This is a genomic window from Streptomyces sp. NBC_01288 (genome assembly GCF_035982055.1).
Taxonomy (GTDB): Bacteria; Actinomycetota; Actinomycetes; order Streptomycetales; family Streptomycetaceae; genus Streptomyces.
Genome location: NZ_CP108427.1, coordinates 9,715,190 through 9,943,885, shown reverse-complemented (window position 1 = coordinate 9,943,885; position 228,696 = coordinate 9,715,190). Strand labels below are relative to the sequence as shown.

The 228,696-nt window shown below is 70.4% G+C and carries 203 protein-coding genes and 4 pseudogenes (2 of these 207 only partly in view); 93 read left to right on the top strand and 114 right to left on the bottom strand.

Features of this window, described 5'->3' with window-relative positions; genetic code table 11:
- On the bottom strand, positions 1–465 hold the 5' portion of the coding sequence (locus OG194_RS44735) for a methyltransferase domain-containing protein (protein ID WP_327406450.1). 360 nt of this gene lie to the left of the window's left edge; only the first 465 of its 825 coding nucleotides appear in the window; its start codon is at positions 463–465; its stop codon lies off the left edge, out of view.
- Positions 466–713: 248 nt separating this feature from the next.
- Here OG194_RS44735 and OG194_RS44730 point away from each other — a divergent pair, with 248 nt between their 5' ends.
- From OG194_RS44730 to OG194_RS44715, 4 genes are all read left to right on the top strand, one after another.
- Positions 714–2,090, top strand: coding sequence for an NAD(P)/FAD-dependent oxidoreductase (locus OG194_RS44730; protein WP_327406449.1), 1,377 nt, complete (start codon positions 714–716; stop codon positions 2,088–2,090).
- A 47-nt stretch (positions 2,091–2,137) separates the two neighbouring features.
- Entirely contained in the window at positions 2,138–4,387 is a 2,250-nt protein-coding gene (locus tag OG194_RS44725; RefSeq protein ID WP_327406448.1) for an FUSC family protein, read from the top strand.
- A 28-nt stretch (positions 4,388–4,415) separates the two neighbouring features.
- On the top strand, positions 4,416–4,595 hold the full coding sequence (locus tag OG194_RS44720; RefSeq protein WP_327406447.1) for a hypothetical protein: 180 nt from the start codon (positions 4,416–4,418) through the stop codon (positions 4,593–4,595).
- A 250-nt stretch (positions 4,596–4,845) separates the two neighbouring features.
- A complete protein-coding gene (locus OG194_RS44715) occupies positions 4,846–5,295 on the top strand; it encodes a cyclic nucleotide-binding domain-containing protein (RefSeq protein ID WP_327406446.1) in 450 nt (149 codons plus the stop codon).
- Between the two features lie 2 nt (positions 5,296–5,297).
- Here OG194_RS44715 and OG194_RS44710 read toward each other — a convergent pair whose 3' ends face one another.
- Positions 5,298–6,620: an MFS transporter gene (locus OG194_RS44710; RefSeq protein WP_327406445.1), complete on the bottom strand. Its 1,323-nt coding sequence runs from the start codon at positions 6,618–6,620 to the stop codon at positions 5,298–5,300.
- Positions 6,621–6,700: 80 nt separating this feature from the next.
- On the bottom strand, positions 6,701–7,315 hold the full coding sequence (locus OG194_RS44705) for a LysE/ArgO family amino acid transporter (RefSeq protein ID WP_327406444.1): 615 nt from the start codon (positions 7,313–7,315) through the stop codon (positions 6,701–6,703).
- 68 nt (positions 7,316–7,383) lie between these two features.
- Here OG194_RS44705 and OG194_RS44700 point away from each other — a divergent pair, with 68 nt between their 5' ends.
- Positions 7,384–8,286 carry a LysR family transcriptional regulator ArgP gene (locus tag OG194_RS44700; RefSeq protein ID WP_327407409.1) on the top strand — a complete coding sequence of 301 codons (903 nt, stop codon included), beginning with the start codon at positions 7,384–7,386 and terminating at the stop codon, positions 8,284–8,286.
- 401 nt (positions 8,287–8,687) lie between these two features.
- On the opposite strand, the gene OG194_RS44695 is transcribed toward OG194_RS44700, so the two are convergent.
- The gene (locus tag OG194_RS44695) at positions 8,688–9,395 is read right to left on the bottom strand and encodes a TetR/AcrR family transcriptional regulator (protein ID WP_327406443.1); all 708 of its coding nucleotides are present in this window, start codon (positions 9,393–9,395) and stop codon (positions 8,688–8,690) included.
- A gap of 125 nt (positions 9,396–9,520) precedes the next feature.
- Here OG194_RS44695 and OG194_RS44690 point away from each other — a divergent pair, with 125 nt between their 5' ends.
- Complete coding sequence (locus OG194_RS44690; RefSeq protein ID WP_327406442.1) at positions 9,521–10,741, top strand: saccharopine dehydrogenase family protein; 1,221 nt, start codon at positions 9,521–9,523, stop codon at positions 10,739–10,741.
- 437 nt (positions 10,742–11,178) lie between these two features.
- Here OG194_RS44690 and OG194_RS44685 read toward each other — a convergent pair whose 3' ends face one another.
- The 5 genes from OG194_RS44685 to OG194_RS44665 all read right to left on the bottom strand — a co-directional run bounded on the left by OG194_RS44685 (position 11,179) and on the right by OG194_RS44665 (position 16,662).
- The gene (locus tag OG194_RS44685; protein ID WP_327406441.1) at positions 11,179–13,005 is read right to left on the bottom strand and encodes a sensor histidine kinase; all 1,827 of its coding nucleotides are present in this window, start codon (positions 13,003–13,005) and stop codon (positions 11,179–11,181) included.
- Entirely contained in the window at positions 13,002–13,700 is a 699-nt protein-coding gene (locus tag OG194_RS44680; RefSeq protein ID WP_327406440.1) for a response regulator transcription factor, read from the bottom strand. Before OG194_RS44680 ends, OG194_RS44685 begins: the two co-directional genes overlap by 4 nt.
- A gap of 18 nt (positions 13,701–13,718) precedes the next feature.
- Positions 13,719–14,465 (bottom strand): L,D-transpeptidase family protein, encoded by a 747-nt coding sequence (locus OG194_RS44675; protein ID WP_327406439.1) that lies wholly within the window; start codon positions 14,463–14,465, stop codon positions 13,719–13,721.
- 41 nt (positions 14,466–14,506) lie between these two features.
- A complete protein-coding gene (locus OG194_RS44670; protein ID WP_327406438.1) occupies positions 14,507–15,931 on the bottom strand; it encodes a M1 family metallopeptidase in 1,425 nt (474 codons plus the stop codon).
- 251 nt (positions 15,932–16,182) lie between these two features.
- Positions 16,183–16,662 (bottom strand): RrF2 family transcriptional regulator, encoded by a 480-nt coding sequence (locus OG194_RS44665; RefSeq protein WP_327406437.1) that lies wholly within the window; start codon positions 16,660–16,662, stop codon positions 16,183–16,185.
- 172 nt (positions 16,663–16,834) lie between these two features.
- Between OG194_RS44665 and OG194_RS44660 the strand changes: the two genes are divergently transcribed.
- Entirely contained in the window at positions 16,835–17,311 is a 477-nt protein-coding gene (locus OG194_RS44660; protein WP_327406436.1) for a nuclear transport factor 2 family protein, read from the top strand.
- Between the two features lie 105 nt (positions 17,312–17,416).
- Positions 17,417–18,100 carry an NADPH-dependent F420 reductase gene (locus OG194_RS44655; protein WP_327406435.1) on the top strand — a complete coding sequence of 228 codons (684 nt, stop codon included), beginning with the start codon at positions 17,417–17,419 and terminating at the stop codon, positions 18,098–18,100.
- Between the two features lie 273 nt (positions 18,101–18,373).
- Here the strand turns inward: OG194_RS44655 and OG194_RS44650 are convergent, their stop codons facing one another.
- From OG194_RS44650 to OG194_RS44635, 4 genes and pseudogenes are all read right to left on the bottom strand, one after another.
- The gene (locus OG194_RS44650) at positions 18,374–19,438 is read right to left on the bottom strand and encodes an enoyl-CoA hydratase/isomerase family protein (protein WP_327406434.1); all 1,065 of its coding nucleotides are present in this window, start codon (positions 19,436–19,438) and stop codon (positions 18,374–18,376) included.
- A pseudogene (locus tag OG194_RS47795) lies at positions 19,435–19,761 on the bottom strand (acyl-CoA dehydrogenase family protein); the annotation flags it as partial. The gene OG194_RS44650 and the pseudogene OG194_RS47795, both read right to left, overlap by 4 nt.
- Entirely contained in the window at positions 19,716–20,579 is an 864-nt protein-coding gene (locus tag OG194_RS44640) for an ECF transporter S component (RefSeq protein WP_327406433.1), read from the bottom strand. The gene OG194_RS44640 and the pseudogene OG194_RS47795, both read right to left, overlap by 46 nt.
- A pseudogene (locus tag OG194_RS44635) lies at positions 20,576–21,994 on the bottom strand (ATP-binding cassette domain-containing protein); the annotation flags it as partial. The gene OG194_RS44640 and the pseudogene OG194_RS44635, both read right to left, overlap by 4 nt.
- On the opposite strand from OG194_RS44635, the gene OG194_RS44630 reads away from it, so the two are divergent.
- Positions 21,924–22,181, top strand: a complete 258-nt coding sequence (locus tag OG194_RS44630; protein ID WP_327406432.1) for an ABC transporter substrate-binding protein — start codon at positions 21,924–21,926, stop codon at positions 22,179–22,181. The pseudogene OG194_RS44635 and the gene OG194_RS44630 overlap by 71 nt on opposite strands.
- Before the next feature lie 66 nt (positions 22,182–22,247).
- Here the strand turns inward: OG194_RS44630 and OG194_RS44625 are convergent, their stop codons facing one another.
- The gene (locus tag OG194_RS44625; RefSeq protein WP_327406431.1) at positions 22,248–23,834 is read right to left on the bottom strand and encodes an oleate hydratase; all 1,587 of its coding nucleotides are present in this window, start codon (positions 23,832–23,834) and stop codon (positions 22,248–22,250) included.
- Positions 23,835–24,256: 422 nt separating this feature from the next.
- Here OG194_RS44625 and OG194_RS44620 point away from each other — a divergent pair, with 422 nt between their 5' ends.
- Genes OG194_RS44620 through OG194_RS44610 form a run of 3 tightly spaced genes read left to right on the top strand, consistent with a single transcriptional unit; the run spans position 24,257 to position 27,679 of the window.
- A complete protein-coding gene (locus tag OG194_RS44620) occupies positions 24,257–26,437 on the top strand; it encodes a glycoside hydrolase domain-containing protein (protein ID WP_327406430.1) in 2,181 nt (726 codons plus the stop codon).
- 50 nt (positions 26,438–26,487) lie between these two features.
- Positions 26,488–27,156: a hypothetical protein gene (locus tag OG194_RS44615; protein ID WP_327406429.1), complete on the top strand. Its 669-nt coding sequence runs from the start codon at positions 26,488–26,490 to the stop codon at positions 27,154–27,156.
- 55 nt (positions 27,157–27,211) lie between these two features.
- Positions 27,212–27,679, top strand: coding sequence for a hypothetical protein (locus tag OG194_RS44610; protein ID WP_327406428.1), 468 nt, complete (start codon positions 27,212–27,214; stop codon positions 27,677–27,679).
- A 134-nt stretch (positions 27,680–27,813) separates the two neighbouring features.
- On the opposite strand, the gene OG194_RS44605 is transcribed toward OG194_RS44610, so the two are convergent.
- Both OG194_RS44605 and OG194_RS44600 read right to left on the bottom strand, forming a co-directional pair.
- Complete coding sequence (locus OG194_RS44605) at positions 27,814–29,784, bottom strand: potassium transporter Kup (RefSeq protein ID WP_327406427.1); 1,971 nt, start codon at positions 29,782–29,784, stop codon at positions 27,814–27,816.
- A gap of 167 nt (positions 29,785–29,951) precedes the next feature.
- On the bottom strand, positions 29,952–31,076 hold the full coding sequence (locus OG194_RS44600; protein ID WP_327406426.1) for an FAD-dependent oxidoreductase: 1,125 nt from the start codon (positions 31,074–31,076) through the stop codon (positions 29,952–29,954).
- 53 nt (positions 31,077–31,129) lie between these two features.
- On the opposite strand from OG194_RS44600, the gene OG194_RS44595 reads away from it, so the two are divergent.
- A complete protein-coding gene (locus OG194_RS44595) occupies positions 31,130–31,822 on the top strand; it encodes a TetR/AcrR family transcriptional regulator (protein WP_327406425.1) in 693 nt (230 codons plus the stop codon).
- 9 nt (positions 31,823–31,831) lie between these two features.
- Here OG194_RS44595 and OG194_RS44590 read toward each other — a convergent pair whose 3' ends face one another.
- From OG194_RS44590 to OG194_RS44580, 3 genes are read right to left on the bottom strand one after another with little or no spacing between them, the layout of a single operon-like run.
- A complete protein-coding gene (locus OG194_RS44590; protein ID WP_327406424.1) occupies positions 31,832–33,112 on the bottom strand; it encodes an erythromycin esterase family protein in 1,281 nt (426 codons plus the stop codon).
- A 16-nt stretch (positions 33,113–33,128) separates the two neighbouring features.
- Entirely contained in the window at positions 33,129–33,782 is a 654-nt protein-coding gene (locus OG194_RS44585) for a CatB-related O-acetyltransferase (RefSeq protein WP_327406423.1), read from the bottom strand.
- A 31-nt stretch (positions 33,783–33,813) separates the two neighbouring features.
- The gene (locus OG194_RS44580; protein WP_327406422.1) at positions 33,814–35,352 is read right to left on the bottom strand and encodes an FAD-dependent monooxygenase; all 1,539 of its coding nucleotides are present in this window, start codon (positions 35,350–35,352) and stop codon (positions 33,814–33,816) included.
- 112 nt (positions 35,353–35,464) lie between these two features.
- On the opposite strand from OG194_RS44580, the gene OG194_RS44575 reads away from it, so the two are divergent.
- The gene (locus OG194_RS44575; RefSeq protein WP_327406421.1) at positions 35,465–36,076 is read left to right on the top strand and encodes a TetR/AcrR family transcriptional regulator; all 612 of its coding nucleotides are present in this window, start codon (positions 35,465–35,467) and stop codon (positions 36,074–36,076) included.
- Positions 36,073–36,507 (top strand): VOC family protein, encoded by a 435-nt coding sequence (locus tag OG194_RS44570; RefSeq protein ID WP_327406420.1) that lies wholly within the window; start codon positions 36,073–36,075, stop codon positions 36,505–36,507. Before OG194_RS44575 ends, OG194_RS44570 begins: the two co-directional genes overlap by 4 nt.
- 28 nt (positions 36,508–36,535) lie before the next feature.
- Here the strand turns inward: OG194_RS44570 and OG194_RS44565 are convergent, their stop codons facing one another.
- Positions 36,536–40,801: a CHAT domain-containing tetratricopeptide repeat protein gene (locus OG194_RS44565; RefSeq protein ID WP_327406419.1), complete on the bottom strand. Its 4,266-nt coding sequence runs from the start codon at positions 40,799–40,801 to the stop codon at positions 36,536–36,538.
- A gap of 43 nt (positions 40,802–40,844) precedes the next feature.
- Here OG194_RS44565 and OG194_RS44560 point away from each other — a divergent pair, with 43 nt between their 5' ends.
- From OG194_RS44560 to OG194_RS44545, 4 genes are all read left to right on the top strand, one after another.
- The gene (locus OG194_RS44560; RefSeq protein WP_327406418.1) at positions 40,845–41,189 is read left to right on the top strand and encodes a hypothetical protein; all 345 of its coding nucleotides are present in this window, start codon (positions 40,845–40,847) and stop codon (positions 41,187–41,189) included.
- Between the two features lie 5 nt (positions 41,190–41,194).
- Positions 41,195–42,106, top strand: a complete 912-nt coding sequence (locus tag OG194_RS44555; RefSeq protein WP_327406417.1) for a hypothetical protein — start codon at positions 41,195–41,197, stop codon at positions 42,104–42,106.
- A gap of 368 nt (positions 42,107–42,474) precedes the next feature.
- Positions 42,475–43,428 (top strand): serine protein kinase RIO, encoded by a 954-nt coding sequence (locus tag OG194_RS44550; RefSeq protein ID WP_327406416.1) that lies wholly within the window; start codon positions 42,475–42,477, stop codon positions 43,426–43,428.
- Positions 43,429–43,592: 164 nt separating this feature from the next.
- A complete protein-coding gene (locus OG194_RS44545) occupies positions 43,593–43,943 on the top strand; it encodes a DUF488 domain-containing protein (protein WP_327406415.1) in 351 nt (116 codons plus the stop codon).
- 38 nt (positions 43,944–43,981) lie between these two features.
- Here the strand turns inward: OG194_RS44545 and OG194_RS44540 are convergent, their stop codons facing one another.
- Complete coding sequence (locus OG194_RS44540) at positions 43,982–45,655, bottom strand: FAD-binding dehydrogenase (RefSeq protein WP_327406414.1); 1,674 nt, start codon at positions 45,653–45,655, stop codon at positions 43,982–43,984.
- Between the two features lie 28 nt (positions 45,656–45,683).
- Positions 45,684–46,310 carry a TetR/AcrR family transcriptional regulator gene (locus OG194_RS44535; RefSeq protein WP_327406413.1) on the bottom strand — a complete coding sequence of 209 codons (627 nt, stop codon included), beginning with the start codon at positions 46,308–46,310 and terminating at the stop codon, positions 45,684–45,686.
- 114 nt (positions 46,311–46,424) lie between these two features.
- Here OG194_RS44535 and OG194_RS44530 point away from each other — a divergent pair, with 114 nt between their 5' ends.
- The 3 genes from OG194_RS44530 to OG194_RS44520 all read left to right on the top strand — a co-directional run bounded on the left by OG194_RS44530 (position 46,425) and on the right by OG194_RS44520 (position 49,196).
- A complete protein-coding gene (locus tag OG194_RS44530) occupies positions 46,425–47,054 on the top strand; it encodes an alpha-ketoglutarate-dependent dioxygenase AlkB (RefSeq protein ID WP_327406412.1) in 630 nt (209 codons plus the stop codon).
- A 147-nt stretch (positions 47,055–47,201) separates the two neighbouring features.
- A complete protein-coding gene (locus OG194_RS44525) occupies positions 47,202–47,951 on the top strand; it encodes an MBL fold metallo-hydrolase (RefSeq protein WP_327406411.1) in 750 nt (249 codons plus the stop codon).
- Between the two features lie 9 nt (positions 47,952–47,960).
- Entirely contained in the window at positions 47,961–49,196 is a 1,236-nt protein-coding gene (locus OG194_RS44520) for a DUF4032 domain-containing protein (RefSeq protein WP_327406410.1), read from the top strand.
- Positions 49,197–49,202: 6 nt separating this feature from the next.
- Here the strand turns inward: OG194_RS44520 and OG194_RS44515 are convergent, their stop codons facing one another.
- On the bottom strand, positions 49,203–50,234 hold the full coding sequence (locus OG194_RS44515; protein WP_327406409.1) for a LacI family DNA-binding transcriptional regulator: 1,032 nt from the start codon (positions 50,232–50,234) through the stop codon (positions 49,203–49,205).
- Positions 50,235–50,417: 183 nt separating this feature from the next.
- On the opposite strand from OG194_RS44515, the gene OG194_RS44510 reads away from it, so the two are divergent.
- Both OG194_RS44510 and OG194_RS44505 read left to right on the top strand, forming a co-directional pair.
- A complete protein-coding gene (locus OG194_RS44510; protein WP_327406408.1) occupies positions 50,418–51,203 on the top strand; it encodes a TIM barrel protein in 786 nt (261 codons plus the stop codon).
- A 50-nt stretch (positions 51,204–51,253) separates the two neighbouring features.
- Complete coding sequence (locus OG194_RS44505; protein ID WP_327406407.1) at positions 51,254–52,285, top strand: Gfo/Idh/MocA family oxidoreductase; 1,032 nt, start codon at positions 51,254–51,256, stop codon at positions 52,283–52,285.
- Between the two features lie 18 nt (positions 52,286–52,303).
- Here OG194_RS44505 and OG194_RS44500 read toward each other — a convergent pair whose 3' ends face one another.
- A complete protein-coding gene (locus OG194_RS44500) occupies positions 52,304–53,176 on the bottom strand; it encodes a universal stress protein (protein ID WP_327406406.1) in 873 nt (290 codons plus the stop codon).
- Positions 53,177–53,237: 61 nt separating this feature from the next.
- Between OG194_RS44500 and OG194_RS44495 the strand changes: the two genes are divergently transcribed.
- The 5 genes from OG194_RS44495 (at position 53,238) to OG194_RS44475 (ending at position 60,231) form a co-directional block, all read left to right on the top strand.
- The gene (locus OG194_RS44495) at positions 53,238–53,591 is read left to right on the top strand and encodes a VOC family protein (protein ID WP_327406405.1); all 354 of its coding nucleotides are present in this window, start codon (positions 53,238–53,240) and stop codon (positions 53,589–53,591) included.
- Positions 53,592–53,711: 120 nt separating this feature from the next.
- Positions 53,712–55,388 carry an FAD-dependent oxidoreductase gene (locus OG194_RS44490; RefSeq protein ID WP_327406404.1) on the top strand — a complete coding sequence of 559 codons (1,677 nt, stop codon included), beginning with the start codon at positions 53,712–53,714 and terminating at the stop codon, positions 55,386–55,388.
- Complete coding sequence (locus OG194_RS44485) at positions 55,385–56,842, top strand: ATP-binding protein (RefSeq protein ID WP_327406403.1); 1,458 nt, start codon at positions 55,385–55,387, stop codon at positions 56,840–56,842. The genes OG194_RS44490 and OG194_RS44485 overlap by 4 nt, the downstream gene beginning before the upstream one ends.
- Positions 56,839–57,189, top strand: coding sequence for a UBP-type zinc finger domain-containing protein (locus tag OG194_RS44480; RefSeq protein ID WP_327406402.1), 351 nt, complete (start codon positions 56,839–56,841; stop codon positions 57,187–57,189). Before OG194_RS44485 ends, OG194_RS44480 begins: the two co-directional genes overlap by 4 nt.
- Before the next feature lie 78 nt (positions 57,190–57,267).
- Positions 57,268–60,231 (top strand): helix-turn-helix transcriptional regulator, encoded by a 2,964-nt coding sequence (locus OG194_RS44475; RefSeq protein ID WP_327406401.1) that lies wholly within the window; start codon positions 57,268–57,270, stop codon positions 60,229–60,231.
- 9 nt (positions 60,232–60,240) lie between these two features.
- Here OG194_RS44475 and OG194_RS44470 read toward each other — a convergent pair whose 3' ends face one another.
- The 4 genes from OG194_RS44470 to OG194_RS44455 all read right to left on the bottom strand — a co-directional run bounded on the left by OG194_RS44470 (position 60,241) and on the right by OG194_RS44455 (position 66,899).
- Positions 60,241–61,467 (bottom strand): SGNH/GDSL hydrolase family protein, encoded by a 1,227-nt coding sequence (locus OG194_RS44470; RefSeq protein WP_327406400.1) that lies wholly within the window; start codon positions 61,465–61,467, stop codon positions 60,241–60,243.
- Positions 61,464–63,830, bottom strand: coding sequence for a glycosyl hydrolase family 95 catalytic domain-containing protein (locus OG194_RS44465; RefSeq protein WP_327406399.1), 2,367 nt, complete (start codon positions 63,828–63,830; stop codon positions 61,464–61,466). The genes OG194_RS44470 and OG194_RS44465 overlap by 4 nt, the downstream gene beginning before the upstream one ends.
- A gap of 22 nt (positions 63,831–63,852) precedes the next feature.
- Positions 63,853–65,652, bottom strand: a complete 1,800-nt coding sequence (locus OG194_RS44460) for an alpha-galactosidase D (protein WP_327406398.1) — start codon at positions 65,650–65,652, stop codon at positions 63,853–63,855.
- Positions 65,653–65,726: 74 nt separating this feature from the next.
- Positions 65,727–66,899 (bottom strand): ROK family transcriptional regulator, encoded by a 1,173-nt coding sequence (locus tag OG194_RS44455; RefSeq protein ID WP_327406397.1) that lies wholly within the window; start codon positions 66,897–66,899, stop codon positions 65,727–65,729.
- Positions 66,900–67,034: 135 nt separating this feature from the next.
- On the opposite strand from OG194_RS44455, the gene OG194_RS44450 reads away from it, so the two are divergent.
- Positions 67,035–67,778 carry a hypothetical protein gene (locus OG194_RS44450; protein ID WP_327406396.1) on the top strand — a complete coding sequence of 248 codons (744 nt, stop codon included), beginning with the start codon at positions 67,035–67,037 and terminating at the stop codon, positions 67,776–67,778.
- A 72-nt stretch (positions 67,779–67,850) separates the two neighbouring features.
- Here the strand turns inward: OG194_RS44450 and OG194_RS44445 are convergent, their stop codons facing one another.
- Positions 67,851–69,656: a M4 family metallopeptidase gene (locus tag OG194_RS44445; RefSeq protein ID WP_327406395.1), complete on the bottom strand. Its 1,806-nt coding sequence runs from the start codon at positions 69,654–69,656 to the stop codon at positions 67,851–67,853.
- 305 nt (positions 69,657–69,961) lie between these two features.
- Between OG194_RS44445 and OG194_RS44440 the strand changes: the two genes are divergently transcribed.
- From OG194_RS44440 to OG194_RS44410, 7 genes are all read left to right on the top strand, one after another.
- A complete protein-coding gene (locus tag OG194_RS44440) occupies positions 69,962–71,245 on the top strand; it encodes a serine hydrolase domain-containing protein (protein WP_327406394.1) in 1,284 nt (427 codons plus the stop codon).
- Positions 71,246–71,408: 163 nt separating this feature from the next.
- Positions 71,409–72,782 (top strand): CAP domain-containing protein, encoded by a 1,374-nt coding sequence (locus OG194_RS44435; RefSeq protein ID WP_327406393.1) that lies wholly within the window; start codon positions 71,409–71,411, stop codon positions 72,780–72,782.
- A 66-nt stretch (positions 72,783–72,848) separates the two neighbouring features.
- Complete coding sequence (locus OG194_RS44430; protein ID WP_327406392.1) at positions 72,849–73,526, top strand: AIM24 family protein; 678 nt, start codon at positions 72,849–72,851, stop codon at positions 73,524–73,526.
- Positions 73,527–73,615: 89 nt separating this feature from the next.
- Positions 73,616–74,575, top strand: a complete 960-nt coding sequence (locus OG194_RS44425; RefSeq protein WP_327406391.1) for a pyridoxal-phosphate dependent enzyme — start codon at positions 73,616–73,618, stop codon at positions 74,573–74,575.
- 351 nt (positions 74,576–74,926) lie between these two features.
- Positions 74,927–76,573 carry a serine/threonine protein kinase gene (locus tag OG194_RS44420; protein WP_327406390.1) on the top strand — a complete coding sequence of 549 codons (1,647 nt, stop codon included), beginning with the start codon at positions 74,927–74,929 and terminating at the stop codon, positions 76,571–76,573.
- A gap of 105 nt (positions 76,574–76,678) precedes the next feature.
- A complete protein-coding gene (locus tag OG194_RS44415; RefSeq protein WP_327407408.1) occupies positions 76,679–77,701 on the top strand; it encodes a hypothetical protein in 1,023 nt (340 codons plus the stop codon).
- Between the two features lie 111 nt (positions 77,702–77,812).
- Positions 77,813–78,460: a DUF2238 domain-containing protein gene (locus OG194_RS44410; RefSeq protein WP_327407407.1), complete on the top strand. Its 648-nt coding sequence runs from the start codon at positions 77,813–77,815 to the stop codon at positions 78,458–78,460.
- Here the strand turns inward: OG194_RS44410 and OG194_RS44405 are convergent.
- On the bottom strand, positions 78,393–78,881 hold the full coding sequence (locus OG194_RS44405) for a DUF6328 family protein (RefSeq protein ID WP_327406389.1): 489 nt from the start codon (positions 78,879–78,881) through the stop codon (positions 78,393–78,395). The genes OG194_RS44410 and OG194_RS44405 overlap by 68 nt on opposite strands.
- Before the next feature lie 59 nt (positions 78,882–78,940).
- The gene (locus tag OG194_RS44400) at positions 78,941–79,924 is read right to left on the bottom strand and encodes an aldo/keto reductase (protein ID WP_327406388.1); all 984 of its coding nucleotides are present in this window, start codon (positions 79,922–79,924) and stop codon (positions 78,941–78,943) included.
- Between the two features lie 136 nt (positions 79,925–80,060).
- Between OG194_RS44400 and OG194_RS44395 the strand changes: the two genes are divergently transcribed.
- Both OG194_RS44395 and OG194_RS44390 read left to right on the top strand, forming a co-directional pair.
- Positions 80,061–81,794, top strand: a complete 1,734-nt coding sequence (locus OG194_RS44395) for a cholesterol oxidase substrate-binding domain-containing protein (RefSeq protein ID WP_327406387.1) — start codon at positions 80,061–80,063, stop codon at positions 81,792–81,794.
- Positions 81,795–81,836: 42 nt separating this feature from the next.
- A complete protein-coding gene (locus tag OG194_RS44390; RefSeq protein ID WP_327406386.1) occupies positions 81,837–82,760 on the top strand; it encodes a phytoene/squalene synthase family protein in 924 nt (307 codons plus the stop codon).
- Here the strand turns inward: OG194_RS44390 and OG194_RS44385 are convergent.
- From OG194_RS44385 to OG194_RS44370, 4 genes are all read right to left on the bottom strand, one after another.
- Complete coding sequence (locus OG194_RS44385; RefSeq protein ID WP_327406385.1) at positions 82,757–83,344, bottom strand: TetR/AcrR family transcriptional regulator; 588 nt, start codon at positions 83,342–83,344, stop codon at positions 82,757–82,759. The two genes, OG194_RS44390 and OG194_RS44385, sit on opposite strands and share 4 nt — an antisense overlap.
- A complete protein-coding gene (locus OG194_RS44380; RefSeq protein WP_327406384.1) occupies positions 83,341–84,834 on the bottom strand; it encodes an MFS transporter in 1,494 nt (497 codons plus the stop codon). Before OG194_RS44380 ends, OG194_RS44385 begins: the two co-directional genes overlap by 4 nt.
- 119 nt (positions 84,835–84,953) lie before the next feature.
- Positions 84,954–86,171 (bottom strand): FAD-dependent monooxygenase, encoded by a 1,218-nt coding sequence (locus OG194_RS44375; protein ID WP_327406383.1) that lies wholly within the window; start codon positions 86,169–86,171, stop codon positions 84,954–84,956.
- Positions 86,172–86,292: 121 nt separating this feature from the next.
- Positions 86,293–86,988: a ribonuclease H family protein gene (locus tag OG194_RS44370; RefSeq protein ID WP_327406382.1), complete on the bottom strand. Its 696-nt coding sequence runs from the start codon at positions 86,986–86,988 to the stop codon at positions 86,293–86,295.
- A gap of 172 nt (positions 86,989–87,160) precedes the next feature.
- Here OG194_RS44370 and OG194_RS44365 point away from each other — a divergent pair, with 172 nt between their 5' ends.
- Entirely contained in the window at positions 87,161–88,375 is a 1,215-nt protein-coding gene (locus tag OG194_RS44365; protein ID WP_327406381.1) for a low temperature requirement protein A, read from the top strand.
- Positions 88,376–88,388: 13 nt separating this feature from the next.
- On the opposite strand, the gene OG194_RS44360 is transcribed toward OG194_RS44365, so the two are convergent.
- Positions 88,389–88,856, bottom strand: a complete 468-nt coding sequence (locus OG194_RS44360; RefSeq protein ID WP_327406380.1) for a nuclear transport factor 2 family protein — start codon at positions 88,854–88,856, stop codon at positions 88,389–88,391.
- Between the two features lie 58 nt (positions 88,857–88,914).
- On the opposite strand from OG194_RS44360, the gene OG194_RS44355 reads away from it, so the two are divergent.
- On the top strand, positions 88,915–89,526 hold the full coding sequence (locus tag OG194_RS44355) for a TetR/AcrR family transcriptional regulator (RefSeq protein ID WP_327406379.1): 612 nt from the start codon (positions 88,915–88,917) through the stop codon (positions 89,524–89,526).
- Between the two features lie 13 nt (positions 89,527–89,539).
- Here the strand turns inward: OG194_RS44355 and OG194_RS44350 are convergent, their stop codons facing one another.
- Entirely contained in the window at positions 89,540–90,334 is a 795-nt protein-coding gene (locus OG194_RS44350) for a VOC family protein (RefSeq protein WP_327406378.1), read from the bottom strand.
- A 121-nt stretch (positions 90,335–90,455) separates the two neighbouring features.
- On the opposite strand from OG194_RS44350, the gene OG194_RS44345 reads away from it, so the two are divergent.
- The 4 genes from OG194_RS44345 to OG194_RS44330 all read left to right on the top strand — a co-directional run bounded on the left by OG194_RS44345 (position 90,456) and on the right by OG194_RS44330 (position 95,125).
- Positions 90,456–91,466, top strand: coding sequence for a zinc-binding alcohol dehydrogenase family protein (locus OG194_RS44345; RefSeq protein WP_327407406.1), 1,011 nt, complete (start codon positions 90,456–90,458; stop codon positions 91,464–91,466).
- A 210-nt stretch (positions 91,467–91,676) separates the two neighbouring features.
- Entirely contained in the window at positions 91,677–93,122 is a 1,446-nt protein-coding gene (locus tag OG194_RS44340) for a family 2B encapsulin nanocompartment shell protein (protein ID WP_327406377.1), read from the top strand.
- Positions 93,123–93,138: 16 nt separating this feature from the next.
- Positions 93,139–94,200: a family 2 encapsulin nanocompartment cargo protein terpene cyclase gene (locus OG194_RS44335; protein WP_327406376.1), complete on the top strand. Its 1,062-nt coding sequence runs from the start codon at positions 93,139–93,141 to the stop codon at positions 94,198–94,200.
- Between the two features lie 49 nt (positions 94,201–94,249).
- Complete coding sequence (locus tag OG194_RS44330) at positions 94,250–95,125, top strand: geranyl diphosphate 2-C-methyltransferase (protein ID WP_327406375.1); 876 nt, start codon at positions 94,250–94,252, stop codon at positions 95,123–95,125.
- A 3-nt stretch (positions 95,126–95,128) separates the two neighbouring features.
- On the opposite strand, the gene OG194_RS44325 is transcribed toward OG194_RS44330, so the two are convergent.
- The gene (locus OG194_RS44325; RefSeq protein WP_327406374.1) at positions 95,129–95,422 is read right to left on the bottom strand and encodes an STAS domain-containing protein; all 294 of its coding nucleotides are present in this window, start codon (positions 95,420–95,422) and stop codon (positions 95,129–95,131) included.
- Positions 95,423–95,556: 134 nt separating this feature from the next.
- Between OG194_RS44325 and OG194_RS44320 the strand changes: the two genes are divergently transcribed.
- Positions 95,557–95,910: a response regulator gene (locus OG194_RS44320; protein WP_442811763.1), complete on the top strand. Its 354-nt coding sequence runs from the start codon at positions 95,557–95,559 to the stop codon at positions 95,908–95,910.
- 77 nt (positions 95,911–95,987) lie between these two features.
- Complete coding sequence (locus OG194_RS44315) at positions 95,988–96,896, top strand: SGNH/GDSL hydrolase family protein (RefSeq protein WP_327406373.1); 909 nt, start codon at positions 95,988–95,990, stop codon at positions 96,894–96,896.
- Here the strand turns inward: OG194_RS44315 and OG194_RS44310 are convergent.
- The 9 genes from OG194_RS44310 to OG194_RS44270 all read right to left on the bottom strand — a co-directional run bounded on the left by OG194_RS44310 (position 96,859) and on the right by OG194_RS44270 (position 107,466).
- A complete protein-coding gene (locus tag OG194_RS44310; RefSeq protein WP_327406372.1) occupies positions 96,859–97,557 on the bottom strand; it encodes a TetR/AcrR family transcriptional regulator in 699 nt (232 codons plus the stop codon). The two genes, OG194_RS44315 and OG194_RS44310, sit on opposite strands and share 38 nt — an antisense overlap.
- Complete coding sequence (locus tag OG194_RS44305; protein ID WP_327406371.1) at positions 97,524–99,530, bottom strand: CocE/NonD family hydrolase; 2,007 nt, start codon at positions 99,528–99,530, stop codon at positions 97,524–97,526. The genes OG194_RS44310 and OG194_RS44305 overlap by 34 nt, the downstream gene beginning before the upstream one ends.
- A complete protein-coding gene (locus tag OG194_RS44300; protein WP_327406370.1) occupies positions 99,527–101,257 on the bottom strand; it encodes an ABC transporter ATP-binding protein in 1,731 nt (576 codons plus the stop codon). The genes OG194_RS44305 and OG194_RS44300 overlap by 4 nt, the downstream gene beginning before the upstream one ends.
- Entirely contained in the window at positions 101,257–102,144 is an 888-nt protein-coding gene (locus tag OG194_RS44295; protein ID WP_327406369.1) for an ABC transporter permease, read from the bottom strand. The genes OG194_RS44300 and OG194_RS44295 overlap by 1 nt, the downstream gene beginning before the upstream one ends.
- The gene (locus tag OG194_RS44290) at positions 102,141–103,097 is read right to left on the bottom strand and encodes an ABC transporter permease (RefSeq protein ID WP_327406368.1); all 957 of its coding nucleotides are present in this window, start codon (positions 103,095–103,097) and stop codon (positions 102,141–102,143) included. Before OG194_RS44290 ends, OG194_RS44295 begins: the two co-directional genes overlap by 4 nt.
- Before the next feature lie 2 nt (positions 103,098–103,099).
- Complete coding sequence (locus OG194_RS44285) at positions 103,100–104,683, bottom strand: ABC transporter substrate-binding protein (protein WP_327406367.1); 1,584 nt, start codon at positions 104,681–104,683, stop codon at positions 103,100–103,102.
- Positions 104,684–104,870: 187 nt separating this feature from the next.
- On the bottom strand, positions 104,871–105,629 hold the full coding sequence (locus tag OG194_RS44280; protein WP_327406366.1) for an ABC transporter permease: 759 nt from the start codon (positions 105,627–105,629) through the stop codon (positions 104,871–104,873).
- A complete protein-coding gene (locus OG194_RS44275; RefSeq protein ID WP_327407405.1) occupies positions 105,626–106,426 on the bottom strand; it encodes a methyltransferase domain-containing protein in 801 nt (266 codons plus the stop codon). Before OG194_RS44275 ends, OG194_RS44280 begins: the two co-directional genes overlap by 4 nt.
- Before the next feature lie 5 nt (positions 106,427–106,431).
- On the bottom strand, positions 106,432–107,466 hold the full coding sequence (locus tag OG194_RS44270; RefSeq protein ID WP_327406365.1) for an ABC transporter substrate-binding protein: 1,035 nt from the start codon (positions 107,464–107,466) through the stop codon (positions 106,432–106,434).
- Between the two features lie 156 nt (positions 107,467–107,622).
- Between OG194_RS44270 and OG194_RS44265 the strand changes: the two genes are divergently transcribed.
- Positions 107,623–108,381: an ABC transporter ATP-binding protein gene (locus OG194_RS44265; protein ID WP_327406364.1), complete on the top strand. Its 759-nt coding sequence runs from the start codon at positions 107,623–107,625 to the stop codon at positions 108,379–108,381.
- A 228-nt stretch (positions 108,382–108,609) separates the two neighbouring features.
- On the opposite strand, the gene OG194_RS44260 is transcribed toward OG194_RS44265, so the two are convergent.
- Positions 108,610–109,113, bottom strand: a complete 504-nt coding sequence (locus OG194_RS44260; protein ID WP_327407404.1) for a VOC family protein — start codon at positions 109,111–109,113, stop codon at positions 108,610–108,612.
- 186 nt (positions 109,114–109,299) lie between these two features.
- Here OG194_RS44260 and OG194_RS44255 point away from each other — a divergent pair, with 186 nt between their 5' ends.
- The 3 genes from OG194_RS44255 to OG194_RS44245 all read left to right on the top strand — a co-directional run bounded on the left by OG194_RS44255 (position 109,300) and on the right by OG194_RS44245 (position 111,904).
- Entirely contained in the window at positions 109,300–110,523 is a 1,224-nt protein-coding gene (locus tag OG194_RS44255; RefSeq protein WP_327406363.1) for an epoxide hydrolase family protein, read from the top strand.
- A gap of 123 nt (positions 110,524–110,646) precedes the next feature.
- Positions 110,647–111,300 (top strand): ATP-dependent Clp protease proteolytic subunit, encoded by a 654-nt coding sequence (locus tag OG194_RS44250; RefSeq protein WP_327406362.1) that lies wholly within the window; start codon positions 110,647–110,649, stop codon positions 111,298–111,300.
- A 1-nt stretch (position 111,301) separates the two neighbouring features.
- Positions 111,302–111,904 carry a ClpP family protease gene (locus OG194_RS44245; protein ID WP_327406361.1) on the top strand — a complete coding sequence of 201 codons (603 nt, stop codon included), beginning with the start codon at positions 111,302–111,304 and terminating at the stop codon, positions 111,902–111,904.
- A gap of 9 nt (positions 111,905–111,913) precedes the next feature.
- Here the strand turns inward: OG194_RS44245 and OG194_RS44240 are convergent, their stop codons facing one another.
- Positions 111,914–112,306 (bottom strand): helix-turn-helix domain-containing protein, encoded by a 393-nt coding sequence (locus tag OG194_RS44240; protein ID WP_327406360.1) that lies wholly within the window; start codon positions 112,304–112,306, stop codon positions 111,914–111,916.
- A gap of 88 nt (positions 112,307–112,394) precedes the next feature.
- Between OG194_RS44240 and OG194_RS44235 the strand changes: the two genes are divergently transcribed.
- Positions 112,395–113,174, top strand: a complete 780-nt coding sequence (locus tag OG194_RS44235) for a class I SAM-dependent methyltransferase (RefSeq protein ID WP_327406359.1) — start codon at positions 112,395–112,397, stop codon at positions 113,172–113,174.
- Between the two features lie 4 nt (positions 113,175–113,178).
- Here OG194_RS44235 and OG194_RS44230 read toward each other — a convergent pair whose 3' ends face one another.
- A complete protein-coding gene (locus OG194_RS44230) occupies positions 113,179–113,640 on the bottom strand; it encodes an ATP-binding protein (protein ID WP_318022766.1) in 462 nt (153 codons plus the stop codon).
- An 83-nt stretch (positions 113,641–113,723) separates the two neighbouring features.
- Positions 113,724–114,971 (bottom strand): DUF6777 domain-containing protein, encoded by a 1,248-nt coding sequence (locus tag OG194_RS44225; RefSeq protein ID WP_327406358.1) that lies wholly within the window; start codon positions 114,969–114,971, stop codon positions 113,724–113,726.
- A 159-nt stretch (positions 114,972–115,130) separates the two neighbouring features.
- Between OG194_RS44225 and OG194_RS44220 the strand changes: the two genes are divergently transcribed.
- Both OG194_RS44220 and OG194_RS44215 read left to right on the top strand, forming a co-directional pair.
- Complete coding sequence (locus OG194_RS44220; protein ID WP_327406357.1) at positions 115,131–116,420, top strand: streptophobe family protein; 1,290 nt, start codon at positions 115,131–115,133, stop codon at positions 116,418–116,420.
- A 31-nt stretch (positions 116,421–116,451) separates the two neighbouring features.
- Positions 116,452–116,934, top strand: a complete 483-nt coding sequence (locus tag OG194_RS44215) for a nuclear transport factor 2 family protein (RefSeq protein ID WP_327406356.1) — start codon at positions 116,452–116,454, stop codon at positions 116,932–116,934.
- Here OG194_RS44215 and OG194_RS44210 read toward each other — a convergent pair.
- The 4 genes from OG194_RS44210 to OG194_RS44195 form a co-directional block, all read right to left on the bottom strand.
- Positions 116,931–117,908 (bottom strand): serine/threonine-protein kinase, encoded by a 978-nt coding sequence (locus OG194_RS44210; RefSeq protein ID WP_327406355.1) that lies wholly within the window; start codon positions 117,906–117,908, stop codon positions 116,931–116,933. The two genes, OG194_RS44215 and OG194_RS44210, sit on opposite strands and share 4 nt — an antisense overlap.
- Positions 117,898–118,443 carry a hypothetical protein gene (locus OG194_RS44205; RefSeq protein WP_327407403.1) on the bottom strand — a complete coding sequence of 182 codons (546 nt, stop codon included), beginning with the start codon at positions 118,441–118,443 and terminating at the stop codon, positions 117,898–117,900. Before OG194_RS44205 ends, OG194_RS44210 begins: the two co-directional genes overlap by 11 nt.
- An 18-nt stretch (positions 118,444–118,461) precedes the next feature.
- Positions 118,462–120,801 (bottom strand): ABC transporter ATP-binding protein/permease, encoded by a 2,340-nt coding sequence (locus OG194_RS44200; RefSeq protein WP_327406354.1) that lies wholly within the window; start codon positions 120,799–120,801, stop codon positions 118,462–118,464.
- Between the two features lie 72 nt (positions 120,802–120,873).
- Positions 120,874–121,284 carry a hypothetical protein gene (locus OG194_RS44195; protein WP_033280890.1) on the bottom strand — a complete coding sequence of 137 codons (411 nt, stop codon included), beginning with the start codon at positions 121,282–121,284 and terminating at the stop codon, positions 120,874–120,876.
- A 388-nt stretch (positions 121,285–121,672) separates the two neighbouring features.
- Between OG194_RS44195 and OG194_RS44190 the strand changes: the two genes are divergently transcribed.
- Positions 121,673–122,056, top strand: coding sequence for a nuclear transport factor 2 family protein (locus OG194_RS44190; protein ID WP_327406353.1), 384 nt, complete (start codon positions 121,673–121,675; stop codon positions 122,054–122,056).
- A 77-nt stretch (positions 122,057–122,133) separates the two neighbouring features.
- Entirely contained in the window at positions 122,134–122,421 is a 288-nt protein-coding gene (locus OG194_RS44185; RefSeq protein WP_327406352.1) for a DUF1905 domain-containing protein, read from the top strand.
- Here the strand turns inward: OG194_RS44185 and OG194_RS44180 are convergent.
- A complete protein-coding gene (locus tag OG194_RS44180) occupies positions 122,411–123,337 on the bottom strand; it encodes an AraC family transcriptional regulator (RefSeq protein WP_327406351.1) in 927 nt (308 codons plus the stop codon). The two genes, OG194_RS44185 and OG194_RS44180, sit on opposite strands and share 11 nt — an antisense overlap.
- A 103-nt stretch (positions 123,338–123,440) precedes the next feature.
- On the opposite strand from OG194_RS44180, the gene OG194_RS44175 reads away from it, so the two are divergent.
- The gene (locus tag OG194_RS44175; protein ID WP_327406350.1) at positions 123,441–124,427 is read left to right on the top strand and encodes an oxidoreductase; all 987 of its coding nucleotides are present in this window, start codon (positions 123,441–123,443) and stop codon (positions 124,425–124,427) included.
- Here the strand turns inward: OG194_RS44175 and mgrA are convergent.
- A complete protein-coding gene (gene mgrA, locus OG194_RS44170; RefSeq protein ID WP_327406349.1) occupies positions 124,417–125,409 on the bottom strand; it encodes an L-glyceraldehyde 3-phosphate reductase in 993 nt (330 codons plus the stop codon). The two genes, OG194_RS44175 and mgrA, sit on opposite strands and share 11 nt — an antisense overlap.
- A gap of 125 nt (positions 125,410–125,534) precedes the next feature.
- Between mgrA and OG194_RS44165 the strand changes: the two genes are divergently transcribed.
- Positions 125,535–126,425 carry a LysR substrate-binding domain-containing protein gene (locus tag OG194_RS44165; RefSeq protein ID WP_327406348.1) on the top strand — a complete coding sequence of 297 codons (891 nt, stop codon included), beginning with the start codon at positions 125,535–125,537 and terminating at the stop codon, positions 126,423–126,425.
- A gap of 27 nt (positions 126,426–126,452) precedes the next feature.
- On the top strand, positions 126,453–126,968 hold the full coding sequence (locus OG194_RS44160) for a mycothiol transferase (protein WP_327406347.1): 516 nt from the start codon (positions 126,453–126,455) through the stop codon (positions 126,966–126,968).
- Here OG194_RS44160 and OG194_RS44155 read toward each other — a convergent pair.
- Positions 126,950–128,020, bottom strand: a complete 1,071-nt coding sequence (locus OG194_RS44155; RefSeq protein ID WP_327406346.1) for an adenosine deaminase — start codon at positions 128,018–128,020, stop codon at positions 126,950–126,952. The two genes, OG194_RS44160 and OG194_RS44155, sit on opposite strands and share 19 nt — an antisense overlap.
- Positions 128,021–128,081: 61 nt before the next feature.
- Positions 128,082–128,477: a VOC family protein gene (locus tag OG194_RS44150; protein WP_327406345.1), complete on the bottom strand. Its 396-nt coding sequence runs from the start codon at positions 128,475–128,477 to the stop codon at positions 128,082–128,084.
- Positions 128,478–129,261: 784 nt separating this feature from the next.
- Here OG194_RS44150 and OG194_RS44145 point away from each other — a divergent pair.
- Positions 129,262–130,131: a putative RNA methyltransferase gene (locus OG194_RS44145; RefSeq protein ID WP_327406344.1), complete on the top strand. Its 870-nt coding sequence runs from the start codon at positions 129,262–129,264 to the stop codon at positions 130,129–130,131.
- Positions 130,132–130,289: 158 nt separating this feature from the next.
- Complete coding sequence (locus tag OG194_RS44140; RefSeq protein ID WP_327406343.1) at positions 130,290–131,075, top strand: Lsr2 family DNA-binding protein; 786 nt, start codon at positions 130,290–130,292, stop codon at positions 131,073–131,075.
- On the opposite strand, the gene OG194_RS44135 is transcribed toward OG194_RS44140, so the two are convergent.
- Positions 131,020–131,391: a BlaI/MecI/CopY family transcriptional regulator gene (locus tag OG194_RS44135; RefSeq protein WP_019057139.1), complete on the bottom strand. Its 372-nt coding sequence runs from the start codon at positions 131,389–131,391 to the stop codon at positions 131,020–131,022. The two genes, OG194_RS44140 and OG194_RS44135, sit on opposite strands and share 56 nt — an antisense overlap.
- Positions 131,392–131,629: 238 nt before the next feature.
- Here OG194_RS44135 and OG194_RS44130 point away from each other — a divergent pair, with 238 nt between their 5' ends.
- The 3 genes from OG194_RS44130 (at position 131,630) to OG194_RS44120 (ending at position 134,084) form a co-directional block, all read left to right on the top strand.
- Positions 131,630–132,709, top strand: a complete 1,080-nt coding sequence (locus OG194_RS44130) for a bile acid:sodium symporter (RefSeq protein WP_327406342.1) — start codon at positions 131,630–131,632, stop codon at positions 132,707–132,709.
- 118 nt (positions 132,710–132,827) lie between these two features.
- Positions 132,828–133,538, top strand: a complete 711-nt coding sequence (locus OG194_RS44125; RefSeq protein ID WP_327406341.1) for a dienelactone hydrolase family protein — start codon at positions 132,828–132,830, stop codon at positions 133,536–133,538.
- An 87-nt stretch (positions 133,539–133,625) separates the two neighbouring features.
- On the top strand, positions 133,626–134,084 hold the full coding sequence (locus OG194_RS44120; RefSeq protein WP_327406340.1) for a pyridoxamine 5'-phosphate oxidase family protein: 459 nt from the start codon (positions 133,626–133,628) through the stop codon (positions 134,082–134,084).
- Positions 134,085–134,097: 13 nt separating this feature from the next.
- Here OG194_RS44120 and OG194_RS44115 read toward each other — a convergent pair whose 3' ends face one another.
- The 8 genes and pseudogenes from OG194_RS44115 to OG194_RS44080 all read right to left on the bottom strand — a co-directional run bounded on the left by OG194_RS44115 (position 134,098) and on the right by OG194_RS44080 (position 141,732).
- Positions 134,098–135,003: an aldo/keto reductase gene (locus tag OG194_RS44115; RefSeq protein WP_327406339.1), complete on the bottom strand. Its 906-nt coding sequence runs from the start codon at positions 135,001–135,003 to the stop codon at positions 134,098–134,100.
- 42 nt (positions 135,004–135,045) lie between these two features.
- Positions 135,046–136,410 (bottom strand): RICIN domain-containing protein, encoded by a 1,365-nt coding sequence (locus OG194_RS44110; RefSeq protein WP_327406338.1) that lies wholly within the window; start codon positions 136,408–136,410, stop codon positions 135,046–135,048.
- A 128-nt stretch (positions 136,411–136,538) separates the two neighbouring features.
- A pseudogene (locus tag OG194_RS44105) lies at positions 136,539–137,599 on the bottom strand (NAD-dependent epimerase/dehydratase family protein).
- Between the two features lie 83 nt (positions 137,600–137,682).
- Positions 137,683–138,315, bottom strand: coding sequence for an SRPBCC family protein (locus tag OG194_RS44100; protein WP_327406337.1), 633 nt, complete (start codon positions 138,313–138,315; stop codon positions 137,683–137,685).
- Positions 138,312–138,686 carry an ArsR/SmtB family transcription factor gene (locus OG194_RS44095; protein ID WP_327406336.1) on the bottom strand — a complete coding sequence of 125 codons (375 nt, stop codon included), beginning with the start codon at positions 138,684–138,686 and terminating at the stop codon, positions 138,312–138,314. Before OG194_RS44095 ends, OG194_RS44100 begins: the two co-directional genes overlap by 4 nt.
- Before the next feature lie 58 nt (positions 138,687–138,744).
- Positions 138,745–140,094 (bottom strand): aldehyde dehydrogenase family protein, encoded by a 1,350-nt coding sequence (locus tag OG194_RS44090; protein WP_327407402.1) that lies wholly within the window; start codon positions 140,092–140,094, stop codon positions 138,745–138,747.
- Between the two features lie 85 nt (positions 140,095–140,179).
- Positions 140,180–141,376 (bottom strand): RNA polymerase sigma factor, encoded by a 1,197-nt coding sequence (locus OG194_RS44085; protein ID WP_327406335.1) that lies wholly within the window; start codon positions 141,374–141,376, stop codon positions 140,180–140,182.
- A complete protein-coding gene (locus OG194_RS44080; RefSeq protein ID WP_327406334.1) occupies positions 141,376–141,732 on the bottom strand; it encodes a YciI family protein in 357 nt (118 codons plus the stop codon). Before OG194_RS44080 ends, OG194_RS44085 begins: the two co-directional genes overlap by 1 nt.
- A 162-nt stretch (positions 141,733–141,894) precedes the next feature.
- Between OG194_RS44080 and OG194_RS44075 the strand changes: the two genes are divergently transcribed.
- Complete coding sequence (locus tag OG194_RS44075) at positions 141,895–142,467, top strand: TetR/AcrR family transcriptional regulator (RefSeq protein ID WP_327406333.1); 573 nt, start codon at positions 141,895–141,897, stop codon at positions 142,465–142,467.
- Between the two features lie 98 nt (positions 142,468–142,565).
- On the opposite strand, the gene OG194_RS44070 is transcribed toward OG194_RS44075, so the two are convergent.
- The 3 genes from OG194_RS44070 to OG194_RS44060 form a co-directional block, all read right to left on the bottom strand.
- Positions 142,566–143,294 carry a hypothetical protein gene (locus OG194_RS44070; RefSeq protein WP_327406332.1) on the bottom strand — a complete coding sequence of 243 codons (729 nt, stop codon included), beginning with the start codon at positions 143,292–143,294 and terminating at the stop codon, positions 142,566–142,568.
- 2 nt (positions 143,295–143,296) lie between these two features.
- Positions 143,297–144,313 (bottom strand): alcohol dehydrogenase catalytic domain-containing protein, encoded by a 1,017-nt coding sequence (locus OG194_RS44065; protein WP_327406331.1) that lies wholly within the window; start codon positions 144,311–144,313, stop codon positions 143,297–143,299.
- A 267-nt stretch (positions 144,314–144,580) separates the two neighbouring features.
- Complete coding sequence (locus OG194_RS44060; RefSeq protein WP_327406330.1) at positions 144,581–145,027, bottom strand: MarR family winged helix-turn-helix transcriptional regulator; 447 nt, start codon at positions 145,025–145,027, stop codon at positions 144,581–144,583.
- 111 nt (positions 145,028–145,138) lie between these two features.
- Between OG194_RS44060 and OG194_RS44055 the strand changes: the two genes are divergently transcribed.
- The 4 genes from OG194_RS44055 (at position 145,139) to OG194_RS44040 (ending at position 150,625) form a co-directional block, all read left to right on the top strand.
- On the top strand, positions 145,139–146,221 hold the full coding sequence (locus OG194_RS44055) for a substrate-binding domain-containing protein (RefSeq protein ID WP_327406329.1): 1,083 nt from the start codon (positions 145,139–145,141) through the stop codon (positions 146,219–146,221).
- Between the two features lie 212 nt (positions 146,222–146,433).
- A complete protein-coding gene (locus OG194_RS44050; RefSeq protein ID WP_327406328.1) occupies positions 146,434–148,131 on the top strand; it encodes a purine-cytosine permease family protein in 1,698 nt (565 codons plus the stop codon).
- Positions 148,132–148,223: 92 nt separating this feature from the next.
- On the top strand, positions 148,224–149,258 hold the full coding sequence (locus OG194_RS44045; RefSeq protein ID WP_327406327.1) for an acyl-CoA dehydrogenase family protein: 1,035 nt from the start codon (positions 148,224–148,226) through the stop codon (positions 149,256–149,258).
- Positions 149,259–149,392: 134 nt separating this feature from the next.
- Positions 149,393–150,625, top strand: coding sequence for a GNAT family N-acetyltransferase (locus OG194_RS44040; protein ID WP_327406326.1), 1,233 nt, complete (start codon positions 149,393–149,395; stop codon positions 150,623–150,625).
- Positions 150,626–150,711: 86 nt separating this feature from the next.
- Here the strand turns inward: OG194_RS44040 and OG194_RS44035 are convergent, their stop codons facing one another.
- The 6 genes from OG194_RS44035 to OG194_RS47790 form a co-directional block, all read right to left on the bottom strand.
- The gene (locus tag OG194_RS44035; RefSeq protein ID WP_327406325.1) at positions 150,712–151,854 is read right to left on the bottom strand and encodes an LLM class flavin-dependent oxidoreductase; all 1,143 of its coding nucleotides are present in this window, start codon (positions 151,852–151,854) and stop codon (positions 150,712–150,714) included.
- Positions 151,855–151,889: 35 nt separating this feature from the next.
- Positions 151,890–153,086 (bottom strand): SfnB family sulfur acquisition oxidoreductase, encoded by a 1,197-nt coding sequence (locus OG194_RS44030; protein ID WP_327406324.1) that lies wholly within the window; start codon positions 153,084–153,086, stop codon positions 151,890–151,892.
- Positions 153,087–153,091: 5 nt separating this feature from the next.
- Positions 153,092–153,646 carry an NADPH-dependent FMN reductase gene (ssuE, locus tag OG194_RS44025; protein ID WP_201048719.1) on the bottom strand — a complete coding sequence of 185 codons (555 nt, stop codon included), beginning with the start codon at positions 153,644–153,646 and terminating at the stop codon, positions 153,092–153,094.
- 59 nt (positions 153,647–153,705) lie between these two features.
- Positions 153,706–154,923, bottom strand: coding sequence for an acyl-CoA dehydrogenase family protein (locus tag OG194_RS44020; protein WP_327406323.1), 1,218 nt, complete (start codon positions 154,921–154,923; stop codon positions 153,706–153,708).
- Positions 154,924–154,953: 30 nt separating this feature from the next.
- A complete protein-coding gene (gene sfnG / locus OG194_RS44015; RefSeq protein WP_327406322.1) occupies positions 154,954–156,075 on the bottom strand; it encodes a dimethylsulfone monooxygenase SfnG in 1,122 nt (373 codons plus the stop codon).
- 120 nt (positions 156,076–156,195) lie between these two features.
- Positions 156,196–156,273, bottom strand: coding sequence for a putative leader peptide (locus OG194_RS47790; RefSeq protein ID WP_351520955.1), 78 nt, complete (start codon positions 156,271–156,273; stop codon positions 156,196–156,198).
- A gap of 143 nt (positions 156,274–156,416) precedes the next feature.
- Between OG194_RS47790 and OG194_RS44010 the strand changes: the two genes are divergently transcribed.
- Positions 156,417–157,328: a LysR family transcriptional regulator gene (locus OG194_RS44010; protein WP_327406321.1), complete on the top strand. Its 912-nt coding sequence runs from the start codon at positions 156,417–156,419 to the stop codon at positions 157,326–157,328.
- 20 nt (positions 157,329–157,348) lie between these two features.
- Here the strand turns inward: OG194_RS44010 and OG194_RS44005 are convergent, their stop codons facing one another.
- Positions 157,349–157,537: a hypothetical protein gene (locus OG194_RS44005; protein ID WP_033280720.1), complete on the bottom strand. Its 189-nt coding sequence runs from the start codon at positions 157,535–157,537 to the stop codon at positions 157,349–157,351.
- Positions 157,538–157,728: 191 nt separating this feature from the next.
- Here OG194_RS44005 and OG194_RS44000 point away from each other — a divergent pair, with 191 nt between their 5' ends.
- Positions 157,729–159,102, top strand: a complete 1,374-nt coding sequence (locus OG194_RS44000) for a cryptochrome/photolyase family protein (RefSeq protein WP_327406320.1) — start codon at positions 157,729–157,731, stop codon at positions 159,100–159,102.
- A 9-nt stretch (positions 159,103–159,111) separates the two neighbouring features.
- Here the strand turns inward: OG194_RS44000 and OG194_RS43995 are convergent, their stop codons facing one another.
- The gene (locus OG194_RS43995) at positions 159,112–160,083 is read right to left on the bottom strand and encodes a MerR family transcriptional regulator (RefSeq protein ID WP_442811762.1); all 972 of its coding nucleotides are present in this window, start codon (positions 160,081–160,083) and stop codon (positions 159,112–159,114) included.
- Between the two features lie 102 nt (positions 160,084–160,185).
- Here OG194_RS43995 and OG194_RS43990 point away from each other — a divergent pair, with 102 nt between their 5' ends.
- Both OG194_RS43990 and OG194_RS43985 read left to right on the top strand, forming a co-directional pair.
- Positions 160,186–160,788 (top strand): sigma-70 family RNA polymerase sigma factor, encoded by a 603-nt coding sequence (locus OG194_RS43990; protein ID WP_327406319.1) that lies wholly within the window; start codon positions 160,186–160,188, stop codon positions 160,786–160,788.
- 90 nt (positions 160,789–160,878) lie between these two features.
- Positions 160,879–161,319, top strand: coding sequence for an SPW repeat protein (locus OG194_RS43985; RefSeq protein WP_327406318.1), 441 nt, complete (start codon positions 160,879–160,881; stop codon positions 161,317–161,319).
- Between the two features lie 63 nt (positions 161,320–161,382).
- Here OG194_RS43985 and OG194_RS43980 read toward each other — a convergent pair whose 3' ends face one another.
- Positions 161,383–162,153, bottom strand: a complete 771-nt coding sequence (locus OG194_RS43980) for an ArsR/SmtB family transcription factor (RefSeq protein WP_327406317.1) — start codon at positions 162,151–162,153, stop codon at positions 161,383–161,385.
- A 102-nt stretch (positions 162,154–162,255) separates the two neighbouring features.
- Positions 162,256–162,999, bottom strand: a complete 744-nt coding sequence (locus tag OG194_RS43975; protein WP_327406316.1) for a phosphotransferase — start codon at positions 162,997–162,999, stop codon at positions 162,256–162,258.
- Positions 163,000–163,056: 57 nt separating this feature from the next.
- Here OG194_RS43975 and OG194_RS43970 point away from each other — a divergent pair, with 57 nt between their 5' ends.
- On the top strand, positions 163,057–163,596 hold the full coding sequence (locus tag OG194_RS43970) for a hypothetical protein (protein ID WP_327406315.1): 540 nt from the start codon (positions 163,057–163,059) through the stop codon (positions 163,594–163,596).
- Here the strand turns inward: OG194_RS43970 and OG194_RS43965 are convergent.
- Positions 163,593–165,062 carry an APC family permease gene (locus OG194_RS43965; RefSeq protein WP_327406314.1) on the bottom strand — a complete coding sequence of 490 codons (1,470 nt, stop codon included), beginning with the start codon at positions 165,060–165,062 and terminating at the stop codon, positions 163,593–163,595. The two genes, OG194_RS43970 and OG194_RS43965, sit on opposite strands and share 4 nt — an antisense overlap.
- Before the next feature lie 127 nt (positions 165,063–165,189).
- On the opposite strand from OG194_RS43965, the gene OG194_RS43960 reads away from it, so the two are divergent.
- Together OG194_RS43960 and OG194_RS43955 are read left to right on the top strand one after the other, a co-directional pair.
- Positions 165,190–166,374: an ROK family transcriptional regulator gene (locus tag OG194_RS43960; RefSeq protein ID WP_327406313.1), complete on the top strand. Its 1,185-nt coding sequence runs from the start codon at positions 165,190–165,192 to the stop codon at positions 166,372–166,374.
- Positions 166,375–166,476: 102 nt separating this feature from the next.
- Positions 166,477–169,215, top strand: a complete 2,739-nt coding sequence (locus OG194_RS43955) for a glycoside hydrolase family 2 protein (protein WP_327407400.1) — start codon at positions 166,477–166,479, stop codon at positions 169,213–169,215.
- 66 nt (positions 169,216–169,281) lie between these two features.
- On the opposite strand, the gene OG194_RS43950 is transcribed toward OG194_RS43955, so the two are convergent.
- Entirely contained in the window at positions 169,282–170,706 is a 1,425-nt protein-coding gene (locus tag OG194_RS43950; RefSeq protein WP_327406312.1) for a hydrolase, read from the bottom strand.
- A gap of 231 nt (positions 170,707–170,937) precedes the next feature.
- On the opposite strand from OG194_RS43950, the gene OG194_RS43945 reads away from it, so the two are divergent.
- Positions 170,938–171,201 carry a GlsB/YeaQ/YmgE family stress response membrane protein gene (locus tag OG194_RS43945; RefSeq protein ID WP_019057177.1) on the top strand — a complete coding sequence of 88 codons (264 nt, stop codon included), beginning with the start codon at positions 170,938–170,940 and terminating at the stop codon, positions 171,199–171,201.
- Positions 171,202–171,412: 211 nt separating this feature from the next.
- On the opposite strand, the gene OG194_RS43940 is transcribed toward OG194_RS43945, so the two are convergent.
- Genes OG194_RS43940 through OG194_RS43930 form a run of 3 tightly spaced genes read right to left on the bottom strand, consistent with a single transcriptional unit; the run spans position 171,413 to position 173,600 of the window.
- Positions 171,413–172,342, bottom strand: a complete 930-nt coding sequence (locus tag OG194_RS43940) for an NAD-dependent epimerase/dehydratase family protein (protein ID WP_327406311.1) — start codon at positions 172,340–172,342, stop codon at positions 171,413–171,415.
- A 57-nt stretch (positions 172,343–172,399) separates the two neighbouring features.
- Positions 172,400–173,176 carry a GNAT family N-acetyltransferase gene (locus OG194_RS43935; RefSeq protein WP_327406310.1) on the bottom strand — a complete coding sequence of 259 codons (777 nt, stop codon included), beginning with the start codon at positions 173,174–173,176 and terminating at the stop codon, positions 172,400–172,402.
- A gap of 40 nt (positions 173,177–173,216) precedes the next feature.
- Positions 173,217–173,600: a MerR family transcriptional regulator gene (locus tag OG194_RS43930; protein WP_327406309.1), complete on the bottom strand. Its 384-nt coding sequence runs from the start codon at positions 173,598–173,600 to the stop codon at positions 173,217–173,219.
- Between the two features lie 88 nt (positions 173,601–173,688).
- Here OG194_RS43930 and OG194_RS43925 point away from each other — a divergent pair, with 88 nt between their 5' ends.
- Entirely contained in the window at positions 173,689–174,903 is a 1,215-nt protein-coding gene (locus tag OG194_RS43925; RefSeq protein ID WP_327406308.1) for an MFS transporter, read from the top strand.
- Here OG194_RS43925 and OG194_RS43920 read toward each other — a convergent pair.
- The 4 genes from OG194_RS43920 to OG194_RS43905 are packed head-to-tail and all read right to left on the bottom strand — an operon-like array spanning position 174,900 to position 177,963.
- Complete coding sequence (locus OG194_RS43920) at positions 174,900–175,559, bottom strand: hypothetical protein (protein ID WP_327406307.1); 660 nt, start codon at positions 175,557–175,559, stop codon at positions 174,900–174,902. The genes OG194_RS43925 and OG194_RS43920 overlap by 4 nt on opposite strands.
- 52 nt (positions 175,560–175,611) lie before the next feature.
- Complete coding sequence (locus OG194_RS43915) at positions 175,612–176,454, bottom strand: carbohydrate ABC transporter permease (RefSeq protein ID WP_327406306.1); 843 nt, start codon at positions 176,452–176,454, stop codon at positions 175,612–175,614.
- Positions 176,444–177,409, bottom strand: coding sequence for a carbohydrate ABC transporter permease (locus tag OG194_RS43910; protein WP_442811761.1), 966 nt, complete (start codon positions 177,407–177,409; stop codon positions 176,444–176,446). The genes OG194_RS43915 and OG194_RS43910 overlap by 11 nt, the downstream gene beginning before the upstream one ends.
- Before the next feature lie 2 nt (positions 177,410–177,411).
- Complete coding sequence (locus OG194_RS43905) at positions 177,412–177,963, bottom strand: extracellular solute-binding protein (RefSeq protein ID WP_327406305.1); 552 nt, start codon at positions 177,961–177,963, stop codon at positions 177,412–177,414.
- Between OG194_RS43905 and OG194_RS43900 the strand changes: the two are divergent.
- Positions 177,919–179,097 (top strand): annotated as a pseudogene (locus tag OG194_RS43900) (alpha-amylase family glycosyl hydrolase); the annotation flags it as partial. The gene OG194_RS43905 and the pseudogene OG194_RS43900 sit on opposite strands and share 45 nt — an antisense overlap.
- A gap of 70 nt (positions 179,098–179,167) precedes the next feature.
- Here the strand turns inward: OG194_RS43900 and OG194_RS43895 are convergent.
- A complete protein-coding gene (locus OG194_RS43895) occupies positions 179,168–180,067 on the bottom strand; it encodes an SDR family oxidoreductase (protein ID WP_327406304.1) in 900 nt (299 codons plus the stop codon).
- A 210-nt stretch (positions 180,068–180,277) separates the two neighbouring features.
- On the opposite strand from OG194_RS43895, the gene OG194_RS43890 reads away from it, so the two are divergent.
- Positions 180,278–181,189: a LysR family transcriptional regulator gene (locus OG194_RS43890; RefSeq protein WP_327406303.1), complete on the top strand. Its 912-nt coding sequence runs from the start codon at positions 180,278–180,280 to the stop codon at positions 181,187–181,189.
- 75 nt (positions 181,190–181,264) lie between these two features.
- On the opposite strand, the gene OG194_RS43885 is transcribed toward OG194_RS43890, so the two are convergent.
- Complete coding sequence (locus OG194_RS43885) at positions 181,265–181,960, bottom strand: chaplin (protein ID WP_327406302.1); 696 nt, start codon at positions 181,958–181,960, stop codon at positions 181,265–181,267.
- A 293-nt stretch (positions 181,961–182,253) separates the two neighbouring features.
- On the opposite strand from OG194_RS43885, the gene OG194_RS43880 reads away from it, so the two are divergent.
- Positions 182,254–183,840, top strand: a complete 1,587-nt coding sequence (locus OG194_RS43880; protein WP_327406301.1) for an alpha/beta hydrolase — start codon at positions 182,254–182,256, stop codon at positions 183,838–183,840.
- Between the two features lie 8 nt (positions 183,841–183,848).
- Here the strand turns inward: OG194_RS43880 and asnB are convergent, their stop codons facing one another.
- From asnB to OG194_RS43865, 3 genes are all read right to left on the bottom strand, one after another.
- A complete protein-coding gene (gene asnB, locus OG194_RS43875) occupies positions 183,849–185,690 on the bottom strand; it encodes an asparagine synthase (glutamine-hydrolyzing) (RefSeq protein ID WP_327406300.1) in 1,842 nt (613 codons plus the stop codon).
- Between the two features lie 289 nt (positions 185,691–185,979).
- Positions 185,980–187,242: an arginine deiminase gene (locus tag OG194_RS43870; protein ID WP_327406299.1), complete on the bottom strand. Its 1,263-nt coding sequence runs from the start codon at positions 187,240–187,242 to the stop codon at positions 185,980–185,982.
- Between the two features lie 34 nt (positions 187,243–187,276).
- On the bottom strand, positions 187,277–188,698 hold the full coding sequence (locus OG194_RS43865; protein ID WP_327406298.1) for a basic amino acid/polyamine antiporter: 1,422 nt from the start codon (positions 188,696–188,698) through the stop codon (positions 187,277–187,279).
- A gap of 87 nt (positions 188,699–188,785) precedes the next feature.
- Between OG194_RS43865 and OG194_RS43860 the strand changes: the two genes are divergently transcribed.
- Both OG194_RS43860 and OG194_RS43855 read left to right on the top strand, forming a co-directional pair.
- The gene (locus OG194_RS43860) at positions 188,786–189,886 is read left to right on the top strand and encodes a baeRF3 domain-containing protein (protein ID WP_327406297.1); all 1,101 of its coding nucleotides are present in this window, start codon (positions 188,786–188,788) and stop codon (positions 189,884–189,886) included.
- Positions 189,887–189,979: 93 nt separating this feature from the next.
- Positions 189,980–191,005, top strand: coding sequence for a Gfo/Idh/MocA family protein (locus OG194_RS43855; RefSeq protein WP_327406296.1), 1,026 nt, complete (start codon positions 189,980–189,982; stop codon positions 191,003–191,005).
- Here OG194_RS43855 and OG194_RS43850 read toward each other — a convergent pair.
- The gene (locus tag OG194_RS43850; protein WP_327406295.1) at positions 190,995–193,025 is read right to left on the bottom strand and encodes a phosphocholine-specific phospholipase C; all 2,031 of its coding nucleotides are present in this window, start codon (positions 193,023–193,025) and stop codon (positions 190,995–190,997) included. The two genes, OG194_RS43855 and OG194_RS43850, sit on opposite strands and share 11 nt — an antisense overlap.
- Positions 193,026–193,172: 147 nt before the next feature.
- Positions 193,173–193,586 carry an SsgA family sporulation/cell division regulator gene (locus OG194_RS43845; RefSeq protein ID WP_327406294.1) on the bottom strand — a complete coding sequence of 138 codons (414 nt, stop codon included), beginning with the start codon at positions 193,584–193,586 and terminating at the stop codon, positions 193,173–193,175.
- 252 nt (positions 193,587–193,838) lie between these two features.
- Here OG194_RS43845 and OG194_RS43840 point away from each other — a divergent pair, with 252 nt between their 5' ends.
- Positions 193,839–194,999, top strand: coding sequence for an MFS transporter (locus tag OG194_RS43840; RefSeq protein ID WP_327407398.1), 1,161 nt, complete (start codon positions 193,839–193,841; stop codon positions 194,997–194,999).
- A gap of 989 nt (positions 195,000–195,988) precedes the next feature.
- Here OG194_RS43840 and OG194_RS43835 read toward each other — a convergent pair.
- Positions 195,989–196,930: a LysR family transcriptional regulator gene (locus OG194_RS43835; RefSeq protein ID WP_327406293.1), complete on the bottom strand. Its 942-nt coding sequence runs from the start codon at positions 196,928–196,930 to the stop codon at positions 195,989–195,991.
- 71 nt (positions 196,931–197,001) lie between these two features.
- Between OG194_RS43835 and OG194_RS43830 the strand changes: the two genes are divergently transcribed.
- Positions 197,002–197,889, top strand: coding sequence for an SDR family NAD(P)-dependent oxidoreductase (locus tag OG194_RS43830; RefSeq protein WP_327406292.1), 888 nt, complete (start codon positions 197,002–197,004; stop codon positions 197,887–197,889).
- A 42-nt stretch (positions 197,890–197,931) separates the two neighbouring features.
- Here OG194_RS43830 and murJ read toward each other — a convergent pair whose 3' ends face one another.
- Both murJ and OG194_RS43820 read right to left on the bottom strand, forming a co-directional pair.
- A complete protein-coding gene (gene murJ / locus OG194_RS43825; protein ID WP_327406291.1) occupies positions 197,932–199,611 on the bottom strand; it encodes a murein biosynthesis integral membrane protein MurJ in 1,680 nt (559 codons plus the stop codon).
- A 135-nt stretch (positions 199,612–199,746) separates the two neighbouring features.
- Complete coding sequence (locus tag OG194_RS43820; RefSeq protein WP_327406290.1) at positions 199,747–202,020, bottom strand: M4 family metallopeptidase; 2,274 nt, start codon at positions 202,018–202,020, stop codon at positions 199,747–199,749.
- A 539-nt stretch (positions 202,021–202,559) separates the two neighbouring features.
- Between OG194_RS43820 and OG194_RS43815 the strand changes: the two genes are divergently transcribed.
- Positions 202,560–203,987, top strand: a complete 1,428-nt coding sequence (locus OG194_RS43815) for a PP2C family protein-serine/threonine phosphatase (protein WP_327406289.1) — start codon at positions 202,560–202,562, stop codon at positions 203,985–203,987.
- Positions 203,988–204,038: 51 nt separating this feature from the next.
- Here the strand turns inward: OG194_RS43815 and OG194_RS43810 are convergent, their stop codons facing one another.
- Positions 204,039–205,547 (bottom strand): DNA-binding protein NsdB, encoded by a 1,509-nt coding sequence (locus OG194_RS43810; RefSeq protein ID WP_327406288.1) that lies wholly within the window; start codon positions 205,545–205,547, stop codon positions 204,039–204,041.
- 243 nt (positions 205,548–205,790) lie between these two features.
- Here OG194_RS43810 and OG194_RS43805 point away from each other — a divergent pair, with 243 nt between their 5' ends.
- A complete protein-coding gene (locus tag OG194_RS43805) occupies positions 205,791–206,936 on the top strand; it encodes an aminoglycoside phosphotransferase family protein (protein WP_327406287.1) in 1,146 nt (381 codons plus the stop codon).
- 330 nt (positions 206,937–207,266) lie between these two features.
- The gene (locus OG194_RS43800; RefSeq protein ID WP_327406286.1) at positions 207,267–209,237 is read left to right on the top strand and encodes an N-acetylmuramoyl-L-alanine amidase; all 1,971 of its coding nucleotides are present in this window, start codon (positions 207,267–207,269) and stop codon (positions 209,235–209,237) included.
- 7 nt (positions 209,238–209,244) lie between these two features.
- On the opposite strand, the gene OG194_RS43795 is transcribed toward OG194_RS43800, so the two are convergent.
- Together OG194_RS43795 and OG194_RS43790 are read right to left on the bottom strand one after the other, a co-directional pair.
- Positions 209,245–209,742 (bottom strand): hypothetical protein, encoded by a 498-nt coding sequence (locus OG194_RS43795; protein WP_033280692.1) that lies wholly within the window; start codon positions 209,740–209,742, stop codon positions 209,245–209,247.
- A 119-nt stretch (positions 209,743–209,861) separates the two neighbouring features.
- Positions 209,862–212,759: a helix-turn-helix transcriptional regulator gene (locus OG194_RS43790; RefSeq protein ID WP_327406285.1), complete on the bottom strand. Its 2,898-nt coding sequence runs from the start codon at positions 212,757–212,759 to the stop codon at positions 209,862–209,864.
- A 237-nt stretch (positions 212,760–212,996) separates the two neighbouring features.
- Here OG194_RS43790 and OG194_RS43785 point away from each other — a divergent pair, with 237 nt between their 5' ends.
- Entirely contained in the window at positions 212,997–213,668 is a 672-nt protein-coding gene (locus OG194_RS43785; RefSeq protein ID WP_327406284.1) for a pyridoxine/pyridoxamine 5'-phosphate oxidase, read from the top strand.
- Positions 213,669–213,702: 34 nt separating this feature from the next.
- On the opposite strand, the gene OG194_RS43780 is transcribed toward OG194_RS43785, so the two are convergent.
- Positions 213,703–214,146: a hypothetical protein gene (locus OG194_RS43780; protein WP_327406283.1), complete on the bottom strand. Its 444-nt coding sequence runs from the start codon at positions 214,144–214,146 to the stop codon at positions 213,703–213,705.
- A gap of 328 nt (positions 214,147–214,474) precedes the next feature.
- Between OG194_RS43780 and OG194_RS43775 the strand changes: the two genes are divergently transcribed.
- A complete protein-coding gene (locus OG194_RS43775) occupies positions 214,475–215,482 on the top strand; it encodes a S66 peptidase family protein (protein WP_327407397.1) in 1,008 nt (335 codons plus the stop codon).
- Positions 215,483–215,625: 143 nt separating this feature from the next.
- Here the strand turns inward: OG194_RS43775 and OG194_RS43770 are convergent, their stop codons facing one another.
- The 3 genes from OG194_RS43770 to OG194_RS43760 form a co-directional block, all read right to left on the bottom strand.
- Positions 215,626–216,525, bottom strand: coding sequence for a universal stress protein (locus OG194_RS43770; protein ID WP_327406282.1), 900 nt, complete (start codon positions 216,523–216,525; stop codon positions 215,626–215,628).
- Positions 216,526–216,662: 137 nt separating this feature from the next.
- The gene (locus tag OG194_RS43765) at positions 216,663–217,070 is read right to left on the bottom strand and encodes a PPOX class F420-dependent oxidoreductase (protein ID WP_327406281.1); all 408 of its coding nucleotides are present in this window, start codon (positions 217,068–217,070) and stop codon (positions 216,663–216,665) included.
- 14 nt (positions 217,071–217,084) lie between these two features.
- Complete coding sequence (locus OG194_RS43760; protein ID WP_327406280.1) at positions 217,085–217,687, bottom strand: TetR/AcrR family transcriptional regulator; 603 nt, start codon at positions 217,685–217,687, stop codon at positions 217,085–217,087.
- A 106-nt stretch (positions 217,688–217,793) separates the two neighbouring features.
- On the opposite strand from OG194_RS43760, the gene OG194_RS43755 reads away from it, so the two are divergent.
- Positions 217,794–218,762 (top strand): oxidoreductase, encoded by a 969-nt coding sequence (locus OG194_RS43755; RefSeq protein WP_327406279.1) that lies wholly within the window; start codon positions 217,794–217,796, stop codon positions 218,760–218,762.
- A 60-nt stretch (positions 218,763–218,822) separates the two neighbouring features.
- On the opposite strand, the gene OG194_RS43750 is transcribed toward OG194_RS43755, so the two are convergent.
- The 5 genes from OG194_RS43750 to OG194_RS43730 form a co-directional block, all read right to left on the bottom strand.
- Entirely contained in the window at positions 218,823–219,065 is a 243-nt protein-coding gene (locus tag OG194_RS43750; protein WP_019057879.1) for a DUF397 domain-containing protein, read from the bottom strand.
- A gap of 82 nt (positions 219,066–219,147) precedes the next feature.
- The gene (locus tag OG194_RS43745) at positions 219,148–220,314 is read right to left on the bottom strand and encodes a thiolase domain-containing protein (protein ID WP_327406278.1); all 1,167 of its coding nucleotides are present in this window, start codon (positions 220,312–220,314) and stop codon (positions 219,148–219,150) included.
- Positions 220,311–221,375 carry a thiolase domain-containing protein gene (locus OG194_RS43740; protein ID WP_327406277.1) on the bottom strand — a complete coding sequence of 355 codons (1,065 nt, stop codon included), beginning with the start codon at positions 221,373–221,375 and terminating at the stop codon, positions 220,311–220,313. Before OG194_RS43740 ends, OG194_RS43745 begins: the two co-directional genes overlap by 4 nt.
- A complete protein-coding gene (locus OG194_RS43735) occupies positions 221,375–222,331 on the bottom strand; it encodes an OB-fold nucleic acid binding domain-containing protein (RefSeq protein ID WP_327406276.1) in 957 nt (318 codons plus the stop codon). The genes OG194_RS43740 and OG194_RS43735 overlap by 1 nt, the downstream gene beginning before the upstream one ends.
- 113 nt (positions 222,332–222,444) lie before the next feature.
- Complete coding sequence (locus OG194_RS43730) at positions 222,445–223,245, bottom strand: crotonase/enoyl-CoA hydratase family protein (RefSeq protein WP_327406275.1); 801 nt, start codon at positions 223,243–223,245, stop codon at positions 222,445–222,447.
- A gap of 167 nt (positions 223,246–223,412) precedes the next feature.
- On the opposite strand from OG194_RS43730, the gene OG194_RS43725 reads away from it, so the two are divergent.
- Positions 223,413–225,032: an acyl-CoA synthetase gene (locus OG194_RS43725; protein ID WP_327406274.1), complete on the top strand. Its 1,620-nt coding sequence runs from the start codon at positions 223,413–223,415 to the stop codon at positions 225,030–225,032.
- A gap of 473 nt (positions 225,033–225,505) precedes the next feature.
- On the top strand, positions 225,506–227,710 hold the full coding sequence (locus OG194_RS43720; protein ID WP_442811760.1) for a sulfatase: 2,205 nt from the start codon (positions 225,506–225,508) through the stop codon (positions 227,708–227,710).
- Here the strand turns inward: OG194_RS43720 and OG194_RS43715 are convergent.
- Positions 227,688–228,419, bottom strand: coding sequence for an alpha/beta fold hydrolase (locus tag OG194_RS43715; RefSeq protein WP_327406273.1), 732 nt, complete (start codon positions 228,417–228,419; stop codon positions 227,688–227,690). The genes OG194_RS43720 and OG194_RS43715 overlap by 23 nt on opposite strands.
- A 29-nt stretch (positions 228,420–228,448) precedes the next feature.
- Positions 228,449–228,696: the 3' portion of an alpha/beta fold hydrolase gene (locus OG194_RS43710; protein WP_327406272.1), read on the bottom strand. 631 nt of this gene lie beyond the right edge of the window; 248 of the gene's 879 nt are visible here — the last part of the coding sequence; its start codon lies off the right edge, out of view; its stop codon occupies positions 228,449–228,451.

The window sequence follows — 228,696 nt, the reverse complement described above, 5'->3', positions numbered from 1 at the left end:
CGCCACGCGTCCGCCGGGGCGCAGGACGCGGGCCATCTCGGCGACGGCCTTGTCCGGTTCCGCGAGGTGCTGGAGCACCCGTTCGCACCAGACGACGTCCACGGAGGCGTCGGGCACGGGCAGGGACAGCGCGTCGCCGTCCGTGAAACGGGCCGGGTTCCCGTCCGACGCGGCGCGTTCCTCGGCGACGGCACGCAGCCCGGGGTTGGGCTCGACGCCGAGCGCCGATCCGTCCGGGCCCACGGCCGCGGCCAGTTCACGGGTGGTCGAGCCGGTGCCGGCCCCGACGTCGAGAACGCGTTCCCCGTTGCCCGGGGCGAGTGCCTCGTGCGCCCATGCGCGCAGTCGTCGTACGCCTGGATTGGCTTCCTGGATGTCGAGCGCGGCCACCAGCCGCGTCACGTTGCCGGCGTCGATGTTCTGGGTGCGGAAGCCTGACCCCGGATCGGGCTGAGTGTGCGACATGGCGTGCACTCTACGGTCCGAAGTGATCGTCCACAGGCGGGTCAAAGGTCATTCAGGTACGGCATTTGTTCATGTGTCCGCGGCGTACGGCGGGCCTCGGCGGGGCATGCTGGTGCCCACGCGTTCGTCTGCCTGCCGCGCTCAGCTGGCGGAACGGCTCCCGGCACGGTGGGATCGATGTGGTGCGAGGCAGCGATCCAGGGGCAGGCGTACGGCGTCGAGGCAGACCGCCTGGAGCCGCAGAAGGGATGAACACCGTGACACGACCGAGGATCCTGGTGGTTGGCGCAGGCTTCGCAGGAGTGGAGTGCGTTCGCCGCTTGGAGAGGAAACTGACCCCGGAGGAAGCCGACGTCACGCTGGTGACGCCGTTCTCCTACCAGCTCTATCTGCCCCTGCTGCCCCAGGTCGCCTCCGGCGTCCTGACCCCGCAGTCGATCGCCGTCTCGCTGCGCCGCAGCAAGAAGTACCGGACGCGGATCATCCCGGGCGGCGCGATCGGTGTGGACATCAAGGCCAAGGTCTGTGTGATCCGCACGATCAACGACGAGATCGTGAACGAGCCCTACGACTACATCGTGCTCTCCCCCGGCAGCATCACCCGCACCTTCGACATCCCCGGGCTGACGGATCACGCCTTCGGGATGAAGACCCTCGCGGAGGCCGCCTACATCCGCGACCACGTGATCACGCAGTTGGACCTCGCGGACGCGAGCGACGACCCGGCGGAGAAGGCGTCGCGGCTCCAGTTCGTGGTCGTGGGCGGTGGTTACGCCGGTACGGAGACGGCCGCCTGTCTGCAGAAGCTGACGCATGCCGCGGTCAAGCGCTACCCGCGGATCGACCCGGGTCTGATCAAGTGGCACCTGATCGACATCGCGCCGAAGCTCATGCCTGAGCTGGGCGACAAGCTCGGCAAGAGCGCGCAGGAGATCCTCACCAAGCGCGGCATCGACATCTCCCTGGGTGTCTCGATCGCGAAGGCGGGGCCGGAGGAGGTCACCTTCACGGACGGGCGCGTGGTGCCGACCCGCACGCTGATCTGGACGGCCGGTGTGGTCGCCAGCCCGCTCATCGCCACGCTGGGCGCGGAGACGGTGCGGGGTCGGCTCGCGGTCACCGCCGACATGAACCTGCCCGGACACGACGGTGTGTTCGCGCTCGGTGACGCAGGCGCGGTGCCGGACGAGGCCAAGGGCGGGGACGGCGCGATCTGCCCGCCGACCGCGCAGCACGCCATGCGGCAGGGCAAGGTGGTCGCCGAGAACGTGATCGCGACGCTCCGCAACCAGCCCCTGAAGCAGTACGTCCACAAGGACCTCGGGCTGGTCGTGGACCTCGGCGGCAAGGACGCGGTGTCCAAGCCGCTCGGCATCGAGCTGCGCGGTTTCCCCGCCCAGGTCGTGGCCCGCGGCTATCACTGGTCGGCGCTGCGCACGAACGTCGCCAAGGTCCGGGTCGCGACGAACTGGACGCTCAACGCGCTGGCCGGCGACGACTTCGTGCGCACCGGCTTCCAGGCCCGCAAACCGGCCACGCTGAAGGACTTCGAGTACACCGACTCGTATCTGTCGGCGGAGCAGGTACGGGACCGCGTCGAAGGGTCCGGGATCCAGGAGCCGTAGCATCGGTGGTACGGATCTTGATGTGAACCTGGGGAGAGTACGGCGGCGTGAGGGCAGTGGGACGGGCGGCGTGGGCACGGGTGCGGTATCGCGTCGCGGCGTCCGATCCCGGACTGCTGCGGCTGACGGCCGGGCTGCGGACGGTGGCCTCGATCGCCCTCACGCTGACCGTGCTCTCCCTGGTGCGGGCCTCGGTACCGCATCTGGTCGCCGGGGCGATGGCGGCGATGGTCTCCACGTTCGCCATCCGCGAGAAGCAGCGCACCCAGCAGGCGGTGACGCTCGCGCTGGGGCTGCCGGTGGCGCTGGCCTCGGTGTCGCTGAGCGCGCTGCTGAACTCGCGGGTCATCGCCGGTGACGTCTTCTTCGTCCTGCTGATCTTCGGCGCGGTCTACAGCCGCCGGTTCGGCGACCGCGGCACGGCCCTCGGTCTGATCGGCTTCCAGATCTACTTCCTGTCCCTGTTCGTCGGCGCGACCGTCTCCGCACTGCCGCGGCTCTACGGCGTGCTCGGCGTCGCCTTCGCGTGCAGTGCGCTGGTGCGGTTCGCGCTGGTGCCGGAGACGCCCACCGGGACGCTTGACCGGCTGCGGCGGGCGTTCCGGGCGCGGTTCGCCCAACTCGTCACCGCGCAGCTCGCGTTGCTCGACGCCGGTCCCGACGACATGGAGAAGGCCCTCACCGACGTACGGGAGGGCACCGCGCGCCTGCACGAGACGGCGCTGCTGATCCAGGGGCGGCTGGAGGACGGGACCGCCGACGAGACGGTGGCGCGGCTCGTGCAGCGCCGTATCGCGGACGCCGAGGTGGCCGCCGAACGGCTCGGTCTCCTGCTGCTCACCGCCCGGAGCGCCGAGCGGGGCCACACGCTGACCCTGCATCTGCCGGGCGCGCCCGTGCCCGCCGGTGATCCGCTGCCCCGGCAGGACGAGGTGACCGACACGCTGCGCCGCGATCTGGAGGCGCTGCGTCTGCTGGTCCTGCGGCCGGCGGGGACGGACTCGGGCACCGGGCTGGCGCATGTGCGCAACCGGCTGCTGGGCTATCGCGAGGAGGAGAACCTGCCGCCCGCCTCGGACGCCGTGCAGGACGTGTTCCGGGGCATCGGTGAGGCCGGGCGTGCGGTGCTGGGGCTGCGGATCGCCGTGGACGGGCCGCAGGACGAGTCGGAGGACACGCCCGCGACGACCCGCTCCCGCGAGGAGCTGGACGCGGAGGACGTCGCCATCGCGGGCAGCGAGGAGGCCGAGCAGGAGGACGCGGAGCGCACGGGGCTACGGCGGCCGACGACGCGGGCGGCCGTTCAGGTCGCGGTCGGATCCTCGCTGGCCATCATCGGCGGCGAGTTCCTGTCCAGTCAGCGCTGGTACTGGGCGGTGCTGACCTGCTGGATCGTGTTCATCAACACCTCGTCCACGGGCGAGATCCTCGTCAAGGGCTACCGGCGGCTGCTGGGCACGGTCCTGGGTGTCGTGGCCGGTATCGGTCTCGCGGGCCTGGTCGGGCATCACACCTGGACGGCGTTCGCGCTGGTGCTGCTGTTCATCTTCGCGATGTTCTACACGGCACCGCTGTCGTACACCCTGATGTCCTTCTTCGTCACCGCGATGCTGGGCCTGCTCTACACGCTGCTGCACACCTACAGCGCGTCGGTGCTGCTGCTGCGGATCGAGGAGACGGCGCTCGGCGCGGCCTGCGGGGTGGTCGCGGCGGCGCTGGTGCTGCCGGTGCACACGGACCGCCGTACGAACGAGCTGCTCGGCACCGTGCTGGAGCGGCTCACGGATGTCACCGAGGCCGCCGTCGACCAGCTCAGCGGCGGGGCCCCGGCCGAACTGCTCGACAAGGCACGGGACTTGGACCAGGCGCTGGCCGATCTGAGCGCGTCCACGCAGCCGTTGACGCACCCGATCACGCCGTTGCGGGCGCGGCGGGACACGGCGCGGTACGTCGTCGCGCTCCTGGAGACCTGCGCGTATCACGCGCGGTATCTGGCGGCGACCGCCGAACTGCTGCCCACGCATCCGTCGATAGCGGCCGATCCCCGGCTGCGTGAGGCGGGGCGCCGGATCGTGCACAACATCGGGGTGATCGGCGCCCATGTCTCCGACGGGGACGCCGTCGGCGAGATCGAGACCGGGCCGAGCATCGCGTCCCTGCTGCGGCCCGGGACACCGGGGACACCGCGCTACGGGCGCGTCACGGACCGTGTGCTGCGGCATCTGCAACGTCTCGACGAGGCCGTGACCGGCCTGGCCCGGCCGCTCGACGTGCCGATCGCGGCGCCGGTGAAGTGAACTCCGCGCGCCTGGGTAGGCGACGGCCATGACTGATGTCGTGGACTCGGACGAACTGTTGCGGCGCATCCGGCGGGCCCGGGCCTTCGCCGCCCAGGAGGTACAGACGTGGTCTCAACAGGGCGACGCCGTAAGGGAAGTGGCCTACGAGGTCGTGCTGCGGGTGCTGGACGAGATCGTGGCCCCCGGTCGGCATGCGACGAAGTGAAACCGGTCACGCGACCGGTTGAAGTGGGTACGAAATGCCCGTGGATGGTTTACGGTTCATTCATACGTGGTCCCGGAGTCGACCGAACCGTCCTCCGGCGCCACCGCTTAACGGCCCTGGCTGGTCTCCCCCGTCCAGCCAGGGCTTTTTCATGCCCGATTCCGTCCCCCGAGGTGCCCAGGACGTCGGCAGAGGCTGAAATGGGCGTAGGGAGAATTCCGGATCCGCTGCCGGCGAGGAGCCCTGTGCCATGACCAAAGCGATAAAACTGCTGACCGCCCTGCCCCAGGCCCAGCGCGAACGGCTGATGGAGGTCGCGCAGGAGGTCTCGTTCGCCGAGGACTCCAGGATCTTCGAGGCGGGCGGCACGGCCGACCGCTTCTGGGTCGTCCGCTCCGGTGCCGTCTCGCTCGACCAGCGGGTCACCGCGCAGCAGCGGGTCACCGTGGCCACGCTCGGCGCGGGCGACCTGCTCGGCTGGTCGTGGCTGTTCCCGCCGTACGAGTGGGACTTCGGCGCGGAGGCGTTCAGCGCCGTGCGGGCTTACGAGTTCGACGCGGCGGCCGTCCTCGCGCTGAGCGTGGAGGATCCGCTGCTCGGGCTCTCCCTGGTCCGCATCGTCGCGGAGATCCTCGCGCACCGGCTGGCGATGACCCGGAGCAAGCTGATGGAGCACTACGCGATCCATCGGCCGGTCTGAGGTCAGATGCGGTAGCGGCGCAGCGCCGGGACGGCGGCGGCCAGCGCCAGCATGATGACGATGACCAGGATGCCGCCGCCGGCGACCGCCGTACGCGGGCCGAGGGCCGAACCGGCCGTGCCGTGCAGCACGTCGGCGAGGCGCGGGCCACCGGCCACCACGACGGTGAAGACGCCCTGCATACGGCCGCGCATCTCGTCGGTGGCGGCGGACAGCAGGATCGCCCCGCGGAACACCATGGAGACCATGTCGGCGACCCCTGCCGCGGCCAGGAAGACCACGCCGATCCACAGATTGCTGCTCAGCCCGAAGCCGGTGATGGCCGCGCCCCAGGCGACGACCGCGCCGATCACCATCCAGCCGTGCCGCCGCGCCCGCGAGAACGTGCCGGAGAACAGTCCGCCGACCACCGCCCCGATCGGGATCGCCGCGAACAGCATGCCGAGGGCGAGACCCTCGCCGTAGGGCGCGTAGGTCTGGGCGGCGAGCTGTGGGAACAGGGCGCGGGGCATGCCGAAGACCATCGCGATGATGTCGGCGAGGAAGGAGAGCAGCAGCACCTTGTGCAGCGAGATGTAGCGGAAGCCCGCGACGATCTCCCGCCAGCCCGCGCGGCGCGGGGTCGCGGACTCCAGGGGTGGCAGCGAGGGCAGCTTGACGACCGCCCAGAGCGTGACGCACAGGGCCAGCGCGTCGATGAGATACAGCTCGGGCAGGCCGATGACCGGGATGAGGGCGCCCGCGAGGAGCGGTCCGAGGACCTGCCCTGTCTGCATGACGGTCGAGCCGAGGGCGTTGGCCGCGGGCAGCTGCTCGGCGGGGACCAGGCGGGCGATGGAGGCGTTGCGGGCGGGCGCGTTGAGACCCCAGAAGGCCTGCTGCATGGCGAGCAGCACCATCAGCGCGGTCACCGAGTTGAGCCCGATGGCGGCCTGGACCCAGAACAGCACCGAGGTCACGGCTATGCCGCTGTTGGTGATCAGCAGCAGTTTGCGGCGGTCCATGCTGTCGGCGAGCGAGCCGCCCCACAGCGCGAACACGATGAGCGGCACCAGGCCGGCCATGCTGGCGGCGCCGACCCAGGCGGAGGAGCCGGTGATGTCGTAGATCTGCTTGGGTACGGCGACGGCGGTGAGCTGGCTGCCGACGGCCGTGACGATGGTCGAGGACCACAGGCGGCGGTAGGCGGGGATCTGCAGGGGGCGGGTGTCCATCGCCCAGCGGCGCCAGCCGCGCCGGGGGCCCGTCGCCGGTTCCCGGTCCTTCTGCGACTCTTTCTGAGACTCGGGTTCCGTGCCGCTGTCGGTGCTCTCGCTCGTGTCCACTGGCTTCCTGGTTGCTCGCTACATCTAATCGACCAGGGTTCACTATCGCAGCACCGGCTGTGGCTGCCGAATCCGCCATCTCACGCTCCGGCCACCAGCGTTGCGCCGAGACCGATCATCGTCGCGGCGACCAGGCCGTCCAGCACCCGCCAGGCGGAGGGCTTGGCGAGGAAGCGGCTGAGCAGGCGGGCGCCGAAGCCGAGCGCGGTGAACCAGCACAGGCTGGCGCAGACGGCGCCGAGTCCGAAGGTCCAGCGCAGCGGGCCGCGGGCGGCGGCGATGGAGCCGAGCAGGAACACGGTGTCCAGGTAGACGTGCGGGTTGAGCCAGGTCATCGCCAGACAGGTGAGGACGGCCCGGCGGCGCGAGCCGGTCGACTCGCCCTCGGCGTGCAGGGCGGCGGCGGGGCGGAAGACCCGGCGGGCGGCGAGGACGCCGTAGCAGAGCAGGAAGGCGCCGCCGATGAGGCCGACCGCCGTCAGCGCGCCCGGCCAGGCGACCACGACCGCGCCGACCCCGCCGACGCCCAGGGCGATGAGGACCGCGTCCGAGAGGGCGCAGATGCCGACCACGGCGAGGACGGCGTCACGGCGGATGCCCTGGCGCAGGACGAAGGCGTTCTGGGCGCCGATGGCGACGATGAGCGAGAGGCCCGTGCCGAAGCCGGCGGCCGCCGCGGAGAGAGCGTTGGTCACGCCTCGACGCTAGGGATACCAGCTGCTGGAGTACAGCTAAAGATTCTTACGTAACATTAGCGCTCGTGATGGTTTCGGAGCTTCCCCTCGACCAGGTACGGACGCTGCTCGCGGTGGTGGACGAGGGCACGTTCGACGCGGCGGCCTCCGCGCTGCATGTGACGCCCTCGGCGGTGAGCCAGCGCGTGAAGGCCCTGGAACAGCGCACGGGCAGGGTCCTCCTGCTCCGCACCAAACCGGTCCGGACGACCGAGTCCGGCGAGGTGGTCGTGCGCTTCGCCCGCCAACTGGCCCGCCTGGAACGGGACGCGCGCGCCGAGCTGGGCATGAGCGACGCCGGTGAGCCGACCCGGGTGTCGGTCGCCGTGAACGCCGACTCCCTGGCCACCTGGTTCCTGCCCGCCCTCACCCGCGTCCCGCGCGAACTCCGCGTCTGCTTCGAGCTGCGTCGCGAGGACGAGGACCATACGGCGGCGCTGCTCCGCGAGGGCCTGGTGATGGCGGCGGTTACGTCGTCGCCGGACGCGGTGCCGGGCTGCTCGGTGCGGGCGTTGGGGCGGATGCGCTATCTGCCGGTGGCGAGCCCGGAGTTCAGGGAGACATATCTGGGCGCCGGTCCGCTGCGGGACGCGCTGGCCGAGGCACCGGTGATCACCTTCGACCGGCGGGACGACTTCCAGGACTCCTTCGTACGGCGGCTGCGGCGGGGGCAGGGCGGTGCGAGTGCGGTACGGCATCTCGTGCCGACCTCGGAGGGGTTCGTCGAGGCCGTCGCCGCGGGGCTGGGGTGGGGCATGGTGCCGGAGATGCAGGCCGCTCCGCTGCTGGGTGCCGGGCGGCTGGTGAACTTCGCGCCGTCGCGGTCGGTCGATGTTCCGCTGTACTGGCAGCAGTGGAAGTTGGACTCGCCTGCGTTGGCGGGGGTGGCCGGGGCGGTCGTGGGGGCGGCGGAGGGGGCGTTGCGGGGCTGAGCGGGCCATCGGTCGTGTCGATGTGCGGCTCCGCCGCGGGGGGGTCTGTGTGCTGTTGTTCTGGTGCGGCGCCGTCGTGGCTGGTCGCGCAGTTCCCCGCGCCCCTATGAGGCGCTCCCGCATCGCGGAGGACCTCGTGCGGGCTGCTCAGCGGACGCGCGGTCCGGTGGCGCCGTCGTCGCTGGTCGCGCCCACGCGGCGGAGGCACATATCGACACAGCCCCGCACCCCTATAGGGCGCTCCCGCATCGCGACAGACCTCGTGGCGGCTGGTCAGGGGACGCGCGGCCCGGTGCGGCGCCGTCGTCGCTGGTCGCGCCCGCGCGGCGGAGCCGCATATCGACACAGCCCCGCACCCCTATAGGGCGCTCCCGCATCGCAATGGATTTCGCTCGGGCTGCTCAGGGACGCGTGGGCTTCAGTTGGGCGGCTGCGCTGTCCAGGAGCATCTCCAGGGCCGTCGGATACGCGCTGTCGACCATGCGGGCCGCCAGCAGCGGGGCCGCCTCGGCGATGCGGGGGTGGGTGGTGCGGGGCAGGCGGGCGTAGGTCGAGCGCCACATGGCCTCGTCGGCGTGGAGGGCCGCGGTCGGGAGGGCCAGGGACGCGGCGTCCAACGCGGCGAAGGCCAGGGTCTGGTCGATGAACGCGTGGTAGATCCGCACGGTGTCCGGCAGAGGGAAGCCGGCCGTGCGCAGGACCTCCAACACGGCCTCGTCGGCGGCCAGTTCGTTGGGGCGGCCGGTGACTCGGCTCGTCGTCAGTTGGGCGGCCTGTGGGTGGGCGACGTACGCGGCGTGGATGCGCAGGCCGATCGCGCGCAGGTCGGCCCGCCACTCCCCCGTCGGTTCCCAGCCCCGGAGTGCCCGCCCGACCAGGGCGTCGCCGATGGCCAGGGTCAGTTCGTCCATGCCTCGGAAGTAGCGGTAGAGCGTGCTGGGGTCGGCGTCCAAGGCCAAACCCAGGCGGCGGGCGGTGAGGCCCGCGCTGCCGTGTTCGCGCAGCATGCGCAGGGCCGTGTCGACGATCAACTGCTCGGACAGGACCGTGCCGCTCTTGGTGGGGCGGCGCCGTCGCCGCTTCTCCTCCGACACCACCGGTTTCGGCATCACGGCCTCCCTGTGCTCTCTCGTGCTCCTTATGCCAACGCCATTGACCTTATCCGCGTGACCGGCGTTGTATCTCGGTCAGGGCCCGCTGACGTTCGTGGTTCGGCAGTGAAGGAGTTCTTGTCATGCGTGTACTGCTCGTGGGAGCCGGTGGTGTGGGGACCGCGGTCACCCGGATCGCGGCCCGGCGTCCGTTCTTCGACGCGATGGTGGTCGCCGACTACGACCTGTCCCGGGCGGAGGCCGCGGTCGCCGCGCTCGGGGCGGACGGCGCCCGGTTCCGTGCCCAGCGGCTGGACGCGAGCGACGAGGAAGCGGTCGTAGCGGCGCTGCGTGCGCACGAGTGCGATGTGCTGCTCAACGCGACCGACCCGCGTTTCGTCCTGCCCCTGTTCCGTGCGGCGCGTGCCGCCGGGGCCAACTACCTTGATATGGCCATGTCGTTGTCCCGGCCGCATCCCGAGCGGCCGTACGAGGAGTGCGGGGTCAAGCTCGGGGACGCGCAGTTCGCCGACGCGGGCGACTGGGAGAAGGCGGGTGCGCTGGCGCTCGTCGGGATGGGTGTGGAGCCGGGGCTCTCGGACGTGTTCGCGCGGTACGCGGCCGACGAACTCTTCGACGAGATCGAGGAGATCGGCATCCGCGACGGGGCGAACCTCACCGTCGACGGCTACGACTTCGCCCCCTCCTTCAGTATCTGGACGACGATCGAGGAGTGCCTGAACCCGCCGGTGGTCTACGAGGCGGACCGGGGCTGGTTCACGACCGAACCGTTCAGTGAGCCCGAGGTGTTCGACTTCCCCGAGGGCATCGGGCCGGTGGAGTGCGTGAACGTGGAGCACGAGGAGGTGCTGCTGGTCCCGCGCTGGGTCGATGCGAAGCGGGTCACCTTCAAGTACGGGCTCGGCAACGAGTTCATCGAGACCCTGAAGACCCTGCACCTGCTCGGCCTGGACCGCACCGAGCCGGTCACGGTCCTGAGTGCCGCGGGTCCAACTGCCGTATCGCCGAGGGATGTTGTCGCCGCCTGCCTGCCCGACCCGGCGACGCTGGGCGACCGTATGCACGGCAAGACGTGTGCGGGCACGTGGGTGCGCGGAACGAAGGACGGGGCGCCGCGCGAGGTGTACCTGTACCACGTGGTCGACAACCAGTGGTCGATGGCGGAGTACGGCTCCCAGGCCGTGGTCTGGCAGACGGCGATCAACCCGGTGATCGCGCTGGAGTTGCTGGCCACGGGGGCGTGGAGCGGCTCGGGTGTGCTGGGTCCGGAGGCGTTTCCGGCCGGGCCGTTCCTGGAGCTGCTGACGACGTACGGGGCGCCGTGGGGGTTGCGGGAGCAGTGATCGCGCTCGATCACCGGGGGCGGCGGGGAGTTAGAGGGGGCGTCGATCGCCCCCGGGTGACTGGGAGTTGGACGTCGCCAATCCCCCTCCACTGGACGGGAGTCAGACGGGAGCCAATCTCCTCCGCTGGACGCGGGTTGGTCGGACGCGAATCCCCCTCCAGTGGGCCTGAAGTTGGCCGGTCGTGAATCCCCCCTCCAGTGGCAGGGAGCTGGACGGGCGCCAATTCCCTTCTGGTGGACATGGGTTGAGCCGTCGTCAATCTCCGCCCGGTGGAGGCGAGTCGAGCCGTCACCAACACCTGCCCAGTGGACGCGAGTCCAGCCGTCACCAACCCGGCCCGGCGAACACGAGCCGAACCGTCACCAACCCCAGCCCGGCGAACACGAGCCGAGCCGCCGCTAATCCCCTTGCAGTGGCGCGGAGTTGGGCAGCCGCTAATCCCCTTCCGGCGCCGAGGAGTTGGGCAGGCGCAGCGTGAACACGGACCCCGCGCCGGGTTCGCTCGTCGCCTCGACCGTGCCGTCGTGGGCGGCGACGAGGTCGCGGACGATGGACAGGCCCAGGCCGCTGCCTCCGGTGCGGCGGCTGCGGGACTGGTCGGCGCGCCAGAAGCGTTCGAAGACGTGCGGGAGGCTCTCGGGCGCGATGCCGACGCCGGTGTCGGCGACGGTCAGGACGATGTCGTCGCCGTCGCGCCACGCGGTCACGGTGACGGTGCCGTCGGCCGGGGTGTGGCGCAGGGCGTTGGAGACGAGGTTGCCTAGGACCTGGCGCATGCGGACCGGATCCGCCTCCAGCCAGAGGGAGTTGTCCGTCTTGCCGGTGAGGGCGACCCCGGCCGTGTCCGCGGAGACGCGGTACGCGGCGACGACCTGGTCGACGAGGTCCTCGACGCGCACGGGTTCGCGGTGCAGGCGCAGGGTGCCGGCGTCGGCGGCGGCGAGGTCCTGGAGGTCGTCGATGACCCGCTGGAGGACCATGGCCTCCTCGTGCAGGGAGCCGAGCAGGGCCGGGTCGGGTTCGACGAAGCCGTCGCGGGTGACCTCCAGCCAGCCGCGGATGTTGGTGAGGGGGCTGCGCAGTTCATGGGCGATGTCGCTGACCATGGCCTTGCGCTGGGCCTCCATGCGTTCCCGGCGTTCGGTGAGGTCGTTGAACGCCTCGGCCAGGATGCCGGTCTCGTCCCTCGTCCTCACCGGTACCCGGACATGCAACTCCGGTGGCTGCTGGGCCGCTTCGGTCAGCGCGCGCAGGGGTCGTACGAGTCTCGTGGCGACGACCGCCGTCACCAGGACCGTGAGCGCCAGTACGGCCGCCGCCGCGCCGACGACCTTGGCCTTGTTCGCCGGAGAGACGGCGAAGCGGGGTGCGGTGGTGTCCCCGCCGCCCAGGAAGAGTTCGGCCACCGGCGCTACGTAGGGGTCGAGTTGGGCGCGGCGGGCGCTGTCGGTGCAGGCCTCCGCCGTTCGGATGGCGGCCGCGGAGCCCAGCTTGGTGTACTCGCCCGTGACGTAGCGGGAGCCGAGGCTCTTGTCGAAGACGTCGACGCCGAAGTACGGGACCTTGAAGCTCACGCCTCCCTGCGTCAGGCAGGGCTGGGCGCGCACGATCAGGCTCTTCAACGCCTTGCTCTCGGTGGTGGTCGGGGTGTTGAGCCTCCCGTCGGCGCACGGCTCCGGCACGGAACCATTGGCGTCGTTGCCGTCCGCGTCGGTGAGAACGGGACGGCCGCTCGGCGTCATCGTGATGGTCGTGTCGATTCCGCTCTGTTTGAAGCACGCCTGACGGTCCTTGGCCAGCTTCGCCAGCCGGACCCGCTCCTTCGCGGTCAGCCGGTACGGTCCGACGACCCGGGGGTCGAGGCCGCTGAGCTGTGCGCCGGGTTCCGTGTACGTGTCGGTGTGCAGGGGGTCGACGCTCGCGGCGGCCCGGGGCGGCAGGGAGGTGCCGTGTGGTGCGGAGTCGGCGATGAGGACGCGGTCGGTGGTCGTGAGGGCGATGCGGCGGCCCATCTTCTTCGACAGGGCGCGGACGGTGGGCGCGACGCCCTTCCACTCGGGGTGGGTCGCCGCGTAACCGCTGAGCTGCGCGAGGATGCGCATGTCGTCCGCGAGGTCCTGGCCCTGTTCCTCCTGGATGGCCCGGGTGGTGGTCTCCACCGCGAGCCAGGCGGTCGCCCCGACGGAACAGAGGGCGATCAGCACGGTGGCGACGAGCAGCCGGACCAACAGCCGCTTGCGCAACGGTATCCGGGGCCTCACGCGCGACCGCCGCGCAGCTTGTAGCCGACGCCGAACACGGTCAGCAGCCGGACCGGCCGTCGCGGGTCGGCCTCGATCTTCTTGCGCAGGTTCATGATGTGGACGTCGACGGCCCGTTCCGTGGACGCCCGGTCTAGGCCCCGGGTGTACTGGAGCAACTGCCGCCGGGAGAAGACCCGTTCGGGTTCGGCGGTCATGGCGAGGAGGATCTCGAACTCGGCCGGTGTGCAGTCGACGGGCACCCCGTCGCAGCGCACTTCGTGCCGTACCGCGTCGACGGACAGTCCCGCGGCCCGTACGACGGTTTCCTCCTGGCGCTCCTCGGTGGTGCGGCCGCTGCGCCGCAGGACCGTGCGGATGCGGGCCATCAGCTCGCGCGGGCTGTAGGGCTTGGTCATGTAGTCGTCGGCGCCGAGTTCGAGGCCGAGCAGTACGTCGTCCTCGGTGGAGCGGGCGGTGAGCATCAGGACGGGGATGTCGTCCTCGCCGCGCAGCACCCTGCACACCCCGAAGCCGTCGATCACCGGCAGCATGAGGTCGAGCACCACGAGGTCGGGTCTCAGTTTCCGGGCCGCCGCGATGGCGGCGGCCCCGTCGTGGACCACGGTCGCGGTGTGCCCTTCCGTCAGCAGGGAGCGTCGTATCAGCTCGGCCTGCATCTCGTCGTCCTCGGCGACCAGCACATGTGCGCACACGTGGCGGATCCTAAGCCGTCAGTGGTCGAGTGCGGCGGCGTCGCCCATGACGACGACGGGGTGCCGTGCCGGGTCCAGGGTGCGCAGGAGTTCCTTCATGTGGTCCTCGGCGATGCTGACGCAGCCGTGGGTGGGGCCGCCGTGGTCGACGTGGATCCAGATGCCGCCGCCGCGCGAGGAGCCGAGGGGGCGGGTCCAGTCGAGGGGTGAAGTGCCGGGCTGCCGGTTGTAGTTGATGGCGATCACGTAGTCGAAGGACCCGGCGAGTGGTTCGCCCTCGAAGCCGGTGCCGGGCGAGACGAAGCCCCTCCCCTGGTCGTACGACAGCTTGGTGCCGGGGTCCTTGAGCAGTCCGCCGGCGTCGGTGAGCGAATAGACACCGATCGGCGAGCGCAGGTCACCGGCCATGTGGTGGCTGGACCAGCCCTTGAGCGCGTTGTGCGCGGCCCAACTGGCGGTCCGCTCCCAGCCGTCGTCGGTGCGCTCGTACAGGGCGAGGGTGGAGAGGGGCGAGTCCTCGCCCCGGCCGGTCACCAGGACGACCTGTTCGGTGGCCGCGGGTATTCGGGCCAGCGTCTTCGGCCCCACGCCCGGGAGTTGGCGGGGAGCCGCCTCGGCGGACACCTCCGACGAGGGCGAGGGCGCGGACGAGGAGGCGGGAGTGGGGGCGGACGTGTGGTCCGTCGCCGCCAGCGCACCGCCGCCGCATCCCGTGAGGAGAACGGATGCGGCGACGAGTACGACCGAGGGAATACGAGTGATCATGAGTCGACGATGACCGACACATGTGAGGAACTCGTCAGTTCCTACGGCTGGGTCGGCTTGCCTTTCGTGTAGAGCCAGGTGTGGAAGAGGGCATCGAGGCTTGTGCCCGATTTTTGCTCCGCCAGGCTGACGAACTGCGCGGTGGTTCCGTGGCCGTGGCGGTGTGCGCCCGCCCAGGCCCGCAGGATCGCGAAGAAGGTCTTGTCGCCGACGGCCAGGCGCAGTTCGTGCAGGGCCATGGCGCCGCGGTCGTAGACCGGCGTGCCGAAGATGTTCGCGCCGCTGCCCGGGTCGCCGGGCGGGAACGACCACAGGTCGTCGGTCGCCTTGCGGGCGTACAGCGCGTCGAAGGTCTGCTGGGCGGTCTTGCCGCCGTGCTGCTCGCTGTAGAGCCACTCCGCGTAGGTCGCGAAACCCTCGTTGAGCCAGATGTCCTTCCAGGAGGTCAGCGACACGGAGTCGCCGAACCACTGGTGGGCGTTCTCGTGCACGAGGGTGCTGAGGTCCGGCGCCGAGTCGTAGATCGGCCGCCCCTGCGTCTCCAGCGCGTACCCGACGTCCGGGGCGTGGTCGACGATCGACCCGGCCGAGCGGAACGGGTACGGCCCGAACAGCTTGCTCTCCCACTCCAGGACGGCGGGCAGTTTCTTCAACACGGGCGCCGCGGCGGCGACTTCACGCGGGTCGACGGCGTTGTACACCTTGACCCCGTCGCGGGTGGTGTACTGCTCGACCTTGAACTTCCCGACCGTCGCGGTGGCGAGGTAGGCGGCCATCGGCTCCGGCGCGTGCCAGCGGAACGTGGTCTTCCCGTGCGCGGTCTTCTGCCCGAGGAGCACACCGTTGGCGACCGCGGTACGCCCCTGCGGGACCGTGATCGTGAAGTCGTACGACGACTTGTCCTTGGGGTGGCTGTTCGCCGGGAACCACGTCATCGCGCCCTGCGGCTCGCCGGCCACGAAGGCGCCGTCGTCGGTGGCGATCCAGCCGTCGGCCGAGCCGTCCGGGTCGGTGACCTGCTGGGGGACGCCGTTGTAGGTGACGGTGACCTGGAACCGCTGCCCCTTGCGGACGGCCCGGCGCGGGGTGACGACGAGTTCCTGCCCGTCGCGGCGGAAGTCCGCCTTGGCGCGGTCGACGGTGAGTCCGGTGACCTTGAGGCCCTTGAAGTCGAGGTCGAAGCGGGTGAGCTTCTCGGTGGCGCGGGCGGTGAGGACCGCCTTGCCGTCGAGCCGGCGGCTCGTCGGGTCGTAGCGGAGCGTCAGGTCGTAGTGGGCGACGTGGTAGCCGCCGTTGCCGGAGAGCGGGAAGTACGGGTCTCCCGCGCCGGCCGAACCGATCGTGGTGGCGCCCGCGGGTGCGGCGGCCGCGAGCAGGGCGGTGAGGGCGACGGGGACGGTGGCCACGACTGCGCTGCGGCGGAGGACAGCGGTGCGTCTTGTGGACTGCTGCCGGAGTTGCGTCACATGCGCTCCTAGCGGGTGAGGGGGGTTGATCATCCGCCTCAGAGACTAGGCCGCCGACTCCCTCCCGATCCCTCTTGTTAGTGCAAACTTGTTCGGCACTTGGTGAGCGGCTAGGTGTATTGGCCCGCAGGGTTGTTGACGCGGGTGATGGGTGGCTGGCCGCCGAGTGCGGTGTGGCGAGAGGGCGTGCCGGGGCTGGGGGCACCTCCCACGCCTTTAAGGCAGTGGGGGAGGGACTTTGCGGACACTGCCTAGTGGCTGCGCGCGAGGAGCGGCGGTTCCGGAGCGGGCGTGGGGGCGGCCCGGTCGATGGCGCGCAGTTCGTCCAGGCTGTCGGCGAGGGTGCGGCCCGCCAAGGCGTGCAGGACCGCCGCCTCGGTCTCGTCGGTGAGCCTCAGGAAGTACTCGGCCGAGTGGTTGGTGACCAGGCACTCCCGGGGCCCCTCCGGCCGGGGGGCCCACAGCGGCTTGTCACCGATGGACGAGCGGTAGATCTCCTCCAGCGTGATCCGGTCCGCGGGCCGGCCGAGGCGGACGCCTCCGCTGCGGCCCTTGATGGACGCGACGAGACCGTCCTGCACCAACGGCACCATCAGCTTGCGCACCAGGCTCGGGTTCGTGTCCAGACTCCTGGCGAGCTGGGTCGAACTGAGGACGGGACTGCCCGACTCCTCGGCATGGCCCAGCAGGAGCATGGCCTTCAGCGCGCTGGAGAACCGCACGTCCAGCATGGTCGTACCCCTTTTCTTCCGCTTCTTCCGCCGCTCGGTCCGGGTGAGCCCCGACGCCTCCATATTAGCAACTCTTACAGTTGCACTTCCGTCGAAGGATATGTACTTTTCACACATGCAGATTGCGGCCGCCCAAGGCGCCCGTCCGAGAGAAAGTGAACTGGAGAACGTCATGAGCACCGAGACCGAGATCAGGCAGATCGTCTCCCGCTACACCCGGGCCGCGGACCAGCGCGACGGCGAGGCGTTGGCACAGCTCTACGAGGCCGACGCGGTCGTCGAGGTCCACTACCACCGCGGACCCGACGGGACGGAGCTGCTGGGCAAGCTCTCCGGCGGAGCGCAGATCGCGGAGGCCATGTCCACGGCCATGGCACCGCACCCGCCGCTGGGCTGGAGCCACCACACCACCTACGACCACCTGGTGTCCGTCGACGGCGACGAGGCCGCCATCGAGACCCAGTTCATCACCTTCGACGTCGTCGGAATCAAGAAGCCCGAGGGCGGCTGGCCCGAGGGCACCTTCGGCGCCCAGGGCACCATCAAGCCCATCGAGTCCGGGTACTACCGCTTCGCCTTCCGCCGGACCGACGGCGTGTGGCGCATCCGGCACCAGGACGTCATCCACGACATCCCGTACGTCTACTGACCGCTCGACGGGGCCCCTTGCAGCCCGCCCCGGCACTCGTACGGCGGGCTGCACCCCTTCAGCGACCACCGCGGCTCGGCACTCGATCGGGAGGTTCTCCCCGGCATGGCGACACTTGGACTCATCGGCAGTGGAAACATCGGCAGCACACTCGCCCGGCTGGCGGTCGACGCCGGACTGGACGTCGTGCTCAGCAACTCACGGGCGCCGCAGACACTTTCCGGCCTCGTGGACGAACTGGGGCCGCGAGCCCGCGCGGCAACTCCCGCGCAGGCGGCGGCAGATGGGGACTGGGTCGTCGTGACGATCCCGGTCGGCGCCGTGGCGGCGGTTCCCCGGGAGCCCCTCGTCGGCAGGACGGTCATCGACACCGGCAACTACTTCGCCCCGCGTGACGGCACCATCCCGGAACTCGAAGCGCGAGAACTCACCGACAGCGAACTGCTCCAACGACACCTGCCCGAGGCGCACGTCGTGAAGGCGTTCAACAACATCAACTACCAACACCTCAGGGCGTTGCCGCGCCCCGAGCACGCGCCCGACCGCACCTCCCTGCCGATCGCCGGCGACGACCCGGCCGCGAAGCGGCACGCCGCCGAGTTGCTCTCGCTGCTCGGCTTCGACGCCCTGGACATGGGACCGCTCGCCGAAGGCTGGCGCTCACAGGTGGGCACTCCGGTCTTCTGCGCGCCGTACTCGGTGACCAAGGACGACCGGTACAGGAACCAGCCGGCCGCGCCCGCGTCCGCCGCCGAGATCCGCGCGGCGCTGGCGGCGGCACACCGCTGAGCCACGAGCAGGCGTCATACGCGGCTGTCTACGTGGTTCCGCCGAAGTCCCCGCCCCTCCCCGCCCCTCCCCGTCGCCCAGGTCGAGGCGCTCGTACGGCACGAACGGCGACGACGGGACCGGTGGCAGGCAACGCCCCTGAAATACGGGGAGGTCGGGCGATCCTGCTCGGGGCGGGGATGCTCCTGGCCGGGTGTTCGGTCTCCGTCTCCAGGGCGGAGCCGCCCATGTGCCCCGGCCCGTTGCACGCCACGGTCCTGCTCGCCCCGACAACTACCGGGTGATGTCCGGTACGGCGAGGCCGAGTTCGCGCTCGCCGAGGGGTGCGAAGAACCGCTCGACGTCCGCGTCGCCGACCTCGGCGAGCGTCGGCGGCGACCAGTGCGGGGTGCGGTCCTTGTCGATGACCTGGGCGCGGATGCCTTCCACCAGGTCAGGGGTGGCCAGGGCAGCGCAGGAGACGCGGTACTCCTGGTTCAACACGTTCTCCAGCGGGCCGAGTCGGCGGGCCCGGCGGAGCGCGACAAGGGTGACCTTCAGCGCGGTGGGCGACTTGGTCAGCAGGGTTTCGGCGGTCTGCTTCGCCACGCTGTCGCCGTGGTCGAGCAGGCGCTCGATGATCTCCTCGACGGTGTGGGCCACGTAGCAGGCGTCGATCCAGGCCCGCGCCTCCGCCAGTTCACCGGGAGGCGCCTCGCGCGCATAGCGGCCGAGAACCTCGCGTACCGGCATGTGGGCGAAGGCGTCGTGGAGTTGAGGCAGGGACGCGGAAGGGATGTAGTGGTCGGCGAGGTCGCAGTGCAGGGCGTCGGACGCGCCCACCGCGACTCCGGTCAGCGCCAGATGGGTGCCTAGTTCGCCGGGCACGCGGGCGAGGAGATGGGTACCGCCCACGTCCGGTACGAAGCCGATACCCGTCTCCGGCATGGCGACCCGCGACCGCTCGGTGACGATCCGGAAGCCGCCGTGCGCGGAGACGCCGACGCCGCCACCCATGACGATGCCGTCCATGACGGCCACGTAGGGCTTCGGGTAGCGGGCGATACGGGCGTTGAGCCGGTACTCGTCGCGCCAGAAGGCCGCCGACGCCGAGCCGTCCCCGTCCCGCGCGTCGTTGTGGATGGCGCGGATGTCGCCGCCTGCGCACAGGCCCCGCTCCCCCGCGCCGGTGAGGACGACGGTCTCCACGGCCGGGTCGTGCTCCCAGGCCGTCAGCGCCTCGTCGATACGGCGGACCATGGTGTGGGTCAGGGCGTTGAGGGCCTGGGGCCGGTTGAGGGTGAGGTACGCGGCGCGCCCCTCGACACGTACGAGCACGGAGTCGTCGGTGCCGTTCATCCGAACACCTCTGTCAGGCCGCGGGCCACGATGACGCGCATGATCTCGTTGGTTCCTTCCAGGATCTGGTGGACCCGCTGGTCGCGGACGATCTTCTCGCTACCGTATGCGCTCAGGTGGCCGTGGCCGCCACGGAGCTGGAGGGCGCGGTCGGCGATGTCGAGACGGCCGCCGTTGAGCGCGCACAGAGCGATGCAGAAGTCCTCGCCCTCGGGGCCGAGCAGCCGGTCGGCGGTCGGCGGTCGGCGGTCGGCGATCGGCGATCGGCGATCGGCAGTCAACCTGACGCCGTCCAGGGCGACTTGGCGGGGCGGCCGGGTGCTCGGGAACCGTCCGGATCAGCAACCGGTGCGGGTGCCGTGAAGCACACAGGCGCCCGGAAGCGGGCCTTGCGGGCGGCCCGGCGGAAGGTGGTCAGAACCGCGGGCCCGGCCAGCAGGACGCAGACGAAATTCGTGACCGCACGGCCGGTGTCCCAGCCCAGGGACGTGGCGAGGTCGAAGACGAGATAGCGGTGCCACTGCTCGGTGAACGGCAGACCGGGCAAGTAGGCGATGGAACTGTTCGGATCGAGGGAGAACGGCCAGAAGGAGAGGTTGAGCAGGAACCCGAACAGATAGCCGGAGAGCGATCCGTAGACCGCCAGCATCAGCACCTCGTACCGGCCTCGCGTCCGCGGCAGGAACCCGGCGAGCATGCCGACGAAGGCGCAGCCGAACATCTCGTACGGCATCCAGGGCCCGACCCCGCCCGTGATGAGCGCGGAGGCGAACAGCGAGGTGCAGCCGAGGACGAAGCCGAAGCCGGGCCCGTAGACACGGCCCGCGACGACGAGGACGAAGAAGACGGTCTCGATGCCCGCGGTACCGGCGCCCAGCGGGCGCAGCGCCGCGTTGACGGCGGACAGCATGCCGAGCATCGCGAGCGCCTTGGAGTCGATGCCGCCCTCGGCGATCTCGGAGAGGACGACGCACAGGACGAGCACCAGGAGCACGCCGAAGATGAGCGGGGGCGCGTAGTTCGAGCCGAACGTGCCCGGTGCGACGACGAACGGCCAGAAGAACGCGACCAGTCCGAGGAACGCGGCGAGCACCATCACGACGCCGACACGCAGGGTGAGCCGGATGGCAGGGGCGGTCATGAGCGCGGCTCCCCGTCCAGCAACGGTCGCGCCTGATCAACCGTCAGGAGGGGCAGTGGGGCGAGGATCTTGGCCGTCTGCGGGGCGAACACCGGTGAGGCGACGATGACTTCGGTGGTGGGTCCGTCGGCGACGATGTCGCCCTCGGCCATGACGACGACCCGGTCGGCGGCGCGGGCCACGAACTCGACGTCGTGCGTGGCGATGACGACGGCACGCCCTTCGGCGGCGAGTGCGTCGACGATCCGGACGAGTTCCGTCTTGGCGCGGTAGTCCAGGCCGCGGGTCGGTTCGTCGAGGAGCAACACCCTTGGCGCGGCGGAGAGTTGGATGGCCAGGAAGAGCGCCAGCCGCTGCCCCTCGGACAGGTCGCGTGGATGCGTGTCCTCGGGGATACCGGGCGCGAGCCTGTCCAGGATGGCGCGAGCGGATTCCCCGGAGGCCGACTCGATGTCGGCCTGGCCGAGTTCCTGTTTGACGCTTTCGAGGTAGAGCAGGTCGGCGGGTGTCTACGGAACCAGGCCTACGGCCTTTCGCGCGTCGGCGGCGGACAGTTCGCGCTGATCGCCCGGGGCGTCGGCGACCTCGACGGTTCCGGCGCGGCGCGGGCCGGATCCCTGGAGGGCCCACAGCGGGGAGGACTTGCCGGAGCCGTTGCGGCCCATGAGCGCGGTGACCCGGCCGCCGTGCAGGTCGAGGTCGACTTCTCGGACGGCCGGCACGCCGTGGTAGGTCACCGTCACTCCGCGCGCGGTCAACAGCCGTGGACCGAGGGCGACTTGGACCGAGCGGACGGGGCCGGGTGTGCGTCCGGTCAGCCGGGTGCGCAGGGGCGCGGCGGCGCGGCGGGCGTCGCGGATGGACAGCGGCAGCGGGGACCAGCCTGCGGCCCGGCCGAGTTCCACGATCGGCGGCGCGATCGTGGACGTACGCAGGATGTCGGCCGGTGTGCCGATCACCGCGCGGCCGTCGCCGGGGAGGTGGATGATCCGGTCGGCGTACTGGACGACCCGTTCGAGGCGGTGCTCGGCCATGAGGACGGTGACGCCGAGGTCGTGGACGAGGCGGGTGACGGCGGCGAGGACTTCCTCGGCGGCCGTGGGGTCGAGGGCGGAGGTGGGTTCGTCGAAGACGAGGACCCGGGGGTGTGCGGTGAGGACGGAGCCGATGGCGACGCGTTGTTGCTGGCCGCCGGAGAGTTCGTGCAGGGCGCGGTGGCGCAGGTCGGCGAGGCCGAGCAGGTCCAGGGTCTCCTCGACGCGTTTACGCCTGGTCGCGGGCGGGATCGCCAACTGCTCCATGGCGTAGGCGAGTTCCTCCTCGCCGGGCGAACACACCAAGCCGATGACCTGGGAGGCGGTGCGGGCCGCGCGACCGGACGTGATGCTGGTCCTGCCGTGCCGCTTCCCACCCGAACAGACCCTGCGCGAGGCCGAGTTGCTGACCGGACTGCCGGGCTGGGCGGAGCTGCCCGCCGTACGCGACGGCCGGGTCTGGGTGGTGGACGGACCGTCCTACTTCAACCGTCCGGGGCCACGAGTGGTGCGCGGTGCGGAGGTGCTGGCCATGTCCTGCACGGGGTGCGGGCCGGGCAGCCGGTGACCGCCGCCGAGGCCCGCACGCTGTGAGCCTCTCCGCTCCTCCGCTCCTCCGCTCGTTCGGCGCAGGTCAGCGGCGGTGCATCGTCTGGAGTGCCTCGACCAGCACTTTCGGGTCGTGGCCGCCCTTGTAGACCGGCGGTGGTTGCCGGTCCAGGTCCAGGAGTTGGGCTACGGCGGTCCAGGCGGTGCGTACCGAGTACTCGACGGTGAAGACGACGTCGTCGGGGACCTCGGCGTACTGGCCGATGAAACCAAGGTTGGTGGAGCCCTCCGGGACGACCTGCGGCCGGTCTCCCGAACTGCGCACCAGGAACTGGCTGGTGATGTACGGCATCAGCGCCGGGATGACGATCGAGTGGTCGAGGATCCGCGGACCCTCCTCGAAGCGGAGGTGGTGCAGGACCTCGTCCAGGATCTCCCGGCCCGTGCACTCGCGCATCGGCTTGCGGACGAAGTCGCCCTCCCTGTCCGGGAAGAGGCCGTAGCCCCACCACACGAAGGTGTCCTCGGGCTGTTCGCGGAAGTGCGGCTGGTGGTTGAGGACGATGGTGAGCAGCCAGTTGGAGTCCTTGAACGTGATCAGCCCGCCCTTGCCGGCCTCGCTGCCGCTGAACTTCTCCATCAGCTCGAAGAAGGTCGGATCCTTCGTCGTGACCGTGAAGGACGCCCAAGTGGAGTCGGCGATGGAGGAGTTGAAGACCGACGGGTCCCCCAGCAGACCCGACCGGTCCGACCGACCCGGTCGCTTCGCCGCGAGCGTCTCCCACAGCCGCCAGGATCCCGCGTCACCGGAGGTGTCCAGTACGGGCGCGGTGTCGGTGGAACCGAGCGTGGAGTCGGCGGTCATCGAGCCGTTGGTGACCAACACCAGGTCACCTGGGCCGAGTTCCGTCTCCTCGCTACGGCCCTCCCGCGTCCAGGCGAGGGCCTCGACGGTGAGGGCGTCCCCGTCGGCGAGACGCAAGTCGGTTACCCGGGTGCCGAGTTGGACGATCACCCCCTGCTCGGTCAGCCACTTCGACAGAGGCCGCACGATGGAGTCGTACTGGTTGAAGCGGGTCCGGTAGATCCCCGACATGGAGTCGAAGGTCTTGAAGAGGTGCACGAAGCGGTTGAGGTAGCGGCGGAACTCGATCGCGCTGTGCCACGGCTCGAAGGCGAACGTCGTGCACCACATCCACCAGAAGTTGGTACGGAAGAAGCCCTCGCTGAAGCAGTCCGTGATGCGCTTGCCGTCCAGCAGCCCCTCCGGGGTGCCCACGCACTTCACCAGCTCCAGCCGGTCGCGCTCGGAGAAGCCCATGGAGTGCGTGTCGACCACCTTGCCCGCCGCGTCGACGAGCCGGGCGTGGTCGTCCCAGGCGAAGTCCTCGTGGAAGGCGAAGGTGTCCTCGGTCACCGACTTCGACGGGTCGTCCAGCGACGGGATCGAGCCCAGCAGGTCGTACGTGCAGTCGAAGTGGATCTCGAACATCCGGCCACCGCGCATCGTGTACCCGGCCTCGGGCGACCCGGCCGCGTCAAGGCTGCCACCCTCCTTGTCCTGCTCCTCAAGCAGCAGGATGTCCGATCCCAGGAACCCACCCTCACGGATCAGGAACGCCGCCGCCGACAAGGCCGCGACACCGCTTCCCACCAGGTAAGCCTTCGCCATGAACGCCGTCCCTCCTCGATGCCACGACCACGGGCGGCCCGGGCGGAGGCACAGGCACTTCACCGGCGTGCGGTCGGCTTCCCCAGGGTCGGGCGCGGGGTGGTCGCTCGCAGCAGGGCGGGGCCGGACGGGTGATCTCGCCGAGAGGTGGCGGGCTACCAGCGGACGCAGTCCCTGCGCCAACTCGTCGAGCCTGACCGTGCGTTCGTCCACCCACCCATTCACCCCGTGATCCAGCTCGGGCCGGCGCCTCTGTGAGCCCATCGGAGCAGGCCGGCGCAGCGGATCGCGCAGGGCGGCCGGCGTGGACGTACGACTGGAGTATTAGAGCGTGTTCGAATTCATTGCGAGCCCACCGCCTGTCGCGAAGTCTGTCGGTGCACCGTCAGCCGACCGAGCACGGTGCAGGGGGAGAGCCGGCCGTGGCCGACGCGATGGTGGAACAGGCTCAGAGATTCATCAACAGCTATGACGTCGACGGCATCCCGAAGGTGGAGGTGGACGGCAGGACCAGCTGGACGGTGATGTTCGCGCTCACACGGGCGCTTCAGCACGAGTTGGGCATGACCACCCTGGCCGACAGTTTCGGACCGGCCACGCTGGCGGCTCTCCAGTCCCGCTTCCCCGTCATCGACGCCAACACCCGCAACGGCAACATCTACCGGATCGTGCAGTCCGGCCTGTACTGCAAGGGGTACGACGGCGACCAGATCAACGGCGACTACACGGAACGCGTCTCCGCGTCCGTCACCAGCCTCAAGCGGAACATGGGCGTCGACGCCGCCTACCCCGGGGACAGCCTGACCCCCAAGGTGTTCAAGGCCCTGCTGACGATGGACGCGTACGTGCTCGTCGAGGGCGGCACGGACGCCATCCGCTCCGTCGAGCAGTGGCTCAACAGCCGTTACGTCGGCCGCCGGGACTTCTTCGTGATCCCCTGCGACGGCAACTTCTCCAGGGACGTGCAGAAGGCGCTGATCTACGCCATCCAGTACGAGATCGGCATGAGCGACGACGTGGCCACGGGTGCGCTCGGTCCCGCCACGAAACAAGGGCTGCGCGACCACACCGTGGCCCAGGGCTCCACCGGCGCCTGGGTCGCCCTGTTCAGCGCGGCGATGCTCTTCAACCGGCGACCAGGAAGCTCCTTCACCACGACCTTCGACGCCGGACTCGCCTCCAGGGTGCGGGACTTCCAGAGTTTCGTACGGCTCACCGTGAACGGTCAGGGCGACTTCCCCACCTGGGCCTCCCTGTTGGTGTCCACGGGCGACAACACCCGCGCCGGCACCGCCTGCGACACCGTCACCGAACTCACCGCCGCCCGCGCCACGGCCCTGTACTCGGCCGGCTACCGGTACGTCGGCCGCTACCTCTCCAACGTCCCGGGCTCCACCCTCAACAAGCAGCTCCAGCCCGGGGAGTTGACGGTCGTCGCCGCGCACGGGCTCAACGTCTTCCCGATCTACCAGACCTACGGCGGCGAGGCGGCGTACTTCCGTCGTGAGCAGGGCATCGCCGACGCCCACGCCGCGATCGAGCGCGCCCGCCACTACGGCTTCAAGGCGGGCACCCGCATCTATTTCGCCGTCGACTTCGACGCCCTCGACTACGAGGTGACCGACAGCGTCCTGCCGCACTTCCGCGGCATCAAGGCCACGATCGACGAGTACGGCCCCGAGTACCGGATCGGCATCTACGCCCCGCGCAACGTGTGCAGCAGGGTCGGGGCGGAGGGACTGACCTCGGCCAGTTTCCTGTCCGACATGTCGACGGGATTCTCGGGAAACCTCGGTTACCCGCATCCCGCCGACTGGTCGTTCGACCAGATCGCCACGATCTCCGCCGGCAGCGGCTCCGGCGCGATCTCCATCGACAACGACATCGCGTCGGGCCGTGACGAGGGGCAGAGCGGCTTCCTGGAGGAGAACGACGACAGCCACCTGGACGGCCGGTTCGACACGTTCTTCCGGGACGTGCTGCTCGCCGACGTGCAGAACTACTTCGTCAACTCCATGGGCGTGCCTGAGCAGGGCGGTGAGGGCACCATGGCCTACAGCACCCGCACCACCACCCAGTCGTTCCAGGCGGTGATGGACCTCGACTGGCTGATCACCTCCGTCTCCCGTACGTACGGCATGCGCAAGGCCCTGATCCAGTGCCCGCTGCTGTGGGAGATCAGGGCCTACAACATCGCCGACAAGGCCGCGGACGACGCCGTCGAGGCCGGCCTGAGCGACGAGAGCAGCACCGGCCTCGGCCAGATCCGGGCGCACACCGGCATCGGTGCCCGCAACTACTGCGTGGACGCGGGCATCATCACCGGCCGCATCATGAACGCCGACAACGCCGACGACCTCTCCACGATGTGGCACAACCTCCACGACGACGACGTCTACAACGTGAGCACCGTTCCGGCCGTACTCGTCCAGGGAGCCGCCCTCGTCGGCGTCGCCCGTCCGTCCGTCGCCAGCGGCGACGACGACAGCCGAAGGATCATGGGCCGGTACAACGGAACCGGCGACGGAGCCGAACGCTACGGGAACGCGATGATCGGCCTCTACGCCGTCTTCGAGAAGTACAACAGCCTCATGCGCGACTGACCGCGCCTCCCCCACTCACGTACTTCACCCTCTCTCCCCGGAGCCACGCCATGTCCCTACCCAGCCCTGCCCCGACCCGGCGCGTGCTGCTGCGCACGGCCACCGGACTCGCCGCCGCCGTGGCGGTACCCGGACTCGCCACCGCCGCCGCTGCGGCAACGGACGCGCCCGGCCTCGCAGTTGACCCGTCTTCCCGAGTCGACCCGCGCACGGGCGGCACCAGCGCGAACGGCTGGCCCATGGAGAAGGGCACCGACATCGGGGGCGCCGTATGGACCAGAGCCGTACCGGGCACCGGCGCCACCGTCGCGCTGCGGCTCGGCGCCGCCTCCGCCGTGCTCGTCCATGTGATCAGCCGCTACCACTACGAGATCGAGGCGCTCGAACCGGTCGACGTCCAGGGCTTCCAGGCGCCCCGGGGCCTGACCGGTTTCCGGACCAACTACGCCTCCGGCACCGCCGTCGCCCTCCGCCCGGGCGCCCATCCGCCGGGCACGACCGGCACCCTCTTCCCCGCGCAACGCGCCGCGATCGCCGACATCGTGGCCGACTGCGCGGGGGTCGTGCGGTGGGGCGGCACCTTCAGCACCCCCTATGAGGCCCACTTCCAGATCGACGTTCCGCCGTCCGACGACCGCCTCGCGCGACTCGCCGACCGGATAGGACGCCGCGATCTCGCGCTCGGGCAGGGCCCGGGAACGTTCGCCCTGCGCGGCTGAGACGTCACCCCACACCACAGCCACAGAACATGCCCACGACCACGAGGAGACAGCAGTGAGAAACACCGCGAAATCGCTGGCCGCGACGCTCGCCGTCATGGCGGCGACCGTCGTCACGGCCGTCGGCGTCATCGCCGCCCCGGCCTCCGCCGCGCCTTCCGGGGCGCAGTACGACACGGCCTGCAACGTCACCTACTCCTACATCTCGGCCGGTTCCCACCACGGTGCCGGCGAGGTGAACTACTGCAGTCTGTGGGGCGGCAGCATCGGGGTGCGCTCGGCACCCGGGTCCAGCACCCTCGTGGGCACCGTCAACAGCGCCAACATCAACTGGTTCCGCGGCGACACCCTGAGTTCCACGTTCTGTTCCGGCAGCTACTGCAACAACGCCTGGGCCTTCACCGAGGCGGACAACGGCAACTGGGGCTGGGTACCGGAGGTGTACTTCTCCAGCTCCAACACCACCTGGGACCCGAACCTCCGCTCCTGCACCAGCCAGGCGGGCCTCTGCGCACCGTTCTAGAACCCGGCTGACGGAACACCGGCCACCGGGAACCATGAGCCGTTCATGGCCGCGGCGCGTGTGCGCCGCGGCCATGAACGGCGTCGCCCGCGCTCAACTCCCGCGGTGCGACGAGCCGTAGACCACAGGCCTGTCTACACCTCGATGTGCCAGCCCATGATGATCGTCCGGTCTCGGGGCAGGCCGAAGTGCTCGGCGGCGTCGGCCGTGATGTGGGAGGTGGCGATGAACAGCCGTTTACGCCAGGGGGCCATCGTCGGGGCCGGGCCGCGCCGGAGGTCGATCGTCGACAGGAAGTAGGACGCCTGGTCGAGCAGCAACGGCCCCTCCGTGTCGGCCGGGTCGAGCATCGCCAGCGTGGCGGGCACGTCCGGTGTCTCCATGTAGCCGAACCGGGCGGTGACGTGGATGATCCCGTCGTCGGCGTAGCCGAGGCCGTCGACGACGATCCGCCGGTCGGCCGGGATACGGGGCACGGGTTCGGTCTCGATGGACAGGATGACGACCTGCTCGTGCCGTACGTGGTTGTGTTCCACGTTGGCGCGCATGGCCAGGGGCGCCGTCTGCTTGCTCCGGTTGAGGAACACCGCCGTACCGGGGACCTGGAGCACCGGCCGTTCCCCGCTGCGGAGTTGGTCGACGAACTCGCGCAACGAGCCCTCGTGTTCCGCGCGTTCCGCGGTGACGACCTCGCGGCCGCGCTGCCAGGTCGTCATGACGGTGAACGCGGTGATGCCGATCAGCAGCGGCAGCCACGCGCCGTGCACGAGCTTGGTCAGGTTCGCCGCCACGAACAGCAGGTCCACGGAGAGCAGCAGGGTCGCGCCGGTCGCGATGAGCCACAGGGGCGTGCCCCATTTCGCGCGGGCGACGTAGAAGAACAGCAGGGTGGTGATGGTGATGGTGCCGGTGACCGCCATGCCGAACGCGAAGGCCAGCGCGGCGGAGCTGCGGAACGCGAAGACGAGGGTGAGGACGGAGACCATGAGCAGCCAGTTGATCCAGGGGACGTAGATCTGGCCGATGGTGGATTCGGAGGTGTGGGCGATCCGCAGCCTCGGGAGATAGCCGAGTTGGGCCGCCTGGGAGGCGACCGAGTACGCGCCGGTGATCACGGCCTGGGAGGCGATCACCGTGGCCGCCGTGGCCAGCAGGACCATCGGCCAGCGTCCCCAGTGCGGCACGAGCAGGAAGAACGGGCTGCTGATGTTGGCCGGGTCGTCGAGGATCAGCGCGCCCTGGCCGAAGTAGCTGAGGACGCAGGCGGGGAAGACGAGGAGCAGCCAGGCGCGGGTGATGGCCCGGCGGCCGAAGTGCCCCATGTCCGCGTAGAGGGCCTCCGCGCCGGTGACCGCGAGCACGACCGCGGCGAGTGCGAAGAAGGCGGTGCCGAAGTGGCCGAAGAGGAAGCCCAGGGCGTAACTCGGCCACAGCGCGCGGAGGATGGCCGGGTGATCGGCGATGGCTACGACGCCGCACGCGCCGATGGCCACGAACCACAGGATCATGATCGGCCCGAACACCCGCCCCACGGCCGCAGTTCCTCGCCGCTGCACCAGGAACAACAGAACAATGATCACGGCGGTGATGGGCACGACCGCGTCGTCCAGCGACGGTTCGACGACCTTGAGCCCCTCGACCGCGGACAGCACCGAGATGGCAGGGGTGATCATGCTGTCGCCGAAGAACAGCGAGGCACCGAAAATACCCAGCCCGGTCAGTACGACGGCAGCGCGCCGCCCCCGCTGTGAACTCCATTGCCGCACCAGCGTGATGAGCGCCATGATGCCGCCCTCACCCTCGTTGTCGGCGCGCATCGCCAGCAGCACGTAGGTGACCGTGACGATGACCATCACCGACCAGAAGACCAGTGACACCACCCCGTACACGTTCTGCGTGCTGACCGGGACCGGGTGCGGGTCGCTCGGGCTGAACACGGTCTGGAGGGTGTAGATCGGGCTGGTCCCGATGTCACCGAAGACCACCCCGAGAGCCCCGATCACCACCGCGAGCCGCACCGTGTCCCGCATGCTCGCGGGACGAGCCTCCGGCGGCCCCGCCGTGGACCCTTCGTCCGCTACGGCCCCGTTCCCACGCTCGGCCATGGTGATCCTCCCTCTGGCGGACCGCGCTACCGCGGGTCCGGTGCATCGGGGCGGACACTACCCAGGCGCCGGCGCAATCGCCCGCAGGCGCCCGCCACTTCACCTCGCACCGTGTCGCGCCACGGACGATGAAGTGCCGGGTGCCGGTGCTCGCGCGCGCTGGGCGGTCAGGACGGCTGGACCTGGTCGAAGACGGCGATGGCTTCGGCGGGGTCCGGGCTCACGAGGCGTTCCAGACCGGCCGTCGTGATCTTCGCCCACCTGCCGGCCCGTGCCCACATCTGTTCTTCGAAGGCGCGGACGGCCTCGTCCAGATCTCCACGGCCGGGGGCGGCGGCGATGGACTCGGCGAGTTCGGCGCCTTCCAGCATTGCGAGGTTCGCGCCCGCGCCCAAGGGGGGCATCAGATGGGCGGCGTCGCCCAGCAGCGTCACCCCGGGAACGTGGGTCCAGGTGTGGGACACGGGCAGGACGTGGAAGGGGCGGTGGACGAACGCGGTGCCGTGGCGGAGGAGGTCGAGGACGGGAGCGGCCCAGCCGTCGAACAGTGCCAGCAGGCTCGCCCGCACGGCCTCGGCGTCGGCCAGGTCCAGGTCCGTGTGCCAGTCCAGCGGCGCGCGGAATTTCGTGTACACCTTCACGTGACCGCCGCTGTTCCGCTGGGCGACGAGGCTTCGGTTCACGCCGTACACAGCCACGGAACCGTCGCCGATCAACCGGGCGAGATCGGGGTGGCGGGTGTCGACGTCGTCGAGAGAGGTCTCGACCGAGGTGACGCCGGTGTAGTGCGGCGTCGCCGGCGAGAGGGCCGGTCGGACCCGGGACCAGGCGCCGTCCGCGCCGACCACGAGGTCGTACGTCTCCTGTCGCCCGTCCGCGAAATGGACCTGTACGCCGTCCCGAACGCCCGGCACCACCCGCGTCACGCCCCGGCCCCACTGGACGTCGAGAGGGCCGAGCAGCAGGTCACGGAGTTGCCCGCGGTCGATCTCGGGATTGGCCCGGTCATCCGGGCGGGGTCGCCAGTCGCGCAGCACGGTCCCGTCGGTGTCCAGGATGCGCATGGCCTGCCCCTCTGGACGGGACAGTGCCTCGAACTCCGCCCGTAGCCCCGCCTTGTCCAGCGCGAGCCGGCCCAGCCCTTCGTGCAGGTCCAGCGTGCCGCCCGGTGGGCGGGCGTCGGGGCCAGGATCGTGTTCGAGGACGGCGACAGAGTGGCCATGGCGGTGCAGGACACGGGCGAAGGTAAGGCCGGCGGGGCCGCTCCCGACCACGGCGATGCGTTGTCTCATGTCGATACACTGTATTGACTCGATACGACGCATCGCAACAGTACGATGTGGGCATGACTGTGTGGGACAGGCCGGAGCCGCCGACTCGCCCCGTGCCGCTGGACCGGGAGCGGATCGTCGCCGCCGCGATCGCGCTGGCCGACGAGGGCGGGCTGGAAGCGGTGTCGTTGCGCAAGGTCGCCGCCCGGCTGGAGGCCGGCCCGATGCGGCTGTACGGCTATATCGCCACCAAGGAGGAGCTGTTCGACCTCATGGTGGACGAGGTCCAGGCCGAGATCCTCCCCGAGGAGCAGCCCGGTGACTGGCGGGAGGCGCTGCGCGTCCTCGCCCACCGCACCAGGCAGACCGCGCTCCGTCACGTATGGCTGGCCGATCTGCTCGGCGGCCGCCCGGCCCTGGGCCCGAACGGCCTCGCCGTGACCGAGGCGACGTTGTCCGCCCTCGACGGTCTCGCCGACATCGACACCGTCATGCGTGCCGTGGAGACCGTCAGCGCCTACTCCACCGGCGCGATCAGGCGCGAGATCGCGAACCTGCGGGCCGAGCGCGCCACGGGCCTGTCCAAGCGCGACTGGCAGCGCGCCCACGGCCCGCATGTGACGAGCATGTTGGCCACGGGCCGCTTCCCGGCGCTGGCCAAAGCGGTGCACGACGGTACGGACGTGGACGCCGAGACATCCTTCACGACCGGCCTGGACTGGGTCCTCGACGCCGTGGCCGCCAAACTGCCCCGGCCGGCGGCGTGACGCCCCGCGTCAGATGCGCAGGTCCTTTGTGACAGTGGAGGCAGGGGTGCTCAGTACGGCATCGAACGCATCGATGACAGGAGTCCGCACGTACGTCCCCTGCAGCCGGACGCGGTCGGGGCCGTCGGAAGCCTCCGTGCGGGCGCTGCGGAGATCGGCGATTCCGAGTCCGAGGCCGACGTCCCCGAAGGCGGCTTCGATGCTTCCGGAGTCGGGTGAATCCAGTGGACTGTCCGCGAGGGTGAAACCGAAGGGTGCCGTCTCGTCGCGTTGCATGTCCGCGGTGTGTCCGGTGACGCTGGTCAGGCCGAGGGCGAAGTAGTCGTCGCCGAGGGCGCGTTGGAGTTGCTGTCCCATGGGGAGCCCGGTGAGGTGCCCGTCGAAGGAGATGGGTGTCGTCTGGATGTGGGCATTGTGGGCGACCAGGACGAGACGGGCGCCGGGATGGAGGCGTTCCAGGTGCCAGAGGACCGATCTGGCCATGTAGGCGTCGCGGGCCGAGGTGTCGGCGGTGAGGCCGTCCCCCGCGAACAGGCCGGCCATGGCGCGGAAGGTGTAGTCGGCGTGGCAGGCGCCTTCGAGGCGGTGCAGGGCGAGGTCGTAGTCGTGCCGGTCGTCGTGGGTGGCGTAGAGCGGTTCGAGCGCGCGGAACCGGACGAGCAGGCGCGCCAGGATCGCGGTGAGGGCGTCCTGTTCGGCGGCGGACAGGCGTGCCCAGGCGGGTGCGGCGACGGCCGCGGAGCCTCCGGCGAATGATGCGGCGATCCGCATCGCCGTCTCGACGGCCGGCACGGTCTCGGGGTCGACACGGCTCAGGTAGTCGGCGACCGGGGCCAGGGCGGGCAGCAGGGAACCGCCCGCCGCCGGGATGTCGACCCCGACGAAGCGCACCGGTGATGAGGCGGCGGTGCGGTTGTGCCGGCGGACCCATCGCAGGGGCTCGGTGAGGCCCACGGGCACCGCCGTGGCGAGATGGGCCGCCAGGTCCTCCTCGGTTCCCTCTCCCCCGGCCCAGGCGTCCAGGGGGAAGCCTTCGCTGAAGCCGTACTCGAAGGCCAGGACGGTGAAGCCGCAGCGTTCGACGAGGAACCGCAGGATGCGGCGGCGCAGCAGTGCGAACTCCTCGATGAAATGGGAGTGTTCGCCGATCGCGACGACACGGGCGTCCCCGATGATGCCGCGCAGCGGTGTCAGGTCGTCGAGCGGTGCCTCGGGGTCGAGGTGGGTGAGTGGCACGGCATGTTCGCGAAGCCAGTCGGCGAACGGGGTGCCGGGGGATGAACGGGTCATGCTGACGGCTCGATTCTCAGTGCGGGAGGGGGCCGGGTGCTACGGCCTCCAGGTCGTCGACGGTGCCGGACATGACCGTGCGGAGATGTTCGGTGAGATGCGGCAGCGGCCAGTCCCACCAGGCCAGTGCGAGAAGGCGCTCGATGTCGGCGTCGGTGTGGCGGCGGCGCAGCAGTCTCGCGGGGTTGCCGCCGACGATGCCGTAGTCGGGGATGTCGTCGACGACGACGGAGCCGGAGGCGATGATCGCTCCGTGGCCGATGCGGACGCCGGGCATCACCATGGTCCCGTAGCCGAACCAGACGTCGTTGCCCACCGTGGTGTCGCCCCGTCCGGGCAGACCGGTGATGAGGTCGAAGTGGTCGGACCAGGAACCGCCCATGATCGGGAAGGGGAACGTCGAGGGGCCGTCCATCCGGTGGTTGGCGCCGTTCATGATGAACCGCACGCCCTCGCCCAGCGCGCAGAACTTCCCGATGACGAGCTTCTCGGGCCCGTAGTGATAGAGGACGTTGCGGGTCTCGAAGGCCGTCGGGTCCTCGGGATCGTCGTAGTACGTGAACTCCCCGACCTCGATCAGCGGTGAGGTCACCAGTGGCTTGAGGAGTACGACCCGAGGCTGGTCCGGCATCGGATGCAGGAGGGTCGGGTCGGCGGGAACGGGCGGCATCTGTGATCGCTTTCTCTTCAGCAGGGGGCGGTCAGACGTCGCCCTCGGGGGCGCCGAACCAGCGGGTGAGTGCCTCGCGCAGTGCCGGTACGGCGTCGTCGGGGCTCTCGTCGGCGGCCGCGGCCCAGGCGATGTGCGCGTCGGGGCGGATCAGGAGGGCGTCGGCGGGGCGGTCGTCGGTCTTGGCGGTGTGGACGTCGACGCGGGAGTGCCAGTCTCCGGCCGCCCGGCGGAGATCCTCGCGGTCGGCGAGGTCCAGGAGCAACGGGCGTGCGGTGTGCAGGAGTTCGCCGACGTCGGTCACTCCCCCGTCGCTGTGCAGGGTGAGGTCGGGGACGAACGCTCCGGCCAGCGGGTGGTGGCCGGATGATCCGGGCATCGGGTAGCGGATGTCGGTGCCGGCGAGAAGGGAACCCAAGCGGCGCTGCGGCTGCTCGTCGGCGAGCAGTTCCTGGAAGACCTCGCGGAGTGCCTCGGCGGCCGGGTCGGTGCCGCGCCGCAGCGCCACTTGGGCCTGGGTGTGCAGCATGGTGCGCGCGCCGGCGAGGTGCCGTTCGTCGTGGTAGGTGTCCAGCAGACCGTCGGGTGCCCGACCGTGGATGTCGGCGGCCAGCTTCCAGGCCAGGTTGACCGCGTCGAGCATGCCGGCGTTGATGGCCACACCGGTCGCCGGGAACAGGTGCGCCGCGTCACCGGCCAGCAGGATCCGCCCTTTTCGGTACTGCTCGGCCTGCCGGGCCTTGAAGGTGAACCGCGACAGCCGGATCGCCTCGCGCACGGGGAGATCCGTGCCCAGGACGCGACGGAGGCTGTCCTGGAACTCGGTCAGGGGCATCGGGACGTCGTCGTACTCCTCGGCCTCGTCCTCGGTGGTGAAGAGGGAGACCACGGGTGAGTCGGGCGATGCGCCGACGCCCAGGAGACCGCGGTCCGTTCGCGTGAAGCCGCCGGGGACCGTGCCGTGTCCGGCGACGTCGAGATCCCCGTTGCCGAGCACGGTCACCGTGTCGGGAAAGGTGACCTGGGCCAGCCGGTTGACCTCCGGATAGGCGGTGCCGGGGAAGGCGATGCCCGCCCCGTCGCGGATCCGGCTGCGGGCGCCGTCGCAGCCCGCCAGGTACCGGGCCGTCACGCGGTACGGCCCGTCCGGGCCGAGCACCTCCGCGGTCACCGCCGCCGTGTCCTGGACGACCCCGGACACCTGGTGCCCGCGGCGGATCTCGGCACCGAGTTCACCGGCGCGTTCGGCGAGCACGTCTTCGAGCCGCTGTTGCGGAAGCGGCAGGGCGTGCAGCGGAGGATCGGCGAGCCGGGTGAGATCGAGATGGATGCCGCCGAACGGGAACCGGGGCGCCGGGACGGGGCCGGTGCAGGCGGCCTCGCATCGCTCCAACAGGCCCCGGTGGCGCAGCAGTTCCAGGATCCGTCCGCCGAGGCCACCGGCCTTCGCGGTGTCCCGGCGGTGCGACTGGCGCTCCAGCACCAGCGGGCGCACCCCGGCCAGGCGCAGTTCGCACGCCAGCATCAGCCCGGTCGGACCGGCTCCCACGACGATCACGTCGGTATCCATGCGACCTCCCCCTACGGCAGCACGGCACGTGCCGAATGCCGCGCCGTCAAGGAGAGTTCATGAACCGGCACTTCGTCAAGAACGGCACGTGCCGTGCCGCTAGCATGTCGGTATGACAGATCCCCCTCGTGGCGCCGACCGGACCGAGGCCATCATGCGGACCACTCTGGAGCTGGGCCAGGAGATCGGTTACGCCAGGCTCAGCATCGAGGCGATCGCGGCCCGGGCCGGCGCGGGCAAGCACACCATCTACCGCAGATGGCCGTCGAAGGGCGCCCTGTTCCTGGACTCCCTGCTCTCGCTGCACCAGTCCGACCTGGACTACCCCGACACGGGCGACATCGTCACCGATCTGCGCACCCAGATCCACGCGGCCGTCGACCTTCTGGGCAACCCGCCCTTCGGCCCGCTGTACCAGGCCCTGGTCGGAGAGGCCCAGTACGACCCGCAGGTCGCCGCCGCCCTCAACGAGCGCTTCATCGCCCCGCAGGCCGCCATGACCGTGGCCCGCCTGAAAAAGGCACGAGATGCAGGGCAGTTGTCGCCCGCCTTCGACCTGAGCCTGGCCATGGCGGTCCTTTCCGGCCCGCTCTACTTCCAGTTCCTGATCACGCAGGAGCCCTTGACCCACGAGTACGTCGACCGTGTCCTCCACGCCCTCTTCAACGGCATGGGGAAACCCTCGCAAAGCCCGTCGCCCGATGTCGATTCAGGAGAGTCATGACAAGCAGGTTCACCGAGTTGGTCGTCGACTGCCGTGATCCGGAGCGGCTCGCGGCCTTCTGGTGCGAGGTCCTGGACTTCAAGGTGATCGACCGGGGCGAGGGCAGGGTCGAGATCGGCTCCTGGGTGCCGACCGTCGAGGAGGTCCGGGCCCGCCAGATGCCGCCCACCCTGCAGTTCATCCAGGTGCCCGAGGACAAGACCGTCAAGAACCGGCTCCACCTCGACGTCAGCCCGATCGACGGCAGCACGGCGGACGAGGTGACCAGGCTGCTCGGCCTCGGCGCCACCACGGCTGATGTGGGCCAGGGTGCGGATCGGAGCTGGGTGGTCATGGCCGATCCCGAGGGCAACGAGTTCGATGTGGTGCGGAGCCTGGCGCCACGGGAGAACCAGGACGCGATCACGGGCACGGTGGTGAACACCTCGTAGCCGCCGCTGAGTTCAGGCTCGGTCCGGGCTACGGCCCGCTGTGGATCAGGGACGCCCACAGGTGCGGTCGGCCGGAGTGTTCGGTGCGCAGATGCCGGATGACGCGGTGGAGCGCGATCGCCGCGTCGTCGGCGGACGCCGTGTCCGGCATCAGTCGGTAGAAGTGGTCGGCCGCGGCTGCCGCCACGTGGTCGGCCAACGGCCAGAGGCTCGCTACGACGTGGCGGAAGCCGGCCAGTTGGAAGGCGGAGGCGAGGTGGATGGACTCGTCCGCGTGCCGTCGGCCGACGTGGCCGGTGGAGCACGCGGACAGGTAGGCCAGTTCGGCCTCGTGGAGGTCGAGGCGGCCGATCTCCGCGATGGACAGCACGCCGTCGTGGAGGTGGAGCCCGCCCTCGGACGGCGCGTCGGGGTCGGTGCCCGCGTGGCAGGCGAAGTGGGCCCAACTCGCCCTGGGGAGCGCGCCGGTCACACTGCCGGCGGTGGCCTGCTCGTTGGTGAGGAGCGGCATGTCGGGGTGGGCGGCGTGCAGGTTCGCCGCCTCGGCGGCGGTGGCCGGCAGGTCCGGCAGACCCGGGGTCCGGTCGAGGGCCACCGTGAGCCGGCGCTGGGCCGTAGCGGCCGGGCGTCCTTGCGCACGGGCCAGGGTGCGCATGGTGGGTGTGTACGACGAGATCACCCGGTCGAGCGCTCCGGTGGCGCCGGGGTGTCCTGCCGCGTGCAGTGGCAGCAGCGCGAGCGGTCCGGTCGGCATCCACCACACGCGGGGCAGTACTCCGTCGTCCAGGCGGAGCCGGTCCTCGATCGCGTCGAGGACCGGCTCGACCGTCGTGTCCCAGAGTCGGCCGAGCAGTTCCGTCAGCACCCGTTGGCAGCGCAGCTCGCCCGTGAACGAGCCGGCGTCGTGCGTCGCTTCCGTCAGCTCGGCTGCCCACAACTCGACGTCGGACAACCGCAGTTCGGGCAGCGGCACCGGCAGCAGGGGCCCGTCTGCGGTGACGACGACGGCGTCGCACCGCTGACGGCCGGCGTTGAGCAGCACGACCGCCTCACCGGCGCCGGTCGGCCGCAGCCGGGTCCATCTCTGCGGGAGCAGGAACCGGTCCAGGCCCGGCAGCCGGCGGATCTCCGTGAGTACGGCGTCGTGCTCGGCCCACAGCCGTTTACGCCGGTCGATGTGGTCGACGTGGTCGACGTCCTGGCCGTCGGGCGTGGCCATGGCCGGGGGATCCGCCGCGTTGAGGGCATCGCGGACCCGGCTCAGCCGGCCGGCCAGTGCCGGGTGCTCGGCTTCGAGGTCGGCGATGGGTGTCCGCAGCGCCAGCCGGGACGTCAGCAGGATCGACCGTCCCAGCTCGGCGGTCTGGACCGCGCCGCCCGGATCGTCGAGGGCACAGTGCACGGCGATCGTCTCGCCGACCAGTCCGCTGTTCGCGCCGAGACGGTACTCGTGGTCCGCCGACGAGGTCTCCCGTGCCGCGACCAACGGCAGCAGCTCCACCGCCGTGTCGAACAGCAGCCGGGCGGTGTGCGGTTCGTCCAGTACGTAGGCGAGTCGGCCGACCGCCCAGCAGGCGCGAAGCCTTTCGAACGGGGGCGACGTCGTGGCCGCGAGCGTCTCCTCCGCGAGCCGCATGATCCGCGGCCGGTCGAACGCTCTGCCGCTGTCCCACCTCCTCGTGTGACAGACCGCGAGGAGGTAGATGCGTGAGGCCCGCCGGGGATGGTCGACGGGGGTCGCCGCGACGGTCCGTTCCGCGGCGTCGACGGCGCGGTCGAGGTCGGACGTGTCGCCGGTCCGCTGGAACCGCAGCCGGTGGGTGTTACTGAGGTTGAACAGATGCTGCGCGCGGAGCGGATCGTCCGCTGGGACGGCGTCGGCCGCCTCCCGCGCCAGGTCGACCGCGCGGTCCAGGTCGGCCGGATCGCCCGAGCGCTCGTACCGCGCCTGATAGGACCGTCCCAGGTTGTAAAGGCGCAGCAGTCGGTTGGGGTGGTCGGCGGGGGTGGCCGCGAGCGCCAGGAGCGTGCGGTCGATGGCGCTGTCGAGGTCGGCGCCGCCGGCGGTCCGGTCGGACCGCGACTGGTAGGCGGTTCCGAGGTTGGACAGGTGCATCGCCCTGTTCGGGTGGTCGTCAGGCGTGGCGGCCACGGCCTCTTCGTGAAGCGCGACGGCACGGTCCAGGTCGTGAATGCTGCCGCTGTGCTCAAACCGTTGATGGAGGGCGGTGGCAAGGTTGGACAGGCGCATCGCACGGTCCGGGTGACCGTCCGGCGTGGCGGCCACCGCGCGTCTGCCGGCGTCGATGCCCGCGTCGAGGTCGGACATGTCTCCGGTGCGGGTGAGCCGGGACCAGAGGGCGACGCTGAGGTTGGACAGGTGGATCGCCAGGTTCGGGTGGTCCTCGGGGGTGGCGGCCACGGCCTCTTCGTGAAGCGCGATCGCCCGGTCCAGATCGGCCACGTCCCCCAGCCGGTCGAACCGCCCGCGCAGGGTCGCCGCCAGATTGGACCGGGCCCTCGCGCGGAAGGGGTGATCGGCCGGTGTGGCGAGGACGGCGCGTTCCAGGCTCGCTGCGGCGCGGTGCAGGTCGGCGAGGTCTCCCTTCCGGTCCGACCGCGCGTCGTACGCGGTGCCCAGGTTGGACAGACGGAGGGCGAGATCCGGGTGGCCCTCTGGCGTCGCGGCCACAGCCTGTTCGTGATGTACGACCGTCCGGTCCAGGTCGGCCACGTCCCCCCGCCGGTCGAACCGCGCCCGGTACACGATGCCGAGGTTGGACAGGATCGTCGCGAACTGGAGGTGTCCGCGGGGCACCACGGCAGCGGCACGATCAAGGTGGCCGATCGCCCGGTCCAGGTCGGCGACCTCCCCCAGCCGCTCGAACCGCGCGTGGTACGCCATACCGAGATTGGACACGTAGGTGCCGCCGTCCACGGCGTTGTCCGGAGCCACGGCCACCGCCCGTTCGTAGTGGCCGATCGCCCGCTCCAGGTCGGCCGGGTTCCCCGTCCGCTCGAAGCGGTCGGCGTAGGCGGCGGCGAGGTTGGACAGGGCGGTGGCTCGGTGCGGACTGGCGGTGTCGGCGGTGGCCTGTTCCCCGAAGCCGATGGAGCGCTCCAGGTCCGCCTGACGGCCCGCCCGTCCGAACCGTGCCCAGTAGGAGGTGGCGAGGTTGGTCAGGGTCGTCGACCGCTGAGGGGAGTCGACGAGAGTGACAGCCATCGCCTGCTCACCGAGGTCGATGGAACGGTCCAGATCCGAGACGTGCCCGGTTCCCTCGAACCGCCGCAGGTAGCCCATGGCGAGGTTGGACAGGATGGTCGGCCGGTGCGGGGAGTCAGCGGGACTGGCAGCCATCGCCTGCTCACCGTGGCCGACGGCACGGTCCAGGTCCGAGAGGTGCCCTGTCTGCTCGAACCGCAGCAAGTAGCCGTTGCCGAGGTTGGTCAGGGCGGTCGGGCGGTGCGGAAAATCTGCGGAGACGACAGCCATGACCTGCTCGCCTCTGTCGATGGAACGGTCCAGGTCCGAGGTGTTCCCGGTCCGCACGAACCGCAGCAAGTAACCCGTGGCCAGGTTGGTCAAGGTTGTCGGCCGATTGGGAAAGTCGGCGGAGGCGACAACGATCACCTGCTCGCCTCTGTCGATGGAACGGTCCAGATCCGAGGACTGCCCCGTCCGATCGAAGCGCAGCAAGTAGCCGGAGGCGAGATCGGACAAGGCTGTCGTCCGGTTGGGCGAATCGGCGGGGGCGACAGTCATCACCCGTTCACCGATGTCGATGGACCGGTCCAGATCCGCGAGTTGCCCTGTTCTCTGGAATCGCAGCAGGTAACCCGTGCCGAGGGTGGTCAGGTGGAACGCGATGTTCGGGTTGGCGCCGGGCACGCCGACGGCCCCTTCCCCGAACTCGACGACCCCGTCCAGGTCGTGCGGGTGCCCGACCCGCTGGAACCGCAGGAGGTGGGTGGCGCTGAGGTTGCCCAGGATCAGCGCGGAGTTCGGGTCGCCGTGGTGGAGGGCGGCCACGGCCTCTCGCCCGATGCCGATCGACCGGTCGGCGTCGAACTCCCGGCCCGTCAGCGCGTACAGCGCCCGATGCGACTCGGCGAGGTTGTACAGGCGGACGGCTCGGCGTGGATGGTGATGCGGTGTCAGGGCGACGATGCGCTGGAACCACGAGACGCAGGTGCCCAGTTGTGCTGTGTCACCGGCCCTGCTGGCCCGGTTCAACAGGTCGACAGCCTGCTGGTTCAGCAGCTCCGGATCGGCTTGGTGGTAGGAGGACATCACCCATGAGACTATCGGCCGACCGGCTGAAGGAGGAGCCCTGGTGGACGCCGAACGATCGGCACTGACCACGCTGTGTCAGGAGTTCGAGGCGCTGATCGGCGAGACCGGGCTCCACTCCGCGGAACGTCAGGAACTGCTGCGACGGATCGTGGCCGAAGCACGGGCCCGGCGTCCGGTGCTCGCCCTGCTGGGCCAGTTGCTCAACACCGACCGTGAGACCACCCTGCGCACACTCTCGACGGGGCTGCCGGGATCCGGGCCGGGCTTCGCCCGTCAGGAGACCTTCCGCTGCCCGGACGGCGCCTGCGACCGGACGGCGGTACCGCTCCCGGCGGGTGCCATCCCGCGCTGCGCCGTCATGGGTCGGCCCCTGGAACGGGGGTAGCTCAAGTGGGCGGTTTCTTCGAGCAGTTGGCCAAGACGCTCGCCGACCGGTGGATCAGTCTGCTGGTGCTGCCCGGCGCGTTCTTCCTCGGCGCGGTGTGGCTGTCCGTCAACCTCGGCCATGCCGACGCGTGGAACGTCGTGTTGGCCGCCCGGCGGGTAGAGAACACCGCCGACACGGTCAGGGACCTGCCGAGCGGGGCGCAGGCGCTGCTCGTCGTGGCCGTACTGGCGGCCGCTTCCGGTGTGGGCTTCGTCGTGCAGGCGCTGGCCGGAGTCACCCGGCGCGTCTGGCTCGGGCCGTGGCCCCGCCCGTTCCTCGCGGTCGCGGCGGCACGGACGGCGCGTCGGCGTGCCCGGTGGCACCAACTCGTGGAGGAACGCCGGGCACTCGAAGCAGGGAGTCCGGGCACACCCACCCGCGAGCAGCAGGACCGGATCGATGCCGTGGCCGACCGCGTCACCCGGCTGGCCATGGCCGAACCGGGCAGGCCGACCTGGATGGGCGACCGGATCCACGCCGTGGAGTCGATCGCACACCACCGCTACGGACTCGACCTGGCCTACGGCTGGTCCCGGCTCTGGCTGGTCCTTCCCGACGCCGCACGCACCGAACTCACCGCCGCGCACTCGGCGTTCGCCGCCGCGGTCGCCACCGGAACCTGGGCCCTGCCCTACCTCGCACTCACCGTGGTGTGGTGGCCGGCCGTTTTGATCGCCGCGGGCATCGGCCTGACCGGTTGGGCCCGCGCCCGCTCCGCCGTAGCCGATCTCACCACGCTGACCGAGGCCACCCTCGACCTGCACGGCCGCACGCTGGCGGTCGCGCTGGGCGTCGGCGACCCCACGGAGGCAACCGGCCCCCTCACGATCGGCGAGGGCGAGCGCATCACCGACCTCGTGCGGAAGGGCCGCTAGCAGAACTCTCTTGCCGCGTAAGCAGGTTGACGCCGGATGGGCGGCGCGAGTCGCCTCGGGCGATGACCGCACGGCTGCCGGACAGCGACGAGCGCCTGGGTCCGGCGATCGCCAACCCGACTTCCGCCGGCACACCAGCGCCGAGACGAGCCCGGTACGGAGGAGCACGCCGGAAACCTGCTGCACCGGTGGGGCCGTTCAACGTGGGCCGACTTAATTCGGTTGCCGCTCCCCGCACCCGCCCCTCACCATGGGCGGGCGACCGGGAGCCGCCCGGTGCTCCACGAGAGGAGGCGCGACCGTGAACACGACTGTCCTCGGCCTGCCCGCCGACCGCCTCCCTCTCACCTCATGGAGCACCCTCAGCGATGTCTCGCAACGACTTCCCGCAACACCCCCAGCACTCTCGACTCCCGGCGTTTCCTGACGACTTCGGCACCGCCCCCTACCGCCACGGCCCGCCGCCGGGCAACGCGGTACCGGACGACATCGACGACCGGTTCGTCTTCGAATTCCGCCCCTACGACGACCTCGCCGACGGCCAGCGCTGGTCGACCTGGCTCCGCGTCGAACCCCTGAGCCGGGGCCCCGAGCCGCTCCCGGACTGGGTGGTGACCTCGCAGGGCGCGATCGACACCGAACTCGGCGTCCTCAAGACCGGCAAGGAGGCGGACGTCCACCTCGTCGAGCGCGCCGACCCGCGCGACCCCGCCCCCGGGGTCGTCATGGCGGCCAAGCGGTACCGCTCCCCCGAGCACCGGACCTTCCACCGCACCGCGTCCTACACCGAGGGCCGCTCGGTGAAGCGCTCACGCGACGAGCGTGCCCTGAAACGGAAGAGCACCTTCGGCCGGCAGGTCGCGGCCGGCGAGTGGGCGGTGTCCGAATGGGCCGCGCTGGTACGGCTCTGGAACCTCGGGCTGCCGGTCCCCTATCCGGTCCAGATCGACGGCACCGAGATCCTGATGGAGTGGATCACCGTCGTCGACGAGGACGGCACCGTCCAGACAGCGCCCCGGCTCGCCCAGACCCGCCCCTCACCCGACCTGCTGGCGGCGTACTTCGAGCAACTCACCGACGCGCTCGCGGTGATGGTGCAGAACGGCCTCGTGCACGGCGACCTCTCGGCGTACAACATCCTGGCGGCAGGCGAACGGCTGGTCATCATCGACCTGCCACAGATCGTCGACCTGGTCGGCAACCTCAACGGGATGACCTACCTCCAGCGCGACTGCGCCAACATCTGCGGCTGGTTCCGTTCCCGGGGCCTCGATGTCGACGAGCACGCCCTGTTCGCCGAGCTGATGGCCCACGCCTTCTGAACCGGGCGGCCCGTGCCGCATCGGGCGACGACCGCCATGTCGACGACGGCGCGTGGGCGCAGGTCGTCGACATGGCGGTTGCGCCGGACGACGTAGTGACGGACGCGGCTTCTGGACGCACACCGTAGGCTCACCGCACCACCGCCACCCGAGGGAGTCCGCCCGTGACCGTCCGCGTGCGTCGTGTCTACGATCCGCCCGAGCCGGAGGACGGTGTGCGCGTCATGGTCGATCGGCTGTGGCCGCGTGGCCTGTCCAAGGACGCGGCCCGGGTCGACGAGTGGCCCAAGGGGATCACCCCGTCGACCGAACTGCGCCGCTGGTATCACGCGGGCGAGGGCGACTTCGACGAGTTCAGCAGCCGTTTCGAGGCCGAGCTCGCCGAATCCGAGGCGGCTCAACTCCTGCACACCCTGCGGAACTTGGTCCGTATGGGACCGGTGACCCTGGTGACGGCGGTCAGGTCGCCGGAGCGGAGTCACGCCTCGGTGCTGGCCCGCCTCCTGGAGGGGTGAACCTCCTGGAGGCGGGCCGCAGGTCTGGCCACGTACCGCTAGGCCGTCTGCTTCGCCGCCGCGCGTCCCGCCGCCCGGCCCGAGAAGAGGCAGCCACCCAGGAACGTGCCTTCGAGCGCGTTGTAGCCGTGGACCCCACCACCACCGAAGCCCGCGACCTCGCCCGCCGCGTACAACCCGCCGATCGGCTTTCCGTCGGCGGCCAGCGCGCGTGAGTCGAGGTCCGTCTGGATGCCGCCGAGGGTCTTGCGGGTCAGGACGTGCAGTTTGACGCCGATCAGGGGCCCGGCCGCCGGGTCCAGGATGCGGTGCGGGGTGGCCACGCGGCCCAGGCGGTCGCCGATGTAGCGGCGGGCGTTGCGGATGCCCTGGACCTGGGAGTCCTTGCTGTAGGGGTTGGCCATCTGGAGGTCGCGGGCCTCGATCTGGCGCCGCACGACGGCCGCGTCCAGAAGAGGCTTGTCGGTCAACTGGTTCATCTTCTCGACCAGTTGCTCCAGATTGCCGGCGGTCACGAAGTCCGCGCCCTTGCGCAGGAAGGCGTCCACCGGGCCCGGGGCGCCCTTGCCGAGGAGCCGGTCGCGCAGGACCGCCTTCTTGTCCTTGGCGGTGATGTCGGGGTTCTGCTCGGAGCCCGACAGCGCGAACTCCTTCTCGATGATCTTCTGGGTGAGGATGAACCAGGAGTGGTCGTGCTCCGCCAAGTCCTCGGTGGTGCGCAGGTACTTGAGGGTGTTGAGGGTGTCGTAGCCCGGCAGGCACGGGTCGGGCAGGCGGCGGCCGAGGGCGTCGAACCACAGGGACGACGGGCCGGGCAGGATGCGGATGCCGTGGCCGGGCCAGACCGGGTCCCAGTTCTGGAGGCCCTCGGTGTAGTGCCACATGCGGTCGCGGTTGACGAGTCGTACGCCCGCTTCGGCGCTGATGTCGAGCATCCGGCCGTCGACGTAGGCCGGTACGCCGGTGACCATCTCCGCAGGCGGAGTGCCGAGGCGCTCGGGCCAGTACTCGCGGACGATGTCATGGTTGGCACCGATGCCGCCGGTGGTGACGACGACGGCCTGCGCGGTGAGTTCGAAGTCGCCGATCGCCTCGCGGCTGGAGGAGACGCCCCGGGCCGCGTTGTCCTCGGCGAGGACCGTGCCGCGGACGCCGCGCGCCTCGCCCTCCTCGACCACCAACTCGTCGACCTGGTGACGGTAGTAGAAGGTGAGCAGTCCGTCACGGGCGGCCTGCCTGGCGTAGTTCACGAAGGGTTCGACGACTCCGGTGCCGGTGCCCCAGGTGACGTGGAAGCGCGGGACGGAGTTGCCGTGGCCGTGGGCGCGCAGGTCGCCGCGTTCCGCCCACCCGACCGTGGGCAGCAGCTTGATGCCGTGCCCGTCGAGCCAGGTCCGCTTCTCGCCGGCCGCGAACTCGACGTAGGCGCGCGCCCAGCGCACCGCCCACGAGTCCTCGTCGTCGACGCGGTCAAAACCGGCGCTGCCCTGCCAGTCACTCCAGGCCAGGTCGAAGGAGTCCTTGATGCCGAGACGGCGCTGTTCCGGCGAGTCGACGAGGAACAGTCCGCCGAAGGACCAGAACGCCTGCCCGCCGAGGTTGTTGGCGTTCTCCTGGTCGACGAGCGCGACCCGGCGTCCCCGGCTGGTCAGTTCATGGGCCGCGACCAGACCGGCCAGCCCGGCTCCGACGACGATGACGTCCGCATCCATGGCGACGTTGCCCTTCTCAAGTGGGTTGTCATTCAGGGGTGTTGCTGCCGTCGGTCAGCAGCGCGGTGAGCAACTGCTTGAGCCAGGAGCGCGCCCGCTCGGCGTCCTTGTCGAGCAGCAGCTGGGTGGTGACTCCGTCGTACGCGGCGATCACCGCGTGGGCGGCGCCCTCGATGTCGCCCAGTACGGCGGGCAGTTGAGTGTGTCCGCGTGCCCGGATGAGCCGGTCGGCGATCGCGCCGCGCAGCCGTGCTCGGTGGTCGAGGAGGGTCTGGGCGACGGCCGGGTCCCGGGCCGCGTGCACCAGGAAGTCGGTCTTCACCAGCAGCCAGTCCAGGTCGAGGAGCAGCACGTCGGTGACCCGGTCCACCGCCGCGGGCACATCGAGGTCGGGCCCGTCGAGCGCGAACGCGCCGGCCACCTGGTCGGCGATCAGCTCGGCCCGGTCCCGGTAGAGCGCGAAGAACAGCTCGTCCAGGCTGCCGAAGTTCGAGTAGAACGCGCCCCGGCTGTAACCGGCGGCCTCGCAGACCTCCTCGATGGAGACCCGCCCGAACCCCTTCGCCGCGAACACGGCGAACGCGGCGTCCAGCAGCTTGGCGCGCGTGCGCACCCGGCGCCTGGTCACACGTTTGGCCGTCGCCTCCACCGCCATGTCCGGACCTCCGCATCCTTCGTTCGATACGTGAATGTATCCGATACGTCGATGTATCCAAAGGGGTCCACTTCGGATGGGAACAGCTATTCGAATAAAGAGTACGCTGGTCCCATGACCGCGCACCACCTCCAGGGCTCCCTCTTCGACCAGACCGACCAGCTCCGCCCCGGCCCCCTCCACGGGATCCGCCGTACGGCACTGGGACTCGGCGCCTGGATCGACGTGCTGCCCGGGTGGCTCGGCGGCGCCGACACCCTCTTCGAGGAGTTGGCCACCGAGGTGCCGTGGCGCGCGGAGCGCCGTCAGATGTACGACCAGGTCGTCGCCGTACCGCGACTGCTCGCCTACTACGGCGCCGACGACACGCTCCCCCACCCGGTGCTCACCGAGGCCCGAGACGCTCTCTCGGCGTACTACGCGCGGGAGTTGGGCGAACCGTTCTCCACGTCCGGGCTCTGCTACTACCGCGACGGCCGGGACAGTGTCGCCTGGCACGGCGACCGGATCGGGCGGGGTGCCCGCGAGGACACGATGGTGGCGATCCTCTCCGTGGGCGCGCCCCGCGACCTGCTGCTACGGCCCGTGCGCGGCGGCGAGTCGGTGCGGCGCCCGCTCGGGCACGGCGACCTGATCGTGATGGGCGGCTCCTGTCAGCGGACCTGGGAGCACTGCGTCCCCAAGACCACCCGCGCCGCGGGACCGCGCATCAGCGTGCAGTTCCGCCCGCACGGCGTGCACTGAGGCGGAGAGGCGGCCGCTTCGGATGCGCGCGGGGGTCGCCCCCCCCCCCGACGGACGGCGTCGGAGGCGGCTTCCCCCGCGCGAGCCGAGGTCATCCGCGTCTGGTTGGCTGTTCCCGTACGGGGCACCACCTCACGAGGGACGATCATGCGGGCAGATGTACGCCAAGTCGCCGACGGCACCTACCTGGTGCACGGCAGCAACACCAACTGGGTGATCCTCACGGACGGCGACGCGGTCACGCTGGTGGACACCGGGTACCCCGGGGACCGGCAGCTCGTGCTCGACTCCCTTGAGCAGGTGGGGAGTTCACCGAAAGCCGTCACGGCGGTGCTGATCACCCACGCGCACAACGACCACCTCGGTTCGGCGGAGTACCTGCGCGACACCTACGGCACGCCGGTGTACCTGCACGAGGCCGAAGTACCGCACGCACGGCGGGAGTTCCTCCAGCAGGTGACCGTCGGGGACGTACTGAAGAACGTCTGGCGTCCCGGAGTGCTGCCGTGGATGGTGCACACGATCCGCGTCGGCGGCACCGAGCAGCATCCCGTCGCCGCGGCCGAGGCGTTCCCGGGCGCGGACGGCCCGCTCGACCTGCCCGGCCGGCCCGTCCCCGTGCACACCCCCGGCCATACGAGCGGGCACTGCGTGTTCCATCTCCCGGACAGCGGGATCGTGATCTCCGGGGACGCCCTGGTGAGCGGCCACCCGACCTCCCGGATCAAGGGCCCGCAGCTGCTGCCCGACATGTTCCATCACGAGCGCGAGCGTGCCGTGGCCTCGCTGGACGTCCTCGAAGCGCTCGACGCCGAGACCCTGCTGCCCGGCCACGGCCCGCTGCACACCGGTCCGGTCCGTGAGGCGGCGCGGCGCGCCCGCGAGCACGCGATCTAAGGTCACCCCATGGCACTGCAAATCAACGCGACGAACCCGGAGCATCCGGTCCTCCTGCTGGAACTGCCCTGGGACGTCCCCCTGGAGGAGTGGCCGGACGAGTACCTGGTGCCGCTGCCGCGCGGTATCTCCCGCCACGTCGTGCGCTACGCCCGCGCCGGCAGCGAGGTTATAGCCGTCAAGGAACTGGCGGAACGCCCCGCGCTGCGCGAGTACGAGCTGCTGCGCGACCTGGACCGGCTCGGCATCCCGGCGGTCGACCCCCTCGCCGTGGTCACCGGACGCGCCGACGCCGCCGGCGAGCCGCTGGAGCCGGTGCTGATCACTCGGCACCTGGGCGGCTCGATGCCGTACCGCTCGATGTTCGAGACGACGCTGCGGCCGGCCACCATGCACCGGCTGATGGACGCGCTCGCGGTGCTGCTGGTGCGGCTGCACCTGGCCGGGTTCGCGTGGGGCGACTGCTCGCTGTCCAACACGCTGTTCCGGCGGGACGCGGGCGCGTACGCCGCGTATCTGGTGGACGCGGAGACCGGCGATCTGCACCCGGCGCTGAGCAACGGGCAGCGCGACTACGACCTCGACCTCGCCCGCGTGAACATCAGCGGGGAACTGCTCGACCTGGAGGCGTCCGGGGCGCTGCACCCCTCCGTCGACCCGATCGAGTTCGGCATGGAGATCTGCGCCCGGTACCAGAGTCTGTGGGAGGAGCTGACCCGCGTCTCGGTGTACCCGGCGGGCAAGTACCACTTCATCGAACGCCGGATCCGGCGACTGAACGAACTCGGCTTCGACGTGGCCGAGATGCAGATCGAGCACTCCTCCAACGGCGACACGGTCACCTTCGTGCCGAAGGTCGTCGACGCGGGCCACCACCAGCGTCAACTGCTGCGCCTGACCGGCCTGGACGCCGAGGAGAACCAGGCGCGGCGGCTGCTCAACGACCTGGAGTCCTGGATGGCCACCCAGGACGACTACGCCCCGGGCGACCCGCTCGCCGCCCGGCCCGAGGTGCTCGCGCACCGGTGGGTGCGGGACGTGTTCCGGCCGACCGTGCGGGCCGTACCGCTGGAACTGCGCGGCGCGATGGACCCGGCCGAGATCTACCACGAGCTGCTCGAACACCGCTGGTACATGTCCGAGCACGCCCAGCACGACATCGGCCTGGACACGGCGGTCGACGACTACCTCAAGAACATCCTGCCGAAGGCCCGCGAGACCCTGGAGCCGACTACCCCGGAGTGACCCGGGTCAGCCCGTAGCAGGCGGAGCTGTGGTGCCGCGGACGACGAGGTGGGGCGGGACGACCTGCTCCCCGTCCGCTACGGCCTCGCCGTCCAGGCGGGCGATGGCGCGGCCCACGGCGAGTTCCGCGAGGCGCGGGACGTCCTGGGCGACGGTGGTGAGGTCGATGTGCGCGAGCCGGGACAGGCTGGTGTCGTCGAAGCCGACCACGGAGATGTCGCCGGGGACGGACACCCCGGCCCGCAGGAAGGTGTCGAGGACGCCGGTGGCGCAGCGGTCGTTGAAGGCGAGGACCGAGCTGGGCCGGCGTTTCTCCGCCAGCAGGGTGCGGGCGGCCCGCGCGCCGTCGTCCTCGGTGAGACCGCCGGGCAACACGCGGACGTGGTCGTCGAGGCCGTGGCGGTGCATCGCGGTGCGGTAGCCGCGGCGGCGGTCGGCGGCGCCGGGTGCCCGGCCGCCGTCGATGTGGGCGATGGCGCGGTGACCGAGCGCGACCAGGTGGTCCACGGCCTGGCGGGCGCCCTCGTCGTCGGCGGTGCGGACGACGTCCACGGCAGGTGGGGCGGGCCGTAGCCGCCGGGCCACCGAGACGACCGGGACCTGGGTCGCGAGGTGCGCGAGGCGGGCGGCCGGGACCTCGGGGCCGAGCAGGACGAGGGCCTCGCAGCGGTCGGCGAGCAGCGCCTCCACGGCCTGCCGCTCACCGCGCGTGGGCGCGACCGCGCTGAGCGCGACCTGGTAGCCGGCGGGTTCGGCGGCGGCGTAGATGCCCTCCACCAGGTCGGTGTGGAAGGGATGGCGCAGCCCGAACTGCACGCCGAGCAGGCGTGAGCGGTTGCTGCGCAGCACCCTGGCCCGGGTGTCGGGCCGGTAGCCGATCTCCTCGGCGGCCTTGAGCACCCGCTCGCGGGTGGTGGCGCTCGCGCCGTAGGCCCCGCGCATCACGATGGAGACGAGCGCGACGGACACGCCCGCCCGGGCCGCGACATGGGCCAGCGTGGGCCGCTTTCCGTCGGGGACCGCGGGGGTGGTCGGCACGGTGGTCCTTCCGGTCGAGGTGTCGTCGCGTCTCGGGATCGTAGCCGCTCCGAAAGGTGTGCGACGTCGCTGCTCCGAAGGTACTGCAACGTTCTAGAAACATGCCCGGCGAGGGCTTGACACGGGAATCCAGTAGTGGGGTACTACTGCCATCTAGAACGTTCTAGAAGAGGGCGAGCAGTCATGTACACGTTGGCGGTCTGTGCCGAGATGGTCTTCCGGGACCTCCCGATCCACGAGCGGGCCCGGCGCATCCACGAGGCCGGTTTCCAGGTCGAGATCTGGGACTGGACCCGGCACGATCTGGACGCGCTCACGCGGACCCCGGCCGAATTCTCGTCGATGACGGGCTACATCCGGGGCAGCCTCACCGACGAGGCGGGCGCCGCCGAACTCCTGCGCACCGCCGAGGAGTCGGTGAAGGCCGCCGATCAACTGGGCTGCCCCCGGCTGAACTTGCACGGCACCGGCCTCGACTCCGAGGGCCTGCCGGTGGTTCCGGTGACCGGCGAGCCCACCGGCGCGATGTGGATCGCCGCCCACCGCACCCTGACCCGCCTCGCCGAGCTGGGCGAGAGCGCGGGCGTCACCTTCACGCTGGAGAACCTCAACGCCGCGGTCGACCACCCGGGCGTACCGTTCGCGACGGCCGCCGACACCCTGGCCCTGGTCAAGGCGGTGGACCGGCCCGGCCTGCGGATGAACCTGGACCTCTACCACGCGCAGATCGGCGAGGGGAACCTCATCGAACTCGTCCGCAAGGCCCACGAGTTGGACCTCATCGGCGAGATCCAGGTGGCGGACGTACCCGGCCGCCAAGAGCCCGGCACCGGCGAGATCAACTACCCGGCGATCGCCCGCGCCCTCGCCGACATCGGCTACGACGGCACGGTCGCGATGGAGGCGTGGGCCTCGGAGAGCGAGAGCGAGCGCGCCCTGGACCGCTTCCGCACCGCGTTCACGGTCTGACCCGCCCCGGAATCACACGGCACATTCACACGGCACCAGGGAGAACCCCCATGACCACCCAACTGCCCCTCGCCATCGGCCTGGTGGGCGCGGGCCGCATGGGCTCCTTCCATGCCGAGACCCTCGCCCGCCGCCTGCCCGGCGTCCATCTCGCCGCCGTCGCCGACCCGGCCCCGGGCGCCGCACGGCGCCTGGCCGACCGGCTCGACTGCCCCACGGCGTACACGGAGATCGGCGACCTGTTCGCGGATCCGGACGTCGACGCGGTGGTGATCTCGACGCCGGCCCGCACCCACGCCGACCTGGTCGTGGCGGCGGCCCGCGCGGGCAAGGCGGTCTACTGCGAGAAGCCGATGGCGACCACCCTCGCGGACGCCGACCGCGCCATCGTGGCCGCCGCCGAGGCGGGCGTACCGCTCCAGGTCGGCTTCAACCGCCGCTACGACGCCGGGTTCCGGGCCGCGCACGACAAGGTGGCGGCGGGCGCGATCGGCACCCCGCAGTTGCTGCGTTCGCTCACCCGCGACCCGAAGCTGGCCGACCCGGCCCCGATCCCGCCGTGGACGATCTTCCTCGAAACCCTCATCCACGACTTCGACACCCTGCGCTTCCTCAACCCCGGTTGCGAACCGGTCGAGGTCTTCGCCATGGCCGACGCCCTGGTCCGCCCCGACTTCAAGGACCGCGGCCTGCTCGACACGGCGGTCGTCACGATCCGCTTCGACAACGGCGCCCTCGCCACCGCCGAGGCCAACTTCCAGGCGGTGTACGGCTATGACGTACGCGGCGAGGTCTTCGGCTCGGCGGGCATGCTGACGATGGGCGACATCCGGCGCACCCATCTGACGTCCTACGGCGCGGACGGCATCACGGCCGAGACCGTCACCTACGACCAGGACCTGTTCCACGAGGCGTACGTCGCCGAGCTCGCCGACTTCGCCGAGACCGTCCGCACCGCCCGCACCCCGTCGGCCACCGGCGAGGACGCGCGCGCCGCGCTGACGATCGCGCTGGCGGCGATCCGGTCGGTGGAGAAGGGGGTCCCGGTGCGCATCGAGGAAATCCGCCCCGAGGCCAACTGACCGACTTCTCCTGAGGGTTCAGGACGTCGGCACCACGGCGACCGGGCACTCCGCGTGATGCAGCACCCCGTGCGCGACCGAGCCGATCCGCGCGCCCACCGCCGTACGGTGGGCGCGCCGCCCGACGACCATCAACTGGGCGCGCCCCGCGACCGACAGCAGCACCTGCCCCGCGCTGCCGATCTCCACGTGCTCGACCACGGGCACGTCGGGGAAGCGCTTCCGCCACGGCTCCAGCGCCTCGGCGAGGCCCTTCTTCTCGTACGGTTCCAGGCCGCCGGCCTCGTCGAGGAGCCGCATGGAGCCCGGGCTGTAGGCGAACACCGGCGGCAGGGTCCACGCCCGCACGGCACGGACCGTAGCTCCCCGCGCCGCCGCCGTCTCGAAGGCGAAGCCCAGCGCGGCGGCGCTGTCCTCGGGGTCCCCGTGCTGGCCCACGACGATCTCGCGCCCGGCGGCCTCCCCGGCGGCTTCGTCCCCGGCGCGCACGAGCACGACGGGCCGTAGGGAATCGGCGATCACCTGCTGGCCGACGGAACCGAGCAGGAAGCCGACGACGGGCCCGTGGCCGCGTGAGCCGAGGACCAGGAGTTCGGCGTCGGCAGCGGCGGCGGTCAGCGCGTCGACGGGGTCGCCCTCCAGGACGTCGGTGGTGATGTCCAGACGGGGGTGGCGTTCGGCAACCTCCCGGGCGGCCTCGTCGGCCGCGTCCCGCACCCATCGCTCCTGAATCTCCCGGTCCCCGGCATCAAGGTCCTGGTGCTCCTCGTACCGCCAGACATGCACGACACGCAGCGCCAGCCCCCGCCGTACGGCCTCCCGGCCCGCCCAGGCGAGTGCGGCGAGACTCTCCGCCGATCCGTCGACGCCTGCGGTGATCGGTCGTGTCATGCGGTGGCCTCCCGGTGGTGCGGTCACGTGGGTCGGGCCCAGTCTTCACTACGGTGCCCGCATGACCTTGGAGTGGGAGCAGGTAGTGGTGGACGCGGCCGATCCCGTCGCGCTGGGACGCTGGTGGACCGAGGCCCTCGGGTGGGTGGTGGTCGGCGAGGCGCCGGACGAGTTCGAGATCCGGCCGGAGCCGGAGCGGCTGCCGGGGCTCCTCTTCGTGCCGGTGCCCGAGGGCAAGACCGCCAAGAACCGGCTGCATCTGGACTTCCGGCCCGACGACCAGGAGGCCGAGGTGATCCGGCTGCTGGCCCTGGGGGCGCGGACCGCGGACGTCGGGCAGGGCGAGGAGTCGTGGGTGGTGCTGATGGACCCGGAGGGGAACGAGTTCTGCGTGTTGCGCTCCCGGCGCCCCTGAGGCCCCCGTCTCGGGTGTAGCGGAGCGCGACACGGCGATCGACCATACGATGGTGGGGAGCCGGCGCGGTGACAACGGCGCCGCCGTGCCGTGAAGCCGACCACTCGGGGTGGGAGACGTATGGCACAGGCCGCCGAAGCCGCGCGGACCGTCATCATGACCGTTGACGACGATCCGGGAGTGTCCCGTGCCGTCGCCCGTGACCTGCGGCGACGCTACGGCGAGTCGTACCGCATCGTGCGCGCGGAGTCCGGCGAGTCCGCGCTGGACGCGTTGCGCGAGCTGAAGCTGCGCGGCGATCTCGTGGCCGTGATCCTCGCCGACTACCGCATGCCGCAGATGAACGGCATCGAGTTCCTGGAGCAGGCCCTCGACGTCTACCCGGGCGCGCGCCGGGTGCTGCTGACCGCGTACGCGGACACGGACGCGGCGATCGACGCGATCAACGTCGTGGACCTCGACCACTATCTGCTGAAGCCCTGGGACCCGCCGGAGGAGAAGCTCTACCCGGTCCTGGACGACCTCCTGGAGGCCTGGCGGAACAGCGACTACCGGCCCGTGCCCGCCACGAAGGTGGTCGGGCACCGCTGGTCGGCGCGTTCCTCGGACGTGCGGGAGTTCCTGGCCCGCAACCAGGTGCCGTACCGCTGGTACTCGGCCGACACCCCGGAGGGCCTGCGGCTGCTGTCGGCCGCGGGGCAGGACGGGCAGCGGCTGCCGCTCGTCATCACCGCCGAGGGGAACGTGCTGGTCGAGCCGGAGGCGACCGAGCTGGCCGCCGAGGTCGGGCTCGCGACCACGCCGACGGCGGACTTCTACGACCTCGTCGTCATCGGCGGCGGCCCGGCCGGGCTCGGCGCGGCCGTGTACGGGGCTTCGGAAGGGCTGCGGACGGTTCTCGTGGAGCGGTCGGCGACCGGTGGGCAGGCCGGGCAGAGTTCGCGCATCGAGAACTACCTCGGGTTCCCCGACGGGGTGTCCGGGGCCCAACTCACCGACAGGGCACGGCGGCAGGCCGGAAAATTCGGCGCCGAGATCCTGACCGCCCGCGAGGTCACGGGACTTGAGGTCAGCGGCTCCGCACGCGTCGTACGGTTCGCCGACGGCTCGGCGGTCGCCGCGCACGCCGTGATCCTGGCGACCGGTGTGTCGTACCGGCAGCTGGAGGCGCCCGGCATGCCCGATCTGACGGGCTGCGGGGTCTACTACGGCTCGGCGCTGACCGAGGCGACCTCCTGCCAGGGGCACGACGTGTACATCGTCGGCGGCGCCAACTCGGCGGGCCAGGCGGCGATGTACCTGTCCAAGGGCGCCAAGTCCGTGACGCTGCTGGTGCGCGGGCCCTCGTTGGCCGCGTCGATGTCGTACTACCTGATCCAGCAGATCAACGAGGCGGAGAACATCTCCGTGCGCACCGGCACGGTGGTCGACGCGGCGCACGGCTCCGACCATCTGGAGCAGCTCACCCTGCGCGACACCGAGAGCGGCACGACCGAACTCGTCGACGCGCAGTGGATGTTCGTGTTCATCGGCGCGGCCCCGCTGACCGACTGGCTGGACGGGTCGGTGCTGCGGGACGAGCGCGGGTTCATCCTGTCCGGGCCGGACCTCAGCGCGGACGGGAAGCCGCCCGCGAGCTGGGAGTTGGACCGGGCGCCGTACCACCTGGAGACCAACATTCCCGGCGTGTTCGTGGCGGGCGACGCGCGCGCCGAGTCCGCGAAACGCGTCGCGTCCGCCGTCGGAGAGGGAGCCATGGCCGTGATGCTCGTCCACCGCTACCTGGAGCAGTCATGAGCGGGCAGGTGCTGCCGTGCAGCCCGCAGGAGATCGGCACGCTGTTCCTGTTCGAGAAACTGACGCCGGAGCAGCTCGGCCGGCTGTGCTGCGACGGGCAGGTGGAGCAGTTCGAGGCCGGGCCCGTCTACACCGAGGGCGACCCCGCGACCTGCTTCTACGTCATGATCGAGGGCACCGTCGTGCTGTCGCGGCGGGTCGGCGGCGACGACGTGGAGGTCACCCGGACCTCGCAGCGCGGGGTGTACACGGGCGCGATGCAGGCCTACATCGGGGACCGGGTGCAGCAGGTGTACCTGAACTCGATGCGGGTGACGGAGACGACGCGGTTCTTCGTGCTGCCCGCCGAGACGTTCGCGGCCATCATGAGCGAGTGGTTCCCGATGGCGGTCCATCTGCTGGAAGGGCTCTTCTTCGGCCAGAAGAGCAGCCAGTTGGCGATCAGCCAGCGTGAACGGCTGCTGGCGCTGGGCTCGTTGTCGGCCGGACTGACGCACGAGCTGAACAACCCGGCCGCCGCTGCCGTCCGGGCCACCTCGGCGCTGCGCGAGCGGGTGGCGAAGATGCGGCACAAGCTGCGGGTCATCTCCGCGGGCCGCTATCCGCGCGAGGCTCTGGCCAACCTCATCGACATCCAGGAGCGCACGGCCGAACGGGTCGCCAAGGCACCCTCGTTGAGCCCTCTGGAGGCCTCGGACCGCGAGGACGCCCTCACCGACTGGCTCGACGACCACGACATCACGGAGTCCTGGCAGATCGCGCCGACGTTCGTGCAGGCCGGTCTCGACATCGAGTGGCTGGACCAGGTCGCGGCGGCCGTGGACGCGGAGATCCTGCCGAGCGCGATCGGCTGGCTCAACTACACGGTCGAGACAGAGCTGTTGATGTCGGAGATCGAGGACTCCACGACCCGGGTCTCGAACCTGGTCGGCGCCGCCAAGCAGTACTCGCAACTGGACCGCGCGCCGTATCAGGTGGCCGACGTCCACGAACTCCTCGACAGCACCCTGCTGATGCTCGCGGGCAAGTTCGGCGACCGGATCAAGGTCGTCAAGGAGTACGACCGTACGCTCCCCAAGATCCCTGCCTATCCGGCCGAGTTGAACCAGGTGTGGACCAACCTGATCGACAACGCGGTCTCCGCCATGAACAGTTCGGGCGGGGAAGGCACGTTGACGGTGCGGACGGCGCTGGAGCGCGACCAGTTGATGGTGGAGTTCCGTGACACGGGGCCCGGTGTGCCGCAGGAGATCCGCAGCCGTATCTTCGATCCGTTCTTCACCACCAAGCCGGTGGGCGAGGGCACGGGGCTGGGTCTGGACATCTCCTGGCGGATCGTCGTCAACAAGCACCACGGCACCCTCCAGGTGGAGTCGGTGCCGGGCGACACCCGCTTCCAGGTCCTGCTCCCCCTCACCGCCGTCGACAACGAGACGCCCGAGGAGTCCGCATGAGCGACATCACCGGAATCGACCCCACCGTCCCGCCGAGCGGTGCCGGTTGCGTGGAGTGCGACGCGGACCAGGGCTGGTGGTTCCATCTCCGGCGGTGCGCGCAGTGCGGTCACGTCGGCTGTTGCGACGACTCCCCCGCCAAGCACGCCACGGCCCACTTCCAGTCCACGGGGCACCCGTTCATCCAGAGCTACGAGCCCGGCGAGGACTGGTTCTGGAACTTCACCACCTCCGAGCTGTACGACTCCGGTCCCGACCTCACCGCCCCGGTGAGTCACCCGAAGGACCAGCCGGTGCCGGGTCCCGCGGGACGCGTTCCGGCGAACTGGGCCGAGACCCTGCGCTGAACCCCGGCGTCCCGGGCGGGGACCGTCTCCCGCCCGGTGGCCAGGTGCGTTGTCAGTGACGCGTGCCAGGATGGGGGCGTGACGTCATCCGTGGCAGCAGCACCGCTCATCGGCCGGGACGAGGAACTCGCCCGCCTCGCCGGTGTGCTGGAGCGCGCCCGCGCGGGTACGGCCGGAGCGGTGCTGATCGCCGGGGACGCGGGCGTCGGCAAGACCCGGGTCCTGGACGAGATCGCGGGGCGGGCCGCGACCGCCGGGATGACGGTCCTCACCGGGCACTGCGTCGACCTGGGTGACGTCGGTCTGCCGTACCTCCCCTTCACCGAGATCCTCGGCGTCCTCGCCGACGACGAACGCTTCGCCGCCGCTCTGGCCGCGCATCCCGCGGTCGACCGGCTGCTGGGCGCCGGTTCGGACGCGGCACGGGACGCGGGCGGCCGGCTGCGGCTCTTCGAGGGCATCGCCGGGCTGCTGGCCGACCTCTCCGACATCGCTCCCCTGCTCCTGGTCCTGGAGGATCTGCACTGGGCCGACCAGTCCTCCCGCGACCTGCTCCGCTTCCTGCTCAGCCGCGGCATCCTCCAGCGCCCGGCGGGCGGCGCGCCCACCCACCGTCTCGCGGTGTTCGCGTCGTACCGCGCGGACGACCTCCACCGCCGCCATCCCCTACGGCCGCTGCTGGCCGAGCTGGTCCGGCTGCCCGCCGTGGAGCGCCTGGAGCTGCGGCCCATGGGGGACGCGGAGGTCGCCCGGCTGGTGCGCGCGCTGCGCACGGGCCCGGTGCCGGACGGCACGGTCCGCCGGATCGTCGAGCGCGCCGAGGGAAACGCCTTCTACGCCGAGGAGTTGCTCGCGGCGAGCGACATGGAGGCGGGCGGGGTGCCGAGCGGCCTGGCCGACGTCCTGCTGATCCGTTTCGAGCAACTCTCCGACACCGCCCAGCAGGTGCTGCGCACCGCCGCCGTCGCCGGGCGCCGGGTCGAGTACGACCTACTGCGGGACGCGGTCCAACTCCCCGAGGACGAGCTGGAGTCGGCGCTGCGCGAGGCCGTCGAGCGACAGCTCCTGGTCCCCGGGCACGGAGACACGTACTCCTTCCGGCACGCCCTCGCCCGCGAGGCCGTGTACGCCGACCTGCTCCCCGGCGAGCGCTCCCGGCAGCACGGCGCGTTCGCCTGCCTCCTCGCCTCGCGCGGTCACCCGGCCGAGAGCGCGGCGGAGCGAGCCCACCACTACCGCGAGAGCCACGACGTGGCCGAGGCGCTGGCCGCCTCCCTGGAGGCCGCCGACCACGCCCAGCGCGTCGGCGCACCCGCCGAGGAGCTACGGCATCTCGAAACCGTCCTCGATCTGTGGTCGTCGGTCGACCCCGCGGCCCGGCCCTCGGGCGAGGGCATCGGCAGTGTGACGCTCACCCTGCGCGCGTCGGCGGCGGCCGCCCACGCCGGGGACGCGCACCGCGCGGTCTCCCTCACCCGGTCCGCGCTCGCCGGGATCGGCCAGGACACCGACTCCGAGCTGGCCGCCCGGGTCCGCTACACGCTGGCCGGCAATCTCATGGGCGTCGACAGCCTCACCGCCGCGTTCGCCTACAGCAGCGAGGCCCTGGCGATGATCCCCGCCGAACCGCCCTCCCGGACCTGGGTGTGGGCGGCGGCCACGCATGTCCTGGCGGCGCGTCAGGTCGGCGAGGACGAGATCGCGCTGCGGATCGCCCGCCAGGCTCTGCGCACCGCCGAGGAACTCCAACTTACCGACGCCCGGGCCGACTTGCTGATCTCGCTGGCCACGCTCGAAAAGGGCGGCCGGCGCACCCGGGAGGGTCGCGAACGGCTCGCGCAGGCACGCGAGCTGGCCCGGCAGGCCGGGCACTCCCCGGTGGAGATGCGCGCCCTGTTCCATCTCGCGATCGGCAGTTTCGAGTCCGGGGACCTGGAGGAGTCGCTGCCCTGGCTCGCCGAGGGCCTGGACCGGGCCCGCCGCGCCGGACTGCTCTCGTCTCCGTATCCGCTGGAGATGCGCTACCTCCAGCTCCTGGTGCTGTACACGCTGGGCCGCTGGGACGAGTGCGTGAAGGTGGCCGCGAGCGACGCGGACGTGCTGCCGCACGCGGGCGGCTTCACGATGGGGCCCGCGCTGTATGTGGCGCTGGCGCGCGGCGACTTGGCGGCCGTGGAGCGGGCTCGTTTCCTGCTGGAGGGTCCGTTCGACTGGATGGCCGCGATGGTGGCGGGCATCGTGCTCACCGACGCGGCTGTCTTCGAGGGCGACCCGGAGGCGGCCGTGGAGCGGATGCGGGCCGCCGTCACGGCCCTCACCGACGACTCCGACCGGCGTCCCGACCTCACGGTCCGGCTCGTCGCCCTCGCCCTGGCCGCGGTCGCCGACCGGGCCACCGCGCTCCGGCTGACCGGTGACGAGGCGGGCGTGCGCCGCTGGACGGACACCGGGACGGAACTGGTCGAGCTGGCCCGGTCCGTGGCCCACGCGGGCGGCGAGGCCCGACCTCAGGGTCCGGAAGGACAGGCGTGGCTGGCCCGCGCCGAGGCGGAGTGGATACGAGCCGCCACGGGACCGGACGCGGAGGCCTGGGAGAAGGCGGTGGCCGCGTTCGGCTACGGCGATGTCTACGAACGGGCGCGCTGCCAATTCCGTTTCGCCGAGGCCCTGTTGGCGGCCGACCGCCGTGAGGAGGCGGCCGCCCAGGCCCGTGCGGCACGGGAGACCGCCGCCCGGCTCGGTGCCGCGCCCCTGCTCGCGCGGCTGGACACGCTGATCCGCCGTGGCCGCCTGGGCGACCCGGCACCGGACACCGGGAACCGCTCCTCGCCGCTGACGGCCCGCGAGCGGGACGTGCTGCGACTGCTCGCCCTCGGGCGCAGCAACCGCCAGATCGGCGAGGAACTGTTCATCACCGGCAAGACGGCGAGCGTCCACGTCTCCAACATCCTCGCGAAACTGGGCGCCGCGAGCCGTACGGAGGCGGTGGCGATCGCCTATCGCCAGGGGCTGATCACCCCGGAGGCGACGACGTCCGGCTGACGCCGACATTCACTTCGCGCAGTCGAGACTCTTGAGGTCGACGGCGTCGGCCATCGCCGCCATCCCCTTGTCGTTGGGGTGGAGATGGTCACCGCTGTCCAAGAAGGGGAGCATCCTCTCCTGGTCGTAGGGGCTGCGGAGGATGTGGTCGAAGTCGGTGACGGCGTCCAACTCCCCGCTGCTTCTGATGAATTGGTTGACCTCCTGGCGTACCGCCTCGCCTGCCTCGTCCCATTCGGACCAGCCCTTGAACGGGCCGACCGTGGCGCCGACGACGCACTTCCCGGCCGCGTGCGCCCGTTCGATGATCTCGCGGTAGCCCGTGATCATGTCCTGGGCGGTGACGCCGGAGTGGGCCTTGATGTCGTTGACGCCCTCGAAGAGGAACACGGTGCGGACGCCGGGCTGGGACAGCACATCGCGTTGCAGCCGGTTGCGGGCGCTCTGCCCGGCGCCGTCGGCGAGGACCTTGTTGCCCGAGATCCCTTCGTTGGCCACGCCCTTGACGGCCGTGTCGGCGCGCGCGAGCCGCCGGGCCAGGTAGTCCGGCCAGCGCCGGTTGAGGTCCGACGTGGACGCCCAGCCGTCCGTGATGGAGTCGCCGAGCGTGACCACGGCACCGACGCCCGCGCTGGGCCGTACGTCGACGGCGTCGAGGTAGTACCAGGAGCCGGTGGTGCCCGTCCAGGCGGCGGCGCCCTCCTCGCCGGTGTGGTCGCCCTGGGTGACGTACGACGTCTGCATGGCCATGCCGTGGCCGGTCGCCGGGCCCGCCGCGTCCGGGGAGTGGATGCTGACCACCAGGTTGGTCGCGGCGGGCAGCCTGCCGGAGAGCGGGTCGCTGTAGGCGACCGCGCCCGCCGGGATCGTGACCGACTTCGCGCCACCGAAGGTGAGCCGCCGGTTGGAGCCGGGCACCAGCGCGGCGCCCGTCCGCTGCACACCGGCGTAGACGTCGTCGAAGGTCAGCGGCCGGTCGCCGAAGGCGTTGGAGAGCCGGATCCGAAGATCGCTGCCGGCCACGCTGGTGTGCACGATCAGCCGGTAGCCGCGGTCGACGACGCCGTCGCCCAGGTGGTCGGCGCTCGCTCCCCACGTGATGACGGATGTCGGGTTCTTCAATGCCTTCACCTGCGCCGGTGGCTGGGGTTGTGCGTGCGCGGGTCCTGACTGGAAGGCGGCGACGAGCAGGAGAAGTGCGGCCGTACGGCGCAGTCGTGCCCGTCGGGCCGTCACCGGGCGAAGTCCCGCAGCGTGACGGACGCGCCCGGTGTCAGGCGCACCGTCCGTGTGGTGTCGCCGAAGGCCACCGTCGTGGTCCGGCCGTTGATGCTGCGGATCTTCACCTCGGTCGGTTTCCCGTCGCGCCAGTGGAGGTCGACGACGAAGCCGCCGCGGGCGCCGACCCCCGTGACGGAGCCGGACGCGGCCCAGGCGTCTGGGAGGGCGGGGAGGAGTTCCAGGTGGCCCGGGCGGGAGTAGAGCAGCATCTCGATGATCGCGGCGGGGGTGCCGAAGTTGGCCTCGATCTGGAAGATGCCGCGGCCCACCTCGACCTGGTAGATGTCGAAGAGGTTGGAGGCGGTGCCGTTACTGCCGTCGGTCGACGGGCGGAGGTTGTTGACGACCAACTGGTAGGCCTTCTCGGCGTTCTTGAGTCGGGACCAGCACAGGCTGCGCCAGGCGTTGGCCCAGCCGAAGCTGTCCATGCCCCGGGCCGTGAGCAGGGCGGTGGCGCCGTCCACGATGTCCTTCGGGGTGGAGCCGTCGGGGCGGATGCGGTCGCCGGGGAAGAGTCCGATGAGCGGCGACAGGTGCCGGTGGGTGGTCTCCCCCAGGTTGTCCGGGGACATCCACTCCTCCAGCCAGCCCGTCTTGGGGCTCACCACCGGGAGGTACAGCTTCTTGCGAAGGCCCGCGATCGTGCCCGCGTAGCCGGTGTCCTTCTTCAACTCCGCTGCCGCTACGCAGTAGTTGCCGAACAGTGCCCACACCAGTTCCTGGGCGTAGGTGATGCCCTTCGCGTCGAGCGGACCCTGTTCGGGCGACCAGTCGCTGTCGGCGATGAGCACCTCCTTCGAGGTGCCGGGCAGGGTGGTGGTGAGCAGCCGGGCCTCCCAGAACTCGACGGCGCCCTTGAGCAGCGGGTAGATCTTCGCGAGGTGGGCGCGCGAGCCCGTGAACTCGTAGTGCTCCCAGAGGGTGTTGCTCAGCCAGGCGTTACCGGCCGGGTGCCACCACCAACCCCCGCCGCCGTACGGGTTGGTGGAGATCGCGACGGTCCAACCGGCGTTCTTGCCGCTGGAGTTGCGGTAGCGGTTGCGGGAGTCGTTGAAGAGCCTGCGCGTGAGGTCGGTCCAGTCCGGGAGCTGGGCGACGCAGTAGTCGGTGAACGCGTCGAAGCACTGGGACAGTCCGGCGCGGTCCGCCATCCAGTAGTTCATCTGGATGTTGATGTCGGTGTGGTAATCCCCCATCCAGTCGGGGTCGTTGCCGTCGAGCCAGTTTCCCTGGAGGCCCATCGGCAGACTCCCCCGGGAGCCGGCGATCATCAGATACCGGCCGAACTGGAGGTAGGAGGCTTCGAGTTCCGGGTCCGGCTCGCCGTCCCGGGCGCGGACCTGGATGCGCTCCCAGGTGTCCAGCGCACGCTGGTCGGCGGTCGAGGTGCCGAGCGAGATGTCCAACTGCCCGAACAACGCGCCGTGGTCGGCGACATGAGTGCGCAGCAGGGTGTCCGCCGAGTGCTTGGCAGCCGCGCTCACCTTGGTGCGGGCCAGCTTCTGCGGGTCGAGGGACGGATCGCGGTAGTGGGCCGCCGCGTTGGGCGCGTAGTTGGTGCCGCCGCTCACCACGACGGTGACGTCCTTGCAGCCGGAGAAGGCGACGCGCGAGCCGGTCACCGTGACGCTGCCGCCGGTGCCGTACGCCGTGACGGCGGCGCCGTAGCGCAGGCCGTTGGCGAGGGTGGCGCCGAACGAGCGTGCGTCACCGGCCGGTTCACCGTGCGTGCCCGCCAGGTCGACGGTGCCGGTGTAGCGTCCGCCGCCGCTCTGGGTGAGGTGCAGGACGATCACGTCGTCGGGGCGGCTGGCGAACAACTGCCGCTTGTACGTCACTCCGGAGCGGACGTACGAGGCGCTCACCACGCCCTGTTCCAGGTCGAGGGTGCGGCGGTAGCCGGAGACCGCGCCCAGGTCGTGGTCGGGGATGTCGACGGTGAGCCGGGCGAGCAGCGTGAGGGAGCCGAAGTCGGCGCGGCCGTAGGGGAATTGGCCGTCCGAGTCGAGCGTGTCGTTGAGGCCGCCGGTCCACAGGGTGGCGTCGGTGACGAGGAGGACCTCGTGGCCGGGGTCGTTGCTCGCGAGGGCGCCGAGGCGGCCGTTGCCGATCGGGAGGCCCTGCTCGATCATCGAGTTGTCGTCGGCCGGGGCCTGCCACCACAGGGTGTGGCGTGAAGTGCCGGTGCCGTACGAGGTGTTGGCGGGTCGCTGCGGCGTCGCCGAGGCGGTGACGGCGGGCAGGCCGGCGAGGGCGCCGGTGGCCGCGGCGAGGGCGAGCAGATTGCGCCTGGGCAGGTCGGGCAGTGCACTGGACATGGCGGTCTCCGAAAGGGTCGGCTCAGGAGGAGGAGGTGGGCACGTCGATCCGGTCGATGTCCGGCGCGTAGCCCGAACCGCTGTCGAAGGTGATCGTGTTGGCGCCCGCCTTCAGGGTCACCGGCACGCTGACCGTCCCGACGGTCCCCCAGTCGCCGGTGGACGGGAACTTGTGGCTGGTGGCGCCGTTGCCGTTCGCGGAGATGCTCGCCGGGCGGGAGTCACCGCTGACGTAGGCGATCTTCACCTGGTAGGTGCCGGCCTTCGCGGCGACGACGTTGTTGATGGTGAGCTTGCCGCCGACGTAGAGGTTGCCCACCTTCTTGCCCCCGGAGCAGGCCGAGCAGTCGGCAATGTTGGCGTTGCCGCTGAGCGTGTTGGTGGTCGCCTCGGCCTCGTAGGCGGTCGTGGTGACGGCGCTGCCGTGCGGGGTGACGGTGAAGAGGCGGGAGCCGTGGGCGGGCAGGGCCTCGGTCACCTTGTTGGTGAAGGTGCCGAGGTCCTCGTGGTTCCAGAGGTCACGGACGGCGGCCTTGCCGGTGAAGCCGAGGGTCGTCCAGTTCGCGGAGACGGCGGCGGGGGCGTCGGCGAGGTTGAACAGGGCGACCGTGTAACTGCCGTTGGGGTTCTTCGCGGCCCACACCTGCTGGGCGTCGGACGGGGTGACCGGGCGCGCGGGCGGCGCGTCGCTCTGGTCCACGCCGATGACCTCGCGGTTGGTGAGCAGCGAGAGGCCGTAGTCGTCGAGGCGGGTGAGGTCGTCACCGGTGAAGAGCGGGGACTTGGCCACGGCCCAGAGGGTCGCGTAGCTCTGGCGCTCCGCCTTGGTCAGGCCGTCCATCGCGCCGCTGCCGACGTCGAGGGAGTCGAGGTCGTTCCAGCCGCCGGGGCCTGCCTGGCCGGTCCACGCGGGGGCGTCGTCCCAGCGGTCGTCGACCGAATTCTCCCAGCTGACAAGGGTGTTGCAGTAGCACTCGACGTCGGTGTCGATGCGCCAGCCGTTGGAGTACTTCTTCCAGTCGGCGGCGTGTCCGTAGTCCAGGGACCAGGACAGCTCCAGGTGGACGGGGCGTCCGACGGCGGTGATGGCCTTGTTCCAGGCGGCCACGTCGGCAACGTTGTCGTACTGGTCGCCGCTCTTTCCGGAACCCGGGCCGACACCGTCGAGCTTGAGGAAGTCGTAACCCCAGTCGGCGATCAACTGGGCCTGCGAATCGATGTACTTCTGGGTGCAGGGCCGCGAGAAGTCCAGCTTGTACGAGCTGTCCCAGCCGTTCGTGGTGCGCAGGTCGCTGTAGACGATGTCGGCGGTGGTGCAGCCGTCGGCGTTCCAGATCGGCGTCTTGCCGCTGTTGTAGGCCTCCTTCTCCAGGCCCGCCGGGAGATAGATGCCGGCCTTGAGGCCCTTGGAGTGGATGCGGTCGGCGACGGCCTTCATCCCGCTGGGGAAACGTTTCGGGTCGGCCTTCTGGCGGCCGTACTGGTCGTACTCGGGCGCCCAGCCGTTGTCGCGCCACCAACCGGCGTCGATGTTGACGTAGTTGTACCCGTACTGCTTCAACTTGCTCGCCAGCGCGTCGGTCTGCTTGTCGACGTTCGCCTCGGTCAGGTAGCTGTAGTCGCCGTCCGGGTTGAGGCCGGGGTACTTGGACGACTGCATGCTCCAACTCGACCAGCCCATGAAGGGCTTGGCCGCGACGGTCGCGGACGTGTCCGCCGCGGGGGTGGCCGCGTGCGCGGCGGGGAAGTGGGTGGCGAAGCCGGCGGTGAGGGCCAGGACCACCATGGCTCTCAGGGCGCGGACAGGCGTGAGGGAGTACATCGTCGGGCTCCTCGTGCGGGTAGGAGTGTGTGGGGCGGGGAGTGCGCGGGTGGGGTTGGGGGGTGATCGTGCGGCTAGGTGTCCGATCGGATGAAGGACTGGATCGCGGTCGCGGCGGCCCCGCGCGCCCATTCGTCGAAGGGCAGGGGACGGGTGTGGACGTCGCACCGGGCGGCGGAGCCGAAGGCGGCGGCGGTGAAGGAGTCGCGGATCTGCTCGGCGAACAGGTCGTAGGCGGCCAGGCCCTCGCCCGAGATGATCACGCGTTCGGGGCCGAACAGGTTGACCACGGTCGCGATGCCCCGGCCGATCGCCTCACCGGCCCGCGCGTACACCTCGCGCGCTCCGGCGTCGCCCCGGTGGGCGAGGGCCAACGCCTCGGCGGTGTCGGCGACTTGGACGCCGGTGACCTCGCGGACGCGGGCGACGATCGCGGCGTCGCCGGCGATCGCCTCGACGCAGCCGCGGTTGCCGCAGTGGCACAGCGGCCCGGCGGGATCGACGACCACGTGCCCGATCTCACCGGCCACCCCGTGGGCGCCCGCGACGACCCGGCCGTGCACGACCAGTCCGCAGCCGATGCCCGCGCCGACGGTCACCACGGCGAAGTCCGTGAGCCCCGCGCCGGCGCCGAACCACTGCTCGGCGACGGTCAGCGCGCGCACGTCGTTGTCGACGGTGACCGGCAATCCCGTTGTCAGGGCGGCCAGTTCGGCCAGGCGTACGTCACGCCACTCCAGGAAAGGCGAGTAGCGGACGACCCCTTCGCCGCGGTCCACATCGCCGGAGACCGCGAGCCCGAGGCCGAGCACCGGGATGCCCAAGTCGTCCGCCTCGGTGCGGAGTTCCTGGGCCAGGTCCGCGATCGACGACAGCACCGCCTTGGGGTCGTGGTCGGTCAGCGGCACATGGCGGGCGACGCGGATGCGGCAGCACAGGTCGGCGAGGACGCCGATGATCTCGTCGCCGGTCACCTTGACCCCGATGAACAACGCCCGCCCGCCGTCGACCCGTACGAGGTTCGCGGGCCGCCCGAGTGCCGGGGGCGCGTCCTGGTCGGCGCCCTCCGCCAGGTACCCGGCCTCCATCAGCGGCCGGACCGCCTTGGTCACGGCGGCCGCCGACAGCCCCGCCCGGCGGGCCACCTCAAGACGGGTGAGGGGGCCGTGGGACAGCACGGTCGTGAAGACCTGTGAGGCGGCCGGCGTGTGTGCCGGGAACGACTCGGTGCGGGGGATCGAGCGCATGGCGGGAACCTAGGTCCCTTTATTTACGTCGTCAATGAAAGAAGCAGGATTTGTCGAAGCGAAGTTGTGAGTCGGCTGAGCGGAGCTGATGTCTGCCGGGGCCTCGTTGTCAGTGGCGGGCGGCACAATCGCCGTATGACGACGATCGATTGGTCCGAGCTGACCCACGCCTACGGCAGCGCCGAGGACGTCCCGGGCCTGTTCGCGCGCCTCGGCGGCACCGAGGACGACGCCGTGTGGCAGGAGTTGTGGAGCTCGCTGTGCCACCAGGGCTCGGTGTACGACGCGAGCTGGGCGGCGCTGCCCGTGCTCACCGACATCGCGCTGGGCCGGGCACCGGGCGGGCCGATACAGGCGGTCACGATGGCCGGGCTGATCACCACGGACCCGGACGAGGAGTGCCGCGCGCGGTACGCACACGAGATAGGCCAACTGCTGGATGTGGCACGGGTGTTGCGCGCCGATCCGGGGCAGGACGCGCACACCTTCGTCTATCTGCAGATGGCCGTGCTCGCCTTCGAGGGCGACGACGGGGTGTGGGCCGAGGCGCTGGAGAGGATCAACGCCGAGGAGTACGACCTGGAGTGCCCCGAGTGCGAGGAGGGCCTGTTCGTCGCGTTCGGCTCGTACGGCGTCTTCACCTCGGCCGGCGACTATGTGTCCGGCGCCGACAAGGAGGCCGCGGAGGGGCGGACCGAGCTGATACCGGCGACGCCCGACGGGCTCGACGGCATCGGGGCGCGGCTGCACGGCGAGGCGGTCCGGTTCGGGCAGACGGAGGTCGCGACGGCGTTGAGGTATGTCTTCGGAAAGGCCAGTTGTCCTTCCTGCGGGGCCGTGTTCACGGTGTCCGAGGAGGTCGAGAAGCAGTGGATCTGAGGAGGTCGACAAGCGGCGGGCCGAGGCCGGGCGTCCGGGTGCCCCGCTCGTGGCAGGGCACCCGGACGGTCGTCAGTGCCTGGCGGCAGGGGTGTTGGCGACCGTGACGTTCACGGCGGCCCAGGCCTGGTCGACGGTCTTGTACGCCGTGCTGTTCGCGCCGTAGAGGTCCGCCGCGGCCTTCAGCGTCGCGAGGCGCGCGTCGTGGAAGTCGGTGGTGGACACCATGTAGCGGGTCAGCGCGCGGTAGAAGATCGCCGTGGCCTTGGTGCGTCCGATGCCGGTGACGGTCGAACCGTCGTAGGTGGGCGAGTCGTAGGCGAACCCGCCGATCGTCTTGCGGCCGCTGCCCTCCGCGAGGAGGTAGTACGCGTGCGAGGAGACTCCGGAACCGGCGTGCACCTCGGCGTCGTACGTCTGCGGCGACCAGTAGTCGATCGTGCCCTCCAGCTTGTCGAGGGAGGGGTGGTCGAGGCGGCGCAGGAACTTCTGGGCGAGGCCCAGCTTCTCGCCGATCAGGTAGTTCGGCGGGTTCTTGGCGTTGTTGGCGCTGAACTCGACGTTGGAGCCGAAGATGTCCGCGAGGGACTCGTTCAGGGAGCCCGCCTCGCCGTACTGGTTGCCGTCCGCGTCGACGCGGGTGGGCTCCAGCTTGGCGGTGGCGTCCACGACGCCGTGGGTGAGTTCGTGGCCGGTGACGTCGAGGACGACGAGCGGCTTCTTGAACATGTCCCCGTCGCCGTCGCCGTAGAGCATGCAGCCGCAGGTCGAGTCCCAGAACGCGTTGGCCACCTTGTCGCCGAAGTGGACCATGCCGCGGGCGGCCTTGCCGTTGTTCGCTATGCCCTTGCGGCCGAAGGTCTTCTTGTAGAAGTCCAGCGTCTTGGTGATGCCGTACTGCGCGTCGACGGCCGCAGTGTCGCGGTGCGAGACGGCACCGTTGCCCCACTTGTCGGTGGTGCTGGTGAACTTCTTGCCCTGCGCGAAGCTCTCCAGCTCCTTCCCCTTGGCGTCGCGGGTCTCGGTGCCCCAGCGCGTCGGGTCCTTCAGGAGGTAACTGGTGCGCGCCGTACGGGTGGTGGTCAGCGGCACCTTGCCGACGAAGAGGGAGGTGCCGGTGCCCGACGCGGTGACCGGGTAGTGGACCGCGCGCGCCACGGCGGCGGCTCCGGTGAGGGACTTCGGCTCTACGACCGTGCCGGTGGCGGGGTCCATGGTCTCGCCGCGCTCGCGCAGGGTGTCGAGCAGCCTGGGCGAGAGGAACTCGTCGCTGTCGGGGGTGTTGCTGCGGACCTTGCCGGTGACGGCGTCGACGACGACGGTCCGGGTGCCGGTGGCCTCGGTGGTGCTGCTGTCGCTGACGGGTATCCGGTAGGCGAGGGCGGCTCCCCCGTCCCGGGCGTCCAGCACGAGTTCGGCGGTGCCCGCGTCGCCCTTGGCGACGGCGGCGGCCTTCGCCTCGGCCTGACCGGCCGTCAGCCTGGCCTGCGTGGTGGCGGGCCGGACGCTCTGCTCGGCCGCGCGGGTGACGCCGGTGTAGGTCAGCCGGTGGGACAGATGGACGACGAGGTCGCCGCCGAGGACCGGCATGCCCTGGTGCGTGCGTATGAACCGCACGTGCCGTGCGCCCTCGGGGTCGATCATCACGTCCTGGGCCCGGAGTTCGTCGCCCCGCGTGACACCGGTCGCCGACGCGTGCGCGAACGCGGCGGCCCGCGCGGCCGTGACGACGGACGCGGCACTGGTGCCGGATTCAGTCGAGGCCGTCGCACCGTCCGTCCCCGTGGCCGGTCCCGCGAAGGCCGTGCCGGCCAGCCCCGTGGCGGCCGTCGTCACCGCGACGGCGACCGCCAGGCTGCGTATGTGGGGTCCACGCATGAATGAGGGCTCCTCCGTACGAAGACGGCCGGGATCACCAACCGCCTTGAGACAGGGCGTGGTTGAACACGCCCACGGGGCTGGTCGGGCCCCGAACCGAAACCCTCACGTATCCGCCATGCACATGTAAAGCCGAAATGAACGGTTTTCGAAGCTTTCATGGCAATACTTGGCAAATCCGTATCGCTCAGTGATCAGCGAATGACCAACTGTGCGCCAGCTGTGGAGATGTGACGGGACGCGAGAAGGTTGCCTCGCGCCACTGTGATCGATCTCGCATACCGAGAAAAACGGGAGAGAACCGGATGGTCTCAAGAACGGTGCGCAGGGCCACGGCGTCGGCGGCCGCACTGCTGACGCTCGCGGCGGTACCGGCGCATGCCGCGCCCCACGAGTCGGACACCACGCGAACCAGCGGCACGGCACCGCTTCCGGCCCCCGACACGGCGGGACTCCCCGCCCCCGACATGGCCGGCCTCCGTGCCGTCCTGCGCACACTCACGACACAGGGCGCGCCCGGGGCGATCGCCCGCATCGACGACCACGGCACCGTCCGCACGGCCGCCGCGGGCATCGACGACCGCTCGACACGCCGGGCCATCGGCAACGCCGACCGCTTCCGCATCGGCAGCATCACCAAGTCGTTCTCGGCCGTCGTCCTGCTCCAACTCGCCGACGCCCACAAGCTGAACCTTGACGCCTCGGTCGACCGCTACCTGCCCGGGCTGCTGCCCGACCAGCGGATCACCGTGCGCCACCTCCTGAGCCACCGCAGCGGTCTGTACGACTACACGAACTCCATGTTCGCCAGCTCGGTCTCCGGCTTCGAGTCCGTACGCAACAAGGTCTTCACCTACCGTCAGCTGGTCCAGCTGTCCCTCAGGCACGCGCGCACCAACGCGCCGGGCGCCGCCTACTCGTACTCCAACACCAACTTCGTCGTCGCCGGGATGCTCATCGAGAAGCTGACGGGCCACTCCGTGGGCACCGAGTACCGCGACCGCATCATTAAGCCGCTCAAGCTGCGCGACACCCTCTACGTCCACCCGGCCACCAAGATCCCGGGCCGATACGCCCACGGCTACCTCACCCCGGACCGCGCGGGCGCACAGCTCGTCGACGCCACCGACCAGACGGTCTCCTGGGCGCAGAGCGCCGGCGCGGTCATCTCGACCACGCACGACCTGAACACCTTCTTCTCGGCGCTGCTCGGCGGCAGGCTCACCTCCGCCGCCCAGCTCGCGCAGATGGAACGCTGGACCCCGGTCAACAGCACGACCCGGTACGGGCTCGGACTGCGGCGCCGCGATCTGTCCTGCGGTGTCTCGGTGTACGGCCACACGGGCGCGGTTCAGGGTTTCTACACCTACTCCTTCACCTCGAAGGACGGCCGCCGCAGCCTCACCGCGCTGGCCAACACCTCCAACAACGGCACGGTCCTGAACACGATGGCGCGCACCCTGGAGTCGGCGTTCTGCGACAAGCGGACAAAGGCGATCCAGAGCTCACCGCTCACGGGCCGGGGCTCCTACGTCACCGAACGGAACGTGGCCTACGAGGATGTCGCGCCGGGGGTCGCACGGGACTGAGGACGCGGTGGGGGTGGGGGGTGAGCTGCATCGCCCTCCGGCCCCCACCTCCTCACGTGGGAACCCTCGCGCCCTGGCGAGACGTTGAGTGGAGGACGAAGTCCACCACCAAGGAAGTCCCTCGGAGAAGTCCCCACCGGGCACGAGCAGCAAGGGCGGTGCCATGAACGAGCTGGTGCCGGGCGGCAATCTGCCCCTGCCGGGCGGCGCCCTGACCCTGTGGGTGCCCGGTCCCTTCGACGTCTCGGCACTGATCACCGACGAGAGCGGCAAGGTCGGCGGCGACGCGGACTTCGTGTTCTACAACCAACCGACGGCGCCCGGTGCGCGGTTGCGGGACGACACCCTGACCATCGACCCGGCCCGCCTGCGCCCCGGCGCCGCGCGGGTCACCGTCGTCATCAGTCCCGCCGATCCGGGCACCTCCCTGGGACGCCTCCCCGCCCCCACGCTCCACGTGACCAACCCCGGCGGCCAACCCCTCACCCGCTTCACCCCGCCACGCCCCCAGCGGGAGACCGTCCTGCTCCTCGCCGAGCTGTACCGGCGCGGCACCGGTTGGAAGCTGCGCGCGCTGGGGCAGGGGTACGCCGACGGACTCGCGGGGATCGCGCGGGACTTCGGCGTGGACGTCGTCGAGGACGCGACTCCAGCTTCTACCGCTGCTCCGGCTCCTGCCGCAGTGCGATCGGCGTCCATACCCGCACCTCGGTCGACACCGTCAACCAGCCCTCACTTCAACTCGACCTCCCCTACGACCGACCCCACCGGCTTCCTCACCTTGGCCAACTCGGCCCGCGCCAAAGCCGGTTCACCTCCGGTCTCGCTCGACCACCGACTCACCTCGGCCGCACAGGCGCACGCCTCCGACATGGCCGCCGCCGGACACCTCAGCACCGAGAGCCGCGACGGCACCTCCGTGTACCTGCGCGTCACCCGGGCCGGTTACGCCTACCTCACCATCGGCGAGCACCTGGTCTCCGGGCCGCGCACCCCGGCCGAGTTCGTCGACTACTGCCTGCGCACCGAGAAGGCCCGCCGGACGCTGCTGGAACGGGACTTCACGCACGCGGGTATCGCCCAGGCCGCCGACCTCCGCTCCGGTGACGTCTACTGGACGGCACTGTGGGCGACTCCGCTCACCGCAGGGAACCTGGCCCGCACGGCGACGGAGGTCGTCGAGTTGACCAACACGGAACGCGCCAGGGCCGGGCTGCGCGCACTCGCCGTAGACCCGCTGCTCGCCGCCGCCGCGCAGGCGCACAGCACCGACATGGTGGCCCGCGCCTTCTACTCGCACACCTCCCCCGACGGCTCGCAGCCGTGGGACCGGGCCGCCGCCGCGGGTTCGCGCAGACGCACGATCGGCGAGAACATCGCCTGCGGGCAGCGGTCGGCCGCCGAGGTCGTGGAGGGGTGGATGAACAGCCCTGGTCATCGCGCCAACATCCTCAAGCCGGACTTCACCCACATAGGCATCGGCTTCGCGGGCGGTGGACAGACGGGGACGTACTGGACGCAGCTCTTCGGTGCCTGACCGCTCGGGACGCTCGTACCGTCCGCGATCTTGTCGGAATGAGATCCTCCGGGACAGGATGCCCGCATGAAGGGTGATCTGTTTTCCAGTGAGCACATGGTGCAGCCGGCCACCGCGCCGGGCATGACCGTCGAGAATGCCAAGTGCATCCGGTACGCGGTCAACGGCGAGATGCTCGCCCGCCAGGGGGCGATGATCGCCTACCGCGGCAACCTCCAGTTCGAGCGCAAGGGCCAGGGCGTGGGCGGCATGCTCAAGCGCGCGGTCACCGGTGAGGGGCTGCCGTTGATGGCGGTGCGCGGGCAGGGCGAGGCGTGGTTCGCGCACGAGGCGCAGAACTGTTTCGTGGTCGAGATCGACCCCGGGGACGAGTTCACCGTGAACGGGCGCAACGTGCTGTGTTTCGACGCCTCGTTGTCGTACGCGATCAAGACGGTGAAGGGTTCCGGCATCGCGGGCGGCGGTCTCTTCAACAGCGTCTTCACCGGGCAGGGCAAGCTGGGCCTGGTCTGCGAGGGCAACCCGCTGGTCATACCGGTCTCGCCGCAGTACCCAGTGTTCGTCGACACGGACGCGGTGGTCGGCTGGTCGGCCCACCTCCAGACCACGCTGCACCGTTCGCAGTCCATCGGGTCGATGCTGCGCGGCGGTTCCGGCGAGGCCGTCCAACTCATGCTCCAGGGCGAGGGGTTCGTCGTCGTGCGCCCCAGCGAGGAGACTCCGCAGAAGGCCCAGCAGCACTGAGTCCTGAAACGTGTTGACCTGCGTGTCCTTTCCGAGGAAGGGTCGAACCGGCACGGGTCACCTGTCCCCGTGCCGGAAGGATGACTGCCTTGATCGGCATCTCGGAGATCGAAGCCGCCGCCGAGCGGATCGCCGGACACGTCGTACGCACCCCGACCGTGGAGAGCTTCGGGCTCTCCGAGCTGCTCGGTGTCCCGGTCACGACGAAGCTGGAGCTGTTGCAGCGCACGGGTTCCTTCAAGGCGCGCGGTGCGACGGCGAAGCTGCTGTCGCTGGGCGAGGGCGAGTTGGCGGCCGGAGTGGTGGCGGTCAGCGGCGGCAATCACGGGATCGCGCTCGCGGTCATGGCGGCGGCGCTCGATGTGAAGGCGACGGTGGTGATGCCGCGTTCGGCGCCGGCGCGGTCCGTCGCGCTGGTGGAGGCGGCGGGCGCGTCGCTGCGGCTGACCGACGACATGCCGAGCGCGTTCCAGCTGGTGAACCGGTTGCGGGACGAGGGGCTGACCCTGGTCCACCCGTTCGACGACCCGGTGGTGATCGCCGGACAGGGCACCGTGGGCCTGGAGTTCGCGCAGGACGCCGGTGAACTCACCGACGTCCTGGTCAGCATCGGCGGCGGTGGCCTGATCGCCGGCATCGCCGCCGCCCTGCACGCCCGGCGGCCCGGAATCCGGGTGTGGGGCGTGGAGACCGAGGGCGCCGAGGCCATGTCCGCGGCGCTCGCGGCGGGCGGCCCGGTGCCGGTCACGCCCTCGTCGATCGTGACCACGCTCAGCGCGCCGGCCGTGTCGCAGCTGACGTACGACCATGTGTCGGCCCTCGTCACCGAGGTGCTGACCGTCCCCGACCGGGACGCCGTGCAGGGTTGCCTCGACCTCGCCGAGCACGCCAAGGTGTGGACCGAACCCGCCGCGGGCTGTCTGCTGCCCGCCGCCCGGAAGGTGCTGGAGCGGGTCGGCGACGGCGCCCGGCTCGGCCTCGTGGTCTGCGGCGGCAACGCGACGGTCGGCGAGATCGCGGCCTGGTCGGAAGGGTTCGGCTTGCGCTGACTTCGCGTCAACTCCCTTCGTCCACGGAGTCGTTGACGGACCGGTGGACAGATCCGTTGACTACGTTGTCGACAAACACTCGTGTATTCGTGGTCTTCACGCCTACGTTTACCGCCGGTTACCACCAGGTAGGGCGCCGATATTCCACCATGGAAGCCCCCGGGGCGAATTCACCCGCCCCGGGACACGAGCGCCGACCTGGGACCTCCCCGCGACTCGGTTTTCTCGCACACCTGCTCGCCGCCGTTGAATAAAAGGCAAGAAACACCGGGGAATTGGGCTTCCATTGAACGCAGCCCATCACACCCACCGTACTTCTGGGAAAGGTGAGAGCCAGGGGTTCAGCGAGGGATGGCCATGGTCGAGACGCACGTCTCCGTACACGAGTTGGTCGCCGGCAGATACCGGCCCATGGAGGTCGCCCACCGCGAGACCAACCGGGTCTCCTGGTACGGCGAGGACACGATCGCCCAACAACCCTGCCTGCTCACGGAGGTGACCCTCCCCTTCGCCCCGGACGCGGAGTTCGCGGGACGGATCACCGCCGGCATCCGGCGCACCACCGACGTCATGGTGCTGCTCTGCCCCACCCGGGTCGCCCCGGTCGTGGACACCGTCGAGGAGGCCGGCACGCTGTGGACCGTCACCGACTGGATCGACGGCACCCCGCTCGGCCAACTCCTCGCCCAGCAGGGCACGTTCCACTACGTACGGGCCGCCCGCATCGGACTCGAACTGCTCGACATCCTGGAGGCGGCGCACAGCGAGGGCATCACCCACGGCGAACTCAGCCCGGGCCAGGTGTTCGTGCGGGATCAGGGCGGGGTCGTCCTCACCGGCTTCGGACTCGCGGGCGCCACCCTCGCCCCGCGGATCACCGCACCGTCGTACGCCTCGCCGGAACAGGCACGGGACGAACGCATCGGTCCCGCCGCCGACTTGTGGGCGCTCGGCGCGATCCTCTACACGCTCGTCGAGGGACACCCGCCGTTCCGCGACCGGGGCCGCCCCGAGGCGACGATGAAGGGCGTCGACCGGCTCCCGATGCGCGGCCCGTCGCGCGCCGGACCACTGGCACAGGTCGTACTGAGCCTGCTGCGCAAGAACTCCCGGGAGCGGATGACCCGCCCGGTGGTCCGCGAGGCCCTCACCCGCATCCTCGACGACGACCCGTACGCCGACCGCGACCCGGTTCCGCTGCCGCGGCTACGGAGGGCCTACGACGCGGTGCGCGGGGCGGGGACCACCTGGAGCGGCCGGGGCATGGCCGCCGGGACCGCCCTCGCCGTCGGCACCGTCACGGTCGCCGTCCTCGCCGCCACCCACCAACTGCCCGGCACTCAGACCTCGGCCTCGACCGAGCCCTCCCCCCTGCCGTCCGCGTCCGCCTCGGTCGGCACCCCCGGCGAGAACGTCGACGGTCACGCCTACTCCCCGTCCGCCACGCCGTCACCCACGTCCCCCGCCTCCCCGTCCGCTTCCGCGTCGGCCTCGCCCTCCGTCAGTGCGTCCCCCTCCCCCACCGCCTCGGCGCTGCCGGCCGGCTTCCGGGTGTTCAAGGCACCGCAGGGCTTCTCCGTCGCGCTGCCGAAGGGCTGGAAGGTGGTGGAGACCCAGCAGGCGGCCGGCGCCTACCGGGTCACCTTCGGCGCGAGCGGCGACCCGCGCACGCTGGCCGTGACGTACAGCACACAGGCGGGTCCGGACCCGGTCGCCATCTGGCGTGACGACGTCCTGCCGGGGTTGAAGCAGACAGAGGGCTTCCAGCAGATCGGCGACATCCAGGCCACGACGTTCCAGGGCGACAAGGCCGCCGACCTGGAGTGGTTCTCCGGCACCGGCGACGACCGGGTCCGCACGCTCGGGCGCGGTTTCCTCATCGGCGGCGGGCGCAGTTTCTCGCTACGGTGGACGACGCCCGCCGATGAATGGAACGACGCGGCCAACCGCCAGGCACTTCAGACCTTCTTCAAGACCTTCCGGCGCGAGTCGAACTGACGGCGACGCGAGGGCGGGCGCTCAAACCAACGGCAATGGGTGGATATAGGCTGCCTGTTCGCACCATGCCTCATCACAAGCCCAGGAGAGTCCGCCTTGACCGTAGTGATCGACCAGGCCGAGACGTCCTTCACCGCCCTCGACGACGCCGGCCTCGTCGCCCGGGACGCGCACGAGTTCGGAGCCTACGTCCGCACCGGCGGCTGGGCGTTCGGCCTCAAGGTGGCGCGCAGCGTCCGGCCCGGCGGGCAGAGCGCCGACGAGACGCCGAAGGTGTCCGCGAAGGAGTTCGCCGAACTCGCCGACTGCTCCCCCGAGCGTGTCATGCGTTACTACAAGGCCTGGGACCGGGCCGCGGACGACGGTCTCGTCCCGCACTTCGAGGAACTGGCCCCCGGCCAGGAGGTCGAACTCCCGGACTCCGACGTGTGGTTGAACTACTACGTCTCCCGTTCCAGCGCCACCTCCGAGCGCGGCACCGCCATCACCGAGGCGGCCGAGGCCGAGGGCATCCGCCCCACCAAGGCGCTGGAGGTCGCGGAGAACCCGACCGCGCTGCGCGCCGCTATCCTCGCCGACCCGTCCACCGCGCGGGCGGCCCGGCAGGCGCTCCTGGACCGCGTCCGCGAGGACCCGGAGCTCCAGTCCGAGCTGGCCCGTGATGTCGTACGCACCGACGACCTGAAGAAGGCCGTCGCGACGGAGAGCCGGTCGGCGGACAGGATCGGATACGTCCGCCAGATCGCCGAGTCGGGCCAGATCAAGACCCCGGCGGGCCAGACCGTCGACGCGCCCGTCGACCTGCGTCAGGAGGCCGAGCGCCACCTGTCGCTCCTCGACGAGCTGGAGGACGGCGAGGACACCGGCGGGTGGGCCACCGAGGCCTACGACACGATGAAGAACCTGGTCGTCGAGGCGGTCGAGGCCGACCCCGAGCTGCGCGTCCAGGAGAAGCGGACCAAGTTCTACAGCAGCCTCCAGAAGGCCACGAAGGCGTTCGAGGAGCTGACCTTCGACGACGCCCAGGACTTCTACGAGGACGACATGGTCCAGCGTCTGGAAGAGCTCCAGCAGGCCATCGACAGCTGCCTGAACGCGCTGCGCAAGACCACCGCTCCGGCTGAGTAGCCGTACTCATGCAGTGACTTCGGCCTTCGGACACGATGGGGCTCCCCACGACAAGGGAGCCCCATCGTGTCCGTTCCCGCTTCCGCACCGCGGCGCCGTCTGCCCGCCGCCATGGTCGCGTTGGTGGTCGTCGGCATGGCCCTCTCCGCCTGGCATCCGCACGACCGCACGACATGGTTCCTGGAGACCGTGTGGGTCTTCGTCGGACTCCCGGTGATCGTCCTGACCTGGCGCCGCTTCCCGATGACCGGCCTGCTGTGCTGTCTGCTCGCCTTGCACGCGCTGGTCCTCGCCGTGGGCGGCCACTACACGTACGCCGAGGTGCCGGCGGGCGACTGGGTCCGTGACACCTTCGGTCTCAGCCGCAATCCCTACGACCGTCTCGGCCACCTCATGCAGGGCTTCGTACCGGCGGTCCTGGTACGGGAGTTGCTCACCCGCGCCTCGCCTCTGCGCGGCAGCCGCTGGCTGGCGCCGCTCACGGTGTGCGCGTGTCTCGCCTTCAGTGCCCTGTTCGAGCTGTTCGAGTGGGCGGCGGCCGTGATCGGCGGGCACGGCGCGGACGCGTTCCTGGCCACTCAGGGGGATGTGTGGGACACGCAGTGGGACATGTTCTGCGCGCTGATCGGGGCCACGGTCTCGGTGCTGGTGCTCAGCCGGGTGCACGACCGGCAGATGACGCGGCTCGGGGTCATCGGGTCGTATGACGGTGCCTTGCCCACAGCGGCAGTACGAACCAGCACAGCAGGTACCAGGTGACGACCCCCGCGACCAGCCAGGGCACATACGCGTCGTGGGTCGCGACCCGGAGGACCAGCAGCAGCGCGGCGGTCATCGTGGCGAGCAGCAGGACGAGGCCGACGAAGGTGAGCCGGGACGCCCAGCGCACCGCCTGGGGTTTCACGCTCCGGCCGGAGACCAGGCGGTGCAGGGACACCGGGCCGATCAGGGCGCCGGTGGCGGTGGCGCCGAGGACGACGGTCACGATGTAGAGAACCTGGTTCGCGTGCTCCAGCTGGTCGTACTTCGGGGTGAAGACGACGGTGAGCAGGAACCCGAACAGGATCTGCACGCCGGTCTGCGCGACCCGGACCTCCTGGATGAGTTCGCCCCACATCCGGTCCGCCCGCTCGTCCTCGGACTCGTCGCGTCCCGTCCGCCGGTCTTCCTCCTGGGTCATGCGGTCCGTGTAACCGGACCGCCGACCGTTCAAACGGAGGACCGTTCAGAGGCAGGGGTCTACCAGCGGTTCTCCACCTGGTCCTTGATCCGGCGGTCGTACAGGTCCCGGATCGCGGTGAGCGTGTCCTGGGACAGGGCGGGCAGCTTGGCGGCGGCCGCGTTGGCGCGGGCCTGTTCGGGTGAGCGGGCGCCGGGGATCACCGAGGTGACGCCGGGCTGGTCGATGATCCAGCGCAGGGCCAGCTGGGCCGGGGTGTACCCCTCCGGGGCGAGGGCGGAGAACTCGGCGGCGGCCTCGACACCCGTCGTGTAGTCGACGCCGGAGAAGGTCTCGCCCTGGTCGAAGGCCTCGCCGTGCCGGTTGTAGGTGCGGTGGTCGTTCTCCGGGAAGACCGTGTCCTTGGTGTACTTGCCGGACAGCAGGCCCGACGCGAGCGGCACGCGCGCGATGATGCCGACGCCCGCCTCCTGGGCGGCCGGGAGCACCTGGAGCAGGGGCTTCATGCGGAAGGCGTTGAGGATGATCTGCACGCTGGTCACGTTCGGCCGGGCGATCGCGGTGAGGGCTTCCTCGCAGGTCTCGACGCTGACGCCGTACCGCGCGATGCGCTCCTCCGCGACCAGGGTGTCGAGGGCGTCGAACACCTCGTCCGAGGAGTAGACCGCCGTGGGCGGGCAGTGCAGCTGCACGAGGTCGATGCGGTCGACGCCGAGGTTGCGGCGCGAACGGTCGTTCCACGCGCGGAAGTTGTCGAGGACGTAGTTCTCCGGGATCTGGTCGACGCGGCGGCCCATCTTCGTCGCGACCAGGACATGCAGATCGGGCCGGCCGCTCAGAAACGTGGCGATGGTCTGCTCGCTGCGCCCGTCGCCGTACACGTCGGCCGTGTCGAAGAAGGTCACCCCCGACTCCGCCGCCGCCTCCAGCACGGCGAGGGCTTCCTTGTCGTCGACGTCTCCCCAGTCGGCGCCCAGCTGCCAGGTGCCGAGACCGACGACGGACAGCTGCTGATTCGACCTGCCGATTACACGTTCGTCCATGCCGTCAGTCTGTCATCCGCCACTGACATGCGCGGATCGGGCTCCGCCGGGCCGCGACCTGTGAATCTTTCACTCACACGAGTGAACCCGTTCGACGGGATGCCTACTCGTGTCAACGCGCACCTAGCGTGTGCGCGTGACCGATCATGTGGCGAACAACCTCCAGTCCGGGAACGGCAGTTCCGCTCCCTGGACCCGTCGCGGCTTCCTCCTCTCGGCGGCCGCCCTGGCCGCCGTACCCGTACTCCTGACGGCCGATCCGGCCGTCGCGGCGGCCGAGCTGCCCGACTTCCCGGCCGACGTCGACCTCTACCGCTCGGCGTACCGGAACTGGGTCGGCGAGATCACCGCCGACGGGCTGTGGGCGTGTGCGCCGACCGACGCCGATCAGGTGGTGTCGGTCGTCGACTGGGCCTGGCAGCACGGCTGGCGGGTCCGCCCCCGCGGCTCCTCGCACGGCTGGTCACCGCTCACGATCGAGTCCGGTACGACGTCCGACGCGCCGGTGCTGCTGGTCGACACCGCCCCGCACCTCACCGGCCTGACCCTGGACTCCGCCTCGGCCGTACGGGCCGGTACGGGTGTCACCCTGGAGGCGCTGCTCACCTTCCTGGAGGGCCACGGCCTCGGTCTCACCGCCGCGCCCGCGCCCGGCGACCTGACGCTCGGCGGCGCCCTGGCCATCGACGCGCACGGCACGGCCGTACCGGCGAAGGGCGAGAAGCGGACCGCCGGGCACACCTTCGGTTCGCTCAGCAATCTGGTGCTGTCGCTGACGGCGGTGGTGTGGGACACGAACGCCGGCGAGTACGTGCTCCGGACCTGCACCCGCGACGAGGCGGACTGCGCGGCGCTGCTCACGCATCTGGGGCGTTCGCTGGTCACCGAGGTCGTGCTCCGGGTCGGCGCGAACACCAACCTCCGCTGCGTCAGCCGTACGGACATCCCGGCCACCGAACTCTTCGGGGCGCCCGGGTCGGGCGGGCGGACCTTCGCGAGCTTCCTGGACGCGTCGGGGCGGGCCGAGGCCATCTGGTTCGCGTTCACCGAGTTCCCCTGGCTGAAGGTGTGGAGCGTCGCACCGACCCGGCCGCTGACCTCGCGGCACGTCTCGTCGCCGTACAACTATCCGTTCTCCGACAATGTGCCGACGCTGGTCGCGGATCTCGTCGGGCGGATCCTCTCCGATGCCGCGTGGTATCTGGCGCCGGTGCTCGGCAACGCCCAACTCGACGTGGCGGCACTGGGGTTGACGACAACACTGTCGGCGGACATCTGGGGGCCGTCGAAGAACACGCTGCTCTACATCAAGCCGACGACCCTGCGGGAGACCGCCAACGGCTACGCGGTACTGACCACCCGGGCCCAAGTGCAGCGCGTGGTCCACGAGTTCACCGACTTCTACCAGGAACGGCTCACCGCGTACGCCGCGCTCGGCCGCTTCCCCGTCAACGGCACCGTCGAGATCCGCGTGACCGGCCTCGACCACCCCGCCGAATCCGAACTCACCGGCGCCCGCACCCCGTTGCTGTCCGCACTACGGCCGAGCACCGAGCACCCCGAGTGGGACACGGCGGTCTGGCTGGACGTCCTGACGTTGCCCGGCACGCCGTACGCGGAGGAGTTCCTGCGGGAGTTGGAGCAGTTCCTGCTGCGCTCGTACGACGGCACGGACGCCCTGACCCGGGCCGAGTGGTCGAAGGGCTGGGCCTATACGGAGGAGTCCGCGTGGAGCGACGAGGAGGTGCTCGGCACGGCGATCCCGGGCTCGTTCGGGGAGTCGGTGTGGGGGCAGGCGGCCGGAACATTCGACCGGCTGGACCCGCACGGGGTGTTCGGCAACGCCTTCCTGGACCGGCTGTTCGGGTAGCACTGACTAGGCTGTCTCCGGATCTTCGAGACGGGGAGAGTTGTGAGCAGTTGGTCGACCGCTTTGACGAAGGCGGGCATCACCGATCCGCGGCTGCGGCGCGCCTACGACGCCCAGCGCGGGATCGTGCGCAGGTTCGCGCTGCACGAGTACGTGGCGGTACGGCTGTTGCTGCCGGCGGAGCTGCATCCGCCGGTCGTCGCCGCGGTGGCCTACATGCACGCGACCGACGAACTGATCGACACCGGGGACGTGGACGCGCGTACGGCGGCCCTCGCCTCCTGGGACGCCGAGACCACGGCAGCCTTGGAGAGCGGCGAACCGCCCGTCCAGGAAACCCTGTTGGCGCTCCGGGACACCACGCGCCGCCACCCGCACATGGCGGCCCGGGTACGCGCCTTCCTCGACGGCGCTCCCGTGGAGGCGAGCTGGACCGGCTTCGAGACGGAGGCCGACTTCCAGGCGTACGTGGACAGTTACTCGCTGCCCGCCCTGATGCTCACCGCGTCGCTGCTCGCACCGGCCGACTCCGCCGCGTACGAGTCGTACGTCAAGGGATGCCGGGATCTGATCGAGGGCTGGCAGCGCAGCGACTTCCTCGCCGACCTCCGCGAGGACACCGAGAACGACCGCATCGGCATCCCGCGGGACGAACTCGCCCGGCACGGGCTGAAGTTCGAGGATCTGCGCAGCAAGTCACCGGCGTGCGTACCGGCGTTGGACCGAGTGGTCCGGGCGCAGGCCGACCTCGCGGAGACCACGCTCGCCGGCTGCCGTACGCTTCCCGCTCTTGTCGCGGCGGAACACCGGCCGTTCCTCGACGCGTTGATCGGCGTCCAGGAACTGCGGCTCGGCGCGGTGCGACGCGAAGGGGGCAGGGTCCTGCTGCACGACACGGGTCCCGCGACGCTGGCCACGCTGCGGGTCCTGGCCCGACAGTACCGCAAGGCGCGCCGCTACGCCTAGGGCGTCAACTGGGCCTGCACGGTGGGTCCGTAGCGATCCACGATGGTGTCGACGGCGGTCGCCCGCAGCTCGGTGCCGCGGGCGATGCCGTACATGACGCCGAGGCCGAGGAGGGTCGCGACGGCGAGTTCGGCGCGCAAGCCGGCGTCGGGGCCGGGGAGGCGGGCGGCGAGGCGGTCGACCACGTGGGCGCGGAAGTTGACGCGCAGGACGTCGCCGTGGTCGCCGTGCAGGGGTGCGAACGCGATCCGCAGCAGCGGGTCGGCGCCCCGCTCGCGCTGGCTGACCAGGACGTGCCGGACCATGTGGCGGCCGAGTCCGTCGAGCGGGGCGTCGAGGAGGTCCCGCGCGTCGGTCTCGAAGGACATGACGCGGGCGAAGAGGGCGTCCTTGTTGCCGAAGTACTTGAGGATCAACGGCGCGCTGACACCGGCGCGTTCGGCGACGGCCTTGAGGGTGATGTCGGCGTGCGCGTTGCGCGCGAGGAGGTAGCGGGCGGCCTTGAGGATGGCCGCCTTGGTCGCCCCGGCGTCCCGGCGTGCGGGCGGGGACGCGGTGGGTGGAGTGGTGCTCACGGCACTCATGCTCCCTCCAGCGCCTCGTCCCGCGCGCCCTCCGTACGGTCCCCGGCGCGCCGCGTGTCGTCGGGAGCGGGGTCGCCCGGGATGGTCAGGGCCGCCGCGCTCGCCACCAGGGCGATCACGCCCGCGATGCCGAACGCCATCAGGTACCCGTGCAGCGTGGGCAGCGGGAGCCCGCCGACCAGGCTGGTGTGGTGCACCAGCACGGCGGCGACCACAGCGCTGGAGACGGCCTGGCCGATGGTGCGCATCAGGACGTTGACGCCGTTCGCGGAGGCGGTCTGGTCGGCCGGGACGGCGCGCAGGATGAGGGTGGGCAGCGCCGAGTAGGCGAAGGTGGTGCCGGTGGCCACGATCGTCGCGCCGAGGATGATCGTCCACAGGTCACGGCTGTCGGCGATGCGCACCACATAGCCGAGCGCGATGATCGCGGCGCCGAGGGCGAGCGTGATGCGCGGGCCGCGGGCCGCCGAGATGCGGGCCGAGACGGGTGAGAGCAGCAGCATGGTGATGCCGCCGGGCAGCAGGCACAACCCGGTCTGGACGATGGACAGCCCGAGCCCGTACCCGGTCGCCTTGGGCGCCTGCACCAGCTGGGCGGTGACGAGGGAGTTGGCGTAGAACGCGAAGCCGGTCAGCAGGGCCGCCACATGGGACAGGCCCACCCGGGGCTTGGACACCAACCGCAGGTCCACCAACGGGAGTTCGGTGCGCAGCTGCTGCCACCACCACAGCCCGAACACGACAACCGTGGCGAGGAACAGCGCAAGGATCCGCGCACTGCCCCACCCCCACTGACCGCCCTGCGACACCCCGAGCAACAGACACACCAGGCCCACGGCCAGCCCGAGCGCGCCGAGCACGTCGAAGCGGCCCGGGGAACGGACGGGCGACTCGCGCACCGCCCACCAGATCCCCCACACACCGATCGCGCCGAGCGCGCTGGTCGCCCAGAACATGACGTGCCAGTTGGCGTACTGCACGATCAGCGCCGCGAGCGGCAGTCCGAGGGCGGCGCCGATACCGACCGTGGAACTCATCAGCGCGACCGCGCTGCCCCGGCGCTCCGGGGGCAGTTCGTCACGCAGGATGCTGATCGACAGGGGGACCACGGCGGCCGCGGCGCCTTGCAGGGCGCGGGCGAAGATCAGGACGCGAATGTCGGAGGACAAGGCGCACATGACCGAGCCGACGGTCATCAGGCTCAGGGCAGCGGTCAGGACCCGCCGCTTGCCGTACATGTCACCGGCCCGGCCGAGCACGGGGGTGAGGACCGCGCCGGAGAGCAGGGTCGCGGTGACCATCCAGGAGACGGCACCCGCGGAGGAGTGGGTCAGCCGGGGCAGGGACGGCAGCAGCGGGACGACCACGGTCTGCATGACCGCCATGAGGATCCCGCCGAACGCCAGCACCGGAACGGTGAGCCGATCCCGCAAGGGGGTCCGCCCGGCGAGGCTGCCGGACGGCTCGGGTATCGGGACGGGCTGGCCCATGGGCACTCCAGCTGGCATGAAAAAAGAAGGTGAATGACTATTCACCCTAACTGGTGAATAGTCATTCACCCAACCTTCCCAGACCGCTCACGGAAGCCGGACCGCTCCCGGAGGGTGCCCTACTTGCGGGAGGCGAGCGCCCGCGCGTGCACGGTCCGCGCGACCTTGGGCCCGAGCCACCGCTTGAACCGGCGCAGCGCCTCCAGCCGCCCGGCCGCCTTGTCGATGCCGTAGTAGACCTGCGGCGGGACGTACGGCAGCAGGGGCGAGTGCCGCTGGCCGAGCAGCGCGAACATGCGGTGCGGGGGCAGGTGGATGTAGCGCTGGAGGTTCTCGTACCACTGGGCGCTGTAGCGGGCCGCGCTCTGGATGGACAACAAGGCGGATCTACGGCGCTTTTCGTACGCGGCGAGGGCCTGCGGCAGTTCGGTGTGGTCGCGCAGGGCGTCCGCGAGGGCGATGGCGTCCTCCAGGGCGAGGGTGGTGCCGGCGCCGATGGAGTAGTGGGTGGTGTGGGCGGCGTCGCCGAGCAGGACGAGGTTGTCGCGGTGCCAGGTGCGGTTGGTGAGGGTGCGGAAGTTGAGCCACTGGGCGCTGCCGTCGGCGGAGGCGCGGCCGATCAGGGAGTGGCCGTCGAGGAGGTCGGCGAAGAGCTTCTCCAGCAGGGCGAGTCCGTCGGCCTCCGCGGCGGTGTCGAGGCCGAGGCCGGTCCAGGTCTCGGGTGCGCACTCGATGACGCAGGTGCTGCCCTCGGGGCCGAACGCGTAGCCGTAGCACCAGATCCAGCCGTGGTCGGTCTCCACGAAGGCGAAGGTGAAGGAGCCGAAGACCTTGCTGGTGCCGAGCCAGATGTACTGGTTGCGGCCGGGCTTGAGTTCGGCGCCGAAGTGGTCGGCGTGCCGGGTGCGCAGCGCGCTGTTGACGCCGTCGGCGGCCACGATCAGATCGGCGTCGGGGAGGTCGTCGGCAGTCACCTCGCACTCAAACTCCAGTCGTACGCCCAGAGTTCGGGCCCGTTCGGCGAGAATCTTGAGGAGTCGGTGGCGGCCGATGCCGTGGCCCTCGTCGCCGGGTTGAGTGGTCGTCAGGTCCCGGATGCGGGCGACGCCGTCGCTCCAGCGCACCGAGTGCTCGTCGACGGCCTGCGCGGACTCCGGGTCGTACTCCCGGAGTTGGTCGAGCAGTTCGCGCCAGTACGTCACGCCCCAGCCGTAGGTCGAGCCTTCGGCGTTGCGCTCGTAGACGGTGATGTCGTGGGACGGGTCCTGACGCTTCAGCAGGATCGAGAGATACAGACCGGCGGGCCCGCCTCCGACACAGGCGACCTTCACGTGCACACCCCTGGAGATTACTCAAAGTGGCCAAGTGGAACCGCAGAGTAGCAGGCCGAGGGTGCAAAGAAGTCCCACCGGCCTCGGGACTCCGAGGCCGGTGGGACGCGTCGAACAGGTGAGGGACTTACGCCTCGGCCGTGGCGCACTCCGGGTGGCCCCAGCCCTTGGGGTTCTTGCTGATGGGCTCGCCGGCCGCGTAGGCGCGGCCGCACAGGCAGCGGCCGGAGAACTTGGCCTTGATGGTGCGGGAGGACGAACTCGCGCTCTTCCGGGCCGACTTGGCGCCACCCGCGCGGGCGGGCTTCTTCGGGGTGTCGGGCGAGGGGGGCGGTTCCGGGGAGCCGAGGTCGCTGCCCGCGGGTTCCTGGACGACGGCCGCCTGGCTGGCCGCGCGGTCGGCGAAGTCGTTCAGCGGGTCGCCGTCAACCTGGTGGGCGGGGACGTAGCGGAACTCGACCGAGCGGCCATCCAGCAGTTCGTCGATGCGGACGACCAACTCCTGGTTGGCGACCGGCTTTCCGCCGGAGGTCTTCCAGCCGTTGCGCTTCCAGCCGGGGAGCCAGGTGGTGACGGCCTTCATGGCGTACTGCGAGTCCATGCGGATTTCCAGCGGTACGTCCGGTGCGGTCGCCGTCAACAGGCGCTCCAGCGCGGTGAGTTCGGCGACGTTGTTGGTGGCCTTGCCGAGCGGCCCCGCCTCCCAGCGGGCCGGGCTCTCCTTGTCGTCCGAGACGACCCACGCCCAGGCGGCCGGCCCGGGATTCCCTTTCGAAGCCCCGTCGCACGCGGCCACCACACGTTCACGCATGCGCCCGATCATGCCATGGCCGCGCGAGGGGCTCGGCGTCACCCCGGGCGAGGTCCCGCTCGGCGAGCAGGGCAGAGCCGGGCCGTGGTGACCTGGGCCACTTCACTCTCGCCACCGACCTCCACGCGGCCCGGCCGTGGACCGTGTCCGAAGATCTCGTCCGCTAGCCCCTTACGCTGCGCGCATGACCTCGCGACAAGACCAATGGGCCCGGGTGCGCCGCCACTTGTGGCGACCGCCGCGCCCGCATGGCGAGCAGCCGCGCGAGCGGGTGGTCGGGCCGCTGGAACTCTTCTACGACCTGGTCGTGGTCGTGCTGGTCGCGCAGGCCGCCCACCATCTGTCCGGGGAGCTCGACTGGCACGGACTGGGCCTGTTCGCCGCGGTGTTCGCGCTGGTGTGGATCGCCTGGCTCAACGGCAGCCTGCACCACGAACTGCACGGGCACGAGGACGCCCGCGGCCGGAGCATGTTCCTGCTGCAGATCCTCGTGCTCGTCCCGCTGGGCGCGTTCATCCCCGGCGCGGGCGACGAGCGCGGTGTCGCGTTCGCCGTGGACGCGGGGGTGCTGTTCGGGGTCCTGGCGCTGTTGTGGCTGCTCGCCTCGCGCGGTGACACGCCCGAGTTCCGGCGCCCCAGCATGCTGTACGTGACGGGGACGGCGGCCTGCGCGGTCGTACTGGCCGCGAGCGCCGCTCTGCCCGCCGACGCCCGCGTGCTGACGTGGGGTGCGCTGGCCGTCGTCTACCTGGCCGGGTTCGTCCTCGTCATCGGGAGGGCCATCCCGGAACAGGTGGTCGCCCTCAGCGTGACCGACGCGCTCACGGAACGGTTCGGGCTGTTCATCATCATCGTGCTCGGCGAGAACGTGACCGGGGTGGTCGATGGACTGGCCCACGAGCCGACCGGCGCGCTCACCCTCGCCGTCGGACTCGTCGCCGTCGTCGTCGGGTTCGGCGCGTGGTGGACCTACTTCGACTTCGCCGGACACCGGCTGCCGCGGCCCACGCGCGCGTGCGCCCTGCTGTGGATGGTGGTCCATCTGCCGATCACGGCCGCGGTGGCCGCCATGGGCGCCGCGATGGTCGGCCTCGTCGAGCACGCCCACGACAGCCGGACCCCCGCGGCCACGGCCTGGGTGCTGTGCGGGGGCGCGGCCGTCGTGCTCTGCGCGACGATGGTGCTCGCGGCGTCCCTGCGCCACTGGGACGAGAACCTCGGGCTCTACCGGCCCCTGGCCGGCACCTGTGTCGCCACGGCCGTCCTGTGCGTGGGAGTCGGCGCCCTGCGCCCGGCTCCCCTCGTCCTCGGCCTGGCGCTCGTCCTGCTCTTCGGCATCCCCTGGGGAGTCGCCGTGGCCAACCGCGTGGCCCACTACGAGGAAGAACCGGCCACGTGACCGCTCACCGGCGTCAGGGTGTCGAGGGGCGGGTCTCGGTCCAGTCGACCATCAGCCGGCGTTCGGCGAAGTACCAGTCGCCGTCCCGCTTGGTGAACTCGTCGAGGTAGCGGATGGAGGCGATCATCAGCGTGCGCCGCCCGGACTCGTCGACCCCGATGTGATGGGCCAGGCAGTAGCTCTCGCCCGTCGCCCGGTCACCGTCCAGGGAGACGGTGCTCTGGCCGTTGAAGTGGGTGGTCGCCCGGTAGGTGTTGAGGTTGTCGAACACCGGGGCCAGGGACTCGCGGCCGAGCAGGGTCTGCGTCGGCTCGGCTGCCGTGGCGTCCATGAACACCAGGAAGCGGGTGTCCTCGGTGAACAGGCTCATCTGGCCCTTGGCGTCCCGCCGGTCCGCGCAGTGCGCGTAGGCGTCGATCAGCTCGCGGATGGCCAGCCTGTCGGCGGCTTCCCGGGGTGAGATCTCGGTGTGCGAGGCCATGACCTTGTCCCTTCACCGCACTATTTGACACATGTATAAAACCACTCCCCGTGGCAGAGTGCAACGTGCACCCGAGGAGGGCAGAGCACTGAGCGACCGGATCGATCCGCGCATCACCCGCACGACGCGGGCCTTCGAGGAGGCGATCGTGGACCTCGCCGCCGAGCGGCCCGTCTCGCAAATCACGATCGGCGAGCTGGCCGACCGTGCCGGGGTCACCCGCGCCACGTTCTACAACCGGTACAGCTCACCGCTGGACCTGCTCATCCAGGTGCTCCGCGCCGACCTGGACCGCGGCCACCTGCTGGAGGCCGAGCACCGCGCGCGGGGCGGATCGGCTCCCGAGTTGCTGCGCCTGGCCACGTCCGAGGTCGCCGACCACGTCGAGCGATTCCTGCCGATATACCGGCACGCCCTCGTCGACCCGGCCGACAGCGGTGTGTACGAGGCCCTCGTACGCCACTTCAGCGACTACACGCTCGCCCTCATGGCCGACGGCCACCACCCGGGACTCCCCGACGCCAACCGTCACGTGATCGCGCAGTTCATGGCGCGCGGCTTCGCGGGAGCCATCCGGGCGTGGCTCGACGACCCCTCCGTCACGAAGGCCGACCTGGTCGACGCGGCCGTGGCCTGCGCTCCCGTCTGGTGGGCGGCCGACGGGAGCTGACGCACGGCCTGGGCTAGACGTCCTTGCTCGTCGGGAGATCCCCCTTGGTCGTGTTCACGTCGATGACCGTGAACGCGGCGCCCTGCGGATCGCTCAGCGCCGCGAACCGCCCGAAGGGACTGTCCATGGGGCCGAAGCGCACGACGCCGCCGAGCTCGGTGGCCTTGGCGACGGCCTCGTCGCAGTCGGGGACGGCGAAGTACACGTTGACGTACGACGGCACCTCGGGCGGGAACTCGTCGCCCATCGCCATCCGGCCGAGCACCGTGTCGTCGCCGACGTTGTACATCCGGTAGTCCATGTCACCGCCGTCCATCTGCTTCTGCGCGTACGGGAAGACCGCCGCGAAGAACGCGTCCGCCTTCGCGGGCTCGCGCGTGAAGACCTCGGCCCAGGCGTAGGCGCCGGGCACGCCCGTGGCCTCGAAGCCCTCGTGGACGCCGCCCTGCCAGACGCCGAAGACGGCGCCGCTGGGCTCGCTGGCCAGGCACATCGTGCCGAAGTCGCCGACCTTCATCGGCTCCATGAGCACCTGGCCGCCGTTCTCCCGGATCTTCGCCGCGGTGGCCGCCGCGTCCGGTGACGCGAGGTACAGGCACCACTGTGACTGGCCCTCCGCTCCGGGCATCGGCGGTACGACGGCCGCGACCGCCTTGTCGTCGACGAAGGCCTGGGTGTAGTTCCCGTACTCCGACGACGCGTCGCCGAAGGTCCAGCCGAGGACCTCGCCGTAGAAACGCTTGGCCCCCTCCACGTCGCTGAACATCGCGTCGGCCCAACAGGGGGTTCCCTCAGGTTGTACGGCCATGATCGCGGCCCTCTCCGGTAGGTCGGGTTGTCCGAATTCTCACGCTAGTCACCCGGAGGGCGGGACGCGCGCCGAACGCCGCGGTCCGTTCCACACTGGACGTATGGCGGATACGACGACGATGCGCGCGTGGGCCGTGACCGAGCCGGGGCCCGTCGAGGGAGGCTCTCTCCAGCTCGTGGAGAAGCCGGTGCCGGTACCTGGGGATGACGAACTGCTCGTGCACGTGCGCGCGTGCGGGGTGTGCCGGACCGATCTGCATGTCACCGAGGGGGATCTGCCGGTGCACAGGCAGAGGGTGACCCCGGGGCACGAGGTCGTCGGGGAGGTGGCGGGGCTCGGGGCCGGGGTAAGTGGCTTCGCGGTCGGTGACCGGGTGGGCGTCGCGTGGCTGCGCCGCACCGACGGCACCTGCGCGTACTGCCTGCGCGGGGCGGAGAATCTGTGCCCGCGCTCCGAGTACACCGGCTGGGACGCCGACGGCGGCTACGCGGAGTACACGACCGTACCGGCCGCGTTCGCCCACCGACTCCCCGCCGGCCTCGACGACGTCGCCCTGGCACCGCTGCTGTGCGCCGGGATCATCGGCTACCGCGCGCTGCGCCGGGCCACCCTCCCGCAGGGCGGACGGCTCGGTCTCTACGGCTTCGGGGGCAGCGCCCATCTGTGCGCCCAGGTGGCGCTCGCCGAAGGGGCCACCGTGCATGTGCTGACCCGGGGCCTGGCGGCGCAGCGGCTCGCGCTGGAGCTGGGGGCGGCCTCGGCGCGTGACGCGTACGAGGCGCCGCCGGAGCCGCTCGACAGCGCGATCCTGTTCGCGCCGGTCGGCGATCTCGTGCCGGTGGCACTGCGGGCGCTCGACCGGGGCGGGGTCCTCGCGGTCGCGGGCATCCACCTCAGCGACACACCGCCCCTGGACTACGAGCACGAGCTGTTCTACGAGAAGGAGTTGCGCAGCGTCACCTCCAACACCCGTGCGGACGCACGGGAGTTCCTCGATCTGGCCGCCCGGCACGACGTGCGCGCGACCACGCACACCTATCCGCTGTCACGGGCCGCGGACGCGCTGACGGATCTCAAGGCCGGCCGCTTCGACGGGGCCGCGGTGCTGGTGAACGACCTCAACGGGTAGGCGGCGCAAGGGGGTTCGCGCGGCTGAGGCGTGCCAGCGCCCCGCGCGCCGGGGCACGGGAAGGATCTCTTCCCCTCCCCGCCTCGATCGACGGTTTACACCCCGCAGGGCGTGAAGCCGCCCCCCGCGCGCGGTTATCGGTCCTGGGCAGGGCTGTTTGGCTTGTACACCGACGACGCGCTCACCCCTGTTCACCTCCCGGGAGGGAATGTGTCCACTCCGGAAAGCGCCCACGGACCCGCCACCGACGAACCCGGCCCCGCGACCCCCGGCAACGCTCAACCACCCACCAGTCTCGGCACCCTGGCGGCACGTCAGCTCGCCACGACCACCAAGTCCGAACCGCAGATGCAGGCCATCACCTCGCGATGGCTGCTGAAGATGCTGCCCTGGGTGGACGTGCGGGGCGGTGCCTACCGGGTCAACCGGCGGCTCCAGCTCAGTGTCGGCCGCGGCCGGGTGCGGTTCGAGCAGAACGGCGCCGACGACATCAAGGTCATTCCCGAGACACTCACCGAACTGCCCGTGCTACGCGGGTACTCCGACACGGAGGTCCTGAAGGAGGTCGCGGGCCGGTTCCGGGTCCGGGAGGTGCGGGCCGGGCAGATCCTCTTCGAGGCCGGACAGCCTGTCACCGAGGCCTACTTGGTCGCGCACGGGCGCTTCACCCGCTACACCGCCGGCAAGTACGACGAGGAGGAGATCCTCGGCGTCGTCACCGACGGCGACCAGATGGGCGACGAGGCGATAGGGCAGTCCGATCCCCTGTGGCTGAGTTCCGTACGGGCCGAGACCGCGGGCGTCCTGCTCGTGCTGCCCTGGGACGTCGTGGCCGAACTCACCGACCGCGTACCGTCGTTGGCCGCGCATCTGGAGGCGTACGCCGAGCGGCAGCGGCTGCCGATGAACCGCAAGGGCGAGGCCGACGTCCCGGTGCAGGCCGGCCACGTGGGCGAGCCGACGCTCCCCGGTGGCTTCGTGGACTACGAACTCGCCCCGCGTGAGTACGAGTTGTCGCTCACGCAGACCGTGCTGCGGGTGCACACCCGGGTCGCCGACCTCTACAACGACCCGATGGACCAGACCCAGCAGCAACTGCGGCTCACCATCGAGGAGATCCGTGAGCGGCAGGAGTGGGAGCTGGTCAACAACCGGGAGTTCGGGCTGCTGCACAGCGTCGACTACACCCAGCGCATCAGCACCTTCACCGGCCCGCCGACCCCGGACGACCTGGACGAACTGCTCGCCATGCGGCGCAAGACACGGCTCTTCCTCGCCCATCCGAAGGCGATCGCGGCCTTCTTCCGGCAGTGCAACAAGCGCGGTCTGGTGCCCGGCACGGTGAACGTCGAGGGGCACGAGATCCCCGCCTGGCGCGGCGTCCCGTTCTTCCCGTGCGGCAAGATTCCGATCACTCCGCAGCACACCAGCAGCATCATCGCGCTGCGCACCGGCGAGGCCGACCAGGGTGTCGTCGGGCTGTTCCAGACGGGTATCCCCGAGGAGTTCCAGCCCGGTCTGAACGTGCGCTTCATGGGCATCGACTCGGCCGCGATCATCCGCTACCTCGTCACCGCGTACTACTCGATGGCCATCCTGGTCCCCGACGCGGCGGGAATCCTGGAGAACGTCCAGATCGGCCGGACCGCCGAATGACGGCGCGGAATACCTCATGACCACCTCCCTCTCGCACCTCATGACCACGTCCCTTTCGCTGCCCGGCCCACCGAACCTGGCCGCCGCCGTACGCGCCAGGCCCACCGGGGCGATCCCCGGCCTCAAGTACCAACCGGCGGTGCCGGCCGACCCCGAGAAGGCCGCGGAGATCGACCGCAGGCTGGAGGCCTGGGCCCGCGAGCTCGATCTGTTCCCGGCCGCGTGGGACGGGGACTTCGCCGGGTTCCAGTTCGGCCGGGCCGTGGTGCTCCAGCACCCGGGCGCGCTCGACCTCGAACGGCTCACCGTCGCGGGCAAGTTGCTGCTCGCCGAGAACATCGTCGACGACTGCTACTGCGAGGAGGACGAGGGCAAGGGCGGCGCGCACCGCGGCCTGGGCGGACGGCTGATCTTCGGGCAGTCGGCGCTCGACCCCTTCCACTCCACCCCCGAATACGAGGAGGAGTGGCGGCACGGAATACAGGCCGACGGCCCGCTGCGCTCGTACCACTTCGCGCTCAAGGACTACGCCCTCCTCGCCACGCCCAGCCAGACCGACCGGTTCGTGCACGACATCGCCCGGCTCCACCTCGGGTATCTCGCCGAGGCCGCCTGGGCGGAGACCCGGTACAAGCCGCGCATCTGGGAGTACCTGGTGATGCGGCAGTTCAACAACTTCCGCCCCTGTCTGTCGATCGTGGACGCGATCGACGGCTACGAACTGCCCGAACAGGTCTACGCCCGGCCCGAGATCCAGCGGGTCACGGCCCTCGCCTGCAACGCCACCACGATCGTCAACGACCTCTACTCCTTCACCAAGGAACTCTCCGACCCCGGCCACCTCAACCTGCCGCAGGTCGTCGCCGCCAACGACCGGCGCGGGCTGAAGGCGGCCTATCTGAAGTCGGTCGACATCCACAACCGGATCATGGACGCCTTCGAGGAGGAGTCCGCGGTGCTGTCCGCCGCCTCCCCCCTCGTCGAGCGCTACACCCAGGGGCTCGCCGCCTGGGTGGCCGGCAACCACGAGTGGCACGCGACCAACAGCCACCGCTACCACCTGCCCAACTACTGGTAACCGTCCGGCCCCTGACGCCCTGTCAGACGTACGACGCTAGGAGTCACCGTTGACCACCGCCGACGCCGGCACCACAGCAGCACCGGTGCCGACCCAGTCCACGTACCAGAACCGTGTCGCGGACTACTGGAACGCCGAAGAGAACCCGGTCAACCTCGCCCTCGGGCAGCTCGACGACCTGTACCACCACCACTACGGAATAGGCGGGGCCGACGAGTCCGTGCTCGACGAACCCGATCCCGTCCGGCGCCGGGAGCGGCTCACCGCCGAACTACACCGTCTGGAGCACGCACAGGCCGAACTCCTCGCCTCCCACCTCGGGCAACTCACCCCGGACGACCGGGTGTTCGACGCGGGCTGCGGTCGAGGTGGGGGCAGTGTGGTGGCGCATCTGCGGTACGGCTGCCGGGCCGACGGGGTGACGATCTCCGCCAAACAGGCCGAGTTCGCCAACGCGCAGGCACGCAAGCGGGGTATCGACGGCAAGGTGCGCTGTCACCACCGCGACATGCTCGACACCGGCTTCCCGACAGGGGAGTTCGCCGCGTCGTGGAACAACGAGTCCACGATGTATGTGGAGTTGGACCTGCTGTTCGCCGAGCACGCCCGGCTGCTGCGCCGCGGCGGACGCTATGTGGTGATCACCGGCTGCTACAACGACACGTACGGCCGGGCCTCGCGCGAGGTGTCCCTCATCAACGCCCACTACATCTGCGACATCCACCCCAGGTCGGAGTACTTCCGGGCGATGGCCCGCAACCGGCTGGTGCCCGTCCATGTCCAGGACCTCACCGAGGACACGATCCCCTACTGGGCACTGCGCAAGCAGGCCGACCACCTGGTGACGGGGATCGAGGACACCTTCCTCGACGCCTACCGCAACGGCAGTTTCCAGTATCTGCTGATCGCGGCCGACCGGGTCTGAGGCTCAGCGCCCGGCGATCCTGGAGGCCGCCTCCGGGAGGCCGGGCACCGGGTCGAGCAGGTCCAGCGTGCCGTGCGCCCGCAACAGGCGCACGGTACGCGGGGCGCACACCACGGCGAACCCCGCCCCACGCTCCAGCACCCGACGGCGGAAACGCAGCACCAGGTTGAGCCCGGTGGAGTCGATGAACGTGGCGCGGCGCAGATCGACGACGTAGGCAGGCGCGCGCAGATCGACGACCAGCAGGCCGTCCCGCGCGCCCAGCAGGGCGTGTTGACCGGGTGCGGGCCAGGACACGAGGAGCGCACACTCCAACTCGCCCTGCCCGACACACCTGTTGTGGTCGACGGGGACCGGCTGCGGCTGGCCCGGGTGCTGACGAACCTGCTGTCCAACGCGCTCAAGTACACCCCGCCGGCGGGCTTACGGAGGTGGGGCTCACGGTCGAGGACAACGCGGACCTGGCGGCGACCTACCGCAAGTTGCTGGAGCGGCAGCGCCACCACGTCACCGCCGTCCACACCGCCCCGGACGCGCTCACCGCGACCGAGTCCGACGTCTTCGACGTGGTCCTGTGCGACCTGGGCCTGCCCGACACCGACGGCTACACGGTGGCCCGTACGGTACGCGCCAGCCCGCACGGCGCCCGGCCGCGACTGATCGCGGTCTCCGGTTTCAGTCAGGGCACCGACCGCTCGCTGTCCCGGGCGGCCGGCTTCGACGCCCATCTCGCCAAGCCGCTCCCGCTGACCGACCTGCTGGAGTTCCTGGAGAGTCCCGAGTAGTCAGGTGTCTTCCTCCAACCGCCCGGCTGTGCTTGCCTGAGGGGCCGTTTTCCGGTGCCCGGGGCGGGAGTTGGCGTATGCGGAAGCCGTGGATCGTAGGTGTGGTGCTGGCCGCGATGCTGCTCGGCGCGTGCACGGACCCGGCGTCCGGACCCGAGGTCGCGCCGCCCACCCCGTCCGTGCCGACCACCACACAACGGCAGGCGCCGGCCTCGCCGAGCAGTGCCCCGGTGGTGAAGTCGGCGCCCCGGGTGCTGTATGTCGGGGACTCCCTCGCGATGGAGAGCCAGAATGTCCTCGGGCGGGAGTTGCGCGGCCAGTTGGACGCGACGTACACGAGTGCCCCGTACTCGGGGACCACTCCGTGCGACTACCTGGAGGGCTCCAAGGAGGGTTCGCTGGTCCCGGCCGGGGACAAGGCACCCGCGCTGGTGCGTGCGCTGCACCCGGACTTCGTGGTGCTCCAGTTCTGGGGCAACGCGTGGGGCTACACGCCCTGCATGGACGGGATCACCTACGACGCCGACCGGGAGGCGTACTTCACGCGGTACAAGGCCGACGTCAAGAAGCTCACCGCGCAGATCGCGACCGCCGGTGGCGCTCAACGGCCCACGCTCGTCTGGGTGTTGCAGGGCCCCGACCCGATCACGCCCGAGCGCGTCCAGGCGGTGAACGCGCTCTACGAGTCCCAGGCCAGGTCGGCGGGCGACCTCGTCGCCGACGCCGGCAGCACCGTGAGCCGCGCCGGAGCCCGCTACACCTGGACCCAGTACCTCCCCTGCACCGCCTACGAACGCGCCCACCCCGACTACTGCACCCAGCCGGGCAACGGCCGCACGGCCCTGCACCTCGACTCGGACTATCTGCACTTCTGCCTGGCGCCGACGACCTCGACGCCCAGGCCGTGCCCGGTCCCCTCCCCCGGCATCCTGCGGATCGCCCGGGAGATCACTCGGGTGATCGGCGACCGAGCTCCGTCTCGATGAGGCGGTTGAGGTGCCGGCGGGCGTCCTGAGTGCTCAACGGGGGTACCTGGCGCAGCCGTTGCAGGGCGAGGCCGTCGGCGAGGGCGGCGAAACGGACCGTGAAGCCGTCGAGGTCCTCGGCGTCGAACTCGCCGTCTGTGACGCCCCGTTGGGCCAGTGCGCGGATCTGCTGGTGCCAGGTCTCGTAGCGATGCGCCTGGCCGCCGCTGAAGGCCGCGTCCGTGCCCTGTTCGCCCGCGTTCCAGTAGTCGAACCACATGCGCCAGTGCCGGTCGGTGTCCTCGGTGAACAGCGCGTCGACGAGCAGCCGCAGCGCCTCGGCACCGCTCGTCGCCTGCTCGGCCGCCTCGCTCAACTCGGCGTAGTAGCGCTCGATATGGAGGACCATCGCCTCGGAGAGGATCTCCTGCACACTGCCGAAGTGGTAGGTGACGGTGCCGACGGAGACGCCGGCCGCCGCCGCCACGTCCCGCACGCCGACGGCGGCGTAACCGCGTTCCGCTATCAACGGGACGGCCGCCTCGACGATGAGCCGGCGGCGCACCTCGGTGGGCTGCCGGGTGCGGTCGGCGGCGGCGACGGCTCGGCGCGGGGACTTGGTGGCCGGCTGGGGCTGCTTGGCGGCCGTCATCCCGACGTCCTCGGGGTGGTGCGGTGCCATGCTCGCTCGGCCACTGTCTCTCCGTTCGCCCGTGCTTCGACGCGACTGTCCATGACGAAGTCCGCGGCCGTGGCGCGCAGCTCCGTCCGCGCCATGATCTCAGCGTCGTAGTCGTCACCGCGGCGCAACCGGATCCGCCACTCCGAGACGGCGTGCGCGGACAGCGGGTCGTCGCCGTGGATGCGGTATGTCTCCCGCGCGCTCTCCTCGTAGCGCAGCCCGTCCGGATACGTCCGCGATCCCCCGTAGTTGGGGTCCACCTCCAGCGTCCACTCCCCCTTGGCGACATCGTGCGTGACGAGTCGCTCGGGGGTCGGCTCGGCGGGCCGGTCGTAGGTCACGTCGAGCGGTGTCGCCTGTTCGGGCTCCTCGAAACGGATCAGCGGCTCGTATCCGGCTTCGCGCAGGGGCAGTTGTACGGCGCTCTCGGCCGGGACGATCCGCAACTCGCCGCGCTCGCCGTGCGGCCAGACCCACGGCCAGTACGTGTCGGAGACGGCGAGCCGAATGCGGTGGCCGGGCGGGAGGGCGTAGCCGATGCCGGTCAGCTCGAACTCGATGTCCTCGTACGTCCCCGGTGTCCACTCGACGGCCTGGTCACGGCCGTGCCTGCTCAGCAGGTTGAGCACGCCCCGGGTGACGAGCGTGGACGAGCCGTCCGGGGCCACGTCGCACAGCCGGGCGATGACGTGGGCGCGCGGGGTGCTGCTGTCGAGGCGGAGCCGGACGCGCGGGCGGCCGAGGATCTCGACGCGTTCGGTGAGCGGTTCGGAGTCGAAGCAGACCGAACGGCCGTCCTCCTCGCGCTGGTCCGGCGGCAGGTCGCTCGCGTTGCCGAAGGGGAAGAAGCGCCCGGCGTCGAGGCCGGTGTGCTGCGGGGAGCGTACGACCACGGGGTCCGCGCTCGCACCGAGGGGACGTGAGTCCCAACTGACCTGCTGGCTCGGCCACTTGGCGTCACCCACCCAACGGCCGGGCAGCACGTCGTACGACGTCGCAGGCGGGACCGGGTCGGTGATCCAGGCCCGCAGCAGGGGCTCCGCCATGGCTCCCGTGTCGATGCCCTTGAGGTGCTGGTCCCACCAGCGCAGGGTCTCCTGGAGGAAGCCGATGGCGGGGCCGGGCGGCAGGCCGCGGTCGGGGTACTGGTGCGACCACGGGCCGACGATGCCCCGGACGCGGTCCTCTGGCAGGTGCTCGACGAGCCGCAACACGGCGTCGCGGTACGGGTCGTTCCAGCCGCCGACCGCGAGGACGGCCGCGTCGATGGCGGTGTAGTCCTCGCAGACGCTGCCGTGCTTCCAGTAGTCGTCGCGCTGTTGGTGGTCGAGCCAGGTGTGCAGGAAGGGTTCGAGGGCGTCGAGGCGCTCGCGCCACATCGGCACCCAGCGGTCCGCACCGACGCTCACCGGGTCCGGCGGCCGGGACGCGAAGGCCAGCATGGTGCCCGCCCAGGCGAGCATGTCGATGCCGAGGACGGCGCCGCCCGTGTAGTGGACGTCGTTGTCGTACCGGTCGTCGGTCGAGCAGACGGTGACGATCGCCTTGAGCGGTTCGGGCGCGAGGGCGGCGATCTGGAGGGCGTTGAAGCCGCCCCAGGAGATGCCGAACATGCCGACCTTGCCGGTGCACCAGGGCTGTGCGGCAAGCCAGTTGACGACGTCGACGCCGTCCGCGAGTTCCTGCGCGTCGTACTCGTCGCCGGGCAGGCCCTCGCTGTCGCCGTGGCCCCGGATGTCGACACGGACGGAGGCGTAACCGTGTCCTGCGTACCAGGGGTGGCGCTGGGCGTCGCGCGGTGCCGTCCAGTCGCTCTTGCGGTACGGGAGGTATTCGAGCAGCGCGGGTACGGGGTCCGACTCGGCGTCATCGGGCCGCCAGATGCGGGCGTGCAGCCGGGTCCTTCCGTCCCGGGTGGGGATCCAGACGTCCTCACGGACGACCTGGCGCTCGAACTGTTCGCGGTACTTCACAAAGCTCCTTCTGCCACAGGGGCGTTGAGGGGACGCCAGCGTCGGACGCGGTGGCCGTCGGCGCCGTGTTCGGTCCAGATGTCGTCGCCGTCCGCCGCGTCGGCCCAGTCGGCGGTGTCGTCGACGTAGGGCAGTGCATCGGGGTCGGGTTCGAGGGCGGCCGCCATGAGTTGGCGGGTGTAGGGGTGTTGGGGGTCGGCGAAGACTGTCTCCGTCGGGCCCTCCTCGACGACGACTCCGTGGCGCAGGACCACGACCCGGTCCGCGATGCCCCGTACGACGGCCAGGTCGTGGCTGATGAACAGACAGGCCAGGTCGCGCTCGCGCCGCAGGTCGTCGAGGAGTCGGAGCACGTCGGCCTGGACCGACACATCCAAGGCGGTGGTGATCTCGTCGGCGATCAGGACGTCCGGCTCACCCGCCAACGCCCTTGCGATGCCTATGCGTTGGCGCTGACCGCCGGAGAGCTGCGCGGGCAGGCGGTCGGCGAGGGCGGGGTCGAGCCGTACGTCGGAGATCAGCTGTCGGGCCCGCTCGGTCGCCTCCGTGCGGTCGGTCACCGTGCCGAAGAAGCGCAACGGGTGGCGGACCGCGTCGCCCACGGAGCGGCGGGGGTTGAGCGAGGTGTCGGCGTTCTGGAAGACGAGCTGTACCCGGCGGCGCAGCGACAGCGGTCGTTGCTGCGCGGGTCGGGCGAGGTCGCCGTCCGCGTGGTTCATTGTGCCGCCGGACGGGGTGCGCAGTCCGGCCAGGCTCCACGCGAGGGTGGACTTGCCGCTGCCCGACTCGCCTACAAGGGCGAGGACTTCGCCGCGCCGGACGTCGAAGGAGACGCCGTGGACGGCGCGGGTGCTGCCGTAGTCGATGGTGATGTCCTGCGCGGAGACGGCCACGGGGGCGTCGGCGGGGACTTCCGCCCGGGGCCTGACCTCCCGCTCCCCCGCCTCGCCGACGACCGCGAGCCCGGTGTCGTCGAGGCGCGGCACGCTCGCCAACAGGCGCTTGGTGTACGGGTCTTGGGGCTGGGCGAACAGCTGCCTGGTGGGCGCCGATTCCACCACGCGGCCGGACCGCAGGACGGTCACCTCGTCGGCCATGTGCGCGACGACGCCGAGGTCGTGGCTCACCAGCACGGCGGCGAGGCCGAGTTCGTCGCTCAGGGCGGCGATCAGGTCGAGGACGCTGCGCTGGGTGATGACGTCCAGGCCGGTCGTCGGCTCGTCGAGGACCAGGACCTTGGGGCGGGCCGCGATGGCCATGGCGATGGCGACGCGCTGCTGCTGGCCGCCGGAGAGTTCGTGCGGGTAACGGCGGGCGAGTTCGGCGGGGTTCGGCAGCCGGACCTGTTCGAGGAGTTCCTCGACGGGCACGTCACCGCCCGCCTCGGCGATCTGCCGGCCGATGCGCATGGAGGGGGTGAGGGCGTGGCCGGCGTTCTGGCCGACCATCGCGACCGTTCCGCCGCGCAGCTGTCGCAACTCCCGTGCGGGCAGGGCGAATACGTCGGCGCCGGCCACCTCGACCGAGCCCCCGGTGATCCGGGAGCCGTGTCGCAGGTGGCCGAGGAGGGTCGCGGCGATGGTCGACTTGCCGCTGCCGGACTCACCGACGAGGGCGTGGGTCTGGCCCTCGGCGACGTCCAGGGACACCTCGTGCACGACGGGTATGTCCTGGCCGCCCGAACGGTAGGCCACGGAGAGGGAGTTGACGGACACGATCGAGGCCATCAGGAGCCCTCCCTGATCCGGTCGACGCCCCACGCCTTGGACAGGCCGTCGGCCGCGAGGTTGAGCCCGACCACGAGGGTGGCCAGGGCGATGATGGGGGCGATGCTGGCCATCGGGACGACGGTGATGGCGGTGCGGTTCTCGGCGACCATCAAGCCCCAGTCGGGAGTGGGCGGGTCGGCGCCGAAGCCGAGGAAGGACAGCGAGGAGATCAGCAGGACGACCCAGGAGGCCCGCATCGCGAACTCCACGCACACCACGTCGGTGATGTTCGGCAGGATCTCCCGGCGCAGGATCGACCAGGTGCTCTCGCCGCGGGCGCGGGCCGCGGTCACGTAGTCGGCGGGGACCACCGCGAGGGCGGCGCCGCGGACGACACGGACGACCTGCGGGACGTAGGTGATCGCGACGGCGAGGACGATGACCGACGGGCCGGTGCCGAGGGCGGTCACGACGACGAGCAGTGCGAGGACCGAGGGGATGGACAGGATCGCGTCCAGGACCCGGCCCAGTACGTCGTCGAACCAGCCGCCGCGCAGGGCCGCCGCGCAGCCGATGACCGTGCCGAGGGCGACGGTGATCAGGGTCGCGGTGACGGAGATGCCGAGCGCGTACCGGCCGCCGTAGAGGACGCGGGCGAGGACGTCCCGGCCGTACTGGTCGGTGCCGGCCCAGTGGCTCCAACTCGACCCGAGGAGGGCATGGTCGGCGTCGTTGGCGATCGGGTCGTAGGAGGTGAGGAGGGGGGCGAGCAGCGCGATCAGGACGTGTACGGCGACGATCGCGAGGCCGACGAGTGCGGTGCGGGAACTGCTCACGGTGCGCCAGGCGCGGACGGTGCGGGCGCCTCGTACGGTGGTCGGCGCGGCGGTGTCGAGCGTGGTCATCGAGTCCTCCCTCGGGTGCGGAGCCTGGGGTTGAGGGCCATGGTGGCGAGGTCGGCCGCGAGGTTGCAGACGACGTAGACGACCGCGCTGATGAGGGCGATGGCCTGGATGGTGGGCAGGTCGCGGTTCTGCACGGAGGAGAGCATCAGCTTGCCGATGCCCGGGTAGTTGAAGACGTTCTCGACCACCGCGACCCCGCCGACCAGCCAGGCGACGTTGAGCGCGATGACGTGCAGGGTGGGCAACAGGGCGCTGGGCAGAGCGTGTCGGGTGACGACCCGCCAGGTGGAGAGGCCCTTGAGGCGGGCGGTGGTGACGTACTCGGTGGCCATCACGTCGATGACCGAGGTGCGGGCCATGCGGACGATGTACGCGGCCATCACCACGGCGAGGGCGAGCGCGGGAAGCCATACGGCGGGCAGGAGTTGGGAGACGCTGGCGTCGGGGCCGTAGAGGACGACCGCGGGGAACCACGGGAGGGCGACCGAGAAGCACAGGACGAGCACGGTGGCCACGACGAACTCGGGGACGCTCATGCCGACGAGGCTGACGGTGGAGATCACGTGGTCGGGCCAGCGGTCGCGGTACAGGCCCGCGAGGATGCCGAGGACGATCGAGCCGGTGACCGCGAAGAGGACCGTGACGATCGCGATCAGCGCGGAGTTGCCCAGGTACATGGACACTTCGCCGCCGACGGCCTTGCCGGAGACGAGGGAGGTGCCGAAGTCGCCGTGCAGGGCGCCCCAGACCCAGTCCCAGTACCGCTCCCAGGCGGGCCGGTCGAGCTTCAGCTGCTTGCGCAGGGCCGCCACGGCGTCCGGGGTCGCGTCCTTGCCGAGGATCTGGGTGGCGACATCGCCGGGCAGGGCCTGGACGGCGAGGAAGACGAGGATGGAGGAGAGGAAGAGGGTGCCAAATGCCGCCGCGATACGGCGGGTTATGAAGGAGAGCATGGTCAGGCTCCCTTCAGGCCGATGTTGAGGTAGTCGAACTCGAAGCCGTGCTCGGCGTATCCGCGCACCTTGCGGGAGATGCCGACGAGCCGGTCGGCGAACATCGGGGTCATCGCCCCGCCTCTCTCGATCACCAACGTCTGCGCCTCGCCGTAGAGTTCGCGCCGTTTGGTGTCGTCGATCTCGGCGCGGGCCTTGTCGAGCACCGCGTCGAACTGCTTGTCGGACCAGGCGGTCTCGTTGTAGGAGGAGCCGCTGCGGAAGATCTGGGTGAAGAGCTGGTCGACGGGCCGGCCGGTGAACCAGTAGGTGGCCATCAGCGGCTTCTTCATCCAGATCTGCGTGTAGTACGAGTCCGCGGAGGCCGTCTTGACCTTGATCCGGATACCGGCGCGCTTGGCCGAGTCCTGGTAGGCGAGTGCCATCGGCGTGAACAGCGGGTCGTAGGAGGAGGTGTAGAGGTCCATCGCCAGACCCTCGTGGCCCGCCTGTTTCAGGAGGTACTTCGCCTTCTCCGGGTCGTGCTTCGGATGCGCGGAGATGTACGCGGGGTAGTTCGGCGGTACGGGGTTGTCCCAGCCGGGGGTGCCCGCGCCCTGGAGGGCGACCTTGACCACGTGCTCGGGGTCGTAGGCGAGCTTCATCGCCTGGCGGACGCGGACGTCGGTGAAGGGCTTCTCGGTGGTGAGCATCGGGAGGACGTACCACTGGGCGTTCTTCACGCGGGCGATGGTCGCGCGGTCCGAGGCGGCGACCACGCGGGCGGTCGCGAAGTCGAGGTTGGTCTGCGAGAGCAGGTCAACCTGCCCTGCCAGTAGGGCATTTGAGCGGGCCGACATGTCGGCGACCGAATAGAAGGCGATCGCGTCGAGGACGGGGCGGCCCGCGAAGTGGTCCTTGTACGCGGTGACGCGGCCGGGGCCCGCCGGTGCGAACGACTCCAGCTTGAAGGGGCCGGTGCCGATACCGGTGCGGCCGATGGACTTCGCGCTGCCGTCGGGGATGACGTAGCAGTTGTAGTGCGTCAGCAGGCTCGGGAACTCGGCGTTCGGGCTCTTCAGCGGGACGACGAGGGTGTGGGCGTCGGGCGTGCCCAGCTTCTCCGGGTCGATCAGCGGGGCGAGCACCGCGGCCTGCGGGGACGCCGTCGCCTTGTCGAGGATGTGGCGCAGCGTGTAGGCGGCGTCGGCGGAGGTGAAGGCGCGGCCGTTGTGGAAGGCGACGCCCTTGCGGAGCCGGAAGGTCCAGGTGCGGGCCTTGGCGTCGGTCTCCCAGGACTCGGCGAGGTCGGGGGCCAGCTCACCGTTCGCGGCGACGCGGACGAGCCGGTTGTAGAGGGCGCCCAGGTACTCGTACGCGGACAGGGAGCTGGCCGGGTCGAGGGTCTCGGCGTCGGAGGCGGGCGGCCGGGCGATGCGCAGGGTGCCGCCGCGGTCGGGGGCGCCCTTCGCGGCGGCGGCCGGCAGGACGGGAGCGGCCTCCGCCCCGGAACAGCCGGTCAGCAGCCAGGACCCGCCGAGCGCGGCGGCCGAGGCGACGCCCGCGGCGAGCACCGACCGGCGGCCCGGGTGGTGGATGTCGGACATGTACCGACCGTCCTTGTCGCTATTCGTTCAGCCGAACGATTGAGTGAAGTTGGTGAACGATAACCAGGGGATGGTTTCCCGCCAACCCTTTGGCGGCGGAAATTAACGTCCGAAACGCACTGGTTACGCGAAGAAGGTGTGCGGGGGCCGCAGGGACGGGCCTCGCGGCGGCTCCGAGGGCGGTCGCTCAGCCGGTGATCTCGCGAGCCCAGGGCAACAACGCCCGCTCCACGAGAACGACGACATAGAAAAGCAGCACGCTCATCGCGCTGAGCAGGGTCATCGCGGCGAAGGCGAGAGGGGTGTCGGCGTTGCCGCCCGAGGCCACGATGACGTATCCGAGGCCCTGGTCACCGCCCGCGAATTCGCCGACGACCGCGCCGACGACGGCCAGGGTGACGCCGAGGCGCAGGCCGGTGAAGACCTGGGGCAGGGCCCAGGGGATGCGGAGTTTGCGGTAGGTCTGCCAGCGGGAGGCGGTGAGGGAGCGGGCCAGTTCGGCCAGTTCCAGGGGGACCGAGGTCAGCCCGGCCATGGTCGACACGACGACGGGGAACCAGGCGAGCAGGGCGACCATGAACACCTTCGGGGCGGTCCCGAAGCCGAGCCAGACCACGAGGAGCGGGGCCACCGCGATCTTGGGTACGGCGTTGACGGCGACCAGGAGCGGCATGACCGCGCGTTCCACGCCACGGGACGCGGTGAGCAGGACGGCGGTCGCGAGTCCGGCGCCCACGGCCAGGCCGAAGCCGACGGCCGTCTCGGTGAACGTCTGCCAGGTCTGCCGGAGCAGATAGCCGGGCAGCCGGTCGAAGGCGTCGACCACATCGGGCGGCGACGGCAGCAGGAACGGCCGGATGTCGAAGGCGACCGTGATCAGCCACCACCCGGCCAGGGCGCACACCGCCGCCAGGACCGGCGGTCCCGCCGACAGGACGCGTCTCACGCGGAGGGCCTGCGACCGATGGTCGAGTAGGTGAAGTGGCCGCGCAGCACGAGCCGGGGGTCGGCCACCAGCCGGTCCAGCTCGTCGAGTTGGGCCTCCGTCATACCGGCCGCCAGGAAGTCCTCCCGCGCCTGCGCGATGTTCGCGCCGATCAGCATCGCCCCCGCCGTACCGCCCGGCCAGGACCGGGCCTGGATCACGGTGTCCACGTCGGTCAGGCCCGCCTCCAGCATGGCGGCGGGCACCCGTCCCGCCCAGGTGGGGTCGTTGCCGTGGGCGGGCAGGACGCGTTCGACGAGCAACTCGTGGTAGTGGTCGACCAGTTGGGCCGCCTCGGCGGTCGGGGCGGCCAGCACCAGCTTGCGGAAGGTCGTCTCGAAGTCCTCCACCACCAGCGCACCACCGGGTGCGAGCCCCGCCGCGAGCCTTCGAAGGATGGCTTCCCGTCCGGGCAGGTGCAGCAGCACCAGCCGGGCGTGGATCACGTCCCAGGGTCCGTCCGGCACCGGGTCGCTCTCCAGGTCGTGCACCAGTACGTCGTACGGCGGACTCGGCGGCAGATGACGGGTGTTGACGTCGGTGGCCAGTACCCGCCCGGTCGATCCCGCCGCGCGGGCCAGCCAGGCGGCGATGCTGCCGCCCCCGGCGCCGGTCTCCAGACAGCGCCGACCGGTCAGGTCACCGAGGGACGACAGCCGCGAGATCGTGAACTCGTCGAGGATCGCCGGGAGTTGACCGTGCCGGTCGACGGCCTCCGGGTGGTCGTTGTCGAAGACGTACGGGAGCGGGGCCTCCACCTCCGTCAACTCCCCTTCATGGCCGCGAAGTCGACCACGTCCTGGGGTTCCATCCCGGGCTGGATGACACCGGCGTTCTGGAGGCTGGTGATGGCCCGCCGCATCCGCGCCTCGGTGATCAGGCCGATGGACGACTCACCCTCGGCCGTCACGGACGGCGTCATCAGTTTGATCTCCGCGGCCGCGGCCGTGGCGTCCGTCTCCGGGTGCTTGGCGTGCAGCAACTTCCCTGCCTCGTCGGGGTGTTGGATCGTGTACTTCAGCCCCTTGAGCAGAGCCGTGCGGAAGCGCTTGACCAGGTCCGGTTTCTTGGCGGCGATGGAGGCCGTGGTGACGGTCGCGTTGCCGTACAGGTCGGGCAGGTAGGTGCTGTAGGGGAACACCACCACGTGTTTCGACCTGGCCTGCACGGTGGCCTTCTCGATCGTGGGCCGGCCGATCAGGAACGTGCTGAGCGCGTCGGCCTTTCCGCTCGCGAGGGCCGGCCCCAACTGGACGGGCTGGACCGCGATCCAGTGGATTCCGGCGGAGTCGATACCGGCGAGCTTGGCGTAGCCGGGGAAGAGCAGCTGGTTCACGGAATTGGCGGCGGCCGCGATCCGTTTGCCCTTGAGGTCCTTCGGGGCGGTGATGCCCGAGCCCTGCATCGCCATGATGGAGACGAGGGTCCGCTGGTGGATGGCGAGCACGGCGCGGAAGTCGCGGTAGGCCGTGGAGTTCTTGGCGCCCGCTGAGATCATCGCGCCCGTGAAGTCCAAACTCGTGAACTGCGCATTTCCGGAGGCGAGGGCCTTGAGGTTCTCGCCGGTGGCCTTTCCGAGTTCAATCTTCACGTCGATTCCCGCCTGCCCGAAATAGCCTTTCTGCTCGGCCACCCAGGCGAAGGCGTCCCGTCCCGCCGCACCGAAGGCGGTGACGTAGGTGATGTGATCCTTGGCCGAACTCGGGCTCTTGGAGGAGGAGTTGGAGTCACAGGCAGCGGCGGCCAGTAACGTGACCGCCGTACAGAACACCGTCGCCGTGCGGTATGAGCGGATCATGCGACCTCCCCTGACGGGGGAATGGGTGGGCGGACGGCGGCACTTGACGGGGCTTTATCGCCGGGGTCGCGATCAGGAAAAGCGTACGCGCGCATGTCACAATCCAGCAGAGCGATTTTCGGTACTCCGCGCACGGCGGCCGACGGGAGTCGACGCGTGATCCAACTACGGGGTGTGTCCAAGGAGTTCGCGCACCGGCGAGGCTCCGTCGAAGCGCTTCACGGCATCGATCTGGAGGCGGCCGACGGCGAGTTCGTGGCCGTCGTCGGACGGTCCGGCTGCGGGAAGTCGACGCTGCTGCGGCTGATCGCCGGGCTGGTGCCGCCGACGCGGGGCGAAGTGCTGATGGGCGGCCGGGCCGTCACCGGGCCGCGCCGCGACTGCGCCGTCCTCTTCCAGCGCCCGGCGCTGCTGCCGTGGCGTTCGGTGCTGGACAACGTGCTGCTGCCTGCGGAGATTGCGGGCGAGCGGCGCAACGGCTCGCGCGAACTGGCGCTGGGACTGATCGAGACGATGGGCCTCGACGGCTTCCAGCGCCGCCTGCCGCACGAGTTGTCCGGCGGGATGCAGCAGCGGGTGGCGCTGTGCCGGTCGCTCATGCGGCGGCCCCGGGTGCTCTTGATGGACGAGCCGTTCTCCGCGCTCGACGCGCTCACCCGGGACGAGTTGTGCGCCGAGTTGCAGCGGACGCACCGCGAGCATCCGTCCACCGTCGTCCTCGTCACGCACTCCGTGGACGAGGCTGTCCTGCTCGCCGATCGGGTGGTCGTCCTCACGCCCCGGCCCGGCCGGATCCGTACGGTCCTCGACATCACCCTGCCCCGTCCGCGCACCCGCGCCGAGGCCGGCCAGGCAGAGCAACTGGCCCGGCGAGCGGCCGAGTTGCACGCGCTGCTGCTGGACAGCGAGAGCTGATCCCACCCGGGCCACGACCACGACGAGCCGGGACGCTCCTGGCACGTCACGATCAACCTGCCCAGAACCGCGATGTGGTGCCAGTACCTCGGCCTCGTCGACCCGGCGGCAGCTGACAGCGGCTGAAGAACACTCCCTGCGCGGGATCGAGCAGGCCCCGATGGCTTCCATGAGCCGGAGCCTGCTCCCCTCGACCACCCGTCACCGGTGACGTGTCCCGTCCGGCCGTCACTCCCCCGCGAAGGCCTTCTCCAGTGCGGCGAGGTCGAACTTGCTCATCGCCATGAAGGACTCCGTCGCGCGGGCGACCTTCGCCGGGTCCGGGTCGGTGATCATCTCGATGAGCCGGCTGGGGACGACCTGCCAGGACACGCCGAACTTGTCCTTGAGCCAGCCGCAGGGGCCGGGCTCGCCGCCGTCGGTGAGCTTGGTCCAGTAGTAGTCGATGTCCTCCTGGTTCTCGCACGGGATCTGGAAGGACACCGCCTCGGTGAACTTGAACTCCGGGCCGCCGTTCAGCCCCACGAACTTCTGGCCGAAGGCCGTGAACTCCACGGTGAGCACCGTGCCCGCCGGCTGCGGGGCGCCCTCGCCGTAGTGGCTGATGCGACCGATGCTGGAGTTCTTGAAGATCGACACGTAGTGGTGGGCGGCTTCCTCGGCCCGGCCCTCGAACCAGAGGCAGGTGGTGAATCCGTCGGTGGGTGCGTCGGTGGTCATGAGCTCCTCCATGAGCTGCGGGTGCATCGAACACGGTCATCTGTATCGACCGGGGCGAGCCCCGAAACTCATCGGTCAACTGGAAAGTCCCCTGCGGCGTCGCGCCCCGAAAGGGGCGCGGGGAACTGCGCGCCCAGCCCCCACCGGACCCGCAGATTGATCCGCCCCCCGCCAGCGGAGCGCTTAGGCTCCGATCACATGACGTCCACGCAGGCAGACAGCGTCCAGCCGACCCGTATCAACCCGTTCCGCATCGACATCCCGCAGGCCGACCTCGACGACCTGCACGCCCGCCTGGACCGCACCCGCTGGCCCGACGACCTGCCCGGCACCGGCTGGGCGTACGGCGTACCGGCCGACTATCTGCGGGAGCTGGTCCGGTACTGGCGGCACACGTACGACTGGCGTGCGGCCGAGGCGGAGCTGAACGCGTGGCCGCAGTTCACGACCACCATCGACGGGTCGAACGTCCACTTCGCGCACATCCGCTCCCCGGAGCCGACCGCCACCCCGCTGATCCTCACCCACGGCTGGCCGGGCTCGATCGTCGAATTCGTGGACATCGTGGGCCTGTTGACCGACCCGGCGGCCCACGGCGGCGACCCCGCCGACGCCTTCCACGTGGTCGTACCCAGCATCCCCGGCTTCGGGCTGTCCGGGCCCCCGGCCGACACCCGCTGGGAGGCGGGCCGGATCGCCGACGCCTGGGCCGAGTTGATGCACCGGCTCGGCTACGAACGGTTCGGCGCGCAGGGCGGCGACTGGGGCTCGGCGATCTCCCGCGAGCTGGGCCGCGCCCACCCCGACCGGGTCATCGGAGTCCACCTCAACCTGCTGCCGGGCGCGCAGGCACTCACCGAGCCCACCGCTGAAGAACTGGCCGCGCTCAGCCCCGAGGAGCGGGCGGACACTCAGGAATCCTGGCGCCGCTGGACCGCCTGGTCGCGCGAGGGCACCGGATACGCCGTCCTCCACGCCACCCGCCCGCAGACTCTGGCGTACGCCCTCACGGACTCGCCGGTCGGCCAACTCGCCTGGATCGTCGAGAAGTTCAGGGAGTGGACCGACTCGGAGGAGCTGCCCGAGGAGGCCGTCGACCGGGACCGGCTGCTCACGAACGTGATGCTGTACTGGCTGACGGGGACGGCCGGTTCGGCCGCCCGTATCTACTACGAGCGGGCCCACGCCACCGGCGCCCGGGCCGCCGCGCCCACGCTCCCGTCCACCACCCCCACCGCGCTCGCCGTCTTCCCGGCCGAGATCCAGATCCCGCTCCGCCACAAGGCCGAGCGCACCGAGAACATCGTCCGCTGGACCAGGCTCGACCGGGGCGGCCACTTCGCCGCGATGGAGGAACCGGACCTGCTGGCAGCGGACGTACGGGCCTTCTTCCGGCAGCTGCGCGCAGCGGGCTCCGGGTGACCCCTCTGCTCACGGCGAATCTGCTGAGGGCCTAGAAACCCCCAGGCGGGGGCGTTGTCGGCCGACAGTGGAGACAGGTCACGACACTCTCGACACCCTCGACACCCTCGACAAGGAGTGCCCATGTCTCCACTCACGGCCGGTTTCGCGCCGGCCCTCATGCCCCGCGCCGAGGAGGGCGACACCCCGTCCTCCCGCTTCGACGACCACCTCGCCGCCCAGCTCCTCGGGCAGCGGATCGTCTTCCTCGGCACCCAGGTCGACGAGGTCTCCGCGAACCGGGTCTGCGCCCAGTTGCTGCTCCTGTCCGCGGAGGACCCGCGCACGGACATCAGCCTGTACATCAACAGCCCCGGCGGCTCGGTGACGGCGGGCCTCGCCATCTACGACACGATGCGGCTGATCCCGAACGACGTCGCCACGCTGGCCATGGGTTTCGCGGCGAGCATGGGCCAGTTCCTGCTCAGCGTCGGCACCCACGGCAAGCGCTACGCCCTCCCCCACGCGCGGGTCATGATGCACCAGCCGTCGGCGGGCATCGGCGGCACCACCGCCGACATCGAGATCCAGGCGGAGAACCTGGACTTCACGAAGAGGACCATCGAGCGGCTGACCGCTCAGCACACGGGCCAGAGCGAGGAGACGATCTCCCGCGACGGCGACCGCGACCGCTGGTTCACGGCCGAACAGGCCAAGGAGTACGGCATGGTGGACCGGATCGTCGCCTCCCTGGACGACGTGCGCCCGGCCGCCTCGAAGCGACGGATGGGGCTCTGACATGGGGACGTACACGATTCCGAACGTCGTCGAGCGGACCCCGAACGGCGAGCGTTCGTACGACGTGTTCAGCCGGCTGCTGTCCGAGCGGATCATCTTCCTCGGCACCGACATCGACGACGGGGTCGCCAACGTCGTGATCGCGCAACTCCTCCATCTGGAGTCGTCGGCGCCGGAGCGGGAGCTCGCGATCTACATCAACTCGCCCGGCGGATCGTTCACTTCACTGATGGCCATCTACGACACCATGACGTACGTGCAGGCCCCGATCTCGACGTTCTGCGTCGGTCAGGCCGCGTCGACGGCGGCCGTGCTGCTGGCCGGCGGGGACCCCGGGCGTCGGTTCGTCCTGGAGCACGCGCGCGTGCTGCTCGGTCAGCCGGCGAGCGGCGGGCAGCGTGGCATGGTCTCCGATCTCGCCCTCCAGGCGAAGGAGATGGTGCGGATCCGCTCCCAGGTGGAGGAGGTGCTGTCCCGGCACACCCACCACGACATCGCCACGCTGCGCGCCGACATGGACCGCGACAAGGTGTTCACCGCGCCGGAGGCCGTGGCGTACGGCCTGGCCGACGAGGTGGTCAGCCGACGCCTCGGCCCGTCCTGAGCGGCGCCGTCAGGCGGCGACCAGACTGAGCTGCGCGTTGTACGGCGAAGTGACCCTGCCCTGACGCCTGTTGCGGCGCTGGCCCAGTTCGTCTCCGGCCAGCGACAGCAGGTCGCCGAGGTCGAGACCGAGGGCGTGGGCGGCGGCCGCGAGGACCTCCGAGGAGGCCTCCTTGCGGCCCCGCTCCACCTCCGAGAGATACGGCATGGAGATCCGGGCGGCGTCGGCCACGTCCTTCAACGTGCGTTCCTGGGCGAGGCGTTCGCGTCGTAGGACGTCACCGACCAGGTCGCGCCACAAAGGCTCCTTGGGCGCGGGAACCTGTGGCTCCGGCAGGTGAGGGGCCGGCTCGTGCGGGCGCAGCGGAATCACGCGGGCTTGGTTCGGCGCTTGGTTGCTCACCCCCTCAGACTAAAAGCCTTGGACGTGAGGGCAAGGGATCAGCATTCTGCCCTGGGGGGAATCGCCGATACGAAAGGGTGCCGGAACGGTGCTGCGCGACACATTCGACAGAGCGGCCGAGCGCTACGACCGGGCCCGCCCCCGGTATCCGCGCCCCCTGGTCGACGAACTGGCCCGCACGGCGGACCTCGGCCCGGCCGGCCGGGTCCTGGAGATCGCCCCCGGCACCGGTCAACTCACCGTCCCGCTCGCCGGGTTCGGCTGCCGGCTGACCGCCGTGGAACTGGGCCCGTCGCTCGCGGCGGTGGCCCGGCGCAATCTGAGCGCGTTTCCGCGGGTGGACGTACAGGTCGCGGACTTCGAGCTGTGGGAGGTGCCGGACGAGCCGTTCGACCTGGCGGTGATCGCGACGGCGTACCACTGGTTCGATCCCGGGAGGTTCCTCGCGAAGACGGCGTCCGCGCTGCGTCCCGGCGGGCACCTCGCGGTCGTCACCACGCACCATGTGGCGGGCGGCACGCAGGACTTCTTCGACCGGATACAGCGCTGCTACGAACGCTGGGACCCGGCCACCCCGCCCGGCTTCCGGAGTCCCACCGAGGACGAAACGGCAACGGACACACGGGAGTTCGAGCACTCCGCGCACTTCGAGGACGTCACGGTGTGGCGGGGCGCGCAGGAGATCACGTACACGACCGACGAGTACCTCGACGTCGTGCTCACGTACTCGAACCATCTCGCGATGGACGAGCCCTCGCGCCAGGGCCTGCTGGCCTGTCTGCGGGAGCTGCTGGATACGCGGCACGACGGCCGGGTCACCAAGCGGTACCTGCACGAGCTGATCACGGCCACCCGGAGCGGGGCGTGAGGGTCTAGCGGTCCTCTCCGCCCAGGTACACCACGGCGCGCACCCTCTTGCCGACCGGGACCCGTTCGACGCTCACCTGCGCGGCCAGGGCGTGGACTATCTCCAGGCCGTGCCGGCCGATGCGCTCGGGGTCCCGGGCGAAGAGCCGGGGCAGGGCGACGCTGCTGTCGCAGACGGACACCGTCACCGAGGTGTCCGTGCCCTCCAGCTCCAGGATGTACGGCCCGTTGCTGTGGCGATCCGCGTTGGTGACCAACTCGCTCACCACCAGCAGCAGTTCACCGTCGGACTGGTCGTCGATCGTGGCGCACCACTCGGTTCTGAGCTGCTCCAGGAACTGGTGCGTGAAGTGCCGGGCCGCGGAGATGCAGCCCGGTTCTCCGGTGTAGTGCGCCGCCCGCCTCAGCGGTTCCACGGGCACGTCGAAACGAGTCGGTATCACTACCCCGTCCCGGTGGTCGATCATGCGTGTCTCTCTCGGAAGGCGGCACTGCCGGTCGCTGTCGTACCAGTGCTCGTACCCAGCCCCACGCCCGGCAGTCCCCCCGATCAGAGTGACGGTGAAATCGACCCCGACGAAACCGGCGCGCTGAAGCTCGACGACGAGGTCGTGGTCGTGTCGGAAGCGAGCGATTCGGGTGGGGCGGACGAGGCCGAGGAGGCGGAAGAGGCTGACGACGACTCCGTGGACGGAGGCTCGGAGGACGGGGACTCCGAACTCGGGGACGAGGAGGACGGCGAGGACGGCGCGCTCGACGTCGGCGGGCACGGGCTGGTGGACGTGCCGGGCGTTCCCGGCGTGCCGGGGGCCGTGGAGGCGCACGGCGACGGGGAGTTGGAGGACGGCGAGGTCGGCGGGGACACGGTCACCGAGGGGCTGGCCGGGTTCACCGGCGGCGGGGTCTTGTGGTCGTGCTTGCCCGTGTCGCCGTGGTGGCGGCCGAACCAGTGGTGGTTGTCGGGGTCGTAGATCACGAAGATGTTGATGATCTGCGGTGCGGGGGTCACCACGACGACGTTCTGCGGCCGGTACGAGGACCAGGTGTCGCCGGTGCGCTTCGGGGTGGTCTGCTGGGCGACCGGCGGCGACAGCGGGTTGCCGCAGGCGCAGCGGACGCGGGGCACGCCGTGGTTGTCGACGAGGACGGCGGTGCCGGCCTGGAGGACGGCCTGGTAGCTGGTGGCGGCGCCGTCGCGGTAGCCGTGGTTGGTGACGCGGGTGTCCATGCGCAGTTGTACGGGGGTGAGCGAGCGCAGGTAGGCGGGGACTCCGGCGGGCTGGACGCCGGCGACGGACGCGAACGCCGTGTTCTTCGCCGGGGCCGCCTGAAGGGCCTTGATCTGCTTCTCGACGTCACAGCTGGAGACGTTCTGGGTGCCGCCGTAGAGACCGGGGGCACCGCCGTCGACACCGCGCACCGCGTTCACCGGTTCCGAGGCGCTGGGGGACGCGGTGACGGGCGGGGCGGAGTTCTCGGTGGCACTGGACTCGGTGAACGGGTCGGGCCCGGTCTTGGCCGCGGACTGGAGAAAGACCTCGCCCTTGCTCGCGGTGTTGCTCGAACCGCCGTCGGACCGGGTGAAGACGAGCCCCAGCACCACGGCGGCCACCACGACGGCCGTGAGGATCGCGACCCGCGGCACCGACTTCCACCAGGGCCGGTGCGGCTCCGGCGCCCCGGCACCGCCACCGCCCGAGGGCTGCGAGGGCGGGCCGGAAGGCGGCTGGGAGGGTCCCGACAGGGGGCCGGAGGGCGGTCCGGTGGGGCGGCCTGAAGACGGAGGTTCGACGCTCACGAGCTCTTCTTCCCGACGCGGTCGACAGCGGCTTGTACTCATTTACGCCGCTTTATCCACAACGAACCCATTGTGTGCTCGGGTCCCGGTCCGCCCGCAAGCCGACGCGGACGGCCCTCCCGGCGGGCGCGCTCCCCGGCCGCTGCTTAGCGTGACAACGTGACCCCCCGAACCCCCTCTGACCAGGCAGTAGCCCAACACGGCTGGCTCCAGGCGCTTGCCACGACGCTGGCAGGAGTGCTCGGCATGGGCATGGTCTCCGCGCTGGGCCTGTGGGCGGCGGGCGCGACGGACCTCCCGGACGGCGCGTTCCCCCGGGTCGTCACGGCCACGGTGGTGACGGCGGTGGGCGGCACCGTGAAACTCACCGGCAACGCCGGCTCCCTGGCCGACACCAAGGCGGGCCTGACCGTCATCCCCCTCTCGGTAACCCTGACCGGCGCCCTGCTGACCGCGGCGGGTTTCCTACGACCTCTGCGGCACCGAGCGGTCGCCTCGGGGGCGGAACTGGCCGGCTGGGCCGCCCGTATCGCCGTCCTGTGGCTGCTCGCCCTGATCGGACTGGCCCTGGGCACGCGCCAGAAGTTCTCGATCTCCCTGGGCACCGGAACCCTCGGCGACATCGGCGACCTGCTGGGCGCCTCCCCCGAGGTCGGCTTCGAGGCGGACGTACCGCAGACGGTGCTGTTCGGTTTGCTGTGGCTGGCAGGGGTACTGATCCTGTCCCTCCTGGTGTCCCCCGGCGCACCCCTCCCGGCCCGCCTCCTCCGCTTCCACGCGTCGGTACGCCCGGCCGCGTTCGCGGTGGTGGCCCTGCTCCTCGCCTACGTCGCCCTCGGCGTCGTTCTGGCCCTCGTCGTGGCGGCGACACGCGGCTACGCCGCCCAGACCTTCGCCCTCATCCTCCTGGGAATGCCGAACCTGGTCTGGCTGGCCCTCACGATCGGCCTGGGTGCCACCTGGAACGGCCGGGTGGACGGCCCCTTCGGCCTCCCCGTCCCCCGCCTCCTGAACGAGGTCCTGCGCACCCCGGACGTCTCCACCCTGAACCTGCGCTCGCTCGCCGCCCACGACAGCGGCGTCTGGTGGCTCCTGGTAGTGAACGCGGTCCTGCTCCTCTCGGCCGCCTTCCTGATGGCCGCCCGCTCCCCGGCCCGCGTACGCGCCTGGCAGCACGCCGTCCACCTGGCGATCGCCTTCGCCCTGGCGGTCCTCATGATCTGCCTGGTCGGACGAATCTCGGCCCACTACGGCCTCTCCCTCCTCGGCATCGGCGACGTGGGCGGCGGCCTGTCCGGAGACCTGTTCCTGAAGCCGGAGTTGTGGTCGGCGGTGGGACTGGCGGCGCTGTGGGGTCTGGTCGCGGGATTCCTCGGGGCCCTCCTCGCAAGGCGGGTCCACCGACGGGGCGAGGTCGAAATCCCCAAGCAGCCACAGCACCAGCCATGAGAGTCTGCGCCCACCCGACGAAAGGGCAGACATGGCATTGCCCCTCGAAGACCGCCTGGCCATAACGGAGTTGATCGCCCTGCACGGCCACCTGGTCGACGAGGGCGAACTCGACCGCCTGGCCGAGGTGTTCACCCCGGACGTCGAGTACGACGTCACCGACTTCGGCCAGGACACACTGACGGGCCTCACCCAACTCGTGGACGCGGCCCTTGCGTTGGGCGCCGGGAACCCTGTCGCCCATCACGTCACCAACGTGGTGGTGGAGGAGTTGGGGGACGGCCAGGTCCGGGCCCGATCGAAGGGCCTGGGCATCAAAGCGGACGGCTCATGCGGATCGGTGACGTATGAGGACACGGTAGTCCGGGTGAGGTCGGTTTGGCGGATCGCGCGCCGCAGAGTCACGGCACGACGCACACCCCTCAACGGCCTGACGCCGGGGCCTACAGCGCCCCTTTCAGGGGCGCGGGGAACTGCGCGACCAGCCCCCACGAACCCGCAGACGAAACACTAGCCAAGCCGCCTGAACACCGGCTCCGCCCACCGCGGCGGCTCCGGTGGCCTCCCATCCCGCCGCGAGGCCACCCGCCGGTCCACCTCGGTAGGCGCATGCCCGGCCTCACCCCCACGCAACTCAGTGACAAACGCCAGGCAGGACTCGTACCGATCATCAGGACTCTTCGCCAGCGCCTTGGCGAAAACCCCGTCGACGTACCCCGGCAGATCACCCCGAGCCTCACTGACCGCCGGAGGCATGTCGTACTGGTGCGCCCACAACAACGCCATGTCATCGTCCCGCCGAAACGGCGGTCGCCCCGCCAGGGTCTCGTAGACGACGCACGCCAGCCCGTACACATCGCACCGCCCGTCCACCGGCCGCCCCGAGATCTGCTCAGGAGCCACATAGTCGAGCGTGCCGACGAACTGCCCGACAGTCGTGAACCCGGTGAGTGACAGCGACTTCTTCGTCAGACCGAAGTCGGTCAGATAGACGTGCTCCGGGTGATCGCTGTCAGTCCCGCGGGCCACAAGAATGTTGCCCGGCTTCACGTCCCGGTGGACCAGCCCGTGTTCGTGGGCCGCGTCCAGCGCGGACGCGACCTGTGTGGCGATGCGCGCGGCCGTCGGGAGGGTCAACGGGCCCTCCCGGTCCAGGAGATGACGCAGGTCGCTGCCGGAGACGTAGCGCATGGCGATGTACAGGACGCCGTCCGTCTCGCCCGCCTCGAAGACGGGAACGATGTGCGGGTGGTCGATCGCGGCGGCGACCCGGGACTCGTGGGTGAAGCGTTTACGGAAGGTGTCGTTGCGGGCGAGTTCGGGGGCGAGGAGCTTGAGGGCGACCGTGCGGTCGAGGCGGAGGTCGTGGGCGCGGTAGACGACGGCCATGCCGCCGCGGCCGATCTCGTCCTCGATGCGGTAGCCGGCGATCTGCTTCCCGATCAGTTCGGAGGGGCGACCGGAGAACAGGCTCGCGTCACGAGCCATCGGGGCTCACGACCTGAGTGGGGGCGTGACCGGCGTCGGCCGGTTCGGCGCGGGGCCCGTCGTCCGAGGCATAGGTGCTTAGCCGGGTGCCGTCGCCGTACACCCAGCGTTCGTGGTCGGCGTCGTAGAGCCAGACGGATTCGCCGTCGACGACCACGCCGATCCGCAGGCCCTTGGTGCGGGCCTCGAAGGACGCGCCGTCCAGGCCGCCGCCCGCGAGGTCCTCCACCGCGCTGCGGTAGCGGGCGAGGGCCTGTTCGGCGCGGGCGAGCAGCGGGCGTGGGTCTGCGGTGCGGGTGAGGGGGCCGCCGGCTGCCGGCGGGTCCTGGGAGACCGAGATCAGGTGGCGGCCGTCGACCCAGGCGGACCAGCCGTTGGAGCACAGGGCGTGGGCCCAGTCGCCGCGCCGCTCCAGCAACTGCACCGGGAGCAGCGCGTCGAGCGGCACGGTGGGGCGAGCGGGGTCCGGGGCCTCCCAGGCGGGCATCCCGTGCTCGGGGACGACGTGCGTGGGCCGGAAGCCGGGGGGTGGGATCGTCATCGTGGCGGCCCCTTATTTCCGCATCACGGCGGGTTCGTGCCGCCGCAGCAGCCGGGAGACCACGATTCCGAAGAGCAGCGACAGCACGATCAGCATGCCCATGTTGAGCAGCCACACCCCGGCCGAGTGCCGGAACATCGGGTCGCCGGTCAGCTCGCCCGGCACGATCCGGGCCAGTCCGATGGTGCCGGCCATCCCGCCAAGCGCCCACCGGGAGGGCACGAGCCACGAGAGCTGTTCCAGGCCGGGTACCCCGTGCAGCTTCAACAGGGCGCCGCAGAACACCACTTGGACGATGGCGAGCAGCACCAGCAACGGCATCGTCACTTCCTCCTTGCGCACCGTCGCGGAGACCAGCAGGCCGAGCATCATCGCGGTGAAGGCCAACAGGGCCACGGCCACGGTGATTTCGATCAGGGGTGGCATCAACACCCCTTTGCCCCCGGGCGCGTTGAGATCGACGCCGAACAGTCCCACCAACGTGAGGACCACGGCCTGCGCCACGGTGATCGCGCCCAGGACGACGACCTTGGAGAGCAGGTACGCCGATCGGGACAGGCCGACGGCTCTCTCTCGCCGGTAGATCGCGCGCTCCTTGACGAGTTCGCGCACGGCGTTGGCCGCGCCGGTGAGCACGCCGCCGACGCACAGGATGAGCAGCGCGTTCATCGCCGTCTCGCGGGTCAGTTCGCTCCCGGCGAGCGCGCGGGCCATCGCGCCCATGACGAACGGCAGCGCGATCATGATGACGAGGAAGGTCCGGTCGGCGGCGAGGGCGGCGGTGTAGCGGCGTACCAGCGTGCCGAGTTGGGCGCTACGGCTGCGAGGGCGGGGCGGCGGAGCCACGGCGACCGGTGCGGAGCCGAGCAGGTGGGGCTGCGCCGTGGAGTTCGCGATGTACCGGCGTTGGAAGGGCGATTCCCTGAACTCCCCTGCCCAGTCCCGCTCCTGGTCCCGCTCGAAGGCCTCGAACGCCTCCGGCCAGTGCTCGAAGCCGAAGTAGGCGAGGGCGTCGTCGGGCGGCCCGTAGTAGGCGACCTTGCCGCCGGGCGCGAGCACCAGGAGCCGGTCGCACACGTCGAGGCTGAGGACGCTGTGGGTGACGACGATGACGGTACGGCCGTCGTCGGCGAGGCCGCGCAGCATGTGCATCACCGAGCGGTCCATGCCCGGGTCGAGTCCGGAGGTCGGTTCGTCGAGGAAGAGCAGCGAGGGCTTGGTCAGCAGTTCCAGGGCCACGCTGACGCGTTTGCGCTGGCCGCCGGAGAGGCTGTGCACGGGCTGCGCGGCGCGCTGTTCGAGACCGAGTTCGCGGATGACCTCGTCGACCCTGGCCTGCCGTTCGGTCTTGGCGGTGTCCTGGGGGAAGCGGAGTTCGGCCGCGTAGGACAGGGCGCTGTGCACGGTCAGTTGGGCGTGCAGGATGTCGTCCTGCGGGACGAGGCCTATGCGCTGGCGCAGTTCGGCGTAGTCGCGGTAGAGGTCGCGGCCGTCGTAGAGGACGGTGCCGCGGTCGGCGGGGCGCTGGCCGGTGAGCGCGTTGAGCAGGGTGGACTTGCCGGCGCCGCTGGGTCCGACGACGGCGAGCAGGCATTTCTCGCCGACCGGGAACGACACCTGGTCGAGAAGAACCTTGCGGCCGCGGTCGACAGCGACGGTGAGGTCCTGTACGTCGAGGGAGACCTCGCCGGTGTCGACATACTCCTGCAACTGGTCGCCGACGAGACAGAACGCGGAGTGCCCGATGCCGACGATGTCACCCGGCCCGATCGGGGCGCGGGCGACCGGCTGGCCGTTGAGGTAGGTGCCGTTGTGGCTGCCGAGGTCGACGATCTCGTACGTCCCGTCGGGCATGGCCCGAAGTTCGGCGTGGCGGCGGGAGACGATCAGGTCGTCGACGACGAGGTCGTTGTCGCCGGCCCGGCCGATACGTACGGTACGGCTGGGCAGCGGTCGTACGGTGGTCGGTTGCCGGAAGGTGCCGGTGAAGGCGGGCATGGACACGGCCGAGGGGCGTTCCGGGGCCGGGGCGGGGCGGTCGGCCAGGGTGACGCACGGGCCGTCGGCCGGGTTGCCGAAGCGGATCACGCTGCCGGGGCCGACGCCCCATTCCTGGACTCGGCGGCCGTCGGCGAAGGTGCCGTTCGTGCTGTGCTCGTCCTCCAGCGTCCAGTGGCCGGCGTCGGGCCGCAGAACCGCGTGGTGCCAGGAGACGCGGGCGTCGTCGATGACGATGTCGCTGAGCGGGTCGCGGCCGACGTGGTAGTCGCGTCCCGGGGTCATGACCGTGGAGCCCGATTCCGTCTCCAGGAGGAGTTCGGGCGCGGTCGGCGCGTTCGGCCGCTCTGGCATGACCCGAATTCTACCGATTCGTTCACCTGTGCGCCCGGTCAGCGGTCAGGGGCGTGCGGTGGTCGACACGTGTCAGGCGACGGGGACGACCAGTGCCGGAACGGTCCGCTGCATCCGGAGGGCGTCGACCGATTCGGCGAGCAGTTCGTACTCGGTGGTCTCGTCGCTGATGGCGATCTGCACGAGCCGCCCGGCCGCCAACTCGTAGGCCACCTGCTCCTGTTGGCCGACATCACGCGACCAGGTGCGTAACGCGCGGGGCACGTCGGGGGCCGTGTCGGAAACGGGTACCAGGGCACCCCGGGGGAAGCGCGGGTTCTCCGGTTGCGGGTCGAGCCGGTCGGCCATCCACACCGCGCGGTCCCGTAACCACCACAAGGCGAGTGCCAGGGTCGGCGCGCGGTAGGTTCCCAGAGGCACCCCGACGCGCTGTCCGCCGCAGGTACCGTACGCGGTGACATGGCACAGGAATTCGTCGTGCACGATCACTCCCCCGTCGCGTGTCGATTGCCGGTCGGGCCTCGCTTTCCATGCGGCTCTGATGGCGGCTCGGGTGGCTCGGTTGGTGCGCACGATGGCGGATTTGCCTCGTGAAGCTATTCCCTGGCATTCGGGAAGTTATGCCCTAGCAGACGAGTATGTTCACTCCTGAAACACTGTCACCACGACTTTTTAGCCACTCTCTTGGCATATTCACAGCCTTGTTTGGCCGAAAAGCTTCGTAGCCCGTTTTGCGGGGTTCTCCCGCCGTCATTACCCGAGGGGTAATCGACGCCTCCCGCGCGCCCCGGCAGGGTGGAGTCACCGGGTCGCCAGTCAGCGGATCCGGCCCCTGACCAGTACGAACGACCTCACTGGAGGCTGATTCGCCATGTCCGTGAACACCGACCGATACGAGAGTGCCGTCGCCCACTACTTCGAGGCCTGGAACGCGGGCGATCCGGAGGCGCTGGCGAAGGCGGTCGCCGCCGCCTGGTCCGTCGAGGGTACGTACACCGACCCGCTGGCGACAGTCACCGGTCACGCGGAGATCGCGGGGCTGATCGCCGGGGCGCACGAGCAGTTCCCGGGGTTCGCCTTCCGCCCCCTGGGCGCCGTCGACGGGCACCACGACACCGCGCGCTTCGGCTGGGAGTTGGTGAGCGAAGCCGACGGCTCGGCGCCCGTGGCCGGGTTCGACGTGATCACGCTCGACGCGGACGGTCGCATCCGCTCCGTGCTCGGTTTCCTCGACCGGGTGCCCGCCGGGGCCTGAGTTCCGACCTCCGCGATGAGTTTCCCCGCTCGGGGCGGTCTCTTGTACGGCAGGCCACTCCGAGCGGAGGACACATCATGAGTACGGACACCCCGTTGAACGAGGAATTCACCGCCGAATTGATCAAAAGCCCGAACGACGGCGGCTGGACCTATCTCGTCTGGCCCGAGTCCGTCGCTTTCTTCGGCACCCGCGGTCTGGTCAAGGTCCGCGGCACGATCGACGGGCACCCTTTCCGCAGCTCGTTCATGGCTCTCGGGGACGGCACGCACAAACTCCCCGTGAAAGCCGATCTTCGAAAGGCCATCGAGAAAAGCGAGGGCGACCAGGTCACCGTGCGCCTCGAAGAACGGCTCAGCTCCTAGCGAGGGCCTCTTCGCGGTACCGACGCGGCGCCACCCCGACCGCCCGCTTGAAGGCGTTGCTGAAGGCGCTCTCGGAGGTGTAGCCGACGGAACGGGCCAGCGCGCCGACCGGGGCGGCGTCCTGCCGGAGGGCCCGGGCGGCGAGATTCATCCGCCAGTTGAGCAGGTAGGTCAGGGGCGGCACGCCGGCCGCCTCCTTGAACCGTACGGCGAACGTGGTGCGGGACATCGCGGAGGCCCGGGCCAGCTCCTCCAACTGCCAGGGGTGGGCCGGGTCGCCGTGCATCAGGCGCAGCGCGGGGGCGAGCCGTTCGTCGGCGAGGGCGCGCAGCCAGCCGGGCGGCAGCCCGTCCGAGTCGGTGAGGCAGACCCGCAGCACCTGGACGAACATCAGCTGCGCGAGGTGTGCCGAGACGAACTCGACCCCGGCCCTGCGCGTGCGCATCTCGGCCGCCAACTGCCCGATGAGCCACCGCAGTACACCCGCCTCGGGCGAGTCTGCGCGTACGTGGACGAGCTCCGGCAGCGCCCGCCGCAGGAGGTCGCCGCGGTCGCGGCTCAGGTCGATGTGCCCGGACACGCAGGCGACGTCCACCGCGTCGCCCTGCCCGAGCCGGCCCATCCGGGTCGCCGGGTCCATGACGACGTCCGCGGAGTCGGTCGGCGCGACGCCGGGCCGGCTGCACAGGGTGTACGGCTGGCCGCCGTCGGAGATCACGACGTCCCCCTCGGCGAGCCGCAGCGGTTCGCCGCCGTCCCGGACCAGCAGACAGCCGCCCTGCACCACGGCGTTCACCTTCAGCCGGTCGCGTCCGCGCAACTCGATGGCCCAGTCGCCGCCGGCCGTGAAGCCACCGGAGAACACGCTGCGGGCATCGGCGACGGCGAGGGCGTCGGACAGGGGATCCACGGTCATGTTCGAACTATCACGCAAGTTATGCGGATTCTCAAGTATTCATCGTACGGATCTGCCGCCCTACGGTGGTCTCAACAGCTCAGCTGATGAGGAGAGAGCAGACATGACCAGCACCGCACAGCAGCCCCTGAATTCCGGCTTCGGCGCCGCGTCCACCGCCGAGGAGGTGATCAACGGCATCGACCTGACCGGCAAGGTCGCGATCGTCACGGGCGGCTACTCCGGCATCGGCCTGGAGACGGCCCGGGTACTGCACGGCGCCGGCGCGCGGATCGTCGTACCCGCGAGGGACGTGGAGCGGGCCAGGACGGCGCTCGCGGTCCTCCCAGGAACCGAGGTCGAGCACATGGACCTGCTGGACCCGGCGTCGATCGACGCCTTCGCGGAGAAGTTCCTGGCCTCCGGGCGCCCGCTGCACCTCCTGGTGAACAACGCCGGGATCATGGCGACCCCGCTGGCGCGGGACACGCGCGGCTACGAGGCACAGTTCGCCGCCAACCACCTCGGGCACTTCCAGCTGACCACCAAGCTGTGGCCCGCGCTGGTCGCGGCGAACGGCGCGCGGGTCGTCGTGCTGTCGTCGCGGGGCATCCGCTTCGCCGGGATCGACTTCGACGACCTTCAATTCGAGCACCGGACCTACGAGCCGTTCCTCGCCTACGGCCAGTCCAAGACGGCCAACGCGCTGTTCGCCGTCGAGGTGGACCGGCGCGGACAGGCCGAGGGCATCCGCGCGTTCGCCGTGCACCCGGGCCTGATCATCGACACCGGTCTGGTCAAGCACCTCGACCCGGCGGTGCTCCAGGCCGCGGGGGCGCTCGACGGCGAGGGCAAGCCCATTCGTGACCCGGAGCGCCAGATGAAGACCGTGCAGCAGGGCGCGGCCACCAGCGTGTGGTGCGCGACCAGCCCGCAGCTCGACGGTCTCGGCGGGGTCTACTGCGAGAACGTCGACATCAGCCCGCTGGTGCCCCCCGAGAACGAGACCGCCTGGACCACCGGGGACACGATCCCGGGGGTGCTCCCCCGCGCCGTGGACCCGGAGGCGGCGGCCCGTCTCTGGGAGGTCAGCAAGCTGCTTACGGCCTGAGGATCGCGTCGATGCGGGCCAGCTCGTCGGCGTCGAAGTCAAGGTTGCGGGTGGCCGCGACGCTGTCCTCGATCTGCTGCGGGCTGCTCGCGCCGACCAGCGCGGAGGTCACCCGGCCGCCGCGCAGCACCCAGGCGAGGGCCAGCTGGGCGAGAGTCTGACCGCGCCCCTTGGCGATGTCGTCGAGGGCCCGGAGCTGTCCCACGAGGTCCTCGGTGACCGAGTCGGAGTTCAGGAACGGGCTGTCGCTCGCCGCCCGGGAACCCTCCGGGATGCCGTCCAGGTAGCGGGAGCTGAGCAGCCCCTGCTCCAGCGGGGAGAAGACGATCGACCCGACCTGGAGATCGTCGAGGGCGTCGAGCAGGCCCTCGTCCTCGGGGCGTCGGTCGAGCATCGAGTAGCGCGGCTGGTGGATGAGGAGCGGGGTGCCCAGCTCGCCGAGGATGCGGGCGGCCTCCCGGGTCTGCTCCGCCGAGTAGTTGGAGATGCCGACGTAGAGCGCCTTGCCCGACTGGACCGCCGAGTGCAGGGCGCCCATCGTCTCCTCCAGGGGAGTCTCCGGGTCGGGGCGGTGCGAGTAGAAGATGTCGACGTAGTCCAGGCCCATGCGGCTGAGGCTCTGGTCCAGCGAGGACAGCACGTACTTGCGCGAACCCCATTCGCCGTAGGGGCCGGGCCACATCAGATAGCCGGCCTTGGTGGAGATCACCAGCTCGTCGCGGTACGACCCGAAGTCCGCCTTCAGCGCCTCGCCGAGGGCGGACTCGGCGGCGCCGGGCGGCGGGCCGTAGTTGTTGGCCAGGTCGAAGTGGGTGACGCCGAGGTCGAAGGCGCGGCGCAGGATGGCACGCTGGGTGTCGACCGGGCGGTCGGGCCCGAAGTTGTGCCACAGGCCGAGCGAGATCGCGGGGAGTTTCAGACCGCTGCGTCCGGTGCGCCGGTAGGGCAGGTCCGCGTAACGGTCGGGGTGTGCGGTGTACAACGCGACTCCAGAGGGGTTGGCACACGGGATACCGGTTCCAGGGAACCACTCTCCACTCTGTCCGACCTGCGGGCAGTGGTCCAACAGAAGAATCCGATGGAATTCAGCGGCTACGCTTCTCAATCATGGAACTGCGTCATCTCCAGCATTTCGTCGCCGTCGCCGAGGACCAGCACTTCACCCGTGCGGCCGAGCGGCTGATGGTGTCCCAGTCGGGCCTGTCGGCGTCGATCCGCGCCCTGGAGCGGGAGTTGCAGACCCCGCTGTTCGTCCGCACCACGCGCCGGGTCACGCTCACGGAGGCCGGCCGGGCACTGCTCGGCGAGGCGGAACGCATCCTGGCGCAGGTGCGCTCGGCGCACGAGGCGGTCGCCGCGGTCCAGGGAGTGCTGCGCGGCACGCTGTCGCTGGGCACCGAGCAGTGCATCGCCGGGGTGCATGTGGCGGGGCTGCTCGCCGCGTTCCGGCGCAGGCATCCCGACGTGGAGATCCGGCTGCGGCAGGCGGGCTCCGGGGCGCTGGCGGAGGAGGTCGCGGCCGGGCGCCTCGACCTGGCGTTCGCGTACCGCACCCAGGCGGACACCGACCAGCTGCGCTCGGTGTCCCTCACCAGCGAGCCGATGACCGTGCTGTGTCATCCCAGCCACCGGCTCGCGGAGGCGGGGGCGGCGGTGACTCCGGACGACCTCGGCGGTGAGGTCTTCGTCGACTTCCACCCGGACTGGGCCTCGCGCCGCACCACGGACGCCGTCTTCGCGGCGGCGGGCGTACGGCGGACGGTCGCGCTGGAGGTCAACGACGTGCACAGCCTCCTCGACCTGATCGACGAGAACCTCGGTATCGCGGTGGTCCCCCAGCATTTCCGCCACAAGCGCGAACCTCTCACCGCGCTCCCCCTCAAGGGAACCGGCGAGGAGGTGTACGAGACGGTGGCCCTGCTCCCGCCCCCGCAGGCCACCAGTCCGGCGGCCCGGGCCCTGATGACGCTCCTGGAAACCGACACTCCGGCCGCATGAGGAACGGGGATGCGCGATGGTGGTCGTATGCATGCCAACGACATCCTCATCGACGCGTACGGCCGCGTCCAGGAAGAAGTCCATGCCGCCCTCGACGGCCTGACACCGGACCAACTGCACGCACGCGTGGCCGCCGACGCCAACTCCATCGCCTGGCTGGTCTGGCACCTCACCCGGGTCCAGGACGACCATGTCGCCGACGCCGCCGGCCTCGACCAGGTGTGGCTCACCCAGGGCTGGGAGAAGCGCTTCGGCCTCGACCTGCCGGCCAGGGACACCGGGTACGGCCACACCGCCGCGAAGGTCGGCAAGGTGCGGGTCGAGTCGGCCGGGCAGCTGACCGGGTACTACGACGCCGTGCACGACCAGACGTTGGAGTACCTGCGCGGGCTGACGCCGGAGGACTACGAGCGGATCGTGGACGAGCGCTGGGACCCGCCGGTCACGTTGGGCGTACGACTGGTCAGCGTCCTGTCCGACGATCTCGAACACGTCGGACAGGCCGCGTACGTACGCGGGTTGCTTCAGAGCGCGGAGGCGTAACCCGGCAGGACGACGTCCTCGATGAGGGCCTTGCGCTCGTCGTACGGGATGAACGCGCTCTTCAGGGCGTTCACCGTGACGGTGCGCAGGTCCTCGACGCTCCAGCCCGCCTGCTCGACCAGCAGGGACATCTCGCGCGTCATCGTCGTACCGGACACCAGTCGGTTGTCGGTGTTGAGGGTGACGCGGAAGCCGAGGTCCTTCAGGGCGGTGATGGGGTGCTCGGCGATCGAACTGGCCGCGCCCGTCTGGAGGTTGGAGGTCGGACACATCTCCAGGGCGATACGGCGGTCCCGGACCCAGCCGGCCAGGCGGCCGAGCTTGCCGTCGACGATGTCCTCGGTGATGCGGACGCCGTGGCCGATGCGCTGGGCGCCGCACACCTGAAGGGCCTGGTGGATGCTGGGCAGGCCGTGCGCCTCACCGGCGTGGATCGTGAACGGGACGCTCTCGCGGCGCAGGTGCTCGAACGCGGCGAGGTGGTCGGCGGGCGGAAAGCCGTCCTCGGCACCGGCGATGTCGAAGCCGACGACACCGGCGTCCCGGAAGGCCACCGCGAGGTCGGCCGCCTCGCCGACCCGGTCGAACATCCGCATCCCGCACAGCAACGTCCGCACCTGGACCGGCGTTCCGGCCGCGGCGGCCTTCGCCATACCGGCCGCGAGCCCCTCCTGAACGGTCTCCACGACCTCGCTGAGCGCAAGCCCGCCGTTGGTGTTCAGCTCGGGGGCGTAGCGCACCTCTCCGTAGACGACACCGTCGGCGGCCAGGTCGAGGACGTACTCCTCGGCGGTGCGCAGCAGTCCCTCGCGGTTCTGCATCACGGCGAGGGTGTGCTCGAAGGTGGCGATGTAGCGCACCAGATCACCGGAGTTGGCGGCGTCGAAGTACCAGGCGGCCAACTCGTCCGGGTCGGTGGTGGGCAGCGTGTGGCCGACCGATTCCGCCAGCTCCACCACGGTGGCGGGGCGCAGACCGCCGTCGAGGTGGTCGTGCAGCACGGCCTTGGGGAGTCGGCGGAGGGTGTCGGCGTCTATGCGCGTAGATGACATGTGCGGTGGTTCCTCGGTCGTCGTTCGGTGAGCGGGATGAGGGGTGCGGCGGTGCGAGCGGTCAGGACGCGGGCTGGAGCAGGTCCCAGCGGTTTCCGTACAGGTCCTGGAAGACGGCGACGGAACCGTACGGCTCGTGGCGCGGCTCCTCCAGGAACGTCACGCCCGCGGCGAGCATGCGGGCGTGGTCGCGGGCGAAGTCGTCGGTGTGGAGAAAGAACCCGACACGGCCACCGGTCTGGTCGCCGACCCGGGCACCTTGATCCGCACCCTTGGCACGGGCGAGCAGCAGACCGGTCCCGGAACCGTCCACCCCGGGCGGCGTCACGACGACCCAGCGGGAGCCGTCGGGGCGAGCCGCGTCCTCGACGAGACGGAAGCCGAGGGCTTCGGTGTAGAAGCGGATCGCCTCGTCGTAGTCGTCGACGACGAGGGTGACCAGGGCGATACAGCTCATCGGGGGTCTCCGTGCGGGTTCCGGTCGGTGGGACTGACGTGGGATTGACGTGGGATTGACGGGTGAGGTTATACGTAAAACTTCCCTCGCGCCAGTCGGATTCGGAGGGGGTTGAGGAGGGGGTGCGGCGGCGGGGCTCTCGGGGTGTCGGGGAGGTGCGGGCGGCTGAGCGAATGAGCAGGTCAGCGGGGTGCTGGTGGCTGGTGGGATATCGCGTGGGTTTGGAGGGCGAGGTGGGGGTTTGGAGGGCTCGGTGGGCGCGCGGGGCGGATACGCGGGGTCTGCGGAGGGCGGCGGACACCCGGTGGGCACGGTCCGCCCGGCAGGGGCGTGGAGCAGATGCGCGGGGTCCGCGGAGGGCAGCGGATACCCGGTGGGCACCGCCCGCCCGGCAGGGGCGTGCGGCGGATGCGCGGGGTCCGCGGAGGGCGGCGGACACCCGGTGGGCACGGTCCGCCCGGCAGGGGCGTGGGGCGGATGCGCGGGGTCGGCGTGGCGTGGCGGATACCGGCCGGGGTCGGTTGCCTAGGCCCCGGCTCCCGAGATCGGCGACCCGAGCAGCTGTACCGATGCTCGTAGACTCGTGGCGTGGCATTCACGAGCACCGCGCACTGCTTCCTGTAGCCGGAAGGCGTTGAGGGCGAGGCCGGACGGCGTCGCCCTCCTTGGTGTGTCTGCCGCGTGAACCGCGTTTCCGGCGCTGCCCGTTCCTGCTTGAGGCAGCGACGTTCCGAGCGCGCGCACAGGCACGGCCCCTTCCCTTCGCCCTTGCCTGGAGTGCCTCGTGCCTACGCCGTTTCCCCCTGCCCTCGATCTCTCCCTCGACCTGCTGCGCTGCCCGACGTGCCGCACTCGCGGCCTGCACCGCGACCGCGGCGCGCTGCGGTGTCCGGTGGGCCACACCTTCGACATCGCCCGCCACGGTTACGCGAGCCTGTTGACGGGTGCCCGTGCCACCAGCGGCGACGACGCGGCCATGGCTCAGGCCCGCGAACGGTTCCTGTCGACCGACGCGTACGCGCCCATCCGTAAAGCAGTTGCCCGGCTGGCGGCCGACTCCGCGCCTGAGCAGGCCACGGTTGTGGACGTCGGGTGCGGCACGGGCTACTACCTGGCCGGCGTACTCGATCAGTTGCCCGGCGCCCGTGGTCTGGGGCTGGACACGTCGGTGCGTGCGTTGCGCTCGGCGGCGCGTGCCCATGAGCGGGCCGCCGCGGTGGCCTGGGACGTCTTCCGCCCCCTCCCGCTGGCCGACGGAGTGGCCGACATCGTGTTGAACGTGTTCGCCCCGCGCAACCCGGGCGAGTTCCACCGAGTACTGCGCCCGACCGGCCGGTTGATCGTGGTCCGACCGACCAGGCGGCACCTGGCCGAACTGCGCGGCCGCGTGTCGGCGATGGTCACGATCGACCCGGCCAAGGAGCAACGCCTGCACCGGGCGCTGGATCCCCGCTTCGAGGCCGCCGTCACCGAACAGGTCGAGTACACCGCGCCTTTGACCGGGCAGGAGGCCCTCGACCTGCTCGGGATGACGCCGAGCGCACGCCACTTGAGCCGTGCGGACCTGAACGATGCCGACCCCTTGCCCGACCACGTCACCGTCTCCGTGCTGGCCACGGCCTACCGGCCTCGGTGCCCACAAGCAGGCGCGTGAGCCTGTTGATCCCTGGAGAGATCGGCCACGCGAGACGTTCCGGCCCTGACGGGCAACGCAGAAACTCCTCCGCGCCCGTCATTGTCAGTGGCCCCGCCTACGGTTCTGGGTGGGCGTGCGACGCGTGAGGGCGCATCCCGCCGGAGGGGAGATCACACGTGGGCGATATTCCGATGCGCGAGTCAGGAGACGTACGAACGGCCTGGGGTCGGATCACCGCCTGGCTTGAGCGGAACGACCCTGAAGCATTCGCTGCGCTCGGCGGCCCGGGCAGCGAGACAGCCATGGGCGAAGCCGAACTGCTCATGGGTCTGGAGCTGCCAGGGGAGATGCGGCAATGGCTGCTGACGAACGACCTCGACGCCGGCAGACAACCCGACGGTCGATCGTGTCTGGTGGCGCTGGGGTGCGAGACAGTCCTCCCCAGCGGCCATCTCCTTCTGGGACTGACAGACATCCAACGGGTCTACCTCAGCCGGATGGGCATGGAGGAGATGCAGCCGTCCGCGGACCCCGACCATCCGTTCTGGCGTCGTGAGTGGGTGCCTGTCGCCGCGGAGCGCGACGGTCTCTACGGAACGTTCCTGGACACGCTCAGCGGGACCGTCGGAACGTGGGCTGAAGCGCACGGTCCCGAGGAGGGCGTATACGCCTCGCTGTTCGCTTTCCTCCAAGAGACAGCGGACCAGCTGGAAGTGGTCTCCTCGGGAGACTGGAGAGGCCCCGGCAGGTCTGCGGGCCTCCGTAAGCTCGATCCCCGTCCGGAGGACGAGCCGATACGCCTCTGGGCGCGCGCCAACGGCTATCTCGTAAACGATCGTGGCCGCATCCCTGGGACCATCCGCGGGGCCTACGAGGCATCACGAAGGCTTCATTCTTCGCCGGACCTCACGCCTCCCCGGATTCCAGCAGGTCCCGCAGCACCCGCTCGTCATCAGGACTGAGCTGAGCGACGAACCGGGCGAGCACCGTCTCCCGATCCCCGTCCCGGTCGAGCTCGGTGTGCATCCGCCGCGCGGTGAGCCCCTGCGCATCCTGCACCGGGAAGTACGCGTATCCCCGCCCCTGCCGCCGCCGCTCCACGACGCCCTTGTCGTGCAGCCGGGTCAGGATCGTCGTCACCGTGGTGCGGGCCAGGCCCGTGTCGAGGCTCAACTGGACCTCCCCTGGAGTCTGCGGGTCGCCGGCGGCCCAGAGGGCGGCCATGACGGTGGCCTCCAGCTCACCCGCCGGTCGGCGTTCGTCCTTCTCGTCGGCCATGGGAACGATCCTCACCCCGTCTTCGTCTACAGTTCAGTAGACCGTCTACAGAATTGTAGTCACTCGGGTGCCGTCTCGTCACCGCGCCCGTGTGCCCGTTTCCGCCCGCCCATTATGGAAGGACCGTCGACGATGACCGCAGGGCTTCACTCACTCATCCCCTCGCGCGTTTCGACGAGCTTCCACGCGATACCGGCGCTCCGTCTCCGCCCAGGCCCTACGACGGAAGAGCGCCACGATGTGTCCCCACTCCTCCGGAATCCCCACCAGGTTTCCCTCCGTACCCCGCCTGCTCGCCCTGCTCCGCCGCCATCTGGGCCGGGCCGTCGCCGTGACGTACCTCGCCGCGGCGGTGCTGCCAGGACCCGGCCTGTGGCTCCGGCACCCGCACGTGACGGGCATCGCCGAACTGCCCCTGCGCACACCCCAGTTACTCCTGGCGCTCGTCCTGTTCGGCGCCGGCCTCCAGGTCCCGCTGCGTGAACTGCGGCTGCTGCTACGGCGCCCCGCCGCCCTGCTCGCGGGCCTCGCGCTGCACATCCTGGTGCCGCTGCTGATCGTCCCCGGGGTGGCCCTCGCGCTGCGGCTGTCGCCGGACCACGACGGCGGCAGCGGGATGATCGCCGCGATGATCCTCGTCGTCGCCATGCCGGTGGCCTCCGGGGCGACGGTGTGGACCGCGAAGGGGGACGGCGACCAGCCCACGGCCGTCGGCCTGGTGCTCGCCTCCACCCTGGTCAGCCCGCTCACCGTCCCGCTCACCCTGGCCGTCCTGTGCCCGCTGCTCCAGGGCGACTACGCGGGCAGACTCGCCGTGGCCGCCCATTCGGCCGGGGACGCCTTCGCCCTCACCTCGGTCGTCCTGCCCTGCGCGGCGGGCATCCTGTGCCGGCTCGCACTTCCCCGACGCGCACGGGACGGACTCATCGGCGTGGCCGTGCCCGCGGCGCTCCCGGGTTCGCTGCTGCTGACGTACGTCAACGCCAGTGGGGTGCTCGGCCCCTTCCTGCGCCATCCGCGCCCGGTCCTCCTGCTGGCCGCGCTCGGCGTCGCCGCGACGGTGTGCGGGCTGTCCTTCACCCTGGGTCGGGTGGCCGCGCGGGCCCTGCGCCTCGACGCCCGGGCCGGTGCCTCGGTGACGCTGGCCTGCGGAATGAACAACAGCAGCGCGAGCGCGGTACTGATCACGACGACCCTGCCCGACCGCCCGCACATCCTGCTGCCGGTGCTGGCGTACGGGCTGTTGCAGAAGGTGGCCGCAGGACGGGTGGTCCGCATAGGACAGGAAACGACCCCGGCACCGGCCCGCGCGCGATAGCCGGATCGAGGAGCCGAAGCGCCCGCCGGACCCGGCCGTGGCAGGCTGGAGATCACGACGGGTCCCGTCCCGCCGACGCCACCCCCAACCGAGCACCGCCGTACAGGAGTTGCGCCCCATGTCCTCCGAGCTGCCGAAGTCGACCGGCGCCCCGGCCCATCAGAACGTCACCTTCCCCAGCGCCGGGGGCACCGCCCACGGCTATCTCGCGCTGCCGCCGTCCGGGAGCGGACCGGGCGTGATCGTCATCCAGGAGTGGTGGGGCCTGACCGACCACATCGCCGACGTGGCCGACCGGCTCGCCCAGGAGGGCTTCGTCACGTTCGCCCCCGACCTCTACGGCGGGAACGTGGCGCACGAGAGCGACGAGGCCCTGCGGATGATGCTGGCCCTCCCGGTCGCCCGCGGTGTCGAACTGCTCTCCGGCGCGGTCGACCACCTGCTGTCCCTGCCCGAGGTCACCTCGGACACGGTCGGCGCGGTCGGCTTCTGCATGGGCGGCGGCTTCGTCCTGTACCTCGCCGCGGCCGACCCCCGGGTCAGCGCGGCGGTGCCGTTCTACGGCGTGATCCAGGGCGAACTCCCCGACTTCTCCGGCCTGAAGGCACACATCCAGGGCCACTACGGCGAGTTGGACGAGAGCATCCCGGTGGCGGGCCTCGAAGCCCTGAGCAAGCACATCCAGGAGCAGTCCGGCATCACCCCGGACCTGCGTCTCTACCCGGCGAACCACGCCTTCTTCAACGACGGCCGCCCGGTCTACGACGCCGACTCCGCCACCCGCGCCTGGGCGAGCACGGTCCCGTTCCTGCACGAGCAGTTGGGCTGACACCTCGACGTCCCGGACGCCCTCGGGCCGAGGTCCTACGCCCTTGGCCCGAGGTGCCGCGCGGGCGGCGCCGGTAGCGTCCCGGGCATGACGATCACCGTGCCGCCCCGCGGCCCCGAAGAACGCAGGCGTGACGTACTGGCCCGGCTGGAGCGGGAGTCGGACATCTGGGTGGCCTCGGCGGACGCCGACGGGCTGCCCTGTCTGGTGCCGCTGTGGTTCCTCTGGGACGGGCGGTCCGTGTGGCTGTCCACCCGGACCACGAACCCCACGGGCCGCAATCTCGGCGCCGGGCGGCGGACCCGGCTCGCCTTCGCGGACACCCGGGACGTCGTGCTCATCGACGGCGAGGCGACGGCCTTCACCGCCCAGGACGTCCCGGCCGCCGCGCTCGAGGCCTTCCACGCGAAGTACGGCTGGGATCCCCGCGAGGACCGCGCGCCCTATTCGTTCTTCCGGGTACGGGCCGTCGCCGTCCAGGCGTGGCACGAGGTGCGCGAGCTGCCCCAGCGCCACATCATGCGGGACGGAACCTGGGTGGCCTGAGCCCCGCCGACCGTCAACCGGCCTTCCGGTGCAGCTCGTTGAGCCGGGCCAGCTCGTCCTCCGTGAGCCGGATCGCGCCGGTGGCCACGTTCTCGGTGAGGTGGTCGGGGTTGCCCGTGCCGGGGATCGCGAGGACGTGCGGACCCTGGGCGAGGGACCAGGCGAGGCGGATCTGGGCGGGGCTGACGTCGTGGGCGTTCGCGATGGCCAGTACCTCGTCGTCGTGGGCGGTGGTGGCGCCCTGCGGCCCGGCCTCGCCCGCGATGGCGAAGAACGGGACGAAGGCGATGCCCTGTTCCCCGCAGATCCGCAGCATCTCGTCGGTGTCGGGGCTGGACGAGTCGAGCCCGAACCGGTTCTGCACACTGACCACCGGCGCGATCGCCTGCGCCTCGGCCAGGTGTCGCGGCTCGACGTCGGAGATCGCGAGGTGCCGGACCAGTCCCTCCTCACGGAGTTCGGCGAGGGCCCCGAAGTGCTCGGCGATCGAGTCCTGTCGCATCCGGCGCAGGTAGACGACGTCGAGGTGGTCGCGCCCCAACTGCCGCAGGTTCTCCTCGACATGGCCGCGCAGATCGTCGGGACGGGCCGAAGTGCCCCAGTCCCCCGAGTAGTTGCGGAAGGGACCGACCTTCGTGGCGATCACCAGGTCGTCGGCATAGGGCGCGAGCGCGGAGTTGATGAGTTCGTTCGCGGACCGCAGGGACGAGAAGTAGAAGGCTGCCGTGTCGATGTGGTTCACACCCAGCTCGATCGCCCTGCGCAGCACGGCGATCGACCGGTCGCGGTCGCTCGGGGTCCCGAGGTGGAAGGCTGCGCTGCCCGTCAGCCGCATCGCGCCGAAGCCGATGCGGTTGACGGACAGGTCGCCGAGTTGCCAGGTGCCCGCGGCGGCCGCGGTGATCTTCTCAGAGGTCATCAGCGGAGTTTCGCACACGCCCGCCGAAGGGCCGACCGCACTTTACGGATACGTGTAGCCGTTCAGGGAGTTGACCGCCGAGGCCGGGTCACCGAGGTCATAGCGGTCCACCGCAAGGAAGTTGGGCTTCTTGCGGGCGGCCGGCTGGCAGAACCGCTGGGCCCGGTCGAGGACCTTGGTGTTGTCGGTCTGCGCCGTCCCGGCGATGGTCGCGTCGCGGAAGTGGTTCATGACGAACAGCGGGCGGAACCCCGCATACGTCTGCGTCAGCGGGACGTTGAGGTCGCTGCCGTACCAGCGGCTGTAGCAGGACCAGTCGGAGGAACTCGCGCCGGAACCCATCGACCAGTAGTTCTCGACGGTCCAGTCGCGCTGGTACATCACGCCGAAGCTGTCCCGGGTCAGTCCCGCGGACTCGTCGGAGGCTCGGCTGTGGTCGGTGAAGATCAGCAGGCGGTGGTTGGCGGCGATCAGGTCGGCCATCTTCGGCCAGCCGTTCTGCCGTACGCCGGTCTGGTCGGGGCGGTACAGCACGTCGTACAGGCCGTTGACGCGGGCGAGTTCGCTGCGCAGGACGCCCGGGTCGACGTAGTCCTCCAGGAAGACGGTGACGAACTGGTCGGGGTGCGCCTTGAGGAAGTCGACCATGCGCTGGAGGTCGACGTTCAGGGCGACCGGGCTGCTGACCAGGGTGCAGCTGTCGTGACAGAGGATCGCGCCGTCGGAGGTCTGGTGGATGTCCAGCATGAACCCCCGTACGCCGTCGGAGAGTTGCTGGTTGATGCCGCGCGACTGGTTCGGGAAGAAGTTCACGAAGGGCGGGGCGAAACCGCCGTCCACACCGTTGGCGTAGGCGTTGTGCGCGGTGAGGAACGTGACCTGGTCCAGGGTGCGTTGGTCCTGGGCGGGCATCGGGTTGGTGGGCGAGGTGATCGGCGTGAGGTACCAGGAGGCGAGGCCGCCGGAGGAGCCGATGGCCAGCTGGGCCGGGTAGTTGGCGCCGGAGGGCTTGGCGCCGACGGTCAAGTAGCTTTCCGCGCCCGGGACTTTGAGTGTGTACTGGTCGCCGCCGGTCGGGGTGATCTGCCAGGCCGCGTCGGCGCTCGTGCAGGCGACGGTCCTCGCCTGGCCGCCCGAGCGGCCCAGGCAGTTGCCGGCCGTGTCGGTGCTCTCCAGGACGTACGACGATCCACTCGTCCGGAGGTTCCACTGCTGGTGGTCCTCGTTGCCCTTGGGGTTGTGCTGCTCCACCGCTCCCCCCTTGTCCGCCGCGTTGAGCCCGGTCGTGGCGCTCTGGACGTAGTAGGTGCCGGCGGCCGGGACCGCGTCGGCGGCTCCGGCCGGTGGAGCGACGACCGCCGCCGACAGCGCGGCGGCGACGGCGAGCAGGGCGTGGGGGGTTCGCATGGGTGCCCTTCGGTTCGAGTGTGGTCAGGCTCATGACACCGAAAAGGTGATCGGCCACACCCAAGCGCCTGTGGTCTGAACCAGTCAAGAGGCGTGACCGGTCGGCGGAGTGAACGGCGCGGGACGAGTCACGGTCGGCGTGATTTCCTCAACTCCCGCCAGGCCAGGTGGTGATCGAGGAGGGTCTCCTCCAACGGCCGGTAGTCGATGCCGAGTTCCTTCACGCCGCGCCGGTTGTCGACCGGGAAGCTGATCCCGAGGTGCTTGCGGATGTAGTCCTGGGTGAGCCCGAACGCCGGGCCGAGGACCCGAACCGGCCAGTGCGGCAGGCCGTGTCGGGGCAGCCGGTAGTCGCGCGGAAGGTGTTCCCGCAGGGCGCGTGACATGTCGAGGAAGGAGGCCATCCGGGCGGCCGCGACGATGTAACGGCCGTGTGCGTCAGGGTTTTCCGCCGCCGCGATGTGCGCGCTCGCGACGTCCCGCACATCGGCGACGGTGAAGCTGAAGTCGGGTGCCCCGTAGAAGAAATAGCCCTTGAACAGCTCGTCGAGGAGGAACAGGCTGCCGGAGTCGGAGGCCGGGGTGAGTGAAGGGCCCAGGATCAGGCCGGGGTTGACGGAGACCATGCGCCAGCGGTTCTGCGCCTGCTGCGCGTCCCAGGCGGCGCGTTCGGCGATCGTCTTGGCGTAGTGGTAGGGGTTGTTCTCGACCGTGCTGGTGGTGTTGAAGTAGTCCTCGGAGAGGATTCCGTCCTTCATGTTCAGTACGTCGACATAGTCGCCGAAGATCGCGCCGACCGTCGAGGTGAACACCAACTTCTCGACGGTGGGCGTGCGTTCGATGCCGCGAGGACGTTCCGGGTGCCGGCGAGCGCGGGTTCGACGACGTCCTTCTGACCGTCCTTGATCTTCTCCGGCATCAGGAACGGCGAGGCCACGTGGAACACCACCCGGCAGCCGTCCATCGCCGCGTCGAAGGAACCCTCCGCCAGCAGATCGGCCTCGAACAGCTCCAGCGCGCCCGGGAATTGGGCCCCCATGGCCCGCAGCGGCGCGGCCTTCGCCTCGTTGCCGAGGGAGCGCACGGTGGTGTGCACCCGGCAGCCGCGCTCCAGCAACTGCCGGACCAGATGGCTGCCGACGAATCCGCTCCCGCCGGTCACCAACACCGTCTCGCCGCCGACACTCATCCCTGGCTCCGATCACCGTGGCATCCAGCGCGCACGCTACAGCGGTGATCGGTCCCGGGTCAGCGCTTCGGTCGCTACGACTCTCAACTCCCGGCCCCTGTATAGGCGGCCGTGGTCCGGTCGGCCGCCTCGCGGGCCGCCGATTCGTCCTCGCCGCTCGCCACGTTCGCGGCGAACCACGCCTCACTGCTCGCCGTGACGAAACGGCGGCCCTCCTCGGACGCCAGCCAGGCCATCGCGTCCTCGGGCTTCACGGGGGTCGTGCCCGACAGGTTGCCGTCGAGCCCCAGCAGGATCGAGTCCCAGCCGACGCCCACCGCGCCGGGGCCGAACTCGGCCCATTTCGTGTCGTCGACGTGGGCGATGTGCTCCAACTCGAAGCGCGTTCCGTCGCCCTCGGGCGTCAACCGCAGCTCGATCCAGCTGACTTCGCCGCCGAACTCCCAGGTCGCGAAGAAGCTGTTGGGCGGGTCGCAGCGCTCGACGGTGCCGCCCGCGTTGCCCTGGAGCTGGTACTTCCCGCCCAGCCGCAGTTCGCCGGTGACGGGCAGGAACCAGCGCGGGATGCGCTCGGGGTTGGTGCAGGCGTCCCAGACGTCGTCGACCGGTGCGCCGTAGGACTGGCCGATGGTGATCACGCGGGCCTCGCCGGCCTTGAAGTCGCGTCGGCCGACCGTGCGGCTCACGGAGTTGATCTGGTGGGTGACGTCGATCATGGGGTGCTCCTCGACTCGTCGGGGCTGTCGTCGTCGGCCTCGCGCAGCCGGCGTTCGCGCTTGCCCCGGGCCAACTCGGTGGCCAGGGCGTCCAGATGAGGGGTCCAGTAGTGGCGGAACCGGTCGAGCCAGGCGTCGATGTCCCGCAGCGGCTCGGAGTTGACCGCGTAGAGGCGCCGGGTGCCGTCCGGCCGTACCGTCGCAAAACCGTTCTCCCGCAGCACCTTCAGATGCTGGGAGACCGCGGGCTGCGTTATCCCGAACTCCCGCCGGACGGCGTCACCGACCGTGCCGGCAGGCTGCTCGCCCTCGGCGAGCAGCTCCAGGATGCGGCGGCGCACGGGGTCTCCGAGCACATCAAAGGCGTGCATGCGGCAAAAGTATCACCGGTCGCTTATATAAGCGACCGGTGATAGAGGAGCGAGCCGGTCAGGCGAGCGGCTTCTCCAGCAGGGCCTTGCGGTGGCTGAACGTCTCGATGGAGTAGCGGCCGTGGTAGTTGCCCATGCCGCTCTCGCCGACACCGCCGAAGGGCAGGTCGGAGACGGTGAGGTGGGCGAGCGGGAGGCCGTAGCCGATAGCGCCGGAGGAGGTCTCGGCGGCGATCCGGGCGCGGGTGTCGTCCGAGTCCGTGAAGACGTACAGGGCGAGGGGCTTGTCGCGGTCGGTGATGAACGCGATCGCCGCGTCGAGGTCGGGGACGGTGACGATCGGCAGGATCGGGCCGAAGATCTCCTCCGCCATGACGGGCGCCTTCGGGTCCACATCGGCGAGGACGGTCGGCGCGATGTACTTGTCGCCGCGGTCGCTGCGGCCGCCGACCACCACCCGGCCGGAGTCGAGCAGTCCGGCGAGCCGGTCGAAGTGCCGCTCATTGACGATCCGGCCGTACTCGCCGGAGGTCTGCGGGTCGGCGCCGTAGACCTTCTCGACGGCGCTCACCAGCAGGGGTTCGAGCGCGGCGGCGGTCTCCGGGTCGGTCAGGACGTAGTCCGGGGCGACACAGGTCTGGCCGGCGTTGAGGAACTTGCCGCGCGCCAACCGGTCGGCGACAACGGCGAGATCGGCGTCACGGTCGACGAACGCCGGGGATTTGCCGCCGAGTTCGAGGGCGACCGGGGTCAAGTGCTCGGCGGCGGCGCGCAGGACGATGCGGCCGACGGCGCCGTTGCCGGTGTAGAAGATGTGGTCGAAGTGCTCGGCGAGCAGGGCCGTGGTCTCGGGGATGCCGCCCTCGACGACGGCGACCGCGTCGGTGTCGAGGTAGGCGGGCAGCAGCCGGGCGATGGCGGCGGAGGTGGCCGGGGCCATCTCGCTGGGCTTGACGACCACCGCGTCACCGGAGGCGAGCGCGCCGACGACCGGGGTCAGCAGGAGCTGGAGCGGGTAGTTCCAGGGGGCGATCACGAGGACGACGCCGAGCGGGTCGTACTGCGTCCAGGCGGTCGCGTCCGTGCCGAGGTGGGCCGGTACGGGGGCGGACTCGGGGCGCAGCCACTCCTCAAGGTGGTCGAGGGTGTGGTCGATCTCGCGGACCGTGAAGCCGATCTCGGTGCGCTGGGACTCGGCCGCGCTCTTGCCGAGGTCGGCGTGGAGGGCGGCGGCGAGGTCGTCGCCGTGCTCGGTGAGCAGGTCGCGCAGGCGGCGCAGCTGGGTGGTGCGCCACTCGACGGGCTTGGTGCGGCCGGTGCGGAAGGTGGCGCGCAGCCGGGCCACGATGTCGGCGGGCTGCTCGGGGCTGGACTGGTTCACGGTGCCTCGCTGCTGGTGCGTGGGGATTCTCGACGGTCAGGTGTATATAGCAACCATTCATACACCGGGAAAAATTCCGGTGCGGCCATCGTCACCCTCCGCCTCCCGGCTGTCACATGCGGACGAGTTCCCGTCGGCGGCGTTCCAGGTACCCACGCTCGGCCACGCTCTCGGTCCGGGCGATGGCCGCCTCGTACTCCTCGACGGCCTCGGTGTCGCGGCCCAGCCGGCGCAGCAGGTCGGCGCGCACGGCGTGCAGGACATGGTATTCGCCGAGGTCCAGGGCGTCCACGAGGTCGAGGGCCTTGCGTGGACCGTCGACCTCGGCGACGGCGACGGCCCGGTTCAGGGCGACGACCGGGCTCGGGGCGACGGCCATCAGCTGGTCGTACAGCTGGAGGATCTGCCCCCAGTCGGTCGCGTCCGCGGTCGGTGCGTCACTGTGTACGGCGTTGATCGCGGCCTGGATCTGGTACGGCCCGGGGTTGTTCAGCCGCAGGCACCGCCGGACGAGTGACTGGCCGTCGGCGATCAGCTCGCCGTCCCACCACTCGCGGTCCTGCTCGGGCAGCGGCACCAGCTCACCGTCCGCGCCCTCCCGGGCCGCCCGGCGCGACTCGATGAGCAGCATCAGCGCGAGCAGGCCGGTGACCTCGGGCTCGTCCGGCATGAGTTCCGAGAGGAGGCAGCCGAGGCGCAGGGCTTCCGCGCACAGTTCGGGCGAGTCCGTGTAGCCCTCGTTGAAGATCAGGTAGACGACGGCCAGGACGCCCTTCAGCCGGTCGGGGAGGTCGGCGTCGCGGGGCACGCGGTACGGGATCCTGGCGTCGCGGATCTTGGCCTTGGCGCGGACGAGCCGTTGGGCCATCGTCGGTTCGGGCACCAGGAAGGCGCGGGCGATCCGGGCGGTGGTGAGCCCGCCGAGCAGCCGCAGGGTGAGCGCGACCTGGGCCTGGGTGCCGAGCGCGGGGTGGCAGCAGGTGAAGATCAGGCGGAGCCGGTCGTCGCGCACGGGTCCCTCCTCGGCGGGCGCGTCGGACGCGTACAGCAGGGCGGCCTCGCTGTGCCGGGCCTCTCTCGACGACTCACGGCGCAGCCGGTCGATCGCGCGGTTGCGGGCGGTCGTGATGATCCACCCGGCCGGGCTCGGCGGCACACCGGCCTCCGGCCACTTCCGCACGGCCGTGGTGAAGGCGTCCTGGACCGCTTCCTCGGCGAGGTCGATGTCGCCGAGGAAGCGCACCAGGACCGAGACCGCCCGCCCGTACTCGGCACGGAAGACGGCCTCGATGTCGGTGTCGAACGGCATCAGTCCTCGGCCGTGTTCATGAAGGGCCGCACCTCGACGGGCAGCGTGGTGGCCCAGGTCGCCCGCTTCCCCCATTCCAGGGCCGCGTCCAGATCGGCCGCCTTGATCAGGCAGAGCCCGCCCAGATACTCCTTGCCCTCGGCGTACGGCCCGTCGGTGATCAGCACGTCACCGTCCTTGGGCCGCAGCACGGTCGCGGTCTCCGGCCCGTGCAGTCCCCCGGCGAAGACCCAGGCACCGGCGGCCTGTAGCTCGTCGTGGAAGATCTCCAGCTTGCGGCCGATCTCCGCCAACTCCTCGGCCGAGGGCATCTGTCCGTCGGTCGGGGTGATCACACTGAGCAGGTAGTGCGGCATGACGTCCTCCAGGGCGCAGGGGGTTCTCTCACCTCCTACACGAACGCCATACTCCCGGATCGACACCTCGCCCCAGAAGACCGGCAAGTTTTTCCGGGAGGCAAAAGGTGCATGCTAAAGTTTTAAGATGGTTGGTCATATTGCCGTAAAGGGGTCTTCCTGATGGCCAGAAAGAGCGTGCGCGAGGAGATCGTCAACGCGGCGGTCGAGCGGTTCCACACGCACGGGTTCAACGCGGCGGGCGTCAAGGACATCACCGACAGCGCGGGGGTCCCGAAGGGATCGTTCTACAACCACTTCGTGAGCAAGGAAGCGCTGGCCGTGGTGGCGCTGGAGCGCTACGGCGAGAGCCGCCGGCTTCCGGAACTCACCGACGCGTCGGTCGATCCCCTGCTGCGCCTGCGGCAGCACTTCGAATTCCTCCGTGACGAGAACACCGTCCGGGACTACTCGCGCGGTTGCCTCATCGGCGGCTTCGGCACGGAGATGGCCGACCACAGCGACGTGATCCGCGAGGCGGTGCGCGTCAGCCTGGAGCTCTGGGCGCAGGCCCTCGCGGCTCCGATCGCCCAGGCGCAGAAGTCGGGCCAGGTCAAGACGGGCACCGACGCGAAGACGCTCGCCCGGTTCATCCTCAACGCCTGGGAGGGGACGCTCATCTCCGCCCGCTCCGAGCATTCCGAAGACTCCTACGAGATCTTCTTCGACACAGTGTTCGGCACACTCCTCGCCTGACCACATGGGGCGCTTCTACGGTCCCCCGACCCGTGGACGCGACCATCGAGCCCCCTGCCGCTGACGGCCGGGGGCTCGACGGTGTGGTGCACCGGATGTCATTCGAGCGTGATCTTGTCGAGGTCGATGGTGACCAGCAGCAGATCCAGGTTGGGCGTTCCGTCCTCGTTGAGGGCGTAGACCCGCCGCTTGGTCGGGACCTTGATCCCGTCGAACTCCCGGTATTCCGAGGGGTAATGGGCGGCCGGGCCGCCCGCGACGACCTCGGCGTCGTAGTCGTGCCGCTTGAACAGACCGTCGTCGCCGATGTGGAAGGTCTGTTCCTTGGAGTGGGTCGCGATGCTGTCGGGGAACGTGACCTTCAGCCGCCGCCACGTCTGCCCGTCCTCCTGCCAGGGTGTCAGCTCCTCGGTCGTGAAGCCGGGCAGGACGAAGGAGAAGGGCGCGGTCAGATACGTCCACATGGCATAGCCGGCGAAGTACGCCAACTGGAGTTCGTCCCAAGGGGTTTCGAGGACGTGCCCGGCGAAGGAGTCACGCGGGTCGTCCCGTTCGGCCAGGACCTCACCCGCGTCGGTCTCGATCGCGACGCGCTCGGGGGTGAGGGCGGTACGCCGGCCCGCCTCCCCGATCGGGTAGTGGCTCGCGAACTGGCTGTGCAGGTCCACGCGGACATGGGCATCGGCGAGGACACCTTCCTGACCCTTGAGTCCCCACAGGGGTCCGCCGTTGCGGAGGTGCGCGGTGAGGGAGGTGAACCCGTTCCACCGGTCGAGGCCACCGTGCGCGGCGATGGTCAGATCCCTGAGGCTGTTGTTCTCATTCACGGTCAGACCGCCATATTCAGAACGATACGGAAACGGGCTTCGCCGGACATCATGCGCTCGTACGCCTGGGGCGCCTGGGCGAGCGGCAGGACTTCGGTCATCGGGCGGACATCCCGGGCCTCGGCGAACCGCAGGCTGTCCTCGTTGTCGATGGAGCTGCCGGTCAGGCTTCCGGCGATCGTGCGGGTGCCGAAGATCAGGTCGGTGGTCTGCACCTCGATCGGGTCGAGGGCGGCACCGACGACCACCATGCGGCCGCGTGGCGCCAGTCCGGAGACGAGCGGTGACATCGAGGCACCGCTCGCGGCGGTCGCGACGACCGCGGCCGCACCGCCCAACTCCCGCAACCGCGCGCCGACGTCCTCGGCGGAGCTGTCGATGTAGTGGTCGGCGCCGAGCCGCTTGGCCAACTCCGCCTTCCCCGCGCCCCGGGCGATCGCGGCGACGCGGAACCCGAGCTTGTCGGCGTACTGCACGCCCAGGTGCCCGAGGCCGCCGATGCCCTGCACGGCCACCAGCGCGCCCGGGACGTGGTCGATCTGCCGGAGCGCGCTGAACACCGTCAGTCCCGCGCAGAGCAGCGGCGCCGCGTCGATCGGGCCGATCCCCTCGGGGATCCGGACCAGACCGCTGGCCCTGGCGATCATCGACTCCGCGTAGCCGCCGTCGACGTCACTGCCCGTCTGCGGTTGATCCGCGCAGTTGACGAAGTCCCCGCGTCGGCAGAAGTCGCACACTCCGCAGTGGCCGCCCAGGTATCCCACGCCCACCCGCTCGCCGACCCGCCATGTCGTCACTCCGGGACCGACCGCGTCGATCACGCCGACGACCTCGTGTCCGGGGACCACCGGCGAGGACGGGTCGGGCCGCATCCCCTCGACGGCGATCACGTCGGAGTGGCAGACCCCGCACGCCTCGACCCGAAGGCGCACATGCCCCAGCGGCGGCTCCTGCACCTCCCTCTCCACCAGCTCGAACTTCCGCGCCCCTGTGACCTCGAACGCTCGGTATGTGGACATGGCACTCCCTTGTGATCCCGGGCTCAATATGACCGGTCGTCTTAGCTCCACAATGACGGGTCCTCCAGGGGTCGTCAAGTCGACCGAGAACTCCGCGATCTCCACCGTCCGGTCGTCGATGGACGACCTCTCGGTGTGCGTCCGGCCCACCGCTCCACAGCGGAGAGCGAGGGCACGCGGACCTCGACTCAGCTACCGATCAAGGGAGTTGAACCCGATGAAGGTGCGGCCGGTGAACGCGAGTTGATCAACGCGGGAGGGGCTTCTTCACTCCGCCAGGACGGCGGACGGCTCTCCATCGAGCGCCGCTGTGAGCCGCGCGAGCAACCGCACCAGGTCCCCCTGATCGTCGATCGCGTCCAGGAGCCGCGTCTGGTCGGCCAGCAGGCGGTGGGCCGCGCGCTGGTGAAGGGCGCGGCCGCGCGCGGTGAGGTGGAGCAGGACGCGGCGGCGGTCGGAGTGGTCGGGGCGGCGGTGGACGAGGTTGTCGGCGACCATCCGGTCGACCAGTTTGGTGAGGCTCGGCGCCGGCATCAGGACCTGGTCGGCGATCTCGGTCATCGGGTGGCCCTTGCCGTCGGCGATGACCGAGAGGACGCGCCACTGCTCGACCGGACAGTTCTCCTCGGCCAGGACGGCGGTCATACGCAGGCCCAGCCGCCGCTCGGCGTGACTCAGCAGGTGGGCGAGGGCCGGCGACGGTACGGACGACATTGCCGCTGTCCTTCCGGTAGGTCTACTGTGCGGTTCAGATTACGAGCCTCCGCGAGGGCGCCGGGGCCGGGACCGGTTTCCGTGCCCTCACGCCCTCACGGAGGTGGTCTGGTGCATCCCCTGCCACCCGGGCGGATCAGCGGCCCGGTCAAGACCTTGGTCGTGGCACTGGTCGTACCCCTGCAAGGTCCGGCGGGTGTCTTCGGCCCGTCCTGCGAACTGGCCGCACAGCTCGCCGTGGAGGAACTCAACGCCAGCGGTGGTGTGTTGGGCCGCGAGGTCCGGCTGATCGTCGTGGACGGCGGCGCGCCGGCGGAGCAAGTGGCCGCCGAGGTAGAGATGTTGGTGTCGATGCGCGCGGTCGACGCGGTGGTCGGCTGGCACACCTCGGCGGTCCGCAAGGCGCTGGTGCCGCGCGTCGCGGGCCGGGTGCCGTACGTCTACACCGCGCAGTACGAGGGCGGTGAGCGCACGCCCGGGGTGTTCCTGACCGGTGAGACCGACGCGGCCCAACTCAGGCCCGCCATGCGGCTGTTGGCGGAGGAGACCGGTGTACGGCGCTGGTGCACGGTGGGCAACGACTATGTGTGGCCGAGGGTGACCGCCCGGGCCGCGCGCCGCTACGCCCGGGACTGCGGCGGCCGGGTGCGCGACGAGGTGTTCGTGCCGCTGGGGACGTACGAGTTCGGGCCGGTGCTGCGCCGGATCGAGCGGTGCGAGGCGGACGCCGTCCTGATGCTGCTGATCGGCGACGACGCGGCGCGCTTCAACCGGGCGTTCGCCGCGCGCGGGTTGCACCAGCGGTGTCTGCGGCTGAGTACGCACATGGACGAGAACATCCTGCTGTCCACCGGCGCGGAGGCCACCGAGGGACTGTGGGCGGCGGCCGGCTACTTCGAGACCCTGGCGACCACCGAAAGCCTTGATTTCAGCGGGCGTTACGCGGCCCGCTTCGGCGTGGAGGCACCCGTCGTGGGCAGCCTCGGCGAGTCGTGTTTCGAAGGCGTACGGCTGCTCGCGGCCCTGGCCGAGCGGGTGCGGTCGCTCGACGTGGGCGCCATGTGCGCGGTGGACGGCACCGTCTCGTACGAGGGCCCGCGAGGCGTACTGCGTCTGCACGGCAATCACCTCCGCCAACGGCTGTACCTGGCGCGGGCGGACGCCTTCGACTTCGACATCGTCGCCCAACTCTGACCTTCCCACCTGCTCCGACCGAGAGTACCTTGCCCCAGAAATAGTTTCCACAGGAAGCATCGATTAAATCTACGCGCGTCACCAAAAGAATTTTGAAAGCCCTTCCATTTAAAGCAGGCGAAACGGTCGGGAAACAATTCGGCGTGACTCTTCCGTCCAACTCCCCCGGGCCGTCCGGGAGATGACCCACACCCGTGGAAGAGGGAAGTGTCGTGACGGAGATCGTCGACAAAGAGGCGCCGGCAACGGCTGCCGGACGGACCTACAACGACTGGGCGAAGAACGACACGCTGGAGGACTACTCGCTGCGCTACGCGCCGAAGTCCTTCCGCCGCTGGACGCCGTACGTGGTGGCCACCACCGCTCTCGGCGGTATCGCGTACCTCGCCGACTTCGCCATCGGCGGTTCCATCGCGATCTCGAACGGCTTCTCCAGCGCCATGGTGGCGATCCTGGCGGCGGCGGTGACGATCTTCCTCACCGGCATCCCGATCTCGTACTACTCGGCCAAGTACTCCATCGACATGGACCTGTTGACCCGGGGCGCCGGCTTCGGCTACCTCGGCTCGACCCTGACATCGGTCATCTACGCCAGCTTCACCTTCATCTTCTTCGCCCTAGAGGGCTCGATCATGGCGCAGGCGCTGGACCTGGGCCTCCACATCCCGCTCGCCGTCGGCTACTTGATCTGCTCGCTGATCATCCTGCCGCTGGTGATCTACGGCATGACCGCGCTCTCCAAGATGCAGGTGTGGACCCAGCCGGTGTGGCTGGTGCTGATGGTCGCGCCGTTCGTGTCCATCGCGATCCAGGAGCCCGGCAAGTTCTCGCAGTTCACGCACTTCGCGGGCAACTCCCCCACCGGTTCCAGCATCAGCATGCTCGGCGTCGGCGCGGGCGCCGGTGTGGCACTGTCCCTCATCGCGCAGATCGGTGAGCAGGTCGACTACCTGCGCTTCATGCCCGACAAGACCCCCGAGAACGCCAAGAAGTGGTGGGGCGCGGTGCTCTCGGCGGGCCCCGGCTGGGTCGTCCTCGGCGCGGCGAAGCAGATGGGCGGCGCCTTCCTCGCCTTCTACATCGCCGGCAGCGTGGGCCTGGCCAAGGCCAACGAGCCCATCCAGCAGTACGTGCACGGCTTCAAGACCTTCGCCGCTCCGGTAGCCCTCGGGCTGGCGACGTTCTTCGTGATCCTCTCCCAGGTGAAGATCAACTCGACGAACGCGTACTCCGGTTCGCTGTCCTGGTCGAACTTCTTCTCCCGTCTGACACACCGTCACCCGGGCCGCGTGGTCTATATCTTCCTCAACGTCGGCATCGCCCTGGCCCTGATGGAGGGCGGCGTCTTCGGCTTCCTCAACACGGTGCTCGGCTTCTACTCCAACGTGGCGATCGCCTGGATCGGCGCGGTCGTCGCCGACCTGGTCATCAACAAACCGCTCAAACTCAGCCCGTCCTACATCGAGTTCAAGCGCGCCCACCTGTACAACTTCAACCCGGTCGGCTTCGGCTCGATGCTCATCGCGTCGGCGGTCTCCATCGCCGCGTACTTCAACGCGTTCGGCGACTACGCCAAGGCCTACTCCCCCTTCATCGCCCTGTTCCTGGCGATGGTCCTCTCGCCCCTGTTCGCGTACCTCACCAAGGGCAAGTACTACATCGCCCGCCTCGACGACCTGGCGGAGCCGCTGCTCGACGCGGACGGACTTCCCTCGGCCGTCATCCTCAACTGCACTGTCTGCACAACGGACTTCGAACGCCCCGACGTGGCGAACTGCCCCTTCCACTCCGGCCCGATCTGCTCCCTGTGCTGCAGCCTGGAGAAGGACTGCCACGACTCCTGCAAAAGCGCTCCCGGCGCCACGGGCCCGGTCGACCTGGCGATGCCCGCCGTACGCTCGGCGGACTGACCCCCGCGTTTCCAACCCTCCGGCCCGTGTCCCACGCGACACGGGCCGGAGCGTCGCGCGTGGCCGCCCGCCCGATCGGCAGAATCTCCCGCATGACCTCCCACTCCCTCGTCACCCGCGCCCGCCGACTCGCGGACGACCTCCTCGCCCCGCACGCCGAACAGGTCGACCAGGAGGGCGTCCCGGCGAGCCACATCGAGGCGGTCAAACGGTCCGGCCTGCTGGGCGTGAGCGCCCCCGTGGCCTACGGCGGCTCGGCGGCGCCGGCCGCGGTGGCGCGGGAGACGGCGGAGATCCTGGCCGGGGCGTGCTGCTCGACGTGGTTCGTGCAGACACAGCACCACACGCCGGTCATGACCTTGGCGAAGAGTGAACTCCCGGTGCGGGAGCGCCTGTTGGGCCCGCTCGCGCGAGGTGAGCTGCTGTCCGGGGTGGCGTACGCGCACCTGCGGGCGTATCCCCGGATCCCGGTGCGGGTGACACGGGAGCGGGGTGGCCGGCGGTTCTACGGGACGGTGCCCTGGTACACGGGCTGGGGCCTGAACGACGTGATGCTGCTCGCGGGGGTGACGGACGCGGACGAGGCATTGTTCGCGTTCACGGAGGCGCGGGAACAGAAGGGGCTACGGCCGTCCGCCCCGATGCGGCTGGCCGCACTCACCGCGTCCCGCACGGTGTCGCTGGAGCTGGACGGCCTGTGGCTGCCGGAGGACGCGGTCGCGCTGCGCGCGCCGTACGCGGACTGGGCGAAGACCGACCGCCCCAAACCGACGAACGCGTCACCGGCGGTCTTCGGCATCGCGGAGGCAGCCCTCGCGCTGCTGGACGACGAGCAGGCGGGTCCGATCCGCACCCGCCTGGACGACGTGCGCAAGCAGGCCTACGCCCTGGCCGACCACCCCGTTCCGCACGAGCACCTGGAGGAACGGCTGGCGCTCAGGACACAGGCGTACGAGGTGCTCATGACGGCGACCACGGCCGCCGTGGTCGCCGGAGGCGGCAGATCGCTGTCCTTGACGAGCAGGGCTCAACTCCTCGCACGGGAAGCCCTGTTCCTCCTGGTTCAGGGCCAGACGGCGGAGTCGAGACGGGCCCACTTGAAGGCACTGGCCGACTCTGCCGCCTGAGACGAACGGCGCCCGGTCTTCACGGGGTGTGTCGTGACCGGCCGTAATTCGCTTGACCTGGCCTCGGGGCGACGCTGCACTGTGGCGGGACACCACGGGTGGTGGTGCCGGTATCCGGGGAGGCAGCGGCAGCGATGGAGATCCGTCCCACGACCGACGAGGATCTTGACGTCTTCGTCGACACGGTCCATGCCGCGTTCGGGCTCTTCCCTGAAACCCCGGTCGAAGGTGGCGGGCTGTGGTGGTCGGCGCTCGAAATGGACCGCTGTCTGCTCGCCCTGACCGCGGACGGGCGGCCCGTCGGCACCGCGGCCACGTACCCCTTCGAACTCACCCTGCCCGGTGGGACCCTCGTCCCGGCCCCCGGGGTGACCGCCGTCGGCGTCCTGCCCTCGCACCGGCGCCAGGGCGTGCTCAGCGCGATGATGCGGCATCAGCTCACCGAACTGCGGGCCCGCGGAGAGGTCCTCTCCGTGCTGCTGGCCTCCGAGGCCACGATCTACGGCAGGTTCGGCTACGGACCGGCGACCTACACGGCACGGCTGACGGTGCCGCGCCACAAGGCCGCCCGCGCCGTTCCCCGGGCGCACGGAACGGCCGACGCACCGGCGACCGGCCAGGACAACGGCTCGGTCGAAGTACTGCGTCGCGCCGAGTGCGGCGAGATCCTCGAAGAGGTCTACGACGGGTACCGCCGCGCCCAGCCCGGCGCCCTGTCCCGGCCGCACCGCTGGTGGGCCCTGCGCGCGGGTCAGCCCCCGATCTCGCCGGCACCGCGTTACGTGGCCGTCCACCGGAACACCGACGGCGTCCCAGACGGGTACGCCGGCTACTCGATCGGTGAGGGCAAGACCCTGACGGTCGACGAGACCATCGCCACCGACGACGCCGTCTTCACTGCCCTGGCCCGGTTCGTACTCGAACACGACCTGGTCTCTCAGGTCGTGTTCAAACACGTCCCGCCCCAGCACCCGCTGCGCTGGCAGCTCGCGGACTTCCGCGCCGGCGAGGTGGGCGGCGACACGGACTGGCTCTGGGTACGGCTGCTGGACGTCCCGCGCGCGCTGACCGCGCGCGGCTGGTTCGCGGACGGCGAACTCGTCCTCGCCGTCGACGACCCGTTCCTGGACGACCACGGCCGCTACCTGCTGACCGTCCGCGACGGCAAGGCCGACTGCGTGCCGACGGGCCGGGAGCCCGACCTGTCCCTGGACGTGTGCGATCTGGGCTCGGTCTACCTCGGCGGCACCGCCCCGAGCACGCTCGTGCGGGCCGGCCACATCCGGGCCCACCGCCCGGGTGCGGCCGCACTGGCCGACGCCCTCTTCCGCGCCGACCGCTCCCCGCACTGCCTGCACTGGTTCTGACCACGCGCCCGCCGAATCTCACAACGGCGTTCAAACGGCGCGGAGTTGAACCGCTGCCGCGAGCAGCCACGCTCACCCGGCACCCGTCAACTGGCGAACGGTACCTGTGCCTCAGAAGCCTTCTGCTCACCGACAGGGTGCTGCCACACCCCCTCCGCCGCCAGCCTCGGCAGCACGCCCTCCCCGAACCAGTACGCCTCCTCCAGGTGCGGATACCCGGACAGCACGAACTCCTCGATGCCGAGGGCCGCGTACTCCTTGATCCGCTCGGCGACCTCCTCGTGGCTGCCGACCAGCGCCGTGCCCGCCCCACCCCGGACGAGCCCGATACCGGCCCACAGGTTGGGATGGATCTCCAGCCCGTCCCGGCTCCCACCGTGCAGCGCGAGCATCCGCTGCTGCCCCTCTGACTCGCTCCGGGCGAGCCCGGCCTGTACGGACTGCACGGTCTCGGAGTCGAACCCTTCGAGCAGCCGGTTCGCCTCGGCCCACGCCTCCGCGGACGTGTCACGCGTGATGACGTGCAGCCGGATGCCGAAGCGAAGCGTCCGCCCCTCCTTGGCCGCCAGCCCCCTGATCCAGGCGATCTTCTCGGCGACCTGGGCCGGCGGCTCGCCCCAAGTGAGGTACACGTCCACGTACTTGGCGGCGATCTCCCCCGCGATCGGCGACGATCCACCGAAGTACACCTCGGGCACGGGATCGGGCAGCCGCGCCAACTTCGCGTCCTCGACGCGCAGATGCTCACCGGCCACGTCGACGGTCTTGCCGTCCCACAACTGCCGTACGATCTCCAGGAATTCGCCGGTACGGCGGTACCGGTCGTCCTTGTCGAGGAAGTCACCGTAGGCCCGCTGCTCGTGGCTCTCGCCGCCGGTGACGACGTTGAGGAGCAGGCGTCCACCGGTCTGCCGCTGGAACGTGGACGCCATCTGCGCGGCGAGCGTCGGTGAGACGAAGCCGGGGCGGAAGGCGACCAGGAACTTCAGGCGTTCGGTGTTCTGGCTGACCATCGCGGTGGTGAGCCAGGCGTCCTCGCACCAGGCGCCGGTGGGGGTGAGGGCGCCCACGAAGCCGAGGTCCTCCGCCGCGCGGGCGATCTGGCTCAGGTAGGCGACCGTCGGCGGCCGGTCCCGGCCGGAGGCGGTGGCGGGGGTGCCGTGACCGCCGCCCACGACATGGCGGCTGTCCCCGTTGGTGGGGAGGAACCAGTGGAAGGTGAGGGACACGTGGGGGCTCCTGTCTGGACTGTCCTGCGAGTGGGTCAGAGAAGGCCGTGGCGGGGTGGCCTGGTGCCGTTCAGCACGTAGCGGCCGATGTGCTGGATCTTCCAGCGCGCCGGGTCGTGCAGGGTGTGCGTGCGGGCGTCGCGCCAATGCCGGTGCAGATTGAGCGAGTTGAGCGCCGAGCGGGTACCCGCCACCTCGAACAGCGCGCCCGCCACCTCGACGGCGGTCTGTGCCGCGTGCACCTTGGCCGCGGCGACCGCGATGGAGGCCTCCGCCGCCGAGTCGTCGTCGAGGTTGGTGCGCGCCGCGTCCACGGCCTTGGCCGCCTGGATCAGCAGGGCCTCGGACGCCCTTACCTGGATGGCGAGTTCACCGAACCGCTGGATCAGCAGCGGGTCCTCGGCGGCGGTCTCGACCCCGCTCTCGAACCAGGGGCGGCTCTTCGTCCGGACGAACTCGGCGGCCTCGGCCAGCGCTCCCCCGGCGATCCCTGCGTCGATGGCCGCGTGCAGCAACTGGGCCACCGCGCCGTGGAGTTGGGGTCCCTCAAAGGTGAGGTGATGCGGCAGGACACGGTCGGCGGGTACGGCGACCGCCTCCAGACGGACCGTGCCACTGGCCGTCGTACGCTGGCCCATCCCGTCCCAGTCGTCGACGACCGTGACGCCCTCGGCGTCGCTCGGGACGTACGCGACATGGAGGTTGCCGTCCTCGGTGCGGGCGAGGACGGGGATCCAGTCGGCGAAGAGGGCGCCGGTGGAGTAGTGCTTGACCCCGGTCAAAGTGTACGAGCCGTCCGGCTGTCGTGTCAGTCGGGTGCGGATGTCCTGGACGTGTTTGGTGCCGGCTTCGGACTGGGCGTTGCCGAAGCGGCGGCCCCCCAGCAGTTCGGCGAAGAAGAACTTCCGCTGGTCCGGGGTGCCTTGACGGCAGATCACATTGACGTAGGCGAAGTGGCTCTGCGGGATCTGGGCGAGGCTGCCGTCGGCCGAGCCGAGCAGGCGGAAGATCTCGGCGAGCGTCTCCGCGCTGACGTCGGCGCCGCCGTGTTCGGCGGGCACGGTGACGGCGAGCAGTCCGGCGTCGGACAGGCGGTCCAACTCGGCGCGTGGGAGCCTGCGTTCGGTGTCGCGCGCCGAGGCCCCGGCCCGGAACTCGTCGGCGAGCGCGGCGGCGAGGGCGAGTGCCTCGGCGTCGTCCGCGATCACGTGGGCGGTCGCACGGTCGGTCACGGTGGTCAGCTCGCCGCGGCCAGTAGCGGGGTACGGCCGAGGGCCGCCGAGAACTGGTCCACCACCTGGGTGAGCGCCTCGGTGGTGCCCGGGGCGACGGTCAGCGAGCCGTCCTCGTGGGCGGTGATGTCCTTGTCGAGGGTGAACCAGCCCTGGACTATGTGGGCCGCACCCATGGAATTCAGCACCGGGCGGAGCGCGTAGTCGATGGCGAGCACATGTGCGGTGGACCCACCTGTGGCGAGCGGCAGCACGGTCTTGCCGGTGAGGGCGTACTGCGGGAGCAGGTCGAGCAGCGCCTTGAGGACTCCGGAGTAGGAGGCCTTGTAGACGGGGGTGCCTACGACCACTCCGTCGGCGCGGGCGAACAGTTCGGTGGCCTCGACGATGGCCGGGTGGCGGAAGTCCGCGCCGAGCAGGGCCTCGGCGGGGATGGTGCGCACGTCGAGCGGGATCACCTCGTGGCCCTGGGCGATCAGCCGCTTGTCGAGGTGTCGTAGAAGCCGGTTGGTGCGGGACGAGACGGACGGGCTGCCGGAGACGGACAGGACGGTGGCCATGGGTCCTCTTTCGGGGAGGCGGGGCGCCCGCGTGCGGCGGGCGCCCCTGGGCTGGCGGGTCAGGAGTACCAGGTGGGTTCGGGCAGTTCGCCCTCAAGGACCCAGCGGCCGACCTCGCGCCGCTTGTAGACGACGGGGTCGTGCAGGGTGTGGGTGCGGACGTTCCGCCAGAACCGGTCGAGACCCTCGGAGGTAGCGGTGGAGCGGGCGCCGGTGACCTCGAAGATGCGGTTGCCGATCTCCAGGGCGACATCGGTGGCCCGTGCCTTGACGGCGGCGACCCGTACTTCGAAGTCGCCACGCGTCTTCTCGGTGACGGCGTCGGGGTCGTCGTGCAGTGTCTGTCCCTCGGCGGCGACGGTGTCGGCGAGGGCCTCGACCGCCCAGAGCTTCGCGGTGAGGTCGCCGTAGGTGTCGATGACATAGGGCTCGTCGACCGCGCGCTCATAGCCGCCGTGCAGCCAGGAGCGGGCCTTGGTGCGGGTGTAGGTGGCGGCCGTCTCCAGGGCGCCGGCGGCGATGCCCAAGTAGAAGTTGACGAAGACCAGTTGGATGGTCGGGACGTTGAGCGTGTTGTACGTGCGCGGCCGGAATTCCTTGTCGACGTAACCGGCCGCCGAGGACCACGGGGTGCGGACGCCGTCGAGGATGACGCCGCCGCTCTCGGTGAGGCGCTGGCCGATGTTGTCCCAGTCGTCGAGGAAGGTGAGGCCCTCGCTGGCGGAGGGGACGATCGCGAACACGTGCTGGTCGGTGCCTTCCAGGACGCCTTCGAGGACGGTGACGTCGGAGATCCTGCTGCCGGTGGAGAAGGACTTGCGGCCGGTGAAGACGAGGTCGTCTCCGTTCTCGGTGACGGTGACGTCCTTGTCGCGCGGGTTGACGGCGCCGCCGAAGAACCACTGATTGCGGGCGGCCTCGGCCTCGACGTGCTCCCACTGTTCGCGGGTGCCGACGAGACGGGCGGCCCAGTTCCACAGGTAGTGGTAGCCGAGGAGTTGGCCGATGGAGCCGTCGGCCTTGGCTATCTCGCGGACGACGCGGTAGGCGGTGGGCCAGTCCTGGCCTCCGCCCCCGTGCTCCGTGGGGCCGAGCAGGGTGACGAGGCCGGAGTCCTTGAGGAGTTGGACCTCGGTGGTCGGGGTGGCGCCGGCCCGATCTCGGGCGGCGGCGTCGGTGTCGAGGAGGGCGGCGACCTCGGCGGCGCGGGCGATCCAGTCCTGGGCGGACCGCGGGGCCGGGCGGGTCCCCCAGTCGGTGGGCGTGACGGTGCTCATGCGGGTGTCCTCTTTCGCAGTGGGGTGCGATCAGGCGTGCACGGAGACGGACTCGGTCTCGCCGTCGGGGAGTTGGGCCTCCAGTTCGCGCACGAGGGGCAGCACCCGCTTGCCGAAGTACTCCACCTCCTCGTGGTAGTGCAGGAAGCCCAGCAGGAGAAGGTCGACGCCCAACTTCTTGTAGGCGACGATCCGTTCGGCGATCTGCTCCGGGGTGCCGATGAGTCCCGTACGGAAGCCGTCGTTGTACTGCACGAGGTCCTCGAACGTGGAGTCCTGCCACATGCCCTTGCCGTCGGCCGAGGACTGCCCGGCCTGCTTCACCGCGGCCCCGAATCCCTCGACGGCCTCGCGGTCGGCCTTGGCGACGATCTCGCGGAGTGTGTCGCGGGCCTCGGCCTCGGTGTCCCGGGCGATGAGGAAGCCGTTGAGGCCGAACTTGGGTGCGGTACGGCCGACTTGGGCGGCCGAGTGGCGTACGTCGGCGAGCTGTTCGGTGACGCCGTCGAAGTCCTTGCCATTGGAGAAGTACCAGTCGGAGACGCGGCCGGCCATCGCGCGGGCCGCGGTGGAATTGCCGCCCTGGAAGATCTCCGGGTGCGGGCGCTCGGGGGTGTTGAGGGGCTTGGGCTTGAGGGAGAAGTCGCGCAACCGGTAGAAGTCACCGGCGAGTTCGGTGTGGTCCTCGGTCCAGATCTGGCGCAGGGCCTGGATGAACTCCTCGGAGCGGCGGTAGCGCTCGTCGTGCTCAAGCCAGGGCTCGCCGAGGGCGGTGAACTCGCCCTTGAACCAGCCGGACACGACGTTGACGGCGAAGCGGCCGTTCGACAAGTGGTCGGCGGTGGCGCCGAGTTTGGCGAGGACGCCCGGGTGCCACAGGCCGGGGTGGACGGCGGCGATGACCTTCAGGCGCTGGGTGGCGAGGAGGAGGGCGAGGCTGAAGCTGGTCGACTCGTGCTGGAACTCGGCGCCGTAGCTGGCCATGTAGCGGACCTGGCTGAGCGCGTACTCGAAGCCGTTGTTCTCGGCGAGGACGGCGAGTTCGCGGTTGTACTCGTAGCCCCAGTCGGTGCGTTGCTCGATCTTGCTGGTGACGAGTCCCCCGCTGACGTTGGGGACCCAGTAGGCGAATTTCACGGGCTCTGCGGGCATGCGGAACTCCTGTTGCGGAATGCGTTTTCGGGCACGCCGAATCCGGCCGGAGCGAATTCCGGCGAATGTCAGGCGGAGGGAAAAGGAAGGCGGCGGATCACAGGACGGAGGTGACGGGGATCAGGCCGCGGTGCAACAGGAGGCGCTGGAGACGCGCGCGAGGTCGACATGGCGTCGCCGCGTGAGGTCCAGTCGCATCATCATGCCGTCGATCGTGGCAGCCGTCGGCGGGGACCGTCAAGGAAAACCCGACCGGTCTCGTATCGCGGACCATTGAATTTCACGAACGTGTGACAGGGAAACCCTTGAACAGCCCGGGAAATCCGCCGCATTCTGCGGGCATGCGCACCGAACAGCTGGAATACATAGCGGCCGTGACCCGGCTCGGCTCCCTGCGCCGGGCCGCCGAGGAACTGCGGCTGTCACAGCCCGCGTTGAGCGAGACCGTACGCAATCTGGAACGCGAACTCGGCGTCGATCTCCTGGAGCGCAAACGCTCGGGCGCGACGATGAGTGCGGAGGGCCGCGAGCTGCTGCCGAAGATCGTCGATGTACTGGACGCGGTGGACCGGCTGCGGGCCGCGGCGGGCGAGCAGCACCGGATCAGCCGCATGGTGCGGGTGGGCACGGTCAACGCGGCGACCGTGCCGCTCCTGCTTCCCGTCGTCCGCGAGTTCCGTGCCTCGCATCCGCTCACCCAGGTCGAGGTGGTCGGCACGCAGCAGACGGACATCCACCGGGCGCTGTCGGAGGGCGGGTTCGATCTCGGGCTGGTCAATCACCTGGACGGCGACGACATGCCGGCCGACTTCGAGTCCACCGAGCTGCTGTCCGGGCTGCCGGTGGTGTGCATGCGCCCCGACAGCCCGCTGGCGTCCCGGCCGACGGTCAGTGTGGACGACCTCCTCACCGAACCGCTGATCGGTATGCGTTCCGGCTATGTGATGCACCGCTATGTCCACCGGCTGCTCGATGGGCGCGGGCCCGCCTTCGCGTACTCGACCGACGGCGCGGAGATGGGCAAGCTCATGGTCGCGGAGGGGCTCGGGGCGACGGTCCTGCCCGACTTCAGCGTGGTCGGTGACCCGCTGGAACGGCTCGGCGCGATCACCTACCGGCCGATCGCCGGCGACACGGCCCGCGTCCTGCTGATGCTGCGCCGCCGTCGCGCGGACTCCGTACCGCAGGCGGCCGGGGATCTGCACGAGGCGTTCGTACGACGGGCACGGGAGCTGAGCGGAACACCCGCTTGAGGACTCGACCGTACGTACGGTCAGTCCTCGTCGCCCATCGGAACCACCACGAGGAACGCGTCGGACTTCAGGTCCATGACGACCCTGGCGGGCTCACCCTCGGCGCGGCGCCGGGCCGCGAACTCCTCGGCAGGCCATGATCCGCGCGGAGCCCCCGCCGAAAACCGCTTCAACACCTTCGCGCCCATGTCCGCAGACACCTCCAGCATCGTTCCTCGGTTCCCCATGGGGACCGTCGTGCCTGTTCACCTGCCCCCGATCGACGCCAACATGCCAAGTTCGCTCGGCGGCGGGACGGCGCCGGGAGCGCGTAAGCCCGTCGGGTGACAGCCGCATCCGCCGGGCGCGCCGGACCGGAAGCACCTCACGACCCCCTTTCCCGTCTCCCGGAGTGCGCCCCATGAACGTCTCGGTCGCCCTGTTCACCGCCGACCTGCGCCTGCACGACCATCCCGCGCTGCGCGCCGCCGCCGAGGCCCCCCGGACGGTCCCGCTGTTCGTCCGCGACCGGGGCGTGACGGACGCCGGGTTCGCCGCGCCGAACCGGCTGGCGTTCCTCGCCGACTGTCTGCGTGACCTCGACGCCGGCCTGCGCGAACGGGGCGGCCGCTTGGTGATCCGGTCCGGTGACGTCGTCGACGAGGTGTGCAAGGTGGCCGCCGAGACGGACGCCGACGAGGTCCACATGGCGGCCGACGTCAGCGACTACGCGCGACGGCGCGAACAGCGGCTGCGGCGGGCGCTGGAGGCGGAGGGGCGGCGGTTGCACGTCCACGACACCGTGACCACGGCCGTCGCGCCCGGCGCGGTGACCCCGGCCTCCTCGGACCACTTCGCGGTCTTCACGCCGTACTTCCGCCACTGGTCCGGGCAGCACCTGCGCGCCCCGCTGACCGCACCGCGCACCGTGCGGGTCCCGGACGGTGTCGGTTCCGAGGAACTCCCCTCCCGTACCGGCGTCGTCGGGCTGTCGCCGGGCCTGGCGACCGGCGGGGAGACCGAGGGCCGCAAGCTGCTGAACCGATGGCTGCGCAACGGCATCGCCGAGTACGAGAACCTGCACGACGCCCTGGCCGCCGACGCCACCTCCCACCTCTCGCCCCATCTCCACTTCGGCACCCTCTCCCCCGTCGAACTCGTCCATCGGGCACGGCAGTTGGACGGCCCGGGCGCCGACGCCTTCGTACGGCAGCTCGCGTGGCGGGACTTCCACCGCCAGGTACTGGCGGCCAGGCCTTCGGCCGCGACCGCCGACTACCGTACGAAACACGACCGTTGGCGGTCCGAGCGCACGGCCCGCGAGGACATCGCGGCCTGGAAGGAGGGCCGTACCGGCTATCCGCTGATCGACGCGGCGATGCGCCAACTGCGCCACGAGGGCTGGATGCACAACCGGGGACGCCTGCTGACGGCGAGCTTCCTCGCCAAGACGCTCTACGTCGACTGGCGCGTCGGCGCCCGGCACTTCCTCGACCTGCTGGTCGACGGCGACGTGGCGAACAACCAGCTCAACTGGCAGTGGATGGCGGGAACCGGCACCGACTCGCGCCCCAACCGGGTCCTCAACCCCGTCACTCAGGCCAAGCGGTACGACCCGGACGGCGCGTACGTCCGTCGCTGGGTGCCCGAACTCGCCGGGCTGGAGGGCCCGTTGGTGCACGAGCCGTGGAAACTCAGGGCACTTGACCGTGCGGCGCTCGGCGACTATCCGGATCCGATCGTCGAACTCGCGGACGGGCTGGCGCGGTTCAGGCGAGGTCGAGAAGGTGACTGAGTCCCACGCTCAGGGCCGCGCCTCGTACAACACCGACAGGGCGTCCACGGCATCCGCGAGCGTCGCCGGCCGCAGTGCACCCCGCGCCGGAGAGCCGGACCAGCCGGGACCGGCCAGTACCACCGAGGGCCGGCGCCGGGCGCCCTTCACTCCCCACCGGATGTCCGCGAGGTGCCGGGCCAGCGACGGGCTCGCCGTGGAGCGCGCCTGCGCCCACAGGACGACGGCCACCGGTCCCAGCCGCCGCACCGCCGTGGTGAGCGCCTCGGCAGGCACGGCGGCGCCGAACATCCTTGTGGGCAGGTCGAGTTCACCCAGTGCGGCGTTGAGCGCCTCGATGGGGAGGGTGTGTTGTTCCCCGGGTACGCAGGCCAGAACTACTGGCGAGACGTCGGCCTGCGGCCCGGGAAGCGGGGTGTGTCGACGCAGGGCGGTGGAGACGTGCCAGGACAGCAGGTGCTCCACCTCGACGTAACGGTCCCCCGACGACGCCCACTTGCGCCCCACCGCGTGCAGGGTCGGCACCATCACCTCCTGCCAGGCGACGACGGTGCCGTACTGGCCGACGGCATCGGCCAGTTGACGCGCGACGGCGGGCGCGTCGAGCCGTACGGCGGCGCGCGCCAGGCCGCGGCATTCCTGGCGCACGTCCCCGAGAGGCAGCGCGCCGGGGGCCTGTGACCTCCGGCTCCGTGCGGGCATGCTCTCCGCGCGTCGGTCGGCAGCCGCCTTCGCCGCCTCGGCAGGCGGCACGCCCGACGAGGTCAGGCGGCACATCTCCTCCAGCAGTGCCACGTCCCGCGGGGTCCAGCGTCGGTGCCGTCCCTCGGCGCGGACCGCGGGACCGATGCCGTAGCGACGCTCCCAGGACCGCAGTGTGGTCGGGGCCACGCCCAGCCGACGGGCCAACGCGCCGGTCGTCAGGGGCACTTCGGCCGCTGACGGGTACGCGGCGTCTCCGCCTGCGGGCATTTCGCTCATCAGGCGACTATACGACGCAGAATCGACGCGAGTTGATGGCCTTGATCCCTTGCTCCCACGATGACGGGACAGTCGCCGCCCGACGCGCGAGGAGTCGTAGAAATGAGCCCGCAGACCGGCGCCGTCCGCCCGAGCCCGGCGGCGGAGTCGCTCACCGACGAGGAGTTGGCCAGGGGGTTGGTGGCGGGCGACGAGGATTGTCTGGCCGCCGTGTATCGCCGCTGGTCGCCGTTGGTGCACAGCCTGGCGCGGCGCTCGCTGGGGGACGGCAGGGAAGCCGAGGATGTGACGCAGGAGGTGTTCCTCGGGGTGTGGCGCGGGCGGCGGGGTTTCCGTCCCGAGCGCGGGACGATCGGCGGCTGGATCGTCGGCGTCACCAGGCACGGGATCGCCGACGCGCTGTCCGCCCGCACCCGTCGTCTGCGTCTCGTGGCCGCCGCGGGCTCGTCGCTGACCCTCGCCGAACCCGCCGCCCGGAAGCCCGAGATGACCCTCGATCGCGTCCTCGTCCTGCACGAGCTGGCCAGGCTGCCCGCACCTCAACAGCGGGTGCTGCGGCTGACGTACTACGAGGACCTCACCCAGACCCAGATCGCGCGGCGCACCGGCTGGCCGCTCGGCACGGTCAAGAGCCATGCGCGACGTGGGCTCCACCAGTTGCGAAGCCGCCTCCAGGACGACGAACAGGCTGACCACTACACATAAAGGCCAAATAAGAGCACTATGGAGGTAAGCGGCTTTTGCCGCATACCGCACCAGACGCGGTCAGGCCAGCGAAGTCAAAGGAGACGAGTCATGGCCAACGTCTCGCACACCAGAGGTGACATAACGAGCCACCCTGATGTCTCCGAAATGCAGGCGCGCTACGCCCGCATGCTCGGTGGACGCGATGTGGCGCTCGTGGACGGACCGGTGTTCCTCCTCGGTCTGTACTGCGCCGTATCCCCGTGGATACTCCACTACACGACGAGCCAGCCCGCGCTCGTGCCGCACAACCTGATCGTCGGCATCGCGATCGGCCTGCTGGCCCTCGGGTTCACCAGGGCGCCGGAACGCATGTACGGCCTCAGCTGGGCGATGAGCGCCCTGGGTGTCTGGATGATCGTCTCGCCGTGGATCGTCGGCACCAACCCCGACAAGGGCGTCATCCTGAACAACGTCATCATCGGCGGACTGGCCGTGCTGATGGGCCTGGTGTGTGCCGGTACGGCGGCGCGGAGCACTCCCAAGCCGTAGAGACCCACCCCGGAAGCAAGTCGCAGAAACCCGGAAGGAAGGCACCCTCCTCCTCCGCCCCCTTCAGTGGCCGCCCGGCACCAGCCAGGGCGCCTGCGGGAGGGGGCTGCCGGTTTCGAGGACCGACTTCAGGTTGGACAGCACGGCCGGCCAGCCGCCGGACACGTCGGACAGCTCGCCCTGGTCGGCGAGGTCCTCGTGGGTGACAGTGAGGCGCACGATGTCCTCGTGGCGCCGGATGTCGTAGGTGACGCGGGAGTACGTGTCCTCCTGGCCCTCATTCTCCGGTGAGGTCCAGGTGGTCACGAGGCGGGTCGGGCGCTCGCTCTCCACCACCGTGCCGACGACGTCGGCGATGCCGGAACCGTCCGTGCGCACGTGTTCCCAACGGGAGCCCGGCTGCCAGTCGGACACGTTGCTGTGGCCCCAGTAGGCGGCGGTCAGGTCGGCGTCGGTGAGCGCGTCCCAGACCTTCTCGGGGGTGCTCGCGATGTAGGTGACGTAGACGAATGTCGGCTTGTCGGTCATGGCTTCCTCGGCTCGTCGCTTCAGGGCCCCGAGTGCGCGCAGTCGCGGGCGCTCGAACTTGTCGATCCAGCGCTCCTGGATCTCGTGCAGCGGGACCGGATTGAGGTAGTGCAGCTTCTCCCGCCCACGCCGCACCGTGCTGACCAGGTTGGCGGCCTCCAGGACGGCCAGATGCTGGGTCACCGACTGACGGGTCATGTCGATGCGCCCGCACAACTCGCCGAGCGTCTGCCCGTTCTCCTCGTGCAGCCGGTCCAGCAGACGTCTACGGGTCTCGTCGGCCAGCGCCTTGAAGACCGCGTCCATCCCTGAGTCATGTTCGGATCGCACACTCAACGTTATGCAGGCAGTTACCTGCATGTCAAGGTGAGCGACTTCGTCCGATTCATACCGATCTTCTACGGCGCCTCAGCGCAGGAACGCGCCCAGCTCGCGGCGGTGCGCGTCCACCCAGTCGTGCGCGGCCCGGATGTCGTCCACGACCCCGCTCGCCCGCAGCCCGGCCATGCCCCGCTCACCGCGCTCGGCACCGGCCTCGATGCCTCGCCAACACCGGTCCTGCCACCACAGGACCGTGTCGAGGAGCCGGTCGGTGCCGTCGAGTTCGTCGAGGCCGTACGCCTCACAGATCAGCGCGATCCGGCGGGCGGCCTCGGACACGTCGGTGACGCCCGGGCCGAGGTCCAGGTACTGCCAGCAGACGTGGGCGACGTCGTGGACACGCTCGCCGGGAGCCGCGAGGTCCCAGTCGACGAAGGCCAGCGGATGCCACACGCTGCCGTAGACGGTGTTCTTGGGGGCGAGATCGTTGTGGCAGACGACGTCCTGGTCACCGGCCTCGGGTGTGCCGTGCGTCAGGTCGTGGAACGCGCGGACGAGCTGCGCGACACGCACCAGACTGTCGTCGGCGCGGGCGGCGGAGCGCTCGTCGGGACTTACGGCCGCCCGGCCCTCGATGTACTGGAACACCTCCCGGCCCCGCTCGTCCGTGCCAAGGAAGCGCGGTGCTCCTGACCATCCCCGCCGCTCGAACAGCGCGAGCAGTCCGGTGACGAAGGCGGACCGTTCCGGTGGGGTCGGCGTGCGTCGCACCGTCTCGCCGACCCGTACGACCGCGTTGATCACGCCTCCGCCGAGCGCTGTTTCCTCCAACTGGCCCGCCTCCCCATAGCATTCGACCGCACGAGTATCGCCTGGCACGCTGCGCGTATGGATCACGCGGAGGCACTGCTCATCGGAGGACGGGCCGGGGTCGGGAAGACGACCGTCGGCTGGGAGGTGTCGGCGCGGCTGCGGGCGGCGGGGGTCGCCCATGCCGTGATCGACGGGGACTTCATGGGGCAGGTCCATCCGGCGCCGGACGGCGATCCGCACCGGGCGGCGATCGGTGAGGCCAACTTGACTGCCGTATGGGGGAATTACGCCGCGCTGGGATACCGGCGGCTCGTGTACACGAACACGGTGAGCGTGCTCGACGAGGGGGCCGGGCAGTTCCGTCGGGCGATGGGGGCGGACGTGCGGATCGTACGGGTGCTGCTGACCGCCTCCGACGAGACCACAGCCGCGCGGATCAACGGGCGGGAGATCGGCAGCGAGTTGGAGCATGAGCTGGCCAACAGCTCCCGCAAAGCACGGCTGTTGGACCAGCGCGCGCCCGTCGACACCGTGCGGGTGGTGACCGACGGGCGCCCTGTCGCCGATGTCGCGGAGGACGTGCTGGCCGCGACCGGCTGGGTCAACTGCCGCTAGGCGCCTGCCGGTTCCGTGTCCGGGGTCGTCTCCACGAGGTACTCCTCCGTGATCTCCTTCGGGCCGAACGGCCACACCTTCTCGAAGCGGGACCAGATCAGGAAGGCCACGCAGCCCAGGGCCAGCCAGGCCAGGGACCACTCGATGGGGTGGCGGCCCGGGGAGTTCCGGTCCGCGTAGCCGTAGATCACGCACCAGCCGACGAAGGCGATGATGCTCGGCACGGGGTAGAGCCACATGCGGTACGGGCGGCGCAGGGTCGGCTGGCGTCTGCGCAGGACCGTGAGGGCGATGATCTGGGCCAGTGCCTGGACGATGACCATGACGGTGGTCAGGAGCTGGATCAGGGTCGCGAGGTCCGTGTGGCGGCCGATGAGGAAGCCGATCGCCGTGATCACGCCCATGGTGGCGAGGCCCAGCATCGGGAAGCGGTGCTTGGGGTGGAGTTTGGCGTAGGGGCGGAAGAAGACGCGTTCGCGGGCCGCGTCGTAGGGGACCCGGGAGCCGCCCAGGAGGCCGGTGAAGACCGAGGCGAAGGCCGTGATGAGGATCAGGACGGTGACCGTGTCGGCGGCGCCCTTGCCCCAGGTCTTCTCCAGGACCGCCGAGGCCACCGAGGTGGAGGCGATGTCGTTCACGTTGGTCATCCGGTGCCAGTCGATCACGCCCAGCGTGCCGATCTGGAGCAGCAGGTAGATCGCCATGATGCCGACGATGGAGAAGAGGATGGAGCGCGGCAGCGTGCGGCCGGGGTCCTTGATCTCGGCGCCCATGTACGCGGTGGTGTTGTAGCCGAGGTAGTCGTAGATGCCGATGGTGAGGCCGCCGGCGAAGCCGAGCCAGAAGTGGTCGCTGCCCAGGTCGAAGGCGTGCGCCGGGTAGGTGAAGGCGAGGTGCGCGCTGAAGTCGCTCGCGGCGGCCACGATGACCAGGAACACCGAGGCGATCATCACCGTCCACATCACGGCGGTGATGCGGGCGATGTTCTCGATGCCGCGCCAGAGGAGGAGGATCACCAGGGCGATGACGCCGAGGCCGATCAGGTCGCCGGACGTCTTGCCCAAGTCCGGTGCCAGATAGCCGAGATACTGCACGAAGCCGACCACGCCCGTCGACATGATCAGCGGGATGAAGAGCATCGCCGTCCACACGAACAGGAACGGCATCAGTCGGCCCGTCCGGTACTGGAAGGCCTGGCGCAGATAGACGTAACTGCCACCGGAGCCGGGCATCGCGGCGCCCATCTCGACCCACACGAGCCCGTCGGCCAGCGCGAGGATCGCGCCCGCGACGAAGCCGATCACCGCCTGCGGACCGCCGAACGCGGCGACCATCAGCGGGATCGTCACGAACGGACCGATGCCGCACATCTGGCTCATGTTGATGGCGGTGGCCTGGAAGAGGCCGACGCGGCGGACGAACCCGCCGTCGGGAGGCGGGCTACCGGGAGGCGGACTACCGGACATGGGGACTCCTGGGGCTGGTCACGGGGAGAGGGAGACGGGGTGGCCCGGTGCGGGTGACTGGGCGATAAAGTTAAGGAGCCTTACTAGAGTCGTCAAGAGGCTGTCCCGGATACCGGAGAATGATGCGATGCCCGTCAGTGACGCCGTGGAGCGACCGGACCAGCCTTGGAGCCGTCAGCGGCTGCGCAGTACCAACGCGCGGCTGCTGCTCGACCGGCTGCGCACCGCCGGTGCCGCCTCCCGCGCCCAACTCGCCCGCGAGACAGGCCTGTCGAAGCCGACGGTCTCCAGCGCGCTGGCCGCCCTGGAGGAGGCGGGACTGGTCCACGAGGTCGGCACACAGGCCCCGGAGCGCGGCCGGACCGCCGTGCTCTACGCCCCCGATCCGTCCGCCGGGTACGCGCTCGGGATCGACGTCGGGCGCAGCTGGCTGCGGGTCGCGGTCGCCAATCTGGACGGCGAGGTGGTGGCCCGGGCGGACGTCCGCAACCGGGCTCGCAGTTCGGGCGCCATGGCCGAGCTGGTGGTCGCCACCGCGCACCAGGTCGTCGCGAACTCCGGGGTCGAACCGGCCGCGGTCGTCCACGCCGTGGTGGGCACGCCCGGAATCTACGACGAGCAGCGGCGCCGGGTGCGGTACGCGATGCATCTGCCGGGCTGGGGCCGGGCCGGGCTGTTCGACCGGATGCGGGAGGAGCTGGGCGTCCCGCTGGAGGTGCACAACGACGCCAATCTCGCGGCGCTCGGCGAGTACACGTACGGCGTCGGCGCGGGCAGCCGGCTGTTCGCGTACATCCTGATCGGCACCGGTCTCGGCATGGGCGTGGTCAGCGAGGGGCGGCTGTTCACGGGGGCGCACGGCGGTGCCGGGGAGATCGGGTTCCTGCCGTGGCCGGGGCAGCAGAAGCCGGAGACGCTGGAGGACGCGGTCTCCGGGGTGGCCGTGGTGGAGGCGGCCCGCAGGTTCGGCATGAGCGGGCAGCAGCTCACCGCGAAGGCCGTGTTCGACGCGGCCCGGCAGGGAAACACCGCCGCGATCAAGGCGGTTGAGCTGGAGGGCGAGCGGATCGCGCACACGGTGGCGGCCGCTGCCGCTGTCCTCGATCCGGACCTCGTCGTGCTGGGCGGCGGGGTCGGGCACAGCGTGGATCTGCTGCTGCGCCCGGTGCGGGAGAACCTCCGCGCGCTCACTCCGCTCCGGCCGAAGATCGTGCCCAGCGCGCTGGGCGAGGACGCGGTGCTGCTGGGCGCCGTGGCCACCGCGCTCGGCACCGCGCGGGACCTGGTGTTCGAGCGCCACTCGGCGCCCTGAGCAACTCACCCACGGACACAGGTGTTTGACAGGCACCGTCGAGCGCCCTACCTTCTGGTGCGGTTAGTAAAGCTTCCTAACTTGACGAGGCTGGAGACCGCCGTGTTCCACCGCCCCGCCGTTCCCCCACCCCTCAGAGGCCGTCTCGCCACGGCCGCGGTCGCGCTCGGCCTGCTGGGCACCCTCACCACCAGCGCGTGGGCGGGGGCCCGGGAGTCGTCCCCGCAGCACCGCGCGCAGGCCCCGGTGACCGCCGTACGCTCGACCGCCGGGACCGCTACCCCGCTGTCCGGCTACGCTATCCAGTCGTCCGCGAAGGTCACCGACTCCGCAGCGGCCGTCTCCTCCCCCGGCTACCGGGCGACCGGCTGGCACCCGGCCGGCGCGCGCTCGACCGTCCTCGCGGCCTTGATCGCCGACGGTGTCTACCCGGATCCCTTCTACTCGACCAACCAGCAGAAGATCCCGAAGGCCGACTTCCAGGTGCCGTGGTGGTACCGCAGCGACTTCACGGTCGCCGACCCCGGCAGGCGCACCTACCTCGACTTCAGCGGGGTGATCTCGGCGGCCGACGTCTACGTCAACGGCAAGCGGATCGCCGAGGCCGCGGACGTCAACGGTGCTTACACACAGCACGAGTTGGACGTCACCTCGCTGGTGCGCTCCGGCACGAACACGGTCGCCTTCCGCATCCGGCCGAACGACCCGAACAAGAACCTCACCATGGGCTGGATCGACTGGCTCCAGCCGCCGCCCGACGAGAACATGGGCATCGTCCGTGACGTCCTCGTCCGACGCGGCGGCCCGGTCGCGCTGCGCGACGCACACGTGGTGACCAAGCTGGCCGTACCGTCGCTGGCCTCAGCGGACCTGACGGTGAAGGCGCGGGCCCGCAACGACTCGAACGCGCCCGTCACCACGAAGGTCAGGGGCAGCATCGGCAGTTCGACCTTCGAGAAGACGGTCTCCCTCACCGCCCACGAGACGAGAAACATCACCTTCGGCCTCCATCTCACCTCCCCCAAGGTCTGGTGGCCCGCGGGCATGGGCGGCCGGCCGCTCTACGACCTCGACCTCACCGCCTCAGTCAACGGCACCCTCTCCGACACCGCGCACCAGACCTTCGGCATCCGCGACGTGCGGGCCCCGCTGAACTCCGACGGGGCCCGCCAGTACCGGATCAACGGCCGCAAGTTGCTGATCAAGGGCGGCGGTTGGTCACCGGACGAATTCCTGCGCTGGGACCGGACGTACGTCGAGGACCGCCTGAAGTACGCCCTCGATCTGGGCCTGAACACCATCCGCCTGGAAGGGCACATCGAGCCGGACGAGTTCTTCGACCTGGCCGACCGCTACGGCATCCTGACGCTGCCCGGCTGGGAGTGCTGCGACAAGTGGGAGGGCCAGGTCAACGGGGACGAGACCGGCGACAAGTGGACCGCCGCCGACTACCCGGTCGCCAAGGCGTCGATGGCCGCCGAGGCCGCCCGGCTGCGCGACCACCCGAGCGTGATCTCCTTCCTCATCGGCAGCGACTTCGCGCCTGACGCGAAGATCGAGAAGACGTACCTGGACGCGTTGAAGGCCGCCGACTGGGAAACCCCGGTGGTCGCCGCCGCCTCCGACAACTCCTCGCCGGTCAGCGGCAGTTCGGGCATGAAGATGACCGGCCCGTACGACTGGATCCCGCCGAACTACTGGTACGCCAAGCGCGAGGGCGGCGCCACCGGCTTCAACTCCGAGACCAGCGCGGGCCCCGACATCCCGACCCTCGACACCCTGCGCCGCATGATGACCCCGGCCGAACTGGCCACCCTCTGGAAGGACCCGAGCGCCAAGCAGTACCACCGCTCCCCGTCCTCCACCTTCAACACCCTCAAGCTCTACGACAACGCCCTCACCGGCCGCTACGGTCCGCCGACGAGCCTGACCGACTACGTCCGCAAGGCGCAGTTGGCCCAATACGAGAACGTGCGGGCCCAGTTCGAGGCGTACGAGCGCAACGCCACCGACGCCTCGAAGCCCGCGACCGGGGTCGTCTACTGGATGTTCAACAGCGGATGGACCTCGCTGCACTGGCAGTTGATGGACCGTTACCTCGACCAGGGCGGCGCCTACTTCGGCGCGAAGAAGGCGAACGAGCCGCTGCACATCCAGTACTCGTACGACGACCGCTCGGTCGTCGTGGTGAACAACCGGAACGCCTCCGCACACCGACTCACCGCCCACGCAACGCTGTTCAACACCGACGGCACGCAGAGGTACGACAAGAAGGCGACCGGGGTGAAGGTCTCCGGCGGTGGCGCGCACAGCACCGCGTTCACCCTGCCCTCGCCCTCGTCGGTGAGCGGGCTGTCGACGACGTACCTGGTACGGCTGACGCTGACCGACGCGTCCGGCAAGGAGGTGAGCCGGAACGTGTACTGGCTCTCCGCCAGGCCCGACACGCTCGACTGGGCGCACACCGACTGGTACTACACGCCGACGACGAGCTACGCCGACCTCAAGGGGCTCAACTCGATGGCGCAGGCCCCGGTTTCGGCGACGGCGTCGACCAAGGCGGACGCAGGCGGCACATCGACAACGACGGTCACGGTACGCAACTCCGGGACGGGCAAGGGTTCGGGGAAGACGCCTTCCCTCCTCACCGACGTCCATCTCGTGGACTCGGCGGGCAAGCCGGTGCTGCCGGTGCGGTGGTCCGACAATGACGTGAGCCTGTGGCCCGGGGAGTCGACGACGCTGACGGCGACCTACAGGACGGCGGATCTGCACGGGTCGGCGCCACGGGTGCGGGTCTCCGGGTGGAACACACCGGAGCGGACGGTCCCGGCACGGTGAACCCGTAGACCTCGTAACCCCATAAACCTGTGGGGCCCGGCCGCCGCCGGGCCCCACAGGTCGTCGTCAGCTGACGTTGAGCGCGGTGTCGTCGACGACGAAGGACGTCTGGAGGGTGGACCCTTCGACGCCGCTGAAGTTGATGGTGGCGGTGGTGCCGGCCAGGGAGGAGACGTCGAAGGACTTCAGGACGTATCCGGAGGCCGCGTTGAGGTTGGAGTAGGTGGCCAGGGTGGTCGATCCGGCGGTGACCGTCAGCTTGTCGTAAGCCGTGCTGGTGGTGGTCTCCGCGGTGTCGATGTGCAGATAGAAGCTGAGGGTGGCGGAGCAGCCGGACGGGATGGTCACCGACTGGGACAACGTGTCGGTGTGGGCCGAGCCGTAACCGTCGAGCCAGGCCTTGTAGGAGCCGGTGCGGGCCGCCTCGCTGGAGGAGGTGGTGATGACGCCGCTGCTGGCGGTCCAGGTGGTGTTGCCGGACTCGAAGCCCGGGTTGCCGAGCAGCTGGGCGGCGGTGCAGGTGCCGCCGCCTCCCCCGCCTCCCCCGCTGCTGCCGTCGCCGGCCAGCCACGCGGTGGCGTTGAGGGCGAGGGCGGCGTTCGTGGCGCCGGTGTCGTTCCAGCCGTCGTAGAGCGTGTTGCCTGACTGGCCGGTGCCGTCGTCGATGGGTGAACTGTCGCCCCAGAAGGCGACGCGGCCGCTGCCGAAGGTACTGGTGGCGAAGAACGCGCCGGTGTTGCCGGAGTAACCGCTGCGGTACACAAGGCCCTTGACGTTCGCGTTGTCGGCGGGCTTGAGGGTGGCCGTCGTGCCGTCGGCGATCAGGCTCTTGGTGACGGTGCCGAAGGCGCCGTTCAGGACCTCGTTGGTGCTGTCGCTGATCGCGGCGGGGTAGCCGGAGCTGATGTCGAGGGTGTCGATGGAGAAGCCGAACGGGTCGGTCGAGTCGACGCTGTTGTTCGTCATCAGGTCGTTGAGGATCTCGACCGCGTCCTCACCGTCGCTGTTGCGGTCGGCGCCGGTGTGGTCCGAGATCATGAACAGGCCGCCGCCGTTCTGGACGAACGTCATGATCGCGGTCTTCTCGGCCGTCGTGAACAGCGTGTTGGGCTCGGGCAGGACCAGCGTGTCGAAGTTCGACAGGTCGGTCGTCGACGAACCGCCGTACGTCAGCGCGCTGGTGGCGGTCTTCAGGCTGTAGTCGCCGGTCTTCTGAAGGGCGACGCCCCACGAGGAGAGCGCCCCGGTCCAGTCGGTCTCGGAGGACGGGGAGGAGTCCTGGGACAGCGGGTCGGGCTTGCTGGTGGAGATGATCCAGTCCGCGTTGCCCGCCTCCTCGGCGTGGCCGTCGTCGAACAGGACGCGGTTCGTGGTGGCCGCGTGCGCGGGCGCGGCCGTGGTGGTGACCTGGAGGGCGGCCCCCGTGACGAAAAGTCCCAGGCCGGCGAGGGCGGTGGTGAGTCTGCGGCGGGATCTTCTGGATCCAAGCATCCGTCGAACCTCCGTGAGGGGATGGGGAAGGGTGCGGTGCGGGCGCCTGATCTGCGCGCGTAGAACGGTAGTTGGGGAGTTCTACACGCGTTGAACGATTGAAAGGTACATGGCATGAAGGGGTGGCGAACAGAAAGTCCCGGCAATAACAGGCAACAAAACTCCGGCGGACTGCCTTGGCCTCCAGCGGGCACATGAAGAGAGCAGGACTATCGACAAAGAGGGGCGGAGATGGAGATCTCGGGCATCATCAGTGCCATCATCATCGGCATCATCATTGGCGTGCTGGGACGGCTCGTCGTCCCTGGGCGCCAGCACATAGGCGTTCTGCTGACGATCGTCGTCGGCATCGTGGCCGCGCTGATCGGCGCGGCGATCGCATCGGGCCTGGGGGTCGCCGACACGAAGGGCATCGACTGGATCGAGTGGCTCATCCAGATCGGCCTGGCAGCGGTCGGTATCGCCGCGCTGGACCGGTCGAGGGCGCGCCGCTGAGGGGTGGTCGGAGAGTGCCGCGGGTGAGACCGGGCGGAGGCTCGCGGTCGCGGGCCTGGCGCCCGGTCCCCCTCGTCCCGCACTCCTGACGGGCAGCCCTTGTCACCAGGCATCATCCCGCTCGTCGATCCGAAGTCCGGCCCGTCGAGCCGCGGGCCGGTTTCCGTGCGCCTGTCCCTCCGTTCGTCACGGAGGGGCAGGCGCACTGCGCTCAACGCGCGGCGTGCAGTGCCGCCAGGCCCTCGCCGCTCGACGGGTACACCGGCGTCCAGCCCAGTTCCCGTTCCGCCTTCGCGCTGGACACGCGCAGGTTGCCGCTCATCACCGTGTGCGCGTACGCCATCGGCCGGACCGTCCACAGCGGTACGGCCATCGGCTTCGGCAGGCCGAACTCCCGTGCCATGCACAGGAGATGGGCGCGGAAGCCGAGCGGTGTGCGGTCGGCGACGTTGTACGCCTGACCCGGCCGCCCGTGGTCGACGGCGGCGGCCACCGCGCGGGCCGCGTCGGTGAGTTCGACCCAGGGCACGACCCGGCCGCGGTCGTCGGGGACGGGCAGTCGGCGCCGGCGCAGCATGGGGAGCAGGGCGTCGGTGCCGCCGGGGCCGTAGAAGAGGCCGAAGCGGAGTGCTATGCCCTCCAAGTCCGAGGCCCCGAAGGTGAGTTGCTCCTTGGTGCGCATACCCTCGATGTGCGTCTCCAGCTCCGGTGTGGTGCCGCGCGGGCCGAAGGGGTCGTCCTCGGTGAGGGGGCGGGCGCCGAAGTCCCCGTAGCCGTAGCCGAAGACCATCGACTCGGCGATGAAACGGCGGGCGCCGGCGGCCCGCGCGGCCTCGACGAGGTGGGCGGTGCCGTGGGCGCGCAGGGCGTCGGTGGCGCGCATGTCGCGGTGGCGCAGGGGTGTCCTGCGCAGAGCGGTCGCGGCGTGGATCACCGTGTCGAAGTGGTGTCCGTCGACCGCGCGGAGCAACCCGTCGCGGTCCATGAGGTCGGCGCGGATGCCGTTGCCGGATCCCCGGCCGAGGCCGGTCACCTTGTGGCCCGCGTCGGTCAGGGCCCGGGTGATGTGGCCGCCGAGGACGCCGGTGGCACCGGCGAGGAGGATGCTCCGGCCGCCCTGGTTGCTCTCGTTCGTCGTCATGACCGTGCGACGGATCGGGTCGGCGCGGATGTGACATCGCCCCGTTGAGCCGCGGGTCTACGGCTCGTAGACGTACGGCGTGGTCGTGGTCAGCGGGGAGAAGCCGAGGCGTTCGAGGATGGGGCGGCTCTGGTCGGAGGCGTCGACCTGGAGGTAGCGATAGCCGCGGTCGGCGGCGATGCGGGCGCGGTGGGCGATCAGGGCGCGGTAGATGCCGCGGCCCCGCCAGGCCTCCACCGTGCCGCCGCCCCAGAGGCCGGCGAACCGGGTGCCGGGGACGAGTTCCATGCGCGCCGCGCTCACCGGTTCGTCGCCGGCGAGGGCGACGACGGCGACAACCGTGTCGGGTTCGGCGGCGAGTTGGGCGAGCAGGCGGGCACGCAGCCGGGCGCTGTCCGTGCCGAAGGCCTTCTCGTGGACGTCCGCAACGAGGTCGACGCCGGCCCGGTCGGTGGCGGGCAACAGACGGATGCCGTCCGGCAGTTGGCCGTCGAGGGTGAGTGCGGCGACCTCGCCGATCATCAGGGTCTCCTGCGGCTCGGGCGTGAACCCGGCCGCCGTCAGCCGCTGTCCGAGATCCGTCGGCAGGTCGTGGCCGTAGAGCTTCCACTCGAAGTCACGGCCGAGCGCGGTGAAGTACGCGATCTGTTCGGCGATCGTCGCGTCGGCGTTCGTCGCGTCGAGGTCGGACCACAGGACGCCGTTCCAGCCGTGCGCGTCGGCGACCTGGCGCACCACTCCCCCGACGCGCTCGACGCGGGACCCGGGGCCGTCGGGTCGGGCGCCTTCGCGCAGGTCGCGGTCGTGGAGGGCGAGTACCGAGGCGTGATCCATACGCTCACTTCAACATCCGCGGGCGACCCCGGCAACGGGATTACGCACCCCGCGCCGGCACGTCCGCCCGTACCGCCGCCAGATACGCGCTCAGCCGGTCGCGGTTGCGGGCCAGGCAGTCGATGCGGGCGTGGATCCGGTCGACGTGGTCGCTGAGCAGGGCGGCCGTCTCCGGGGTCAGACAGTCGGCGGGGACGTGGATCTCGTCCGGGCCGGAGAGATACGGCAGGATCGCCCGGATCATCTCGGTGGTGAGCCCCGAGTCCAGCAGGCCGCGGATCTGCTGGACGTCCCGGACCGCGGGCTCGCCGTAGAAGCGGTAGCCGTTCTCGGTGCGGTCGGGGTGCAGCAGGTCCTGTTCCTCGTAGTAGCGCAGGAGGCGGGTGGGGACGCCGGTGCGGCGGGAGAGGTCGCCGATCTTCATGCCAGCCTCCAGGGAAGGCGTGCTCGCGGGGGCTCACTCGCGAGGTTCGCTTGCCTTCACACTGATGTGAGGGTTCGACCATGGTCCCATGACCACCGCATCCCCGGCCAAGGGCACCGCCCTGCCCTGGTCCGGGCTCCTCGCCCTGTCCACGGCCGCCTTCACCGCCGTCCTGACGGAACTCCTCCCCGCCGGTCTGCTGCCCCGGATGGCCCCGGCCCTCGGCGTCTCCGAAGCACGGGTCGGCTTCCTGGTCACCGGTTACGCGGTCGCCTCCTTCCTGGCCGCGATCCCGGTCACCGCGGCCCTGCGCGGGCTGCCGCGCCGCCCGGTCCTCGTCGCTACGCTGCTCGGCTTCGCCTGCGCCAACGCGGTGGTCGCGCTGTCGTCGTCGTACACCGTCACGTTCGGCGCCCGGCTGGTGGCCGGCGTCATGGGCGGCACGATGTGGGCGATGCTCGCCGGGTACGCCGCCCGGATGGTGCCGGTCGAGCGGCGCGGCCGGGCGATCGCGATCGTGCTGGCCGGAATCACGCTCGCTCTGTCGCTGGGTGTACCGGCCGGCACCGCGCTCGCCGGGGCGGTCGGCTGGCGCACGGCGTTCGGGATGCTGGCAGGGATGTCTGTCCTGGTGGTGGTCTGGATACGGCTGCGGGTGCCCGGCTTCCCCGGTGAACTCCCGGGCACACGCGTCCCGTTGAGGGGTGTCGCCGTCCTCCCGGGGATTCCGGCGGTCCTGTCGGTCACGCTGTTTCTGCTGCTGGGGCATCAGGTGATGTACACGTACGTCGCCCCGTTCGCCGCGCACTCCGGCTACGGCCGTACGGACGTCGTCCTGCTGGTGTTCGGGGTCGCCACAGTTGTCGGGATCTGGGCCACCGGGGTGCTCGTGGACCGCTGGGCGCGGCCCACTCTGCTGGGCGCGACAACACTGTTCGTGGCGGTCATGTGTGTGCTCGGCCTGTATGGCGACTCCCCTGCGGTGCTGCTCGCCTCCGTCGCCGTGTGGGGAGTCGCCTTCGGCGGGGCACCGACGCTGATCCAGACCGCGCTGGTCAACGCCTCCGGCCCCGAACACGCCGACGTGGCAACGTCGTTGCAGACCACGGTGTACAACGCGGGCATCGCCGGAGGCTCGTTCACCGGTGGGCTCGCCCTGTCGGGGCTGGGCGCGGGGGCCTTGCCCTGGACGGCGTTGCCGTTGGTCGCGGGCGCGCTCGTCGTGGTCGTGCTGGGCCGCCGGCACGCGTTTCCGACAGCGCCCGTGGACGTCGAGGGGCGCGTCAACTCGCCCTGCGCTTAAGCGCGATGCCCTGGTGCGTCACGATCCTGGGCCCGGCCGGTGGACCTTCGCCGTAATTCGGCCTCGATGCGCTCACGCCACAACCTCACCGGGTCGGGTTCGTGGACTCCGACGAGGGGCGTGCCGTCCGGGGCATTCGCGTGTCCGAGTCCGGTCCGCTGGTTCCTCTCGTACAGCTTCAGCAGCTTCGCGTGCTGCGGCATGTCCTGACGAAGCCGTTCGGCCCACTCGGGTGTCAGAAATCCGTGATTGGCCACGAACCGGCCGTCCTCACGGACGGCGACATAGAGGAAGTGTCCGTCCGGGGACCAGAAGTGCCTTGTCCCGGCACGGAGTTCGCGTATCCGCTCCAGATCCCACCGGGCCGACCTCGGATGCTTCCGCGCCATCTCCTCATGTCTGGCGATCGTCTGCTCGTGGGTGATCCACGACCGCACGCGCACCGCCTCCTGGTACTCGTCCTCGGTGAGCCGGACCCCGAACTCCCAGAGCCTGGGCAGCATTTCCAGTTGCGCCGCCTCCTTGAGGTACCGGGCCCGCTCCGACGCGTCCCCGCGCCGCCCGGCGGCCTCCGCGTCGTGCCGGCGGCTCACCAGTCCTCCCTCCTGGTCGAACCGCAGCATGCTCGCCCAGTTGAGTTCCTCATCAGCGGTCATACCCATCTCCCCTCGCTCGGCCGAGCCGAGCCCAAGGCACTTGACTGCGGCCTTACTTGAGGCCCGAGTGGGCCAGGCCCTCGACGAACTGACGCTGGGCGACGACGAAGACGATCAGAACCGGCAGGACGGTCATGGTGGCGGCCGCCAGTTGGGTGTTCCACATCTCGCCTCCGTAGGAGTCGGTGAACCGGGTGAGTGCCTGCGGCAGCGTGAACAGCTCCGGCGAGGTGAGGTAGACGGTGGGTTCCAGGTAGAGGTTCCACGAGGTGAGGAACGTCAGGATCGCGACCGCGGACAGCGCCGACTTGGCCAGCGGCAGGAAGATCCGCCACCAGAGCGCCGGGCGGCCGAGACCGTCCAGCCGGCCCGCCTCCTCCAGTTCGGCCGGAAGCGCGATGAAGAACTGCCGCATGATGAAGGTGGCCAGGACGCAGGGGCCGGCCAGCGCGGTGACCAGGATCAGCTGCCAGTGCGTGTTGATCATCCCGGCTCGCTTGAACATCTGGAACAGGGGCACGATCGTCACCTCGCTGGGCACCAGGAGGCCGACCAGCACCACCAGGAAGAGGGCGTTCGCGCCGGGGAACCGGATCCGGGCGAAGGCGTACCCGGCGAGGCTGGAGACCAGCAGGGTGATCACGGTGACCAGGACGGCGATGTACACGCTGTTCGCGTACTGCCGGGCGAAGGGCTGGAAGCTGAACGCCTCGCTGTACGCGGACAGCGTGGGGTCGGAAGTCCACAGCGACGGAGGGGACTTGAAGATCTCGGGCAGCGGCTTCACCGAAGCGGCCACCAACCAGATCGTCGGCACCACGAACGGAATGGCCAGCACGCCGAGTGCCGTCACCAGGAACACCCGCCGGAGCATGGACGTCGACTTACTGCTCATGGAACACCCACTTTCGGCGCAACTGCCACTGCACCAGGGTCAGCAGCATGACGAAGGACAGCAGCATCAGGGCCAGCGTCGAGCCGTAGCCGATGAGGTTGAACTCGAAGGCCTGCTGGAAGACGTAGTACACGAGCACGGTGGTGCTCAACTCCGGGCCGCCACCGGTCAGTACGGCGATCTGCGCGAACGACTGCAACGCCCCGACGATGGTGATGATCGAGGTCAGCAGCACCGTCGGTGAGATGAGCGGCAGGGTGATCCGGGTGAACATCACCCTGCTTCCCGCACCATCGATCCGGGCGGCTTCGTACAGATTCGAGGGCACGCCCTGCAACGCGGCAAGGAAGAGCACCATGTTGACGCCGACGCTGCGGATCACCTGCGTGATGATCACCGACACCATCGCGGTGTCGCCGTGCTGGAGCCAGTTCGGACCCGTGATGCCGACCGTGCCGAGCAGGCCGTTGACACCGCCGTTGTCCTGGAGCAGGAAGCCCCAGACCAGGGTCCACGCCACCACGGAGACGACGACCGGGGAGAAGAACAGGGTGCGGAAGAACGTCGCTCCGCGGAACCGCCGGTTCAGGAGTACGGCGAGCAGCAGGCCCAGGCCGATGTTGAGGATCACGACACCGACGCAGAAGACGGCGGTGGCCCACAGCACCGAGGGCAGTTGCGGATCGTCGGCCAGGGCGGCGTAGTTGTCGGTTCCGACGAAGGTCTGCTCGCCGGTGAAGACGTTCCAGTCGCTCAGGCTGTACCAGATCGCCAGTCCGACCGGGATCAGCACGAACAGCACGACCCCGGCGAGCTGCGGAGCGATGAACAGATAGCCGGCGAGCACATCCCTGCGCCGGCTCGTCCAGAACGGTGGGGCGGCGGCGCTCCGGGCTCCTGCCCGTGCCCGGGAGGCGTCGGGTGTCATCGCCGGGGGCTTCGTGAGGGCGGCCATGGTTACTTGGCCAGGATCGGTTCGATCGCGGAGCAGACCGACTTCAGTACGGCGGGGATGTCGGCGTCGGCCTTCCACATGGCGTCCAGTGCGGTCTTGCCCTTCTGGGCGATCTCGGCCGGGCTGGTGTGGTTGGGCAGGGTGACGGCGTTCGGCAGCTGGTCGACCACGGCCTGCTGGAGTTGCGCGGCGGTCAGCACCTTGTTGTCGGCGGCGAGCTTCGCTCCGGTGAGCAGCGACTTCCGGGGCGGCGGGAAGAACTGGGCCAGCTTCGCCGAGTTCGCCGGGTTCGTCATGTAGGCGAGGAAGTCGGTGGCCTGCGTCTTGTGCTTGCTCGCCGTCAGGACGCCCACGCCTGCCTGGCCGATGACGGAGTACTTGCCGGCCGGGCCCGCCGGCAGGGGGTAGAGCGCGTACTTGAACTTGTCGGTGAGCAGCGAGGCGCGGGAGACCTGAGCGACGGTGAAGGCGGCGTCACCGGCGAAGAAGTCGGCTGTCGTACCGGGGCCGGCCCGGCCTGGACCCGGGTGGCCGACGGCGAGTGGTATCTGCACCTCTTCACCCCTCAGCAGCCGGACCTCAACTGGCAACACCCGGACGTGCACGCGGAGTTCGAGTCCGTCCTGCGGTTCTGGTTCGAGCGCGGCGTGGACGGCTTCCGTATCGACGTGGCCCACGGCCTCGTCAAGGACCCCGAACTGCCGGACCTGGCCGGCCACGACGGCGGCACGCACCCCTTCTGGGACCGCGACGAGGTCCACGACATCTACCGCGCCTGGCGCAAGGTGGCCGACGAGTACCCCGGCGACCGCGCCTTCGTCGCCGAGGCGTGGACGGACACCCCCGAGCGGCTCGCCGCCTACCTCCGCCCGGACGTCCTGCACACCGCCTTCAACTTCGACTACCTCATGGCCAGTTGGGACGCGAAGGAGCTGCGCGCCGTCATCGACGACACCGTCGCGATGCTCGGCACGGTCGGCGCCCCGGCCACCTGGGTCATGTCCAACCACGACGTCATGCGCCACGCCAGCCGCCACGGCCGTGACGCCGCCAGGAAGTGGGTGGCCAACGAGTCCTACGTCCCCGCCGGCCCCGCCGACCGCGAACTGGGCACCCGGCGCGCCCGCGCCGCCGCCCTCCTCACGCTCGCCCTCCCCGGCGGCGTCTACGTCTACCAGGGCGAGGAACTCGGCCTGCCCGAGGTGGAGGACCTGCCCGAGACCGCCCTCCAGGACCCCGTCTGGGAACGCTCCGGACACACCGACCGAGGCCGCGACGGCTGCCGGGTGCCGATCCCCTGGTCGGGGCGGACCCCGCCGTACGGCTTCAGCCCCGAGGCACCCGAGGTACCCGGGGGCGCCACCGCCGCACCCTGGCTGCCTCAGCCCGCCGACTGGTCGCCGTACACGGTGGAGGCGCAGACCGGCGACGCGACCTCGATGCTGGAGCTCTACCGCGCCGCCCTCCTGCTGCGCCGCGAGCACCCCGCCCTCGGTGACGGCGGCCTGACCTGGCTGGACGCCCCCACCGGCGTCCTCGCCCTCCGCCGCGAACCCGGCTTCGTCTGCGTCGTCAACCTCTCGACCGAGCCGTACGAGTTGCCCGACCACGCCTCGGTCCTGCTGACCAGCAGTCCTGTCGAGAAGAACCGCCTGGCCCCCGACCAGGCAGTGTGGCTCGCCGTGTAGCGAGCCACACCCACGAATCCCCAGGGCCTGTCCGGTCCCACTCCCCGCTGACCGGACAGGCCCTGGCTTCCTACGCCTCCCCGAAGTAGTGCCCCGTCTCAAGGTCGGCGATCAAGCCCACCTCCACCGGCTCCCACCCCGTCTGCTTCCGCGTCAGCGTGCTCGACGCCGGGCAGTCCAGCGAGGCGACCATGCCGAGGAACCCGAAGTGCTCGACCGCCTGTTGGGGCGGCACGCTTCCGGTCGGGACGTCGAGACGGCGGGCGATGACCTCGGCGATCTCGCGGAGCGGCAGCGCCTCGTCGCCGACCGCGTGGTACTGCGCGCCCGCCGGGGCCGACTCCAGGGCCCACCGGTACAGCCGGGCCGCGTCGAGCCGGTGCACGGCGGGCCAGCGGGCGGCGCCCTCGCCGACGTACCCCGACAGCCCCTTCTCCCGTGCGACGGCGATGAGTTGGGGGACGAATCCCTGGTCGCCGGTGCCGTGCACGGACCGGGGCAGCCGGATGACCGACGACCGTACCCCGCGCTCCGCCAGCGCGACCGCCGCGATCTCGGAGGGCTGCCGGATCGCCGCGAACGACCCGGGTTCGACGTGGTCCTCCTCCGTCGCCACCCTCCCGTCGGCGAGCCCGGGCGTACCCGAGGTGACCACGAACGGCTTGTCGGTGCCCGCGAGTTGCTCACCGAACGCCTCGATGGCGCGCAGGTCGGTGGCGCAGTTGGCGGCGAACTCCGTGAAGTCGTGGATGAACGCCAGATGGCAGACCCCGTCCGCCGCCGCGGCACCGGCGCGCAGGCTGTCGAGGTCGTCGAGCGACCCCCGGTGCACGGCGGCGCCCACGGCCGTCAACGCCTCGGCGGACGCGTCCGACCGGGCCAGTCCGGTGACCGTGTGCCCGGCGTCGAGCAGTTCACGGACCACGGCGGAGCCGATGAACCCAGTGGCGCCGGTGACGAAAACACGCATGGTGCGTTCCTTCGATGAGTTCGATGAGTTCGATGAGATGGGGCGAGCCTGCGCTGCGACGTGTCGCGCTGTGCTGTGTCTCCATCGTGGGCGGGGCACGGGTTCCGGGTCCAAAGCCTGTTTCGCATGTCGCAATACGGCTCAGGCATCACGGCAGCTCAGAAGCCATGTCGCCACAATCCTCGCCGTCTCACGCCGTACACTTCGGGCATGACGGACCTGCCTCCCGCGCCCGATCTCGAACTGCGTCTCGTGCGGTACTTCATCGCCGTCGCCGAGCAGCGTCACTTCGGCCGTGCCGCCGAGGCACTGCACATCACCCAGCCGTCGCTGAGCCGCCAAGTGCGGCGACTGGAGGAGCAGTTGGGCGCCCGGCTGCTGGACCGTACGCCACAGGGCACCCGGCTCACGGAGGCCGGGGAGGTGTTCCTGCCTCGCGCCAAGGCGCTGTTGCGCTCCACCGCCCAGGCCGCCGCCGAGACCCGGGCCGCCGCGGAGCCCAGCCGCCTCACCGTGGGATACATGGCGAACCTGTTCGTCACCCCGGCGGTGCGTGAGGTGCGGCGCCGGCATCCGGACGCCGATGTGCACGTCGTGCATCTGGCCTACGACGAGACACGCGCCGCCCTGCTCGACCGGCGGGTGGACGCGGTGGTGGCCCGACTGCCGTTCGCCACCGACCAGTTGGAGGTCACGGTCCTCTATGACGAGCCGCGTGTCGTGCTCGTGCCGCTGGACCACCGGCTGGCCGGCAAGGAGTCGGTCACCCTGGACGACATCGCCGACGAGCCCCTCCCCCAGACGCCCGGCGCGGACCCGGCGTGGAGCGCCTTCTGGCGCATCGACCCCCGGCCCGACGGCCGCCCGGCACCCGGCGGTCCGGTCGTCCGGGTCCTGGAGGACAAGTTCGAGTTCGTCGCCGACGGACAGGCCGTCGCCATCACGGCCGGTCTGCAACCGGGTCAGACGATCCGCCCCGACATCCTGGCGATCCCCCTCCACGGCGTCGAACCGAGCCACGTCGCCCTCGCGACCCGCGCCGGCGAGCACAACCGTCTGCTGGCCGCGTTCCGCAAGGCGGCCCACGCACTCCTGAAGGCTCCGGCGGAGCAGGCCGAGTGACTTCCCCACGGTTCGACGGAGGCCCCACCGGTCACTGACCCGGTGGGGCCTTCCGTTCCGGAGCGGGTGCTCGGGTCAGCGACCCGCCCTGGGGCGGTGGCGCCGGTACAGGGCGGCGCCGCCCAGGAGGAGAGCCGCGCTCGTGACGGCGGCCGGGACGGTGCCGTCGGCGCCCGTGTGGGCGAGGGACGCCTCGGCGGCGGGTGGGGCGGGGTGTCCCTTCACCTCCGTCATCGGCTTCGGGCCGGGGTGCGGCTTCGCCGGCGTGGGCGGCGCGGGGGTCGGCCGCGTCGGGTGGTGGGGGTGGTCTCCCGAGGTGTTCTCGGAGTGGTTGCCCACGGTCGGGTTGCCGACGCCGACCACGCTCACGGAATTGCCGCTGAGGTTCACGGGGAGGTGGATCGGGAGCTGCACTCCGTTGCCGGAGAGCACACCCGGCGAATCCTTTTCACCGCCCTGTGCGACGGCACCGCCGTGCGGCCCGCCGGGGCTCTTCCCGCCGCTCCGCCTGCCACCGCCCGCTTTCGCGCCGCCTTCATTGGCGCACGTGTTCCCCGCGGCGGGATTGAGGAGCCCGACCACGTTCACGGTGTTCCCGCACACGTTCACCGGTACGTGCACCGGGAGCTGAATGGTGTTGCCGGAGATCACCCCGGGCGAACCGGCCGCGGCGCCGTCCGCACCGGAATCGGCGAACGCCGGCATCGCCATGGCCATCGCACCGGATGCGGCGGCGACGGCGATCACACCGTTTCGGGTAACCCGTTTCATAGGGTCCCTGCCTTCCAGAGATGTAGCGGGCACTCACCCGCACCGGATAAAACGCGGGCGCACCATCCGAGTTATGGCTTATCGGCCTTTCACTCCATCGAGCGTCACGGTTATCGAACTACTCGTAACGAATCCTCATCGGTCACAAACTATTAGTCGGAAAACCGCTTATGCCTATTGAAGGGGCGCAGAATACGGCACCGATCGCCGGTCCGCCCGCCGGGAGGCGGGGCCCGCGAGGCCCGCTTATCGTGATCGAAGGCGCTGGTCACGGCGCGTTCTTGGAGGCATTGATGCTGGCCAAGCTGTCCTCGCGGCCCGCGTTCCGGCGGTGCGCGTTCACCGGGGTCCTCACACTGGCACTGCTCGGCGCGGGGCTGCCCGCGCTCGCCACCGCCGACGACCGGCCACAGGCCGACCTGTCCCGGTTCTACCGGCAGAAGGTGAAGTGGGCCGCGTGCAAGACCCCGGACGCGCCCAAGGACCTTCAGTGCGGGACCGTCACCGTCCCGCTCGACTACGCGAAGCCCGGCGGTGGGACGCTCGATCTCGCGCTGGCCCGTTACCGGGCGACCGGGAAGTCGAGGGGGTCGGTGCTGCTGAACTTCGGCGGTCCCGGTGGCGCGGGGGTCAGTGAACTCGCCTCGGACGGCAAGGAGTTCATGGATCTGACGAACGGCTACGACGTCGTCACGTTCGATCCGCGCGGCGTCGGCCAGTCATCACCCGTGAGTTGTGGCGAGGGCTCCGACCAGGGCTCGGCCGCGATCGACGAGGACACCACCGAGAGCAGTGATCCGAAGGTCGTGCTCAGGCAGTTGCGGAAGGCGGCCGCCACCTGCGCCAAGTACTCCGGCCCGGTCCTGCCCCACATCGGCACGGTCAACGCCTCCCGGGACCTGGACGTGATGCGCCAGGCCCTCGGCGACAAGAAGCTCAACTACCTCGGTTTCTCGTACGGAACGCGGCTCGGCGCGGTGTACGCGGCCCAATTCCCCAAGAAGGTCGGCCGGTTGGTGCTCGACGGCGTCGACACCCTCACCGAACCGCTCTCCGAGCAAGGGATCGCGGGCGCCGAGGGGCAGCAGACGGCGCTGGAGGACTTCCTCAACTGGTGTGTGCAGGACATCGCCTGCCCCTTCGGGACGGACGCGCGGTCGGCGCCGGACCGGGCCGTACACCTCGTCCGCTCGCTCGACCAGGACCCGGTGCAGACGGACTTCGGTGACGCGTTCTCCGGTCAGGACCTGGTGGGTGCCATCAGTCAGGCGCTGTACAGCAAGCAGATGTGGCCGACGCTGGAGCGGGCCATCGCCTCTCTCGTGGAGGACGGTGACACGCGCGCCATCATGGCGTTCTCGTCGGGCGGCACCGGGCTGCCCCACCTCGGCGGGGGCGGCGGGGTCGTCGACGCCCAGGACGTCCCGCTCGACAACCTCCCAGCGGCGCTGATGGCCGTCAACTGCGCCGACGACCCCGACCGCCCCACCGCCGAGCAGATCACCAAGAACCTGGACGGCCTGCGCGCCCGGTACGAGGAGGCCTCACCGGTCTTCGGCCGCTACCGGCTCACCGAGGTATTGATGTGCTACGGCCGTCCCCGGGGCACCGACTACATCCGCGACGACGTCAAGAACGTGGGCTCGCCGAAGATGCTGCTCGTCGGGACCCGGGGCGACCCGGCGACGCCGTACCGCTGGACCGTGGAGACGGCCCAGCGGCTCGGTTCCTCGGCTGTGGTGCTGGACAACAAGGGTGAGGGCCACACCGGTTACGCGTCGTCCAAGTGTGTGCACACCAAGGTCGACGACTTCCTGCTCTACGGTTCCCTGCCGGCCAGCGGGAGTTCGTGCCAGCCGGACAGCACCGTGGTCCCCTGAGGGATAGCTCAGCCGAGGGCGATCTCGGGCTTGTAGAGGTCCATCCAGAGCGCCAGGTCGAGGGCGCGTTCCAGGCCGCGGCGGCCCGCCTGGGTGCTGATGGGTGTGTCGCGGTGGGCGGCCTGCCGGAGCCTCTCGCGGTCGACGAGGTCGAAGACCGGGTGGGAGGGCCGGGCGAGGAGGTCCTTGGCGTGGTCCTGGAGGGCTACCGCGTACTTCGGGTCCTGCGTGGACGGATAGGGGCTCTTGACCCGGTCGTAGACGGACTTCGGGAGGACGTCCGCGGTGGCCTCCCTGAGCAGGGTCTTCTCCCGGCCGTCGTAGGACTTGAGGGACCAGGGGGTGTTGAAGACGTACTCGACGAGCCGGTGGTCGCAGAACGGGACGCGGACCTCCAGGCCGACGGCCATGCTCGCGCGGTCCTTGCGGTCGAGGAGGATGCGGACGAAGCGGGTGAGGTGGAGGTGGCAGACGCGCCGCATCCGGTATTCGAAGTCGCTTTCCCCGTCGAGGCGTTGGATGCCGGCGACGGCGGTGCGATAGCCGTCCGCGATGTACGACTCGGTGTCCAGGGCCTTGGTCAGGTCGGGGCGCAGGACGTCGGCGTCGTCCCCGAAGTGCTGGCCGAAGCGCACCAGCCAGGGGAAGGTGGAGGCGCGCCGGGCCTCCTCGTCGAAGAACTGGAGGTAGCCGCCGAAGACCTCGTCGGCGGACTCGCCGGACAGGGCGACGGTGGACTGGTCGCGGATGGCGCGGAACAGCAGGTAGAGCGAGGAGTCCATGTCGCCGAAGCCCAGGGGGAGATCGCGGGCCCGGACCATCTTCGAGCGGACGTCGAGGTCGGCGAGGGCCTGTGCGTCGAGCACGATGTCCTGGTGGTCGGTGCCGGAGGCGCGGGCCACGTCGTGGACGTACGGGGTGTCGGGGGTGCCGCGCAGTTCGTCGGCGACGAAGTTCTCGTTCTGGCCGACGAAGTCGACGGCGAAACTGCGCACCTTCTCGCCGTGCTCGGCGAGTTGGCGGGCGGCGATCGCGGTCATCGCGGAGGAATCGAGGCCACCGGAGAGCAGGGTGCAGCGCGGCACGTCGGCGACGAGTTGGCGGCGCACGATGTCGTCGAGGAGGGTGCGGACGTGGGCGACGGTGGTGTCGCGGTCGTCGGTGTGCGGGCGGGTCTCCAACTGCCAGTAGACGCGCCGCCGTAGACCCGAGCGGTCGACGGTGACGACGGTGCCGGGCTCGACCTCGCGCATGCCGTCCCAGACGGCGTGTCCGGGTGTCTTGATCATGGTGAAGAGTTCACGCAGGCCGTCCAGGGTGACCCTGGCGCGGGCCAGCGGGTTGGCGAGGATCGCCTTCGGTTCGGAGCCGAACAGGACGCCGTCGGAGGTCGGGTGGTAGTAGAAGGGCTTGATGCCCATGCGGTCGCGGATCATGACCAGTTGATCGCGGCGGCCGTCCCAGATCGCGAAGGCGTACATGCCGTTGAGGCGTTCGGCGACCGCGTCGCCCCATTCGAGATAGCCGCGCAGCACGACCTCGGTGTCGGAGTCGGTGGTGAACCGGTGTCCCCGGTCGGCGAGTTGGCGGCGGAGTTCGGTGAAGTTGTAGGTCTCCCCCGAGTAGACGAGCGCGACCGTGCCGTCCGCCGTGTCGGCGGTCATCGGCTGCCGGCCGCCGGGCAGGTCGATGATCGCGAGCCGGCGGTGTCCGAGGGCCGCGGGGCCCTGGACCCAGGTGCCGCGGTCGTCCGGTCCGCGGCAGGCCATCGTCTCCGTCATTGCATCCAATGTCGCGGCCTCGGTGCGCAGTTCACGCTCGAAGGAGACCCAGCCGGTGATGCCGCACATGCGTTACCTCCTGCGTCCGGTCCGCCGGTTGGGCGCCACTCACCTGCATCTTTCCGTGCGTGTGGCCCACACCCGCCGAACCAGTTGTATCAAGCATCTATATGACGAGCGTGGGTCACACCCACAGGGCCGGTCAACATGCCCGTAACCTGACCGCCCGCGCCGACCCCGCGTTTTCGGCCGCGCTTTGCGTCCCCGAGATCCGCGGATCGGGGCTCCACCGGGCGGCTCTCGTCAGGAATCGGCCATGGGCAAAGAGTTGCTCAACAACCGTGAAGTGCGCGGAAGTTCAGAACTCCACCGGGTCCCGCACGATCGGGCAGGTCATGCAGTGCCCGCCGCCCCGGCCGCGCCCGAGTTCGGCGCCGACGATCGTGATGACCTCGACGCCGGCCTTGCGCAGCAGGGTGTTGGTCTGGGTGTTGCGGTCGTAGGTGAAGACCACACCCGGTTCCAGCGCGACCGCGTTGTTGCCGCTGTCCCACTGCTGGCGTTCGGAGGCGTAGACGTCGCCGCCCGTCTCCACGATCCGCAGTTCGGGCAGGCCGAGTGCCTTGGCGACGACGTCGGTGAACGGCGTCGAACCCTCGTCGACGATGTCGATTCCGGGTGCCTTGTCGCCGGGGCGCAGGGAGAAGGCGTGGACGGCGTCCATGATGGCCGGGTACAGGGTGACCAGGTCGCGGTCGGCGAAGGTGAAGACGGTGTCGAGGTGCATCGCGGAACGCAGCTTCGGCATCCCGGCCACGACCACGTGCTCGGCGGCGCCCAGGTCGAAAAGCGCCTTGGCGACCTGGGTGATGGCCTGCCGCGAGGTGCGCTCACTCATGCCCATGAGGACCACGCCGTTGCCGACGGGCATGATGTCGCCGCCCTCGAACGTGGCCTGCCCCCAGTCGAGTTCGGGGTCGCCCCACCAGACGACGGAGCCCGCGAAGTCCGGGTGGAAGGTGTAGATCGCCTTCATCAGGAGCGTCTCGTCGTGCCGGGCGGGCCAGTAGAGCGGGTTGAGGGTGAGACCGCCGTAGAGCCAGCAGGTCGTGTCGCGGGTGTACAGGGTGTTGGGCAGCGGCGGCATCAGGTATTCGCGGCCGCCGGTCGACTCGCGGACGAGGGCGAGGTAGTCGCTGCGGTAGTCGTCCGGGAGGTCGGTGGTGGCGAGGCCGCCGATCAAGTACTTGGCCAGGTCGGCGGGTTCGAGGCTCTCCAGGTAGGCGCGGGTCGCGTCGACGATGCCCAGGCCGACCTCGTTGGCGACGATCTTCCGGTCCAGGAGCCAGTCCTTGGCGGCGGGGATCGTCATGGTCTGGGCGAGCAGCTCGTGCAACTCGACGACGTCGACGCCGCGTTCGCGGAGTTTGTTGACGAAGTCGGCGTGGTCGCGCTGAGCGTTCTCGACCCACATCACGTCGTCGAAGAGCAGGTCGTCGGAGTTGGTCGGGGTGAGCCTGCGGTGCGCCAGACCGGGCGCGCAGACCAGCACCTTGCGCAGCCGGCCCACCTCGGAGTGGACGCCGTACTCATGCCGGTCCACGGTGTCTTGACTGGTCACGGTGTACGCACCTTTCCGGAGGTCGGAGACGGGGTCAGAGGCTGATCCAGCCCAGTGCCAGGGCGACGATCCCGACGACGGCGCCCGCGACCGACACGGCGAGGATCACCAGCTCCCGGGCCGAGAAGGGCGAACGCCCCTGTTCTCTGCGGGCCTTGACGAACAGGAACGTGGCCGGCGCGTAGATGATGAGCGAGACGAGGAGGTACTTGAGTCCGGCCGCGTAGATAAGGAACGCGGTGTAGACCGTGGCGAGCACGGCGACCACCAACTCGCCGCGCCCCGTGCGGTTCTGCCTCAGCGCGATCCGTACCGCGAAGCCCGCCGCGAGCAGGAACGGGATCAGCGTCAGCGAACTGGTCAGGTCCAGCGCGAAGTTGAAGGCGTCGTCGGAGAAGTAGGTGACGACCAGGACGAGTTGGCTGAGCAGGGTCGTCATCACCAGTGCGGGCACGGGTACGTCGGCCGCCGTGGACCTCGTCAGGAAGCGCGGCATGTCGTCGTCCTTGGCGGCGACGAACAGCACCTCGGCCGCCATCAGCGTCCAGGCGAGATAGGCGCCCAGCACGGAGACGATCAGCCCGACGCTGACGAAGACCTTCCCCCAGGTGCCCACCGCGTGCTCCAGCACGCCCGCCATCGAGGGCTGCCGCAGTTCGGCGATCTCACCCATCGGCATCAGGCCGTACGACACGATCGTCACCGACGCGAAGACGGCGAAGACGCTGAGGAAGCCGAGGACGGTGGCGCGTCCGACGTCCTCGCGGCGCTGGGCGTGCCGGGAGTAGACGCTGGCGCCCTCGACGCCCAGGAACACGAAGACGGTAGCCAGCATGGTGCCCTTGACCTGCTGGAACAGGGAGCCCGCGTAGTCGGCGCCGCCGAAATTCTCCGCGAAGACATGGGGCTTGAGGCAGAAGAGCGCCAGGACGACGAAGACGAGGATCGGCACGACCTTGGCGACGGTGACGATCCGGTTGATGGCCGCCGCCTCCTTCACACCGCGGCTGATCAGCAGGAAGAAGAGCCACAGTCCGGCCGAGGAGAGGACCACCGCGAGGACGGTGTCGCCTTCGCCGAGGGACGGGGCGATCGTGCCGATCGTCGACATGATCAGCACCCAGTACGTCACGTTGCCGACGCAGGCGCTGGCCCAGTAGCCGAACGCGGCGAAGAAGCCGAGGTATTCGCCGAACCCGGCCTTGGCGTAGGCGTACACACCGGCGTCGAGGTCGGGTCTGCGGACAGCGAGGGTCTGGAAGACGAAGGCCAGCATCAGCATGCCCGTGCCGGCGACGGCCCAGGCGATCAGGGCGCCGGCCACGCCCGTCTCCTGCGCGAACCTGCGCGGGAGCGAGAACACCCCGGCCCCGACCATGGAGCCGACGACCATGGTGGTCAGCGTCGGCAGGGTCAGCTTGGCGGTGGAGGTGTCGGTGGTGGCGGCTTGCGTCACCCGAGGGATGTTAGCAACCAATTATCCTATTTGCCTGGCAGGCTTCCCCCATATGCCCCATCCGTCATTCGGCCCTATCGTGCTGTTATGGAGCACGCACTGAGTCCCGCCACGCTTACCGAACTGCGGCGCCCGCGCCCCTACCCCGCGGTCTCCGTGCTCACCCCGACGCATCGTCGCGAGCCCGACAACGCCCAGGATCCGGTCCGGCTGCGCAATGTGCTGGCCGAGGCCAAGAAGCAGTTGGAGGCCGATCCCGCGGTTCCCCGGGAGCGGCGCATCGATGTCTCCCGTCAGCTCGACCAGGCACTCGCCGAGGTCGATCTGGCGCACGCCGAGGACGGTCTGGTGATCTTCGCCGCGCCGGGCGAGCACCAGGTGTGGTCCCTCGCCAGGTCCGTGCCGGAACGTGTGGTGCTCTCCGACACGTTCCTCACCCGGAATCTCGTCTCCGCGCAGGCATCCGAGCGCCCGTTCTGGGTGCTGTCGCTCGCCGCGGACCGGGTCACGCTGTGGAACGGCGGGGTCGACCGGGTCACCGAGACCCACACCGGCGGCTTCCCGCTGACCCGCGACCACCGGGACAACTTCGACGCCGAGCGCCAGGAGCGGATCGGGGACATCCCGAGCACCTTCCGCGACGAGGACACCCGCCACTTCCTGCGCGAGGCCGACACCGCGATGGGCCGGATCCTGCGCGAGCACCGGCGCCCGCTCTACATCACCGGCGAACGGGCCGCCCTGTCCGCCTTCGACGAGGTCGGCAACGCGACCAAGGACGCGGTGCACATCGCGCACGGCGGCCTCGCGCACGGCACGCCCGACGCCGTGTGGCAGGCCGTACGGCCGCTGGTCGACGCCGAGGCGCGCAAGAACACCGTCACCGTGACCCGGGAACTCGAATCGGCGCGCGGGCGCAAGGAGTTCGTGGCCGGCGTCGACGAGGTCTGGCAGAACGCCCGCGAGGGCCGGGTCCGGCTGCTGGCCGTCGAGGAGAACTACCGCGTCACGGTCCGCGACGACCACGGCGACCATCTGGTCCCGGCCGACGGCAGCGACCTCGACGCCCGCGAGGACATCGTGGACGAGATCGTCGAACAGTGCCTGGAGACAGGCGCCGACGTCCGCTTCGTCCCCGACGGCACCCTCAACGACGCGGACGGCATCGCGGGCGTGCTGCGCTACTGAACCCACCTCGCCGCCGGGTCCCGAGCATTCCGGAGGCCCCCTCCCCTACGGCGTACGCTACGGCGTGATCGTCGACGGAGAGGGAGTGCACACGTGGGTGACCTGCTGGGCGTGGCCGTGCTGGGTGCGGGACACATGGGAGCCGACCACATACGACGCCTCGACCAGGTGGTGAGCGGCGCCAGGGTCGCCGCAGTGGCCGACCCCGACACGGAGCGCGCCAAGGAGGCGGTGGCAGGACTGGACGCGGTCGCGGTGCACGAGGACGCCGTGGCCGCGCTGGACGCCCCCGGGGTCGAGGCGGTGCTCATCGCCTCGCCGGGACCCGCGCACGAGGAGGCACTGCTCGCGGCCTTCGCCCGCGGCCTGCCGGTGCTGTGCGAGAAGCCCATGGTGCCCGACTCCATCGGAGCGCTCCGGGTGGTGGAGGCGGAGGCGCGCCTCGGGCGACGGCTGGCGCAGATCGGGTTCATGCGGCGCTACGACGCGGAGCACCAGGGCCTCAAGTCCCTGCTGGACAGCGGGCAGTTGGGGCGCCCGCTGATGCTGCACTGCGTCCACCGCAATGTGTCCTCGCCGCCGTACTTCACCTCGGCGATGCTCATCGACAGCTCCGTCTCGCACGAGATCGACGCGGCCCGCTGGCTGCTCGGCCAGGAACTCACGGCGGTGACCGTGCTCAGCCCGCGATCGTCGGCGAACGCCCCGGAGGGTCTGGTCGACCCGCAGCTGGTGCTCTTCGAGACCGACGGCGGCGCCCTGGTCGACGTCGAGATCTTCGTCAACTCCGGCTTCGGCTACCAGGTCCGCTGCGAGGCCGTGTGCGAGGCGGGCAGCGCCCGGATCGGCGAGGACCGCGCGATGGTCGTCACCACGCGGGGCAGCGCGCACGAGGACGTGCCGCTGGACTATCTCGTCCGGTTCGCGGACGCCTACGACCGCGAGGTGCAGTCGTGGGTCGACGCCACCCGGCGGGGCCTGGTCACCGGCCCGAGCGTCTGGGACGGCTACGCGTCCTCCGCGATCGCCGAGGCCGGGGTCCGGGCGCTGGAGAGCGGCGGCCGGGTGGCCGTCGAACTCGCCCCGCGCCCGGGCCTGTACGCCGACGTCAGCCGCTGACGCTCGCCGCACCCGACTCCAGGTGCCCGGCGAACCGGCGCGACCAGGTCGCGTCGGAGTCGACGGTGACCGTGAAGTCGTACCAACCGCCTTGATACGCCACGGCGTTGAAGACGTCCTCCGTGGACGCGCCCACGGCGACCGTGTAGGCCCACGGTCCGTCGCTGCGGTAGTGGTTCGAGGTGATGGTGAACTTCACCGACGCGGCGGACGAGTTGGCCATCTTGAAGTAGACGGCGAGCTTGCCGGTGCCGGACTCGACGGCGTAACGGGTGCTCACCTCAACGGACTTGCCCGCTTTCGTCGCGTCGCCCTGGAAGCGGCGCAGGAAGCGGTTCGGGCCGACCATGGTGATGTCGTATTTGCCGCTGCCGTAACCCGACCCGATGTTGAAGTAGTCGGAGGCGGTGCCGCCCGGGTCGACCGTGTACTGCCAGGGCGTGGTGTCGCGGTAGGCGTTGGGGTGGATGGAGAGGTGGGCGGCGCTCTTGGCGGCGCCGCCCTGGTTGGTCATGGCGAACCAGGCGAGGATCTTGCCGCTCGACCCGAACTCCAGGTGATCCAGGTACCCGTTGGGCTGGTACGGCAGCGCGCGGGCGGGCCGGGTGCCGGTCTCCTGGACGGGCAGGGCGTTGTCCGTCGGTACCGGGTTGGGCAGCGGGCCGCAGGTGGAGAGGCCGATGACGCTGGTCCCGGGCAGGGACACCGCGCCGTACACCGGGTTGGCGAAGTCGAAGACGCCGGTCAGGTCGCCGCTGACCTTGCGGCGCCAGGTGTTGATGTTGGGGCAGGCGGCGGGCTTGCCCAGCGTCGAGGTCCAGGTCTCCAGGAAGCGCAGGACCGAGGTGTGCTCGAAGACCTCGGAGGAGACCCAACCGCCGCGCGTCCAGGGCGAGATGACGATCATCGGGACGCGGAAACCGAAGCCGTACGGGACGCCGTTGAGGAACTCGCCGTCGGTGCCGGCCGGTGGGGCGGGCGGCGGGACGTGGTCGAAGTAGCCGTCGTTCTCGTCGTAGTTGAGGAACAGGACGGTCGAGTCGAAGACGTCCGGGTCGGCGGCGAGGGCCTGGTAGACGAGGCTCACGAAGTGGGCGCCGTCGCCGGGCGGGGCGTAAGGGTGCTCGGAGAAGGCCTGGTTGGGGACCACCCAGGAGACCTGCGGGAGGGTGCCTGCGAGGACGTCGGCCTTGATGGCGGCGGCGATGTCGTCGGGGGTCGAGCCGGTGGCGGCCGGGACGGAGGACATGCCGCGGTCGTAAAGGGGGCTGCCCGCCTTGGAGTTGGTGAAGTTCTTGAAGTAGGCGCAGGCATTGTCGCCGTAGTTGTCGGACGCGTTCTGGTAGACCTTCCAGGTCACTCCGGCGTTCTGGAGAGACTCGGCGTAGGTCTGCCAGGTCAGGCCGGACTCGTCACCGCCGTCGTAGCTGGAGGAGTCGACCTTGCCGCTCCACAGATAGGTGCGGTTGGGGCCGGTCGCGCTGAGGGTGGAGCAGAAGTAGGCGTCGCAGATCGTGTAGTTGTCGGCGAGCGCGTAGTGGAAGGGGATGTCGGCGCGGTCGAGGTAGCCGAGCGAGCGGACGTTCCCGACGCCCGAGACCCAGTTGTCGAGGCGGCCCTTGTTCCACGCGGAGTGCTGCGATGACCAGGAGTGCGGCAGGTCGCCGTTGCACTGGGCGAGGGTCTCGCCGTCCTGGCCGCCCGCCGCCGGGGTGGCACTCAGCTTCCACGGGTACTGACGCCCGCCGCCGTTGGGCTGATTGAAGACCGGATAGCCACCGCTCAGCGTGATGCCACTGCGGTCGTCGAAGCCGCGCACGCCCTTCAGGCGCCCGAAGTAGTGGTCGAAGCTGCGGTTCTCCTGCATGAGGATCACCACGTGTTTCACGTCCGAGATCGTGCCGGTCGTCGCCGCCGCCCGCTGCGCCGCGAGGGCCGGCCGTGCTCCGGTGCCCGTCGCCATGCCCGCCGCCACGGTGGCACCGAGCCCCACGAAGCCTCTTCGGCTGATCGGTGTCATTCGCCCCACCCTCGTCACCGGCGTGCCCGAGCGGCACACCGCGCGCAAGGGTGCACGGGGTGATCGCCAAGGTCCATACCGGGACGGTGAGATGGAGGTGAACAAAAGTCAAAGTCACCGTCCGGAGGCCGAGTTGCCCTCCCCCGCTCACACGTTCCCGAACAAGGCGCTCAGGCCCCGGTCGACGAGCGCGTCCATGTCCTCCTGTCCGGTGGCCACCACGTCGTAGGTCCGCAGCAGGAAGCGGCGCAGCTCCGGGGTGTGGAAGTGGAGCAGGGCGAGTCCGAACGGCGAGTGGAACTCCAGCACCGTACGGGCCCCGCCGCATGGCCACAGGTGCACGTCACCGCCGCCGGCCGGCCTGCGCAGCCCCTCCTCCAGCAGGGACCGGGCGAAGGTCCAGGTGACACCCTCGCCGTCGAGGGAGACCTCGGGCGGGAAGTCGAGGTGCACGGCCAGCGGGTCCGAGGCGAGGTAGCGGAGCGTGGCGGACAAGGGGATCTCCGTCTCCTCCGCCGTGATCAGCCGGGCTCGGGTGGGCTGTTCGAGGGTGATGTCCATGGTCGGTCTCCACTGCGGGCGTGAGGTCGGCCGGATTGCCGTGTGCCTGTACGACCTCGCAGGTGCCCTTTGCATTACGCGGAAGCCCGAACGAGTTCATGTGACCTGCATCACACCACCGTCGATGCGTGGGGCTGCCGGTGAATTCGATTGCGGTGGGACGGGTGGGTCCGGTGGGGTGGACCCATGGACGGGGCCGCGGAACAGGGACGACAGGCGCGGTGGCACAGGTCGGCGGTCCTCGCGGCCCTGATGCTGGCCGCCTTCACCTTCAACACCGCGGAGAACCTGCCGATCGGCCTCCTGGAACTCATCGCCGACAGCCTGCGGGTCTCCGTACCGGCGGTCGGACTGCTGGTCACCGGCTACGGCGTGACGGTGGCTGTCGCGTCCGTCCCCCTCGCCCACGTCATGCGGGGTGTGGCCCGACGCCATGTGCTCACAGCACTCCTGACGGCACTGGTCGTGTCCAGTGCGGTGGCGGCCCTGGCCACGTCGTACTGGCTGCTCCTGGCGGCCCGACTCCTGACCGCACTCGCCCAGGCGCTGTTCTGGGCCGTGATGGGACCGGTCGCGGTGAGCCTGTTCGCGCCCGAGGTCCGTGGACGGGTCATCGGCGCGCTGTCAGTCGCCGGTTCGCTGGCCCTCGTCCTCGGGGTGCCCGCCGGCACCTGGCTGGGCCACCGCGAGGGCTGGCCCGTACCGATCGCCGTCCCGGCGGCCCTGGGGCTCATGTCCCTGGTGACGATCGCGACCCTGCTCCCGACCTCACGTCCGGACGAGGAGCGGGCGGCCTACGGCACGCGTCCCGACGCCCGTAGGTTCGCCACCGTACTGACGGCGGGGACCCTGTCCGCCACAGGGGCGTTCGCGGGATTCACGTACATCGTCATGTTCCTCGGCGACGTGAGTGGGTTCTCCCCGGGCGCGGTCGGCATCCTGTTGGTGGTGTTCGGCGTCGCGTGCCTGGCCGGGGTGACGGTCACCGGGGCAGTGCTGGACCGCTGTCCGCAGGCGGCGCTGAATGCCGCCGTAGCGATGCAGGCGGTGGCCATGCTCGGCCTGTACGCCGTCGGTACCGAGCCGGTGGCGGCGGTGGTGTTCCTGACGCTGATGGGCGGTGCGCTGGGACCGGTGTTCATGACCGCCCAGAACTCGATGCTCCACTGCGCACAGGGCCGTACGGACATCGCCCTCGCGGCCAACTCCGGTTCCTACAACGCGGGTATCGCGGCCGGCGCGGCGCTTGGGGGGCTGGTGTTGCGGGTGGCGGATGTGCGGGGGACGTTCCTGGCCGGCGGGTTGCTGACCGTGGGGGCTTGTGCGGTGTTGGTGGGTGCCTGGGTCTTGGGGTTCGGGACAACGTCGGTCGGGCAGCGCGGTGTTGGGGAAGAGGGGCGGGCTGGCTGCTGACCAACTCCCTCTCGCGCGTACGCCGTAGCCGCAACGCGGCCTGCCCGGTCTGTCGGCGTCGAGGGCGGCTGGACGGAGGAGCAACGCGCGAGGAACGTCACTCGGCCGTGGACTGCCGACCGTCGGGGCATACGCGGGGTTGCTCGGCGCGCGAGTGTTGCTCCGGCGGACCAAGACTCGGCGCCGGGCAAGGCCGAGTTGGTGGGGCCGGTCAGGGCGAGTGACCAACTACCGCACGTGCGGGCGCCTCGGCCTGAGCGACGGGCTACTTGCTGGTGGAGCCTGCCGGTGCCCGTCGGGGTGCGGGTGTTGCGTCGCGGGTCGACGTCCCCCAGGCGGCGCCGAGTTGCGAACCCGGGCCGGGCCAGCGACTGACCAACTCCCTCTCGCGCGGACGCCGTAGCGACAACGAAAACCTGCACGGTACGTCGGCCCACCTGGCCCTGCGCGGTGCCGCTCGACGCGCGGGTGTTGCGCCGGAGAGCCAAACTCCGCCGCACAAAGCCGAGTTGGGGAGGCCGGTCGGGACGAGTGACCAACTCCCGCCCGGCCCCGGCACCGTAGCCACATCCACAGGCTGCTGACCGGCGAGACCTGCCGGAGCCGCCCGACGCACGGCTCGCGCATCGCAGACCAACGCCCGCCCAGCAACACCGAGTTCTGGACGTCAGCCGGAAACGAGTGACCAACTCCCGCCCCCACGGGCACCACACCCACCGCGACAACCAGCCGGCCGACGAGACCTGCCGGAGCAGCTCGACGCACGGGTCGCCCACCGCAGACCAACGCCCGCCCAGCAACACCCAGTTCTGGACGTCAGTTGGGAACGAGTGAGCAACTTCCGCTCACACGGGCCCTGCACCCACCGCGACAACCAACCGACCGACAGGACCTGCCGGAGCCCCTCGGCGCACGAGTGGCGCGCAGCGTGGGTCAAAGGCCCTCCAGCGGCGCCGAGTTGGGCAACCCGGTCAGGTCGACCGAACGGCTCACGCCTGTGCTGGTGCCGCGCCCGGCGTATACGCATCGAGCGCGGCCAGGCGGAGAGCGGCCCCCACGCGGGTAACCGCCTCGGTGGGCGTCCGCGGAAGGCGGGCCAGTAGCAGGCGGCGTTGTTCCTGGGGGCCGCCGCGCACCGGGAGGACGCGTACGCCCGGTGGGGCGGCGGGGGCGAGGGAGCCTGTCACCGTGGTCAGGCCGAAGCCCGCCGCGACGAGTTGGAGCTTGGCGAGCCAGTCGCGGGCGGTGTGGACGATCTCGGGGCGCTCGTCCAGGCCCGGCCATACGCCCATCAGGCGGTCCTCGCCGGAGGAGGGGCTCGCGATCCAGCGCTGGCCGCGCAGGTCGGCCACGTCGATGTATTCGGCACGGGCCAATGGGTGCGTGGTCGGCACCGCAAGGTACAGCGGGCGCTCGGTGAGGGTGCGCAGTACCAGCGGTGGTGACTCGGTGTCCGGCGGGCGGAAAGGGGGTGCCGACGCCAGCAGGGCCAGGTCCAGGCTGCCGGCGCGCAGGGCGCGTACCAGGGCCGGGGTGCCGCCCTCCCGGCTGACGACGTGCAGGTCCGGGTCGGTGCGGCGCAGGGCGGCCAGGGCGCGGGGCAGCAGGACCGCTCCCGCGCTGGGGAACCAGCCCAGGCGGACGGTCGCGGCCTCCGTCGGCAGACCGGACAGTTCGCGCGCGGTCGCGTCGATCTCGTCCAGTACGACCGTCGCCCTGCGCATGACGATCCGGCCGGCCGGGGTCAGCCGCACGCCGTCACGGCGCCGTTCGAGCAGTTCGGCGCCCGCGGCCCGTTCGATCGCGGCGATCTGGCGGGACACCGCGGACTGGGTGTAGCCCAGTGACGCGGCGGCCGCGGTGAAGGTTCCCTGTTCTGCGACCGCGCGGAAGACGCGCAACGCGGTGAGTGACACATCCGTGAAGTCCATGACGATCACGCATGCTAGCCGTGCGTAAGTCTCGTTGGACGCACACCCCGCGGGTTCCTACCGTGGCAGTCATGAACAGTTCACGCATCGCCCTCGTCACGGGCGCCAACCAAGGACTCGGCCGCGCCCTCGTCGAGGGGTTGGCGGCCCGCATGGGCCCCGACGACCTGGTCCTGCTCACCGGCCGCGACGAGCGGCGCGTCACCGACGCGGCCCACGAGGTCGCGAGCCTGCCCGGCACCCGCAGCCGCGTCGAGGGCCGGGTCCTGGACGTCACCGACACCGACGCGATCGCCCACCTGGCCGACGATCTCCGGCAGCGTCACGGCGGGGTCGACATCGTGATCTCGAACGCCGTGGCCCGGGTGCTGCCCGGGGAGTCGCAGGCGGCCCGCGCCGACGAGTTCATCGACGTCTCCAACACCGCGACCCACACGATGCTGCGCTCCTTCGGCCCCGTACTGCGCCCGGGCGGCCGGTTCCTCGTCGTGGCCAGCAGCCTCGGCACCCTCGGGCACCTGGACCCCGCGCTGCACGGCCTGTTCGACGGCGCGAGCCTGGACCAGGTCGAGTACGCCGTCGAGTCCTGGCGCGGCGCCGTCCACCACCGCACCACGGCCGAGGCGGGCTGGCCGCTCTGGCTGAACGTGCCCTCGAAGGTGGCCCAGGTCGCCGCTGTCCGCGCGGTCGCCGCCGAACGCCGCGAACACGACCTCGCGACCGGCACGTTGATCGCCTCGGTCTGCCCGGGCATGGTCGACACGGACACCTCCCGCCCCTGGTTCAGCGACTTCAGCCAGGCCCGGTCCCCCGCCGACGCGGCGAGCGCCGTCCTCGACCTCGTCTTCGCCGAGCACGTCGACCCCACCCACTACGGCGAGTTGGTCCGCTTCGGCAAGGCCCTGGACTGGTACGGCGGCACACCGCCGGTGGAACAGGACCGGCTGATCACACCGTGACGGCATCGGTATCCGTGTACAGGTGACGCCGGTGCTCGCCCCTCATCCCAGTCCGGGCAGGCTCCGCAGCTCCCCGATCCTCAGGAGCCGTGCCAGGAGGAGGAACAGCAGGGCCATCGCGGTGCCGCCCGCGGCCAGCGAGAGCGCGGGCGCCCAGGAGTCCGAGGACAGGGCTCGATCGCAGACGCGGGCGAGGAGCCACCCGGCGCCGCCGGCGGCGACGGCGGCCGTGGTCAGTTTCGCGTAAGTGCGACAGATCCGGCGTCCGTCGAGCAGTCCTTCCGTACGTCGCCGCAGACGCAGCGCGGTCACCAGCAGACCGATCGCGTACGACAGCGCATAGGCGCCGGCCATCCCCGTGACCGCCCAGCTCGCGGGCAACAGGATGTGGCAGGCCGCGGCGAGGCCGATGTTGATGCCGCCGATCCACACGGCCATCCGGAACGGCGTACGGGTGTCCTCGAAGGCGTAGAAGCCGCGGAGCAGGAGGTACTGCGCGGAGAACGGGATCAGTCCCAGGCCGAAGGCCTGGAGCATGTGGCCCAGCGGCGCGGTGGCCGAGGCGTCGGCGGAGCCGTGGGCGAACAGGAGTTGAGCCGTCTGCGGGCCGAAGGCGAGGAAGAAGAAGGCGGCCGGGACGATGACGACACCGCTGACCCGCAGCGCGCGGGACAGGTCGGCCCGCAGGTCGTCGACGCGGTGTTCGGCCACGGCCCGGCTCATGCGCGGGAGCAGGGCCGTGACGAGCGAGACGGTGACGATCGACTGGGGCAACATCCAGATCTGCTGGGCGTAGCTGTAGGCGGTGTACCCGACACCGTCGCGGGGACGGGCGGCGTCCGCGTCGGAGGCCAGCCGGGTCACCACCGTGCTCGCCGCCAGGTTGGCCAGCACGAACAGCAGGGTCCAGCGTGCGGCGTTGACGCTCTTGCGCAGCCCGGTGCCGCGCCAGTCGAATCGCGGGCGGAACCGGAACCCGGCCGCGAGGGCGTAGGGGACCAACGCGAGTGCCTGGACGGCCAGCGCGATCGTGGTCCCGAGTCCGAGCAGCCGGACCTGGGCACCGGTGATGTCCGCGACCTGTTCCGGCGCGGTCATCAGGCCGAGGTAGAGGCCGAACATGGTGATCAGGACGAGGTTGTTGAGCACCGGGGTCCACATCATCGCGCCGAACCGGCTCCGGGCGTTGAGGACTTGGCCGAAGATGCTGAAGACGCCGTAGAGGAAGATCTGCGGCAGCAGGAAACGGGCGAACACCACGGTCAGCCGGAAGGCGTCGTGGGTGGCGGGTGTGTCGTGCTGATAGACGCCGATGATCTCGGGGGCGGCCCATGTGGCCAGTGCGGTCCCGATGCCGAGGACGCACAACACCAGGGTGACCAGCCGCTGTTCGAAGGCGGCCCCGCCGTCGGGGTCCTCGGCGCGGGCGCGGACCAGTTGGGGGACCAGGACGGAGTTCAGCGCGCCGCCGATCAGCAGGAAGTACAGACTTGTCGGCACCGTGTTGGCCTGGTTGTAGGTGGTGGCCAGCAGTCCGGTGCCGAGTGCGGCGCCCTGGAGCACCATCCGTATCAGTCCGGTGGCGCGCGAGACCATGGTGCCCGCCGCCATCAGCGCGGTCGAACGCAGCAGCCCACCACCGCCTTTGGGCTTCCTCTGCGCGGCGTGCCTCCGTCGTGTCCCCAAGCGATCCGGCCGCTCGGGCGAACTCTCCTCGATCATGGGCTCAATCTACGATCCCCGGACGCCGGTTCTGGCCGCGCCCCCGTGCATACCGGCGCGGCCAGACCCAACTCGGGATGTCAGGACCTGACTTCTAACCCCTCAACCCTCAACTACTGGGCTAGGAAGCCCGGTTCACGGAGTGAGCTGCCACTGGTCGATGTAGCCGACGTCGACCGCCGCGTGGTCCTGCACCCTCAACTTCCAGGTGCCGTTGACCGGTTGGGCGGAGGTGTCGACGGTGAAGGTCTGTTCGACGTTGTCCGCGGAGCCGCCGGAGCGGTTCAGCAGGGAGTAGACCGTTCCGTTCGGGCCCACGAGGTCGACGGTCAGGTCGCCGCGGTATGTGTGGACGATCTTGACGTAGACCTGGGTGGTGGCGGAGGCGTTGCCGTCGCGGCCGGTGACCGTGATCGGGGACTCCACGGCACCGGCGTTGTCGGGGATGTCGACGCGGGTGGCGCTGGCGTAGATGTTGGCGATCCGCCAGCCGAAGGCGACGGTGGCGGTCGCGCCCGTGTCGTCGGTGACGGTCACCGTGACGTCACTGGTCCCGAGGGTGGTCGGGACGCCGGAGATCAGACCGGTGCTGCTGATGGACAGGCCGTCGGGCAGTCCCGTGGCCGAATAGGTCAGGCCCGCACCGGAGTTGGTGGTGTACGCGTCCGTCTGGAGGGACACGGCCTGGCCGACTCCGCTGATCTGGGCGGCGACCGGGGCCACGTTGACGCCGAGCGCGATCCGGCTTCCCACGTTGATCGCGGCCCACGCGTCGGCCACGGCGAGGTAGGTCGGGCTGTAGGCGCCGAAGAGGTCCGCGGCGGCCTGGAGGGTCGCGGTGCGGGCACCGGCGTAGTTCGTGGACGAGGTCATGTACGTGGTCAGCGCCCGATACCAGACCTTCTGGGCGTTGTCGATGCCGATGCCGGCGACGGGCACGCCGTCGTAGGTCGGGCTGTCGTAGGCCACGCCGTTGACGGTCTTCGCGCCGCTGCCCTCGGACAGCAGGTAGAAGAGGTGGTTCGCCGGGCCCGAGGAGTAGTGGACGTCGACGCTGCCGAGCGTCGAGCTCCAATAGTCGCGGGACGCACCGTCCTTGGAGGGCTTGTCCATGTAACGCAGCGGTGTGCCGTTGCCGTTGATGTCGATCTTCTCGCCGACCATGTAGTCGGGGACGTCGGCGGGCAGGTCGGCGTGGAACTCCACCGCGGCGGCGAAGATGTCCGAGGTGGCCTCGTTCAGGCCGCCCGACTCGCCGGAGTAGGTGAGGCCGGCGGTGGCGGCGGTGACACCGTGGCTCATCTCGTGCGCGGCCACGTCGAGCGCGGTCAGCGGGTGGGTGTTGCCCGAGCCGTCGCCGTAGGTCATGCAGAAGCAGGTGTCGTCCCAGAACGCGTTGACGTAGTTGTTGCCGTAGTGGGCCCGGCTGTAGGCGGCCACCCCGTCGTTGCGTATGCCGTTGCGGCCGAAGACGTCCTTGTAGTAGTCCCAGGTCGCCGACGCGCCGAACGCGACGTCCACGCCCGCGGTCTGCCGGTTGCTCTGGGTTCCGTCGCCCCAGACATCGTTGTCATCCGTGAAGAGGGTGCCGGTGCCGGAGGTGCCCTGGTTCAGGTCGTAGGTGCGGTGCCCGGCGCGGTCGCCGTCGACGAGTTGGTACGTCGAGCCGGAGAGCGTGGTGCCGAGCGGGACCGTTCCGTTGAACTGGCCGGTGCCGGTGCCCGTTTCGATGCCCTGGTACTGGAAGACGGCCTTGCCGGAGTCGGCGTCGGTGATCACGTGCAGTTCGTTGGGCGTGCCGTCGTCCTGGAAGCCGCCGACCACCGCTTCCCAGGCGAGGACGGGCTTGGCTCCGGCGGCCCAGACGACGAGCCGGGGGGCCGCGTCGAGCTTGGCCTGTTCGCCGCCCGCCTTGGCCGCGGCCGCGAGCGCCTTGGTCTTCACCGTCGCCGACGTCACGTTGGGGGTGATGTCCGGCAGACTCAGTCCGGCCTTCGCGGCCTTCGTGACCGTGAGGCGGCCGCTCTTGGCGTGGACGACCAGGTCGCCGCCGAGGACGGGCAGCCCGGAGTACGTCCGCTCGTAGCGGGTGTGGGTGGTGCCGTCGGCGTCCTGGCTGACGTCCTTGACGACGAGCTTCTCCTTGGCGCCGAGGCCGAGGGTCTTCGCCGTGCTCTTGACGGCCGCGCCCGCGCTCTTGAGGAGGGCGGCGTGCTTCGACGGCGACAGGGCGGCCGGGGCCGCTCCGGCCCGGGGCGTGGCCAGGATCTTCGCGGAGGCGGTGTGCCCGCTGGGAGCGGCGGAGGCCGCACCGGTCTGCATACCGGCGGCCAGCAGGGTGCCGACCGCGGTGAGCACGAGGGCTGCGGTGTATCTGGGGTGGTGCGGATAACGGTCATGCCGGGTCAAGGCGTTCTCCTTATGTGGGGTGGTCGGACTCGGTGGAGTCCTGGAGAGCGGGTCGGGCCGGGATACGGCCGTCCGGCGGGCGCGCGGGTGCGGGGAGAAAGGGTGAGGAAGGAGTGAACGCTCGGTGAGCGTGGTGCACAGCAGCGTGGCATCACGCTCACAGAATTGTCATGGCTATAACAAAGCAAAGTCTCAAAATGACTGTTGCGTACTGCGGATCACTCACTTGAACAACACTTTTCAGCCTCGCCCCAGGCGTCGGCCCCGCACGGGAACGGCAGGCCGTCGAACAGATGGTTGAGTGACGGCCCTGAAGGGTAATCAGTCCTTCAACTCGCGTACGGCGCATACGACTTGCCCCACCAGGACAGCCGCGCCACGAGCACGGCACCAGTCGCCCGTGTAGACGCTGGCATATGCCAGAAGCACCACCGGATCGTGTGTTGCCAAATCCCTTACAGGGCGTCGCAGCCTGTGCGACAGTCGTAACCGGTCCCTCCATCCGCCTTGGTCGTACCGTCCCCGCATCGGAGTGCGTCATGCCGTCCCACCTCTCCGCGGACCGCCCCGCCGCCCAACCGCCCGCGCGTGGTTCGGTCGACGCGCTGATATCGCAGGCGCGGCGGCTCATGGGCGACGTGGACGCCGTACGACGGGACGCGCAGCACGACGGTGCGGACCCGCGGGAGCGGTGGCAGCGGGCGCTGTGCGATCTGGCGCTGCATCAACTCAACGATCTCGACGAGCACTTGGCCCAGCTGCGGGACGGCCCGCCGCCCGTGCCGACGGCCGTGGAAGCGGCGCCGACCCCGACTGCCGTACCGGAAGCGCCTCGTGACGACTCGCTGCTCAGCCGGGTCGGCAGCGCGGAGTGGAATCTGCTGACGGACGAGGCTAGTTGGTCCGGGGAGCTGTACCAGATCCTCGGCCGTGACCCGGCCGCTCCCCCGCTCACTCTGGACGAACTGCCGTCCCTGATCCTCGACGAGGACCGGCCCGCGCTGACCACGATGGTCACGGACTGCCTGATCGACGCCAAGCCGATCGACGGCGAGTTCCGCATCGTACGGCCCGACGGCGCCGTACGGACGGTGCACATGATGGGCGAGCCCGTGCTCGACGCCGACGGCGGCACCGCCTCGATGTGGGCCGTGCTGCGGGACGTCAGCGAACTGCGCCGCAGCCAGCGGACGGTGAGCGAGACCCGTGACTCGCTGCAGCTCCACCGGCACCACGCGCAGACCGAGCGCCGGCTCGCGGTCGAGCTGCAGGAGGCCGTGCTGCCGCCGTGGCGCGGCTCCCTGCGGCTCCCGCACCAGGGGCCGGAGACCTTGGACCTGGCCGCCCGCTATCTGCCCTCCTCCACGAGCGCGCTGATCGGCGGCGACTGGTACGACGCGCTCCAACTGTCGGACGGGGCAACGCTGTTGAGCGTCGGCGACCTCACCGGACACGGTGTCGCCGTCACCTCGGGCATGGCGATGCTGCTCGGCGCCCTGCGCGGCATGGCGATGGCGGGCACCGAGCCCGGTCAACTGATGTCCTGGCTCAACCAGTTACTCGACGCCACCGTCCAACCGGCCCTGGGCAGCGCGGTGTGCTGCCGCTACCGGCCCGAGACCCGCACCCTGGCGTGGGCGCAGGCAGGACACCCCGCCCCGCTGCTGTTCCGCGGCGGGACGGGGCGCGTGCTGAGCGCACCGGACGGCGTCCTGCTCGGCGCCACCTCGGGGGCGGCCTACGGACAGGCCGAGGAGACCCTCGAAGCGGGCGACGTCCTGCTGCTGCACACCGACGGACTGGTGCCCGGGCACAGTGGAGAGGCCGCCGTGCGCCAACTCCTCGACCTGGCACCGCGGTTCGGCGAGGCGCGAACCTCGCAGGACTGCGTGCGGATGGTCGTGGAGGAGTTCGGCGACACCGAGCGCGCGGACGACGCGTGCGTGCTCGTCGCCAGGACGACCTGAGAAAGAAGCGGCTGCACGAACTCCTTGTGCGGAAGGAGCCGTACAAACCCCCTATGCCTGTGCGCTGTTGCCGCCCTTGGCCCTCGGGCTCCTGGACTGGATCTTCGGCAGCGCGAGTGCGATCTCCTCCCGCAGTTCGTGGATCTTCGGATAGCCGGCGTACTGGGCGGTGAGCCGGTACATCTCGCGCAGCCGGTCCCAGGTGCGGTGGGAGGAGTTCGATCCCATCGACGCGAGGGCCAACCGCGCGTACCTGTCCGCCTGTTCGGGGTCGTCGGCGATGAAGCAGGCCGAGGCCATCGACAGGAAGTCGAAGATCTTCGAGCGCTGCCGTCCGTCGACCCGCAGCGCCAGGGCCTTCGCCGCGAAGTACTGGGCGTGCACGGCCGCTCCGGGCTCGTGCTCGGCCAGGGTGCGGTAGGCCAGAGCCTGCATGCCGTAGAGATCCTCCTCCTTGAACGTCTGCATCCAGCTCGGGGACGGTACGTCGCCGCGGTCGGAGACGAAGAGGTCCTCCGCCTGGCCGAGGGTGCGGCGCATGGCCTGGCCCTTGCCCATCGACGCCTGTGCCCAGGCCTCGATGGTGCAGAGCATGGCCTGGGTGCGCGGCAGCACCTCGTCGCCGGAGCCGGTCTTGGCGAGTTTCATGAGATCGAGCGCGTCGTCGGGCCGGCCGAGGTGCACCATCTGGCGAGCCGCCCGTGAGAGCGCCTCCCCGGCGCGGGGCCGGTCGCCGCCCTCACGGGCCGCGTGGGCGGCGATGACGAAGTACTTCTGGGCCGTGGGCTCCAGGCCGACGTCGTGGGACATCCAGCCCGCGAGTACGGCGAGGTTGGCGGCGACGCCCCACAGGCGCCGCTGCACATCGGCCGGGTGCCGGTAGGCGAGCATGCCGCCCACCTCGTTGAGCTGTCCCACCACGGCCTTGCGTTGCAGCCCGCCGCCGCGGGCCGCGTCCCAGGCCCGGAACACCTTGACGGACTCCTCCAGTTCCTCGATCTCCTGCGACCCGATGGGGGCGGCCTCGTAGCGGTCGAACCCAGCGGGGTCGGCGTGCAGGGGATCGTCGAACCGGGGAGCGTCGGCGGAAAGAGTCGGATCGGAGTGCAGCCATGCGTACATGGCGCTGCTGAGTGCGGAGCCTGCGGCGAGCGCGGCGCCCGCGCCCACCAAGCCGCGTCGGTTGAGCATGAGGTCCATTCCCGTGAATTCGGTGAGGACCGCAGCAGTCCGTTCGGGCGCCCACGGCACACCGTCGGGATGTTCCACACTCCCGTCGTCGGGCCGTTTTCCCGTACGCCCGTGCCGGACCAGACCGAGGTCCTCGATGGTCACGACACGGCCGAGACGCTCGGTGAACAGAGCCGCCAGCACCCTCGGCACCGGATCGCGCGGGATCTCTCCCGTGTCGATCCAACGCCGTACCCGCGAGGTGTCGGTCGACAGCTGGGGGTGGCCCATGGCCGCCGCCTGCCGGTTGACCCGCCGTGCGAGCTCGCCCTTGGACCAGCCGGCGAGGCCGAACAGGTCCGAGAGACGGGAGTTGGGTTGTCCGTTCACGTCAAGCCCCCAGGTTCTCGGCTGACTTGAACATAGCCCGGCGCGGGTTGCCGGGCGACTATTCGCCAGGGTTCGCCAGGGTGCGCCAGATGGTGTGCCACTGCGCATCTGGTGTCAGGTAGGAACGCGCCACCCCGACCCGGTCACCGAGGGACATTCCCCAGGGTGATCCCGTGGGACCGGGCCGGGCAGCGCGCTTGTTTGGACAGGCACTGCAGGCACACGAAGGGATCTGTATCTCCCATGTACACAGCATCGTCCTCCGTGTCCGCCCCGCCCCGGTCGCTGCACCCCCGCCCGGGCGCCGGCGGCCCCTACCTCGACCCGGCGCGGCCGGCGGCCGCCCCCGTGCTCGGTGCGGGCAGGCCGCGGCGCGTTCCCGGGCTCGGCCCCCAACCCCTCAGCGGGAGACTCGACTTGTCCGGCCCTCAGGGCGCCCAGCTGCGTACGGCGATCGCGTCGGTGCACCGGATCTGCCCGGAGTTCGCTCCGGTGCAGGTGCTACGCCGCAACGGGCGCTCCGTGCTCCTGGTCGGAACGACCGGACGCAGCACGGCCGTCGCGAAGTGTTTACTGGACCACTCCCCCGCGTGGGCCGAGCGGATCCGGCACGAGATAGCGGCCTACCGCTCGTTCGTCCGGCACCGCCCGCCGGTGCGGGTGCCGCGGCTGATCGCGGCGGACCCGGACAACTGCACGCTGGTCATCGAGCGGATGCCGGGCCGGGTGGCGGCGCTGCACCGGCACCCGGCGGAGGCCCCGCCGCGGGCGGACATCCGGGCGGCGCTCGGCTCCATCTGCCGGCTGAACGCCTGGCGGCCGCCGGCGGGCACGTTCGACGCCCCGCTGGATTACGCGGCCCGTATCTCCCGCTTTCACGAGCTGGGGCTGCTCACCGACCGGGACATGGGAGACCTGCAGAAGCTGCTGCACGGCATCGCGCACTCGGCGGGCCGCGGCGGGATGGGCCAGTTCTGTCACGGTGACGCCCTGCTGTCCAACATCCTTCTCTCACCGGCCGGTCCAGTGCTGGTGGACTGGGAGCACGCCGGCTGGTACCTGCCGGGCTACGACCTGGCCACGCTGTGGGCGGTCCTCGGGGACGCTCCGGTGGCCCGGCGGCAGATCAGTCAGATCGCGCAGTCGGCGGGACCGGCGTCGCGTGACGCGTTCCTGGTGAACCTGATGCTGGTGCTGACCCGCGAGATCCGTACCTACGAGATGGCCGTGCAGCGTTCGATGCACGACTCGGCCCCGGCGGCACCGGGAGTGGTGGCCCACCCGGGTGCTGCGCCGTCCGGCGAGGAACAGCGGCTGCTGCTGAGGCGGCTGCACGACGACTGCCAGATGGCCCGACGGGCCGTGCGTGCGGCGGTCGGCACTCGCTGACGGGGACGACGGTCCGCGGTGCGCCCTGCAGCGGCGCACCGCGGACCGTCGTGTGTCCGGCCGACATATGGCCGACCTCTATGTGTCCGGCCTATATATATCTGCCGGGGCCCCGTCTCTTCCAGGGCCCCGCCGCACTCCCCCATTGGTGTACTCCACTGACGCCCCGCAGGCCCGGACACCACCGCCACGAAATTCCTCGCATCCCCCGTTGACATGGGAAATCGCCTTCCTCTGGGCATGATTGACGGATCGTCGGCCAGCCGGTACCACTGACGCACGCCCGGCCCCGCACGGTTCATGACAATCCCACCGTCCCAGGAGGCTGCATTGCGAGGAACCTCGACCGACCCCACCCGCTCTCCCGGACACAGACGCGCGCGCCGGTCCGCAGGCGCGCTCGCCACCGCCGCCCTGCTGCTGCCCCTGCTGGGGGCGGCCCCCTCGGCGAGTCCCACCGACTCCTCCGCCGCCACCCTCCAGCGGGCGTTCGCGTCGGCGTCCGCCGAGTACCACGTGCCGCAGACGGTGCTGCTGGCCGTCTCCTACCTCCAGTCCCGCTGGGACACCCACGGCGGAGCGCCGAGCGTGACCGGCGGCTACGGCCCGATGCACCTCACGGACGCCCGCACCGCCCTCGCCGCGACGGAGCACCTGAGCGAGGGCTCCGAGGACCCCCGCGGCGACAGCGCCCGCACCGCCCTGCATCCCACCGCGCAGATCCCGGCGGACTCCCAACTCCCGGCCCGGCTCAAGACGTTGACGAAGGCGGCCGAGCTGACCGGCCTTCCGGCGACCGACCTCCGTACCGACGGGAGCGCCAATGTGGCCGGCGGTGCCGCACTGCTGGCCGACGCCCAGAAGGGCCTCGGTGAGTCGCTGAGCGCTGATCCGGCCGACTGGTACGGCGCGATCGCGCGCTTCTCCGGCGCCGACGACACGGCGACCGCGGCCGCGTATGCCAACGATGTCTACGACGTGATCCACACCGGCGAGGCGCGCACCACGGACGCCGGGCAGCAGGTCGCCCTGGCCGCCCAGCCGGACCTCGCGCCCGACACCGCGCAGCTGAGGGAGACCGGCCTGCGCACGGTCTCCGCCGACGGCACCGAGTGCCCCAAGAAGGTGTCCTGCGAGTGGATCCCCGCGCCGTACTCCCGGTTCGGGGACGACGACTACGGCAACCACGACCTGGGCGACCGGCCCGCGTCGCAGAGCATCAAGTACATCGTCATCCATGACACGGAAGGCCAGTGGGCCGGTGTCCTGAACCTGGTCCAGGACCCCACCTATGTGTCGTGGAACTACACGATCCGCTCCACCGACGGTCTCATCGCCCAGCATGTGAAGGCCAAGGACGTGGCCTGGCACGCGGGCAACTGGTACATCAACGCCAAGTCGATCGGCATCGAGCACGAGGGCTTCCTCGCGGCGCCGGACGCCTGGTACACGGAGGCGATGTACCGCTCGTCGGCGCGACTGGTGTCGTACCTGACCAGGAAGTACGGCATTCCGCTGGACCGGCAGCACATCCTCGGCCACGACAACGTGCCGGGGCCGACCACGTCCACGGTCCCCGGGATGCACACCGACCCGGGCCCGTACTGGGACTGGGCGCACTACTTCGACCTGCTGGGCCACCCGGTCAAGCAGACCGCGAAGAAGGGCGGCGGCCTGGTGACCATCCGTCCCGACTACGCCCGCAACCAGCCGGTGTACACGGGCTGCGTCACCGCCGGCCAGCCGTGCGCGGTGCACGGGTCGAGCGAGGTCCGGCTGTACTCCGGGCCCGGCGAGACCTACCCGCTGATCAAGGACATCGGCCTCGGGACGACCCCGACCACCGGGGTCAACGACCTCTCCTCACGGGTGTCCACGGGGCAGCAGTACGCGGTGGCCGACCGCTCCGGGGACTGGACCGCGATCTGGTACCTGGGACAGGAGGCCTGGTTCAAGAACCCGAAGAAGCAGCCCACCGCGGTGAAGGCGGCCGGTCTGGTGGTGACGCCGAAGGACGGTGCGGACAGCGTCCCGGTGTACGGCCGCGCCTACCCGGAGGCCTCTGCCTATCCGACGGGAGTACCCGCCCAGGCGATCTCCCCGCTGCCGTACAAACTGCTCAAGGGCCAGAAGTACGTGGTCGGTGACAAGGTGCCCGGCGAGTACTACTACGCGGTCACCTTCACCACCGACTCGCACAAGGTCGTCGTAGGAAAGGATCTCTACTACGAGATCCAGTACGGCCACCGGGTGGAGTTCGTGCGCGCCGCCGACGTGACGGTGGAGCGGTCGAGCCGCTAGCCGTGCCTCAGCCCTGCTGGAACAGTTCCGCCGGGAGCGGTTTCAGCAGGGCGTAGAGGTCGTCCGTGATGGGGCGGTCCCAGGCGGCGATGGTGACCAGGACGTTGTCGCTGCGGTCGAACTGGACGCAGGAGATCCGGCTCTCGGAGAGCTTGAGGCGGCGCACGATCAGCAGGTTGTCGCCCTGCATCACCGGCATGTCCTCGACGCCGACGACGGTCACCTCCTCGTCGTTCTCCAGCGCGAGGAGCAGTTGCGCGACCTCGAACGGGATCTCGTCCTCGGCGACGTCACGGGCCGGGGAGCCCTCCGGCAGATTGCCGATGACCATCGCGGGGCCGCGGCCGCCGAACAGGTCGTACCGCAGGAACACGCCCTGGCAGGTGCCGTCGGGCGCGGGCAGCAGACCGGCACCCAGGTTGCCGGGCCAGTCGCCCGGGTCCATGGCCAGCACATCGAATTCGGGGCCGGCGGGGGTGGCGCTGCGGCGGCGGAGGAACGACATGAAGCCATGGTACGGGGTGCCGTTCGGCGATGGGGCCGTGGTTCAGTGCCGGGTGCGTGGTCGGGTGCCGGTGCGTGGGGGCTGGTCGCGCAGTTCCTCGCGCCCCTAGGGGGTCGGCCTTACGTTGGTTTGATCAGTGCCGTTTCTAGGCCTGTGTGGTCTGTGCCCAGTTTTCGGTAGGCGGCTGACAGGAGGCGTACTGCCGTTTGTTCGTCCGTCTGGAGTTCTACGGCTATCTCGGCGTCCGTGTGGCCGTCGGCCGCCAGGGTTGCGGCGGCGCGTTCCTGGGTCGTGAGGGTGTCTGTCTCGGTGCTGTGGAGGCGGCGGGGACGTAGGCCCGCTGCGGCCAGTTCGGCTCGGGCCGTGTCCGCGAGGCCGTCTGCGCCGCATTGGACGGCTGCGTCGAGGCCTCGGTAGAGGTGGTCGCCGGCTTCCTTGGACCTCCCTACTCGGCGGAGTTCGGCGCCCAGGGCGACGAGGGCGCAGGCCAACTCGTAGGCGGCCGGGGAGCGTTCGAGGTGGGTGACGGACTCTTCCAGGAGTTTGGCACGGGCCGAGCCGGTGGAGACCTCGGCGGCGATCCGCAGAGCCTGGCCGATGGCGGACGGGGTGCCGAACTGGCGGGCGCGGGCGACCGCTTCGTGGGCGGTGACGACGGCACGCTCGGGGGTGTCGTGGCGTTCGGCGCGGGCGAGGTGGAGCTGCCAGGGGCACCACGCGGGGTTGCGGATGCCGCGCGGGTCCAAACGGCGGCCGGCGGCGGCCAGTTCGGCCGCCGCCTCCTTGGCGAGGCCACGGGCCAGGAGGAGTTCGCCGTACACGGTCTGCGCGTCCGGGAAGACGACGGCGGCCGGGAAGGGTTCCGCGAAGGCGTGGTCCTCGGCGAGTTGTACGGCTTCCGCGACCCGGCCGCGGGCCAGCAGGACCTCGATGAGGATGCCGGTGCCGTACCAGTAGACGGGGGTGCCGGGTCCGACACGTTCGGCCAGGCGCAGGCCCGCGCGGGCGAAGTCCTCGGCCTCGGCGAGGCGGCCGCGCCGGTAGCGGAGGTAGCCGAGGAAGGTGTACCCGAAGGACAGGTGGGCGCCGCGCCAGCCCTGTTGTTCGAAGTCGGCGATGCCGGTGGCGAAGAGTTCCTCGGCGCGGCCCGGCCGGTCGCAGTACATGAAGGTGAGGGCGACCAGCACCGGCACCTCGAACCCGCGGTCGGCCTCCGCCCAGCCGAGACCACCACTCAATGCGCGTTCGGCATGGTGCAGGGCCACATGTGCGGGTTCACCACGGAGTACGGCGTCCCAGGTGCGGAGGCCGATGATGTACCGCTCGGTGAGGTCGCGGCCCTTGAGTCGGTCGGCGAGTTTGGCGAGGCGGCGGGAGCGGGAGGGGTGGTCGGGTTCGTCGGCGCGGAAGGCGTCCCACATGAACTGCTCGGAGAGCATGCGGAGTTTGACCCGGGCGTCGCCGGTGACGCGGATCTCGCGGGCGAGGGTGTCGGAGGCCTCGGCGAGGCGGTCGCTGTGGGCGAGGACCTGGGAGAGGCGGTAGACGATGTTCTGGCGCAGACCGGCGTCGCTGATCGGTTCTTCGAGGGCGGCCCGGAGGTGGTTGACGGTGGTCGCCGGTTCGGTGAGCAGGGAGGCGCTGCCGAGTTCGTACAGGACGGCGGCCCGGTCGTCGAAGGGCGGGGGTTCGCGCAGGGCGCGGGCGAGGTAGCTGCGGGCGGTGTCGGGGGCGCCAGCCCGCAGGGTCTCGCCGGCGGCCGCGCGGAGTTGCTGGACCACCCAGTTGTCGCCGTCGGGGTGTGTCTCCATGAGGTGGCGGGCGGCGGAGGAGGGACCCTGGCCCTCGTTGATGACGCACCAGGCGGCCTGGCCGTGCAGGGCCACGCGGACGCCGGCCGGGATGGCCCGGTAGACGGCGGTGGCGATGAGCGGGTGGACGAATTCGAGGGTGCCCACGGCGGTCAACGTGCCGGTGAGGATGCGGGCGCCGCGCAGTGCGTCGACGGCGTCGGCGGCCTCCTCGTGGCCGAGTCCGGCGACGGCGGCGGCGAGCATCGGATGCGGCTCGGTGCCGAGGACCGCGCAGGCCCAGGCGAAGCGGACGGTCGAGGTGCCGAGGCGTTCGAGGCGGGTGGTGAGGCCGCTGCCCTTGACGGCGGCGGCGAGGTCGCGCAGTTGGTAGGCCCCGGCTTCGGTGGGGTTCAGGCCCCGGTCGTGGATCTTGGCGGTGAGTTCGACGGTCTCGAAGGGGTTCCCGGCGGTGACGGCCCAGCACTCGTGGCAGAACGCGTCGTCGGCGTGCTCGCCGAGCGTCTCCCGTACCAGGTCCGCTACGGCGGCGACGCTGAGCGGTTCGAGGTCGAGGGGGCGTCCGCCGGCCCGGCCGGGCAGTCCCCTCAACGACTCGGCGTGGTCGGGGAGTTCGTCGGGCCGGTAGGCGACCACGACCAGCAGCGGGAGTTGCTCGGCGCGAGGCGCGAACGCGGCCAGCCAGCCCAGGGATTCGGGGTCGGCCCAGTGCGCGTCGTCGAGGACGAGGACCATCGGGGCACGTTTCACCGCGAGGTGGGTGAGTACCCAGTCGAGGCCGTCGCGCAGACCCTGCTGGTCGGGCGGGGAACCTTCGGTGGGCGCGCACAGGCCGAGGGCGGGGCCGACGATGTCGTACCAACTCCCCAGCGAGGAGCGGAGATCGGCGTCGGCCGAGCCGGCGAACTGCGGTTGCAGGAGCTGTCGGGCGACGTGGAAGGCGACGCGCTGTTCCTGGTCGCCGCCGCGCGCGGAGAGCACGGTGCAGCCGTGGGCGGCGGCGCGGCGGCGCACTTCGGCGAGGAGGGTGGTCTTGCCGATGCCGGCCCGTCCCGCGAAGGCGAGCAGGGCACCGCGCGGCCGGTCTCCCGGTTCGCCGCCGTCCGTACGCAGACCTGTCAGCTCGCCCAACGCCTCGTCCACGGCGGCGAGTTCACTCTCCCGTTCGAAGAGTGTCCTTCTGCTGCGTGCACTCCGCTGCCCCATGCCATACCCCCTGCCACGGTGGTGCGCCCGCGCGGGGAGCGAACGCGCACCGTGAGCTACAGGGACCTCAGCGTACGCTTCCCGAGGGTCGCGCGACCCGGTAGTCGACGAAGGCGTACCGGCCGGTTCTCCTGTGCTACCAGTGACGGCGGAGACACGGTCCCCACTTGATCAAGTCCCGCCCGAGACGGACGATGGGATCACTGATCTCCCCCTCAGTCTCGGAGGCGAACGTCGATGGACGATCTACGTCAACTGCTGCGCGAACTGGAGGTCTTCGCGGGCGAACTGCCCACCTTCGATCCCTTGGCCGCGCCGGACACCCCGTCCGAGTTGTTCACCGAGTGGCTGCTGGGGGCGATGGAGGCCGGTGTGCGCGAGCCGCACGCGATGACGGTCTCGACGGCCGGCGCCGACGGCAACCCGACGGCAAGGACCTTGATCCTCAAGGGCGTTGGCCCCGACGGCTGGCGCTTCGCGTCGGACGGCGGCAGCGTCAAGGCCCGCGATCTCGCCCAACGCCCTTTCGCAGCCCTGACGTTCTACTGGTCGCCGCTCGCCCGTCAGATCCGCGTGCGCGGTCCCGTCATGGCAGCGGGCGAGGCGGACAGCGCGGCGGACTTCCTGGCGCGGAGCACCGGCGCCCGCGCGGAGGCGCTGGTCGGCCGCCAGTCGCAGCCGTTGGCGGACCTCGCGGAACGGGACGCGGCGGTCAAGGAGTCCCTGGAGCGACTTGAGGACGAGCCGGACCTCGTGGCACCTGGCTGGACGTTGCACACCGTGCGCCCGGAGTCGGTCGAGTTCTGGCAGGGAGACAAGGAACGTCGGCATACGCGGCTTGTGTATGTCCGTGAGGGTGGGGGCGCGGGCCAGGGTTCAGGGTGGCGTAAGCAGTTGTTGTGGCCGTGATCGGTGACTTGGCGTCTGTTGGCTGTGCCGGTGGTCACTTCATGTCGAGCGCGTACTCGCAGAACACCTTCTGGGTGTAGGTGGTGCTGCCTTGCGTGTAGTTCACCCGGCAGTCGCCGAGATGCTTCTTGATACGCCCGACAATCTTGACCGTCACCATGAAGTAGTAGTCGCCGCTGTCCTGGTGACTACGTATCACGATGGGCTTGCCGACGTAGTTGGGCATTGAGGTCATGTCCCTGGATCCCGGGATGTTCTTGTCCTCCTCCTCGCTGTCCAGGACGTATCCGTTCGTGTCCTTCATGGAGTAGAGCGGGTATCCCTCGACCTGCGCACCGGCCGGAACGCCTGCCAGCCGCACCGAGGTGATCCGGACCGTCGACTTGGACTTGTTGACGAACAGCGGGAAGGCGAATCTCCAGACGCTTCCGAGCTTGGCGTCGGGAACACCCAGAATCCCGACAGAGGGTGGACCCACCGCCGTGAGAGCGTGCCCTGCGGCAGGAGCGGAACTCGCCGGACTCGCATCGGATCCGGGCAACGCGAGTACCGAGAAGAGCACGACAGCGAGCGTCAGAGGTCGGCGCCGGGTACGTCTGGCCTGCAACACACGTGCCCCCTGCGCCTTTGTGGACTTCACCCCTGATGGGGATCATGTCCGAACCGGGGGAGCATATGGATCACTTCCTTAAACGCTCAACGACCTTTGCCCAAAGGGCAGACAAAGACGGGTTGGGCAGGTGATCGGTAAATGGGTGGCACGTTGCCGAGGCCGTCGAAAGACTGCCTCGGTGATCCCTGCCGAGTTGCCTCAACCGCTTCGACCTCGTGCTCTGCGGCCCGGAGATCTCGTCGTTGTCGCATCGCTGTCCGGACCGCTCCACGCCGTGTACGAGCCCGACCTGGAGCAGGCGGAGGTCGTGCTTGAGCGGATGGGGTTCCGCGTGCGTCGGTCGCCGCTGCTCGAAGTGGGGCGGCACCGCTGGTGGAGCGCGGCGTCGCCGGTGGAGATCGCGACGGAGTTCAATGCTCTTCTGCGTGATCCTGAGGTGCGCGCCGTCATCGCGCATGACGGCGGCCAGACGGCGCTCGGCTACCTCGACCTGATCGACGTCGAGGCGATCAGGGCCGACCCCAAGCCGATCCTCGGCTACAGCGACATCTCGCTGCTGCATCTGGTGCTCTACGCGCAAACGGGTCTGGTCGGTTTCCATACCGACTTGGCCACCCCTGGACTCGGCGGACACTGGCAGGCCGCGCCCGTCGCACGCAGGGCGGAACTCGAAAAGCTTTACTCGACGCTGCTGACCAGTACGGAACCGATCGGTATGCTGCCGGCCGCCCCCTCGTGGGAGTGCTGGCGTGCCGGTCGCACCGAGGGCCGGCTGATCGGCGGGGTGATCAACCGCATCGTGCTGGCGCAGGCGACGCCCTACGCACTGCCGCTCGAACGGTTCGACGGCGCGGTGCTGTTCTGGGAGGAGTCGGGCGGCCACGCATCGCATGTATGGAGCTATCTACAGGTACTGCGGCACGCCGGCATCCTCGATCGAATCGCCGGCATGGTCGTGGGCATCCCGAACGCGATCGACGGACTCCACTCGCCCGACGCGTCCCCTACCCTGCGCGAGATCGTCCTCGACGTCCTCGGTGACCGCGACATCCCGGTCCTGGGAAACGTCGAGTTCGGACACGCAGGCCCGAATCTGCCGATGCCGGTCGGCATCCGCGTCGCCCTTGACGCGCGGCAGCGGACCCTGTCGCTGCTCGAACCGGCGGTACGCCCGTCCACGGTGACCGATCCGGTCGGCTGATCCGGTCGGCTGAGCAACGCGAACGGCGCGCTGCTTCAGGATCATGCGGAATCACGCCCGCACCGCGTCCGCCCCGCCGGATCACTCGACAGCCGCTGCCCATTGCCGGCCGACCCAAGTCACCATAGAGACAAGGGACTTGCTCACACCTCCAACGCCGTCGGCGGCACCACCGCGACCGGGCTCGCCGCGTGCAGCAGCACCGCCTGGGTGACCGAACCGAGCAACCGGGCCGGGGACAGCAGGCGGCGGCGATGGCGGCCCACGACGACGAGGTCGGCGTCCTTGGAGGCGGCGACGAGGTGGCCGGCCGCGTCGCCCGGGGCGATGTACGGCTCGGTCCGGATGTCCGGGTGGTGTTCGCGGTGCGGGGCGAGGAGGGCCTCGGTGAGGGTGCGGGTCTCGTTCTCGATGGCGCCCTGGTCGATGACCGGCGGGAGGAGTTCGCCGGGGGAAGCCCAGGCCTGCGGCGGCCACGGGTACGCGGCGACAACCTGGAGACGGGCTCCGCGCAGGGCGGTCTCGGCGAAGGCGAAGGCAAGGGTGGTCTCGTCGGGGCTGTCCACGTGCAGGCCGACGACCACGCGGGGTCCGGGTTCGGCCGGAATCGCGCCGTGGACCTCGCGGCCGGGCCGGGGCACCACGACCACGGGGCAGTCGGCATCGCGGGCGGCGGCCATGCCGTTGGAACCGAGCAGCAGGCTGGCGAAGCCGCCGCGGCCACGCGAGCCGAGCACCAACAGCTGTGCGGTGGAACCGAGTTCGGGCAGGACGGCGCCCGGTGCGCCCTGCAACCGGAGGTACTCCATGACCGGCCGGTCGGCCCGCCCTTCGACATACGTACGCACCTGGTCGAGCACCTCGTCCGGGTCCGGCGGCCCGGCGACCAGGACGCCGGGCGGTGTCCACGCGGCGGCGTACTGCCACACATGGACGACCCGCAACGGCGCCCCGCGTCCACGGGCCGCGTCGAGGGCCCAGTCCAGGGCGCGCAGGCTGTCGTCCGAACCGTCGACCGCCGCGATGACCGGCAGGGTGCTCATGGGTTCCTCACCTCTGGGTTGACGGGACCTTTCCCCTCCGGGGCCAGCCTGGCTCAGGCACCCGCTCCACATGGGTTCTCAAGGTCGCGTGTCCGGAAAATCAGGTCCGACACCCCCACGTACTCACTGCGTGCCGATCACGCGTCGACGGTGACGGCGATGGCGACGAGTCGACGTTCGCGGCCCAGGACTCGGTCGAGGAGGTGCACCAGGCGGTACATGAAGAAGCGTCGCCTCATCATCTCCTGGACGCGGGCGGTCTCCGCGGGATCCAGGAGCCGGGCGGTCGCCCGCACGGCGGGTGCGTCGGCGGGGACTGTGCCCTTCATGTTGCAGGGGGCGATGGTCACTTGAGGGTTGTTGCGGATCCGCTTGACCTTCCCGGTCTCCGGCGGTGTCAGGACGTAGAGAGTGCCGTCCCGTACGAGGCCGCCGACGGGGGTGGGGACGGCCTGGCCGTTGCGGCGGAAGGTGGTGAGGCTGACGTGGCTGCCCCTGCCGATGCGGTCGAGAGCCTGGTCGAAGTCGGTGCGCGGGGTGGCCATGCGGGTCTCCAGGGCTAGCGGGTTTTCCGGCCGGCGAGGGCACGGGCCGTGCGCGCGGCCTGTTCCTCGACGGAGGACCGGGTGTTCCAGGGGCCGGGCAGCATGTCCTGCTGCTGGAACAGGGCCAGACCGTGGGCTGCCGCGGCGACCTGGACGAGCAGCTCGAACGCCTCGTCCAGGTCGGGGGCGATACGGCTGGTGACGGGCATCAGGTCGTCGTGCAGGGCACCTCCCGCCGCGGCCAGTTCGGGGTGCCGGCTCTTGTCGAGGCCCGCCAGAAAGGTGATGTCGAAGAGCGCGCGTTCCTCGGCGGCGAACCGCACGTAGGCGGTCGCGAAGGCCGCCAACTGCTCGACCGGGTCCGAGTGCGCGGCCAGCGCGGTGCGGTAGCGGCGGCGCTGCTCCTGGTAGCCCTTCAGAGCCAGCGAGACCAGCAGTGCCTCCCGGTCGCTGAAGTGCTTGTAGGGGGCCGACACGCTCACCCCGGCCCGCCGGCACGCCTCGGCGAGGGTGAACCCGTGCGGGCCTCGCTCGCCGACCAGCGCGAGGGCCGCCCCCTCCAGCGCGTTGCGCAGGTCTCCGTGGTGGGTGCCGGTGGGGCGCCGTTTGACTGCCATGCCGACAAGGTTAACACTATTAACCATAGGTGAATGGCATTCACCTTCGCCGACGGACGTGTCCCCTCGCGACCGCCCAGTCCCCGTACGACTTCTGGAGGAACCCATGACCGGATCGAACCCCACGCACTGGACAGCCCGGGACATCCCCGACCAGCACGGCCGCACCGCCGTGATCACAGGTGCCAACACCGGCATCGGATTCGAGACGGCCAAGGCCCTCGCCCTGCGCGGGGCAGAGGTCGTCCTGGCGGTACGGGACACCGACAAGGGCAAGCGCGCGGCGGAGGAGATCACTCTCGTCGCGCCGACCGCGCGGGTGCACGTCCAGCGGCTCGACCTGAGTTCGCTCGCCTCGGTCCGTGACGCGGCCGGGGAGCTGAGAGACACCTACGCCCGGATCGATCTGCTGATCAACAACGCCGGCGTGATGTACACCCCGCACCGGACCACCTCGGACGGCTACGAGCTCCAGTTCGGAACCAACCATCTGGGCCACTTCGCCCTGACCGGGCTGCTGTTGGACCTGCTGCCGCCCTCGCCCGCCTCCCGCGTCGTCAACGTCAGCAGCGCGGGGCACCGCATGGGTGGCCCGATCGATCTCGACGACCTCGACTGGCGCAGACGCCCCTACGACCGGACCGCCGCCTACGGACACTCCAAGCTGGCCAACCTGCTGTTCACCTACGAGCTCGACCGCAGACTGCCCGCAGGCGGGCCGCTGGCCGTCGCCGCGCATCCCGGCGGCGCCGACACCACCGGCTCCCGGAGCGCGATGTCACACTCCTCGGCCCTCACCCGCACAGCCTTCGCGGCGATCCGACCGCTGCTCCTGCAATCCCCCGAGAGGGGTGCACTGCCCGTGCTGCGCGCCGCGACCGACCCGGACGTACAAGGCGGCGAGTACTACGGCCCGCGCGGATTCCAGCAGAGCAAGGGGTACCCCAAGGTGGTCCGCTCCAGCCCGCAGTCGTACGACACGGAGCTGCAACGCCGCCTGTGGGCGCTCTCCCAGGAGATGACCGGCATCGAGTTTCCAGCGGGCACGCAGCCCGGCCGCCACCCTCACGAGTGAGGGCCGGGCTGAAGATGCCTGTGCGCACGTCCCCGATGATTCGCCGGGGAGCCGTCACCTTCAGGTGAGGTCGAACTCCCCTTCCCGCGCCCCCGACACGAACGCGCCCCATTCCGCGGGCGTGAAGATCAAGGAAGGGCTTTCCGGGCGGCCGCTGTTGCGCATCGCGATGAATCCCTCGACAAAAGCGATCTGGACATCCCCCAGTCCACGGCTGCCTGAGTGCCAATCGGCGTCACTGAGGTCCAGCTCCGGCTTGTCCCAGCCCGCAAGCGGGTGCTGCTGGATGGTGCTCTCGGCCACGTCCGTGCTCCTCCCGATTCGTCGTCCGCGGCCAGCCTAGCGATCGGTTTCTGATGCCAACAGGCCACGTGAGGGGGACCTTTCAGGAGGCGGGTGGTTCGCTGCCCACGAGCCACATCGAGAAGAACTGCGATCCGCCGCCATAAGCGTGCCCGAGAACCCGCCGGGCCCCCTCCACCTGGTGTTCTCCGGCCTGGCCGCGCACCTGAAGGGCGGCCTCCGCGAAACGGATCATGCCCGAGGCGCCGATCGGATTGGTGGAAAGCACACCCCCTGACATGTTCACGGGAAGGTCGCCGTCCAGTTCGGTCACGCCCGATTCGGTGAGCTTCCACCCCTCCCCCTCCTCGGCGAATCCGAGGTTCTCCAGCCACATGGGCTCGTACCAGGAGAACGGCACGTACATCTCCACGGCATCGATGTCGCGGCGCGGATCGGCGATCCCGGCCTGCCGGTACACGTCGGCGGCGCAGTCCTTGCCGGCCTGTGGCGACACACAGTCCTTTCCGGCGAACAGTGTGGGTTCGCTCCGCATGGCGCCCCCATGCATCCAGGCCGCCGGACGTGGTGCGCGAGCCGCGCCCGCCCGGTCGGTGAGCACCATCGCGCAGGCACCGTCCGAGGACGGACAGGTCTCCGAGTACCGGATCGGGTCCCACAGCATCGGCGAGGCCTGGACCTTCTCCAGCGTGATGTCGTGCTCGTGGAGATGCGCGTACGGGTTCTTCAGCGCGTTGCGCCGGTCCTTGTACGCCACCAGGGAGCCGACCGTGTCGGGCGCCCCGGTACGCCGCATATAGGCGCGTACGTGGGGCGCGAAGAACCCGCCCGCACCTGCCAACAACGGCTGCGTGAAGGGAATCGGCAGGGACAGCCCCCACATGGCGTTCGACTCGGACTGCTTCTCGAAGGCCAGCGTGAGGACCGTGCCGTGCACGCGGGCCGCGACGAGATTCGCGGCGACGAGCGCGGTCGACCCGCCCACCGACCCGGCGGTGTGCACCCGCAGCATCGGCTTCCCTACGGCGCCCAGCGCATCCGCGAGATACAGCTCGGGCATCATGACGCCCTCGAAGAAGTCGGGCGCCTTGCCGATGACGACGGCGTCGATGTCGGCCCACGTCAACTCGGCGTCGTCCAGCGCCCGTTGGGCCGCCTCCCGCACCAGCCCCGCGATCGACACGTCCCGCCGCGCGGCGACATGCTTGGTCTGACCGATCCCTACGACGGCCACGGGCTCCTTGCTCATCGCGGATCCCCTTCGAGTACGGCGACCAGGTTCTGTTGCAGACAGGGGCCGGAGGTCGCGTGGGCGAGGGCCCGGTCGGACTCGCCCCGGTGGATGCGGGCGGCGGCCTCGCCGATGCGGATGAGCCCGGCGGCCATGACGGGGTTGGCGGCGAGGGCACCCCCGGACGGGTTGACGCGCACGTCGTCACCGAGGCGCAGCGCCTTGCGCAGGACGACCTCCTGTGCGGTGAACGGCGCGTGCAACTCGGCGGTGTCGACTGGCCGTTCGAAGGCACCGGCCTTTTCGGCGGCGAGCCGCGTGGACGGCGAGTCGGTCAACTCCCGTACGCCCAGGCCGTGCGCCTCGATCCGATGGTCGATCCCCCTGATCCAGGCGGGCCGTTCGCACAGCTCACGGGCCCGGTCCCCGGCCGCGAGGATCACGGCGGCGGCTCCGTCGCCGACCGGCGGACAGTCGCCGGTGCGCAGCGGCCGTACGACATAGTCGCCCTGCGGCACCGAACCCCGCACCTGCGCATGGGAGTTGGCGCTCGCGTCCGTCCGGCTGCGGGCCGCGACGGCGGCGAGCGCGGGCTCGTCGGTGTCGCCCGCGTCGATGAGCGCCTGGGCCTGGAGGGCGGCCAGGGCGACGGAGTCCGGCCACAACGGGGCGACGTAGTACGGGTCGAGCTGCCGGGTCAGGACGTCGCGCACCGAGCCCGGGGACGACTTGCCGTACGAGTAGACGAGCGCGGTGTCCGCGTCACCGGTGAGCAGCTTGGTCCACGCCTCGTAGAGCGCCCAGGCGCCGTCCATCTCGACGTGCGACTCGGAGATCGGCGGCCAGGCGCCGACGCCGTCGAGGGCGAGGGTGAAGGAGAAGGCGCGGCCGGCGAGGTAGTCGCTGGAACCGGAGCAGGTGAAGTCGATGTCAGCGGTCTTCAGCCCGGTCTGTTCGAGGACGCCGTGCAGGACCGGCATCAGCATCTCCACCTCGGAGAGCTCGTCGGTGGTGCGCCGGTGGTCGGTCTGCGCGAAGGCGATGACGGCGATCTCCCGCATCGCGGCAGCTCCTTGCATCACAGCAGCTCCTTGTAGACGTCGTAGTCCGCGTCGGGCTCGCCGGTCGGCCGGTAGTGATCCGGATAGCGGCCCCCCTCGCTCCACACCGCCTCGACCCGCAGCCCCATGCGCACCTGGTCATACGGAATCCCGCCGATGCGCCCGTGCAGCGCGAGGTCGGCGCCGTCGAGAGCGATGTGCGCGTAGACGTACGGCACCTCGATGTCGAGGTTCCTCGCCTTGATGTTGACGATGCAGAACGTGGTGACTGTGCCGCGCGGCCCCACTTCGACATGTTCCGATGTGGCCACACCACATGTGGGACACGCACCCCTCGGCGGGACGTACACCTTGCGACAGGAGGGGCAGCGTTCGCCGACGGTCCGTTGGTCGGAGAGCCCGCGGATGTAGTCGGTCTGGGCACGGCCGGGCGAGTAGACGTAGTCGAGGCGCGCGGGCGCCACGATGCCGGTGACCATGTCCTCGAACTCACCACTGTGGGCGGCGGGTTGGCGTCCCTCGTCACCATCGCCATCACCCTCGTACGGCTCGAAGCAGGCGATGTCCGTGATGGCACCGGTGCGTTCCTCGGCCCAGCGAACGCGGACGCGCATACCGGTGCGGACGGCATCGGGGCCGGGCGCGTCCAGGGCATGCAGGAGAGCGGTGTCGGCCCCGTCGAGCCGGACCAGAACCCAGGCGAAGGGCGTGTCGAGTGGCTGACCGCGCCGGGGTTCATGGTTCCAGGCCCAGGTGGTGACCGTACCGGTCGTACCGACCTCGACGAGATCGCGAATCTCCTCGGCGGTAACGGGGTCGTACTCGACGGGAGGGACCAGCGTCCGCCCGTCACCGGTCTTCACCCCGAGGACGACGCGCTCACGCAGCCCGGTAAGGAACGCACTCTGGACGGGCCCGAGGGAGCGGGTGAAGGGAAATTCGAGGACGAGGGGAGCTTTGAGCACTTCGGGCACGACATCTCCTAACTGAACAACTGGGCCCGCGCGTCCCCACCCAGGGGCGCGGGGAACTGCGCGACCAGCCACAACGAACCCGCAGACACAAACGGACCAACCCCGCAGGGCACCTACGCCCGCTTGTAAACAGCCGCCCGCTTCTCCGCAAACGCACGGGCCCCTTCCTTCGCATCGGCGGTGTCAAAGATCGGCCACCCCCTCTTGAGCTCAGCGGCGAGCCCCTCCGTCTCCGTCATGTCGGCGCTCTCATACACCGACGCCTTGACCGCCTCAACCGCCAACGGCCCACACGAATTGACGAGTTCGGCAATCTCCAGCGCCTTGTCAAGAGCCGCACCGTCGGGAACGACATGCCCGACCAGACCAACGTCCGCCGCCTCCCGCGCGCTGTACGGCCGCCCGGTAAGCAGCATCTCCAAGGCATGGGTACGCGGAATCTGCCGCTGAAGCCGCACAGTCGACCCCCCGATCGGGAACAACCCACGCTTCACCTCGAACAACCCAAAGGTCGCCGACTCCCCCGCAACCCGAATATCGGTGCCCTGCAAGATCTCCGTACCGCCGGCCACGCAATACCCCTCAACGGCGGCGATCACAGGCTTGCGGGGCCGGTGATGCCGCAGCATCGCCTTCCAGTGCAGATCCGGATCAGCCGTGAGCCGATCCCGATACTCCTGCCCTTCCATCCCCTTGCCGGCAAGGGCCTTGAGGTCCATGCCCGCACAGAACGCACCCCCCGCCCCGGTCAGCACGATCGACCGGATCGCGTCGTCCGCGTCGGCCTCGACCCAGCCGTCGTAGAGACCGACCAGCATCGGCAACGAGAGCGCGTTCTTGGCCTCGGGCCTGTTGAGCGTGAGCACCAGTGTGGCGCCCTCGCGCCGCACGGTCAGGTGTTCCGTACCGCTCATGGTCGTCCTCCCGTCGCCGTACCGCCTCCGGAACGAGAACAGGTTGCAGGAGGCGCCCTGCCAGTACAAGGGGTTTCTGACACTCAGTCAGATTTCTTCTGCGCGGACCCTTCACAGTTGCCGCGCCCTTTGCTCTGATGACCGGCGAACCGACGTCAGGAGGAGTGGTGGAGTACAACATTGCCGACCTGTTCGAGTCGGTCGTCGACGTGGTCCCGGACCGCGAGGCGCTCGTGTACATCGACCACCCGGGCACGGGCGCGGAACGCCGCCTGACCTACGCGGAGTTGGACGCGGCCGCGAACCGGATCGCCCATCACCTGATCGACACCGGGATACGCCCGGGTGAGCACCTCGGGCTCCATCTCTACAACGGCGTCGAGTACTTGCAGACGGTGCTGGGCTGCCTCAAGGCACGGGTCGTGCCGGTCAACGTCAACTACCGTTATGTTGAAGAGGAGTTGGTGTACCTCTACCGGGATGCCGACCTCGTGGCGCTGGTCTTCGACACGGAGTTCACCGAGCGGGTGGCGGCCGCGCTGCCTCGTGCGGAGCAACTCCGGCACCTGGTACGGGTGGGAGCACCCCAGGCGGACGGGCCGGACGTGCCCGCCGTGGCTTTCGCGGACGCCGAGGCCACCGGGTCTCCCGGGCGCGGATTCCCCGCGCGGTCGGCGGACGACCAGTTCATCATCTACACCGGCGGCACGACCGGGATGCCCAAGGGTGTGATGTGGCGTCAGGAAGACCTGTTCTTCTCGGGGCTCGGTGGTGGTGCGCCGACCGGTGAACCGGTCAAGAAACCCGAGGAGTTGGCCGAGCGGGTCGCGGCCGGCGGGGCGGGGATCACGTTCTTCCCCACTCCCCCGCTGATGCACGGCACCTCCACGCTGACCGCGTTCATCGGCTTCAACTTCGGCCAACGCATCGTGATCCACCGCAAGTTCGTGCCGGAGGAGGTGCTGCGGACCGTGGAGAAGGAGAAGGTCTCCAGCATGTCCCTGGTCGGCGACGCGATGCTGCGCCCGCTCATCGATGCCCTCAACGGGCCGATGAAGGGCACCGATTGCTCGTCGATGTTCAGCGTGTCGTCGTCCGGCGCGATCATGTCGGAGACGGTACGCAGGCAGTTCCAGGAGCTGCTCCCGAACACGATGCTGCTGAACAACTACGGTTCGTCCGAGTCCGGCTTCAACGGCACGGCGACGGCCGACTCCGGGGCCGGGAAGTCCTTCCGGATCCGCGTCAACTCCCGTACGCAGGTGGTAGATCCGGCTACGTACGAACCGGTCGCCGTCGGTGAGATCGGCCGGGTCGCCCAGTGCGGTCACGTACCGCTCGGCTACTACAACGACCCGAGGAAGACCGCCGAGACCTTCTTCGAGAAGGACGGTCAGCGGTGGGTCCTGCTCGGCGACATGGCGACCGTGGACGAGGAAGGCGTCGTCACGGTCCTCGGCCGTGGCTCGCAGTGCATCAACACCGGTGGGGAGAAGGTGTATCCGGAGGAGGTCGAGCAGGCGCTCAAGTCGCATCCGGATGTCTACGACGCGCTGGTGGCCGGGGTGCCGGACGTGCGGTGGGGCAACCATGTGGCCGCCGTCGTACAACTGCGGGCGGGTGCGGAACGGCCGTCGCTGGACGCGATCCAGACGCACTGCCGTACCCATCTCGCCGGGTACAAGATCCCGCGCCAGTTGGTGATCGCGGACTCCATCCAACGGTCGCCGAGCGGCAAGGCGGACTACCGGTGGGCGCGGGAGGTGGTGGTCGCCGCAGATCAGTGAGTCAACAGTGGGTCAATGAGCAGGCCGGATTGAACTGACGGTAGCGTGCGGCCGTACCGATGGTGACGAATCTGGTGGCCCGGGCCAGGTCCGCTGTGCCGTCACCGGGCTCAGCACGGAAGGACGTTCGGGTGCCGCTCTTCACTCGCTCTCACCCACTGCCGGATCAGAAGGCCTCTGGGGAGACCGACCCGACAGCGGCGACGGAGGCCGCCGCACCGTCCGAACCACAGGACCCACCCGAGCCCCGCGACTCGGCGGACGCACCCGAGGCACGCGGCTCGGTGGACGCGACGGAGACACGCGAATCAGCCGACGCGGACAAGCCGTCGGCATTGGCCGACGCAGCCGAGTCGGCCGATGCGGCTGGCTCTGCCGGCGCGGATGAATCATCCGACGCTCCGGAGTCAACCAAGGCCGCTGACCCCGCCGAAACAGCCGAGCCCGCAGGGTCCGACGAGCCCGTTGAACCTGTGCAGTCTGCCGAGCACGCACGGTCCGACGAGGACGCGGAGTCCGTCGAGTCTGCCGCGCCCGGCGAGCCCGGCGAGCCCGGCGAGCCCGGCGAGACCACTGAGCCCACGCGTTCCGCCAAGCCTGCCGAATCCGCCCAGCGTGCGGAGCCTGTAGAGCCCAGCGAGATCACAGAGCCCGCCGAACACGCTGACTCCGCCACGCCTGCCAAGTCCGGCGAGTCCGGCGAGTCCGGCGAGTCCGGCGAGTCCGGCGAGTCCGGCGAGTCTCCTGCATCCGCGATGCCCGACGACTCCTCAAGTACCGCCGAGCCAACGGAATCCGCAGACCCCACAGAGTCCGCCGAACCCGGCAAGACCGCAAAGACCGGCGACTCAACAGACTCCGCCGAACCCGGCGAGACTCCAGACTCCACCGCACCCGCTGACCCCGCAAAGTCAGCCACCCCCGGCGAGACCGCTGAGCCTCCGGGGTCCCCCAAGCCCGCTGAGCTCGCGCGGTCCGCCGCGCCCACCGACCCCACCGACCCCACCGAGCAACCCTCCCAACTCCCCCTCCGCGCAGGCTGGTTCGGCTGGCGCCACCGCTACCCCCGTACCGCACGTGCCGTAGGCGTGGGCACGAGCGTGCTGGCCGGTGCGCTGCTGCTCGTCGCGCTCGTCGTGCCCGACCGGCTCGATCGGATGACGTTCCAGTCGTTCCTCCGGCTGCCCGTGGAACTGATCGTCCTCGCGGTCGTGCTGCTCGCGCTGCCGTCGCGGGCCCGGCGGGTCACCGCCGTCGTGCTGGGTGCGTTCGTCGGGCTGTCCACCGTGCTGAAGTGCCTCGACATGGGCTTCTACGAGACGCTGGCACGGCCGTTCGACCTGGTCTTCGACTGGGTGCTGCTGAGCGACGCGGCGGACTGGATGAAGGACTCGTTCGGTCGCTCGGGCGAGGTGCTCGCGATTGTCGGTGTGATCGTGCTGCTGATCGCCGTGCTCGCGGGCAGCGCGCTCGCGATGGTGCGGCTGGCGGACGTGATGGCCGGCCACCGCCCCACGGCCGTACGCACCACACTTGTCCTCGGTGTCGCGTGGATCATGTGCTTCACCCTGAGCGTGCAGGTCGGCGGAGTCACCCTCGCCACCAAGGGCTACAGCCAGTTCTTCAGCAACCGGGTGAAGTACGTCCGCGAGGGCCTGGGCGACGCCGACGTCTTCAAGAAGCAGCTCACCGTCGACGCGTTCGCGAAGACCCCGCCCAACCAGCTGCTGACCGGACTGCGCGGCAAGGACGTGCTGTTCACCTTCATCGAGAGCTACGGCCGGGTCGCGCTCGACGACCCGACGATGGCACCGGAGATGGACAAGACGCTCACGGCGGGCGACGCCCGGCTGAAGGCGGCCGGCTTCTCGTCGCGCAGCGCGTGGCTCAGGTCGCCGGTGACGGGCGCCGGCAGCTGGCTGGCCCACTCGACGTTCCTGTCCGGCCTGTGGATCAAGAACCAGCAGCGGTACCGGACCGTGACGACCAGCACCCGCGCGACCCTCACCAGTTACTTCCAGAAGACCGGCGCCTGGCGCACGGTCGGCATCGTCCCCGGTGTGCGCAAGTCCTGGCCCGAGGGCAAGTACTTCGGCCTCGACAACATCTACGACTCCACGCATCTCGGCTACAACGGCCCGTACTTCAGCTGGACGCCGGTGCCGGACCAGTTCAGCCTGGAGTCCTTCGAGAAGCTGGAGTACGGCAAGAAGAACCGCGACCCGATCATGGCGGAGATCATCCTGGCGTCCAGCCACAACCCCTGGTCGCCGATCGCCCACACGATCCCCTGGAACCAGCTCGGCGACGGCACGATCTTCAACCAGATCAAGAAGGAGGGCACGAACCCGACGGAGGTCTGGAAGAGCGCGAAGCGCGTGCGGACCGAGTACCGCAAGGCCATCCAGTACTCCGTGGACAGCCTGACCCAGTGGGTCCAGCGCTACGGCAACAAGAACACCGTTCTCGTCTTCCTCGGCGACCACCAGCCCGTCCCGACGGTCACCGGTGGCACCGCCGACCGGGACGTGCCGATCACCATCGTCGCCCACGACCCGAAGGTGCTGGACAAGATCTCCAGCTGGGGCTGGACGGACGGCCTCAAGCCCGCCGACAGCGCACCGGTGCTGGGCATGGACAAGTTCCGGGACCGCTTCATGACGGCCTACGCGAAGTGACCTGCTCCCCCGCGAGGAACTCCTCCGGCCGGTTCTCGTGCACGAGATGTCCGGCGTCCACGGTCACCAGCCGCGCGTCGGGGATCCGTTCGGCGATCACGGTGACCCGGTCCTGAGGAACCCCGCTGGTGGGACCACCCGCAATCACCAACGTAGGCATGGTGATCCGCCCCATGTGGTCCCACCACATGGGGTCGGGGTCGTTCGCTCTGGCGTCGGTCGCCTCGATCATGGCCCAGTCGAACGGCGGCTCCCCCGGCGGTCGTTCGGTGGGCGGCCGGGGCGGATCGAAGGCCATCGGCGCGGGCACGTCCTCCAGAACCAGCCTCCGTACAACACCGGGCGCCGCCTGCGCGAGCAGATACGCGACGATGCCGCCGAGGGAGTGCCCGATGACGTCGGCGCGTTCGATGCCGAGGGTGGTGAGGAGGGCGAGCATGTCGTCCCGCATCGACTCGTAGGCGTACGTCTCCGCCGTGGCGCCCGGTTCGATGCCGGGCCAGTCGCTGGTTCCGTGGCCGCGCAGATCGGGGGCATACACGCGGTACGGGACGGGACCGGTGGCGAGCCGTTCGGCGATCGGCGTCCAGTCGGTGCCGTCGGCGCCCCGGCAGTGGAGCAGGAGGACGGGCGACGCGTCTTCGGGGCCCCAGGCGCGGTAGGCGAGGGTGATGCCGTTCGCCTTGACGGAGCGGATCTCGGTGTCCATGCCGGGAACGTATCCGGTGGGCCGCCGGGTCATTCGCCTACTCTGCCGAGGGCAGAGACCCGCCGCTCCCGCCTCCCGTCGAGGAACGCGGTGACGCGGCGCACGAACCACTCCGGGTCGTCGAGCCACGGGTAGTGCCCGGCACCCGGCTGGACCGCCGACTCCGCGTTGGGGAAGACCTCGGCGGCGCGGCGGGCGAGACCGGGCCGGGGGCCGCCGTCCAGCTCACCCGCGAGGACCAGCACGGGTGCGGGCAGGTCCGCGAGGGCGGCCCGGG

Coding starts and splice junctions, on each gene's coding strand:
- OG194_RS44115 (WP_327406339.1), bottom strand. CDS start 135,003: ATGACCTCTGAGAAGATCACCGCGGCCGCCGCGGGCACCTGGCAACTC.
- OG194_RS43980 (WP_327406317.1), bottom strand. CDS start 162,153: ATGGACGCGGTCTTCAAGGCGCTGGCCGACGAGACCCGTAGACGTCTG.
- OG194_RS44000 (WP_327406320.1), top strand. CDS start 157,729: ATGAACGTCTCGGTCGCCCTGTTCACCGCCGACCTGCGCCTGCACGAC.
- OG194_RS43845 (WP_327406294.1), bottom strand. CDS start 193,586: ATGGACATCACCCTCGAACAGCCCACCCGAGCCCGGCTGATCACGGCG.
- OG194_RS43965 (WP_327406314.1), bottom strand. CDS start 165,062: ATGTCCGGTAGTCCGCCTCCCGGTAGCCCGCCTCCCGACGGCGGGTTC.
- OG194_RS44120 (WP_327406340.1), top strand. CDS start 133,626: ATGACGATCACCGTGCCGCCCCGCGGCCCCGAAGAACGCAGGCGTGAC.
- OG194_RS43985 (WP_327406318.1), top strand. CDS start 160,879: ATGGCCAACGTCTCGCACACCAGAGGTGACATAACGAGCCACCCTGAT.
- OG194_RS44150 (WP_327406345.1), bottom strand. CDS start 128,477: ATGAGCTGTATCGCCCTGGTCACCCTCGTCGTCGACGACTACGACGAG.
- OG194_RS44020 (WP_327406323.1), bottom strand. CDS start 154,923: ATGAGCACCGTCACGCCCACCGACTGGGGGACCCGCCCGGCCCCGCGG.
- OG194_RS44510 (WP_327406408.1), top strand. CDS start 50,418: ATGTACACGTTGGCGGTCTGTGCCGAGATGGTCTTCCGGGACCTCCCG.
- OG194_RS43950 (WP_327406312.1), bottom strand. CDS start 170,706: ATGCTTGGATCCAGAAGATCCCGCCGCAGACTCACCACCGCCCTCGCC.
- OG194_RS44660 (WP_327406436.1), top strand. CDS start 16,835: ATGAGCACCGAGACCGAGATCAGGCAGATCGTCTCCCGCTACACCCGG.
- OG194_RS44380 (WP_327406384.1), bottom strand. CDS start 84,834: ATGGGCCAGCCCGTCCCGATACCCGAGCCGTCCGGCAGCCTCGCCGGG.
- OG194_RS44600 (WP_327406426.1), bottom strand. CDS start 31,076: ATGAGACAACGCATCGCCGTGGTCGGGAGCGGCCCCGCCGGCCTTACC.
- OG194_RS44255 (WP_327406363.1), top strand. CDS start 109,300: ATGACGTCCACGCAGGCAGACAGCGTCCAGCCGACCCGTATCAACCCG.
- OG194_RS44625 (WP_327406431.1), bottom strand. CDS start 23,834: ATGGCGAAGGCTTACCTGGTGGGAAGCGGTGTCGCGGCCTTGTCGGCG.
- OG194_RS43715 (WP_327406273.1), bottom strand. CDS start 228,419: ATGGACACCGAGATCCGCTCCGTCAAGGCGAACGGCATCACCCTCGCC.
- OG194_RS44430 (WP_327406392.1), top strand. CDS start 72,849: ATGAAGGGTGATCTGTTTTCCAGTGAGCACATGGTGCAGCCGGCCACC.
- OG194_RS44700 (WP_327407409.1), top strand. CDS start 7,384: ATGGTTTCGGAGCTTCCCCTCGACCAGGTACGGACGCTGCTCGCGGTG.
- OG194_RS44530 (WP_327406412.1), top strand. CDS start 46,425: ATGACCGCGCACCACCTCCAGGGCTCCCTCTTCGACCAGACCGACCAG.
- OG194_RS44200 (WP_327406354.1), bottom strand. CDS start 120,801: ATGCCAGAGCGGCCGAACGCGCCGACCGCGCCCGAACTCCTCCTGGAG.
- OG194_RS44065 (WP_327406331.1), bottom strand. CDS start 144,313: ATGTCCACATACCGAGCGTTCGAGGTCACAGGGGCGCGGAAGTTCGAG.
- OG194_RS43880 (WP_327406301.1), top strand. CDS start 182,254: ATGCTGGCCAAGCTGTCCTCGCGGCCCGCGTTCCGGCGGTGCGCGTTC.
- OG194_RS43805 (WP_327406287.1), top strand. CDS start 205,791: ATGTACACAGCATCGTCCTCCGTGTCCGCCCCGCCCCGGTCGCTGCAC.
- OG194_RS44435 (WP_327406393.1), top strand. CDS start 71,409: ATGAACGAGCTGGTGCCGGGCGGCAATCTGCCCCTGCCGGGCGGCGCC.
- OG194_RS43895 (WP_327406304.1), bottom strand. CDS start 180,067: ATGCGTGTTTTCGTCACCGGCGCCACTGGGTTCATCGGCTCCGCCGTG.
- OG194_RS44540 (WP_327406414.1), bottom strand. CDS start 45,655: ATGGATGCGGACGTCATCGTCGTCGGAGCCGGGCTGGCCGGTCTGGTC.
- OG194_RS44640 (WP_327406433.1), bottom strand. CDS start 20,579: ATGACCGCCCCTGCCATCCGGCTCACCCTGCGTGTCGGCGTCGTGATG.
- OG194_RS44350 (WP_327406378.1), bottom strand. CDS start 90,334: ATGGCCGTACAACCTGAGGGAACCCCCTGTTGGGCCGACGCGATGTTC.
- OG194_RS44590 (WP_327406424.1), bottom strand. CDS start 33,112: ATGACCCGTTCATCCCCCGGCACCCCGTTCGCCGACTGGCTTCGCGAA.
- OG194_RS44715 (WP_327406446.1), top strand. CDS start 4,846: ATGACCAAAGCGATAAAACTGCTGACCGCCCTGCCCCAGGCCCAGCGC.
- OG194_RS44270 (WP_327406365.1), bottom strand. CDS start 107,466: ATGATCCGCTCATACCGCACGGCGACGGTGTTCTGTACGGCGGTCACG.
- OG194_RS44160 (WP_327406347.1), top strand. CDS start 126,453: ATGCATGCCAACGACATCCTCATCGACGCGTACGGCCGCGTCCAGGAA.
- OG194_RS43960 (WP_327406313.1), top strand. CDS start 165,190: ATGCCCGTCAGTGACGCCGTGGAGCGACCGGACCAGCCTTGGAGCCGT.
- OG194_RS44190 (WP_327406353.1), top strand. CDS start 121,673: ATGTCCGTGAACACCGACCGATACGAGAGTGCCGTCGCCCACTACTTC.
- OG194_RS43790 (WP_327406285.1), bottom strand. CDS start 212,759: ATGGGGCAGCGGAGTGCACGCAGCAGAAGGACACTCTTCGAACGGGAG.
- OG194_RS43795 (WP_033280692.1), bottom strand. CDS start 209,742: ATGTCGTTCCTCCGCCGCCGCAGCGCCACCCCCGCCGGCCCCGAATTC.
- OG194_RS44250 (WP_327406362.1), top strand. CDS start 110,647: ATGTCTCCACTCACGGCCGGTTTCGCGCCGGCCCTCATGCCCCGCGCC.
- OG194_RS43850 (WP_327406295.1), bottom strand. CDS start 193,025: ATGACACCGATCAGCCGAAGAGGCTTCGTGGGGCTCGGTGCCACCGTG.
- OG194_RS44720 (WP_327406447.1), top strand. CDS start 4,416: ATGACTGATGTCGTGGACTCGGACGAACTGTTGCGGCGCATCCGGCGG.
- OG194_RS43760 (WP_327406280.1), bottom strand. CDS start 217,687: ATGGCAGTCAAACGGCGCCCCACCGGCACCCACCACGGAGACCTGCGC.
- OG194_RS44285 (WP_327406367.1), bottom strand. CDS start 104,683: ATGTCCGACATCCACCACCCGGGCCGCCGGTCGGTGCTCGCCGCGGGC.
- OG194_RS44245 (WP_327406361.1), top strand. CDS start 111,302: ATGGGGACGTACACGATTCCGAACGTCGTCGAGCGGACCCCGAACGGC.
- OG194_RS44445 (WP_327406395.1), bottom strand. CDS start 69,656: ATGCGTGGACCCCACATACGCAGCCTGGCGGTCGCCGTCGCGGTGACG.
- OG194_RS44655 (WP_327406435.1), top strand. CDS start 17,417: ATGGCGACACTTGGACTCATCGGCAGTGGAAACATCGGCAGCACACTC.
- OG194_RS44650 (WP_327406434.1), bottom strand. CDS start 19,438: ATGAACGGCACCGACGACTCCGTGCTCGTACGTGTCGAGGGGCGCGCC.
- OG194_RS44130 (WP_327406342.1), top strand. CDS start 131,630: ATGTGTCCCCACTCCTCCGGAATCCCCACCAGGTTTCCCTCCGTACCC.
- OG194_RS44385 (WP_327406385.1), bottom strand. CDS start 83,344: ATGAGTGCCGTGAGCACCACTCCACCCACCGCGTCCCCGCCCGCACGC.
- OG194_RS43765 (WP_327406281.1), bottom strand. CDS start 217,070: ATGGCCACCCCGCGCACCGACTTCGACCAGGCTCTCGACCGCATCGGC.
- OG194_RS44460 (WP_327406398.1), bottom strand. CDS start 65,652: ATGTACTCCCTCACGCCTGTCCGCGCCCTGAGAGCCATGGTGGTCCTG.
- OG194_RS44575 (WP_327406421.1), top strand. CDS start 35,465: ATGACAGATCCCCCTCGTGGCGCCGACCGGACCGAGGCCATCATGCGG.
- OG194_RS44605 (WP_327406427.1), bottom strand. CDS start 29,784: ATGGCCGAGCGTGGGAACGGGGCCGTAGCGGACGAAGGGTCCACGGCG.
- OG194_RS44550 (WP_327406416.1), top strand. CDS start 42,475: ATGTCTCGCAACGACTTCCCGCAACACCCCCAGCACTCTCGACTCCCG.
- asnB (WP_327406300.1), bottom strand. CDS start 185,690: ATGTGCGGCATCACCGGCTGGGTCTCCTTCGAGCGTGAACTGCGCACC.
- OG194_RS43745 (WP_327406278.1), bottom strand. CDS start 220,314: ATGAGCAAGGAGCCCGTGGCCGTCGTAGGGATCGGTCAGACCAAGCAT.
- OG194_RS43915 (WP_327406306.1), bottom strand. CDS start 176,454: ATGAGCAGTAAGTCGACGTCCATGCTCCGGCGGGTGTTCCTGGTGACG.
- OG194_RS44085 (WP_327406335.1), bottom strand. CDS start 141,376: ATGCCGTTCGACACCGACATCGAGGCCGTCTTCCGTGCCGAGTACGGG.
- OG194_RS44005 (WP_033280720.1), bottom strand. CDS start 157,537: ATGCTGGAGGTGTCTGCGGACATGGGCGCGAAGGTGTTGAAGCGGTTT.
- OG194_RS44180 (WP_327406351.1), bottom strand. CDS start 123,337: ATGACCGTGGATCCCCTGTCCGACGCCCTCGCCGTCGCCGATGCCCGC.
- OG194_RS44690 (WP_327406442.1), top strand. CDS start 9,521: ATGCGTGTACTGCTCGTGGGAGCCGGTGGTGTGGGGACCGCGGTCACC.
- OG194_RS44595 (WP_327406425.1), top strand. CDS start 31,130: ATGACTGTGTGGGACAGGCCGGAGCCGCCGACTCGCCCCGTGCCGCTG.
- OG194_RS44215 (WP_327406356.1), top strand. CDS start 116,452: ATGGCATTGCCCCTCGAAGACCGCCTGGCCATAACGGAGTTGATCGCC.
- OG194_RS44335 (WP_327406376.1), top strand. CDS start 93,139: ATGACCACCTCCCTCTCGCACCTCATGACCACGTCCCTTTCGCTGCCC.
- OG194_RS43930 (WP_327406309.1), bottom strand. CDS start 173,600: ATGAAGATCGGCGACCTCTCCCGCCGCACCGGCGTCCCCACCCGCCTC.
- OG194_RS43885 (WP_327406302.1), bottom strand. CDS start 181,960: ATGAAACGGGTTACCCGAAACGGTGTGATCGCCGTCGCCGCCGCATCC.
- OG194_RS44155 (WP_327406346.1), bottom strand. CDS start 128,020: ATGTCATCTACGCGCATAGACGCCGACACCCTCCGCCGACTCCCCAAG.
- OG194_RS44420 (WP_327406390.1), top strand. CDS start 74,927: ATGGCCATGGTCGAGACGCACGTCTCCGTACACGAGTTGGTCGCCGGC.
- OG194_RS44010 (WP_327406321.1), top strand. CDS start 156,417: ATGCGCACCGAACAGCTGGAATACATAGCGGCCGTGACCCGGCTCGGC.
- OG194_RS44410 (WP_327407407.1), top strand. CDS start 77,813: ATGGTCGCGTTGGTGGTCGTCGGCATGGCCCTCTCCGCCTGGCATCCG.
- OG194_RS44080 (WP_327406334.1), bottom strand. CDS start 141,732: ATGCCGCACTACCTGCTCAGTGTGATCACCCCGACCGACGGACAGATG.
- OG194_RS44585 (WP_327406423.1), bottom strand. CDS start 33,782: ATGCCGCCCGTTCCCGCCGACCCGACCCTCCTGCATCCGATGCCGGAC.
- OG194_RS44675 (WP_327406439.1), bottom strand. CDS start 14,465: ATGATCACTCGTATTCCCTCGGTCGTACTCGTCGCCGCATCCGTTCTC.
- OG194_RS44315 (WP_327406373.1), top strand. CDS start 95,988: ATGCGGAAGCCGTGGATCGTAGGTGTGGTGCTGGCCGCGATGCTGCTC.
- OG194_RS44495 (WP_327406405.1), top strand. CDS start 53,238: ATGACCTTGGAGTGGGAGCAGGTAGTGGTGGACGCGGCCGATCCCGTC.
- OG194_RS43770 (WP_327406282.1), bottom strand. CDS start 216,525: ATGAGCACCCTGCCGGTCATCGCGGCGGTCGACGGTTCGGACGACAGC.
- OG194_RS43995 (WP_442811762.1), bottom strand. CDS start 160,083: ATGAGCGAAATGCCCGCAGGCGGAGACGCCGCGTACCCGTCAGCGGCC.
- OG194_RS44580 (WP_327406422.1), bottom strand. CDS start 35,352: ATGGATACCGACGTGATCGTCGTGGGAGCCGGTCCGACCGGGCTGATG.
- OG194_RS44300 (WP_327406370.1), bottom strand. CDS start 101,257: ATGGCCTCGATCGTGTCCGTCAACTCCCTCTCCGTGGCCTACCGTTCG.
- OG194_RS44125 (WP_327406341.1), top strand. CDS start 132,828: ATGTCCTCCGAGCTGCCGAAGTCGACCGGCGCCCCGGCCCATCAGAAC.
- OG194_RS44440 (WP_327406394.1), top strand. CDS start 69,962: ATGGTCTCAAGAACGGTGCGCAGGGCCACGGCGTCGGCGGCCGCACTG.
- OG194_RS43940 (WP_327406311.1), bottom strand. CDS start 172,342: ATGACGACGAACGAGAGCAACCAGGGCGGCCGGAGCATCCTCCTCGCC.
- OG194_RS44165 (WP_327406348.1), top strand. CDS start 125,535: ATGGAACTGCGTCATCTCCAGCATTTCGTCGCCGTCGCCGAGGACCAG.
- OG194_RS44110 (WP_327406338.1), bottom strand. CDS start 136,410: ATGCGAACCCCCCACGCCCTGCTCGCCGTCGCCGCCGCGCTGTCGGCG.
- OG194_RS44485 (WP_327406403.1), top strand. CDS start 55,385: ATGAGCGGGCAGGTGCTGCCGTGCAGCCCGCAGGAGATCGGCACGCTG.
- OG194_RS44370 (WP_327406382.1), bottom strand. CDS start 86,988: ATGATCGGGCGCATGCGTGAACGTGTGGTGGCCGCGTGCGACGGGGCT.
- OG194_RS43755 (WP_327406279.1), top strand. CDS start 217,794: ATGACCGGATCGAACCCCACGCACTGGACAGCCCGGGACATCCCCGAC.
- OG194_RS44520 (WP_327406410.1), top strand. CDS start 47,961: ATGGCACTGCAAATCAACGCGACGAACCCGGAGCATCCGGTCCTCCTG.
- OG194_RS44500 (WP_327406406.1), bottom strand. CDS start 53,176: ATGACACGACCGATCACCGCAGGCGTCGACGGATCGGCGGAGAGTCTC.
- murJ (WP_327406291.1), bottom strand. CDS start 199,611: ATGATCGAGGAGAGTTCGCCCGAGCGGCCGGATCGCTTGGGGACACGA.
- OG194_RS44490 (WP_327406404.1), top strand. CDS start 53,712: ATGGCACAGGCCGCCGAAGCCGCGCGGACCGTCATCATGACCGTTGAC.
- OG194_RS43925 (WP_327406308.1), top strand. CDS start 173,689: ATGACCACCGCATCCCCGGCCAAGGGCACCGCCCTGCCCTGGTCCGGG.
- OG194_RS44210 (WP_327406355.1), bottom strand. CDS start 117,908: ATGGCTCGTGACGCGAGCCTGTTCTCCGGTCGCCCCTCCGAACTGATC.
- OG194_RS44095 (WP_327406336.1), bottom strand. CDS start 138,686: ATGCACGCCTTTGATGTGCTCGGAGACCCCGTGCGCCGCCGCATCCTG.
- OG194_RS43730 (WP_327406275.1), bottom strand. CDS start 223,245: ATGAGCGGTACGGAACACCTGACCGTGCGGCGCGAGGGCGCCACACTG.
- OG194_RS44480 (WP_327406402.1), top strand. CDS start 56,839: ATGAGCGACATCACCGGAATCGACCCCACCGTCCCGCCGAGCGGTGCC.
- OG194_RS44465 (WP_327406399.1), bottom strand. CDS start 63,830: ATGTCCAGTGCACTGCCCGACCTGCCCAGGCGCAATCTGCTCGCCCTC.
- OG194_RS44505 (WP_327406407.1), top strand. CDS start 51,254: ATGACCACCCAACTGCCCCTCGCCATCGGCCTGGTGGGCGCGGGCCGC.
- OG194_RS43890 (WP_327406303.1), top strand. CDS start 180,278: ATGACGGACCTGCCTCCCGCGCCCGATCTCGAACTGCGTCTCGTGCGG.
- OG194_RS44060 (WP_327406330.1), bottom strand. CDS start 145,027: ATGTCGTCCGTACCGTCGCCGGCCCTCGCCCACCTGCTGAGTCACGCC.
- OG194_RS44075 (WP_327406333.1), top strand. CDS start 141,895: ATGGCCAGAAAGAGCGTGCGCGAGGAGATCGTCAACGCGGCGGTCGAG.
- OG194_RS44535 (WP_327406413.1), bottom strand. CDS start 46,310: ATGGCGGTGGAGGCGACGGCCAAACGTGTGACCAGGCGCCGGGTGCGC.
- OG194_RS43935 (WP_327406310.1), bottom strand. CDS start 173,176: ATGGATCACGCCTCGGTACTCGCCCTCCACGACCGCGACCTGCGCGAA.
- OG194_RS43970 (WP_327406315.1), top strand. CDS start 163,057: ATGGATCACGCGGAGGCACTGCTCATCGGAGGACGGGCCGGGGTCGGG.
- sfnG (WP_327406322.1), bottom strand. CDS start 156,075: ATGCCCGCAGAGCCCGTGAAATTCGCCTACTGGGTCCCCAACGTCAGC.
- ssuE (WP_201048719.1), bottom strand. CDS start 153,646: ATGGCCACCGTCCTGTCCGTCTCCGGCAGCCCGTCCGTCTCGTCCCGC.
- OG194_RS44565 (WP_327406419.1), bottom strand. CDS start 40,801: ATGTCCTCCTACCACCAAGCCGATCCGGAGCTGCTGAACCAGCAGGCT.
- OG194_RS44400 (WP_327406388.1), bottom strand. CDS start 79,924: ATGGACGAACGTGTAATCGGCAGGTCGAATCAGCAGCTGTCCGTCGTC.
- OG194_RS44310 (WP_327406372.1), bottom strand. CDS start 97,557: ATGGCACCGCACCACCCCGAGGACGTCGGGATGACGGCCGCCAAGCAG.
- OG194_RS44405 (WP_327406389.1), bottom strand. CDS start 78,881: ATGACCCAGGAGGAAGACCGGCGGACGGGACGCGACGAGTCCGAGGAC.
- OG194_RS44175 (WP_327406350.1), top strand. CDS start 123,441: ATGACCAGCACCGCACAGCAGCCCCTGAATTCCGGCTTCGGCGCCGCG.
- OG194_RS44525 (WP_327406411.1), top strand. CDS start 47,202: ATGCGGGCAGATGTACGCCAAGTCGCCGACGGCACCTACCTGGTGCAC.
- OG194_RS44345 (WP_327407406.1), top strand. CDS start 90,456: ATGCGCGCGTGGGCCGTGACCGAGCCGGGGCCCGTCGAGGGAGGCTCT.
- OG194_RS44230 (WP_318022766.1), bottom strand. CDS start 113,640: ATGATCGACCACCGGGACGGGGTAGTGATACCGACTCGTTTCGACGTG.
- OG194_RS44295 (WP_327406369.1), bottom strand. CDS start 102,144: ATGACCACGCTCGACACCGCCGCGCCGACCACCGTACGAGGCGCCCGC.
- OG194_RS44290 (WP_327406368.1), bottom strand. CDS start 103,097: ATGCTCTCCTTCATAACCCGCCGTATCGCGGCGGCATTTGGCACCCTC.
- OG194_RS43815 (WP_327406289.1), top strand. CDS start 202,560: ATGCCGTCCCACCTCTCCGCGGACCGCCCCGCCGCCCAACCGCCCGCG.
- OG194_RS44630 (WP_327406432.1), top strand. CDS start 21,924: ATGACCTGGGAGGCGGTGCGGGCCGCGCGACCGGACGTGATGCTGGTC.
- OG194_RS44730 (WP_327406449.1), top strand. CDS start 714: ATGAACACCGTGACACGACCGAGGATCCTGGTGGTTGGCGCAGGCTTC.
- OG194_RS43920 (WP_327406307.1), bottom strand. CDS start 175,559: ATGACCGCTGATGAGGAACTCAACTGGGCGAGCATGCTGCGGTTCGAC.
- OG194_RS44450 (WP_327406396.1), top strand. CDS start 67,035: ATGACGACGATCGATTGGTCCGAGCTGACCCACGCCTACGGCAGCGCC.
- OG194_RS44100 (WP_327406337.1), bottom strand. CDS start 138,315: ATGATCGACGTCACCCACCAGATCAACTCCGTGAGCCGCACGGTCGGC.
- OG194_RS44455 (WP_327406397.1), bottom strand. CDS start 66,899: ATGCGCTCGATCCCCCGCACCGAGTCGTTCCCGGCACACACGCCGGCC.
- OG194_RS47790 (WP_351520955.1), bottom strand. CDS start 156,273: ATGCGACTGGACCTCACGCGGCGACGCCATGTCGACCTCGCGCGCGTC.
- OG194_RS44040 (WP_327406326.1), top strand. CDS start 149,393: ATGGAGATCCGTCCCACGACCGACGAGGATCTTGACGTCTTCGTCGAC.
- OG194_RS44260 (WP_327407404.1), bottom strand. CDS start 109,113: ATGGAGGAGCTCATGACCACCGACGCACCCACCGACGGATTCACCACC.
- OG194_RS44570 (WP_327406420.1), top strand. CDS start 36,073: ATGACAAGCAGGTTCACCGAGTTGGTCGTCGACTGCCGTGATCCGGAG.
- OG194_RS44135 (WP_019057139.1), bottom strand. CDS start 131,391: ATGGCCGACGAGAAGGACGAACGCCGACCGGCGGGTGAGCTGGAGGCC.
- OG194_RS44185 (WP_327406352.1), top strand. CDS start 122,134: ATGAGTACGGACACCCCGTTGAACGAGGAATTCACCGCCGAATTGATC.
- OG194_RS44045 (WP_327406327.1), top strand. CDS start 148,224: ATGACCTCCCACTCCCTCGTCACCCGCGCCCGCCGACTCGCGGACGAC.
- OG194_RS44665 (WP_327406437.1), bottom strand. CDS start 16,662: ATGCTGGACGTGCGGTTCTCCAGCGCGCTGAAGGCCATGCTCCTGCTG.
- OG194_RS44365 (WP_327406381.1), top strand. CDS start 87,161: ATGACCTCGCGACAAGACCAATGGGCCCGGGTGCGCCGCCACTTGTGG.
- OG194_RS43830 (WP_327406292.1), top strand. CDS start 197,002: ATGAACAGTTCACGCATCGCCCTCGTCACGGGCGCCAACCAAGGACTC.
- OG194_RS43910 (WP_442811761.1), bottom strand. CDS start 177,409: ATGGCCGCCCTCACGAAGCCCCCGGCGATGACACCCGACGCCTCCCGG.
- OG194_RS43840 (WP_327407398.1), top strand. CDS start 193,839: ATGCTGGCCGCCTTCACCTTCAACACCGCGGAGAACCTGCCGATCGGC.
- OG194_RS44695 (WP_327406443.1), bottom strand. CDS start 9,395: ATGCCGAAACCGGTGGTGTCGGAGGAGAAGCGGCGACGGCGCCGCCCC.
- OG194_RS43740 (WP_327406277.1), bottom strand. CDS start 221,375: ATGCAAGGAGCTGCCGCGATGCGGGAGATCGCCGTCATCGCCTTCGCG.
- OG194_RS43785 (WP_327406284.1), top strand. CDS start 212,997: ATGGACGATCTACGTCAACTGCTGCGCGAACTGGAGGTCTTCGCGGGC.
- OG194_RS43990 (WP_327406319.1), top strand. CDS start 160,186: ATGAGCCCGCAGACCGGCGCCGTCCGCCCGAGCCCGGCGGCGGAGTCG.
- OG194_RS43835 (WP_327406293.1), bottom strand. CDS start 196,930: ATGGACTTCACGGATGTGTCACTCACCGCGTTGCGCGTCTTCCGCGCG.
- OG194_RS43945 (WP_019057177.1), top strand. CDS start 170,938: ATGGAGATCTCGGGCATCATCAGTGCCATCATCATCGGCATCATCATT.
- OG194_RS44360 (WP_327406380.1), bottom strand. CDS start 88,856: ATGGCCTCGCACACCGAGATCTCACCCCGGGAAGCCGCCGACAGGCTG.
- OG194_RS44615 (WP_327406429.1), top strand. CDS start 26,488: ATGTCCCTACCCAGCCCTGCCCCGACCCGGCGCGTGCTGCTGCGCACG.
- OG194_RS43860 (WP_327406297.1), top strand. CDS start 188,786: ATGGAGCACGCACTGAGTCCCGCCACGCTTACCGAACTGCGGCGCCCG.